General features: G+C 32.1%; 212 protein-coding genes (1 of these 212 cut by a window edge). 135 read left to right on the forward strand and 77 right to left on the reverse strand.

Translation table 11 applies throughout. The features are described 5' to 3' along the window. The coding region (locus Q0856_RS10645) for a T9SS type A sorting domain-containing protein (protein ID WP_298504837.1) at positions 1-346 on the forward strand (346 nt) is incomplete at its 5' end. Positions 347-528: 182 nt separating this feature from the next. Next, the gene (locus Q0856_RS10650) at positions 529-1413 is read left to right on the forward strand and encodes an anti-sigma factor (RefSeq protein ID WP_298504838.1); all 885 of its coding nucleotides are present in this window, start codon (positions 529-531) and stop codon (positions 1411-1413) included. Positions 1414-1496: 83 nt separating this feature from the next. On the opposite strand, the gene Q0856_RS10655 is transcribed toward Q0856_RS10650, so the two are convergent. Next, a complete protein-coding gene (locus Q0856_RS10655; RefSeq protein WP_298504840.1) occupies positions 1497-1874 on the reverse strand; it encodes a hypothetical protein in 378 nt (125 codons plus the stop codon). A gap of 271 nt (positions 1875-2145) precedes the next feature. Further along, on the reverse strand, positions 2146-2580 hold the full coding sequence (locus Q0856_RS10660) for a hypothetical protein (protein WP_298475190.1): 435 nt from the start codon (positions 2578-2580) through the stop codon (positions 2146-2148). Positions 2581-2710: 130 nt separating this feature from the next. Between Q0856_RS10660 and truA the strand changes: the two genes are divergently transcribed. Beyond that, positions 2711-3496, forward strand: coding sequence for a tRNA pseudouridine(38-40) synthase TruA (truA, locus tag Q0856_RS10665; protein ID WP_298504843.1), 786 nt, complete (start codon positions 2711-2713; stop codon positions 3494-3496). An 8-nt stretch (positions 3497-3504) separates the two neighbouring features. Beyond that, positions 3505-4302 (forward strand): alpha/beta fold hydrolase, encoded by a 798-nt coding sequence (locus Q0856_RS10670; RefSeq protein WP_298504845.1) that lies wholly within the window; start codon positions 3505-3507, stop codon positions 4300-4302. On the opposite strand, the gene cysM is transcribed toward Q0856_RS10670, so the two are convergent. Further along, complete coding sequence (gene cysM, locus Q0856_RS10675) at positions 4299-5186, reverse strand: cysteine synthase CysM (RefSeq protein ID WP_298504847.1); 888 nt, start codon at positions 5184-5186, stop codon at positions 4299-4301. The genes Q0856_RS10670 and cysM overlap by 4 nt on opposite strands. Then, positions 5179-5970, reverse strand: a complete 792-nt coding sequence (gene epsC, locus Q0856_RS10680; protein WP_298475198.1) for a serine O-acetyltransferase EpsC — start codon at positions 5968-5970, stop codon at positions 5179-5181. Before epsC ends, cysM begins: the two co-directional genes overlap by 8 nt. 109 nt (positions 5971-6079) lie before the next feature. On the opposite strand from epsC, the gene Q0856_RS10685 reads away from it, so the two are divergent. Beyond that, complete coding sequence (locus tag Q0856_RS10685; RefSeq protein ID WP_298504848.1) at positions 6080-6748, forward strand: DUF2461 domain-containing protein; 669 nt, start codon at positions 6080-6082, stop codon at positions 6746-6748. Here the strand turns inward: Q0856_RS10685 and Q0856_RS10690 are convergent. From Q0856_RS10690 to Q0856_RS10700, 3 genes are all read right to left on the reverse strand, one after another. After that, positions 6737-7147, reverse strand: coding sequence for a glyoxalase (locus tag Q0856_RS10690; protein ID WP_298475202.1), 411 nt, complete (start codon positions 7145-7147; stop codon positions 6737-6739). The genes Q0856_RS10685 and Q0856_RS10690 overlap by 12 nt on opposite strands. 124 nt (positions 7148-7271) lie before the next feature. Next, entirely contained in the window at positions 7272-10295 is a 3024-nt protein-coding gene (locus tag Q0856_RS10695) for a hypothetical protein (protein WP_298504850.1), read from the reverse strand. A 55-nt stretch (positions 10296-10350) separates the two neighbouring features. After that, positions 10351-11118 carry an outer membrane lipoprotein-sorting protein gene (locus Q0856_RS10700; protein ID WP_298475205.1) on the reverse strand — a complete coding sequence of 256 codons (768 nt, stop codon included), beginning with the start codon at positions 11116-11118 and terminating at the stop codon, positions 10351-10353. A gap of 105 nt (positions 11119-11223) precedes the next feature. Between Q0856_RS10700 and Q0856_RS10705 the strand changes: the two genes are divergently transcribed. The 8 genes from Q0856_RS10705 to Q0856_RS10740 all read left to right on the forward strand — a co-directional run bounded on the left by Q0856_RS10705 (position 11224) and on the right by Q0856_RS10740 (position 22611). Continuing rightward, on the forward strand, positions 11224-12120 hold the full coding sequence (locus Q0856_RS10705) for a DUF72 domain-containing protein (RefSeq protein WP_298504853.1): 897 nt from the start codon (positions 11224-11226) through the stop codon (positions 12118-12120). 101 nt (positions 12121-12221) lie between these two features. Beyond that, positions 12222-12620, forward strand: a complete 399-nt coding sequence (locus Q0856_RS10710; protein WP_298475209.1) for a hotdog domain-containing protein — start codon at positions 12222-12224, stop codon at positions 12618-12620. Positions 12621-12924: 304 nt separating this feature from the next. Further along, entirely contained in the window at positions 12925-14709 is a 1785-nt protein-coding gene (locus Q0856_RS10715; protein ID WP_298504856.1) for an ATP-binding protein, read from the forward strand. 8 nt (positions 14710-14717) lie between these two features. Continuing rightward, positions 14718-15083: a response regulator transcription factor gene (locus Q0856_RS10720; protein WP_298475215.1), complete on the forward strand. Its 366-nt coding sequence runs from the start codon at positions 14718-14720 to the stop codon at positions 15081-15083. A gap of 4 nt (positions 15084-15087) precedes the next feature. Then, entirely contained in the window at positions 15088-17616 is a 2529-nt protein-coding gene (locus Q0856_RS10725; protein WP_298504858.1) for a hypothetical protein, read from the forward strand. Continuing rightward, positions 17609-19039 carry a glycosyltransferase gene (locus Q0856_RS10730; protein WP_298475221.1) on the forward strand — a complete coding sequence of 477 codons (1431 nt, stop codon included), beginning with the start codon at positions 17609-17611 and terminating at the stop codon, positions 19037-19039. The genes Q0856_RS10725 and Q0856_RS10730 overlap by 8 nt, the downstream gene beginning before the upstream one ends. Beyond that, positions 19040-21385, forward strand: coding sequence for an LTA synthase family protein (locus Q0856_RS10735; RefSeq protein ID WP_298504860.1), 2346 nt, complete (start codon positions 19040-19042; stop codon positions 21383-21385). It abuts the gene before it with no gap. After that, entirely contained in the window at positions 21385-22611 is a 1227-nt protein-coding gene (locus Q0856_RS10740; RefSeq protein WP_298475226.1) for a YaiO family outer membrane beta-barrel protein, read from the forward strand. Before Q0856_RS10735 ends, Q0856_RS10740 begins: the two co-directional genes overlap by 1 nt. A 509-nt stretch (positions 22612-23120) precedes the next feature. Here Q0856_RS10740 and Q0856_RS10745 read toward each other — a convergent pair. Beyond that, on the reverse strand, positions 23121-23984 hold the full coding sequence (locus Q0856_RS10745) for an RNA polymerase sigma factor RpoD/SigA (protein ID WP_298475229.1): 864 nt from the start codon (positions 23982-23984) through the stop codon (positions 23121-23123). 272 nt (positions 23985-24256) lie between these two features. On the opposite strand from Q0856_RS10745, the gene Q0856_RS10750 reads away from it, so the two are divergent. From Q0856_RS10750 to Q0856_RS10790, 9 genes are all read left to right on the forward strand, one after another. Continuing rightward, positions 24257-24766 carry a DUF6155 family protein gene (locus Q0856_RS10750; RefSeq protein WP_298475232.1) on the forward strand — a complete coding sequence of 170 codons (510 nt, stop codon included), beginning with the start codon at positions 24257-24259 and terminating at the stop codon, positions 24764-24766. A 153-nt stretch (positions 24767-24919) separates the two neighbouring features. Further along, on the forward strand, positions 24920-26431 hold the full coding sequence (locus Q0856_RS10755; protein WP_298475235.1) for a DEAD/DEAH box helicase: 1512 nt from the start codon (positions 24920-24922) through the stop codon (positions 26429-26431). A gap of 6 nt (positions 26432-26437) precedes the next feature. Further along, positions 26438-27670 (forward strand): glycosyltransferase family 4 protein, encoded by a 1233-nt coding sequence (locus tag Q0856_RS10760; RefSeq protein ID WP_298504863.1) that lies wholly within the window; start codon positions 26438-26440, stop codon positions 27668-27670. Positions 27671-27733: 63 nt separating this feature from the next. Further along, entirely contained in the window at positions 27734-28099 is a 366-nt protein-coding gene (locus tag Q0856_RS10765; RefSeq protein WP_298475240.1) for a VOC family protein, read from the forward strand. Positions 28100-28159: 60 nt separating this feature from the next. Further along, positions 28160-28999: a 1,4-dihydroxy-2-naphthoyl-CoA synthase gene (locus Q0856_RS10770; protein ID WP_298504866.1), complete on the forward strand. Its 840-nt coding sequence runs from the start codon at positions 28160-28162 to the stop codon at positions 28997-28999. A 24-nt stretch (positions 29000-29023) separates the two neighbouring features. Next, positions 29024-29704, forward strand: coding sequence for a mutarotase (locus Q0856_RS10775; protein ID WP_298504867.1), 681 nt, complete (start codon positions 29024-29026; stop codon positions 29702-29704). 12 nt (positions 29705-29716) lie between these two features. Then, a complete protein-coding gene (locus Q0856_RS10780) occupies positions 29717-30352 on the forward strand; it encodes a transglutaminase domain-containing protein (protein ID WP_298504869.1) in 636 nt (211 codons plus the stop codon). An 87-nt stretch (positions 30353-30439) separates the two neighbouring features. Then, positions 30440-30877, forward strand: a complete 438-nt coding sequence (locus Q0856_RS10785) for a hypothetical protein (protein ID WP_298475252.1) — start codon at positions 30440-30442, stop codon at positions 30875-30877. 261 nt (positions 30878-31138) lie between these two features. Further along, complete coding sequence (locus Q0856_RS10790; RefSeq protein ID WP_298504871.1) at positions 31139-32113, forward strand: DUF2931 family protein; 975 nt, start codon at positions 31139-31141, stop codon at positions 32111-32113. 228 nt (positions 32114-32341) lie between these two features. Here Q0856_RS10790 and Q0856_RS10795 read toward each other — a convergent pair whose 3' ends face one another. Beyond that, entirely contained in the window at positions 32342-33676 is a 1335-nt protein-coding gene (locus Q0856_RS10795) for a serine hydrolase (RefSeq protein WP_298504873.1), read from the reverse strand. A 60-nt stretch (positions 33677-33736) separates the two neighbouring features. On the opposite strand from Q0856_RS10795, the gene Q0856_RS10800 reads away from it, so the two are divergent. The 3 genes from Q0856_RS10800 to Q0856_RS10810 are packed head-to-tail and all read left to right on the forward strand — an operon-like array spanning position 33737 to position 36298. Beyond that, positions 33737-34165, forward strand: coding sequence for a hypothetical protein (locus Q0856_RS10800; RefSeq protein WP_298504875.1), 429 nt, complete (start codon positions 33737-33739; stop codon positions 34163-34165). 2 nt (positions 34166-34167) lie between these two features. Continuing rightward, a complete protein-coding gene (locus tag Q0856_RS10805) occupies positions 34168-34830 on the forward strand; it encodes a peptidoglycan recognition family protein (protein WP_298504877.1) in 663 nt (220 codons plus the stop codon). 1 nt (position 34831) lies between these two features. Then, entirely contained in the window at positions 34832-36298 is a 1467-nt protein-coding gene (locus Q0856_RS10810; protein ID WP_298504880.1) for a M14 family zinc carboxypeptidase, read from the forward strand. 1 nt (position 36299) lies between these two features. Here the strand turns inward: Q0856_RS10810 and Q0856_RS10815 are convergent, their stop codons facing one another. The 3 genes from Q0856_RS10815 to Q0856_RS10825 all read right to left on the reverse strand — a co-directional run bounded on the left by Q0856_RS10815 (position 36300) and on the right by Q0856_RS10825 (position 38744). Next, the gene (locus Q0856_RS10815; RefSeq protein ID WP_298504881.1) at positions 36300-36467 is read right to left on the reverse strand and encodes a hypothetical protein; all 168 of its coding nucleotides are present in this window, start codon (positions 36465-36467) and stop codon (positions 36300-36302) included. Positions 36468-36631: 164 nt separating this feature from the next. After that, positions 36632-37459, reverse strand: coding sequence for a flagellar motor protein MotB (locus Q0856_RS10820; RefSeq protein ID WP_298504884.1), 828 nt, complete (start codon positions 37457-37459; stop codon positions 36632-36634). 193 nt (positions 37460-37652) lie between these two features. Beyond that, the gene (locus Q0856_RS10825; RefSeq protein ID WP_298504887.1) at positions 37653-38744 is read right to left on the reverse strand and encodes a VWA domain-containing protein; all 1092 of its coding nucleotides are present in this window, start codon (positions 38742-38744) and stop codon (positions 37653-37655) included. A gap of 130 nt (positions 38745-38874) precedes the next feature. On the opposite strand from Q0856_RS10825, the gene Q0856_RS10830 reads away from it, so the two are divergent. From Q0856_RS10830 to Q0856_RS10850, 5 genes are all read left to right on the forward strand, one after another. Next, positions 38875-39897, forward strand: a complete 1023-nt coding sequence (locus Q0856_RS10830) for an XdhC family protein (protein WP_366139609.1) — start codon at positions 38875-38877, stop codon at positions 39895-39897. 4 nt (positions 39898-39901) lie between these two features. After that, complete coding sequence (locus Q0856_RS10835; RefSeq protein ID WP_298475281.1) at positions 39902-40492, forward strand: nucleotidyltransferase family protein; 591 nt, start codon at positions 39902-39904, stop codon at positions 40490-40492. A gap of 239 nt (positions 40493-40731) precedes the next feature. Then, the gene (locus Q0856_RS10840) at positions 40732-40875 is read left to right on the forward strand and encodes a hypothetical protein (RefSeq protein WP_298504890.1); all 144 of its coding nucleotides are present in this window, start codon (positions 40732-40734) and stop codon (positions 40873-40875) included. Then, positions 40856-41377 carry a hypothetical protein gene (locus Q0856_RS10845; protein ID WP_298504893.1) on the forward strand — a complete coding sequence of 174 codons (522 nt, stop codon included), beginning with the start codon at positions 40856-40858 and terminating at the stop codon, positions 41375-41377. Before Q0856_RS10840 ends, Q0856_RS10845 begins: the two co-directional genes overlap by 20 nt. Positions 41378-41385: 8 nt before the next feature. Next, complete coding sequence (locus Q0856_RS10850; protein ID WP_298475290.1) at positions 41386-41709, forward strand: hypothetical protein; 324 nt, start codon at positions 41386-41388, stop codon at positions 41707-41709. A gap of 38 nt (positions 41710-41747) precedes the next feature. On the opposite strand, the gene Q0856_RS10855 is transcribed toward Q0856_RS10850, so the two are convergent. Then, the gene (locus Q0856_RS10855) at positions 41748-41897 is read right to left on the reverse strand and encodes a hypothetical protein (protein ID WP_298475293.1); all 150 of its coding nucleotides are present in this window, start codon (positions 41895-41897) and stop codon (positions 41748-41750) included. A gap of 172 nt (positions 41898-42069) precedes the next feature. Here Q0856_RS10855 and Q0856_RS10860 point away from each other — a divergent pair, with 172 nt between their 5' ends. Then, positions 42070-42555, forward strand: coding sequence for a sigma-70 family RNA polymerase sigma factor (locus Q0856_RS10860; protein WP_298475298.1), 486 nt, complete (start codon positions 42070-42072; stop codon positions 42553-42555). A 9-nt stretch (positions 42556-42564) separates the two neighbouring features. Further along, positions 42565-43170 (forward strand): hypothetical protein, encoded by a 606-nt coding sequence (locus Q0856_RS10865; RefSeq protein WP_298504895.1) that lies wholly within the window; start codon positions 42565-42567, stop codon positions 43168-43170. Positions 43171-43174: 4 nt separating this feature from the next. Here the strand turns inward: Q0856_RS10865 and Q0856_RS10870 are convergent, their stop codons facing one another. Next, positions 43175-43807 (reverse strand): GntR family transcriptional regulator, encoded by a 633-nt coding sequence (locus Q0856_RS10870; RefSeq protein WP_298475307.1) that lies wholly within the window; start codon positions 43805-43807, stop codon positions 43175-43177. 119 nt (positions 43808-43926) lie between these two features. On the opposite strand from Q0856_RS10870, the gene Q0856_RS10875 reads away from it, so the two are divergent. Next, positions 43927-44733: a hypothetical protein gene (locus tag Q0856_RS10875; protein ID WP_298504898.1), complete on the forward strand. Its 807-nt coding sequence runs from the start codon at positions 43927-43929 to the stop codon at positions 44731-44733. Positions 44734-44805: 72 nt separating this feature from the next. Here the strand turns inward: Q0856_RS10875 and Q0856_RS10880 are convergent, their stop codons facing one another. Then, positions 44806-46290 carry a c-type cytochrome gene (locus Q0856_RS10880; protein WP_298504901.1) on the reverse strand — a complete coding sequence of 495 codons (1485 nt, stop codon included), beginning with the start codon at positions 46288-46290 and terminating at the stop codon, positions 44806-44808. A gap of 382 nt (positions 46291-46672) precedes the next feature. Between Q0856_RS10880 and Q0856_RS10885 the strand changes: the two genes are divergently transcribed. The 6 genes from Q0856_RS10885 (at position 46673) to Q0856_RS10910 (ending at position 53716) form a co-directional block, all read left to right on the forward strand. After that, a complete protein-coding gene (locus Q0856_RS10885; protein WP_298475317.1) occupies positions 46673-47131 on the forward strand; it encodes a cold shock domain-containing protein in 459 nt (152 codons plus the stop codon). 308 nt (positions 47132-47439) lie between these two features. Then, a complete protein-coding gene (locus tag Q0856_RS10890; RefSeq protein ID WP_298475319.1) occupies positions 47440-48993 on the forward strand; it encodes a DEAD/DEAH box helicase family protein in 1554 nt (517 codons plus the stop codon). A gap of 104 nt (positions 48994-49097) precedes the next feature. Further along, the gene (locus Q0856_RS10895) at positions 49098-49544 is read left to right on the forward strand and encodes a KTSC domain-containing protein (protein ID WP_298475322.1); all 447 of its coding nucleotides are present in this window, start codon (positions 49098-49100) and stop codon (positions 49542-49544) included. 92 nt (positions 49545-49636) lie between these two features. Beyond that, positions 49637-50992 carry a DEAD/DEAH box helicase gene (locus tag Q0856_RS10900; protein WP_298504905.1) on the forward strand — a complete coding sequence of 452 codons (1356 nt, stop codon included), beginning with the start codon at positions 49637-49639 and terminating at the stop codon, positions 50990-50992. Positions 50993-51015: 23 nt separating this feature from the next. After that, positions 51016-52569: an SDR family oxidoreductase gene (locus tag Q0856_RS10905; RefSeq protein ID WP_298504906.1), complete on the forward strand. Its 1554-nt coding sequence runs from the start codon at positions 51016-51018 to the stop codon at positions 52567-52569. Positions 52570-52579: 10 nt separating this feature from the next. After that, the gene (locus Q0856_RS10910) at positions 52580-53716 is read left to right on the forward strand and encodes an MBL fold metallo-hydrolase (protein ID WP_298504907.1); all 1137 of its coding nucleotides are present in this window, start codon (positions 52580-52582) and stop codon (positions 53714-53716) included. Here the strand turns inward: Q0856_RS10910 and Q0856_RS10915 are convergent. Continuing rightward, complete coding sequence (locus Q0856_RS10915) at positions 53685-54305, reverse strand: pseudouridine synthase (RefSeq protein ID WP_298504908.1); 621 nt, start codon at positions 54303-54305, stop codon at positions 53685-53687. The genes Q0856_RS10910 and Q0856_RS10915 overlap by 32 nt on opposite strands. A 225-nt stretch (positions 54306-54530) precedes the next feature. Between Q0856_RS10915 and Q0856_RS10920 the strand changes: the two genes are divergently transcribed. From Q0856_RS10920 to Q0856_RS10970, 11 genes are all read left to right on the forward strand, one after another. Continuing rightward, on the forward strand, positions 54531-54671 hold the full coding sequence (locus tag Q0856_RS10920; RefSeq protein WP_298475337.1) for a hypothetical protein: 141 nt from the start codon (positions 54531-54533) through the stop codon (positions 54669-54671). Between the two features lie 30 nt (positions 54672-54701). Beyond that, positions 54702-54842: a hypothetical protein gene (locus tag Q0856_RS10925; RefSeq protein WP_298504910.1), complete on the forward strand. Its 141-nt coding sequence runs from the start codon at positions 54702-54704 to the stop codon at positions 54840-54842. Between the two features lie 30 nt (positions 54843-54872). Continuing rightward, entirely contained in the window at positions 54873-55013 is a 141-nt protein-coding gene (locus Q0856_RS10930; protein WP_298504911.1) for a hypothetical protein, read from the forward strand. Positions 55014-55043: 30 nt separating this feature from the next. Continuing rightward, a complete protein-coding gene (locus tag Q0856_RS10935) occupies positions 55044-55184 on the forward strand; it encodes a hypothetical protein (RefSeq protein ID WP_298504913.1) in 141 nt (46 codons plus the stop codon). Between the two features lie 314 nt (positions 55185-55498). Further along, positions 55499-55639 (forward strand): hypothetical protein, encoded by a 141-nt coding sequence (locus Q0856_RS10940; protein WP_298504915.1) that lies wholly within the window; start codon positions 55499-55501, stop codon positions 55637-55639. Next, positions 55599-56510: a hypothetical protein gene (locus Q0856_RS10945; RefSeq protein ID WP_298504916.1), complete on the forward strand. Its 912-nt coding sequence runs from the start codon at positions 55599-55601 to the stop codon at positions 56508-56510. Before Q0856_RS10940 ends, Q0856_RS10945 begins: the two co-directional genes overlap by 41 nt. A 22-nt stretch (positions 56511-56532) precedes the next feature. Further along, positions 56533-56874 carry a hypothetical protein gene (locus Q0856_RS10950; RefSeq protein ID WP_298504917.1) on the forward strand — a complete coding sequence of 114 codons (342 nt, stop codon included), beginning with the start codon at positions 56533-56535 and terminating at the stop codon, positions 56872-56874. Between the two features lie 500 nt (positions 56875-57374). Next, positions 57375-58124: an SDR family oxidoreductase gene (locus Q0856_RS10955; RefSeq protein ID WP_298475353.1), complete on the forward strand. Its 750-nt coding sequence runs from the start codon at positions 57375-57377 to the stop codon at positions 58122-58124. A 29-nt stretch (positions 58125-58153) separates the two neighbouring features. Then, complete coding sequence (locus tag Q0856_RS10960) at positions 58154-58453, forward strand: carboxymuconolactone decarboxylase family protein (protein WP_298475356.1); 300 nt, start codon at positions 58154-58156, stop codon at positions 58451-58453. Between the two features lie 7 nt (positions 58454-58460). Then, a complete protein-coding gene (locus tag Q0856_RS10965; protein WP_298504918.1) occupies positions 58461-59528 on the forward strand; it encodes an FAD-dependent oxidoreductase in 1068 nt (355 codons plus the stop codon). Further along, positions 59521-60399, forward strand: a complete 879-nt coding sequence (locus Q0856_RS10970; protein WP_298475362.1) for an AraC family transcriptional regulator — start codon at positions 59521-59523, stop codon at positions 60397-60399. Before Q0856_RS10965 ends, Q0856_RS10970 begins: the two co-directional genes overlap by 8 nt. Here the strand turns inward: Q0856_RS10970 and Q0856_RS10975 are convergent. Beyond that, positions 60396-61304, reverse strand: coding sequence for an EamA family transporter (locus Q0856_RS10975; protein WP_298504920.1), 909 nt, complete (start codon positions 61302-61304; stop codon positions 60396-60398). The genes Q0856_RS10970 and Q0856_RS10975 overlap by 4 nt on opposite strands. Before the next feature lie 191 nt (positions 61305-61495). On the opposite strand from Q0856_RS10975, the gene Q0856_RS10980 reads away from it, so the two are divergent. Together Q0856_RS10980 and Q0856_RS10985 are read left to right on the forward strand one after the other, a co-directional pair. Continuing rightward, a complete protein-coding gene (locus Q0856_RS10980; RefSeq protein WP_298504922.1) occupies positions 61496-62119 on the forward strand; it encodes a TetR/AcrR family transcriptional regulator in 624 nt (207 codons plus the stop codon). Between the two features lie 19 nt (positions 62120-62138). Next, complete coding sequence (locus tag Q0856_RS10985; protein ID WP_298504924.1) at positions 62139-62624, forward strand: Mpo1-like protein; 486 nt, start codon at positions 62139-62141, stop codon at positions 62622-62624. Between the two features lie 3 nt (positions 62625-62627). Here the strand turns inward: Q0856_RS10985 and Q0856_RS10990 are convergent, their stop codons facing one another. Then, positions 62628-63092: an Lrp/AsnC family transcriptional regulator gene (locus Q0856_RS10990; RefSeq protein WP_298477195.1), complete on the reverse strand. Its 465-nt coding sequence runs from the start codon at positions 63090-63092 to the stop codon at positions 62628-62630. A 152-nt stretch (positions 63093-63244) separates the two neighbouring features. On the opposite strand from Q0856_RS10990, the gene Q0856_RS10995 reads away from it, so the two are divergent. From Q0856_RS10995 to Q0856_RS11080, 18 genes are all read left to right on the forward strand, one after another. Then, the gene (locus Q0856_RS10995) at positions 63245-64366 is read left to right on the forward strand and encodes a histidine decarboxylase (RefSeq protein WP_298504926.1); all 1122 of its coding nucleotides are present in this window, start codon (positions 63245-63247) and stop codon (positions 64364-64366) included. Between the two features lie 108 nt (positions 64367-64474). Next, the gene (locus Q0856_RS11000; protein WP_298504927.1) at positions 64475-65185 is read left to right on the forward strand and encodes a DUF1080 domain-containing protein; all 711 of its coding nucleotides are present in this window, start codon (positions 64475-64477) and stop codon (positions 65183-65185) included. Next, entirely contained in the window at positions 65182-66228 is a 1047-nt protein-coding gene (locus Q0856_RS11005) for an adenylate/guanylate cyclase domain-containing protein (protein ID WP_298504928.1), read from the forward strand. The genes Q0856_RS11000 and Q0856_RS11005 overlap by 4 nt, the downstream gene beginning before the upstream one ends. 143 nt (positions 66229-66371) lie before the next feature. Further along, positions 66372-67022, forward strand: a complete 651-nt coding sequence (locus tag Q0856_RS11010) for a hypothetical protein (protein WP_298504930.1) — start codon at positions 66372-66374, stop codon at positions 67020-67022. 278 nt (positions 67023-67300) lie between these two features. Continuing rightward, complete coding sequence (locus Q0856_RS11015; protein ID WP_298504932.1) at positions 67301-68089, forward strand: PhzF family phenazine biosynthesis protein; 789 nt, start codon at positions 67301-67303, stop codon at positions 68087-68089. Positions 68090-68385: 296 nt separating this feature from the next. Continuing rightward, positions 68386-69792 carry an AraC family transcriptional regulator gene (locus Q0856_RS11020; protein ID WP_298504934.1) on the forward strand — a complete coding sequence of 469 codons (1407 nt, stop codon included), beginning with the start codon at positions 68386-68388 and terminating at the stop codon, positions 69790-69792. Between the two features lie 22 nt (positions 69793-69814). Beyond that, positions 69815-70258 carry a DinB family protein gene (locus Q0856_RS11025; protein WP_298475394.1) on the forward strand — a complete coding sequence of 148 codons (444 nt, stop codon included), beginning with the start codon at positions 69815-69817 and terminating at the stop codon, positions 70256-70258. Positions 70259-70345: 87 nt separating this feature from the next. Further along, on the forward strand, positions 70346-71158 hold the full coding sequence (locus Q0856_RS11030; protein WP_298504937.1) for a helix-turn-helix domain-containing protein: 813 nt from the start codon (positions 70346-70348) through the stop codon (positions 71156-71158). 137 nt (positions 71159-71295) lie between these two features. Then, the gene (locus Q0856_RS11035; protein ID WP_298505235.1) at positions 71296-71676 is read left to right on the forward strand and encodes a VOC family protein; all 381 of its coding nucleotides are present in this window, start codon (positions 71296-71298) and stop codon (positions 71674-71676) included. 312 nt (positions 71677-71988) lie between these two features. Then, positions 71989-72555: a hypothetical protein gene (locus Q0856_RS11040; RefSeq protein ID WP_298504940.1), complete on the forward strand. Its 567-nt coding sequence runs from the start codon at positions 71989-71991 to the stop codon at positions 72553-72555. Positions 72556-72622: 67 nt separating this feature from the next. After that, on the forward strand, positions 72623-73288 hold the full coding sequence (locus Q0856_RS11045) for an ankyrin repeat domain-containing protein (RefSeq protein ID WP_298504943.1): 666 nt from the start codon (positions 72623-72625) through the stop codon (positions 73286-73288). 111 nt (positions 73289-73399) lie between these two features. After that, on the forward strand, positions 73400-73888 hold the full coding sequence (locus Q0856_RS11050) for a heme-binding protein (protein WP_298475404.1): 489 nt from the start codon (positions 73400-73402) through the stop codon (positions 73886-73888). Positions 73889-73908: 20 nt separating this feature from the next. Continuing rightward, a complete protein-coding gene (locus Q0856_RS11055) occupies positions 73909-75432 on the forward strand; it encodes a Dabb family protein (RefSeq protein ID WP_298504945.1) in 1524 nt (507 codons plus the stop codon). A 154-nt stretch (positions 75433-75586) separates the two neighbouring features. Then, the gene (locus Q0856_RS11060) at positions 75587-76750 is read left to right on the forward strand and encodes a carbohydrate porin (protein ID WP_298504947.1); all 1164 of its coding nucleotides are present in this window, start codon (positions 75587-75589) and stop codon (positions 76748-76750) included. Between the two features lie 72 nt (positions 76751-76822). Continuing rightward, complete coding sequence (locus Q0856_RS11065) at positions 76823-77542, forward strand: 3-ketoacyl-ACP reductase (RefSeq protein ID WP_298504950.1); 720 nt, start codon at positions 76823-76825, stop codon at positions 77540-77542. A 364-nt stretch (positions 77543-77906) separates the two neighbouring features. Next, on the forward strand, positions 77907-78296 hold the full coding sequence (locus Q0856_RS11070) for a VOC family protein (protein WP_298504952.1): 390 nt from the start codon (positions 77907-77909) through the stop codon (positions 78294-78296). A 209-nt stretch (positions 78297-78505) separates the two neighbouring features. After that, entirely contained in the window at positions 78506-81601 is a 3096-nt protein-coding gene (locus Q0856_RS11075; protein WP_298504955.1) for a glycoside hydrolase family 2 TIM barrel-domain containing protein, read from the forward strand. Positions 81602-81782: 181 nt separating this feature from the next. Then, complete coding sequence (locus Q0856_RS11080) at positions 81783-83939, forward strand: AIPR family protein (RefSeq protein ID WP_298504958.1); 2157 nt, start codon at positions 81783-81785, stop codon at positions 83937-83939. A gap of 1404 nt (positions 83940-85343) precedes the next feature. On the opposite strand, the gene Q0856_RS11085 is transcribed toward Q0856_RS11080, so the two are convergent. From Q0856_RS11085 to Q0856_RS11105, 5 genes are all read right to left on the reverse strand, one after another. Then, positions 85344-86660: a sulfatase-like hydrolase/transferase gene (locus Q0856_RS11085; protein ID WP_298504961.1), complete on the reverse strand. Its 1317-nt coding sequence runs from the start codon at positions 86658-86660 to the stop codon at positions 85344-85346. 16 nt (positions 86661-86676) lie between these two features. Continuing rightward, a complete protein-coding gene (locus Q0856_RS11090) occupies positions 86677-87318 on the reverse strand; it encodes an SCO family protein (RefSeq protein ID WP_298504963.1) in 642 nt (213 codons plus the stop codon). Between the two features lie 5 nt (positions 87319-87323). Then, complete coding sequence (locus Q0856_RS11095; protein WP_298504965.1) at positions 87324-87893, reverse strand: hypothetical protein; 570 nt, start codon at positions 87891-87893, stop codon at positions 87324-87326. Continuing rightward, entirely contained in the window at positions 87894-88646 is a 753-nt protein-coding gene (locus Q0856_RS11100) for a YHYH protein (protein WP_298504968.1), read from the reverse strand. 205 nt (positions 88647-88851) lie between these two features. Continuing rightward, positions 88852-89541 carry an NUDIX domain-containing protein gene (locus Q0856_RS11105; protein ID WP_298504970.1) on the reverse strand — a complete coding sequence of 230 codons (690 nt, stop codon included), beginning with the start codon at positions 89539-89541 and terminating at the stop codon, positions 88852-88854. A 197-nt stretch (positions 89542-89738) separates the two neighbouring features. Here Q0856_RS11105 and Q0856_RS11110 point away from each other — a divergent pair, with 197 nt between their 5' ends. The 4 genes from Q0856_RS11110 (at position 89739) to Q0856_RS11125 (ending at position 94883) form a co-directional block, all read left to right on the forward strand. After that, positions 89739-91217 (forward strand): nicotinate phosphoribosyltransferase, encoded by a 1479-nt coding sequence (locus Q0856_RS11110; RefSeq protein ID WP_298504972.1) that lies wholly within the window; start codon positions 89739-89741, stop codon positions 91215-91217. Positions 91218-91228: 11 nt separating this feature from the next. Beyond that, on the forward strand, positions 91229-91987 hold the full coding sequence (locus Q0856_RS11115; RefSeq protein ID WP_298504975.1) for a phosphoribosyltransferase family protein: 759 nt from the start codon (positions 91229-91231) through the stop codon (positions 91985-91987). 72 nt (positions 91988-92059) lie between these two features. Next, positions 92060-92356 (forward strand): hypothetical protein, encoded by a 297-nt coding sequence (locus Q0856_RS11120; RefSeq protein WP_298475433.1) that lies wholly within the window; start codon positions 92060-92062, stop codon positions 92354-92356. A 37-nt stretch (positions 92357-92393) separates the two neighbouring features. After that, on the forward strand, positions 92394-94883 hold the full coding sequence (locus Q0856_RS11125; protein ID WP_298504979.1) for an Hsp70 family protein: 2490 nt from the start codon (positions 92394-92396) through the stop codon (positions 94881-94883). Here the strand turns inward: Q0856_RS11125 and Q0856_RS11130 are convergent. After that, complete coding sequence (locus tag Q0856_RS11130) at positions 94880-96379, reverse strand: hypothetical protein (RefSeq protein WP_298504982.1); 1500 nt, start codon at positions 96377-96379, stop codon at positions 94880-94882. The two genes, Q0856_RS11125 and Q0856_RS11130, sit on opposite strands and share 4 nt — an antisense overlap. Positions 96380-96789: 410 nt before the next feature. Next, the gene (locus tag Q0856_RS11135) at positions 96790-99006 is read right to left on the reverse strand and encodes an amino acid permease (RefSeq protein WP_298504985.1); all 2217 of its coding nucleotides are present in this window, start codon (positions 99004-99006) and stop codon (positions 96790-96792) included. A 196-nt stretch (positions 99007-99202) separates the two neighbouring features. Here Q0856_RS11135 and Q0856_RS11140 point away from each other — a divergent pair, with 196 nt between their 5' ends. The 3 genes from Q0856_RS11140 to Q0856_RS11150 all read left to right on the forward strand — a co-directional run bounded on the left by Q0856_RS11140 (position 99203) and on the right by Q0856_RS11150 (position 103080). Further along, the gene (locus Q0856_RS11140) at positions 99203-100528 is read left to right on the forward strand and encodes a DEAD/DEAH box helicase (RefSeq protein ID WP_298504988.1); all 1326 of its coding nucleotides are present in this window, start codon (positions 99203-99205) and stop codon (positions 100526-100528) included. 4 nt (positions 100529-100532) lie between these two features. Continuing rightward, positions 100533-101846, forward strand: a complete 1314-nt coding sequence (locus Q0856_RS11145) for a DEAD/DEAH box helicase (protein WP_298504991.1) — start codon at positions 100533-100535, stop codon at positions 101844-101846. A gap of 202 nt (positions 101847-102048) precedes the next feature. Continuing rightward, positions 102049-103080 carry a LamG-like jellyroll fold domain-containing protein gene (locus Q0856_RS11150; protein WP_298504993.1) on the forward strand — a complete coding sequence of 344 codons (1032 nt, stop codon included), beginning with the start codon at positions 102049-102051 and terminating at the stop codon, positions 103078-103080. A 209-nt stretch (positions 103081-103289) separates the two neighbouring features. On the opposite strand, the gene Q0856_RS11155 is transcribed toward Q0856_RS11150, so the two are convergent. The 4 genes from Q0856_RS11155 to Q0856_RS11170 all read right to left on the reverse strand — a co-directional run bounded on the left by Q0856_RS11155 (position 103290) and on the right by Q0856_RS11170 (position 107077). Beyond that, positions 103290-103631, reverse strand: coding sequence for a P-II family nitrogen regulator (locus Q0856_RS11155; protein WP_298475447.1), 342 nt, complete (start codon positions 103629-103631; stop codon positions 103290-103292). A 26-nt stretch (positions 103632-103657) separates the two neighbouring features. Beyond that, complete coding sequence (locus Q0856_RS11160) at positions 103658-104911, reverse strand: ammonium transporter (RefSeq protein WP_298504995.1); 1254 nt, start codon at positions 104909-104911, stop codon at positions 103658-103660. 271 nt (positions 104912-105182) lie between these two features. Continuing rightward, on the reverse strand, positions 105183-106043 hold the full coding sequence (locus tag Q0856_RS11165; protein WP_298475453.1) for an NAD(P)H-binding protein: 861 nt from the start codon (positions 106041-106043) through the stop codon (positions 105183-105185). A 110-nt stretch (positions 106044-106153) separates the two neighbouring features. Next, on the reverse strand, positions 106154-107077 hold the full coding sequence (locus Q0856_RS11170; RefSeq protein WP_298475456.1) for an AraC family transcriptional regulator: 924 nt from the start codon (positions 107075-107077) through the stop codon (positions 106154-106156). Between Q0856_RS11170 and Q0856_RS11175 the strand changes: the two genes are divergently transcribed. From Q0856_RS11175 to Q0856_RS11190, 4 genes are all read left to right on the forward strand, one after another. Continuing rightward, entirely contained in the window at positions 107076-107228 is a 153-nt protein-coding gene (locus tag Q0856_RS11175; protein ID WP_298475459.1) for a hypothetical protein, read from the forward strand. The genes Q0856_RS11170 and Q0856_RS11175 overlap by 2 nt on opposite strands. A 451-nt stretch (positions 107229-107679) precedes the next feature. Beyond that, positions 107680-108393: a hypothetical protein gene (locus Q0856_RS11180; protein WP_298504997.1), complete on the forward strand. Its 714-nt coding sequence runs from the start codon at positions 107680-107682 to the stop codon at positions 108391-108393. A gap of 18 nt (positions 108394-108411) precedes the next feature. Beyond that, on the forward strand, positions 108412-109158 hold the full coding sequence (locus Q0856_RS11185) for a hypothetical protein (protein WP_298505000.1): 747 nt from the start codon (positions 108412-108414) through the stop codon (positions 109156-109158). A gap of 106 nt (positions 109159-109264) precedes the next feature. Continuing rightward, positions 109265-110158, forward strand: coding sequence for a phospholipase A (locus Q0856_RS11190; protein ID WP_298505003.1), 894 nt, complete (start codon positions 109265-109267; stop codon positions 110156-110158). Positions 110159-110230: 72 nt separating this feature from the next. On the opposite strand, the gene Q0856_RS11195 is transcribed toward Q0856_RS11190, so the two are convergent. From Q0856_RS11195 to Q0856_RS11220, 6 genes are all read right to left on the reverse strand, one after another. Beyond that, positions 110231-110512: a hypothetical protein gene (locus Q0856_RS11195; protein WP_298475473.1), complete on the reverse strand. Its 282-nt coding sequence runs from the start codon at positions 110510-110512 to the stop codon at positions 110231-110233. 16 nt (positions 110513-110528) lie between these two features. Beyond that, complete coding sequence (locus Q0856_RS11200; RefSeq protein WP_298505006.1) at positions 110529-110924, reverse strand: group III truncated hemoglobin; 396 nt, start codon at positions 110922-110924, stop codon at positions 110529-110531. Positions 110925-110930: 6 nt separating this feature from the next. After that, on the reverse strand, positions 110931-111272 hold the full coding sequence (locus Q0856_RS11205) for a cupin domain-containing protein (protein WP_298505009.1): 342 nt from the start codon (positions 111270-111272) through the stop codon (positions 110931-110933). Positions 111273-111508: 236 nt separating this feature from the next. Beyond that, entirely contained in the window at positions 111509-111943 is a 435-nt protein-coding gene (locus Q0856_RS11210; RefSeq protein ID WP_298505011.1) for an Rrf2 family transcriptional regulator, read from the reverse strand. Between the two features lie 218 nt (positions 111944-112161). Beyond that, positions 112162-112872, reverse strand: a complete 711-nt coding sequence (locus tag Q0856_RS11215) for a M949_RS01915 family surface polysaccharide biosynthesis protein (RefSeq protein ID WP_298505014.1) — start codon at positions 112870-112872, stop codon at positions 112162-112164. A 303-nt stretch (positions 112873-113175) separates the two neighbouring features. Next, entirely contained in the window at positions 113176-113829 is a 654-nt protein-coding gene (locus tag Q0856_RS11220; protein WP_298475488.1) for an outer membrane beta-barrel protein, read from the reverse strand. 54 nt (positions 113830-113883) lie between these two features. Between Q0856_RS11220 and Q0856_RS11225 the strand changes: the two genes are divergently transcribed. From Q0856_RS11225 to Q0856_RS11260, 8 genes are all read left to right on the forward strand, one after another. Beyond that, positions 113884-114666 carry a hypothetical protein gene (locus tag Q0856_RS11225; RefSeq protein WP_298505018.1) on the forward strand — a complete coding sequence of 261 codons (783 nt, stop codon included), beginning with the start codon at positions 113884-113886 and terminating at the stop codon, positions 114664-114666. A 242-nt stretch (positions 114667-114908) separates the two neighbouring features. Then, on the forward strand, positions 114909-116012 hold the full coding sequence (locus Q0856_RS11230; protein WP_298505020.1) for a type 1 glutamine amidotransferase domain-containing protein: 1104 nt from the start codon (positions 114909-114911) through the stop codon (positions 116010-116012). Positions 116013-116172: 160 nt separating this feature from the next. Further along, positions 116173-117093, forward strand: coding sequence for a helix-turn-helix domain-containing protein (locus tag Q0856_RS11235; RefSeq protein ID WP_298505023.1), 921 nt, complete (start codon positions 116173-116175; stop codon positions 117091-117093). A 138-nt stretch (positions 117094-117231) separates the two neighbouring features. Next, entirely contained in the window at positions 117232-117738 is a 507-nt protein-coding gene (locus Q0856_RS11240) for a sigma-70 family RNA polymerase sigma factor (RefSeq protein WP_298505026.1), read from the forward strand. 53 nt (positions 117739-117791) lie between these two features. Next, the gene (locus Q0856_RS11245) at positions 117792-118766 is read left to right on the forward strand and encodes a FecR domain-containing protein (RefSeq protein WP_298505029.1); all 975 of its coding nucleotides are present in this window, start codon (positions 117792-117794) and stop codon (positions 118764-118766) included. 88 nt (positions 118767-118854) lie between these two features. Next, positions 118855-121575: a TonB-dependent receptor gene (locus Q0856_RS11250; protein WP_298505031.1), complete on the forward strand. Its 2721-nt coding sequence runs from the start codon at positions 118855-118857 to the stop codon at positions 121573-121575. A 6-nt stretch (positions 121576-121581) separates the two neighbouring features. After that, positions 121582-122418 carry a hypothetical protein gene (locus tag Q0856_RS11255; RefSeq protein WP_298505033.1) on the forward strand — a complete coding sequence of 279 codons (837 nt, stop codon included), beginning with the start codon at positions 121582-121584 and terminating at the stop codon, positions 122416-122418. A gap of 156 nt (positions 122419-122574) precedes the next feature. After that, on the forward strand, positions 122575-123273 hold the full coding sequence (locus Q0856_RS11260) for a DUF4386 domain-containing protein (RefSeq protein WP_298505035.1): 699 nt from the start codon (positions 122575-122577) through the stop codon (positions 123271-123273). 293 nt (positions 123274-123566) lie between these two features. On the opposite strand, the gene Q0856_RS11265 is transcribed toward Q0856_RS11260, so the two are convergent. From Q0856_RS11265 to Q0856_RS11290, 6 genes are all read right to left on the reverse strand, one after another. After that, a complete protein-coding gene (locus Q0856_RS11265; protein WP_298505037.1) occupies positions 123567-124907 on the reverse strand; it encodes a DUF3526 domain-containing protein in 1341 nt (446 codons plus the stop codon). After that, positions 124908-126347 (reverse strand): DUF3526 domain-containing protein, encoded by a 1440-nt coding sequence (locus Q0856_RS11270; RefSeq protein ID WP_298505039.1) that lies wholly within the window; start codon positions 126345-126347, stop codon positions 124908-124910. It abuts the gene before it with no gap. Between the two features lie 2 nt (positions 126348-126349). Beyond that, the gene (locus tag Q0856_RS11275; protein ID WP_298505041.1) at positions 126350-128848 is read right to left on the reverse strand and encodes a TonB-dependent receptor; all 2499 of its coding nucleotides are present in this window, start codon (positions 128846-128848) and stop codon (positions 126350-126352) included. 4 nt (positions 128849-128852) lie between these two features. Then, a complete protein-coding gene (locus Q0856_RS11280) occupies positions 128853-129542 on the reverse strand; it encodes an ABC transporter ATP-binding protein (protein WP_298505043.1) in 690 nt (229 codons plus the stop codon). A gap of 241 nt (positions 129543-129783) precedes the next feature. Continuing rightward, positions 129784-130062: a hypothetical protein gene (locus tag Q0856_RS11285; protein WP_298505046.1), complete on the reverse strand. Its 279-nt coding sequence runs from the start codon at positions 130060-130062 to the stop codon at positions 129784-129786. A gap of 224 nt (positions 130063-130286) precedes the next feature. Then, the gene (locus Q0856_RS11290) at positions 130287-131177 is read right to left on the reverse strand and encodes a LysR family transcriptional regulator (protein ID WP_298505048.1); all 891 of its coding nucleotides are present in this window, start codon (positions 131175-131177) and stop codon (positions 130287-130289) included. A gap of 133 nt (positions 131178-131310) precedes the next feature. Here Q0856_RS11290 and Q0856_RS11295 point away from each other — a divergent pair, with 133 nt between their 5' ends. Beyond that, on the forward strand, positions 131311-132003 hold the full coding sequence (locus Q0856_RS11295) for an aspartate/glutamate racemase family protein (RefSeq protein WP_298505049.1): 693 nt from the start codon (positions 131311-131313) through the stop codon (positions 132001-132003). A gap of 60 nt (positions 132004-132063) precedes the next feature. On the opposite strand, the gene Q0856_RS11300 is transcribed toward Q0856_RS11295, so the two are convergent. Both Q0856_RS11300 and Q0856_RS11305 read right to left on the reverse strand, forming a co-directional pair. After that, positions 132064-132759, reverse strand: a complete 696-nt coding sequence (locus Q0856_RS11300) for a LytTR family DNA-binding domain-containing protein (RefSeq protein WP_298505050.1) — start codon at positions 132757-132759, stop codon at positions 132064-132066. A gap of 311 nt (positions 132760-133070) precedes the next feature. After that, positions 133071-134579, reverse strand: a complete 1509-nt coding sequence (locus tag Q0856_RS11305) for an AMP-binding protein (RefSeq protein ID WP_298505052.1) — start codon at positions 134577-134579, stop codon at positions 133071-133073. Positions 134580-134754: 175 nt separating this feature from the next. Between Q0856_RS11305 and Q0856_RS11310 the strand changes: the two genes are divergently transcribed. The 3 genes from Q0856_RS11310 to Q0856_RS11320 all read left to right on the forward strand — a co-directional run bounded on the left by Q0856_RS11310 (position 134755) and on the right by Q0856_RS11320 (position 138257). Further along, positions 134755-136014, forward strand: a complete 1260-nt coding sequence (locus tag Q0856_RS11310; protein ID WP_298505053.1) for an MFS transporter — start codon at positions 134755-134757, stop codon at positions 136012-136014. A gap of 246 nt (positions 136015-136260) precedes the next feature. Then, positions 136261-137061 carry a thioesterase family protein gene (locus Q0856_RS11315; protein ID WP_298505055.1) on the forward strand — a complete coding sequence of 267 codons (801 nt, stop codon included), beginning with the start codon at positions 136261-136263 and terminating at the stop codon, positions 137059-137061. A 254-nt stretch (positions 137062-137315) separates the two neighbouring features. Further along, positions 137316-138257 (forward strand): nitronate monooxygenase, encoded by a 942-nt coding sequence (locus Q0856_RS11320; RefSeq protein WP_298505057.1) that lies wholly within the window; start codon positions 137316-137318, stop codon positions 138255-138257. A gap of 76 nt (positions 138258-138333) precedes the next feature. Here Q0856_RS11320 and Q0856_RS11325 read toward each other — a convergent pair whose 3' ends face one another. Beyond that, a complete protein-coding gene (locus Q0856_RS11325) occupies positions 138334-139329 on the reverse strand; it encodes a histidine kinase (RefSeq protein WP_298505059.1) in 996 nt (331 codons plus the stop codon). Between the two features lie 203 nt (positions 139330-139532). On the opposite strand from Q0856_RS11325, the gene Q0856_RS11330 reads away from it, so the two are divergent. Both Q0856_RS11330 and Q0856_RS11335 read left to right on the forward strand, forming a co-directional pair. After that, positions 139533-140726 carry a serine hydrolase gene (locus tag Q0856_RS11330; protein WP_298505061.1) on the forward strand — a complete coding sequence of 398 codons (1194 nt, stop codon included), beginning with the start codon at positions 139533-139535 and terminating at the stop codon, positions 140724-140726. A gap of 29 nt (positions 140727-140755) precedes the next feature. Then, on the forward strand, positions 140756-141610 hold the full coding sequence (locus Q0856_RS11335) for an alpha/beta hydrolase-fold protein (RefSeq protein ID WP_298505063.1): 855 nt from the start codon (positions 140756-140758) through the stop codon (positions 141608-141610). Between the two features lie 116 nt (positions 141611-141726). Here the strand turns inward: Q0856_RS11335 and Q0856_RS11340 are convergent, their stop codons facing one another. Together Q0856_RS11340 and Q0856_RS11345 are read right to left on the reverse strand one after the other, a co-directional pair. Further along, positions 141727-142779 (reverse strand): alpha/beta fold hydrolase, encoded by a 1053-nt coding sequence (locus Q0856_RS11340; RefSeq protein ID WP_298505065.1) that lies wholly within the window; start codon positions 142777-142779, stop codon positions 141727-141729. After that, positions 142779-143399 (reverse strand): hypothetical protein, encoded by a 621-nt coding sequence (locus Q0856_RS11345; RefSeq protein WP_298475561.1) that lies wholly within the window; start codon positions 143397-143399, stop codon positions 142779-142781. The genes Q0856_RS11340 and Q0856_RS11345 overlap by 1 nt, the downstream gene beginning before the upstream one ends. Positions 143400-143629: 230 nt before the next feature. Between Q0856_RS11345 and Q0856_RS11350 the strand changes: the two genes are divergently transcribed. The 8 genes from Q0856_RS11350 to Q0856_RS11385 all read left to right on the forward strand — a co-directional run bounded on the left by Q0856_RS11350 (position 143630) and on the right by Q0856_RS11385 (position 153243). Further along, positions 143630-144538, forward strand: coding sequence for a hypothetical protein (locus Q0856_RS11350; RefSeq protein ID WP_298475564.1), 909 nt, complete (start codon positions 143630-143632; stop codon positions 144536-144538). Positions 144539-145165: 627 nt separating this feature from the next. Next, positions 145166-146482, forward strand: a complete 1317-nt coding sequence (locus Q0856_RS11355; protein WP_298505066.1) for a TolC family protein — start codon at positions 145166-145168, stop codon at positions 146480-146482. A gap of 31 nt (positions 146483-146513) precedes the next feature. Further along, on the forward strand, positions 146514-147530 hold the full coding sequence (locus Q0856_RS11360; protein ID WP_298505068.1) for an efflux RND transporter periplasmic adaptor subunit: 1017 nt from the start codon (positions 146514-146516) through the stop codon (positions 147528-147530). Positions 147531-147543: 13 nt separating this feature from the next. After that, positions 147544-150609 (forward strand): efflux RND transporter permease subunit, encoded by a 3066-nt coding sequence (locus tag Q0856_RS11365; protein WP_298505070.1) that lies wholly within the window; start codon positions 147544-147546, stop codon positions 150607-150609. 21 nt (positions 150610-150630) lie between these two features. After that, on the forward strand, positions 150631-151032 hold the full coding sequence (locus Q0856_RS11370; protein WP_298475574.1) for a VOC family protein: 402 nt from the start codon (positions 150631-150633) through the stop codon (positions 151030-151032). A gap of 126 nt (positions 151033-151158) precedes the next feature. Beyond that, entirely contained in the window at positions 151159-151503 is a 345-nt protein-coding gene (locus tag Q0856_RS11375) for a hypothetical protein (RefSeq protein ID WP_298475576.1), read from the forward strand. 86 nt (positions 151504-151589) lie between these two features. Continuing rightward, a complete protein-coding gene (locus tag Q0856_RS11380) occupies positions 151590-152723 on the forward strand; it encodes a helix-turn-helix domain-containing protein (protein ID WP_298475578.1) in 1134 nt (377 codons plus the stop codon). 121 nt (positions 152724-152844) lie between these two features. Beyond that, positions 152845-153243 (forward strand): hypothetical protein, encoded by a 399-nt coding sequence (locus Q0856_RS11385; protein ID WP_298505072.1) that lies wholly within the window; start codon positions 152845-152847, stop codon positions 153241-153243. A 267-nt stretch (positions 153244-153510) separates the two neighbouring features. Here Q0856_RS11385 and Q0856_RS11390 read toward each other — a convergent pair whose 3' ends face one another. Then, the gene (locus Q0856_RS11390) at positions 153511-154734 is read right to left on the reverse strand and encodes a hypothetical protein (RefSeq protein ID WP_298505074.1); all 1224 of its coding nucleotides are present in this window, start codon (positions 154732-154734) and stop codon (positions 153511-153513) included. 135 nt (positions 154735-154869) lie between these two features. On the opposite strand from Q0856_RS11390, the gene Q0856_RS11395 reads away from it, so the two are divergent. The 3 genes from Q0856_RS11395 to Q0856_RS11405 all read left to right on the forward strand — a co-directional run bounded on the left by Q0856_RS11395 (position 154870) and on the right by Q0856_RS11405 (position 157486). Next, a complete protein-coding gene (locus Q0856_RS11395; protein ID WP_298505076.1) occupies positions 154870-154998 on the forward strand; it encodes a hypothetical protein in 129 nt (42 codons plus the stop codon). Positions 154999-155154: 156 nt separating this feature from the next. Continuing rightward, complete coding sequence (locus Q0856_RS11400; protein ID WP_298505078.1) at positions 155155-155760, forward strand: carboxymuconolactone decarboxylase family protein; 606 nt, start codon at positions 155155-155157, stop codon at positions 155758-155760. 718 nt (positions 155761-156478) lie between these two features. Then, entirely contained in the window at positions 156479-157486 is a 1008-nt protein-coding gene (locus Q0856_RS11405) for a hypothetical protein (RefSeq protein WP_298505079.1), read from the forward strand. 13 nt (positions 157487-157499) lie between these two features. Here the strand turns inward: Q0856_RS11405 and Q0856_RS11410 are convergent, their stop codons facing one another. Beyond that, complete coding sequence (locus Q0856_RS11410) at positions 157500-157757, reverse strand: hypothetical protein (RefSeq protein WP_298505081.1); 258 nt, start codon at positions 157755-157757, stop codon at positions 157500-157502. 137 nt (positions 157758-157894) lie between these two features. Here Q0856_RS11410 and Q0856_RS11415 point away from each other — a divergent pair, with 137 nt between their 5' ends. Next, positions 157895-158113, forward strand: a complete 219-nt coding sequence (locus tag Q0856_RS11415; RefSeq protein WP_298505083.1) for a helix-turn-helix transcriptional regulator — start codon at positions 157895-157897, stop codon at positions 158111-158113. A 102-nt stretch (positions 158114-158215) separates the two neighbouring features. Here the strand turns inward: Q0856_RS11415 and Q0856_RS11420 are convergent, their stop codons facing one another. Next, entirely contained in the window at positions 158216-161479 is a 3264-nt protein-coding gene (locus Q0856_RS11420; protein WP_298505086.1) for a P-loop NTPase fold protein, read from the reverse strand. A 379-nt stretch (positions 161480-161858) separates the two neighbouring features. Here Q0856_RS11420 and Q0856_RS11425 point away from each other — a divergent pair, with 379 nt between their 5' ends. Then, positions 161859-162794: a transglutaminase domain-containing protein gene (locus tag Q0856_RS11425; protein ID WP_298505089.1), complete on the forward strand. Its 936-nt coding sequence runs from the start codon at positions 161859-161861 to the stop codon at positions 162792-162794. A 631-nt stretch (positions 162795-163425) separates the two neighbouring features. On the opposite strand, the gene Q0856_RS11430 is transcribed toward Q0856_RS11425, so the two are convergent. Further along, positions 163426-163554, reverse strand: a complete 129-nt coding sequence (locus tag Q0856_RS11430; RefSeq protein WP_298505091.1) for a hypothetical protein — start codon at positions 163552-163554, stop codon at positions 163426-163428. Positions 163555-163672: 118 nt separating this feature from the next. Then, positions 163673-164515 carry a DMT family transporter gene (locus Q0856_RS11435; RefSeq protein ID WP_298505094.1) on the reverse strand — a complete coding sequence of 281 codons (843 nt, stop codon included), beginning with the start codon at positions 164513-164515 and terminating at the stop codon, positions 163673-163675. Positions 164516-164633: 118 nt separating this feature from the next. Between Q0856_RS11435 and Q0856_RS11440 the strand changes: the two genes are divergently transcribed. Next, on the forward strand, positions 164634-165089 hold the full coding sequence (locus tag Q0856_RS11440) for an FKBP-type peptidyl-prolyl cis-trans isomerase (protein ID WP_298505096.1): 456 nt from the start codon (positions 164634-164636) through the stop codon (positions 165087-165089). Positions 165090-165093: 4 nt separating this feature from the next. On the opposite strand, the gene Q0856_RS11445 is transcribed toward Q0856_RS11440, so the two are convergent. Next, positions 165094-165429, reverse strand: coding sequence for a hypothetical protein (locus tag Q0856_RS11445; RefSeq protein WP_298475622.1), 336 nt, complete (start codon positions 165427-165429; stop codon positions 165094-165096). A 195-nt stretch (positions 165430-165624) separates the two neighbouring features. Here Q0856_RS11445 and Q0856_RS11450 point away from each other — a divergent pair, with 195 nt between their 5' ends. Beyond that, positions 165625-165930 carry an HPF/RaiA family ribosome-associated protein gene (locus tag Q0856_RS11450; protein WP_298475625.1) on the forward strand — a complete coding sequence of 102 codons (306 nt, stop codon included), beginning with the start codon at positions 165625-165627 and terminating at the stop codon, positions 165928-165930. A gap of 39 nt (positions 165931-165969) precedes the next feature. Here the strand turns inward: Q0856_RS11450 and Q0856_RS11455 are convergent, their stop codons facing one another. Together Q0856_RS11455 and Q0856_RS11460 are read right to left on the reverse strand one after the other, a co-directional pair. Continuing rightward, entirely contained in the window at positions 165970-166389 is a 420-nt protein-coding gene (locus Q0856_RS11455; RefSeq protein WP_298505099.1) for a hypothetical protein, read from the reverse strand. Positions 166390-166721: 332 nt separating this feature from the next. Beyond that, entirely contained in the window at positions 166722-168698 is a 1977-nt protein-coding gene (locus Q0856_RS11460; protein ID WP_298505101.1) for a dehydrogenase E1 component subunit alpha/beta, read from the reverse strand. A 128-nt stretch (positions 168699-168826) separates the two neighbouring features. Between Q0856_RS11460 and Q0856_RS11465 the strand changes: the two genes are divergently transcribed. The 5 genes from Q0856_RS11465 (at position 168827) to Q0856_RS11485 (ending at position 172875) form a co-directional block, all read left to right on the forward strand. Then, positions 168827-169777, forward strand: a complete 951-nt coding sequence (locus Q0856_RS11465) for a 2-oxoglutarate and iron-dependent oxygenase domain-containing protein (RefSeq protein ID WP_298505103.1) — start codon at positions 168827-168829, stop codon at positions 169775-169777. Position 169778: 1 nt separating this feature from the next. Continuing rightward, positions 169779-170105 carry a translation initiation factor gene (locus Q0856_RS11470; RefSeq protein WP_298505106.1) on the forward strand — a complete coding sequence of 109 codons (327 nt, stop codon included), beginning with the start codon at positions 169779-169781 and terminating at the stop codon, positions 170103-170105. A gap of 117 nt (positions 170106-170222) precedes the next feature. After that, complete coding sequence (locus Q0856_RS11475; protein WP_298475642.1) at positions 170223-171155, forward strand: DUF1835 domain-containing protein; 933 nt, start codon at positions 170223-170225, stop codon at positions 171153-171155. Between the two features lie 5 nt (positions 171156-171160). Next, positions 171161-172033 carry a nucleoside phosphorylase gene (locus Q0856_RS11480; RefSeq protein ID WP_298505110.1) on the forward strand — a complete coding sequence of 291 codons (873 nt, stop codon included), beginning with the start codon at positions 171161-171163 and terminating at the stop codon, positions 172031-172033. After that, positions 172030-172875 (forward strand): substrate-binding domain-containing protein, encoded by an 846-nt coding sequence (locus tag Q0856_RS11485; protein WP_298505113.1) that lies wholly within the window; start codon positions 172030-172032, stop codon positions 172873-172875. The genes Q0856_RS11480 and Q0856_RS11485 overlap by 4 nt, the downstream gene beginning before the upstream one ends. 10 nt (positions 172876-172885) lie before the next feature. Here the strand turns inward: Q0856_RS11485 and Q0856_RS11490 are convergent, their stop codons facing one another. The 3 genes from Q0856_RS11490 to Q0856_RS11500 form a co-directional block, all read right to left on the reverse strand. Continuing rightward, complete coding sequence (locus Q0856_RS11490) at positions 172886-173332, reverse strand: response regulator (protein ID WP_298505115.1); 447 nt, start codon at positions 173330-173332, stop codon at positions 172886-172888. Between the two features lie 71 nt (positions 173333-173403). Continuing rightward, positions 173404-174072 carry a uracil-DNA glycosylase gene (locus tag Q0856_RS11495; protein ID WP_298505119.1) on the reverse strand — a complete coding sequence of 223 codons (669 nt, stop codon included), beginning with the start codon at positions 174070-174072 and terminating at the stop codon, positions 173404-173406. 69 nt (positions 174073-174141) lie between these two features. After that, the gene (locus tag Q0856_RS11500) at positions 174142-175212 is read right to left on the reverse strand and encodes a DUF6340 family protein (protein ID WP_298505122.1); all 1071 of its coding nucleotides are present in this window, start codon (positions 175210-175212) and stop codon (positions 174142-174144) included. Positions 175213-175477: 265 nt separating this feature from the next. On the opposite strand from Q0856_RS11500, the gene Q0856_RS11505 reads away from it, so the two are divergent. The 4 genes from Q0856_RS11505 to Q0856_RS11520 all read left to right on the forward strand — a co-directional run bounded on the left by Q0856_RS11505 (position 175478) and on the right by Q0856_RS11520 (position 181599). Beyond that, positions 175478-177649 (forward strand): DNA mismatch repair protein MutS, encoded by a 2172-nt coding sequence (locus Q0856_RS11505; protein WP_298505124.1) that lies wholly within the window; start codon positions 175478-175480, stop codon positions 177647-177649. Next, on the forward strand, positions 177646-178059 hold the full coding sequence (locus tag Q0856_RS11510) for a thiol-disulfide oxidoreductase DCC family protein (RefSeq protein ID WP_298505127.1): 414 nt from the start codon (positions 177646-177648) through the stop codon (positions 178057-178059). Before Q0856_RS11505 ends, Q0856_RS11510 begins: the two co-directional genes overlap by 4 nt. A gap of 107 nt (positions 178060-178166) precedes the next feature. Continuing rightward, positions 178167-180260, forward strand: coding sequence for a mucoidy inhibitor MuiA family protein (locus Q0856_RS11515; RefSeq protein WP_298505129.1), 2094 nt, complete (start codon positions 178167-178169; stop codon positions 180258-180260). Positions 180261-180351: 91 nt separating this feature from the next. Next, entirely contained in the window at positions 180352-181599 is a 1248-nt protein-coding gene (locus Q0856_RS11520; protein WP_298505132.1) for a mechanosensitive ion channel domain-containing protein, read from the forward strand. Here the strand turns inward: Q0856_RS11520 and Q0856_RS11525 are convergent. From Q0856_RS11525 to aroC, 4 genes are all read right to left on the reverse strand, one after another. Further along, positions 181596-182117 (reverse strand): GNAT family N-acetyltransferase, encoded by a 522-nt coding sequence (locus Q0856_RS11525; RefSeq protein ID WP_298505134.1) that lies wholly within the window; start codon positions 182115-182117, stop codon positions 181596-181598. The two genes, Q0856_RS11520 and Q0856_RS11525, sit on opposite strands and share 4 nt — an antisense overlap. Positions 182118-182135: 18 nt before the next feature. Further along, complete coding sequence (locus tag Q0856_RS11530) at positions 182136-183095, reverse strand: helix-turn-helix domain-containing GNAT family N-acetyltransferase (RefSeq protein WP_298505137.1); 960 nt, start codon at positions 183093-183095, stop codon at positions 182136-182138. A 98-nt stretch (positions 183096-183193) separates the two neighbouring features. Then, entirely contained in the window at positions 183194-184519 is a 1326-nt protein-coding gene (locus Q0856_RS11535; protein ID WP_298505139.1) for a dicarboxylate/amino acid:cation symporter, read from the reverse strand. A 77-nt stretch (positions 184520-184596) separates the two neighbouring features. After that, positions 184597-185661, reverse strand: coding sequence for a chorismate synthase (gene aroC, locus Q0856_RS11540; protein WP_298505142.1), 1065 nt, complete (start codon positions 185659-185661; stop codon positions 184597-184599). A gap of 187 nt (positions 185662-185848) precedes the next feature. Here aroC and Q0856_RS11545 point away from each other — a divergent pair, with 187 nt between their 5' ends. Then, entirely contained in the window at positions 185849-186724 is an 876-nt protein-coding gene (locus tag Q0856_RS11545; protein ID WP_298475683.1) for a UDP-2,3-diacylglucosamine diphosphatase, read from the forward strand. Here Q0856_RS11545 and Q0856_RS11550 read toward each other — a convergent pair. Next, positions 186716-189625 carry an FAD-binding and (Fe-S)-binding domain-containing protein gene (locus Q0856_RS11550; RefSeq protein ID WP_298505145.1) on the reverse strand — a complete coding sequence of 970 codons (2910 nt, stop codon included), beginning with the start codon at positions 189623-189625 and terminating at the stop codon, positions 186716-186718. The two genes, Q0856_RS11545 and Q0856_RS11550, sit on opposite strands and share 9 nt — an antisense overlap. Positions 189626-189713: 88 nt before the next feature. Here Q0856_RS11550 and Q0856_RS11555 point away from each other — a divergent pair, with 88 nt between their 5' ends. Together Q0856_RS11555 and Q0856_RS11560 are read left to right on the forward strand one after the other, a co-directional pair. Next, a complete protein-coding gene (locus tag Q0856_RS11555) occupies positions 189714-190208 on the forward strand; it encodes a hypothetical protein (protein WP_298505148.1) in 495 nt (164 codons plus the stop codon). Between the two features lie 106 nt (positions 190209-190314). Beyond that, entirely contained in the window at positions 190315-191445 is a 1131-nt protein-coding gene (locus tag Q0856_RS11560; protein ID WP_298505151.1) for a TlpA disulfide reductase family protein, read from the forward strand. A 212-nt stretch (positions 191446-191657) separates the two neighbouring features. Here the strand turns inward: Q0856_RS11560 and Q0856_RS11565 are convergent, their stop codons facing one another. From Q0856_RS11565 to Q0856_RS11610, 10 genes are all read right to left on the reverse strand, one after another. Further along, positions 191658-194936, reverse strand: coding sequence for a VCBS repeat-containing protein (locus Q0856_RS11565; RefSeq protein ID WP_298505153.1), 3279 nt, complete (start codon positions 194934-194936; stop codon positions 191658-191660). An 85-nt stretch (positions 194937-195021) separates the two neighbouring features. Continuing rightward, positions 195022-196647: a RagB/SusD family nutrient uptake outer membrane protein gene (locus tag Q0856_RS11570; protein ID WP_298505156.1), complete on the reverse strand. Its 1626-nt coding sequence runs from the start codon at positions 196645-196647 to the stop codon at positions 195022-195024. 10 nt (positions 196648-196657) lie between these two features. Continuing rightward, positions 196658-199906 (reverse strand): TonB-dependent receptor, encoded by a 3249-nt coding sequence (locus Q0856_RS11575; RefSeq protein WP_298505159.1) that lies wholly within the window; start codon positions 199904-199906, stop codon positions 196658-196660. 137 nt (positions 199907-200043) lie between these two features. Continuing rightward, complete coding sequence (locus Q0856_RS11580; RefSeq protein ID WP_298505162.1) at positions 200044-202818, reverse strand: DUF5060 domain-containing protein; 2775 nt, start codon at positions 202816-202818, stop codon at positions 200044-200046. 32 nt (positions 202819-202850) lie between these two features. Beyond that, positions 202851-203996 (reverse strand): glycoside hydrolase family 5 protein, encoded by a 1146-nt coding sequence (locus Q0856_RS11585; RefSeq protein WP_298505165.1) that lies wholly within the window; start codon positions 203994-203996, stop codon positions 202851-202853. Then, positions 203987-204415: a heme-binding protein gene (locus Q0856_RS11590; RefSeq protein WP_298475707.1), complete on the reverse strand. Its 429-nt coding sequence runs from the start codon at positions 204413-204415 to the stop codon at positions 203987-203989. The genes Q0856_RS11585 and Q0856_RS11590 overlap by 10 nt, the downstream gene beginning before the upstream one ends. Before the next feature lie 4 nt (positions 204416-204419). After that, complete coding sequence (locus Q0856_RS11595; protein ID WP_298475709.1) at positions 204420-205379, reverse strand: TIM barrel protein; 960 nt, start codon at positions 205377-205379, stop codon at positions 204420-204422. Between the two features lie 23 nt (positions 205380-205402). Then, entirely contained in the window at positions 205403-205963 is a 561-nt protein-coding gene (locus Q0856_RS11600; protein WP_298505166.1) for a D-lyxose/D-mannose family sugar isomerase, read from the reverse strand. A gap of 15 nt (positions 205964-205978) precedes the next feature. Beyond that, on the reverse strand, positions 205979-207247 hold the full coding sequence (locus Q0856_RS11605; RefSeq protein ID WP_298475715.1) for an MFS transporter: 1269 nt from the start codon (positions 207245-207247) through the stop codon (positions 205979-205981). Beyond that, complete coding sequence (locus Q0856_RS11610) at positions 207240-207875, reverse strand: GntR family transcriptional regulator (RefSeq protein WP_298475718.1); 636 nt, start codon at positions 207873-207875, stop codon at positions 207240-207242. Before Q0856_RS11610 ends, Q0856_RS11605 begins: the two co-directional genes overlap by 8 nt. A 192-nt stretch (positions 207876-208067) precedes the next feature. Here Q0856_RS11610 and Q0856_RS11615 point away from each other — a divergent pair, with 192 nt between their 5' ends. Together Q0856_RS11615 and Q0856_RS11620 are read left to right on the forward strand one after the other, a co-directional pair. Continuing rightward, positions 208068-209447, forward strand: a complete 1380-nt coding sequence (locus tag Q0856_RS11615) for an MFS transporter (RefSeq protein WP_298505170.1) — start codon at positions 208068-208070, stop codon at positions 209445-209447. Between the two features lie 3 nt (positions 209448-209450). Then, positions 209451-211829, forward strand: a complete 2379-nt coding sequence (locus Q0856_RS11620; RefSeq protein WP_298505173.1) for an amylo-alpha-1,6-glucosidase — start codon at positions 209451-209453, stop codon at positions 211827-211829. A gap of 73 nt (positions 211830-211902) precedes the next feature. Here the strand turns inward: Q0856_RS11620 and Q0856_RS11625 are convergent, their stop codons facing one another. Next, positions 211903-213540 carry a hypothetical protein gene (locus Q0856_RS11625; protein WP_298505176.1) on the reverse strand — a complete coding sequence of 546 codons (1638 nt, stop codon included), beginning with the start codon at positions 213538-213540 and terminating at the stop codon, positions 211903-211905. Positions 213541-213704: 164 nt separating this feature from the next. Next, the gene (locus Q0856_RS11630; protein WP_298505178.1) at positions 213705-214352 is read right to left on the reverse strand and encodes a rhomboid family intramembrane serine protease; all 648 of its coding nucleotides are present in this window, start codon (positions 214350-214352) and stop codon (positions 213705-213707) included. 59 nt (positions 214353-214411) lie between these two features. Here Q0856_RS11630 and Q0856_RS11635 point away from each other — a divergent pair, with 59 nt between their 5' ends. Further along, positions 214412-215299 carry a lysophospholipid acyltransferase family protein gene (locus Q0856_RS11635; RefSeq protein WP_298505180.1) on the forward strand — a complete coding sequence of 296 codons (888 nt, stop codon included), beginning with the start codon at positions 214412-214414 and terminating at the stop codon, positions 215297-215299. A 131-nt stretch (positions 215300-215430) separates the two neighbouring features. On the opposite strand, the gene glmM is transcribed toward Q0856_RS11635, so the two are convergent. Next, positions 215431-216819, reverse strand: a complete 1389-nt coding sequence (gene glmM, locus Q0856_RS11640) for a phosphoglucosamine mutase (RefSeq protein WP_298505183.1) — start codon at positions 216817-216819, stop codon at positions 215431-215433. Between the two features lie 95 nt (positions 216820-216914). Here glmM and Q0856_RS11645 point away from each other — a divergent pair, with 95 nt between their 5' ends. The 5 genes from Q0856_RS11645 (at position 216915) to Q0856_RS11665 (ending at position 221997) form a co-directional block, all read left to right on the forward strand. Then, positions 216915-217499, forward strand: a complete 585-nt coding sequence (locus Q0856_RS11645; RefSeq protein WP_298475739.1) for an acyl carrier protein phosphodiesterase — start codon at positions 216915-216917, stop codon at positions 217497-217499. 47 nt (positions 217500-217546) lie between these two features. Continuing rightward, positions 217547-219232 carry a gamma-glutamyltransferase gene (gene ggt, locus Q0856_RS11650; protein WP_298475742.1) on the forward strand — a complete coding sequence of 562 codons (1686 nt, stop codon included), beginning with the start codon at positions 217547-217549 and terminating at the stop codon, positions 219230-219232. A 217-nt stretch (positions 219233-219449) separates the two neighbouring features. Continuing rightward, on the forward strand, positions 219450-220160 hold the full coding sequence (locus Q0856_RS11655) for a hypothetical protein (RefSeq protein ID WP_298505186.1): 711 nt from the start codon (positions 219450-219452) through the stop codon (positions 220158-220160). Between the two features lie 265 nt (positions 220161-220425). Then, positions 220426-221520 carry a histidinol-phosphate transaminase gene (locus tag Q0856_RS11660; protein ID WP_298505188.1) on the forward strand — a complete coding sequence of 365 codons (1095 nt, stop codon included), beginning with the start codon at positions 220426-220428 and terminating at the stop codon, positions 221518-221520. A 195-nt stretch (positions 221521-221715) separates the two neighbouring features. Continuing rightward, the gene (locus Q0856_RS11665) at positions 221716-221997 is read left to right on the forward strand and encodes a pyrimidine/purine nucleoside phosphorylase (RefSeq protein ID WP_298475753.1); all 282 of its coding nucleotides are present in this window, start codon (positions 221716-221718) and stop codon (positions 221995-221997) included. 3 nt (positions 221998-222000) lie between these two features. Here Q0856_RS11665 and Q0856_RS11670 read toward each other — a convergent pair whose 3' ends face one another. Next, positions 222001-222762 (reverse strand): LexA family transcriptional regulator, encoded by a 762-nt coding sequence (locus Q0856_RS11670; protein ID WP_298475756.1) that lies wholly within the window; start codon positions 222760-222762, stop codon positions 222001-222003. Between the two features lie 104 nt (positions 222763-222866). On the opposite strand from Q0856_RS11670, the gene Q0856_RS11675 reads away from it, so the two are divergent. Beyond that, positions 222867-223058, forward strand: a complete 192-nt coding sequence (locus Q0856_RS11675) for a hypothetical protein (RefSeq protein WP_298505191.1) — start codon at positions 222867-222869, stop codon at positions 223056-223058. Between the two features lie 2 nt (positions 223059-223060). Continuing rightward, positions 223061-223822 carry a TIGR03915 family putative DNA repair protein gene (locus tag Q0856_RS11680; protein WP_298505194.1) on the forward strand — a complete coding sequence of 254 codons (762 nt, stop codon included), beginning with the start codon at positions 223061-223063 and terminating at the stop codon, positions 223820-223822. 8 nt (positions 223823-223830) lie between these two features. Here the strand turns inward: Q0856_RS11680 and Q0856_RS11685 are convergent, their stop codons facing one another. Next, the gene (locus tag Q0856_RS11685) at positions 223831-224358 is read right to left on the reverse strand and encodes a hypothetical protein (RefSeq protein ID WP_298505197.1); all 528 of its coding nucleotides are present in this window, start codon (positions 224356-224358) and stop codon (positions 223831-223833) included. Positions 224359-224480: 122 nt separating this feature from the next. Between Q0856_RS11685 and uvrA the strand changes: the two genes are divergently transcribed. The 3 genes in view from uvrA to Q0856_RS11700 are tightly spaced (at most 31 nt apart) and all read left to right on the forward strand, a layout consistent with a single transcriptional unit that may run on beyond the window. Then, a complete protein-coding gene (gene uvrA / locus Q0856_RS11690; RefSeq protein ID WP_298505199.1) occupies positions 224481-227315 on the forward strand; it encodes an excinuclease ABC subunit UvrA in 2835 nt (944 codons plus the stop codon). Between the two features lie 31 nt (positions 227316-227346). Next, the gene (locus Q0856_RS11695) at positions 227347-228033 is read left to right on the forward strand and encodes a TIGR00730 family Rossman fold protein (RefSeq protein WP_298475771.1); all 687 of its coding nucleotides are present in this window, start codon (positions 227347-227349) and stop codon (positions 228031-228033) included. Positions 228034-228042: 9 nt separating this feature from the next. Beyond that, positions 228043-230686, forward strand: the 5' portion of a protein-coding gene (locus Q0856_RS11700) for a metalloprotease (protein ID WP_366139610.1). 203 nt of this gene lie beyond the right edge of the window; only the first 2644 of its 2847 coding nucleotides appear in the window; it begins with the start codon at positions 228043-228045; the stop codon falls past the right edge of the window.

Raw genomic sequence — 230686 nt, forward strand, 5'->3', positions numbered from 1 at the left:
AGGAGCAGAAGTAGACAAAAACGCTAATGATTTATATGGTTGTTTCGATTTATCTAATTCAATAACCGTAGTACGTAATTTGCCTAGTGTTACTAACAAAATTAAAGCTAAACTTTATCCAATACCAGCAAAGAATACTATTCATGTAGCTTTAGAAACTTTTGAAAAAGGAAGAATCAATATGGTATTGTATGATTTTGCAGGGAATGCAATCTTGAATAAAACTAAGCAAATAGAAAACCAGAAGACTTCTTTAGATGTTAACACAATACAAGCAGGTGTATATATTCTTAGAATAAGAAATGAAAATGGTAAATCCGTTTCCAAAAAAGTAACTATTTTTTAATTTTTTTTAGAACCATTAATGTTGCACCCTCTGCATATCATTTTTGTAGAGGGTGTTTTTTAGAAAAATCTTATGGTAGTTAAATCTAGATTTTTGAGTAAAAAATCAAAAGTTTATACTTCTGTGATACTTCTGTTATATCCTCACTGTTAATTTGTAGTATAATTAAAAAAACAATTATTATGAAAAAATTCAAATTAACAAACTTATTGTTAATAGCCCTTTTAGCAATCGTGTCATCTTGTAGTAATGACGACGATGGAGAACAAACACCAACTACGAAAGCTTTAACATTAAACATCTCTGGGTTGGACAATTTAGGGTCTGATTATTTATATGAAGGTTGGATAATTGTAGGTGGAGCTCCTGTATCTACGGGAACTTTTTCTGTAAATGATAATCAGGAGTTATCACAATCTAGTTTTACTTTAGACGCAGACGTACTTGCTAGTGCAACAAAATTTGTATTATCTATTGAGCCAAATCCAGACCCATCTCCAGCACCTGCAGATACAAAGATATTTGTTGGGGATTTTAATGGAAATAGCGCTAGTTTAACTACAGGTACAGTAGCTTCTTCTTTTGATGCGATTAGTGGTAAATTCATTATTGCGGCTCCTACTGGAACCGGAGTAGAAGAAGAAAAGAATAGTGGAGTATGGTTTTTAGATAATAGTTCTGGTAGCCCAGTAGCTGGTTTGGAATTACCTGCTTTAGAAGCTGGTTGGAAATATGAAGGTTGGGTAGTTATAGACGGTGTTCCTTTATCTACAGGTACTTTTACTTCTTTAACGGGTACAGATGAAGGTAGTCCATTTAGTGGTGCAAATCCAGGCCCTCCGTTTCCAGGAGAAGATTTTTTAGAGAATGCGCCTAGTGGGCTTATTTTCCCTACAGATGTTAGAGGTAAAGTTGCTGTAATTAGTATAGAACCTTACCCAGATAATAGTGCAGCTCCATTTACTTTAAAACCATTATTTGGTATGATTCCTGCGGATGCTATGGGAGTACAAGAAGTTACAGATTATGTAACAGAAAGTTTTCCTACTGGTTCCGTTTCTAGATAAAAACTTAGTTTTTACAGTTTGTTTATAATAAGAAAAAGCCATGGAAATGTTCCATGGCTTTTTTACTTAATAATAAACTGTGTTTATTCCCAGTGATCAATTTGTTCATTAAGAATATCAATATTATAGGCTCCCACATGCTTTTTCCTGTAATAGAATGATAATAATGTTAGCCCAAATAAAAAGGCATAAAGCGTAATTATAGAAATTCCTACTGGAAAAAATGTCGCTGGTAGTTGGTGACTTTCAAATTCTTTATAAGTAGAAAGTATATATATTGTATCTGCAAATTTAAAGATGTAAATTAAGGAAACCACATATAAACCATATTCTAAATTCCGCATTTGCGGGTCGCTTATTTCTCCTTCTTTTATTTTAAACCATAATACATATAAAAAAATAAAGTGTACTAAGGATAGAATAGGAAATATATAATTGTCAATTTTAAAAAAATAAAACATATTAGTATATAAGCCGTAAAAACTAAATACTATTAGCAATGCTAATACCGTAATAGTGACGTAAAGACTCCTTTTCCATGGGAGAATTTTGGAGATTAAGTGCATATAAAGTAGGTTGCGAGTCTTTTGGGGAAACTCATTATTTTAGAATTAAACGGCACCATATTTTGTTTATTTTAAAAAAATCGATGAACAGCATTCAATGTTGAGTAAAGCCAAAAATCTGTGGTGAAAAATTAAGGTTCATACTGTTTAGCTATGTTTTTCTTTATTAAGAAATCCAATTTCTATCTTGTGATTTTCTAGCAAAGAAAACCAAAGCTATGGCTATTATAATCACCATAATTGGCATTATCATAGCGCCTGGACCGTAAACCTCAAAAGAGTTAGATATAAAAAAGGAATGCGCCATTTGAGCTAAAACACCTAGTAAAGAGACTAGGAGCATAGGTTTTGCCCATTTTTTTCTTAATAAAAGAGCAATACACCCTAATGCTCCTCCCCAAACGGCAATAGCAAAAGCAGCAGTAACCCATGATGGCTGCGATTCATACAAAAGTCTTTCTGCTTGGGATAATTTTTCTAAATCTTCAATGGACATATAGGTATGTTGCAAATAAGCACCAACACCAGCTAAATTCCATAGTAAGGCAATGGCACTAACAATCCAGAACCAAATCGGTGGTTTTACGTTGTTTGTAGTCATAATATTAATTTTTTGTTGGTTAAAAGTTCTTATTAAATTACAAAAAAAAGAGCAATTATATTTTCATAATTGAATATGAAATAGGCAGTACTTAAAAAAACCTTTATTTTTAAAGTTGAAATAGGATTTAATGCAAAAGAAAAAATATTATTATTTAATAAAACTGCAATATTTAGGTTTTCGTTTTAGTGGATGGCAAAAACAACCAGGACAGAAAACTATTGAGGGTATGCTTACCAAAACTTTAAAATACATTCTTCCGGATATTTCTTTTAAAATTTTAGGGGCAGGAAGAACAGATGCAAAAGTATCAGCTTTAGATGCTGCTTTTGAACTGTTTATTAATGAAGAGTCTATTAATGATTTAAGAGAATTTAAGAGCCTGTTTAATAAAAATTTACCGTCAGATATTCGTATTATTAGTGTAGAGGAAACTACAAAAGATTTTAATATAATTCAAAATAGTAAAGTAAAAGAGTACATTTATTTATTTTCTTTTGGAGAGAAAAACCATCCTTTTTGTGCTCCCTTTTTAACTAATATTCAGGAAGACTTAGATTTGGATTTAATGAAGCAGGCAGCTACTTATTTTGTAGGTACTCATGATTTTTCAAGTTTTACTGCCAGATTACAAGAAAACACAATAGTAGAAAGAGAAGTTATATCTTCTTATATAAAGGAAAATGAAATAATTACAGCGAATTTTCTTCCTAAAAAGACTTATGCGTTTCATGTAAAGGGGAAGGGATTTATTCGGTATCAAATTAGAATGATGATGGGAGCACTAATACAAATTGGCAAAGGAGATTTTGCTATAGAAAAACTTAAACTTAGTTTAACTAAAGAAGACAATACTTTACTAAAACATGTGGCTCCCGGTTCGGGCTTACTACTAAATAGCTTAGAATTTAATTAATATTTTGCATGAAAAGATTAAAAAAAATAGTACTTATTATTAGTGTTTTATATATTGTTATTGCGGCATTGGCGTATTATAATCAAGAAAAACTAGTGTTTATGCCTTCAAGAATGCCAATGAACCATACCTATGATTTTTGCCAATCTTTTGAAGAATTTTGGATAAATGCAGAAGATGGAGGTAAAATTAATGGAGTACATATTAAAAATGAATCAGAGAAAGGAGTGGTTTTATATTTTCATGGAAATTCAGGGAATATATCTCATTTAGGACATGTAGCCAATAGAATTACGGAAAAAGGATACGATGCCATTTTAATTGATTACAGAAAATTTGGAAAGAGTAGTGGGGCTCTTACCGAAAATGCTATTTACGAAGATGCCACATTAGCTTATAATTACACACTGTCTAAATATTCAGAAGATAAAATTGTTCTTTATGGTAGATCTTTTGGAACCGGTGTAGCTTCTTATTTAGCAGGAAAGAAAAAACCGTGTAAACTAATTTTAGAATCACCTTTTTATAGCGCAGTTGCCTTAGGGCAACACAGGTTTCCTTTTTTACCAATAGATTGGTTGTCTAATTTTAGATTTCCTTCTAATGAATTTGTTCAGAAAGTAAAATGCCCAGTGTTTATTTTTCATGGAACAGAAGACAGAGTTATTCCTTTTGCTTCTGGGAAACAATTGTTTGATGAAATACCAGGGAATAACAAAAAATTTTATACTATAAAAAATGCAGGTCATAATTACCTGCAAGATTTTAATAGTTTTAAAATAGGTTTGGAAGAAGCTCTTAATTAATTGTTAAACAAATCAGAAGATAAATATCTGTCACCGCGATCACAAATAATAGATACAATAACACCATTATCCAATTTAGAGGCTAATTGTATTGCTGCATGTGCTGCTCCGCCACTACTCATGCCAGAGAATATACCTTCTTCCTTAGCTAGTCTTATAGTCGTTTGGGTTGCTTGCTCACTATTTACTTCCATAACAGTGTCTACTTTTGAGGCGTCGAATATTTCTGGTAAATATTCTTTTGGCCATTTTCTTATTCCAGGAATTTTAGCTCCATGCATAGGCTGTACACCAACTATTTGTATCTCTGGATTAACTTCTTTTAAATAAGTAGAAGTACCCATAATGGTACCTGTAGTACCCATCGCAGATACAAAATGGGTTATCTCTCCATTAGTATCTTTCCAAATTTCTGGTCCTGTAGTTTTATAATGTGCTTTCCAATTATTTTCATTCGCAAATTGATTTAGCATCACATAACCTCCTTTGGATACCTTATTCATAGCATAATCTCTTGCACCTTCTATACCAACATCGCTACTAGTAAGTATTACCTTAGCACCATAAGCTCTCATGGTTTGTACTCTTTCTTTTGTAGAGTTTTCTGGCATTACTAATTCTATATCTAAACCATAGAAACCAGCTATCATCGCAAGAGCAATACCTGTGTTTCCACTGGTAGCTTCAATTATCTTATCTTCTTTTTTAATGGTACCTGTCTCTAAACCACTTGTTATCATATTTAATGCGGCACGGTCTTTAACACTTCCTCCGGGGTTATGGCCTTCCATTTTAAAATATAACTTTACATTCGGGTTTTGATTTAATACTCTTGCTTCTACTAATGGAGTATTGCCAATTAAATCTAATATAGTTTTAGACATTCGGAAGGGTTTTTATTTTTATTTCTGGTGTATGATAAACTGTGGAATTTGCGGGTACAGACTCCGTAATCCAGGCGTTTCCGCCAATAATACTATTTTCTCCAATAACAGTATTACCTCCTAAAATAGTTGCGCTTGCATAAATAGTAACATTGTTTTCTATAGTTGGGTGTCGTTTTACTTTTTGAAGATTTTTTGCAACGTACAACCCTCCTAAAGTAACACCTTGGTATATTTTTACATGGTTCTTTATTATTGCGGTTTCTCCTATTACAATTCCTGTTCCATGGTCAATATGAAAAGCGTCTCCAATAATTGCACCTGGATTAATATCTACACCAGTTTGTCTATGAGCGTATTCCGTCATTAATCTAGGGACTAGAGGAAAACCATCTTTATATAATTCATGTGCTAACCTATATATTGCAATAGCATAAAAACCTGGGTAGGCCATATATACTTCTTCAATAGAAAGAGATGCAGGATCACATTCTACAGTAGCTTCAGCATCAATATTCAATTTTTCTAAAACCAAGGGTAATTTTTCAACATAATTTTCCCAGACCTTTTTGCAAGGTTTGTTCACTTCCCAACAGGCTAAACTTACCAAAGCATCAAAATCCTCTTCTAGTTTACTTAGGTTATCTTTTACCGGCGTATCTATATCAAAAAGTGTATAGAATAGTCTGTCCGTAAATTCTTCCACTTTTTCTTTTAAGCGAAACCTTAAGTTAGGTTGCTTTTTATGTTGAATAATTTTATTGATAACTGAATCCAGTTTCATGTTGTACGAATTTATGAATACCAAAATTAACCAATAATTAAAAAGGATTATATTTCAAATGGTTAACTTTAGCATAAAATAACAACACCTAAGTCGAATGTTACATTCCATGATTACAAAACCAGTATTTGATTATCTAAAAAAATTAGAACAAAACAACAATAGAGAATGGTTTACTGAGAATAAACTAGAATTTAAAGAACACCAAGCTTCTGTAAAGAAACTTGCGGAAAATGTGATGCAGAATCTTAATGAGCATGATGAAATAGAAAAAATGAAAGTGTTTCGTATTTATAGAGATGTGCGCTTTTCTAAAGATAAAACACCATATAAAGCTCATTTTTCTATTTCTTTTTCTAGATTAGGTGCTAAACTAAGGGGAGGGTATTATTTACAAATTAAACCTGGGGATAGTTTTTTGGCAACGGGCTTTTGGGACCCCGCACCGCCCGATTTGTTAAGAATAAGAAAGGAATTTGAGTTAGATTCTTCTGAGATAAGAGAAGTAATAGAGAATGATGATTTTAAAAATGTTTGGGGAGAAGTTGTAGGAGATTCTGTAAAGACTTCCCCGAAAGGCTTTGATAAAGCAGATCCAAATATTGATTTAATAAAAAGAAAGCAGTTTATTTTTATTAAGAAATTTACAGATAAGCAAGTATTATCTAAAAACTTTATATCAGATATAGATATCGCGTACCAATCTATTAGACCCTTTTTTGATTTAATGAGTAGTATACTTACTACTAATTTAAATGGAGAATCTTTAATAGATTAATGCCTCCACTTCAAAAAGTTGAATTTGATCTTGTAATCTCTTTATAACTAAATTCATCATACGTTTATTAAGAGCAGAAGAATTTTGAATATAAATTTGATATTCTTCTTCGGTAAAAAGACCAATAATTATTCCTTTTAAGGAGTTTCGGAATTTTATATCTCTTTGTACGGCATTTTCAATAAATTCCATTCGCTTTTCTAGAGAAAGTTCATAAAATTTATTCTTATGTTTAGTAATGTAATTTCGAAAAGCCGCTATAAGTATTAAATTTTGAAATTTTAATACAGGTCTTAGTGTTTGGTTTTGAAACCTTTCACTAGGACTCATAGATTCATTAACAACTTTTGGTGAAACTTCTGGGCGGAATTTTAAAAGATACTGTGACCTATCATTCATAACGGAAGTATTTTTATTAAAGATAGAAATTAAGTACGCCCTGTTTTAACTTCTAAAAAATACTTTTTAACGGGTTATAAACAAAATGGACCTTCATCATATGAAGGTCCATTTTACCTATAGGTTATTTACTTTGTAAAAAATCTTCAAAACTCAATACGTCTAAAGTTTCAAATTTTTTATACTTCTTTTTTAATTTGTTAAAGTTCTCTTTAGCATTGTTAAACCTATTAGATATTACCTCCAAGTTATCTAACTCTGATTTTGTTGGTTTATCATAGTTATTGGCAAGTTTGCTAAATAAACTCGTCATTTTTTCTCTTAATTGAGGTTCTGATGACCCTACATAATTATCTCCTGTGGTTATAACTAAAGTTTCTTTTAATGCATTTAGTTTGCTTTTCATTTTCTTGTTTTCGGTAGCTTTAGCTAACATTGCATCTAATTCATAAACTACATAAGCCAGTTCTTCAGTCATATTATAAAGTTGCGTTGTAGTTTCATTTTTTAATTTTCTGTCATCTTCTGTTAAAGTAGATTTAGAATCGTATACCAACTCAAAAGTCTGCTCAAAAGTGTCTTTTCCTTTTTTTATTACTGCTTTATATGTCCCTGCAGGCACATTGGGAGAGGCAAAGCCTCCAAAAGTAAAGGTTTTTCCTTTGGCCACTTTGGGTTGCTTTCTAGAATATCCCCAATTAACAATATTTATTCCTTTAGATTTCCCTGGACCCAACTCAACAATTTTTTTGCCTTGCATATCTTGAATTTCCAAGCTCATTTTACCAAATGTATGCCTGCTTTTTAAATAATACTTTATTTGGGCATTTGTAGTTTTATTTCTTCCAGTAAATTGTGTTTCTTTTCCAAAGTTCCCAGAGAAATTACTATCCTCATTTATTACAGTGGGTTGGTTTTTAAAGAAGTGTAATTTTTTGCTCATAACTTCGTCATTCAACTCTCTCAATGGGGAAATATCATCTAAAATAATAACCCCTCTACCGTGAGTACCCATAACCAAATCATTAGTAGTTTTTTGTAAATCGATATAATGAACAGCAACAGAAGGCATATTGTTTGTAAATTTTTTCCAATTTTTACCTCCATCCATGGTTATATATAGCCCAAATTCTGTGCCTAAAAACAGAAGGTCTGGATTTTCATAATCTTCTTGAATATTTCGTGCAAAACCGGTAACATCTTCCGTTATAATACTGGTCCAAGTTTTTCCATAATCGGTGGTTTTATATGCGTATGGATTCATGTCATTCATAGTATGGCCATCGAAAACAGCATAAGCAGTTCCTTTATTAAAGACACTAGCTTCTATATGATAGCACCATGTGTTTTTTGGAAGACCAATAATATTAGCAATAGTATTGGACCATGATTTACCTCCATCTTTAGTTACTTGTACATTTCCATCATCCGTTCCTACCCAAATTACATTTTGATCTAAAGGAGATTCTGCAATAGTAAAAATAGTAGTATGGTTTTCTGCTCCTGAATTATCTTTGGAAAGTCCTCCGGAATTCTCTTGTGTTTGTTTTGTTGGGTCATTGGTAGTTAAATCTGGAGAAATAATTTCCCAAGTATCTCCCATATCTTCAGATTTATGAACAAATTGGCTTCCCATATAAAATCTATCTGGTTGGTGAGAGCTTGTAGTCATTGGCGCATTCCAATTAAAACGTAATTTTGTTTCATCATCAGTTGCTAATGGTTGTATGGTTTTAGATAAATTTCGATCTACGTCAAATCTCCATACATTTTTGGCTCCTTGCATTTCGGAATAAATAATATTCTTAGTGGGGTGTTTTAATACTCTAAAACCATCTCCGTAGCCTACAGAATTCCAATCTTTTGCTTCAACTCCGCCAGGAGATGAAGAGGGACCATACCAAGAACCATTATCCTGTAATCCTCCATAAACATTATATGGAGTAGCATCGTCCACACTAATATGATAAAATTGGGACAAGGGTAAATTTTCAACAATTTCCAAATTAGTACCACCATCCCAGGAACGATAAACACCGCCATCTGTACCTACGTACATAATATCGGAGTCTTTTATACTGAAAGCAATATCGTGAATATCGCTATGCATTCTTCCTAAAGACTTAAATGTTTTTCCTCCATCTCTAGAAATAGAACCACTTAACCCTCCTTTGACTATTACATTTTCGTCTTTAGGGTCTACAACTATTCTAGAAAAATAAAAAGGTCTAACTGTAATACCAAAATCATTATTCAATTGTTCCCAACTAGCACCAGAATTATTACTTCGGTATAAACCTTTATGCTCATCTTTTTCAGCTTCAATAACGGTGTAAAGTACTTTTGGGTTAGATGGGGCAATAGCAATTCCTAAACGTCCTAATTTACCTACCGGGAATCCTTTGTGAATTTTCTTCCAACTGGCACCACCATTCATAGATTTGTATAATGCGCTATTACTACCTCCAGATTCAAAACCCCATCCTGATCTTCTAAACTCCCACATGGATGCATAAAGAACATTTGAATTTGTTGGATCCATAACTAAATCTGCACATCCGGTTTTGCTATTTACATATAATAACCTTTTCCATGTTGCTCCACCGTCTGTAGACTTATACACTCCACGCTCTTCACTATCGCCCCATAGAGCACCTAAAGCCGCAACATATATTTCTTTTGAGTTCTGGGGATTTACGATTATGTTTGCTATGCGTTCTGATTTTTCTAATCCTATTTTTTTCCAATTAGATCCACCATCAACAGATTTATACAAACCATCACCAATAGAAACACTATTTCTAGGCCAAGTTTCACCGGTACCAACATATATTGTATTGTCGGGGTCATTGGGATCTAGTGTAATTGCTCCAATAGATTGGCAATATTCATCAAAAATTGGATTAAATGAAGTTCCTGCATCATTAGATTTCCAAACACCACCCCCAGCTGCACCGGCATAAATAATTCTACTATTAGTAGGGTGTATCTCTAAATCATTTATACGTCCGCTCATTAAAGCAGGGCCTATATGTCTTGCGGTAAGGTCTCCGAAAATTTCTTTTCCGCTATTTTTTTTATTTTGAGCATTTCCATTGAAAGAAAATGCTGTTGCAATTATTACTGCTGAAATAATTAGTCCTTTCATTTTAGTCAGTCATATAAAAAAGACCCTATAAATAGGGTCTTAGGGTTAATAATAATTATTTTTTTTCAGTTTCTATTTCATCAGGAAACACAAAAGAACTATCATCTATTTCTGGGTTCAAAACAATAGAGTCAATAGTAATAGGGCTACCTGCTTGCCCTTTTACACCTTGAGTCAAAGAAAAAGGGAAGTATATTCCGTCTACTTCTTGGTAATCACTTAAAATTACTTCAGAAGTCATCCCTTTACCAGGTCCAGATTTTACTTCAGAGTGTATTGCAATAGGAACAAAATTTTCAGCATCAAAATAGTAAAAAGAAACATCTTCTTCTTCCTTACCGTCTACCATGACAGGCTCTTTAACTAATTTAACCTTAAAAGTTTCAGCACCATCAATAGTTTCTTTTCCTAGTAATTCAACAGTATATCCTTTTTCTTTATAATTCATAAAAGAATCTGGAAAGTCGTTTGAATTTAATTTAAAATTATTAGTAGTTTCTGTGTCACTTTTTTCTGCTTTCATTGTCATAAAATTATGACCCCATAAAATTTCCCCATCAAAAACACCTTGTTTAATTTCTTTTCCCTGAAAATTAATCAGTGTCATTTGTCTGCCATCTTTTAACTGTATAATTTCTAATGGAATTTCCATTCCTTGCTGGTTCATTTTGGCTGTCATCTTAACACCAGAAACACTTTTGAGCTTTTCAATACCACCAATGTTTTCAAAATAAGAGTTAATGATTTCATCAGCTGTTTGGGCTTGAATAGGTGTTATAAAGGCTAAAGTTAATACGGCAATACATAATTTTAGTGTTTTCATAAGTGTTTCTTTATTATTAATTTAAGGATTAGTATCAAATTTACATATATTGTTACATAATCATGAAGTATTTTTCCTTCAAAAAACAAATCAAATATATTTTAAATGAAATTTGGAAAAGTAGAACACCCTGAGAATATCGATTTTTCAATACCTGATGACCATGTAGATACTGAAATTCTATTATCTAAGTATAAAACAGAAGAACCATTGAACATCTATGTTGGCTGCGCTAAATGGAATAAACAAGATTTAAAAAATTTTTATCCAAAGGGAACAAAAGATGAGTTGGGCTATTATTCTTCTCAATTTAATAGTATAGAATTAAATGCTACTTTTTATAGAATTTTCTCGGTAGAACAATACAAAAAGTGGTACGATAAGACCCCTATTAATTTTAAGTTTTTTCCAAAAGTAGTGCAAAACGTTAGTCACTTAAGACGTTTGAATGATGAAGTTTATCCAATTTTAGATCACTATTTAGATGTTACTTCTAACTTAAAGGAAAAGTTAGGAACTATTTTTCTTCAAATGCACAGTAATTTTGGACCAAAAAATTGGGATAGAGTAGTACGTTTTGTTGAATATTGGCCTAAAGAATTTTCTTTGTCAATGGAGTTTAGACATACAGATTGGTTTAAGGATAAAAATGTAGCTAATGAATTATACCATTTGTTAGAAGAGAATAATATAAGCAACACATTGGTAGATACTGCCGGTAGGAGAGATATTATGCATATGAGACTAACAAATAATGAAGCATTTGTTAGGTATGTAGGGGCTAATCATAAAAGTGATTATTCTAGATTAGATGATTGGGTGGATAAACTTGTTGTTTGGAAAGAAAAAGGTCTTAAAAACATACATTTTTTTGTGCATCAAAATATGGAATTGGAGTCTCCGTTATTATCCTCCTACTTTATTACCAATTTAAATAAAAGACTAGGTTGTAATTTAATAATTCCTAAAACGAATATTAATTCTAATCCAAAGCTATTTTAGGTCCTTAATCTTATTTAATTTTATTTAATAATAGTAAGCGAATACTTTGAATTTGGGTTTCAAAGCTTAGGTAAAAGTAGTTTGTTGTTAAATATAAAATTATGAGATTTCATACCAGAAAATGGGTTAAACCTGAAGATTTAAATGCTAATGAATCTTTATTTGGGGGCAAGCTTTTAGCATGGATAGATGAAGAAGCGGCTCTGTACAGTATTATTCAGTTAGAAAACAAAAGAGTTGTTACAAAATACATGTCCGAGATAAATTTTATGAGTAGTGCCGTTAAAGGGGATGTCATAGAAATTGGAATTGAAGTTGTTAAATTCGGAAAATCCTCTCTTACCTTAAATTGTGAAGTCCGTAATAAAATGACGCACGAAACTATTGTTACCGTAGACAATATCATTATGGTTAATCTAAATGAAAATGGGAAACCAACAAATCACGGAAAAACAAAAATTGAGTATGTAAAAGATCGTCTAGCCGATTCAGATAAATGATTATGATACCTATTTTGTTGTTTAATTAAGGAGTCATTATAAGTAAATATATTGGCTAGTTTTATTTTGTTTTATCGATAAAAGGCACATAAATAGGTCAAAATACTATTAACACTTATAATACAAACCTACAGATTAAGCTGTTTTACAACACTTTTAATACTATAGAGAACATTTAATTGCCTACAAGGCTTTAATGGTGGAGTTTTAGTGCTTATATACAAAGTAAAATTAGGTTCTGTAGAATTTATGTTTAGAATAAATTCAGAATTACAGTTCATTATTTTAATAAAAACACATACCATTGAAAGCAAAAAGTCTACTAACCCAAATTTCTCGTTTAGAATCTTCATTAAGCGAATTTTCATTCGATGAATTAAGTTCAGAAGAAGCTTCTAAACTCAAAAAATCTTTTTCCTCGTTTAAGAAAAATTTAGAAGACAAAATTTTTAGTCCTCTTATCCCTGCATATTCAGAAGATGATATTTTACCCGAAAAATTGGAAATTAAACCTTTAGAGGTTAAAGAAAATAATACAAGTTCTGATGCAACTAAGCTAATAGCAAACGTTAGTCATGAAATTAGAACTCCTTTGAATGGAATTATTGGCTTTGCAGATTTATTAAAAGAAAGTAAACTAAAAGGCAAACAGTTAGAACAGGTAAATGCCATACAGTCGGCCTCATATTCGTTAATGGAGATAATTAATGAGTTATTAGAATACTCCAAATTATCAGCAGGCTTAGAAGAGTTTGAGAGTATTGATTTTAATTTTCATAGTCTTGTTAAAGATGTTACTTATTTATGCCAAACGCTTATTGTAAATAAAGAGATAAAACTTAATTCTAGTTTAGATGAAGCAATTCCAGAAACTTTAATTGGAGACCCCTCTAAATTGTCTCAAATTTTATTAAACATAATGGGTAATGCCATAAAGTTTGTAGAAAAAGGAGAGATAAATTTAGAAATAGAGTTAAAAGAATTAGTAAATAAAAAGGAATATATTATTGAGTTTATTATTGCCGATACGGGTATTGGAATGTCTCAAAAGCAGTTAAGCCATATTTTTGATTCATTTAAGCAAGCGGAACATGATACTTTTACTAAGTATGGCGGTACTGGTCTTGGGTTGAGCATAGTAAAACAAATCATTGAAAAATTAGGTGGTCAAATTCAAGTGAAAAGTAAAGAAGGAGTTGGAACCACATTTAATTTTTCTCTTCCGTATAAAGAAGGGGATGATTCTAAGGTAATTAATAAAAATAAGAATACTATTAACCTTGTAAAAGGTAAGCAACTTGCAAATGGTACTAGGGTTTTAGTTTTTGAAGATAATCTTTTAAATCAAAAATTAATTGAACAACGTTTAGGATCCTGGAATTGTAAAACCTATATAACAGAAGATGCTAAGGAAGGCCTAGATATATTAAAAAACAAAAAGATAGATATTGTTTTAATGGATCTTAGAATGCCAGAAATGAATGGTTTCGAGGTCACGGAAATAATAAGAAGTAGTAAAAAGAAATATATAAATCAAGTACCAATAATTGCATTGTCTGCGGACTTTAGTGCTAAGGATGAGCAGCTATGCAAAGAACATGGAATTAATGACTTTATATTAAAACCATATAGCCCAGATGATTTATTAATAAAACTAGTAAAAAATAAAAATATGAAAGCGGTATTAACAAAAGAACCTAAAGCCTTTATAGAAGTACAAAAAGATCTAAGTACTAAAAAAGAAGTAGACTTAAGCTCCATATGGGAAGAGTGTATGGGGCAGATAGAATTGTTAGATGAGTTAATACGTCTTTATAAGCAAAATGCATTAGAATTTATTGGTGTTGTAAAAGTACACTTAATTAATAATTCTTTTGAAGAAGTAGCTCTTGCCGCACATAAAATAAAGGCAGGTTTAGCTATGCTTAAAACGGATAGTTTGTATGAGATTATTGTGCAAATGCAGAATAGCTGTAAGAATAATGTAGATAAAAAACATGTGGAGTTTTTATATGGCCGTTTTTTAATAGAGTATCCCAAAGTAGAAAAAGATATAGATGTCGCTTTAGAAAAGTTTAGAAATCAATAAAACACGGCATGACAAAAAAAATATTGCTTGCCGATGACGATGAGTTACTTGTTTCTTTACTTCAATTTAGACTTAAAAAAGAAGGATACGAAGTGACCTTCGTTAAAAACGGAAAAGAAGTAAAAGAATATTTAAGTAAAAGCATTCCAGACATTATCGTAAGCGATATTATGATGCCATATTTCTCCGGAATAGAATTAGTAGATTTTGTAAGAAATGAACTTAAACTAAAAATTCCAATTATAATAATATCCTCCGCAGGTAACGAGGAAAATGTCTTAAGTGCTTTTGAATTAGGAGCAAGTGATTTTGTTGCAAAACCTTTTAGTCCAACTGAATTATTAATAAGAATTACCAAAGAATTGAATAAATAAACTATTGTTAAGTACAATTACGCAATATAGCCCCCAAGCGTTAATTACTGCGCCTAAAATACACACAGATTTATTATGGGATTTAACCATACTATTTGTGAGCTTGGCAGTATTGTATTTTGTAGGCATATTTTATTTTAGAAATAAATTTTCTAAACAGAATAAAATAATAGCTCAAAAAAAAACAGATTTATCTCCTATAATTAGTGAGTTTTTATTTTTTGAGGACAGTAGTTCTAAAGATGAAAAAAAGAGCTATATAAAATTAAAAATTGAAATAAGACAGTTTCTTAAGGATACCTTTAATAGAAGAATTCTGTCGGAAGTTTTATTAGATTTAGGGAAAGATGTTAGTGGGCGTACGCAACAATCTCTCTTTGAGCTGTATAGGGAATTAGAACTACATAAAGATGCCTATAAAAAGTTAGAGAGTTGGCGATGGGAATTAATTTCTAAAGGTATTTTTGAACTTACGCAAATGCATGTAGAAGAATCTTACGGATTCATTATTAAGTTTATTAATGATAAAAGAGGTACTATTAGAAAACAAGCAGAAATAGCTACTGTTACACTTAAGAATGAAGGTATTATACATTTTCTGGATACAACAAGATATAAAATATCGGAGTGGCAACAACTTAAATTATTAGAGGTGCTTCGAAACCAAAAAGATTTTCAACCACCAAAATTTAAGCAATGGCTTACCTCTGGAAACAAACATGTAGTGCTTTTTTCATTGCGGCTAATTAAACATTATAACCAAAATGACGCCGAGTTATCTATTATAGAGTTAGTAAAACATAAAAACACCCAAATAAAACAAGAGGCTATACAATGCATTAAAGAATTTGCTTTTCTTAAAGCAATAGATACTTTAAAATTGGTTTTTTGGAATTGTTCGGCAGATACTAAAATTGCCATTTTAGGAGCTATGGCAGTAATAGGTTCGGAGGAGGATTTACCTTTTTTAAGTCAAATAGAATTTAAAGAACGCAATTTTTCGGTAAAAAGTAAAGCCTTAAGTACTATAAATACAATTGCTCCAGAAACAATATTACCTACAGAAGATATAGAAACAGATATACATCATAATATACCTGAGGATATAGAAACTGTAATTGCTGCAAGTAAAGCTATTGCTACTACACCAAATGATATCGAAAGTATGGAAAGAGAAAAGGACGTAGAAGAAACTTTAAATAATGCTATTGAGCCTAGTACTATGGATGATAACAATGTTAAAGAAGTAATCCAAGAAATTAGAACAGAGGAATTACAATCTTTCGCCGAAAATATTGACGCTCCAATAGATGAAAATATTAACTTAGATTTTCTTCCTATTATTTCTTCTGAAGAAAGCCATGAACCACTACAAAATGATAAAACTAATGAAGAAATTAAAGATATAATTGTAAACTTTCAGAGAGTGGTTGGAAAGAAAATTAATGATTTAGATGTTGTTTATGACGCAGTACCTTTTTTATCTAAATCTCAAGACTTTATAGAATTTAATTTAGATTTTCTTCCATTAGTTACGGAAAAGAAAAAGGTATCGGATTTAAAGGTTTTTTATGAAGAAGTACCAGATATAATTTATGACAACAATTTTTCAAAAGAAAAAGAGGAGGAAATTAATTTAGATTTTATTCCTGTAGTTTTTGATGAAATTAACACTACAGATAAACCAGTATCTGTAGAAAAAATTGATTCTCAAAATATCAAAAATATAGTCACTATTTATGAAGAAATTAAGGTTGAGGAAGAAAAACAAAAAGTAAAAGAAATAGATTTAAAAGAGTATGATGTAGATTTTACGACCCTTTTTAACAAAAAAGAAGAGACAAAGTCTGCACCTGACCATATAGAATACAATATACCAAAAGCCAGTTTTTATAGTGAAAAAGAACTAGAAATGTTCGTTGTGTTGGAAGATATTGATGCTTTTGGTGATGCTAGAGAAATTCCATTATTAAAAGAATATTTGAGTGTAGAAAAAGAAGGACCTGTTAAAGAAAGAATTTTAGAAGTAATGGCCAAAATTCATCAAGAAAACAACCAAAACAAAGAAATTGGTATGGCAGTAAAAGAAGAAGAATATATTAGCGAAGTAAATTTAATAGAAGAGTTATTTATTAATTCTGATACGGAGTCTAAACTTATATTATTAGATGAAATTGTAGCTGTAGGTGAGAAGAAAGAGCTTAAACTTTTAAACAATTTATTAAGCGACCCAGATAAGACAGTAAGGCAAAAAGCATTAAAATGTATTGCGCAGCTTCAGAACCAAATAAACTTAAAAGAAAATTTGGTTATAGATTTAATTTCCGAGGAAGTAAGTCCAGAACCGATTCCTTTAGAATATGCTTTCTTAAACGATTACGAGGCGGAATTAATAAAAAATAATGCTGGCCCTTCTAAAACTTTAAAAGACTCAACAACCCTATCGAGTAGTGAGGGAAATAAAAAAGACGCTACTTTTTTAGAACAATTTTATATGTTCTCTTCTAAATTATTTGACAGACTAAATGGATAATGGTTTTTTCCATATCATTTTAGAGTATATAAACATAGTTTTTTTCTTGTTTACAGTTATTCTGTTCACTTTTTTTTGTGCAATGGCTTACTTATCTACAAGAAACACAATACATTACAAAAACAAGAATAGCTTTGGAGATATGTCAAAACTAATGGCTTCGCCGTTAGCTCCAAGTATAACCATAATTGCTCCAGCGTATAACGAAGGAATGACCATTGTAGAAAACATTAGGTCTTTAATGTCTTTAAAATATGTTAACTATGAAGTAATGGTAGTTAATGATGGTAGTAAAGATGATACTTTGCAAAAAATGATTGATGCCTATGATCTGGTAAAAATTGATCAAGAAATAGATCCAAATTGGAAATCTAAACCCATACGCGGAATATATAAATCACCACAAAGAGCTTTTTCTAAACTCACAGTGATTGATAAAGAAAATGGCGGTAAATCTGATGCTTTAAATACAGGAATGGCCTTATCCACCAATAAATATGTTGGTTGTATTGATGTGGATTGCCTTTTATTGCCAGACGCTTTGTTACATGTTGTAAAATCTTTTTATCAGCGTTCCGAAAAAAAAGTAATTGCAGTAGGTGGTGTTATTAGAGTAGCAAATTCTTGTGTCATTCAAGGAGGGCAATTAGAAGAAATTAAACTGCCAACTAATTGGCTAGCAAGGTTCCAGTTGTTAGAATATACGCGCTCTTTTATCCTTGGTAGAATGGCATGGGGCAGGATAGATAGTTTATTAATTATTTCTGGTGCTTTTGGCTTTTTCGATAGAGAATTGGCACTAGCCGTAGATGGTTACGATACTAATACTGTAGGAGAAGATATGGAAATTGTTTTTAAAATGCGTAGGTATATGCATGACCGTAAAATACCATATACCATAGAATATATTCCAGATCCATTGTGTTGGACAGAAGTTCCTGAGGATTTAAAAATATTAGTAAATCAACGAGATCGATGGGCTAGAGGAAACTTAGAAACTCTTTTTAAGCATAAAGACATGTTCTTTAATCCTAAATATGGGAGATTAGGAATGCTCAGTTATCCTTATTGGTTTTTCTATGAATGGTTAGCACCAATGTTAGAGTTTTTTGGAATGCTAACTATTTTTCTATTTTTTTATATCGGGATTCTTAATTGGAATTTCTTTATTGCTATTACGGCTACCATTTATGTGTTTTCTATTATGTTTTCTTTTTATGCCATTCTTTGGGATGTCTATGCATATAATGAATATAAAAAAACAAAAGATATATTAATATTAATGTTTTGTGCCATTATAGAACCAATTACTTTTCACCCAATAGTAGTATGGGCAGCTATAAGAGGAAATTATAAAAAACTCTTTAAAATTAAATCAGGTTGGGGGTCCCAGGTAAGAAAAGGTTTTGCTAAAACAGCATAAATGCAAATAAAACAAGACATACCAAAAAATAGTACTCCAAAAAAATTGAAGGATTTTATTCCATTAGTCCTTACCTTTTTTGGAGCATTAGTGCTATTGTCATTGTATCAAAATTTAAGCTTGTATTTAAGCGGAGTTTTAGATACAGTAATTAACAAAAGCTTTTTTCTGTTGCTTTTAAATCATACTGGCTATGTGGCTATTACAGCTCTTTTTCTTTCTTTTATCTTTAATTTTTTAGAAAATAAAAAACCAGGAAAAGGCTATATAACTGTAAAGTTTATTTTAATTCTTTTAGTAATTATAGAGGCTTTATTAATTCAATATTATGTCCTGAATTATGAAATATTAGGCACTGAAATTCTTAGCCTTTCCAAATCGGATACTGTGTTATTCTCGGTTACACCAATAATTGGTCTCTTATTACTATGCCTAGGAATTAGTTTTTACATACATAAAGTAACAGCGAAAACGTACGGTATTATAAGTAGAATGTATCCTTTCACTATTATACTCTTTAGTTTGTTCCTTGCTACTCTATATGCGACTAAAAAACCAATTAATGAGAATAAAACCACTCATTTGTTTGTAAGTTTAAAAGATTACATTTTAGAAGATGATACCTACGAAGGTTCTTTAGAGTATCCAATGTTAAAAAATGATTTACCTAAGGATGTATTAAGTCCATTATTCAATACCGCATCAAAAAAACCAAATTTCTTATTTATAATAATAGATGGTTTAGGAGCTGATTTCGTTGGTGAAAAAGCAAAATACAAAGGTTTTACTCCCTACCTACAGAGTTTAACTAAGCAAAGTATCTATTGGGAAAACCATTTAAGTAATAGTGGAGAGAGCTTTGCTGTGCTTCCTAATATAGTAGGTTCATTGCCTTTTGGTAAAGAAGGTTTTACAAATTTAGAAAGGTATACTAACAGAAACACTTTATACAGTTTGTTAAGGAATAATGGATATATAACTTCTTATAATTATGGGGGCAATAGTGCCTTTAATTATATGGATAAATTTTTAGATGAAGAACGTGTAGATCGCATTATAGATAAACAAGATTTTGGGAAAAATTATATATTACAAGAAGAAGATGCAGCCGGTTTTTCTTTGGGTTATCCAGATACTGAATTGTATAAAAAGTTTAATGCAAATTTCTTTTCTACTACAAAGCCAAGGTTTGACGTTTTATTAACTCTTAGCAGTAAAAACCCATTTTTAATACCAAATCAAGAAGAGTATATTGAAAAAGTAGAGAATAAATTGGTTAAAATAGATTTGGATAAAAGGGCAAAAAAAATAATATCAAAGAATAAAGAAATATTTGCTAGTATGCTGTATTCAGATACGGCTTTACAAGTTTTTATGGAATCGTATAAAAACAAACCAGAGTACCAAAACACTATTTTTATTATAACAGGTAGTCACAATTCCACAGTTTTGCCCCATTCTAATAATTTACAACGATTCAAAGTTCCGTTGTTTGTATATAGTCCTTTACAAAAAAAAGCCAAAACAATATCTACTTTAACCTCTCATGCAGATATTGCTCCTAGTATTCTTTCGTTTTTAACGGTTAATTATAAAATTACTTTACCAGAACAAAATGCTTGGCTTGGAAGCGAGTTAATATCTAAAAGCATTTTTACTTCTTCTAAACAAATTCCACTCATTAAAAAAAGAAATGCTATTGTAGATTATATAAAAGGTTCTCATTTTATTAGCAAAAACAAAGTGTATCGACTTAGCGAAAAACTGGAATTAATGGAAGAAGATAATGATGACATATTCTATGAAATAAAACATAGTTTTAGCGTGTTTAAATCCATAAACAACTACGTTACTAAGAATAATAAAATTATTCCGGATTCTTTGTCTTTATATTCCAAAACAGCCAAAGAATTATCTAAACAAGATAGGATATGGGTAGAAAGTGTTTTTAACGGAAAAGATTATGACAATGCCTATTTAACAGCAAGAGACCTGGCCTTTAATAAAGATTGGGACCGCTCTTTATTATTATGCAATTATATTTTATCTAAAATACCTAGACATTCGGATACAGAAATTTTAGTTGGTAGATTACACGCATGGAAAAAGGATTACACCACTTCTATGCATTTATTAGAAGAGGTTGTTAGAAAATACCCTACCTATGATGATGCTTATTCTGCACTACTGGATACCTACTTTTGGTCTAATGAAAATGAAAGAGTAGTAGAACTTAAAGAAAAAATAAGAGAAAATAATATAAGCTCTAAAGAGGTTAACGAAAAACTTCTGCGAGCAAAAGTTCAATTATTGAATAATAAAGAAATTGTAGAAACCCAATTTTAATGCAAGGAATAAAAAAATATATCCTCTTTTTAATGTGCTTTTATAGCATTTGTATTTGGGCACAAGAGAAAGATTATTCGGGTGATCCAGATACGTCATTCTTTGCCGCTAGAGATTTAGCTTTTGCTGGAAATCGAATAGAAGCAAGAGATACATTACATCATATATTAAGTGTATATCCGGATTATACAGATGTTCGTGTTCTTTTGGCAAAAACATATACCTGGGATAAAGATTATGATAACGCTAGAAAACACTTTAATAAGATACTATCTAAGAATAAAGGAATTAAAGAAGTGTGGATTGCTGCTATTAATAACGAATTGTATTCTAAAAACTATGCAACGGCTTTGGGGCTATCTAACAAGGCCTTGGGTTATATAAAGGAAGACATAGATTTGCAAAAACAAAAGCAACATGCCATAGATGGAATTATGGGGGTTTCTAATATAGAAGCAGAAATATCGAAGGTAGATTCTTTACAAACCCCTCTTAGAAATCAAATTAGTATTGCAAATAGCTTTGAGATTTTCGATGTTGCCTATGACCCCATGTTTTATTCTAGTATAGAATATAAAAGAGAAACACTTTCAGGGCCTATTATCCCTAGAATAAATTATAGTAACAGATTTAATACGCATGGTTTACAGTATGAATTAGATTTTTATCCTAAGTTATCTAAAACGTTTTATGGGTATTTAAACTATGGTTTTTCTAATGCGACTATATACTCCAAACACAGAGCAGGAGTAGAGGTCTACGCTAACTATCCTAAAAATATGGAACTATCATTGGGTATGCGCTATATGGATTTTAAGTCTATTAAGGCAACAATAATGACAGCTAGTGTTGGGTTATATAGTGGTAATTATTATTTCTCAGCGCGACCGTACGTAACATCTATAAGTAGTAAAAACTTGGGCTTTTCAGGAACGGTACTAGCTAGAAAATATCTTAGAGATAAGCAAAATTACCTTGGAGTTACGGCTGTAGTTGGGTATTCTTCTGAATTAAAGCAACTCCGTAATGCCCAAGATACGCTTTTAGCAGAAACTGTATTTTATGTAGAGTCGCAACAACTTTTGTTTGAGTATCAATTCACAGGAAAAAAGAACCCCAATATGTATAAGGCAAATCTAGGAGTAGCACGCCAAGAGCTTGTGTTTAACCCAGGAAAATTCTTCTGGTCCGTATCTGCAGGTATAACATACCAGGTTAAGTTTTAAAGATCGATGAACTACGTATAACAGTGTTACACCATATAAACACAAGGATTAACCACTTTTTTGTTTTAAAAAAACAAAAAATAAGTGCTTCACAACAAATTTTACTTCATACACCACAATTTATTGTTCTAAAGCCACGTTATAATTATGTTTACTTAGTAATTGAAACCCAAGTCTAAATACTAATTTAACCATTTTATAATATGCTTTATGATACCTACGGAGAGGAATACTTGGTATTCCTTCAAGATTTAAACGAAATATTAAGTATTAATGAATTGGTAGAATTAGATTTTATGTAGTCTAATAAATTAAAAAACTAGTTCACCCCTAAATCCCCAAATAATTATGGCAAACAAGAATCAGGACAACACAGCTTACTTAAACTTCATTCAAAATTTAAATGAAATTCTAGTAGATTATAATATTAATAAGCTTACGTACTCTTAGAAATAAAAGAGCCCAATTTTATAAAAAGAGACCGTTATTTTAAATAACGGTCTTTTTTTTTATCCTAAATAGGCTTTTAATAATTTACTCCTAGAAGCATGGCGGAGTTTTCTAATGGCCTTTTCTCTAATTTGCCTCACTCGTTCTCTTGTTAGATCGAACGTTTGCCCAATTTCTGCAAGAGTCATGGACTGTTGGTCTCCAATACCATAATACAGTTTAACAACATCGGCTTCTCTTGGAGAAAGTGTTTCTAATGCTCTATTTATTTCCGTATTTAAAGATTGCTGCATTAATGAAGTATCTGGCCTAGGAGATTCTCCAGCCCTAATAACATCGTATAAATTAGAGTCTTCCCCTTCACGTAGAGGAGCATCCATAGACACGTGTCTTCCTGTATTTTTTAAAGATTCTTTAACCTCGTTAACAGTCATTTCAAGCTCTTTTGCTATCTCATCTGGAGAAGGAGGTCTTTCATTAGACTGTTCTAAGTACGAAAATGCTTTTTTAATCTTATTGATAGAACCAATTTTATTTAAAGGTAGTCGTACTACTCTAGATTGTTCTGCTAAGGCTTGTAAAATAGATTGCCTAATCCACCATACCGCATAAGAGATAAACTTAAAACCTCTGGTTTCATCGAAACGTTTCGCTGCTTTTACTAATCCTACATTACCCTCATTGATTAAATCAGGAAGTTTTAATCCTTGATTTTGATATTGTTTTGCCACGGAAACAACAAATCTAAGATTTGCATTGGTTAGTTTTTCTAATGCAGCTTGGTCACCTGTACGAATCAATTGGGCAAGTTCTACTTCTTCTTGAGCACTTATTAAATCAATCTTACTAATATCTTGCAAGTACTTATCTAAGGATTTCGATTCACGATTAGTAACCTGCTTGATAATTTTTAGTTGCCTCATATATTCGTATTTTGTTTTAGTGATTGAACAAGTACTCATAATACATTTTTATTATCTCTTTTCCAAGTAGATAGAGACATACTTATACAGATTTTATTACAATTTTTGAAATCCCTGTAAGAATCCTTAATAAATTAAGATGCTTATTCTATTTTTGGATTATCAAAAGAAAACTTACCTCTGGGTAAGATCATTAGGTATTAACAAGGAAATATCCTTAAATTTTTGATGCGAACATCAGAATAATATATACCCATTAGTGGGAATAAAAAATGAGTAAAAGAGCTTTAACATCCTATTTATCTTCTCTAAAGAAAAAAGAATTAGAAGAGCAATTAGTAGATTTATACATTCGTTTCCCGGTGGTAAAGGAATATTATGATTTTGTTTTTAATCCTAAAGAAGACAAACTTATACAAGAAGCCAAAACTAAAATAGCAAATGAATACTTCCCTATAAAAAGAAGAAAACCAAAAGCAAGAAGGTCTGTAGCACAAAAATATATTAAGCATTTTATAAAGCTTGGAGTAGACCCTTCTTTAATTATAGATGTAATGTTATTTAATTTAGAAATAGCACAATCATTTTCCATAGAAAGGAAGGTGCCAGATTCTTTTTATAAGAGTATGTTAAACTCTTTTAAAGAAGCCCTACAATATATTTCTCTACACGGTTTTCTTACAGATTATAAAGAAAGGATAGTTAAAATTTACACTCATACTCAAGATAATAATTGGATTTTCGCAGAAGATTTTTCCAAAGCCTTAGATTTAATTGATTAAAATTTTTGTAAAGGTCTGATTTAGAGATGTTTTTCGATATATTTAAAAAAAACCTTCATTTTATAGGTAATATTTCGTTTAAGTATAAAAAACTTATAGTTTTGTAAGATTGGCATTTTAGTAATTTAACCTTTTAAAACTAGTTGCATTCCTTTGAAGTATCAAAAGCATACGAAAGAAAAAAATCTTTACGATTATCAAGAGGCAGATTTAAATAGCATTTTTGAGCATTTAAAAAATGCAAAGGATAATTCTAATCTTTTGTATCAGCTACCTACTGGAGGTGGTAAAACCGTAATTTTTTCTGAAATTACTAAAAGATACATTGAAGAAATAAAAAAAAAGGTAGTCGTTTTAACGCATAGGATAGAGTTAAGTTCTCAAACCTCAAATATGCTTACTGGTTTTGGTGTAAAAAACAAAGTCATTAATAGCGAGGTTAAAGAAGTTAAAAACCAAGACGGTGTAATGTGTTATGTCGCAATGGTAGAAACATTGAATAATCGATTACAAGAAGAAAAGGTTGAAATAAATAACATAGGCCTTGTAATAATAGATGAAGCGCATTACAATTCTTTTAGAAAACTCTTTAAATACTTTAATCACGCAATTATTCTTGGAGTAACAGCTACGCCTTTAAGTTCTAATATTAAGCTACCAATGAAGGATAACTACAGCAAATTAATTGTTGGAGAGTCTATTTCTTCTTTGATAGAGAAAAAATTCTTAGCTAAAGCTGATGTTTACAATTATGATGTAAGCTTACAGAATTTAAAACTTGGAATTAATGGAGATTATACAGTAAAATCTTCCGATGAGCTTTATAGTAATCAAAACATGTTAACGAAGCTGTTAACAGGGTATACAGAGGTAGCTAAGGGTACAAAAACGCTTATTTTTAATAATGGGATAAATACCTCTAGATATGTGTATGAGACCTTTAAGAAAGCAGGGTATAACATTAGGCATTTAGACAATAAAAACAGTGCAACCGAAAGAAAAGATATTTTAGAATGGTTTTCTAAAACACCAGATGCAATTTTAACTTCTGTTAGTATCTTAACTACAGGTTTTGATGAACCTACAGTGGAAACTATTATGCTTAATAGAGCAACGAGGTCGTTAACTTTGTATTTTCAAATGATTGGGCGTGGATCCCGTGTTTTGCCAAATAAAAAAGAGTTTAAAGTAATAGATTTTGGAAATAATGTTGCACGTTTTGGAATGTGGAGTGCACCAATAGATTGGCAAGAAATATTTCATTTTCCTGATTTCTTTTTAGAAAACATAAAGAATGATGAAGATATAGAACGAGAGTTCGTGTATGAAATGCCTAAAGACCTTAAGAAAAAATTTTCCAAATCTTCTGTTATTTCGTTTGATATAAAAGAAGAATATAAAAAAGGATTTGCTCAGGGGTTAAAATCGAAAATAGTTTTAGAAAGAAGTATAGAACAGCACGCCACTATTTGTGTAGAAAATGCTGAAGATGTTTTCGACGCTAGGATACTTGCTAAACTGTTAAGAGAAGAAATTAGTTTTAGAGTAAAGCAATATTCGTATTGCATAATGAACAACACTAAGAATTATAAAGAGTGGTTAGAGGAAGATTATGAACGTAAATTACGCTCTAAGATTTCTAAAAAATTTGCTGAAAAAATGTAAGCCTAAATGACGCAATTGAAGGTTTTAATTATAGGGTTTGTATGGCCAGAACCAACTTCTACGGCTGCTGGGCAAAGGATGTTAGAACTGATACAATTCTTTTTAAAACAAAACTATATAGTTTCTTTTGCCTGTACAGCAAAGAAAACAAAATATTCTTTTCCGTTAGACACGTTGGGAGTATTCGAAAAAGAAATAGTCTTAAACAACTCTAACTTTGATAGTTATCTCAACGAGATTAAGCCCAACATTGTAATGTTCGACCGTTTTTTAACTGAAGAGCAATTTGGTTGGCGTGTTGCAGAAAATGTCCCAAATGCTTTACGTATTCTCGATACAGAAGATTTACATTCTTTGCGCCAAACAAGAGAGCTAGCTTTTAAAAAAGACCTCCCTTTTTTAATTGCAGATTGGAAAAAAAATGCAACTACCAAAAGAGAAATAGCCAGTATATATCGTTCTGATATTTCTTTACTTATTTCGCCCTACGAAATGCGATTGCTAAAGGAGAACATTAAAATAGAGGATAGTTTAATACACTACCTTCCTTTTTTATTAGAAAAAACGCGGTATGAACCCATACCCTATACCCAAAGAAAAGGGTTTATTTGTATAGGTAATGGTAACCATGCACCGAATAAAGATGCCATTATTTGGTTAAAAAAAGAAATTTGGCCTCTTATTCGTAAACAGCTACCAGAAGCTACTTTATCCATTTATGGAGGGCACTTGCCAGAACAAATAATGCAAATGCATAATCCTAAAGAGGGATTTTTAGTAAAAGGCTGGGCTCCGAATGCTATAGAAGCGGTTAGTAAAGCCAAAATTTGTTTAGCCCCATTACGTTTTGGTGCAGGAATAAAAGGGAAACTAGTAACAGCTATACAAGCTGAAACGCCAAGTATTACTACCCAGATAGGAGCGGAGGGAATACAATTGCCTAGTTTTAAGTGGAATGGTATAATAAAAGAGGACGCTGTTGCTCTGGCAAATGCAGCAGTAGAGTTATACCGTTCAGAAAAAGAATGGTATATAGCACAGAAAAACGGAAAAAAACTACTGCAACAGATATTTAATAAAGAAAAGTTCGAGAACCATTTTTTAAAAGCAATAACTAATACCCTAGAAAACTTAAAAGAGCACAGGGAAAGAAACTTTATTGGTGCAATGCTACAGCATAATAGTATGGCGAGCACTAAATATATGTCTAAATGGATTGAAGCTAAAAATAGGATGTAATGTATTTTTTTAGGAAAGAATCTTATCTTTAATATTTTCAAACGTAATTTAAAACTATATACCATGAATAATCCAGTACAATGGTTTGAGATTTCTGTAAAAGATATTGAAAGAGCCAAGAATTTTTATGAGGAAGTTTTTAAACTAGAATTTCAATATATAGAGGCTCCTGGGGCTAAAATGTATATGTTTGGAGCACCAGACAAAATTGGTTCTTCGGGTTGTTTAGTCCAGTCCAGCGATAATATTCCTAGTACCGAAGGAACAATATTATATTTTAAATCTGATGATATTTCTGAGGAGTTAACAAGTATTAAAAAAGTTGGTTGTACCATTGTTGTTCCTAAAACAGATATTGGCGAATTTGGTTTTTATGCACAATTTTTAGATACAGAAGGAAATAGAATTGGTTTACATTCTGATAAATAATAACCTAAAATTAATACATGTTGTAAACATCTGCAACAAACACATATACAGATATATATAATGAATCAACCAGATTGGAAAGTTGTTAAGGAATTTGAAGATATTACCTATAAAAAAAGTAATGGCGTAGCTCGTATTGCATTTAATAGACCTAATGTTCGTAATGCATTTAGGCCTAAAACAACGAGTGAGTTGTTAGAAGCATTTCATGATGCTCAAGAAGATACTAGCATAGGCGTAGTTCTTTTGTCCGCCGAAGGTCCGTCAACAAAAGATGGAGTATACAGCTTTTGTAGTGGTGGCGACCAAAAAGCTCGTGGACATCAGGGTTATGTAGGGCAAGATGGGTACCATAGATTAAATATTTTAGATGTTCAACGTTTAATACGATTTATGCCAAAGGCAGTCATATGCGTAGTACCTGGTTGGGCTGTTGGCGGCGGTCATAGTTTACATGTAGTTTGTGATATGACATTAGCAAGTAAAGAACATGCTATTTTTAAACAAACCGATGCTGATGTTACAAGTTTTGATGGAGGTTATGGTTCGGCTTATTTAGCTAAAATGGTAGGGCAAAAGAAAGCAAGAGAGATTTTCTTTTTAGGAAGAAACTACTCTGCACAAGAAGCTTATGAAATGGGAATGGTAAATGCTGTAGTGCCACATGATGAACTGGAAGATACTGCCTACCAATGGGCTCAAGAAGTATTAGCAAAGTCGCCTACATCTATTAAAATGCTGAAATTCGCTATGAATCTTACCGATGATGGTATGGTAGGGCAACAAGTATTTGCCGGGGAAGCTACACGTTTAGCGTATATGACAGAAGAAGCCAAGGAAGGTAGAGATGCCTTTTTAGAAAAACGTAAGCCCAATTTTGAAAAGAAATGGTTGCCGTAATTTAGGTTACAAAACCAAGTTTTAATGAATCTCAAGGAACATTATATTCAATTATATAAAGATGCTATCCGTAAAATTTCCTCGGACCATTATGAAATTGATGAATTAATAGATTCTAAGCTAGACCAACGATTTGGAGTAACTCTTCTTTTTAGACCTTCGAATGAAGTGAAAGGAAAAATTCAAAAATTTCTTTCTGAATTGAAACAAGTAGAACCAAACCAGTATTACTATCCCAATTCAGATATTCATATTACAGTTATGTCTATAATATCTTGTTATGAAGGTTTTGATAGTAAAAAAATAGAATTATCTAAGTATGTAGAATTAATAAAGAAATGTTTGCCAAAAAAATCAGATATTAAGATTCAATTTAAAGGAGTAACAGCTTCCAATTCTTGTATAATACTGCAAGGATTTATGAATAACAATATAATTAATGATATTAGAAATAGCTTAAGAAAAGAATTTAAAAATTCGAAGTTAGAACAAAGTTTAGACAAAAGATATTCCATAGAAACAGCCCATTCTACCATTGTTAGGTTCAAGGAAGAATTTAAACAAAAAGAAAAGTTTTTAAATATAATTGACAAATATGTCGATTTTGATTTTGGTACTTTTGAAGTAGAAAAGATGGAATTAGTTTACAACGATTGGTATCAAAGAAAAGAATTTGTTAAAGAACTCCATATCTTCAAAATATAATAGGTAATACAAATGGACTATTTATCGGCTACTTATTTTTTTGATTACGAGAGTGATACCATCCAGAACTTAATTAAGGAATACAACAATACATCTCTTTCTAAAAAAGAAATCGCAAAGCTTGTGTACTTAAAAGTGCGAGATTCTTGGAGGTATAACCCTTACAGTATTACCTTTTCTAAAGAAAATTATAGGGCAAGTGAACTTTCTAAAAAAACAAAAGGGCATTGTGTAGACAAATCCATTATATTAATAGCGTGTCTACGAGGTCTAGGAATCCCTGCTCGTATTCATTTAGCCAAAGTGAAAAACCATATTGGTGTAGCAAGATTAATCGAGAAATTTGGGTCCAATGAACTTACCAATCACGGAATGGTTAATGCGCATATAGAAGGAAAATGGGTTAAATTATCACCGGCCTTTAACGCTTCCATTTGCAAAATGTTTAATGTTTCGCCATTAGATTTTGACGGAGAAAATGATTCTATACTACAAGAATTTAATAAAGATGGAAACTTGTTTATGGAATATGTGGAAGATTACGGTTATTTTGATGATGTGCCTATAGAATTTATGCGTAACAGTGCAAAAGAGCATTATCCCCATATTTTTGATACGGGATCTGGGCAAACGGAATTTATATTATGAAACTCTAGTTTTTGAAACACTTTATATATCTTATAAACAACAACTTATAGAATTGTTTGTATATTATAGTCTTAAAAACAAATTATCATGGAACACAAGAAAACGATAACTCCATTGTGGTTTTGGGTAGTATCTATATTTTTTCTTCTTTGGAATATAATGGGGGTATTTTCCTTTTTTGCGCATACTTTTATTTCTGATTCTGCTTTAGCGCAACTTTCCTCAGCAGAAATGAAATTGTATAACGAATATCCATTATGGATAACTTTTATTTTTGCCATTGCTGTATGCGCAGGAATAGTTGGCTCCATGGGTTTAGTTTTAAAAAAGAAATGGTCTAAAACGGCATTTATTATTTCTTTGTTAGCCATTATTCCGCAAATGATTCATAATGTATTCTTCACAACCTCTATAGAAGTTTATGGTTACGTAGAAGCAGTTACTATGCCAGTTTTAGTAGTAGCTTTTGGATTATTTCTTTTATGGTTCTCTAAATTGGGTATAAAAAAGAATTGGCTGCAGTAGCGCTATGATGTATACTGGTTTTGGTGCTATTCATGCACCTATAAAAGAAGTGGTTTCGTTTTTAATTAAAACTTCATAAAAAGAACTACTTTATATTAAATTTTGGCTGTATTTTATATAATACGCAAAAACGTAGAAAAGTAATACAATCCAAAATATATTAATAAAAGGGAAGAATAAAATAATCTTAGAAATAAAAAGGTTTAGTGCCAAAAAAATGAATTATTATTGATAGATTAGATTTCTTACTAGCAGAAGAATATGAAATCATTTTTAATATTGACAAGTGTTGTAGTTATTATTTTAATAGGTGTTTTTTTGTTTTTTAACACTTATTTTTTTTCTGATGATAAAACTTATAATTGGAATATAGAAATAACAAAACCATCGGACTACCAAATTAATTTAAAAAACATTACGTATTTCAAAAACAAGAAGATACTTAATAGATATAGCTCTATGAACGCAGCAGGAACAGAGTGGTCTGGTGCTAATACGGGAAGAGTACTGCACAATAAAAAAAAAGACTACTTACCAGATACTGTTAATATAACTTGGGAGGAAGAAAAAACAGGAATACTATATACTACGAACTTTATTTTTCCAATGCAAAAGGTATTAGACCTTTGGAAAAAAAATAATACTTTATTAAAAAAGAAATGGGGGGAGAATTATGCTGAGGGGCAATTATCTATGAAAATAGGTCTTGGACCTAATGGGTTAGTTGTTTTATGGATAAATTTAGATGATATTTATACAGCAGAATTTTCTTTAGAAGTAGACACTTTTTATGCAACATCTAATACAGATGAAAATAAAATGAATACTAGTTTTGGTATATTTCAAGACCGGTTTGGTGCTCCTCATTTTTGTACTAAAAAAGAAGGAAGAAATGAAGTTGCTATTCTTGTTACTTATTATAATGGCGAGTCTAATACCATAATGTTAAAAAAAGAAAATAATACCTTGCTAAAAGCTGTTAACTCAAAACGCGGCTGGGGGTTAGCAAAATCTATAATGGTAGATTGGTTTACTAAAGAAGGAATTGGATATAAATCCTTCTATAAAGTAGACTTAAAAGAATTTATTAGTTTAAACAAGGTAAATGAATTACAATCTCCGGAAATTATTTATTTATTAGATACAACTACCTTACCAAATGAATATTTAATTAAATTAAAGAATAAAGTTGTGTTAGAATTAAAAGAGGAAAAAAGAGAAAACATATCCAAATAAAAACATATTTAAACTAAAAAGAGCCTTACCAATGAAGGCAAGACTCTTTTCTGAGAACACTATATGAAAATGAAAAAATTTACTCGTTGTTTGCTAATTACATGGTAAATATATTTCCCTTTTAGGTATTCTAAAAAGTTATGTTGCCACGCAAGAGAAAGTTGTGGTGTAGTCCTTAAAAGATGTTATGAAGCACTTACAAAAAAAGTAAGTTTAGACTGTAAGAGATTAATTTATACTCTTTATTATATTGCTTACAAAAGAATTGGTGTCAAAATCAGGATGTCCTGCTAAACCAGTTCTCACAATAACCAAATCTTTAGATGGTATTATAAATACGCGCTGCCCTTGAAAACCATTAGCGGAGTACATATCTCTTGGAGCATCAGGAAATTTTCCACCGGCATTTAGCCAAAAATGCGCCCCATATACACCATTAGATTCGGCAGTAGGTTTTGTAATATAGTCTATCCACTGAGGAGAAAATAGCTGTTCTCCATTCCAATTGCCTTTGTTTAAATATAAGGTCCCGAACTTGGCCCAATCTCTTGTGGTTGCCCAAGCATAAGAAGAACCTACATAATTCCCTACCATATCGGCTTCTAAAAGCATGGAGTGCATTCCTATCTTATCAATAAGAGCTATATACGGGTAATCTAAATATTCTTGTTTAGTACCAAACTGGTCTCGAAGAATACCAGAAAGAAGATTGCTTATTCCTGAAGAATAATTCCAAATTTCACCAGGTTTTGCAATTGCTTTTTTTTCTTCCTGGCCTTTGGTCATATCTGTATCTAAGAAAAGCATTTTAGTAACATCCGATATTTTAGAGTAATCTTCTTCCCATTCTAATCCGCTCTGCATACGTAGTAGATTATTTATGGTAATGTTTTTGCGTTCATCTTTTTGCCAAGAGGCAACCGGGGCACGGTTATTAACATTTATTTTACCATTATATTCTAATGTACCATATAAGGTTGCTAAGATACTTTTAGTCATAGACCACCCTAAAATAAGCGTGTTTTTATTAAATCCTTCAATATATTGCTCCGCTATTATTCTATTTTTATAAAGAACCAAAACAGACCTTGTTTTACTTTCCATAGAATTATCAAAAACCGCGGTAATATGTTTGTTCAATTGAGGGTAATCTATATTATTAAAAATAGTATCTATTGGGGTATTATTTCCAAAAGGGTATGGCAATGTATCTATAACCTTATTCCTATTTGGCTTTAAGGTCATTTTAGAAGCATCAAAAGAATCATTTATCAATACAGAGCCTAAGCCTTCTCTGTATATGGATTTACGTTCCATAAGTCCAAAAACAGTAGCAGATGCTGTTTTTTTATTTTTATCTAAAGAAACTTCAGCTAATTTTATAAGTGGCATATTATTATCATTCTTAACAATAGAAGAAACAGAACGATTGGCTATAAATGCATTAGATGCTAAACTCTTAGATGCGTATCCCGAAATTATATTCAGTTTTGGATAATTAAGATAAATAGCAATGCCAATTATTATAAGAAGTAGTAAGAGTATTCTTTTTATTATTTTCAAAAGGAAAGATTTTAGTTATTGTTGTAAATTTAAAAAAGAAAATCTTTAGCTTTTGATAACATGTCTTTTATTTTAAAAATAGGGTATTTAAGTATCTACTTTGCATTTCTTCTTGGTTGTAAGGAAGAAGTTAAAGAAAAATACGCTTGGAAATCTATGGAGGTTACTATAACGGCATACAATTCTTTACTTTCACAAACTTCGAAACAACCAAATATTACAGCTTGGGGAGATACCTTAAAACCTGGTATGCAATGCGTAGCTGTTTCAAGAGATTTAATTAAACTAGGAATAAAACATAATACCCAAATTAAAATTCAAGGTATAAAAGGTGTTTTTAAGGTAAATGATAAAATGAATAAAAAATGGAAAAAAAGAATGGATATTTATATGGGGTTAGATATTGCAAAGGCAAAAGAATGGGGGAAGAAGAAAAGGAAAATATTTTATCGCGTTTTAATAGATTCTGTTAACAATAAAGTAAATTAAGAATGAATAAATTTCTTATTATTTTAAATGTGATGCTTTGTTTTTCTTGTACAGTAGATTACGAAATTATAGATAAACCTATTGTTTTTGATGCGCAGAGAAAAGAACTAACCTTAGAATACTTAAAAAAACGCTATGGTTTAATACAAAATACTCCCACAATTACTCCTAAAATGATTGTATTGCATTGGACCGTTATTCCAAGCTTTGTAGAATCTTTCGAAGCATTTTATCCTTCGCAGTTGCCAAATTGGCGGCCAGACATTAAAAATATTAGCGGATTAAATGTATCTTCTCAGTTTATGATAGACCGCGACGGTACTATTTATAGGTTATTGCCAGAAACTACAATGGCTAGGCATGTAATTGGTTTAAATCATTGTGCAATTGGTATTGAAAATGTTGGAGGAGGAGAAAATTTACCTTTGACCAAAGAACAAGTAAAAGCCAATATTTGGCTGGTAAATTATTTAAAAAATAAATACCAAACGATAGAGTATCTTATAGGGCATTATGAATATACCTATTTTGAAGGAACGCCACTGTGGTTAGAAAAAGATGCTGCATATAGAACCACTAAAACCGACCCTGGAGAACCTTTCATGAAAGAGGTCCGTAAAGCTGTTCAGCATCTTAATTTTAAACCTGTACCGACATTTTTATAATATGAAAAAATCTATCTTATTATTACTAATTTGCTTTTTCTTTACAGCAATTAATGCGCAACAAAAAGAAATAACCTCTTCATTATATGAGAGTTATAAGGCGTACAAAGAACCTTCTTTAAACAAAAGAAGAATAAAGCATGAAGATTTACAGCCTTTATTAAGACATTATAAAACTATTTCAGGTTTTGTGGTTACTAAAGTTGGAGAATCTATTGCCGGTCGAGATTTATCTTTAGTGAGTGTTGGATCAGGAGAAACAAGAGTTTTTCTTTGGTCCCAAATGCATGGAGATGAACCCACAGCTACACAAGCAATTTTCGATATTTTAAAATTTTTTGAAAGCCCAGATTTTAAAGAAGAAAAAGAAGCTATTTTAAAAAATTTGACAATACATTTTTTACCGATGTTAAATCCGGATGGTGCTGCTCTTTTTCAGCGTAGAAATCTTTTGGGGATTGATATTAATAGAGATGCATTACGCTTACAATCTCCTGAAGGGAAAACTTTAAAACGAGTTCGAGACAGTCTTAAAGCAAATTTTGGATTTAATCTTCATGATCAAAGTACCTATTACAATGCAGAACGAACAGATAAACCTGCAACTATATCGTATTTGGCTCCGGCTTATAATTATGAGAAAGATATTAATGAGGTAAGGGCAAATGCCATGAAAGTAATTGTTTTTATGAATAAAATAATTCAGAAATATGCTTCAGGACAAGTAGGGAGATATAATGATGATTTTGAACCTAGAGCTTTTGGAGATAATATTCAAAAATGGGGAACAAGTACTATACTAATTGAATCTGGTGGATACAATAAAGATGTCGAAAAACAAGAAATTAGAAAACTCAATTATGTATCTATTCTTTCCGCAATTTATAGCATAGCAACAAAGAATTATAAAAATATAGAAGTATCTGAATATGAAAAGATTCCTGAAAATGATAGAAAGTTATTTGATCTAAAGGTTGAAGGTGCTAAGTATATACTGAATAACAAATCGTACAAAATAGACATTGGCATAAACCGATTAGAAGTAGATATGGAAAACTACTCCGATTTTTGGTATAGTAGTAGAATTATGGACCAAGGAGATTTATCTACTTTTTACGGCTACAACACTTTCAATGCTGAAGGCTATACAATTAAGGCTGGTAATGTGTACCCAAGAACAATGCAAAATATAACCCAAGTAGAAACTTTAGATTTTATCGATTTATTGAGAAAAGGATATACTTATGTGCGGCTAAATAATATTCCAAAAAAATGGTTAAGCTCGCCGTATCCCATACATATTATCGGTGGTAAATTTAGGGTTACTGAATTGCTTTTACAGCCAGGTATTAATCCAACTTTTATTTTAGAGAAAAACGGACAAAATAAATATGCCGTAATTAATGGCTTTCTTATTGATATAGAAAAGGGAGAAGGAACATTTAAGAATGCAATGATTTTTAGATGAACTAGTATCCAAAATGGATAGTTCCATTAGGACCATAAAGGAAAAGCATTAAAAACATTCCTAGTATCATAGCAACGATAGAAGTAAAGAGTAAAAGTACTAAACTTCTCAGTATAATGGGGAAAAGACTTAAAGCCGTTTTTTGAATAATATCATTGAGCACATCCATGAGTAATTGTTTTTGAGTTTATAATACATAGTTTATAGGATGTCGTTAGATAGGGGGTTTATATATAGAACAACTATAAAAGAAAAAACCCTACCTAGTAAGTTAATAAAATAGAAAAAGGGAAGCATTTTGCTTCCCTTTCTTATTGTCTACGTATTTAAATACTATAGTTCTTCTGCGTCTAATAATGCAAAGAATTTATCTAAATTAGGAAGAATAACTATTCTTGTTCTTCTGTTTTTAGCTCTATTTTCTCTAGTATCATTTTCTACTAATGGTAAGTATGAGCTTCTACCGGAAGCAATTAATTTTGCAGGATCTACATTGTATTTATTTTGTAGTATGCGAACTACTGATGTAGCTCTTTTTACACTTAAGTCCCAATTGTCCTTAAACATAGCTGTATTAATACTTCTAGCATCGGTATGGCCTTCTACCATAACTTCCATGCTAGATTCAGAATTAATAACCTCTGCTAATTTAGCCAGAACAGTATTCGCTTTACTACTTACTTTATAACTACCACTGTTAAAAAGCAGTTTGTCCGAAATATTAATCATAACTACTGTTTTATCAATATTTACATCAACATCCCCTTCTGTATCTGAAATAGATTTTTTTAATTTATAAGAAAGAGCAAGATTCATAGAATCTTGTAATGTTTTTGCCTGCGCCAATTGGGCAGCATCTACATTTGATAAAGTAGCTCTCATTTTCTTTTTAGTGTTATTACTCATAACAGCTAAACCGTCTACGCTAGTCATTTGACTATCGTTAATCTCTTTTAAAGAACTAATTTTGTTGTTATACTCTGTAACCCTAGCTTCAATTTTAGCCATTTTAGACTCTAAACCTTCTTTCTCTACTTGTGTTTTTGTTAATGCACTTTTGGTATTAGATAAATCATTTTCTAATGCAGTATATTTCTTTTTAGAAACACATGAAGCCAATAAGGCGATAGATAAGGTACTTGTAATAAATATTTTTTTCATCTTATTATAAAAATAGGTTCCATATGTATACGAAAGAAAGATGGTTAAAGATGTTTATGGTTTACAATATTTTATCAAAAAACATATAATCAGCTAAAAACCAGTATTAAAAAAATTCATTTTAAAGAAAAAAACGATAAAAAAAAGAAAGGCACCTTAATAAGGTGCCTTTCAAAAATATAAGAAGAGGGTTTTAATTACATCCTCCAGTAAAGCCTTTGGCATTAAATTTAGTTTGTACGCCACCCTGTTTGTTTCCATCTTTTACCTGAATTGCAAGGTTATTTTCCCCACTACCATCTCGTTTAGGGCTACAATACTCAAACAAATAAAAACTATTTGCTTGCTGAGAAACACGAAAAGAGATATCATTAAATTTAGTTTCTAGTTCCTCTTTATTTCCTGCAAATACGCTAGATGTTTTTCCTATTTCTGTAAGTACATCTGTATCTATTTCTCCACCTAAACCAATAGAAAAGAAAGATATGTTGGCATTCGCTTCTTTTACTTTTTTCAAAGCGGCGTTTTTTGGATATCTAGAGGCTTGGTCTGTACCATCTGTAAAAATAACAACAGAAGAAGCTCCGATAGTTTCCTTCTGTGTGCTTTCTTTCAATACATTTTCGGCTATATCTGTTGCTTTTATTACCGCTCCATATAAATCGGTAGAAGGATCCTTACTAATATCATCTGTAATTTCAGATACAGCGGTAATTAGATCTTGTTTATCGGCTGTAAGGCTATGTAATAAATGCAAATCATCTTCCCCATCGAACCAATAAATAGCCATTTTAAAGGATTCCTGGGTAGTTTCTGGCATTACATTAGTTATGAAACCTGTAGTAGCTGTTTTTAGTTCTACCAAGCTACTACTCAATACACTATTACTCAAATCTAAAACTAAAATGGTATTACTATTAAATATCTGAGAATTTGGCGATATTCTTGCAAATGATTCAGAAGCCGAAATGGTATTAAAACAAGTATCATTTCTACCTTGTTCATAAATAGTAAAATCGTCGGCGGTTAATCCCGGTACAGGATTACCTTCCGTATCAGATACCTTAAAGAAAATAGATACTTTTCCTGGGAGAGCAGTAAATTGGTCTTGTATAGATAGTACTAAGTCGCTTTCTCCTAAATTTAAACAAGGGTCAACCGTTTTTCCTTTTCCTAAGGCGTTGTTTAAATTTAAATTTGCGTTTACATCATCATCCGCATTTCCGCAAGAAATAACCATGCAAAAAAAGCAAATAGTGTATATTGTTTTACATATAGTTTTCATTATTCAATAGTTTTGGGTTCAACAAGCAGAACGGCTATTTTACTTTTTAAGTATAGCAGTTTCTGAAATAAATGTTAAAGATTGTTAAAGAGTAAAAAGAAAGTTTAAAATAATTTTTTAAAGGTTTACATTGTCTTTAGTTATGATGCATGAATTTAAAAAAATAATAGAAAGTAGTAAAGAGGCCAAGAAATTGGGATTACAAACAGTTTTAGCTTCTGTAGTTGATTTAGAGGGGTCTTCTTACAGGAGACCAGGGGTTCGAATGCTCATTTGGGAGAACGGAAAATTTACAGGAGCAGTAAGTGGTGGTTGTGTAGAAAAAGAAATTAATAGGCAAGCTCAAATTGTATTTGCAACTGGTGTTCCCAGAATAATGACTTACGATGGGAGGTTTAGATTGGGCTGTGAAGGTATTCTTTATGTGCTAATAGAGCCTTTTAGTCCTTCTCCATTTTTTTTTGATACACTAGAAACCGTTTTATTAAGCAGAGAACCTTTTTCATTACATTCTTATTATAAAAAAGAAGATTCTCAAAACATAAATTATGGTAGTGCATGTTTATTTAACTCGAATGTTCTATCTCTACAAGGAAAAGAATTAAATAGCCATAAACTCCACGTTTTTAAACAAACAATGACCCCATGTAACCAATTGATAATTATTGGTTCGGAACATGATGCTGTGCAATTGTGTTCTTTTGCTACAGCTTTAGGTTGGGAGGTTACTATTGTTACTTCCCCTATGGAAGAAAAAGATATTTCTCATTTTCCGGGAGCTAAAAAGCTAATAGCGGTAGAACCAGAGTTGTTTCCTATAAGAGATATAGATAAACATACTGCAGTAATATTAATGACACACAGCTACGCAAAAGATTTAAAATATTTGCTCGCTCTTAGTACTAGTTACCCTAGTTATTTAGGAACTCTTGGTCCCTCTAAAAGAAGAGAGAAATTACTTCATGAGTTTATGGAGCATAATCCTGAGGCAGATTTAGACTTTTTAGAAAATATTCATGGCCCCGCGGGTTTAGATATAGGTGCCGAAACTCCTCAAGAAATTGCTATTTCTATTATGGCAGAAATATTAGCGGTAGTTAGAAAAAAACAACCAATAAAACTTCGAGATAAAGAGAAAGGAATTCATCAATAACAAAATGAGGAATAATATAGCCATATTAATTCTTGCTGCAGGTTCTTCAAGTAGAATGAATGCAGTTAAACAATTATTACCCTGGAAAGGCTCTACTTTTTTGGGACATACTATACAGGTAGCAAAAGCTTCATCAGCAAATGAGATTTTTGTTGTACTTGGAGCACATACCGATCTAATAAAGTTAGAATGTAAAAAATACGCTGTAGAATATGTGCTTAATAAAAATTGGGAAGAAGGAATGGGTACTAGCATTGCCTGCGGTATTACACATTTATCCCGAAAAAAAGAAAACTACGATGGTGTCTTAGTATTAGTATGCGATCAACCATTTATTAATACGGAATATATAAATACAGTATTACAAGCTTCTAACGAAAATGTTAATAATATATATGCCACTAAGTATACACATGGAGTAGGGGTACCGGCATTATTTAAATCTAGTCATTTTAAAGAATTACGTATTTTATCTAAAGATTTTGGAGCTAGACAAATTTTAAGACGAGAAAAAAATAATATAAAAAAAATTACCCCAAATTTTAATACTACAGATATAGATACGAAAAAGTCTTACGATTCTCTATACTTTTAATTTTTTATAAAAAAACACTATATAATATAGCAAGTAAAAACCTAATTATCAGCCGGTTATATTTTATTTATTGTAACGGTGTTTTATTTGTCAGTTTTTATATTTTGTAATTAAATGTAATACGTATATCTTTGGTAAGAATTATAATACAATATAATTCGTCTAAAGCTGACATTCTGATACAATTTTTTTTGTAGTATAGCAGTTATTAGGAGGTATTAATCCCTAAAAATTAAATTATGTTTACGAAAAAACTTTACTTTTTAGCGGCCTGTTTTTGTTTGGTTGCTCTAAATTATTCTTGTACACAGGAATCTACATCCGAAACAGACGACAATTATAGTGTGTATAAAGATGAAATAAGTGACGAAAGAGATACTTAAAGAACTTTTAAAAGCGATCGCAATTATTATATTGTCATCGCTACCTTATATTCATGATGTTATTACTGTGCGTGGAGGAACTTTTCCTACTTGGGTACCGGATATGGGTATTCAAGAACTTTTAACCAATTCCGAGGGGTATATTCTTGGTTTTTCTTCTTATCGAGTGTTTATCTATACTTTATTCATTCATGTTTTTGCCCATTTAGGTTATTTAGGATGGTTTTTTGAAGCAAAGGATAGGCTTTATAGACCCTTTTTATTGGTACCAGTATCTCTAAGTTTATATCAAATATTTGTAATAATGTTTGATATAAGGGGAACTCAATTAAACACTCCTAATACTAAAATAATTTTAACGATAGTAATTAGTTCTTTACTAGCGATTAATTTCTTTTTTAATAATAACAAAATATTATCTGAACATTTTTTAAAGCATAAAGATTCCCTCAAAAATCGAAAAGCATTACAAACACAAACTGAAGAGGAACAAATTCTTTAATTAAAACTATGTATACCAACGGAACACAATTTAATTTTGTAAAAGGCACTGTAGGCGTAATTAATACTACATTAGGAGATACTCTAAAAAGGCTTAATGAAATACTTTACGGAGTAGTAGAAGCCAAACCATATACATTTGATTGGGAATATATTCTAAAAGAATACGATGCTACATGTGCCGGAGGAGACATTGATGAATTTTGCTCTAGTTTTGTACATGGCTATGCCATGATGAATAACTTTTTAAGCGATCACGCTATTAAAGAAGCTATGTATGTAGAATTACGAGCGAATTTAATAGCAAAAAGAGTAAGCGGCGAAATAGCTTAAGCCGCAGTATTTATTTTACGAATACAAATTATTCATAATTATAAACTTATTTCTTCTTTTTTTACGGAAGTTTCTTCTATAACATAATCTTGAAAAATTCCGCAAGAATTCCCCCTTTTTATTAAAGATTTTTCTGTATTCCTGTTTTTTCTAGCCAAAGCTTCTATTTCTGGAGATAAATATTTCATGACATCTAATTTTGTTACAATACTAACGATTACATTCCCCTTTTGTTATGTTATTTATCATATTTTAACGTTAAAAAATTGCAAATAAATCTTTCAATGCAATTTTTTTACTTAGTTAACTGTGATTTTTTTCTTCTGTTACATACTAATAGAATGAGTTAGTGAAAAAAATATGGATAAGGAAAACCATTTTGTAAAGATTATACAGGAAAATCAAGGGCTGATTTTTAAGATTTCTTCAATATATACCCAATGTAAAAGTGATCAAGAGGATTTATATCAAGATATAGTTTACCAACTATGGAAATCTTTTGGAACCTTTAGAAAAGAATCTAAACTTTCTACCTGGATGTATCGTGTTGCTCTAAATACAGCATTGACTAAAGAAAAAAGAAGAAAGCGGTCTGGCTTAAAAATTCCAATTGAGAAAGTAATCTTAAAACAGAGCGAGGCTTATAACACAGAATTTGAAGAACGACTAAAAATCTTATACCATCATATTCATCATTTAAATTCCTTAGATAAAGGTTTAATTCTTTTACTCTTAGAAGGAAATAAGTACGATGAAATAGCAGAAATTTCAGGATTAACACCTTCTAATGTGGGTACTCGAATTTCTAGAATTAAAAACAAGCTAAAATCTAATATTTCAAAATAATTTAAGGATATGGAATTAGAAGAGATACAATATACTTGGGGACAAATGAGTCTAGAATTAGAGAAACAAAAAAGATTGAGTAAAAAAATTATTCTAGAAATGATGCATCAAAAATACAAAAACAAGTTTAGTAGATTGCTAAAGTTTGAACTAATGGGAGCTCTTATTTGTTTTGTATTTAGCGGATTGATACTCTATAATTTTTCTAGATTAGATACATGGTATTTATGGGTATGCGGTATTTTCACCTTGCTAATTCTGCTTGTAATGCCCATAATTACCTTAATGGCGATACAACAAATAAAAAGTTTAGATATTTTAAATATCAGTAACAAAGATGCCCTGATAAAATATACCAAAACGAAAAGTTATTTGTTGGCTATACAGCAATTTGGAGCTTATGCAAGTTTCCCTGTTTTTTTAACGAGTATGCCAGTAATGTCCAAAATATTAAAGAATAAAGACTTTTTTAGTGTTTCTAAAGATATTTGGTTTTACGTAATGATCGTTTTGTTTGGCGTTGGTTTATACTTTTTTATAAAGTGGGGGATTGGTTGTTATAAAAGAATAACTAATTCTGCCGAAGAAATACTCAAAGAATTAGACGAATATTAAGCTTCTATTCTACTCCTAATTGTTTTAAAATGTAATTAAGAATAATCATCCAGTTCATTTTTAATAGCAAGGATGCTGTTGGTACATTATCATCTTCTATTGCAGCTATTATGGCTTCATGTTGGTTATCGGATCTATTGTAAAAAGAATCATCTTTCATAAACGCGCTTTCATAAAAGAAAATTCTTGCTTTTAGATCTGTTAATACTTGTTGCACTATATCGTTTGTGTAATATTTGGTTAGCAAGCGATGAAAGTCAAAATCGGCATTTATTCTTGTTATAGCATCGGGAGCAGTATCAAAAACAATCTGTTGTTCTTTTAATCTGAATATTGCTTCTTCAGAAAATTCACTATTTTCAATTGCTAAAACTTCTAAATTTGCAACTAAATCATATAAATCACTAGCTTCTTTCGCATTTAACTCTGCTATGATAAATCCGCGATTGGGTACTGCCTTAATAATATTAGCTTGTTGTAATTGAGTTAAAGCTTCTCTGATGGGCGTAACACTTACTTTAAGTTCTCTGGCAAGTGCTGCTAAATTTATAGTTTTACCAATAGTTAGTCTGCCTTTTTTCATCTCACTAAGAAGATGTTCTCTTACCTGATCCCTAAGTACTGAAGTATGTATCATTATATTAAATAACGTATCGTATACGATTTTATGATATGTTTATTCGACGAAATGGTAAAATTTAGGCACTAAAGAATAATTTTAAGCGTTTTACACACGTAAACTTATAAAATAACAAAATGAAAAAATTATTCAGAACTACCAAAGCATTTGTCGCTATGTGTTCAATTTTAGCTATCTCCTATAGCTGTAGTGAAGATGCAGAGAAACTTTTAGATGATCAAGGATTAACTAAAACAGATGTAAGTTCTGTATTAAAAGCAGATGACATTTCTGGATTAACAGATTCTATGTTAACAGATATCTTTGCGGCTAATACACAGAGTGGTAAATTTGGCAATACAAATAAAACCGATAATTGTTTTGAAACTACATTTACAAATACTGGCTATTCGGCTACTTTTGTAAATTGTGCTGTTGATGGCGCTGAAAATGTGAATGGTACTATTAATGTAACTTTTGCATTAGAAAATGGAACTTTGGAATATACCGCAACGTATGCCGATTTTACAATCGGAGATATTTCTATTGAAGGAACAAAAGGAATTGTTTTAAACAGTAGTGCTAATGATACGGAAATGTCATTATCTGTAACAAGTAATATTACTATTGTTTTAGAAGATGATTCTGTTGTTAAAGAAACTGGGACCAAAACATTAGTTGTTACTCAAGGTGTTTCAGATACTACAAGTACAGTTACTGTTGAAGGAGAATGGGCATTACAAGTAGATAATGATATATACGCAATATCGGTTATAGATACATTAGAAGGAAATTTAGCATGTGACTATATAACTGCTGGTGTAATGGGTATTACTAAAAATGGATTATCTGTAAAGGTAAACTTTGGAGAAGGTACATGCGATGATTCTGCTATATTAATTTATCCTAACGGAGTAGAAGAAGAATTTACATTGGAGGATTAAATTCCTTTAAAACATAAAAAAAGGTCTCAAAAACTTAAGTTTTTGAGACCTTTTTTATACCTGTATTTTTGTCTATAGTGTTTTTAAATACTCTATAACAGCCTTTCTTTCTTGGTCCGTAAACGCATCTCCAAATCTATGACCTTGGTTGCCATACCCTAAATGATTTGTGTTATAAGTGTTTTTATCTTTTTGTTCTGTTTCTACAGTATAATTCCAACCTACTTTTTCAGAATTATAATCCGTATTATCAAAAGTTCTACTCCAATATTCGGGTCTGTTTTTACTATTTAATAAATCTGCTAGAGTAGGTACAGAGGCGTTATGTAAATAAGGAGCTGTAGCCCAAATTCCATCTAAAGGAGGTGCAACATAGCCACCTTCTGGTTTTAAATTCAAAGGGTTGGTGTTAGAACCAAACCATCCTGTATTAAACCAATTAAAAAAATAGGTGCTATTTTCTGTAGTTTCAGTATAATGATTTGATAATTCTGGATCTGTTTCTATACTCTCCAAAGCAACTAAGACATTAGGGTACGTACCATTTTCCCCATAAGTACCATGGCATGTTGCGCAGGTGTTATTAAACAATTCTTTTCCTTCATTAGCCAATGCCATATTTATCGAATACGGGTATTCCGGAGCTTCCAAACTTTCTATATAAGCCAAAACATCTGTCATTTTATCATCTATCTCTTCTGCTTTAGTTACATCAACAAGGGTTAACATACTAGCACCAATGAAAGATTTACAAAAATCTAATCGGCCCATTGCATTATAAAATAGTGCATTTTTCTTTTTTAATAACCACCATGCGGGAACATCTGTTGGGATAACTTCATCTGGTAAATTAGAATAAGGCACTTCACTCCATTCTAAAGTATTCTTATCTCGGTGAGAGACTAAAACTTCTGCAATTTTATTTGCTGTATTTACACCTCTACTTTTTGTAATTGTTTTAGGGCCAATAGCGGTAATACTCTTTCTAAACTGATCATAAGCATCCCATTCAGGACTATTTTCTCCATAATATAATGGAATTGCAATATTTAGTGTTTGTACTTCAATCGCCCTGTTTATAGTAAAATCAGAATCATGACTCCCCAGTCCAATTATGTATTCATTATTAATTTTAGAGGAATGACAACTTAAACAATTAGGAGCTACAACACGAACGCCATTGTCGGTGGTTATGGCTGTATAATCATAGGCTAATACAGCATTCTCTCCAGTCCTATTTAAGTCGTTTTCTGTATTTTCGCCTCTAGCTAAAATATAAGCAGTATAAGGAACTCCAGAACTCATGTAATTACCAGAAATTAGATACTCTTTTCCTATACTAGCATCGCCATTTCTTTGCGTTGAAGCGGGTATCGGAGAAGTTTTAATACTGGTAGGTTCTACTTTTGGTTCTTCCTTTGGATCGGGAATTGCTATTATTTCTTCCTTAACATTATCGCTAGAACAAGACCAAATACATAAAAACATAAAGAAACTACTTATTACAGCAAGAAATGTATTATAAAATATTTTCTCTTTTCTTTTCCTAAAGTTCATTATTAATTATTTTTCAATTGTTAAAAGTAGTCTATAATCTTATAGAATCAGATTCTAGCTGCCAAGAGGAACGTTTTTATCGATAAAAAAGCAAATTCAAGTATTCCTTGTTTTTTAGGGTTAATTCCTCAGAAGTCAGAAATAATGTGCCTTACCGCCAAAAATAATAACATTTATAAAGTAAATTTTGATTTTTTTTTAGATTCTATTCTTAAAAAAATGATATAAATACTATCTTTACCGTCGGTTTAACGTAATTATTGCATTCCGGTAAATTACATTTATTAGGGTTAATATTTTTTAAAGTCAAATTTTTTAGCACTCTTCAAGTAATTCAAACATTACCTTAAACCTTTACTAAAACCCTAATTTTAAAAGATCAATGGCAAAATCACAACAAACTTTCAATAAGAGCGAAAAAGAAAAAAAGCGTTTAAAGAAACGTGAAGAAAAGAGAAAGAAAATGTTGGCTCGTAAGGAAGAAGCAAAGGAAAATGGTAAAAAAGGGATTCCTATGGCCTATGTAGATTTTAATGGAAATCTTGTAGACACTCCGCCAGATCCATCAATGAAAGTGGAAATTGAAGCGGAAGATATTGTTTTAGGTATTCCAAAGAAAATAGCAGGTGAAGAAGAGGAGTTTGATCCAGTACGTAATGGTAAAGTTTCGTTCTTTGATACATCTAAAGGATTTGGTTTTATAATAGATACGGAAAATCAAGAAAAATATTTTTGTCATGTAAGTGGTCTTATCGATGAAATAGCTGAAAATGATAAAGTTTCTTTTGAGTTAGAAAAAGGTATGAAAGGAATGAATGCCGTTCGCGTAAAGAAAATATAAAGCGCAATGAAGTACACTGCTTTGGGGTAAGTCTTGGAGCATTTATATTTCATTATGGAAAAAATTATAAACTATAAAAGCTCCTGTATGGTATTATACTGGAGCTTTTTTTATTTCATTAACTAAGACTATAGGTACAATTCTTTGTTAAGGAAAGCTAGGAGTAGCATTGTTTCATTTCCGTTGTGTAGGGTACCAATTATCTTCGTTTTTAGACACTTAAACAAATTATAACACACTTTTTTAGTATAAATGCTGTATAAGCCTATAAAAGGCCGTAGTTTTGCAATCGCGAAAAAAAGTTAGGTATGGCAGATTTGGCAAACGGATTACAAGAGAAAAAAACAGATAAAGAACTATATAGTTATCAAAAAGGGGCAATACAAGAAGTATTTGAAAAATTTGATTCTGCCCCTGATGATTATCATTTATTGTATCAACTTCCGACTGGTGGTGGTAAAACTGTAATATTCTCTGAGCTTGTTAGGCAATATTTAAAAAATCATAAAAAGAAAGTATTGGTAATGACGCACCGTGTGGAGCTTTGTAACCAAACTTCCAAAATGCTTACCAGTTTTGGTGTAGATAATAAAGTAGTTAATAGTACTGCAAATTTAGATGATCAAGATAACTACGTGTGTTTTGTTGCAATGGTAGAGACTCTAAATAACAGGCTTAATGATGATATGTTGGATATCTCTGATGTTGGACTTGTTATTATTGATGAAGCCCACTACAACTCTTTTAATAAACTTTTTAAGTTTTTTAGTAACTCTTTTATTCTGGGAGTAACAGCAACCCCATTGAGTTCTAACAAGAACTTACCAATGAAAGGTAATTACAATGAACTTATTGCAGGGGAAAGTATAGGTTCTTTAATTGAAAATGAATTTTTGGCAAGAGCAGAAGTTTTTCAATATGATATGGGATTAACTTCTTTAGAAGTTGGTTCTAATGGAGATTATACTGTTAAATCTTCAGAAGATTTATATTCTAGTCCTGCTATGCTAGAAAAACTGTTAGAAGCGTATAAGAAGCACTCTAATGGAAAGAAAACTTTAATTTTTAATAATGGTATTAACACATCTATACATGTGTACCATACTTTCGATGCCGCTGGTTTACCAGTAAGACATTTGGATAATACTGCGACTAAAAAACAACGTAAAGAAATTTTACAATGGTTTAAAGAAACACCAGATGCCATCTTAACTTCTGTGAGTATATTAACTACTGGTTTTGATGAACCTACGATAGACACTATAATTCTTAATAGAGCTACCAAGTCCTTAACCTTGTACTACCAAATGATTGGTCGTGGTTCTCGTATTTTAAATAATAAATCTTCATTTAAAGTAATCGACCTAGGAAATAACTACTACAGATTTGGTCCTTGGGGTGCAGATTTAGATTGGCAAGCCATCTTCAACAATCCAAATTTTTATATGGATAGATTGCAAGATGATGAAGAAATTGAAGCACACTTTAGGCATGAAATGTCCGAAGAGGTTAGAGCAGAGTTTGCTAAATCTGAAGAAGTTTATTTTGATATTAAAGCAACTTATATTAAAGCAACCTCTACTGGAGAATCTTCTAAGGTTGTTTTAGAGCGTTCTATTGAACAGCACGCCTATATTTGTATTGAAAATAGTGAAGATGTTTATGATGCCATTGCATTAGCAAAAATGCTAGATCAAGATATTGATAACAGAATACAAACCTATGCCAAATGCATTAGTAGAAGTACCTTTAACTTTTTACATTGGTTAAAGGACGACTACAAAAAGAAACTAAATGCCTATTTAAGAGCTAATTTTGATACTGTTTTTGAGCAAATACATGGGTATCCTCCAGAGGACTAGATTCTTACCTAATTTGTGGTATATATTTAATTTCTTCATTAGAGAAACGACTGATATTGAATAAAATAACGTAGTTTCGCCGCTCATTAAAAAACAAGCCTTTTATGAAGCGCATTAGTCAATACAAAAAATTATTTTCAGTAGAAAAAGAGTACACTCTTAAAGAACTGAAATCTACCTATAGAAATTTAGTTAAAGAATGGCATCCAGATAAGTTTCAAGAAGGAAATCCTAAGAAAGAAGAAGCAGAGCTTAAAAGCAGAGAAATTATTGATGGATATCACTTTTTAGTTAGTATGGCGGCAGAAACTAAAGCGGCTAACTTAGAAGAATATACTAAGACAATTACTACTTCTGGTATTGAAGATTACCAACATAAAGGAATGACTTTAGAAATTACTTTCTTAGACGGTACTACGTATGAGTATTTTGGAGTGAATAAAAAGTTATTCCTCAAAATGAATCAATCGGATAAGCTATTGCGTTTTGCAAAAAGAAATATTTTTAATTTACCGTATCGTAAATCTAAAAAAGACTTGGTAGTAGCATAATTATATTCTAAGGATAAACTAGTAAAATCTACTAAGTGTAGAGTGTTTATCTTTGCAGTATTATTAGGTATCCATAGTAAAAAAAAGGAAGTATGTCCACTTTTGATGATTTAAAAATAGTTACTCCATTACGCAATGCTATTTCGGATATGGGTTTTACCCAGCCTACACCGATACAATCTAAAGCTTTTCCAGTTGTTTTATCTGGTAAAGACATGATTGGTATAGCGCAAACGGGTACAGGTAAGACATTTGCTTATATGCTTCCTATATTGCAAACGCTACCGTATTCAGAAGATGTTCACCCCAAGGTATTAGTCGTTGTACCTACCCGAGAATTGGTATTGCAGGTAGTAGATGAAATAGAAAAATTTACGAAATACAAGAACGTACGAACCATTGCTGTTTATGGAGGAACTAATATAAATACTCAAAAAATGGCTGTTATGCAAGGATCAGATATAATTGTTGCTACTCCCGGTCGCTTATATGATTTAGTTCTTAGTAGGGCATTGCAGCTTAAAATGGTTAAAAAGTTGGTGATTGATGAAGTGGATGTTATGCTAGATTTAGGCTTCCGATTTCAGTTAACTAATATCATGGATTTACTTCCTAAGCGAAGACAAAACATCATGTTTTCTGCAACCATGACCGATGAAATTGAAGCATTAATAACTAACTTCTTTAAAGATACACAAAAAGTTTCTGTAGCCTTGAGCGGTACTCCTTTGGCAAATATTTCTCAAACGTGCTATGAAATTCCAAACTTTTATACAAAAGCCAACCTTTTAGTAGATCTTCTTCAGGATTCTGAAGTTTATAAAAAGGTACTAGTTTTTGTATCCAATAAAAAAAGTGCAGATCGGTTATTCGAGGTTTTAGAAGATATTTATAGCGAGGAAATTTGTTTAATACATTCCAATAAAACGCAGAATTATAGAATTCGTTCTATTCGCCAGTTCGATGAAGGTAAGAACCGAATCTTGGTTACTACAGATGTTATGGCGCGTGGATTGGATTTAGATGAAATTTCTCATGTAATTAATTTTGATACGCCTTCTTTTCCAGAAAACTATATACATCGAATTGGTAGAACAGGTAGAGCTGAGAAAAAAGGAAATTCGATATTATTTTATACTCCTGCAGAAAAAAACAATAAAGAAGAGATTGAAGCCTTAATGGACTATACTATTCCGGTTATTTCTTTTCCTGAGCACATAGAAATTTCAGAAAAGAAAACGCCAGAAGAAAGGCCTAAAGTATCGGAACCTAATAATCCTATTAAAATTAGACAAGAAGATGCGCCAGGGGAAAGTTTTCATGAAAAGTCAGAAAAAAATAAAAAAACCAACCAAGGTGGGTCTTATAAACGTATTATCGAAAAAAAATACAAAAAAAGAAAAACCAAAGGAGACAAAAACTATAATAAACGAAATAAAAGAAAATAGGTTTAAATGGCCTATATATTTTTATGAGTAATACAGAAGAAATAGAAAACACAAATAAAGTTAGTGCTGCTGAGATTGATAAATGCATCTCAATTCTAGAACACTTAGTTACTAACACAGATGAAATTTTTGAGATTCCTAAAGAAAAAAGAACCGCTTTATTAATGGCTTCTGGAAAACTTTCTAGGCCTAATCGGGACGAATTTTCGCGAAGAAAGAAAGACGCAAAAAAAGCTCAAAAAAGAAAACAGGCGGCAAAGGATCGAAATGCAAGGAAAGTAACTGGTATTCGTAGTGCCAGAGAAGCTGTAGTTTTTGTGGCTCCTAAATTGTTACCACAAGCCGAGTTAAAAGATAAGGAATTACAAGAATTAGAATCTCCTAGAAATTGTTATGTATGTAAAACACTTTTTACACAATTGCATCACTTTTACGATACCATGTGTACCGAATGTGGGGATTTTAATTATGCAAAACGTTTTCAAACAACCGATTTAACAGGACAAATAGCTGTTATTACAGGTTCTAGGTTAAAAATAGGCTATCATATTACATTAATGCTTTTAAGAGCAGGAGCAACCGTTGTGGCCACAACGCGTTTCCCTGTAGACTCTGCGCTCCGCTTCTCAAAAGAAGAAGACTTTACACAATGGGGGCATAGATTAAAGATTCATGGCTTGGATTTAAGGCATATTCCAAGTGTAGAAATCTTTTGCAATTTTATAGAGCAGAAATACGAACGCCTAGATATTTTAATAAATAATGCAGCGCAAACAGTCCGGAGGCCTGCAGGATTTTATAAGCATTTAATGCCTAACGAGGAGTTGTCTATAGAAGAATTACCAAAGTACGCCGCAGATTTATTGCAGGATCATACCAATTGTTTAACAGAATTAAAGCAATTAAGAACAACTGCTTCTCCTAACCAAAATATGCCAGTAACTTGGCATGGTCCCGAACCTGGAATTGGTATAAGGGCATCTGCCAAATTATCGCAAATACCATATAGTTTTGATAATTCTTTACAGGCAAAAGAAGTATTTCCTGAAGGAGAATTAGATGCAGATTTACAACAAGTAGATTTACGAAAAACCAATAGCTGGAGACTAAAACTAGGAGAAATAGAAACTACAGAAATGATAGAAGTACAGTTAGTGAATTCTGTTGCTCCTTTTGTTCTTTGTAATCGCTTGTCAGAATTAATGAAAAAAGATAATACGGGTAAAAAACATATTATCAATGTGTCGGCCATGGAGGGTAAATTTCACCGTTTCTTCAAAGAAGATAGGCATCCGCACACTAATATGGCAAAAGCGGCATTGAATATGCTAACACATACCGCAGCTGGTAGTTTAGCTAAAGATGGGATATATATTAATGCCGTAGATACAGGTTGGATAACGGACGAAGATCCGGTGGAACTAGCTAAAAAGAAAGAAGAATTACATGATTTTCAACCACCTTTAGATATTGTTGATGGAGCGGCCCGAGTAATGGATCCCTTAATTGATGGAATAAACACCGGAAAGCATTGGTCTGGAAAGTTTTTAAAAGATTACCGCCCTATAGATTGGTAACATAAAACGTATGATAAAAAGAAGTTTAAAATTTATAAAACGTATGCTTGCCTTTTTTGGAATATTATTTGTAGTCATTGGTATAGGAATACTACTTTTTATTAATTTAAGTCCACAATTTGGTGGGACACCTTCTCCTACGCAAAAAAAAGAATTTACAGTATCCGAAAATTATAAAGATGGCAAATTTGTAAACCTTGGTGGAGTTAAAATGAATATGAGCTTCAATAGCTTTGCAAAAATGCTGAAATTATATCTTAAACCGCAGCCACATAGTATACCTAACACGAATATTCTAACCCAAAAAATAGATTCGTTGCATATAGCAAATTATAAAGAAGAGACTAGGCTTGTCTGGTTTGGTCATTCTACTTTTCTTCTGCAAATGAATGCAAAGAATATACTAATAGATCCCATGTTTGGTAATGTGCCTGCGCCACACCCTATACTTGGAAATAACAGATTTAGTAAAGAATTACCTATAGAAGTAGAAAAATTACCAAAAATAGATGCCGTGCTATTATCGCATGATCATTATGATCATTTAGACTATGGGTCTATTCAAAAATTAAAAGATAAAGTTTCTATATTTTATACTCCATTAGGAGTTGGAGCACATTTATTAGAATGGGGAGTGCCAAAAGAAAATATTATAGAATTAGATTGGTGGCAAGAAAATATATTCGATGATTTAAAATTTATTTGTACACCAGCCCAACACTTTTCTGGTAGAAGTATTAATGATGGTGGAAATACACTATGGAGTTCCTGGGTAATACAGTCAGAGACTGAAAATATCTTTTTTAGTGGTGATAGTGGCTATGGTTCGCATTTTAAAGAAATTGGGGAAAAGTATGGTCCTTTTAATCTGGGGTTACTAGAATGTGGACAATATAACGAGCTGTGGAGCGAAATACATATGATGCCAGAAGAAACGGCGCAAGCGGGTATAGATATTAAAGCAGAGAAAATAATGCCTATTCACTGGGGTGCTTTTAAACTAGCCATGCACCCTTGGACAGATCCTGTTGAGCGAATTTTAAGCAAAGCCCATGAGCTAAAAATAAATACGATAGTTCCTAAAATTGGAGAATCTATATTTTTAGATAAAAACCCTAAGGATTCTCTTTGGTGGAAGAATGAATAGTAAGCAAAGCAGATTTTTTTACTAGAGCTACTTCACCGGGTTTCATTTGTTCTAAATGTACATCTCCAATTCTAACACGTATTAGTCTAAGGGTAGGAAAACCAACAGCCGCTGTCATTTTTCGTACTTGCCTAAATTTACCTTCTGTTATAGTAATGCTAATCCAAGAATTAGGACGGTGCCTACCCAAACGAATAGCAGTATTTGGGGTTTCGAAATCTGGCTCGTGTAGAACTCTTTTTACAAAGCAAGGCTTAGTAGTATATTTTTTACCAGAAAAGCCTATTTCTATACCTTCTTTTAATTTTTCAATAGCCTCTTCGCTAATTTCTCCATCTAATTGCGCAAAGTATTCTTTTTCTATACCAGAACGATTAATAGCATCACTCCATTTTCCATTACCGGTTAGTAATAGTAAACCTTCCGATTTTTCATCTAATCGGCCTACTGGCATTATCCCTTTAGGAAACTTATACAGCTCTCCTAAAAATCGTTTTTTACGAGACTCTTTAGCATCGTTAGAACGGAATTGACTGAGCATTCCATACGGTTTATATATTTTATAAGTAATGTCTTTATGCTCTGCCATAGGAAGAAAACAAATTTCGGAAATCTAATTTACATTATGCATGTTTTAATGGATCAACGCGTATTTTTTCTTAATGCATCTAAGATGAGGGAAAAACCATCGATTTTTCAGAAAACCAAAACAAAACGGCATATACAATTTGTAGGTTTATTCTACTGTATTATATTCGTTTGTATTACATATCTTGTAATTACTATAAATAGTAAACAATTAAAAAATAATTTTATGAGTACAAAAAAGCTATTATTTGCAGCTGCTGTTATGTTAGTAGTTGCCTTAAATTTTTTAAACGAAAAAGAAAGTGCGTCTGAACATGATGAATATTACGCACTAAGAAAAGACGAAGTTACTAATCAGTGTACTTAATTTTTTAAACAAACCCTTAACTAATTTTTTATGAGTACAAAAAAACTATTATTTGTAGCTGCTTTTATGATGGTAGTTGCCTTAAATTTTTCATGTGAAAAAGAAAGTGCTTCGGGACAAGATGATTATCAGTCACTAAGAAAAGACGAAGTCACTAACGAGAATATTTAATTTTTTAAACAAACCCTTAACTAGTTTATTATGAGTACAAAAAAACTATTATTTGCGGCTGCTTTTATGTTAGTAGTTGCCTTAAATTTTTTAAACGAAAAAGAAAGTGCACCTGAACATGATGATTATCAGTCACTAAGAAAAGACGAAGTCACTAACGAGAATATGTAATTTTTTAAACAAACCCTTAACTAATTAATTATGAGTACGAAAAAACTATTATTTGCGGCTGCTTTTATGTTAGTAGTTGCCTTAAATTTTTCATGTGAAAAAGAAAGTGCATCCGGACAAGATGATTATCAGTCACTAAGAAAAGACGAAGTCGTTACTCAGAATACTTAATTTCTTTATTGCGGTGGCAATAATATCCTTATTGTCATCGCTCCTTTACGATTTATCTTTCCACGGGCTGTAGAGTTGTTACTTATTTTAATAGTAACAGGTACATTTTGTTTTGTAACAAAATGCATATAAAAACCAAAACCTCACTAAAAAAAAGGTTTACTTTCTTTGTAATCCAATTCTAACCTTATAAATTGCATATTATTACAATTGCGATAAAAAAAACGTGCATTTCATCGAAATGAGGGTTTTTAACGCAATTTAAAAATAGAGATTTAAGTTCTAATAAAATATAAAACCCTAAATATTTTATTATGAATGTAAAGAGATTATTGTTTGCAGCTGCTTTTATGATGGTAGTTACCTTAAATTTTTCATGTGAAAAAGAAAGTGCATCCGAACAAGATGATTATTATGGACTTAGAAAAGACGAAGTCACTACTGAGGATACTTAATTTTAGTATTGCGGTGGCAATAATATCCTTATTGTCATCGCTCCCTTATTTGCATGAGGTTCTTACCTATGAAAACGGAAACATGCAAAAGTGGGTTCCTAACCTTGGAATCCGAGAATATCTAATTAATTCCTCTGGAAAGTACTTCAATTATTCCAGTTATCGTAAATTCTTATTTAACATTTCTTTTAATTTATTTGCTTTTTCTGGATTTTTAGGATGGTTTGTTTTAAATACTTACAAGGTATATCGTAAAGCAATACTACTTCCTTTAGTTTCTATTACGTATCAAATAGTTATTATTCTTTCGTCTGCTAGAACCAGTTGGTTTAACCAGCCAGAAGTTAAGTTTTTAGGTACTTTAATAGTTACCTTAGTCCTTGTATATTTTTACTTCCCTCGAAAGAATAAAATTATATTCAGAAAAACAGCATTCTTATGGTGCCTTCTTTTTTTAGTTTCTCTATTACCATATTTGCATGATATAGTTACAAATAGGCAAGAAGAGTTACGTTCTTTTATACCCTTCTTGGGAATAGAAAAATCTCTTACTCATAATGGTCAAGTTTTAGGATGGAGTAATTATAGAGTATTTTTATTTGTTTTTTGCACCCACTTATTTGCCCAAATAGGTTGGGCGTGCTGGTTTTTTGATGCAAGAAACAGGCTTTTTCGCCCTTTTTTATTAGTACCCATAGTATTTAACCTGTACGAGATAACCATCATTTCTATTAATATAAATGCCCCCTCTTTTAATAAACCAGATTGGAAATTATACACCACCATTATAATTGCCACCCTCATTGCTGTAAACTTATATTTTAATAGCGACAAAGCTCTAGAATGGATGGAGAGAAACAACCACAATTAAAAACCCACGACTGACTAAGAAAATGAAAAAAAAGAAGAAGGATTATGACAACGGAACAAAATATAATTTTGTATCTAACATTGGAGATAAACTAGGGGAAACATTAGTAACACTGAATAGCGTTGTATTTGGTATTATTGAGTTAAAACCCTACAATTTAGAATGGAACAAAATACTTAAGGAGTTTAATACCTATAAAAATATATATGGAGAGGTAAACATAGATACCTTTGCTTACGATTATGTATTAGGATATTCCTTAATAAACAAATTTAGCACCAACAAAGCTATTAAAGAGGCCATGTATTTGCATTTAAGAGCAGAATTAAATGCAAAAATTGCAAATGGCGTATTAGAGAATTAGCCCAAAAGTTCCCCCTTGTATTGTTTCTTTTAGAAACTATTTTAAGCTTATTATATAGGCTTAGTAAATTATATGCCATTGATTTATTTGCGTTATTTTCTATAATAATTTATGCTCAATAATGGCAATTAGTAGTGCAAGCAAAATTGCTAATACAATGAGCTACTGTAATTCCGCTACTAGTTACTGTTATAATTTAATGTATAAACAAACGGCAAGTTCTTGCTGTTTCTACTACAAATATTACAAAGCAAGTACTATCTATTTCTTACAATAGAGCAGGTGTAGATTCTACATAGATACCATTAGACTTGCGAGCATCCTAAAGTAAAACAGTACAAAGTCTCTGCTGATGCTCTAACTTCATTTATTAAAAAAGAAGTTTAAAAAGAGTCTATAGCAAAGTTGTTTCCCAAAATTACCCTATTTACTCCCTATACTACCGTATAAGTACTTGTTCTCCGTTCTAATTTTGCAATATAAAATTAAAACAAAATATAATGAGAAAAAGTGCATTGATTATAGGAGGAAGTAGTGGAATAGGAAAAGCTACTGCAAAAAAATTAATATCACAAGGAGTTTATGTACACGTAGTAGGTACAAACGAAACGAAACTTAGTGATTTTGCAACCGAAGAAAATGGTTTGTTAGAAACGCATAAAGTAGACATAACCAATACTAGTGACGTAAAAGAGCTTATTTCTACAATAGAAAAGTTAGATAATTTAGATTATTTGGTAAATGCATCTGGTGTTTTTGGGCCGAAAGCCTTTTTAGATCACACAGAAGAAGATTATAATACGTATTTGGATCTAAACCGTGGCTTCTTTTTTATTACCCAAGCTGCTGCCAAAAAGATGATAGAGACAAAAGGTGGTGCTATTGTAAATGTAGGCTCTATGTGGGCTAAACAAGCGGTTAAGGCAACTCCTTCTAGTGCATATTCTATGCAAAAAGCTGGTTTACATAGTCTAACGCAACATTTAGCAATGGAACTTGCAGATTCTAACATTAGAGTAAATGCTGTTTCCCCTGCAGTAGTACAAACTCCGGTTTACGAAAGTGTTTTTGGAGGAAAAGAAGAAGCACATGAGGCTTTACAAGGTTTTCATGCTTTTCATCCAATTGGTAGAATCGGTACTTCACAGGATGTTGCTAATGCCATAAATTATCTTTTATCGGACGATGCTTCATGGATAACAGGTGCTATTTGGGATACCGATGGAGGTGTAATGGCAGGAAGAAATTAATTCTTTATAACAAAAAAATACACTGGATTATGTACGACATGAAACATTTAAATAAATTGGGCGATTTAGGAAAAAATGCAGAAATTGCAATGAAAGCATTTCAGGAGTTAGATAAAGTAGCTCTAGAAGATGGTGCTATTCCTAAAAAGTATAAAGAATTAATTGCTATTGCTGTGGCATTAACCACACAATGTCCTTATTGCCTAGAAATTCATAAGAAAAAGGCTATAGATGCTGGTGCAACAAAGGAAGAACTTGCAGAAGTTACTTTTGTTGCGGCTGCTTTAAGAGCGGGAGCAGCAGTTGTTCATGGCACACATATTATGTAATACATACATGACTAAAGCAAAATATATAATTATAGGAAGCGGAGTCTCTGGCTTAATAACGGCAAACAAGCTGTTGCAAGCAGGGGAGTCCGACTTTCTTATTCTAGAAAGTAGAGATAGAACAGGTGGCAGAGTGTATACCGACAATGGTATTGACTTGGGCGCAACATGGTTTCAAAAGCACCATGTTTATCTTACCCAATTGCTAAAAGAACTAAACATACCTAGTTATAACCAGTATAGTAAAGGAAAAAGTGTTTTAGTTTACAATTCTATGGCTCCTGCGCATTACTTTGAAACAGATCACTCGGCACCATCTGCACAAAGAATAATGGGCGGTTCATACTCTCTAATAAACGCTTTAGCAGAAAAAGTAAAAGATAAGATACTTTTAAATACAAAAGTATTGGAGTTAACCGATAAAGAGGATAATATAGAAATTGCAACTACCAATGGTATTTTTGTAGCAACTAAGGTAGTTACTACTATACCTCCTAAACTTGCAACCGCAATAAAGTATGTGCCAGAATTACCAGAAAATATACAAAAGGTAATGCAAAAGACCCATACGTGGATGAGTAATGCTATTAAGGTAGGTATTACTTTTAAAACTCCTTTTTGGAGAAACAAAAACCTTTCTGGTACAGTAATTGGTCAAATTGGCCCTGTAATAGAATTGTACGACCATTCTAACGCCCAAAATACAGAATATAGTTTAATGGGTTTTGTTAATGAAGGTTTACGAGGAATTTCACCAGAAAAAAGAAAATCACGTATTCTTACCTATTTAGAAACCTATTTGGGTGAAGAAATAAAGAACTATACCACGTATTTAGAAAAAGACTGGTCCAAAGACAGAAGCACATCATGCGAGCACTTAAACTCCGTATATATGAGCCCAGAATATGGCAATGCTTTATTTAATATGAATTATTTTAATAATAAATTGTTATTTTCAGGTACAGAAACAGCAACACATTATGGTGGATATTTAGAAGGAGCCGTTTATAGTGGTTTACACACTGCTAAAAAATTAATATCCCTTGTTGATCAACAAAAAATTAAACTTGAGTAAAATTCAGCAATATCACCTATACAAAGAACAGCCCGAAAAATTACAATTTGGGATTTATGATTTAGAGTCTTATTTAAAAAACAGTGGCACACATGCTTTAAAGGCTCATTCTCACAGCTATTATCAAATTATATGGATACAAAATGCTGGGGGCACTCATTTTATAGATTTTAATGCATATGAAGTAAAGAAAAACTCTTTGTTCTTTATCAACAAAAACCAAATTCATTACTTTGATTCTTCTGCCGCGCACAAGGGAATATTACTGCATTTTAATGATAATCTATTTAAATCTACAGATTTAGACATTTTTTTAAAATATCAAGTTTTTAATAATTACGAAAGGCCATCATACTGCTTAAAAGAAGAGTCCCTAGTTTTGGTAAACTCCTACGTAGATTTAATTAATATAGAGTTAAAAAATGAAAACTCCTTTGGCTACCAAGAAGTAATACGCTCTTTAGTAAAATCTTTATTAGTAATCCTAGAGCGTGTTCATAATAAAGAAAATACTACAGATACAGGATTAAATCACCCATATACGCAGCAATACCTTCAATTCAAGGAGCTTATAGAGCAATATTATTCTCAAAATTATAAACTTGCGGAATATGCAGCTATTTTAAATACATCTACCAAAACATTAACTACTATTACTAAAACGATGGCAAACAAATCGCCAGCTAACCTAATTGCGGAACGTATTATTTTAGAAGCAAAACGTTTATTGGTATTTACCCCTCTAAAGGTTAATGAGGTGGGTTTTAAACTTGGTTTTGATGATGTCTCTTATTTTGTGAAATATTTTAAAAGACACCTAAAAGTTTCTCCTAAGGACTATAGAAACCTAGTACAGAAAAACAATTTTTAGTTAGAATTGGAATATAAAATTAAAGCTACACCGATTAATATTCCTATTAAAGGAACCAATTTTTTACGCTTATTCTTCTCTTTAAAAATAAAACCACCAATTAAAACAGCAATAAGAATCTGACTTCTTTTTATTGCAGATAGTAGCATAATTAAGGCATCTGGATCTTGCAATGCCTTAAAGTAAAAATAATCTGCCGTTTGCAATAAAATTCCGACTGCTGGTATGCTCCAACGCCAAGTAAAAGACTTTCTTTTTTCTGCTTTAGGAAACCACGTAATCAACAAAATGACTAGTAAAATTAGTACGGTATACCAGCAAAACCAAAACTGCAAGGTTTGGGGTGCAAGAGATTGGTACTGAATTAAGAACTTGTCGTATAAGCCACTAGAAGCTCCTAAAAAGGTAGCTCCGATAATAGCAAATATCCATTTGTTACTTTTAAAATGTATGCCTTCTTTTTTTCCTACTCTGGAATATAGCAAGACAGAAAAAATGATTATAAAGAAACCTATCCATTGCCATAGATTTGGCTTTTCTTGGTAGATTAAAATTGCCCCTATAAATGTAAAGAAAGGGCCTGCAGATCGTATTGGTGTTACTATGGTTATTGGCAAATGTTTTAATGCTTGGTAGGCAAGAATCCAAGACGAAGCCATTATCATGGATTTAATAAAAATAAAACCATGTATTTTCCACGATAGAGTTTTAATATAAAAGCCAATTTCTTTGGTGTATTCTGGAAAATAATAGGATGTAATATATAACGGTAATAGTAATAAAAAGCCGGCTGTTGTAGTTCCTAAAAGTACAGGAAACACTTCATTTCCTCGTACTGCATGCTTTTTACATAAATTATGTAACCCTAAAAATAATGCCGATAAAAGGCCTAAATACATCCACATCCGCGCGAAGATACTTCTTTCCTCAATAATGGAGATTTATATTGTTAGAAGCTTGCTTTGAAATAAAAAAATGTTTTTAGTTAATGTCTCTTGGTTCTTCTTTAAGCTGTTTACTATGTAATTCTTTAGTTCTATTTTTGGATATTTAGTAAACGTTTACTAATATTATGTAAATTTAAGTAATTATATTCTTGAAACAAAAAATTAAAATACAAGCCCTAGTACTTTTTAATGCTGCGGGAATATCCAATGTTTCTATGAAACAAATAGCAGATTCGCTGCAAATTAGTGCTGGTAATTTGCAATATCACTATAAAAATAAAGGGGTTTTATTGAGGTGCATTTACGAAGATATGTACCAAGAAGCTTTGCATTATATAATACCTAAGGATAGCTACATAACCTTACATCATTTTGAAGATATAATTTTAAAGTTTGATGCTTTACAAAATAAGTACTCATTCTTTTTTAATGAAATTATTCATATCGGAAGAAATTATCCTGATATATTAAAAAGGCATGCTCATGCAACTTTAGAGCGCTTAAAAGAAGGAAAAGTATTGCTTGATTATTATGTGGAAACAGAGCGCTTAAAACCAGAAACTGAACTTGTAGACTATGATAAACTGGTACATACGTTTTGGATGCTAAGCACATTTTGGCAATCGCAACGACAAATTATAATGAGTACCGCTTATGTAGTAAATCAGTGCCATGTAGTAGAAATATTGTGGAATATATTACTACCACACCTAACCGAAAAAGGAATAGCAGAATACAAACAAATAAGAAAATATATACCAATCTCTAAGTAATTAATTAAAATTTGTAATCATGAGAAAAATACATGCTCTTTTAACCGAATACGGGGAAAGCCACCAAACCACATTTAACAAAAGAGTACACTATATATGTGTGCCAGCTATCTTTTTTAGCTTAATAGGTCTTTTAGCTTGTATTCCTATGGATGCTATTATGGCAGGTATAATTCCTGATTCTGTATTAGACTATGCTCATTTTGGTACCGTAGTAATTTTATTAAGCCTAATTTACTACCTTAGATTATCTATCCCTCTCTTTATAGGAATGCTTTTTTTTTCGGTACTAGTGCTTATCGTAATTAAACAAATAGTTATGTTAAATATAGCTCCACTATGGGTTATTATGCTCTGTATTTTTGCCATTGCATGGGTGGCACAATTTATCGGGCATAATCATGAAGGAAAAAAGCCCTCGTTTTTAAAAGATGTACAGTTTTTAATGATAGGTCCGGCTTGGACAATGAGTCACCTTTTTAATGCCGTAGGAATAAAATTTTAAATACTATCTTAGTTTTATTCTTGTTTCGTTTTTAACTTGTGTAATCACAAAAGAACTCTGCATATTAGAAACTATTTTTAATTGAGACATTTTCTTTAAGATAAATTCCTGGTATTCTTTCATATCACTTAAAACAATTTTTAGTAGATAATCATACGCCCCAGCTATATAAGAAACTTCTAATACTTCATCTAATTGGTGAACATAATCCTCGAACTCTTTAAAATATATTTCTTGGTGTTTTACAAGGGTTACTTGGCAATACACCACTAAATCTATTTGTAATATTTTGGGGTCTATTAAAGCAACATATTTATTTATTATGCCACTGGCCTCAATACGTTTTATACGTTCATGAGTAGGGGTAACAGATAAATTTACTTTTTCGGCTAATTGTTTTATAGATTGTTTTCCGTCTTTTTGAAGCTCATTAATAAGCCTAATATCTATCATATCTAAGGTTGGCATAGTAGAATTTTCTGTTTTAGTTAATGGTACTAATGGAATAAAGAAATATTTTCTATTAAAAACTACAATTAAAGAATAATATTTCAAACTATATCGATTTATGTAAGAATTAATTCTATTATTTACCTTTGTGACGATATAAAAAGGATGTTATGAAAGATAGAATTAATACAATATACAAGCGTATAAAGGAGCATTCCGATAGCTTTTTAGGGTATCCGCTGGCCAAAGACTTCTCTTACCAGGAATTTGCTCCTTTTTTAGATTTATGTATAAATAATATTGGAGATCCAGAGTCTCCTTCTACTTTAGCAATAGATACTAAAGACATAGAAAAAGAGTGTATTGACTTTTTTGCAGATATTCTTTCTACCAATAGAAAAGAAACTTGGGGCTATATTACCAATGGCGGTACTGAAGGTAATTTATATGGTTTGTATTTAGCAAGAGAGAGTTTTCCGGAGGCTGTTGTTTATTATAGTGAATCTACACACTATAGTGTAAAGAAGAATTTACATTTATTAAATATTAAAAACATAGTAGTAAGGAGCCAGGTTAATGGAGAGATAGATTATGATGATTTAGAGCAAATTATATCTTTGCGTAGAGATAAGCCAGCGATTTTCTTTTTAAATATTGGCACTACCATGACAGAGGCGGTAGACAAGTTAGATGAGATTAAAAGAATTATACACAAGTATGCTATAAAAGATTATTATATTCATTGCGATGCTGCTTTTTTAGGACTTATTGCTCCATTTATAGAACCAAAACCAAAATTCGATTTTGCAGAAGGTGTAGATAGTATTGCTATTTCTGGTCATAAATTTATAGGAGGTCCTATGCCATCTGGTGTAGTATTGGTTAAAAGAAATCATAGAAACCGTATAGCCCATTCTGTTTCCTATATAGGAGCTATGGATACTACTATTACTGGTTCTAGAAATGGGTTAACACCACTATTTATATGGTCTTTTATTCGGAAATATGGAAAGCAAGGGCTAATAGAAAGAGCTAGAAATTCGCAAAAAGTGGCAGCATATGCAGAAAAAAAGCTAAAAGAAATTGGCATAAATGCATGGCGTAATAACGAAGCCCTGACTGTAGTTTTAGATAAACCTTCCGATGTTTTATGCGATAAATACCAGTTAGCTTCCGAGGGGAACATAGCTCATATAATTTGTGTACCCGGAATAGAAAAAGTACAAATAGACCTTTTCGTAGAAGATGTAAAACAAGAAAAAAACAACTATTTAGAAGCAGAAATAGTATAGCACCTACCATTATAAAACAGCTTCTATTTTAGCTTTAAAAGCTTATTTAGGTTTTATTATTTATTATAAAGGAATGCTTTATCTTTAGGTAATTATAATACGGTTACCTTGAAAAAAGAAATTGCATTCCTATCATTTGTTTTCCTTCTATTTTCTTGTAAAAAAGAAGCATCTATCTCTTTGTTTAATGGCAAAAATTTAGATGGTTGGCATATAGATGTTCCTGTAAAAGATAGCTTACCAGATACCCCAAATCCTTTTATAGTTAAAAAAGGAGAACTTCTAAGTTTAGGAACTCCCCGGGGACATTTAATAACAAACAAATCTTATTCTAATTATAGGTTAGAGGTAGTGTATAAATTTACAGGAGAACCTGGCAATTGTGGTATTTTGGTACATGCTACCAAACCTAGAGTATTATATAAAATGTTTCCAAAATCTATTGAAGTTCAAATGGAACATGGTAATGCTGGGGATTTTTGGTGCATTCATCAAGATATTGAGGTAAATAATATGGAAGAATATCGTGGACCCGAAGAAAAGTGGGGGATAAGGGAGGGAGATAATAGACGTATTGAAGCTATTAAAAAGAACCTAGAAAAACCATTGGGAAAATGGAACTCTATGACCATAGAGTGTATAAATAACCAAATAAAAGTATGGGTCAATGGGCATTTAGCAAACTATGGCTATAATGCTACAACAAATATGGGAGCAATAGCAATACAAGCAGAAGGAGCAGCTGTAGCCTTCAGAAAAATAGTTCTTACCCCAATATCTTCTAGCACCAAATACGATGATTCAAAACAATACGAATGAGGTTTAGCACCAAAAGACGATTAAGAATAATAAGAGATTATATACTTGGCTGGACAGTTGCTTTTATTTTCTTGTCCATAGTACGTGGAGTAGGTACTGTAGAGGTAAGTTCTGTACAATTTAAGTTTTGGGATTCCATTCTTATTTCTCTGTTTTTTGGACCTTTATTTGGAACCATCTCTGGCTATGCGCAAATCTTAACCGAAGAAAGGTTTTATAAAAGGTTTCCTATTGGTAAGTTGGTGTTGTTCCGATTGATTTATGTTGTAACCTTGTTAGTAGTTATAATTTTGGCATCCTATTTTATTGTCACTCAATTTATGGGAGAGGCAAAGGGCATAATTGCATTTGCTGTAGAACCAGGAAGCTCGGCCATTTATTTTTACATTATATGCGTAGACCTATTATTACTTATGCTACGCCAAATAAACCATATGTTGGGTGAAAACAATTTATGGAAACTTATGAAAGGAGATTTCTATATGCCAAGGGAAGAGGAACGTATTTTTATGTTTTTAGACCTACAAGCATCTACGATGCATGCCGAAAATTTAGGACATATAAAGTATAGTAAAATGATACAAGATTGCTTTATAGACTTAGGAGTTATAGTAGAGAATGAAGCAGAAATTTACCAATACGTTGGCGATGAAGTAATTCTTACCTGGAAGTTAAAAGACGGACTAAGAAATAATAACTGTATAAATGCTTTTTACAATTTTAAAAACCAATTACAGAAAAAGAAGGACTACTACCTAAAAAATTACAATTGCGTTCCCTTCTTTAAAGCTGGTCTTAATTCTGGTATTGTTACTGTTACAGAGGTAGGCAAGTACAAAAAAGAAATAGCTTATCATGGCGATGTTATAAATACAGCGGCAAGAATACAAGGCAAATGCAACGAACTACAAGAGGAATTTTTAATAGCATTAAAACTAAAGAGTAAAATAGGTGGGGAGCTATATACTTTTAAAGACATAGGAGATATTGCCCTAAAAGGAAAAGAAAAAAGAGTTACCATAGCTGCGGTTACTCAAAACTAAAACAAAAACTCAAAAGAGGGTTTTACCCTCATTGTAAGTTTATGAAGTACCATTTTTCAACAATAAGTTTATGTAAACATTTGTTATTTTTGAAGAGTAATTAATAACATAAGTATCTTAGTTGTGTACAATTAAAGTAAGCCGTGAGAAAAAAAATAATCTTAGTTCTTTTAATTGTTCTATTTGGTTGTAAGAATGAAAAAAAAGAAATAATAAATACTTTCAATGATTTTAATACAGCCAATATTGAATTAAATGGAGAAAAAATTTATGAGTTGACCGATTCGGAAACTCATAAATATTACAGTAGATTTTTGTCCAAAACATTAAAATTAGATTCTATTGAAATAACCGAATTAAACTTAACTGAGAAAATAAATCTATTATCGGCAAGGGCAATAATCAAAGATTCTATATTAAAAAAAATAAGCCCAAAAGATTTAATGATTAAAATTTATATAGAATTAAGTACGATGGACTCTACGCAAATAAATGCAATAAAAGAGTTAGGAATTGCAAACATTCAAATTGACAATAAAAAAGCTATATGTGATTTTATAATTAATGGAGACACCCTGTCTCCTAACGTTAATTTAAGGTTTTCAAAAGAAAATGGGCAATGGAAATATAATCCATTATCAATGGCTGATTATACAGAAAAAAGGCTTGAAACGATTTGTAAATATCAAGGATTTAGCCATATGGAATTTATAGAATGGATTTTTTCAGCCTCAAATATGGAAAATAAAAAAGTAAAGGAACTAAATGAAATTTGGAATCCAATAATTAAATAACCGTACACAACGCAGTGAATAAAACATGGCTAATAAAAGCGCAACCAGAAAGGTTTGTGTATTTTTAGAAACTCCATCAAAGTATAAAAATTTGACTCTGTGTTAACCCGAAAACTTAGTGTCTTTTTGCATGCTAGGTTTCATACACAAGTCCGTTACCAAAAAAAAATATGAAAAAGCTACTTACACTTTTCATTCTCCTCTTGATAAATAAATTATTTGCTTGCGGTCCTATTTGCTATATATTTAGAGTTTACGATAATTTAAAAGCAGCATAAATGAAACTTAAACTATATCAAATAGATGCGTTTACGGATAAAATATTTGGTGGAAATCCAGCTTGTGTTGTTCCTTTAACAGATTGGTTACCTGATGATATATTGTTAAAAATTGCAAAAGAAAATGCAGTTGCTGAAACCGCTTTTTTTGTAAATAAAGGTGATAAAATTCATTTACGTTGGTTTACGCCAGAAATTGAAATGGACTTGTGCGGCCATGCAACTCTTGCTACAGCCCATTGTTTAAATTCAATTTTAAACTATCCTAATGACAAGATAATATTTGAAACATTAAGCGGCGATTTGACTGTTTTAATAGAAAATGATTTATATTATTTAGATTTTCCATCAAGAATGCCTATTGCTTCAGAGCTACCAGAAATAATTAAAAAATCTCTGAATATACAACCGAAAGAAGTTTATAAATCAAGAGATTATTTATTGGTCTATAATACAGAACAGGAAATTAAAAATATTAAAGTTGACAGTCAAACATTTGACAAAATAAATCTTAATCCTGGCGGAGTAATCGTTACTGCGAAAGGAGAAAATTGTGATTTTGTGTCTAGATTTTTTACACCACAAGCGTCGATATTAGAAGACCCTGTTACTGGTTCAGCACATTGTTCATTAATTCCTTTTTGGTCATCAAGACTTGAAAAAAACGAGTTAAATGCGATACAAATTTCTGATAGAATTGGAAAATTACAATGTAAAAACAGAAAAGATAGAGTAATTATTAGTGGAAAAGCAAAAACATATTCTATTGGAAACTTATGGACGGAATAAATACAACTATCAATTAAGGAATTTGATAAGTATCAAAATCAACAAATCCCATACGGACAAACAGTTTTGTTAATTGAGTCTAGTTATCGACCCGTAGAACTTGAACATTTGAAAAAAACACGTGAAATAATTACTTTAATACTTGAGAAGTTGAAAGAGAATAAAAAAATAAAGCCGTACACAGCACGGAGTATAAAAAATAGCTAGTTAGTTTTAAATCAAAAGGGTATTACCTTTTTACATGCTTCGTTTTTTACACATGCCCGTTGTTCGGCATTCGAGTAAACCCAAATGAAATGAAAGAAACAAGACGAGAATATGTCAAACGAATAAATTTGGTCTTGGATTTCATTGAAAAAAACCTAGACGCTGACCTATCACTTGAATATTTATCAAAAAAAATCCATTATTCACCTTACCATTTTCATAGAGTATTTTCGACGATAGTTGGCGAAAGATTAAATGAATTTGTCAATAGAAAAAGAATTGAGCGTATAGCTTCAATTATACTGGTGGAACCAAAAATTCCTTTAAAGGATGTGGCTTATAAATACGGTTTCAATAGTGCCAATTCCTTTTCAAGAGCATTTAAAACCTACTACGGAGTTAGCCCAACTATATTTAAGATAGAAGGAAAAAAATTACTTAGCAAGATTGGTATAGAACCTTTTTCATCTGAAAAATATATTTATTCCATTGAAAACATTAAACAGTGGATTAAAATGAATGCGCAAATAACAATAAAAAAAATTCCCAAATTAAAACTAGCTAGAATATCGCAAACGGGAGAATTTGATAAAGCTAGTAATATGTTTCAAAGATTAGTGGAATGGGGACATCAAAATAAAGTATTAGATACTTCGAATTTCAAAGCAATAACAATTTATCATGATAACCCTAATGTTACTAAAACCTCAAAAGTGAGGTTCAGTACTTGCGTCACAATTTCCGAAAACATCAGTACAGATGGGGAAATTAGACAACAAAACCTAAGTGAAGGAATTTACGCTGTAGCACTTTTAGAAATTAAAGCAGAAGAAATTTCAAAAGCGTGGAAGAGTTTGTGCATTTGGATAGTTGAAAATGGTTATGAATTTAGTGACGGAGATTATTTCGAAATGTATCATAATGACCACAAAACTCATCCTGATCATAAATTCATAATGGATATTTGCATTCCACTAGAAGAAACAGCGAACATTAAACTTGGAGAAATCAACCATGTAAATCTGTCGAAAAGTAACGTTCAAAACCAAGAATGTGAAAATAATTTAGATTATCATCAATTGATAAACTATATGAAAGAACTAAGATTTTTTTTTCAAAAAGAGTATGACACAATTTTTAAACTAGGAAAGGTTTATCAAGGAGACCCGAGTTTTTCCTACTTTTCTCTAACAACAACGGAATTAAAAAAACTAAAGCTTAAATTCGTTATTATCTTAAATCATAAAGAGTTGAGTTTTTCGATTTGCTTATCGGGTCAAAACAAAGACATTCGAAAAAAGTATTGGAAAATTTTTAAGGATAGCAATTGGAATAAATACCATTTAGCAGAATCAATTGAGAATAATTTATCGATTATAGACCAAACAATTGTTGAAGAGCCTAATTTTAACAATAGAATAGCTTTAACCGAAAAGATTGAAAAGGAATCAATGAAGTTCATCAAAGAATTAAAAGAGATACTTTTCTTAGACTAAAACGTTGCACAATACAAAATATATGAAGCAAACTATTACTAAACTAGAACAATTATTAAAAAGGGGATTGGAATATTTTTCTCAAATTCCTGAATCAGAAATGAGTAAAAAAGTATCTATTGAAAAGTGGTCCAAAAAAGAAATTTTAGGACATTTAATAGATTCCGGAATTAATAATCTTCAAAGATTTACGGAAATACAATTTGAAGAGAAACCCTATGTTTTAAGGAATTATAAACAGAATGAATTAGTGAAAGTAAATGACTATCAAAATGCGAATACCAAGGAAATTATTAATTTTTGGATGTCTATAAACAACCGAATAAAAAGTGTAATAGAGCTGCAAACTGAAAAAACTCTGAATTATAAAATAGAATTAGAGAAAGGACGTATTTCTGATTTAAAATTTTTAATGGAAGATTATGTGGATCATATGGAACATCATCTCAATCAAATAATGAAATAATAACTGTTGCCAGCGTGGTGTATAAAACGGAGCTATTAAGAACTACGTTTAAACGCTCCGCGGTGCATATTGGAAAAAAAAAAGACCTTGAATGAATTAAAAATCATACGAGAATATTTTAAACCGATTCAGCCTACAGTTTCGGTTAACAATAGGGATATAAATTATCTAGAAATCCAACCAAATAAAGAAATTGAAAATTTTGTTTATTGTTTTTGGCAACTCAAAACAAGCAAAACTTTAAAGAAAGATTATAATTATAGAGTTGTTTCGGATGGTTGCATAGATATATTTTTTGATCATAAACAACCAAGCGAAAATTTTGTAATGGGATTTTGTCGAAAGTACGTTCAATTCCCTATAGGTAAGGAATTTGATTATATAGGTATTCGGTTTTTGCCTTCGGCATTTCCTTGTCTATTTGGAGTTAATGCCAAAAAATTAAGTAATCAATGCCAAGAACTGAAGAAAATTTTACCTAATTTTTCCGAGTGGATTAATTCCGAAATTAAACCTGTTGATTCATTTGAAAGCATTACAAAAATCTTGAATGAAAAGATTATCGGATTTTTAAAAAATGAGAATATGCATTACGACAATCGTTTTTTAAATTCGTTAAACTTGATTTTTCTAAAGAATGGATGTTTAAGTACCGAAAAAGACCTAAATACAGGTTTAGGTCCAAGACAGCTACGTAGAATTTTTAACTTTTATATCGGTACAACGGCAAAATCGTTCAGTAATGTTGTGCGTTTTCAGCATATTTTAAGTGCAAAACCATCAAAACAAAGTCTTAAAGAAAATAAACTGTACTACGATGTCGGATTTTTTGATCAGGCTCATTTTATTAAAAACTTCAAAACGTTTTATGGAGTAACACCTTCGGAAGCCTTTCGTTAAGTTCGTCCGATTTTTACAATTTCTCTGTTTCTTGTTATCCCAAATTTGTAGAAACAAAAGGATTAACAATGAAAGTATTATTATTAACCGCATTTATGCTAACAGTAAATTGGACGAATGCACAAACTATTAACAAAGTGAAGCTTAACGCAGGTATAATTACGGACAAGTTACAGGAAACCAAGAAATTTTACACAGAAACATTGGACTTTGGAGTACGTTTTGAAAATGAATTTTATTTATTGCTTCATACACCCAATCATGAAGCAGAAATTAGTTTTTTAAAACCCAATCACCCAAGCCAAAAACCCATTTTTCAATCCGCGTTTAACGGAAAAGGTGTTTACTTAACAATTGAAGTTAATGACGTAGATAAAGTATATAAAGAATTAAAAGATATAAAGGTTCCGATAGAGATTGAAATCCGAGACGAACCTTGGGGTGATAGGCATTTTGCGATCAAAGACCCGAACGGAATTGGAATTGATATTGTTACTTATACAAAGCCCGAAGAATAAGCATTACGAGCGAGAAAGAACTGAAATCAAAAACAAATTAACTAACCTAAATTCTCTCTTTTGTTTTTCTGATTATTACATAAAAATTTAATCAAAATCAAATCTACCGTGTATAAGATTAATTACTAAATTAGTTACTTACAACATGTAATTAATCTTAAACAAGGCCATAATCAAAAAATTGAAAAAAATGATACATTAAAACAATGTATATGCATGTGGTACATTGTTAATCCATAAAGGCAGTGTCTTTTTATACACTTCGTTTTATAGACAAGATAGTTGTAGGCCATTAAAGAAAACCAAATATTAATGAACATTAAGAACTTGAAAGTATCATTTGAATTGGTCCTTCGACAATGTGTTTTTATAATTCTCAATATTTACGCTATCAGAAAATTGTTTGGTGGACAATTTTATAGGAATGGAGAATTACCAGCTGATGTTGCAAAGATAACTTTGGGAGAAGTCGATAGTTTTACAATTGCTTGGGTTTTTATGGGGTATTCCTTCTGGTATGTTCTATTTATCGGAATTACTCAATTAATTGGTGCTTGGTTTCTCTTATGGAGTAAAACAAAACTCATTGGTGTAATGATACTAATACCAATAATGTTGAATATTATTATGTTCGACCTTATTTTTCTTGGTGTTTATTCTGCATTAGCAATTTCAATCATAACTTTTTTGATGTTGATAATGATAATATTATTCAACAAAGAAAAAATAATAAATATATATCAGGAACTAATTACTTTTCTGCCAAAATCAGAAGTATTGCTAAAAGAGAAAATTTTAACGGTTGGAATTACAATAATGACTTTATTATTAACTTTTTCTTTTTGTTATTTAATAGAACGCTTAACTTGGGTTACCTAAAAATAACTAACTGGCTACAACAAAACCTTTACTTAATTAAGACAATTCATTTGCAATTATATAAGATATGGAAGTTATAGACCAAATATCAAACTTTATTCAAAAGGGAGATAATGAAAAATTAAAAGAAATTCTAGATAGTAATCCAGATTTAGCAAACGAAAAAACCAAGCAAGGAATTTCGTTTCTAACATTTGCAGCATATTGTAACAATAATCTAGCGCTTGAATTAGTAAAAAACCTTAAAGCAACATTAGATATTTACGAGAAAATCATTTTAGGAGATTTAATGCAAGTAAAAGAGTATTTTTATAAATACCCTTCTAAAAAAAATCAATACGCAACAGATGGTTTTACACCAATAGGACTTGCTTGCTTCTTTGGACACTACGAAATAGTTTGTTTTTTTATAGAATGTGGGAGCGATATAAATATTGCATCAAACAATGCTTTTAAAGTAACCCCTTTACATTCCGCTTGTGCAATTTCAAATTATAAAATAGCTGAATTACTTGTACAAAATAAAGCCAATGTAAATGCAGCACAACAAAGAAATATAACTCCATTGCATTCTGCCTCTTATAATGGGAGATTAGACTTAGTAAAATTATTGGTTACGCATGGAGCAAAAATAAATGCTAAAATGCAGGATGGAAGAACACCTTTATCTATGGCTAATGAAAAATCATTTATAGAAGTTTCGCAGTATTTAAAACAAAGAGGAGGAATATAAAAAGGAAGTTGACAAATTTTATAAAACTTCTTTTTTTCTATGAGTTGAACTTGTTCAACTATTTTTCTCGAATAGTTTATAATTTTTGTAGAAACAATTACAAATAAAATTATGAGCTTAATTAAACCGTTTAAAAACTTTCTTCTTGCATTTATGTTAGTATTACTGTCCAACACAGTACATGCACAGATAACTAATGATATTACCCATGAAGAGGCGTTTAAAGCCCTTTTGGCAGCAAAAGAAAGTGCCGAAGCCTCCAATGTATTAGTAAATATTGCCGTTGTAGATGCTGGCGCTAATCTAAAAGCTTTTATAAGAATGGATGAATCTTTCTTAGGTAGTATAGATGTTGCTATTAAAAAAGCAAAAACAGCACGATATTTTAATATTGACACTGGAAAATTAGGAGAATTAACGCAACCAGGAGGTATTATTTATAATATTGAACATTCTAATGACGGATTGGTTACCTTCCCTGGCGGATTACCAATAAAAAACAAAGACGGAAAAATTATTGGAGCTATAGGGGTAAGCGGAGGCACAATAGAACAAGACAGAGCTATTGCCACTGTTGGTGCTAAATCAATTACAAAATAACTAATTAAAAAAATAGCATAATGAATAGTATAAACAAAGCTTTTCTATTTATAACAGTACTTATAGTACAAATAAGCATAGCTCAAGTTTCTAATGATATAATGCTTTACAGAAAGGATTTTAAAAATATTTCTGGAAAAAATACCGTATCTGTGACTAGTTATGAAAAAAATGGTGCTCACTATGTATATGCTGGCGGCATAGGAAATGTAGATGTATATAGTTTAGATAAAGAAGGTCTACTTACTCCAATAAGCAATCATGATTTACATATGAAAAAAGGTCCTGCGAGAGGCATGGTTGCAGATAATATTAATGGAACCGATTTTCTATTTATAGGAAATAAACACGGAAATGTTATTGAGACCTTTAAGATATTAGATGATGGGTCCATAGAGCGTGTTGCTTTGATAGAAGATACAGAGGAAACCCACCTAGGCACAGCCATAACACTCCAAGTTATTCACATGAAAAAAGCATCTTATTTGTTTGTGGGAGGTTTAGAAAAAACACCTGGGCTAAGCTGTTTTAAAATTGAGGATAGTGGTAAGCTAACGCATGTACAATCTATGAAAGATGATGAAACTATTCATACAGATGGTATAATAGGTATGTTTACCCATAAAATAAAAGGGAAAACCTATTTATATACAGGCGGCTTTCAGGATAATGGGGTTAGTAGCTTTAGAGTATATGAAAATGGTACTTTTAAAAATGTAAACAGTATAAGTGATAATACTACAGATAGGTATTTAACAGGAGCTTACCCAGTAACAGGAGTTACTTTAGGAGATAATAATTATGTTATCGTAGGACATAGACATCATAAATATTATAAAAGAAATGGATTTATTAAAAGAACCAATTTTGTGTATCATGGGGATGGTGTAAGTGTCTTTAAGATAAACGGAAAAGGCGCACTAGTACCGCACTCGGTTTTAAAAGATGACGAAACTACTAAGCTACAAGGACAAACAAGAATAGAAGTAGTTTCTACAGATGCTAATGAAGCCGTATTGGCAGTAGGTACTAGGGACGATGCAAGCATTCAATTGCTAAAATTAAATAAAGAAGGTATTCTAAGTCCCATAAACTATTTAGAAACCGGTTATTCTATTTATTATGGTTTAAGGTCGCATAAAATTGGAGAAGATAACTTTCTAATTGGGGGTTCTTTTAGAACTGATTTTCAAAAAATAGCGAGTTATAAAATTGCACCAAAAATTGATAGAGAAGGAAAGGTTCTTCGCCATATGGTTAACTTAAAATATAAAGAAGAAGCTACGGAACAACAAGTGAACGATGCCATAAAAACTTTTTTAAATCTTAAGAACGAAATCCCAGAAATAGCCAATATAGAATGGGGGTTAAATGATAGTAGCGAGGGACATAGTAAAGGCTTAACCCATTGTTTTACTTTAACTTTTAAGAATGAACATGCCAGAGAAATTTATCTGTTCCATAAAGCACATTTAGATTTGGTAAGTAAAATTGGCCCTATCATCGGAGACGTTTTAGTATTAGATTATTGGGCAGAAAAATAAAACTATTCTATAGATTACAATCCAACGAATAATTATAAACTAATTGGTTGGATTGTAATCTATTAAATATTCAAAACAAAACTCTTATGCTTTTGGAAGTGCTTATAGTGAGTGTAAAATTCTCTGAAAACTTACAAATTCGATGTAGTATAAAATGAAGAAATTAATTGTGTTCTTTTTCGTATTTTCTTCGTATACTTTATTAGCTCAAACTCAGGAAACGGATAGCTTGCAAGGGAAAAATTGGACACGCAACGGTATTTCTCCATTTGTTTCTTATGTATCTATAGGTGCTTCGAATGTTTCGGGAGGGTTAGACCAAACGAGTAGGTATGCCGGACAATTCTATGCAGGATTCCAGTTAGATTTTGAAAAAATATTGGAATGGAAAGGTACTCGAGCAAGAATTTCAATAATTAATCGGCATGGACATGGACTCTCAAATGAAGTTGGTTCTGTTTTTGAACCATTAAATGTAGTTGGCGGACAAAACACTTTTTTTTATGATTTAAGTGTCGAAAAAGACTTCGGAGACAAAGTCTCTTTTAAATTAGGGCGTACTACAGCGGCCGATGATTTTTCTGGTTCCGCACTATATTATTACTCGCTTAATAATACAGTAAACGGAGTTATAAGAGCTCTATTATTAGATGGTTTAATGAGTACCTTCCCCTTTCCCACATGGGGCGCAAGGATAAAATATAAACCTAATGCTAAGCATCAAATTCAACTAGGTTCCTACCAAATGAGTAAAAGTATTTTTAACGATAAGAAACACGGTCTAGATTTTTCTTATAGAAGTTCCGATAACCTATCTATATTCTTTCAGTACGATTGGTTGGGGCAAATAGCAAACCGTAACGCTAGGGTTTATGTTGGGGCGAATCAGGTATTTGGAACTTTGGCTAATCTTAATCCTGTTCACGAATCCAATTATTTTATACGTTTTTATGGGCATGTAGATGTTGAACTTATTCAAGATTTAACCTCTTTCCTTACAATAAGTTATTCGCCACATGGCGAAATAGCAAAAGTACCTTTTCAAAGTAGTTTTGGTCTTAACTGGAAGGGAGTATTCCCGTCTAGAACAGATGATAGAATGGTATTCTTTGCTACCGTTGGTAGTTTTAGTGATGCATGGGCCACAACCAAAGGAAATGAGCTGTCTCCAGAAGTAGTATTAGAGTTGGGTTATCGTTTTAAAATTAAGGACTATTTTGGGGTGCAACCTGCGTTGCAATATGATATTAACCCAGGTGGTTCTGAGACCATTGATAATGCACTTATTCCAGGAATATTAATAGAAGCTAGTTTTTAAAATGGTACTGTTATTAAATATACAGCACCAAGTACATATAATACTATAGAAACATAATTAAAAGAATATACAATGAGCAATCTAAAAAACAAAAAAGCCATTATAACGGGTGGAAGTAGAGGACTAGGAAGAGCTACAGCATTGGCATTTGCTAAAGAAGGTATTAATGTAGCAATTACCGGAAGAACAGAAAGTACATTAAAAGAAACCGTTTTAGAATTGCAAACCTACGGTATCAAAGCTACTTATGCTGTATTTGATGTTGGTAATTATGAAGAAGTTAAACTAAGCATTAAAAACATTATAGACACTCTTGGGGGTGTTGATATTTTGGTAAATAATGCCGGAATGGCAGCCATTGGTTCTTTTAATGATATGCCTGTGGAACAATGGAGTGCTATGATACAGACCAATGTTATGGGCATGTATTATGTAACTAAAGAGGTTTTGCCACATCTTATAAACCAAAATGAAGGAGATATTATTAATGTTTCTTCTACAGCAGGTTTAAACGGGAATGCGAATGTATCGGCATATTCTGCGTCTAAATTTGCTGTAATAGGAATGTCTGAATCTTTAATGAAGGAAGTTCGTAAAAACAATATTAGAGTTAATACCCTAACGCCAAGCACTATTGAGTCTGATATGACCATAGAATTAGGTTTTGCAAATAAAGACTCCCATGAGAGTGTGTTGCAACCAGAAGATTTTGCAGAGTTAATACTGGCAGGTTTAAAATTACCTCGAAGAGCTATGTTAAAAAGTGCGGCTTTATGGTCTACAAATCCTTAAGAATTCTTTGAATATTTAAAAATATAGAGAACAGACTACTATAATTTATTAAGCAAAGTTTTTTTCTATTAAAACATTAAAAAGAGGGATTTTCTTCCCTCTTTTATTTGTCCTATCTGTGCATATTTGCTTTCATTTATTATAATAGGATGTAGAGAAATAAAAGAACAAAAGAAGAAGGTCGCGGAATTGAGAAGAAAGACGTATGGCAAGGCCTTAATGATACACTAGCAAAAGGTCCAAAACCGAAAAAATTAGTTAAGAAAGGGAATACTACCGATTTAACACTATTTTTATGCGTAAGCATTATAAATAATAAAATAATATGCTTTCCGAAAAACAAGGTAGATAAAACAATTTTAAGATGAAAAAAATAAATCGAATAATGACCAATATTTGCTCAGATGATTTAGTTAAAAGTCGAGATTTTTATACAAAACTATTCGACTTCAAAGTAAATTATGATAGTGAATGGTTTATTCATCTTATATCTAAAGACGATAAATTAGAATTAGGAATTATAGATCGCACCAACGATTTAGTTCCCGAAGAGTACCAATCAAAACCGCAAGGATTTTACATCACATTTGTAGTATCCAATGCGGACAAAATTTACGAGATTGCTATATCTGAAAATTTTGAAGTTGTTCGTAAGCCAAGTAATACTTTTTACGGACAAAGAAGAGTACTGCTAAAAGACCCAAATGGTGCTTTAGTAGATATTTCTTCCCCTATTCCAGATTTTAAGTTTTAAAAAACATCTAGTTATCAAAAAGTAAACAACTAATTCCAAAGCCTACAATACAATACTTCTTTGATTAATAATGATATAGCAGTATTAGATCATAAATAGCTAAAATGTGTTTATAAGCTTCGTCAATTATAAAAAAAATACTACGGATCTAACAATTTATCTCTAGTTATGTATTAATTTTCATGAATTAAAAAATAAGCACTATTAAAATGACTAGAACATTATTAATATTTATTACACTTTTTACAATTTTTTTTTCAAGTATTAATGGGCAAAATAAGGATTGGGAGAATCCTGAAACCATAGGAATAAATAAGGAATCGGCACACACATACTTTATTTCTTACACTTCAGAAGAAAGTGCGTTGAAAGACGATACAAACTCTCTTAATTATAAGTCTTTAAATGGCGAGTGGCAATTTAATTGGTTTAAAAATCCAGAATCTAGAGACCTAAATTTTTCTCAAGTAAACAAAAAATTAGAACATATAATTCCAGTACCTTCTAATTGGCAAATGCATGGATATGGCTACCCTCATTATGCCAATATAACGTACCCAATTCCAAAAAATAAGCCTTTTGTTCCTCACGATTATAATCCCGTTGCGCAATACAAAAGAACTTTTAATATAGATTCGGCTTGGGAAAACCAAAATATATACATTCATTTTGGAGCGGTAAGAAGTGCCTTTTATTTATGGGTAAATGGTAAAAAGGTTGGTTATAGTCAAGGAAGTAAACTACCTTCAGAATTTAATATAACCCAGTATGTAAAAAAAGGTGAAAACGAAATTGCATTAGAAGTGTATCAATTTACCGATGCAAGTTATATTGAAGATATAGATTTTTGGCGTTTAGGGGGTATTGAAAGAGATGTTTTTCTACATGCTAGACCTAAACTAATGCTTCAAGATTTTTTTGCTAAAACGGTTTTAGATAGCACATTTACTAGTGGATTATTAAACCTATCTGTAGAGGTTAAAAACACAGCAAAGAAAGAAAAGTTTAAAATTACTACGAAACTTTTTGAAAAAGACCAATTGGTTTTCGAGAAGACAAATACAGGGGTAATAAAAACTAATGGTACCCGAACAGTACAATTCTCTACCGAAATTCCAAATATAAAACCATGGTCCGCAGAACATCCTAATCTATATAAACTTCTTATTAGCATTAAAGATGAGCAAAATAATATAATAGAATGTACTACACATGACGTTGGATTCCGAACTGTTTTATTGAAAGACGGACAGCTTTTGGTAAACGGGAAACCTATTTTGTTTAAAGGAGTAAACAGGCATGAGCATGACCCAAATACCGGTCATGTAATGTCCAAAGAAATGATGTTAAAAGATATTAAGTTAATGAAATCTTTTAATATTAATGCCGTAAGAACCTCGCATTACCCTAATGACCCGTATTGGTATAAATTATGTAACCAATACGGACTTTATGTTATAGACGAAGCAAATGTAGAAGCGCACGGATACGGTTGGATTGTTAACGAAGTAGCAAGAGACCCTAAGTATTACAATGCTATTGTAGATAGAATAAAACGCTTATACTATAGAGATAAAAATCATCCGTCGGTTATTATTTGGTCTATGGGCAACGAAACAGGCACAGGACTCCCTTTTGTAGACGGTTACAAATGGCTAAAAGAAAAAGACGATTCGCGTTTAGTGTCTTACGATAGAGCAGAGGTAGATCCCGATTTTGACCACATTAGACATACCGATATTATTGGTTATATGTATGCTCCAATAACCGATATTAAAGAAGAACACCTAAGAACTAACCCTAACAGACCATTTATTTGGGTAGAATATGCACATTCTATGGGGAATAGTACAGGGAACTTAAAAGAATTATGGGATTTTGTTAGAAGCGAACCTAGAGTTCAAGGAGGTTTTATTTGGGATTGGGTAGACCAAGGTCTTACAATGACAAGTACAAACGGAGAAAAATACTGGGGCTATGGCGGTGATTTTGAGCCCGAAACCGCACAACATTCTGGAGCGTTTTGTTTAAACGGTATTGTATTCCCAGACAGAAGCATACAACCAGCGTTATGGGAAGTAAAAAAACAATACCAAAGTATACATATAAAACCTATAGCTTGGGAAGCTTTAAACTTTGAAATTTTCAATGAATATTGTTTTACTAATTTATCCGATTTTCAATTAGAATGGGAAGTACTAGAAAATGGGGCCATAATTAAAACAGGAACCGTTCCTATAGAAGGAAATCCGTTGACTAAAACGACAGTTAGTTTAAAAGAAAGTTTCCCTAAAATAAAAAAAGGGAAAGAATACCATGTTAATTTTTATTTTAAAACCAAAGCAGAATATAAACTAGTACCTCAAGGGCACGAAGTTGCAAAAGAGCAATTAAAGCTTCCTTTGTCTAGATATATCGAAAGCGATTATAAAGTATCTACCCAACCAAAAGTTACAGAGTCTCAAAATGCGATTAATGTTCTTTGTGAAAAAGTTAAAATAAGCTTTAGTAAAGATCTAGGAGCAATTACAGCCTATGAGGTAGATAAAACAAATTGGCTAGTTTCTCCTTTGCTATTAAATACCTGGAGAGCTACAACGGATAACGACAAAGGTGCTTCTATACACGAAAACTCTGCAATGTGGAAAAACATAGAATCTAACCTAAAAACGCAATCCATAACATGGAAAGCCTTAGATAATAATAAGGTTATGGTTCAAGTACATAAAACAAATAAAGAAATAGCAAACTTCTTTGTAAACTATACAATAGACAGTAGTGGCAAAGTTAAAGTACAATATGTTTTTGAGCGTCTTAACAAAGGGGTAGGTCTTATTCCTAGAATGGGAATGAACTTAAAACTAGTAGAAAACATGGACGAAATAAGTTACTATGGTAAAGGGCCTCATGAGAACTATCCAGACCGTAATGAATCGGCATTTGTAGGGGTGTATAATGCAAAGGCTAAAGATTTTTACGTTCCCTATATTAGACCACAGGAAAATGGCTATAGAACAGAAGTAAGATGGTTAACCGTTAGGAATGAGAAAAATGTAGGCTTAAAATTTTCTAGTGATAGTTTTTTAAACTTCAATATAAATCATTTTGACAATGAAGATTTTGAATTAAGTAGCAAGAATCGCCATACCATAGATATAAAACCCAAAAAGCATGTTAATTTAAATATTGATTATCGTCAAATGGGTGTTGGCGGAGATACCAGTTGGGGAATGTTACCCTACCAACCTTATCTTATTTATCCTGAACCCATGAAATATACCTTCATAATATCACCTATATTTTAAAAGGAAGTGCATTTTCTATGAATAGAGATATTGCAAAATTACAAAAAGAGGGTTTTTCCCTCTTTTTTCTATTACTAATTACAATTTTTAACAAGTCATTATTTACAAACATTGTTTATTTTTGAGAATAAGGTAGATTTACGTATATATCCTTGTTGTACGCAAGCTAAAAATAACACAAATGGAAAACCAAAATCCGCAAAGAAATAACTATCTAAATATATTAAAAGATGAAATTGTTGTTTTATCGGACAGCGAAAGTTTATCAATACCGAATTCTGCAGTAAGGATTTTGTTAGAGTGGATTGGTTATAATTTGGAAGATGTAGAAATTTTGGATAATAAAGATTCTGGAATTGATGCTTACTCAATTTCTGACAGAGGAATTGATATTTATCAAGTAAAAACACATGAACTAACAATAGATGGTGAGATTAATACTTCCACTTTTGATAATTCAGGTGTTAACGATTTAATGCGAGCTAAGAATATTTTAATTTCTAAAGAAAATAAAACCAAAATATCAAAACAAGTAAAAACTTTGATTCAAAAGTGGGATTATTTGATTCAAGAAAGTCTGATTCAAGAAAACCCTAGTCCAGTTTCAATAACACTAAATCTAATTGTTTTAGGAGACTCGCTAACTGAAGAAGCTAATGAAGAGTTCACCAGATTTAAATTAAATAATCAAGAAATAATTGATTTTAAAGGAGTTAAAGTCAAATTTGATACAGTTTTATATAATATTGATGATATTATAAAAAGACAATGGCAAGAAGATAATGTAAGTTGGAAAGATATCAATGGCAAGAAAAAGACTAATATTAAACTTTCTACTTTAAGCGATAATGGTATTATTTCAGATAGTAAAAATGCCATATTATACAGTTCCGCATTTGATTTAGTAAAAGCTTATGATGCACTTGGTTATCAGATATTTGAACCTAATGTTAGAGCAGAAATCAAGAGGTCAAAAATAAATGCTTCTATTCGCGAGTCTATTAAACACTCCAGAAGTAGAAAAGAATTTAAATTTTTAAATAATGGAGTTACTATTACTTGTGAATCCTTCGAAAAGCCGAAAAAGTCAAATAGCGATGATGGATATTCAATTACCATCCATTATCCAGGAATTGTAAATGGACTTCAAACTGTTACAGCTTTACATACAGCATATAATGAACTTAACCCAAGTGATAAAGAAGATTTCAAAAACGATGCATCGGTCCTAGTTAGGATTTTAAATAAAAAAGCAGTAAACGACATAAATCAAGTTGTAAGGTCAACAAATAATCAAAATCCAATGAAACCTCGAAATTTGGTTTCAAATAGTAATGAACAAATTGGTTATTCGAAAATGTTTGCCAAGCAATTAAATTGGTTTTATGAAGCTAAGGAGGGAGCTTGGAATGCTTTTGAAAAGGACCCTAAGAGATGGCGCCCTTCTTTAGGCAAAACAACACGAGAGTTTAAAGTAATCAATAAAGTTAAGAAAGTAGATAACTTAACACTTGCTCAAACATGGCTATCTTTTATTGGGTGCTCATCTACTGCTGCAGAAGAAAAGCAACATTTATTTACTAATCACTATGATTTAGTTTTTAAGAAAAGAGTTAACAAACATGGGTTTTATTTTGATTTTAATACAAAAAACGCCAATTCAGGAGAGCATTCAAATAATTCGTCTACAGATGCAAGACTCATGTTTGTATCTTATTTGACATATAATTTCGCTAAAAATATTGTTCCAAGTAAACCTAAATTTAGAAAATTGGCTTTAGAAAGGCTAGGTGATTCGGCAAACAAAAAACTAAATGTTGATGATTACACTAAAATAAGTACTCAGGAATTAGACGGAAAACTTTTTGAAATAGATAATGAATTCTCACTTTTTAATGTTCTTTCATATATGCCATTACTTTTCACGGAATTCGTTGGGTTTATTTTATTTGAAACATTTGGTGATTCTGCATACGCATATGGAGGAAAAATTTTAGCCACAGATAGTTACAAAAAATTGAAAAATGATTTAGATTTTGAAGGTGTTTGTTTAGCTAGCAATTCGGAAACATACAATGAAAAAGACCTTTTACTTGTGCTTTGGGGTGTCTTTAAATGGAAAATTGAAGAATGGGTTATGTCTGGTTGGAAAGAAAGCTACAGAGGTGCGGATAGAAAACAAAGATTTGTTTTATCGAAAGATAATAGGCAGAAACTGTATAAAGACATTGTTAACCTAGATAAGTTTCTTACAAAAAGAACCATGACGGAAAATTGGGCCTTAGGAATAGATGAAGGTCAAGGACTATTCGATTTTGTAAAAAATATAATAGACTAAAAGCCTGCGTACAACAAAACCTATAAACAATAAGGGCTTCGGGCTTAATCGCAGAGTTTGCGTATTTTTATGAAGTCCGTAAAATCTTTTGGATTTTGCTCTGGACAGGAAAAGAAAAAACAAAACCCGCCCGAACGTACCTTTTCGGTAGGCAGGCAAAAAGATTTTGCTATGTGCATGGCGGAAAGCAAACGCTAGTTTGCTCCCGTACTGTTCATAGCTAAACCGTTAGCGAATATTGGCGAAAACGACTCAAACTCATAAAAGTTTGAGCTTTTGAAACGTATGAATTTAGACGTTAGCGTGAATTTTTAAAAATTAAAAAAATTGACTCTGTAATAAATGAATTATTTAGCTCTTCCTTTAGGTTTATTTATATTATGCCTAATTGATAAAAAAATCACAAAAAAAGAGAAAATCAATTATTCAAAAAGATTAAGAATAATATCCGGAATTTTATGTGCATTTATACTAGTTTTCATTTTATGAATGTATTTTATTTCTAGAAGGAAGAAGTTTTGATGTATTATTTACATTTATTGGAGCAATAACAAGTGGGCTTATTATAAAAAAACTTGTTCCCGAACTGATAAATGATAATGATAGAAATTCTAAAACAGCGAAAAACTAATTATGCTAATATTAAAAATTTTGAAATCAATAACCTAGTTACTGAAAAACAATGTTAGCTAACACTAACTAAAATTAATGCGGGGTTTGGGGTGTAATCAAATGGTTTGCGTAATTTTATATGGTCGTCAAATTTGTTTGATTTGAAATTTTAATAATCAAAAAAAGAAAAAGCGAAACCAAAAGCTATAGCTGCGTGCGTAGACGGAAACGAAAAGTTTCCTTGTCTCTGTACTACGCTTAGCCGAAGCCGTTGTGGAACATTTGAAAACCACAGAATGAAGATAAAATTGGAATAAGGTTTCAATAAATTATTTGGATCACTTTAGGAATCGCTTCTTTGATAATTCTTTATCTATTTATTTTTAAAAGAACAACGAACCAAAAAATATCTATCGCTGAAATTAGCGGATTGAAAGAAAAATCAATTCTTGGACGAAGTAGATTTTCAATAAAATTACTAAACGGAAAAAAACGAGAACTAACCGAATTGAAAACTCAATCTGAATTTAACGAATTGAAAAAAATGTTTGCTAAAATTGGAATAGCAAGCTAAAAAAACGTTGTACAACAATGTGTCCCATGAAAAGCCTAAGTCCAGTTCTCTAGAGTTAATTAATGTTTTTCTACGAAATACGTAAGTTTTAAATATACTTTACAATAGGATAACTTAAGAAACAATAAGAATTACACAAATGTATGTATAAAGATTTAGCACAAAGTTACAAGTGAAGTTCTCTTTTATCATTGCACTACTTATAACCAAAATGCTTCTTAAGGTTTAATCTTCTCCAATGTATTTACAAGCTCTTCTTTGACTGCCGCATTCGCTGAATTCAAGGGTAATTGATTAGCATTTAATAAGTTGGTCCCTTCTAAGGCATCGGTACTTAGGTTGTATAACCCCTCAGAACCATCCCCAAAGGCAATATACTTATGGGTAGCATTTCTTACGGAATAATCTACTAAACCCGTATTATCATTTCTGCGTTCTGCAAAAACATAATCGCGCTGCGTAGCATTAGTATCTTCTAGTAAAGCTTTAAAACTTTGACTATCCTCATAATCTGCACTACCAGCACCTGCAATATCTGCTATAGTGGCAAATAAATCGGTAGTATTAATTAAGGCGTCCTCGGTTTCATTACTACGAAAAACTCCTTTTCCAGAAATTACCATAGGCACATTAATACCTCCTTGGTAAATACTTCCTTTTACCCTTCTACTATTATATTCCTGTGCCACTTGGTTTGGAGTTCCGTTGTCGCCAATAAAAATAAAAATAGTATTGTCTTTTTCTTCTTGCGACATGGAGGCTAACAACCTCCCCAACTCCGTATCCATAGCTTCTAACATAGCCATATAATAGGGTAGAGGATTATTACTTATACTATCGTCATCTGTTGGTAGAGTTCCTTGAGAGTGTAATTCTGTATCTGGTAAATGAAACGGCGTATGCGGAGCATTATAAGCCAACCATAGAAACCAAGGTTTGGTTTGTTCATCTACCCAGTCTATTGCTAAATCGGTAAACTTAGTAGTGGTATATTCTGTAGAAGAAGCAGAAACTCCGTTTTGTACTAAATTCCAATCCCAATACGATTGTACCCCGCCAGATATACTTCCGGTATAGTAGTTTATTCCCATTTCGGTCGGGTGATTGGTATTGCTAGACAAATGCCACTTACCAATAACTGCATGTGCATAGGCAGAAGACGTTTTGGTATCTAAATAGCGTTGTAATGAAACTTCGGAAGTAGAAAGTACATCACCTACAGAAATTACATTGCTGTTAAATCCGTATTTTCCAGTAAGAATACTGGCTCTCGTTGGTGTGCAAGTAGCATAAGACCAAAGGTTATTAAAACGTATCCCGGTGTCTATCATTGCTTGCAGATTTGGCATGTTCGGTTTTATAGTACCACGATTAAATCCTGGTGTGGCATCGTGCCCCATGTCATCTGCAATGATTAGCATAATATTGGGGAGGGTATTATCTGTTCCTTCTTCGCTGTCTATATCTGTATTAATAGCATCTTTACTACAAGAAAGTATAAAAAAGAAAGACAGAATTGGTATATAATATTTCATACTTTTTGTAATTACGTTATTTTTCGTTTTTTAGTACGTTTATATGCCGGTCTAAACGTTGCATGTCTATTGCTATAGTTCCGTTGTAAACACCACGTATGTAGCCTTCCTTATCTACCAAAATGAAATTTTCGGTATGTATAAAATCATTCTCTGCTTGGGTTTTGCCAAAATCCTCATCGGCAAAATATCCGTTTCGGGCTATATTATAAATGGCATCCTTGTTGCCAGTAACTAAATTCCACATTTTAGCTTTCACCTTATTCTTTTTAGCATATGCTGCTAATACAGCTACAGAATCGTGCCAAGGCATAACCGAATGAGATAGTAGTTTTATATTCTTCTCTTTTGCATATTTTTTTTGTAAGCTGGCCATATTCTCGGTTAACTTGGGGCAGATACCTGGGCAAATAGTAAAAAAGAAATCTGCGATGTATATTTTTCCTTTGTAAGTTTCATTAGTCACTGTTTCTCCTAATTGATTGGTAAAAGAAAAAGAAGGAATTTTATGTGTTCCTTTTCCCCATTCTGGGGTAAAATCGGAGGAATTAAAATATGGTAGTTTAGTTATGGTATCTGGTTCTAAAGCAGGAGGCCTGCTTTGTTTACAAGAGCAACATAGTAAAGCAAGAATAATAAAAAAACTAATTTTTTGCATTGCTATTATTTAATTTGATTGCTATTAACATTAACCGTTTTACATCGTTTTAAGCCAATTAGGCCATAACGTTCACCGTATACCACTTCGTAATTAGCCTTTATTCTTCCGTCTGGCTTCCATAAACGTTGTTTACCATCTTCCTTACCGTTTACATAGTTAAAATCCTTATAGATTTGCCCAGATGCATACCATTCTTTATGAAATCCATTATACTGTCCTTGGGAATTAAAATGATATTCAAATTGAGGAGTTTTATTGTCCCACCACCCTTTGTGAATTCCGGTTTTAACACCATCTGTATAAAAGCGTTTTTCTGCTAATACACCATTAGAATGCCATTTTTTTTCCTCCCCATGTTTTCTTCCTTCTACATATGTTATTTGGGAAGCTAAAGTACCTTCCTTATAATGAGAAAGTATAGAGCCATAGTAAGCCTTCTCTTGAAAATATAGAATCCCATTTTCTAATTTTAAATACGGATTAGATTTTTCTAAAGATTGTTCTTTAGTAGGTTGTACACATTGCACAAAAAGAACCAAAAGGAATAGAAAGTAAAGATTTCTTTTTTTCAATTAACGACTAATATTCCCAGGAGTTCCAAAATATCCATTACCATTTAAATATGGGTCCTCATTTGTTATATGGTAATGGTAAATACCATCGGGAAAATCTTCTGTAACACCGGTGTGTCCATGATAAGCGTCTAAATCTGCATTAGTAACGGTCTCTCCGTTTTCCATAGGACCGTATATAGGAAAACCATCAGATAATAAACCTAAAAAAGCATCTTCCCCAAATTCTTGGGTAAGCCAAGTTGGTTCTACATGGTAGTGATAGGTAGTCATCGCTGGGTGGCCTAACCACTGATCAAAAGAATTAATTTCACCTGTTAAAGGATTATTTCCTGCTGCATACTGGTTAAAAAATACAACACCATTCCTTGCAATACCTATCGGACCTAAAGAGGTTGTCTCCTTGTTTACGGCTTCGGATGGCTTTAAGGAAATAGTAAAAACAATGTTCTGAGCACCAATACTCCCCGGATTTTGATTCCAATCTGGGTTAGTTCCATTATATTCTTCATATAAAGCATTGGCTGTATCCCAATAAGGACTTGTATGATCTGGCAAATCTTGGGTCGTAAAAATTACACTGTTACCATTTATTTCATAAGACAACCCAGTCCCAGAGAACTTAGTTAAAAGTGGTTGCGTATTATATGCCGTCGGATTTAAAGTTTCTAATTCGTCACTTCGGTCGCTTTCATCATTAGAACAAGAGAAGACTAGCGTTAACAAAACAAAAAAGTAGGTAATTTTTTTCATTGTAGTTGTATTTAAGATTAATTGGGAATACAAACAGTAAGACTTCCCTTTTTACAAAAGGTTTAATCTAGGTACTGTAACAACTTAATAAGTACGAATTGTATTATTTTTTAATAACGCAAATTAATAAAGAGTATTGCTAAATAAATGGATACCTTAAAAATAAAGGGGATGTACTCCAATTTTATGTATTAAGAATTGAAATTTAAAGCTCAAAGTGCATTCCTTTTTTTTCCAATTCTTTATAAATGGCCTTGTTAAATTTAAATAGGTTTCCTGGTCTACCAGCACCAGTAGTTTTAGCTTTTTCACTTAATTCCTCAAGAATACCTAAGCTCATTACTTTTTTCTTAAAGTTTCTACGATCTATGGGCCTGCTTAATAGGGTAGAGTAAAGTCTTTCTAAATCGGAAAAAGGAAATTTTTCATCTAATAACTCAAATCCAATAGGTTGGTATCTAATTTTACTTTGTAACCTTTCAATAGCTATTTTTAAAATTTTAGAGTGATCAAATGCTAGAGTAGGTACATTTTCTATTGGAAACCACTTTGCATCGAGAGCATCTGTATTTGCACGTAAATCTCTATAAGCATCCGATTTTACCAATCCAAAATAAGCTACAGAAAGAACATGTTCTCTTGGGTCTCTAGTAGGGGAACCAAAAGTATATAATTGCTCTAAATAGTTAATGCGTATACCTGTTTCTTCTCTTAATTCTCGCTCCACGGCGTCTTCTAAAGATTCACCATCTAAAACAAAACCACCAGGAATCGCCCAAGTATCTTTAAAAGGTATGTAGCGTCTTTTAATAAGAAGAACAGAAACACCATCTTCTTTATGATACCCAAAGACAATGGCATCTACTGTAACCTTTATATTTTGTGTTGTTTTCACGCAATAAAATTAAACTAAACTTGTTAAAGTACACAATAAAACTAAATCTAAATAAATGTATTAGGTTGTAAAACATTGTAAAACAGCTGTATAGATTAATTTGTGTTATTTTTACGCTAATTTATTAGGTTTTAATTTAGGAAAACTTTTATATTTGTGTATAAATTACACATATTAATTATTTTAAACTATATATTATGAATGGATTACTATTAACAGATGGCTACAAAACTGGGCATCATCAGCAATATCCTAAGGGAACAGAAGAGGTATATTCTAATTGGACCCCAAGAAGTAATAAGTATGCTCCCGAAGGTTGTAATAAAGTAGTTTCCTTTGGTCAGCAATATGTAATTCAATGGTTGCACGATTTTTTTGAAGAAAATTTTTTTTCCAAACCTAAAAATGTAGTATGTAAAGAAATTAAAGAAGAGCTCTCCATGTATTTAGGTACGGATTATGATGTATCTCATTACGAGCAATTACATGATTTGCAATACTTACCCATAAAAGTAAAATCTTTACCAGAAGGAGTAGAAGTACCGATAAGGATTCCAATGCTCACAGTTGTAAATACGCATAAAGATTTATATTGGGTTACTAATTTTTTAGAAACCATTTTATCTACCATGTTATGGCAACCAATGACTTCTGCTTCTATTGCTTTATGTTATAAGAGAATATTTAAAAAATGGGCTTTAAAAACAGATAAAGAAAATCTTGGATTTATAGATTTTCAGGGGCATGATTTTTCTATGCGAGGAATGGGTGGCTTACAAAGTGCACTATCTTCTGGAATGGGGCATGCTTCTATATTCTTAGGTTCAGATACATTACCGGTTATTAGTGGTTTACGTAAATACTATGATGCAGAAGGTTTTGTAGTAGGTTCAGTAAATGCAACAGAGCATTCCGTAATGTGTGCAGGAACAAAAGATGACGAAATAGGTACATTTAAAAATTTGATGAAAACGTATCCAACAGGAATATTATCTGTGGTAAGTGATACTTGGGATTTATGGAAAGTTTTATCTGAATATTTACCACAGCTCAAAGAAGAAGTATTAGCACGTGACGGAAAACTAGTTATTCGTCCGGATAGTGGAGATCCAGTAGATATCATTTGTGGAGAAGCTCTGGAAGTAGGAGGAAAAACTCCAAAAGATATAGGGGTTGTAGAAATGCTCTGGAATTTATTTGGAGGAACTATTAATGAACAAGGATATAAAGTATTAGACCCGCACATTGGAGCAATTTATGGAGATAGTATTACCACAACACGTGCCGAAAATATATGTCAAAGATTACACGATAAAGGTTTTGCTTCTACTAACGTGGTTTTAGGAATAGGATCTTTTACGTACCAGTATAATACAAGAGATACCTTTGGTTTTGCAATGAAAGCTACTTCTGTTGTTGTTAATGGAGAAAGAAGAGAAATTTTTAAAGATCCAATTACAGATGATGGAGTAAAAAAATCAGCAAAAGGATTGGTTAAAGTAGAAATACAAAATAATGAGTATGTATTAATAGATCAAGTTAGCCCTGAAGAAGAAAATGAAGGAGAGCTAAAAGTAATATACCAAAATGGCAATTTTGTAAATAGAGTTAATTTGCCGATCATTAGAGAAAAACTAAATAGCTGTGTTACTCAGGAACTTTTAGAAACTATTTAAATGCAGTAGATATGAATTATGAAATAAGTAAGTATAAAGACGGACAAGTAACAGCTAAAATATTAGAGAATGGTGATTTAAACGTTACTCTACGAGGTAATTCTTATGAGGATTTGTTTAGTGCAGCAACTATAAAGGAAGCTTGGGATGCTAATGTAATAGACAATAAAAATAATTCCTCCATTTTAACCTTATGCTGTTTAATAGGACAAAGGTCGGACAGAAGATTTAATCTTAATGAATCTTTTGATTTAAAGGTGATAGCCAAATTCATTAATAATATGAAGTATGATCAAGTACATGTTTTACATCCGCATAGTGATATCTCCTTAGCCTTAATCGAAAATAGTTTTAAAATTTCACATTTTTCTTATGTTGAACGAACATATAAAACTCTAGGAAAACCAGTATTAATTAGTCCAGATGCTGGGGCTTATAAAAGTACGCATGAAATAGCTGAAAAATTAAATGCCGATTTAATTCCGTCTAATAAAGTCCGTATTAATGGGGCTCCTGTAATTAGTGTCCAGGGCGATGTTAATAATAAAGAATGTTTAATTGTTGATGATTTAGCAGATGGAGGCAGAACCTTTAAGTTTTTGGCAGATGCTTTAAGGAAACAAGGAGCACGAAAAGTTTTTTTATATGTAACTCACGGACAATTTAACCACGGCTTTAAAGAACTCAAGGAAAGTATAGATCATATATACTGCACAAATAGCTATAAAGTTATTGAAGATGATTTTGTTACGCAATACAAAGTATTTTAGGTATATAATTCTATTAGCACACGTAATTATTGAAATTCCCGTTAGAAGAGTGTAACATAGTACAAGGAACTTATGAAAGAAATTTTAAACCAATTTTTTGAAATAGAACAGAAGATTACCAATCAGCAAATAACCACTTTAGGTCGCAATATAAAAAGATTGCACCATGAGTTTGAAAGGGAAGGTTTCATTTTAAAAAACCCTATTGGAGAAAAATTTAGCGAACTACGAACCGATATGGATGCAACCATAATGGGGGAACTTAATAATAAGTTAATCGTAACAAAGGTTTTAAAGCCAATCATTTATCAAAAACAGAATGAGGAACTAATTTTAATTCAAAAAGCCGTAGTTATAGTTGGTAATTAAATAATAAAATTAAAAATATAAATAAACACGTTTTTCTATGAAAACCATAAATTTCGGGATAGACTTAGGTACTACTAATAGCTTAATAGCAAAGTACAATGATGGTGAAATTGAAGTTTTTAAGAACCCATTAGGACAAAAAGCCACACTAGCTTCTGCAGTAGCTTTTCGAGGAAAACGTATTTTAGTAGGGGATAAAGCTCGTAATTTATTAGAAAAAGATCCCTTAAATGTATTTACTTGTTTTAAAAGAAAAATGGGTACTACAGATGCATATTTTGTAGAGAATTTAAAAAAAGAGATTACTCCAATAGAACTTTCTTCTTTTGTTTTACAAGAATTAAAAAACTTTATACATACCGGAGAAGAAATTAATGAAGTAGTAATTACTATTCCGTCTTCTTTCGATACAATACAAAGTAATGCAACTAAAACCGCTGGTATAGAAGCCGGTTTTAAAAAGGTATATTTATTACAAGAACCAATTGCTGCTAGTCTAGCATTTGCCAATAAGAACAACCTTCAATTAGAAGAAGAAAAAAAATGGCTGGTATATGATTATGGTGGCGGTACTTTTGATGTTGCTCTTTTGCAAATAGATGAAAGAGAAATGAATGTTTTAGATAATGAAGGGGATAACTTTTTAGGAGGGATGGATTTTGATAACCTTATTATCGAAAAACTGGTTATACCCCAACTAGAAAAAGAATTAAAAGAAGAAAATCTCTGGGAAAAATTTAAACAAAAGGAGAATACGTATCAAAAATTGTACTTTGAGTTACTTTATAGAGCAGAAGAGGCAAAAAAAGAACTTTCTCGATTTGAAACTACAGAAATAGAAATAGATATCGATGACAAAGACTTTTATACATCTATTACAATTAATCGAAAGGATTTTAATTCGCTTATAGAACCATCAGTACAACGCACCATAACCTTAGCTAAAAAAATATTAGAAAGTAACGGATGTAGGGCAAAGGATATTGAAAAAGTTATCTTAGTAGGTGGTAGTACTTTAATTCCTTATGTAAAGGAAAGAATACAATCTTCTTTAGGTATAGAAATAGATAGTAGTGTGGAGCCAACTGCAGCCGTAGGGATTGGAGCTGCGTACTATGCTGGAACTAAAATAGCTCAAATTGAAGAAACCAAACAAGAACCTAGCATAAACCCTATAATTTCTGCAACTCCGGAATACGAAATTATTTATCAAAAAAATTCACAAGATATAGAAGAACTTATTTCAGTAATTCCTCCTGAAAATATAGCTAATGGCAGTTATAGAATAACACGATTAGACGGCGGATTCGATACAGGATTAGTTACTATAACAGACGAAATTAGTTGTTTTGTAGATTTACTAGAGGGACAAAAAAACAGATTCAATTTAAAAATTTATGAACCAAACGGAACATTAGTTTACGAAAACAACAATATTACTATTATTCATGGTAAATATAATATTCAAGGACAATTACTACCACATGATATTTGTTTAGAAATCGATGATATTGATTATGGAGTAACCCGCTTAGAGGCTATATTTAATAAAAATGCAGTTTTACCATTAAAACGCACTATTTACAAGACTGCCACTAAAAATATTCTACTAGGAAGTGAAGAGAAACTACAAATAAATATAGTGGAAGGTGATGATGGTAGTTTACCAAGTTCCGGATTATCCATAGGTTTTATTGAAATTTCTGGAGGAAAATTAGAAAAAGATTTAATAAAGGGGACAGATATAGAAATCGATATTTCTGTATCTGAATCTAGAGATATAGATGTTACTATATTTCTAAGCTCTTGCGAACAAGAATTTAGAGATTCTTTTAAACCTACTCAACGTTCTATTAGTATATCTAAAATAGAAAAAGAGATATATACTGCCTTAAATAATATTGAAAAGGAAATTAAAAACAATGATGGAGAATATGAATTGTTGGCAAAGTTTCAAAAAATAAGAGAAAGTTTAATTGAGCTACAAATAGAACTCTCTTTATGTAATGAAAATGATAGTACAGATACAAAATTTAAAATAGATAATAATAAACAAATCCTTATTAAAGAGTTTGACCAACTTACAAGATTTAAAGCTCTAGATTCTAATATTAGTGAATACCAACTTAAATTAGCTATGGTTAAGAACGAGTTAAGTACTATATCTAATGAGTTTTATGAGAAAAAACTAGAAAAGATATTACTTAATGAAAAGGAGGTTCTAAACTCAGGTAATAAATACCTCATTAAATCAAAGATTAAAGAGTTGGAGCAACTAGATAATGAATTGTTTAACCAAACTAGTGAGAACTTTATTAGCCCTTTTCTATATTATAAAAGTATTACAGAATATAAAGAGTCCAAACGTGCAGAAAAATTAATAATAGAGGGAGATAAGGCCTTAGAAAAACAACAGTACGATGTTGTAAAGCATGTTGTTTACCAATTACATGCTTTATTACCAGAGCATCTAAGAAATGATAAGAAAGTTAACTTTAATGACCAAGACAAAACAGGACTTAGTTAATCTATTTCTGGTTTTACAAGTTCTTCCATAACTTCTTCTTTCAATGCTAAGTTTTTGTATATGGGAGTGCTATCTATGAAATCTAATTGGGCATTATTTCCTAAAGCTTCTACAATATAATATTTAGTTAATAATTCTCTTTGTTTTTTAGAAGTATACTTAAACATACTTTCGGGGTAACCAGTTTTAAGTTTTACAGTACGTAATCCTGGGAATTTTCCAAAAAAATCTCCTGCATAAAAACGTAAAGTATCTCCGACGGCTATATCTAGCTTTACTTTAGAATTGGATTGATAATATCCTGCTCGTTTATTATTAATACCCCTTTCTGCAAATAGTATTACAGCTTCCTCTCCTATATTATTAAATTTAATAGTTGTTCTAGTAGTGTCCGTAAATTTAGAAAAATCAAACTTATAAGGGTTTTCCCCAATAGATAATCCTATAAACTTCATATCATAGGGCATTTCATCTTGGGAAAGCAATTGTAACGATTTTATAAATTTTTCTTTGTCATTACGTAAGTGTCCTCGTTTTTTTAGTATATCTAAAAACGCTTTAGTATTTACTCCCACTTCTTTTGGAAAATTTGAAGGGTAAACAGGAGTATGTTTATAAGAACTACTAGAAAAATCATTTATCGAAATAAAAAACCTAAAAATAATAGCTATTATAACTATAACACTCCATGTAGAACCAGAACTAGATTTTTTTCCAGAACTTTCATATAAAACCTCAGTATTATTAATTTGAGCCGCTAGTTTTTTTACAAAACGTTTCATTTCAAAATCATCGAAATAAAGCTTTCGCATATGATCAAATACCAACTGTATCTTTTTAAATTCTCTATGTTTATTTTTGGTAGCATTGTAATAATCTACCATGGCATTTATATAAGCAATTTTTTCACTTCTAATGAGCCCTAAAGGGACTGTATTTAACAAATAACAAAAAGTACCGTAGGTCAGTTCTATTTTCTTATCTATTAATTTTCCCTTAGGAGTAATATTTATTATTTCTATTATAATATTTAATTGATTAATAATATAACGATAATAAGTATCTAAAAAATTAGGAGTAAACAACTCCTTGTATTGCATTGCCCTTATAATTACGTCATACTTTTTATTGGCAAAGTCTCGCTTTACCAGCTTCATCATAAAAGTATCAAAATAAGGAGATAAGAATTCAGCTATATTAGGTGTTTTTGCCAATAATTCTTTATCTACACTAAAAGTCTTAATATCGGTTGTATCACCTGTACTTATAAATTCTTTTAATAAGGGGTGTTTCTCAACAAAATAAATAGATTTTTTAGCATCTTCATCTTGTAATTGGGTTAATAATGCATGGAACTGCTGTGGATTATAACCCTCTTTACTATTTCTAAGCTGCTTCGCCTTTAATTTTTTTTCTAATCTGATAATACCCTTAGAATCTAAATTCATTAACTCCTCTAAGGAAATATTTAAGACACTTAATGGTGAAACATACATGAAAAATTACTTAGCTATTTATATTAGAATTACAACGATATATTTTTTGTTTTATGATGATTTATAAAAATACTTTCCTAAATGATAAAAAGTTTACATGTATTACTCCATTTTTGAATTACTCAAACGCCAATTATTTCTAGGTTAAACACCAATTTATGGAACTACTCAACATATAATTTTACATTGTTTAATAATACATTAAGCTCTGTAGATAAATTGTTTCAATGGCAATAAAAGTTGAAATCGAGTTTCATTTTATTTTTAAAGACAATAATATTTATAACTGTTTACTCTTAGACAGAGTTACTACATTTGCCTGAACGGTAAGTTAAGTTTTAATTAATAACTTAATGCGAAATGAAAACAGACATACGCATAACCTATAGAGTTAAGGCAAATTAACTTAGTTATTCTACTAATTCAGAAAGTTCGGTAGAACCAACATTCCCTTTTATTACATCCAAATCGAGTTCATTAAAATTATTCGCTGCTTTCACCAGCAGAGTAGAACCAATTCTTTGAAACAGGTTGCTTGTTTTTAATACAAACTCAGCTTGTTTTTCTATTCTGTAATTTGGAATACCTACTAAGGTTAAATCAGTGGAGGAAGATTCTTGTTCAATAATAGTATAGAAAGGTTTTTGTTCCACAGCATTATTGATAATCTTTATAGAAACATTTACCCTTAAATCCTCTACAAGTGCAGCTATTTTAGATTCAATTATAGATATATCTACATTGTTATTATTTACAAAAAGTACGCGAATATTAGTGTTATTCCATTTAGGAGAAGCAATTATAAAACGCGCTATATTTAACATCATTTCAGCATTTTTACTATCGGTTTCTCGCCACCACAAATCAACGGTACTATAGTTTCCAAATTTTCTTTTTTTATCAAAATCTAAGTAAAGTAAATTATAATCTAAATGCAGTAATGTTTCTGTCATTTTAAAGTACTCTGATGAGTTTTCTAAGCCTTTAGGCCACCCCATCATTATGGTATTAGGTTCTACTCCAGAAAACCCGAAAGTAGAGGCTATATTGGTAATACCGGTATAAATGTTATCCACTTTTATTTGTCTAGCAAAAATCCCTAATTCCTGATAGGTTTCATCTCTAATAGTTTGTTCTGCTTTTTTTAAGGGTTTACTATTTTCTGTATCTAATATAAGTTTAAAATTTGTTACAATTCCCGTTCTTCCAGATACTGTTTTCCCTAATTCTAATAAATAGGATTGGTGATCACTCTTTCCACTAAATAGAATAATATTTGGATTCCAATTGGCATTTTCATCTACCTTGTCATCAATCTTTTTTAAACCTTTATTCACAATATTTTCCCATACACTTCGCCAAACATCATTAGATTGTATTTTAACCTCTTTACGCTGTAAGCCAAAATATAAGAAGCCTATTATAGCAAAAGCTCCTAGCATAGCAACCATATCTAACTTAAACATCACTGCAAAACATGCTATAAACCCTAGAAGGCCTATCCATCTTTTAATCTTAAAAGTGGGCTGAAAATCTGGGTTTGCCCAACTTTCTAAAAAATATGAAATATTTATAAAACCATACGCGGTTAAATAGAACATAGAAACTACACGTGCAATAACATCTAGCTCTCCTATTAATATTCCAGCTTCCGCAATTATAAAAACCAAAAACAGTGCATGTACTGGCTCATTGTTATCTCCACGACCTTTTCCAAAAATTTTTGGGGTTACTTTATCTATCGACATAGCTTGTAATATTCTTGGTCCACCAAGTATTCCTCCTAAAGCAGAAGATAAAGTAGCTCCCCAAATTCCGGCTGCAACAGCAGGAGCAAAGAAGGCTATTTTCATTAAAAAATTATAATCATTTTTAAGAATAGTACTATTTACATTATAGGCAAAAAACATAGCAAGAGTAATGTAAACAACTAACCCTACAGCAATAGCTAATAAAGTACCTACTGGAATAGATTTTTTAGGGTCTTTTAAATCTCCACTCATGGCTATACCAGCAGTAAAGCCAGTAACCGCAGGGAAAAATATTGCAAAAACTACTTCTAAAGATGCTCCCCCATCTGGCGCCAGCATAGCTACAGATGTTGGGGCAAATTCTGGACTTCCTAAAAAAATGGATAATAAGGATATAACTATGGCGGCAAGAATAAAAAATTGTGTTTTTAAAGCAAAAGAGGTGCTTATTAAGGCAAGAGCCGTAAGGCATACCAAAGCAATTGTTCCTGTAATTCTAAAATCATTCACAGACATTCCATACCCAAAGAAAGAATTAAAACTTTCTGCGAAACCAATTAAATACAGGGCTATTGAAAAAGCCGTTCCTACATATAATGCAATCCCAATGGAACCTCCAATAGGAATCCCCATACTCCTAGAAAGCACATAATATATACCTCCGGCACCAATTTTTTTATCCGTAGCTACAGAGGAAACACTTAAACCTGTAGTTATTGCAATAATATGAGCTATTATAATTATAGCTATAGCTCCAATAAGGCCTGCATTACCAACAACCCAACCAAGACGCATATACATAATAACCCCTAAAATAGTTAAGATAGAAGGTGTAAATACTCCTGCAAACGTGCCAAATTTGTTTTTTTCTGCCATTGGTTTTCGTGTTTTTTTAAAAATAATCTCAATGAAAACTTGGCAACAAATATACATGCATTTCTTACAAATTTTGGATGGATTATTACTATCTAAAAATAATTTATAAAGGGTTGTATATTCTGTTTTATTCTAATTATAACCAATCCATAACATTCCCAAGAATAGTGTACTTATCTTTGACAAAATTATTTTTATGATTAAGCGGTTTTCAGAATTAGGAATTAATACCCAATTAGAGCATAGTTTAGATGAATTACAATTCTCTAAACCAACAGACATACAGAAAAAGACTATTCCGCTTATTCTAAATGCAAAGAAAGATATTGTTGCTTTAGCAAAAACAGGAACAGGTAAAACAGCAGCTTTTGGATTACCATTATTACAACTAATAAATATAGATAGTATTAATCTACAAGCTGTAATTTTAGCTCCGACGAGAGAATTGGGACATCAAATTTATACTAACCTTATTTCATATGTACCTAATAATTCTTCTATTTCTATTGCATCTATTTGTGGAGGAACACCTATTAAACCACAAATAGAAAGGTTACAAGAAAAAACACATATGGTTGTGGCTACACCAGGTCGCTTGGTAGATTTAATAAATAGAAAGGCTATAAACTTAAAAAATGTAGATTTTTTAGTTCTAGATGAAGCGGATGAAATGGTAACTAGTTTAAAAGAAGACTTAGATCCTATTGTTACTGAAATTCCAAAAACAAAGAGAACCTTTTTGTTTACAGCAACCATGTCCGGAGCGATTAAACAATTGGTTCAAAATTATTTAACCAAACACCCTACGCATATTGAAGTAGATATGACCACTATGGGGCATAAAGGTATAGACCATCAATACATAGTCGTAGAACCTATTGAAAAGTTAGATGTGTTATTACACTTTTTAAGTACTAAAGAAGGTGAAAGGGGAGTAATTTTCTGTAAAACCAAAGCTGCGGTCAATAAATTAGCAAAAAACTTAGCTATTAATAAGTTTTCTTCTGGTTCTCTTCATGGGAGTTTAACACAAGGAATTAGAGATAGGGTTATGAGGCAATTTAGAGAAGGACAAATAAACATTTTAGTAGCTACAGACTTAGCCTCCCGCGGAATTGATGTAAAAGAAATAACGTACGTAATAAATTATCATTTACCAGATACGTACGATACTTATGTGCATAGAAGTGGCCGTACTGCTAGGGCAGGAGCCAAAGGACTTTCACTGACCATTCTACAAAAAGAAGAAGAGATAGATATTGCTGATTTTGAAAACGAATTGGGCATTGTTTTTCATAAATCTAAAAAGGCAGATGCGCAAAGTATTGAGGAAAACAATAGTCTACTATGGGCTAAAAAGATTTTCAAAACAAAACCAAACAGAGAAGTTTCGGATTCTTTTAAAGGTAAAATAAAAACCATTTTTCATCATCTTACGAAAGAAGAGTTAATAGAAAAAGTGCTAGCAAATCACTTAGAGCAATGCAATAAAGAAACTCCTCTACGCAAAAAAAAGAAATAGATTAATGGCAAATTATATTAAAGCACAGCAAGATATTCTTAAGAAATTACAGATAAATGCTTTGCACGCAATGCAAAAAGAGGCTATTGCCAGTATAGAATCTAATAGAAATACTATTTTGTTATCTCCTACAGGTACGGGGAAAACTTTAGCTTTTCTATTACCTTTAATTAAAACTCTAAATCCGGAAAGCTCAGAGATACAATCATTAATTTTGGTGCCTACTAGAGAATTGGCTATACAGATAGAACAAGTAGCCCGTAATATGGGAACTGGTTTTAAAGTAAATGCAGTTTATGGTGGAAGACCCATGTCTAAAGATAAAATAGAAATAAAACATAAACCTGCAATTCTTATAGGAACTCCAGGTAGAATTTTAGACCATATAAATAGTAAACGTTTTGCCACAACAACAATTAAAACATTGGTTTTAGATGAGTTCGATAAATCATTGGAGATAGGTTTTAAGGAAGAAATGAGTGCTATTTTATCGGAGTTGTCTAGTTTAAATAAGCGAATATTAACGTCTGCTACACAGGGAGTTAAGATTCCTAAATTTGTGCTATTAGATAAGCCAAATATTATAAATTACTTGGATAATAAGAAAAGTTCGCGTTTGGAACTTAAAACGGTAATTTCTCCTGACAAGGATAAATTAGATAGTTTATTAAGTTTAGTGTTCCACTTAGGGAATAAGCCAGGAATAATCTTTTGTAATTTAAAAGATAGTTTAACTGTAGTGAGTTCTTTTCTTGAAACTAATAATATATCTCATGGATGCTTTTCGGGAGGTATGGAACAAAAGGATAGAGAGCGCGCCTTAATAAAATTCCGTAATGGAACTAGTCAAATATTACTTGCTACAGATTTAGCTGCTCGAGGTATAGATATACCAGAACTAAAGTTTATTATTCATTATGAACTTCCATTGCATGCAGAGGAATTTACACATAGAAATGGTAGAACAGCCAGAGTAAATGAAAAAGGAACGGCCTATATTCTACAATGGAAAAATCAAAGTTTACCAGATTTTATTACGGGTGCAGGAGAGGCTAGTATAGCTACGAAAAATAATAGGGAACCACAATTTTGGGAGACTTTATTCATTTCAGGAGGTCGAAAAGACAAAATATCTAAAGGAGATATTGCCGGTCTATTTTTTAAGCAAGGAAGCCTTACTAAAGAACAATTAGGTGTCATTGAACTAAAACAAGATTGTGCTTTTGTTGCTGTACCGAAAACCAGTGCTAATGTTTTAGTAGAAAAATTAAACAATAGTCGTTTAAAAAAGAAAAAAGTACGAATAACTATACTGTAATATGGATGCAAAAGGGTCGATTTATATACAGTAAAATACCTCAGAGTACATCTTAGGGAATTTTGTTTAGATTAAATATTCCCGTAATGTAAAAAACAGTAAGTTTACAAAAACGCATTTACATAAAATTTACACAATAGATAATGTAAGTTTTTATATTTTTTTACTACTTAAATTTCTAATATAAATGCGATTAATAAATATGAAGAATTTTTGCCTGTATATGTTACTTTTTATGGTATTGTTTTCATGCAGTAAAAGTGGTTCTTCTGATGTGGAAAAGAAAGAAGAAAAGGAAGAAGAAAAGGAAGAACTTATTTCTAATTTTGAAGCTAATACACAAAGTGTAACAACCAATGATAGTGTTACTTTTAATGATTTATCTGAAGGTTCTATTGTCTCAAGAGAATGGCTTTTTCCTGGAGGAGAACCTGAAACATCTACTTCCAAATCACCAATTATTACTTATAAAAATACTGGATCGTTTGATGTAAGCTTAAAAGTAAAATCTACAAATGATGAAATTACAGAGGTAAAGAAGAATTTTATTAATGTTACAGTGGAACCTCAAAGTGGTCCAATTCCGGAGGACTATGTACTACGTATTGATTTTAATAATAATGTAGCTGATAAAAGCCCAAACGAGAACCCTACCGAGCCTATTAATCTTATATATACAGCAGATAGATTAGGTATAGAGAATACCGCAGGAGTTTTTTCAGCTGTTTCAGAAAGCTATATTAAAATACCTCATAACAATGCTATAAGCCTAGACAAAGAAATGACCATTTCTTTTTGGTACTATTATCAAGAACAGCAAAACAATTCTTTTTTTACGCTTATAGAAAAAACTAATCCAGATGATGGTGGCCATTCTAGATATGGAATGTGGGTATATAATGGTGGAGTTATTGAAATGTGTATAGAACCAGATACTTGCCCGCAAAGCTTATGTCAAGAATGTTTAGATGCAAGTACACCGCTTCTCGTTAATACTTGGAATCATTTAACAAGTACTTTTGATGGTAGTACTCTTAAGATTTATATTAATGGAAAAGAATCGTCATCGAAAAATGTAAATGCTTCTGGAATTTCACAAACTGAGTACGAATTATTTATAGGTACGGACCCATATAACTCAATTCAGAATTATGTAACAGGCCGTATGGATAATTTAAGATTGTACAATAGAGCGCTTTCAGATGCAGAAATTCAAAGTGTTTATAGAGAGTAACTTTTATAGTAATAAAAAGCAGAACAATAAAAGTATTATTCTGCTTTAGTTTCTAAAATATGATGTTTTTTTAGGCTTACACTATTTACTCGATAATCGAGATTTAAATGCTCTGACGCTTGCGTCGAAATCAATGCTTATTTTCCTTCTAATGCCTGGTGGGCTTGCCCCGAGGTTGTTTACTATAATGGTAAAATTAAAGTATGTAGTTATATTATGGCATCATTTCCTTGTACTCCGGTACTAAGACGTATAGCATCTTCAACATTGTAAATAAATATTTTACCGTCACCTACTTGCCCTTCAGATGCATTATCTTTAATAACATTAATACATTTCTCCAAGTGAGAATCACTAACAACACACATTATCATAACTCTGCTTTGTAGAATCATAGATTGTTCAGTGCCACGATAACGTTCAGAATAACTTTTTTGAAGACCCGTTCCTTTTACAGGAATTACGGTAATGCACGGAATTCCAGCTTCTTTTAAACCGCGTTGTACTGCTTTTAATTTAGATGGCCTTATTATAGCTTCAATTTTTTTCATTTCTACAATTTATATTCTCTTATTTTTTATTCAAAAGTAGTGTATGCTTCCACTCCAAAAGTTACAGCATCTATTCCGGCTCTTTCTTCCGATTTGTTAACTCTAATACCAATAGTTTTCTTCAGTATAGTTATAATAATATATGTTACTATAAATGAAAATACTCCTATTACTAAAACTCCAATTGCTTGAGTTATTAATAAGGCCGAACCACCTCCAAAAAGTAAACCATCTTCCGCCGCGAATAGTCCTACAGCTATGGTTCCAAATAGACCATTTACACCGTGTACAGCAATAGCGCCAACAGGGTCATCGATTTTTACTTTATCAATGTATAAAACAGCCACATCTACCAATATACCTGCTATAAAACCAATAATAATGGCAGAACCAGGTTCTACAATATTGCAGCCAGCGGTAATGGCAACCAAACCTGCTAAAACTCCATTTATGGTCATGGTAATATCTATTTGGCCATATCTAAAATAGGTGTAAAACATGGTAGACATTCCACCTGCAGCCGAGGCTAAAAAAGTGTTGGTAGCAACCACACCTATTAACTCCCAATTACCCACTGCGCCAAGGGTAGATCCTGGGTTGAATCCAAACCAGCCAAACCATAGAATAAACCCTCCTACAGCTGCTAATGGTAAATTATGGCCTGGAATGGCTACAGGATCACCGTTTTTGTCATATTTTCCCATTCGAGGACCAAGTACTATGGCTGCAGCTAAAGCGGCAAAACCTCCCATGGCATGCACGGCCGCTGAGCCTGCAAAATCATTAAACCCTCTTGCGGTTAACCACCCATCTGGATTCCAAACCCAGTTTGCTGCTAAAGGGTACATAAATGCACAAAAAACAACAACAAAAATAGCATACGCCCAAACTTTCATTCTTTCCGCTACTGCGCCCGAAACTATAGATATAGCTGCTATTGCAAAGCCTAATTGAATAAACCAAAATAGTTTATTAGATACGGTTAATCCAAGTCCTAAATCATGAGACATAATTCCAAAATCAAAAGCAAACCAGCCATTACTATTTCCGTACGCTATACCAAAGCCGATGGCATAAAATGCTAATCCACCAAAAACTATATCAATGATGACTTTGGCAATGATACTCATAGTATTTTTTGCTCTTACAAAACCTGCTTCCAAGAGAGCAAATCCTCCTTCCATTAAAAAAATGATTGCTGCACATATAGATACCCAAACGGTATCAATTGCAGAAATAAGTTCTGTTTGTTCTAAGGCTGCAGTAGCAACTCCTTCCATGTAATTATTCTTTAGTTGGTTAGTTAAATAACGAATTATTCAATTTTTATATCGAAAAAAAAGTAATATATAAAAATGAATAGTCAATATTTACGAATTTGCTAAAAAATAACATTTTAGTCCGTTTTTATTTTAAAAGTAGAAATTACAAATAAAGAGAGGGGTTTTTAGTATAGATGCAGTATTTATAAGTTCCGCATTTATATGTAAAGTTTCTAAAAGACATGTATAAAAAACGCCATATTAAAAAAAGGAATTAGTAATATTTGTGTTACCTTTTTAAGGTGTTTGCCTCATTTTTAAAAAAAGCAGATAGACGGAAATTTCCATATTTTATTCCTAAGACCTGATTTTGCATATAGTTTAAACAAGGTAAATTATTTCTTGTATTAAATTTATATACTGCCCAAAGAATTATTTTTTTTAAACAAGAGGGAATATGTATTATTTGGGGATGTTTACCATGGGCATCAAAAGCAATTTTAGCTATTTCTTTTATTGTTAAAATTTCTGGACCTCCTACACATAGGTGATTGTGTTTAATTGTGATAGCTTCTATACATGCTCTTGCTAAGTCCTTTATATCAATTGGATTAAATTTCTCATTACCTTTTCCAAAAAGATATATTCTACCCTTATTAGCCATCATTAAGAAACTATTAAAGTTGCTAAAAGTACCATTGGTACTTATAACGGTATACTCTATTTTTGATTCTTTTAATTTTAATAGAAAAAAGTTTTTTTCCTCTATAATTTTTGGATTATTGTGTAGATAAGAATGAGGAGCTTCTACGTAAACAAACTTTTTTATCCCTGCTTTTTTCATTTCATAGAGCAATTGAATATTTGCTTGATAGTCAGAACAAATATCAAAAATACTTCTATTTTCTCTCACTAAACTTAATGTAGAAATAACCGTATTAATGCCTTCTAGATGTTTCGCTAAAAGATTAGGTTGGTCCGACATTTTTTCAACGACAATTCCGTTGCTCTTAGGAATCTTATGTTTTCCAACTAAATTTCTTGTTAAAACTTTGACTGGTACATTTCGTGCGGCTAGTCTCCTAACTATTACTCCCCCGAGAATGCACTCAGCACCAGTCAATAATACCTTTTGGTTAATATCCTTCATAATTTTGATTCCATAATAGAGTGAGGAAATTCTATTATGGAATCAAAATTATGTGGATAAAAAATAAAAAAGGAACCCAATAGGACACAAATAGCCCAATAAGACATTTGTTATTTACGGAATTCTGAGGGAAGCATGTTATGGCAACTTTCAAAAGCCTTAGAGAACTTACTAACGTTTTCATAACCAAGCTTAGCAGAAATGTCTTTAATTTTTAAATCTCCTTTTTTAACATACAATAGCGCAAGCTCCATTTTATGCTTTTGAAAATATTTAAAAATCGGTGTGCCGAATAATAGTTTAAAGTTCTGTTTTAGCCTAGTAGGAGAAATTTTATATTTCTTAGAAAGAAAATCTATTCCAGGGAATTTTGCATATAAGTTATTCATTAGATAATGTTCAATCTTTTGAATTATTATTCTGTTTTTATGAGTTAACTCATTGGAATTGTAATTTTCCTCTTTCTCTAAAGAATGAAAAAACAAGCTAAAATATTCGTAAGACAGTTTTTTAAGTTCAAAAATATCTGGTCTTCCTGCGTCTTTAAAGCTAGAAATTAACCTACTGATTAATGTTTTGAAATCCTTACTATTATAACTATAATTCAAAAATTGCTTTTTATTGTCTTTTAGCAAATTTTTAAAGGCTGTAGATGTTGTAGACGATTTTAATATATTTTTATTAGCCCAATCCTCGCTAAAATATAGTATGTACATATTTTCGGTAGAATTTTTAAAATGGCAGTTTATAAAATCCGATGCGGGCTTAGAAAAAGAAATTGAGTTATTTTCAATTTTAAAATTATTAATCTCATAAGTGTTATCATTAAGCTTGTTTTCTATATTATTTATAGAAATAAAATAATAATCCGCTGGTAAAAATGCATCATACACAGGTTTATAGGATACATTATTTTTATAAAACATATCGGATAAAAAAATCCATAGACCTTCTTCTAACTCCACATAATAAAATTCTCCTTTTACAAATGGGGTATCGGCATGTAGCATTTGTTTTTCCCTATCTCGTTTCATGAACGGCATTTTAGAGCAACTCTCCACTATTAAAGAAGGAGAGTTAGATAAGTATGATAGATTAAAAAAACCGTTACTATACGTAAAGAAGTATTGTTTAGATAAGTTAAACCAATTGTTTATTCTGTCTAGAACCATAACCACATCATAATGAGATTCAAAAATAGACAATGTAAACATCATTTACAATGGAAAGGGCTAGACTCAAAAAATAGTTTTAATAAAACTAAAATGTGCTAGAATCTTTTCTTTAAAGAAACCAATCAAGAAATAATTTTGAAACCAATTACTTTGCAACATAGAAAAGGAACGCAATACCTGCGGCGTGTTTGGTTAATAATATATCTGTTTTCTGGAGTTTTAGAAATTCTTAAAATCTCTGAAATAATCACGGCTATTGAGAAAGTGCTATAAAAAAACAAAAATATTTTCTGATTGTGTTAAAGAAACTGTCGCAAGTAGAGTTTTAACTCTTGCTTAAAGAAGTGAGAAATCTAGTATAATAGAATTGGCATTCTTAAAAATAAAGATATTACATATACGATAGAGTTAGGTAATAAATGAGCATTTTTCACGTTTAGAAACACTTAAAACCTAACCAAATGAAAAAAACCGTTAATTTTACAGCAAGTTTATTGTTTCTAGCATTTTCCACATTTTTTGTATCATGTGAAAAAGAAGAAAGTAATAATGATTCAAAAGAAGTTACCCAATTACTCCCTATAAAAATTGTAACTCCTGATGATTCTTCTAATTCGGGAAATTTATTAGTTTACGGCCCTGATGGGTATTATACAACCCATAATGAACTTACTTATAACAAAACTATTGAAATAGAGGAAGATTTAAGTTCTTCTGGCACGTATACTTTTGAGATAGAAGATTCTAATCATGGGAAGATAAAAATGTATGCGACCAAAGCCGAGCTTAAAAATTATACATTAGAAAACCCTTATAATCTTTATTTTGAACATTATAAAAATCAAAAAATTGCAGTCTTAAAAGTCAACTCTAATAGACAAGGAAACAATCAAAGAAATTTTATAGATCTAACAGTTACACAAGAAAAATATGGTTCTTTATATCATATTGATTGGGGAGATGGCACAGAGGAAATAGCAGAATCTCCATTGGACATTGAATCTCCTAATGATAGAATAGAGCATCGATACGACTCCCCAGGAGAGTACGAAATAACCTTAAGTACGACAAATACAAAAGAGGTAACAAAACTTAATTTACAAATAACAGGAAATGGTTCGGGAGATAAAATACAATCCTTAGAATTAGAAGAACTCTCTAATTTAACATCATAAAACTTGGGTGATAGTACTATGGAAAGCATAGATGATATCATTAAACAATATCCGGGTTTACAAGAATTAAGTGCCAGGTTTGGGTCTTTAAAATCTATTAATTTATCTAACAATTCTTTATTAAAGCTACTAATTATTAGTGGAGACTATAAAACAGAAATAAAAGGACTTTCTAGTTTACCAGGATTAGAATTCTTAGGTATAACTGGTACTCTAGAAGAATTTAACCCATCACTACATCCTGAACTAGTTAGATTAAGTATAAAGGGGCATAAAATGAATACAATTGATGTTTCTAACAATACAAAACTAACTGCTCTATTCTTACAGAGTAATAACTTAAAAGAAATATCACTTAATTCTAATGTAAATCTAGAAAGCTTATACATTCTAAATAATGATTTAGTAACAATAGATTTATCTAATAACAAAGAAATTGAATACTTAAATTTGTACGCAAATTATATAGAAGAATTAGATATTACGAAACAAGAAAAATTAAAATATTTGGATGTTTCTTCTACTTTTCTAAGAAAACTTACAGCGCCTATTAGTTTAGATTATTTAGAAGAAATACATTTAGAAAAAGCGAGGTTTTTAGATGAGGAAGAATTATTAGATGCCGTTTTTAAAGGCCAAGAAAATAATTCTAAACAAAACGGAAAAATAAAATTCAACGAATTTGCTGTTATTTTAGATAGGCAAATTGTTGAATTACAAAAACTTAAAGAAGAATATTCTTGGAACATTAATATACCCGAATAGGATAAAAGCAGAGCATACCCAAAGAAAGCTATATAATGTAACTTTAACCAGATTTTGAAAAAACTTTAATTATTTTTGCGTTTTTCCAAATCTGGTTAACGACTTTATGAAAGTATTTTGCTCCCTATTCTTATTCTTTTTTGCTATTGTTTGCTCTTTTGGACAAAGTTTAATTCAAGATCCGGGAGGTAAACTTTCTCAACGTTGGCAAATTCAAGATGATACCACCAAGCTTTTTAAAATTGTTCCTTATAAACCAGTTTATTTTTTAGTAGCCAATTACACATCCAATATAAATAAGCAACCTACTAGTAGTAATCCTCTTAATTCGGCCGCTCAATCATATGATTATTTAGATACTGAATTTAAATTTCAAATAAGCTTTAAAGCAAGAGTCGCTAAAAATTTATTCGGTAATAAATTAGGTGGAGATTTATGGGCAGGTTATACACAATCTTCTAGATGGCAACTATATAGCAGCGATATATCTAGACCATTTAGAGAAACTAATTATGAACCCGAAGTAATTTTTGTACTTCCCGTGAAATACTCTTTTTTAGGAGTAAAAGGAGTGTATACAGCAATTGGTATAAATCACCAGAGTAATGGTAAAGCTAATCCTTTATCTAGAAGCTGGAATAGAGTAGTGGCGCAAATAGGGTGGGAGAGCCCTTCTTGGAGTTTTGTTCTTAGTCCATGGTGGCGCATACAAGAAGAAAGTATAGAGGATAATAATCCGAATGTTGAGAATTACATAGGTAGGGCAGAACTATTATCTGCATATGCCAAAGGAAGACATAATATTAGTGTATTATTACGCCATTCTCTACGTGCAGGAAATAACAATAAGGGTAGTGCTAAAATAGATTATGCTGTAAGGGTTTTTGATCTTTTAGAAGTACATGCCCAATTATTCTATGGATACGGAGAAAGCCTTATAGACTATAACCATAAACAAACTACTTTTGGATTAGGAGTTTCCCTTTTGCAATGGAAATAGTATAAGTTATTAATTTGAGTATCCTATACGCTATCTTAAATACAGATTCCTAAACAATAAGACGGAATATACTTATGTTAGATTAACGATAAGAATAATTATGCTGCACAAGATGCTAGCTATAAGTAAATTAAAGCTAGTTTTAGGTTTTAGTTGTGCGAGGATAGCTGCATTATATCCCATGCAAAAAACAATTACTAAAAACAATTGTGTCATCTCGGAAATGGCGACACCTCCTTTTAGTACATACATCGCCGCAATAGAACCTAAACAACTTTGCCCTATTATACCAATGGCTGTATACCCAGTTAAACCTTTCGTATATTCTGCTAAATAATTATTATAAAATTTCATAGTATATCTTTTTAATTTATGAAGAGTCTCTAAAACTACAAATGGCGTTAAATTGACCCATAGCCATTTTTTTAACTGCTTTTTTTGCTCTATCGGCTAATGTGCCTTTGTATAAACTATCTATTGTAGAATGCCATAATCCAATCCATTGCTCAAAATGATAGGGAGCAATGGAATAATTTAAACTTTTGTCTACAATTCGGTGTGCCATGGTTGGGTTCCCCTTAAAACATATGTCTCCCAAAAGAGCCGTTACCCAAAAATCAGTAAGTTTCTCTAGATGTGCTGGCCACTGTTCCTCTTTAATATGACTATTAAAGATGGGGCCTAGTAACTGATTTTTTCTTATACTTTCATAAAAAGTATACACCAAAACACGAATATCTTCCCTATGCTCTATATCTGTTATCATGTATTTTTATGCTATAACATGGTTTACCCGTTCTATTTTGTCTAACACGGAAATAGACAAGCGAATAATGCTTTCTTGTATGCAAGATAAATCGTGAGGTACATTAGCCTCTAAAGCTATCATATCTCCTTTTTTTAATATTCGTTTATTTCCTTCAACACCGAAATGAATCTCTCCTTCAAACATTTCAATAATAATTGGGTAGGGAGCCTTGTGCTCTTTCATTAATTGCCCTTTTTTCATTACTATCCGTACTTCTTTAGTATTGGCCGTTTTTAATAGAACCGAAACAGTAGGTTTATCGTTTTCTTGGTATGTAATATTCTCTAATAATGATGCTGTATTCATAATGCAATTGTTTTATTATTCTCATCTAATTTTTAAAGCTCTATTGTTTCATTTTTTTTAGCATTATTCCCTATCCTAAACAAAGCTTGGTACTTATTTTAAAGACTTTAAGATTTAACCCAGACGCTATAAAACGTATGGCACCGACAAAGGCAAACCATGTAAACTCGGTTATAAGTTGTATTTTCAATATAAATTATAAAAGGGTCTTTTTGTCCGTTATAAAAATAAATATTTTACCTTTTTAAGAAAAAATGCTCCGTATCCATATCTTCAACCAATGTCTTTAAGGTTGTGGTTTCTAGCATACTTCTAAGCTTACTCCTAATCTCAACAAATTTAAAGTGTAAGGGGCAAGGAGAGTTTTCATTACATTCCGATAGTCCCAAACCGCAACCAGTATAAATAGTATCCCCATCTAATACTTTTACTACATCACTTAATTTAATAGATTTCATTTTATCATTTTCTATAACAAAACCACCATAAGGTCCTTTTATAGATTTTATAATGTTATTCCGTGTAAGTTGCTGTAATACCTTAGCAGTGAAGGCTTGTGGTGAATTTATGGCCTCCGATATATGGACTAAACTTACTTTAACCTCCTGCGCACTTTGTTGCGCAATATAAATTATTGCTCTAAGTCCGTATTCGCACGCTTTTGAAAACATAGTCTCTATATTTATGAGACAAATTTATGGCATAATTACATACAAGACAAATTTATCCGTTATAAAAATGAATTTTTGGAAAGACCATAAAAGAAAAAATAGATTTTTACTAGTAATTTTGGCGAATAAAGCCCAACGGTTTTCCAATGGTATGAATCACCAATAGTTTTTTAAATAAATCTATTTTATTGTTCTTAACCACTATACTAGCAACATAACTAAAACTCGTTCATTACTAATTTTTTGGCCTTCATATCCTTTTGCCAACCATCAGGAAAAATACCTGATCCATTAGCCGTAATGGCTTGCATTTGTTGCATAACTTGTTTTTGAATACCCATGGGTAATTCATAAAATGAAGCATCTACTTTTGTATTTCGCTCCGAATCCAAAGTGCCATTTTGATGGCGTATTCCACTCTTTCTGGTTCCTTGAAACACCATAATTTTTATGCGACCATCATCAGTACCATTATTCCCATAGCTACCATATATTAGTATTGGGTCTATTGTGCCATTTCCATCATAATCTTTCAAAGCAAAAAACTTCGTCCAATACGCAATTGAAAATTCTTCTGACACTTCATTAGTTCCAATAAAATCGGTTAAGGTTCTTTTAAGTTCCAATTGTTCATCTTTTAAATCAAAGAAATAAGCTTTTATAGAATCATTATACACATGTTTATTCTCTTTAATAAACGCGGTATTTTCTTTTTTTGCAGCGTTTTCTGTCATCAGAAGTAAATGTTGGCCATTTACATCTTCATAACGATAAGCTCTATAAACCCTAAATGTAATGTTATGCTTCTTTTTTACTTCTAAGGAAAAAATGGTATCGATTTCATTTTTAGAAAGTTGAACGCTATAAAGAGTAGTTTTTTGTCCGTAGGTTATAGCCATTCCAAAAAATAAAAATAGTAGTTTATACATAATTATAATTTGTTTTTAGAGTCTAGTAAGTATTCTTTGTAAATGTATAGCAAATAAATGTTTTATAACGGGCTATATATTGGGAAATATAGCCACGGTTTTCAGGTGTTTTTCGTTACCATTTTGTTCTATTTTTAATAGTATTAGATTCGATTATGGTAAGAATCTGTAGTAGCTGGGTTCCTTAAAGAAGGCTTACTATATGTTAATACAAAGAAGAATAAATCCCGGAATATTAATTCTAGGATAGATTACTAAACTAATAAATAATATACCATATAATAAATTTTAACAAAAACCTCCTTATAATAAGTAGCCAATCGAGAAGAGGAAATAGGAATCTTTACCATTAATGTCTATAACCGAAACAATTGGTGCATTTCGATACGGGTCCGTAATTCCATGAAAATAGCGAAGATTGAAAACGAAAGAATCCATATAATATGCTGATAACCCCAGTTGAGCGAATACATTAATAGAAATTACTTCGTTTCTAGTGTCAAATTCCAAGTAAAAAGGTTCTACCAAAAGCGGGTCAATTCTAAATTCATCACTTATATCATCAACAGGTTTGTATTCATACAATATCGAAACAGAAGGCCCTGCGTTAATTCCTAATTTAAAGTTATCGTTCTCAAAAAAAGAATAATTGTAGAAAGCATTTACAATAGGATTGGTCATACTAAACTTAGCTTCTTTAGGTTCTCCTAACTCATCATCTCGACCAAGAAATGTAACAAAGTTTTTGCTAACACCAATCTCTACTTGCAATTCAGATTTTTCATTAAAGTCAAGTGTATTAATTATACCCAAGTAATATCCAATTCCTGATTTAGAAGAAAGTAAATCGGTCTTAGTAGAATAGTTACTCACACCAGCAACAAAACCAGTTTTGCCATGTTGACAATAACTTAAAGTAGAAATTAAGAGAGCTAAAACAATAATTTTATTTTTCATACGTAATAGTTAACGAGCATTTTCTGTTACTATTGTTTTAAATAAAAATGTCGAATGAATAAAATATTGTTATTGCTTATTTGCGTTATTTCTCTGAGTTGCGAAATAGAAAATTACAGTTATTTTAAACCAATAATGATTACTAATGAGCCAGAAAGTGTACTTACTAACAGTGTAACACTAGGAGGTAGGGTATTGGGTGAGGGCGGAAAAAAAGTAACAGAGTATGGAATTGTTTGGGGAGAAGAGTTGCCCTTAGATATTAATTTGAATAAGGTTATAGAAGGTTCTAGAATAGGAAGTTTTTCTAAAAACTATAATTTTTTTAAAGCAAACACCACGTATTACTATGCAGCATATGGCATAAACGATGAAGGAGTTTCATATGGCGAAATTTTTGATTTTAAAACCACCGCAGAGCCAAGTTGTACACCGTTAAATGAAAATTATCTTGATTTTTGGGGCTTTCCAAGAAATGTATCTTATGTAAAATCAACAACAAATACTTACTTTGGTTATGGAAATTTGGCTTTTATTTTAGATACGGATAGGGGAGCAAGAATGGAAATAGCATTTAATGAAGTAAATGGGGAACTTCCATTAACGGGAGAATATAATACTGTCAGAGAATTCAATAATCAATCTACCAAATCAAATGGAGAGGTTCGTATTAATATTACTGACTTTAGCTATAACTCAATAGGCGGAGGAGATTCAAATTTAGATCAAAAACTATATATTGAAAATAAAGATGGCGTAATAACATTTATATTTTGTGATTTTGAATTTAGAAGTAATTCTTTTATCAATGGAAAATTTACTTACCTAATAAAATAGAATTGGCTTATTTTAAGTAATACGTCATGTATTTCTAATATAACTGCTGGAATATTCTTTCAACATTTTAAAACTGTAACAAGGAATAGCTTAATCTCCATACAAATACACCAAGGGGACAATACTTTTAAAAAATTCTGTTCTCCTAACTCTTAAATAATATTTACACTGACGAAATTATCATTTCGACAGCTTTTACCAAGCTTTTCATCTTATTTAGAGCATAATTTAAATAAAACATTATGTTTAAAAAGTATAAAGTCCTTAAATGGGGGTTATTGTTTATAACAGCTATAATCATTTTGGTGGTTTCTTTTGGTTTTTGGTTTAAAGGTTTAATACCTCCCTCAAATACAAATGTTGTAAATACGCTTGTAAAAGATTTACCATATATATCAGAAAACAATATACCACATCGAGGAAAAATATTAGCGGTTGTAACAAGTACCAACACTATGGGGAATAGTGACAAAAGCACCGGTTATGAGTTAACCGAATTATCACGTGCATATTATACATTTGTTGCCAATGGTTTTGAAGTAGATGTTGCCAGTCCCCAAGGCGGTAAACCTCCAGTAGTTATTGATGATGAAGACATGGGGCCTTTTGACTATGCTTTCTTGAACGATTCCGTTGCTCAACATAAAACCAGTAATACTATTCCTATTAATGAGGTAGTAGCCGCAGATTATCAGGCCATTTTTTTTGCGGGTGGAAAAGGAGCGATGTTCGATTTTCCTAATAATAAAGCAATACAAGCAATTATAAAAAATTATTATGAAACTAATAAGGTTATAGGAGCGGTTTGTCATGGACCTGCGGCACTAGTAAATGTAACCTTAGATAACGGTAGACCACTATTAGAAAACAGGAAAGTGAGTGGGTTTACAAATAAAGAGGAACTACTTTTAATAAAAGAAGCAAAATCTATATTTCCTTTTCTTTTACAAGATGAAATAATAAATAAAGGAGCTAACTTTAATGAGGGTCATATGTATCTGGAAAAAGTTAGTCACGATAAAAACTTAATAACTGGACAAAATCCCTGGTCAACATGGTTTTTGGCAGAGAGTATGATTAAGCAATTGGGGTATACTCCAAAATATAGGGTAATCACGGATGAAGAAAATGCTGTAACAGTTTTATCAACGTTCCATACAAATGGAAAGAAAAAGGCTAAGAAAATAATTGAGAAGTTAATAATAACGGAAAATAAACCTGTTAATATAACTTTGATAGCAAAACATAGTATCGTTGCCGCGATGAAAGGAGAATTGGGCAATTTTTTTGATTTACTTGAGTTGACTTCCTTTACAGAAAAATGCGAATCTAGACAAAAAAAATAGCTAAATTTGAGAAAAACCGTTAGTGAAATTTCTAGACATACTTTTAGTAATTATTAGTGGAGCAGGACTTCTACATGGAATCGCGTTTGCCGTTTACCTTTGTCTTTTTAAAAAGAAAAAGGTCCTTACAAACTATTTATTGGCGCTAATTTTGATATTCATGGCTTTCCGAATAGGAAAGTCTGTAATGCTAAATTTTGGTACTAATTTGAAGCCCATATTTATTTTCGCGGGATTGGCTTTTTTATTGCTTATTGGCCCACTGTTAAGGTGGTATGTTTTGGCAATGACTAAACCTAGCTATAAGCTGAGTAAAAACTTTTTTCTTGAAATAATTCCCTTTTTGGTTGTTTTTATATTAAGTCTTTTTATTAGAGAAAAATGGTTTGACACTAAAAATGAAATAATTATTGTACTATTTGGTGGTGTTCTTATTGGTATTTATATACATTTTGCCTTTTATATTTTTATGTCTTGGAGAATATTGAAAAACATAAAAAAAGAATATAAAAATTCAGAGCAAACCAAATCGCAAAAAGTAATAATTTATTGGTTAGGTATTTTATTAATTGGCTTTGCGATTATCTGGGTGTCCTATTTTTTTAATATTATTGAAAATACTGTTCCCTATATTACTGGACCAATAATGTATGCAATTGCCGTATACTTTTTAAGTTTTAAAGCGTTTCAATTAAAAGTTACAGATATCGATGGAAATGCATTTGTTAAAAATGATGATTCAGCTGTATTTAGTAAAATGGTTAAGTTAATTGTTGAAAACAAGTTGTACTTGGAGCCATACACATCGCTTTCTAGCGTAAGTAAATTGATTGGAAAAAGCACACAAAAAGTTTCGGAAATTATCAACCAATATGCAAAACAAAATTTTAATGACTTTATAAATTGCTATCGAGTTCAAGAAGCGAAAAAAATGTTATCAGATGAGGACAAAAAAAAATATACAATATCCTCTGTAGCATTTGACTCAGGGTTTAGTAGTTTGTCTTCGTTTAATAGTGCTTTTAAAAAATTTGAAGGACAAACACCTTCCTCATATAGAAAAAAAGTGTTTTTTGAATAACGTATCAATAATTATAAAAGAAATAAAACTTGTATATTTATATTTAGAGTTATTTAACTTTTCAGTCCACAATATTTTTTAGCTTTAACAACTCAAACTTTCAAGGGTAATTCTCCTTGAGATGCGAGAAGTTAATAAATGAAACCAGCTAGCACTAAGAAAAAAGTATTCTCAGCATTATTTGATAAGCACTATCGAAGACTCTTTAACTACGCTTTTAAAGTAGTCAACGATAAAGATATTGCCAGCGGCCTTGTGCAAGAAACATTTATAAAGCTTTGGGAAACTATTGAAAACATCAAAAATGATGAACGAGCAATAGAAGCTTACCTAATTACGGTGTTGAAAAACAAGATTATTGATAATCATAGAAAAAATAAGACTCAAGAAAAACACTACGATTTATATAAACAAAATACAGAGTTTTCGGTTGATATAGACAACAAATGGGAACTGGAGAAAAAAATAGATGGGATTTATAATGCACTGCATCCTAAAACTTCAGAAATATTCAAATTATCTAGAACAAAAGGGCTGACTTATCCAGAAATTGCAGCCTTAAAAAATATTTCTGTTAAAACTGTAGAAGCTCATATTTCTAAGGCTCTTCAAGCATTTAAAAAAGGATTAAAAGACTATTTGTAAAATAAAAATAGGGTGTTACTGGTTGACAAACGTCTTTTAGTAAATACCTAATTATGAAAGACAACATAGTTGAAGATGCTGAAATTTGGGCCTATGTTTCCAAAACCGCAGATAAACCCACTCTAAATAAAATTGAGACTTGGAAAAACGCATCTGATTTTAATGAGCAACGTTTCAATGCCATTGCTAAACTTTACCAGACAACAGCAGAAAATCCATATACAGAAAGTATAAATGTAGAAGATGAAAAAGCTAAATTCTTTGAGACAGTAGCTCCAGCGGTTAAGAAAAATAACAGATTACAAAAGTATTTTAAATACGCAGCAGTGGTCGTGTTGTTCATTTCAATTGCAGGTATTGCTTACCAAAGTTTCTCAAATAACACTGTAGCCATAGCCACAAATTTTGGAGAAGAAAAGAAAGTTGAGCTTACAGATGGTTCAACGGTTTGGTTAAATTCAGGAAGTAGTATTTCATATAAAAAAGATGTACCCAGAACCATCCAATTAAATGGAGAAGCCTTTTTTGAAGTAGCCAAAGACAAGGAGCATCCGTTTACTGTAGAAACACCAGGCCATGTAATTGTAAAAGCTTTGGGCACCAGCTTTAACGTAAAAGCTTATCCAGAAAACAACTATTTAGAAACTACCCTTTTAACAGGTAAGGTAGAGGTGACTTCAGAAAATTATTTTGATGAGAAAATCATCATGATACCCAATGACAATATTAAAATTCTAAAAGCAGATGGCATCCCCGTAAAATCTACCATTCAGAATAAGAAAACTGTGTTGCTATGGAGAGAAAACAAAATCAGATTTGAAAACATGGCATTTAGAGATATTGCTAATGACCTTAATAATCAGTTGAATATTAAACTAGTATTTAAGAATACAACTATTTCCGAGTCTAGATTTACAGCTGTTTTTGATAAATCAACCCCAGCAGAAGACATTTTAGAGGTGTTACAAGACACCAAAAACTTTACGTATAAACTAAATCCAGAAACAAATGAGTGGATGATTAAATAAAAAAAGTGGGAAAATTGCAGCTTTCCCACTATAACTGTCAACAAAACCAATCGCCTAAGATTAGTATTAATTAACAACATTCAAATTTATGAAAATAAAAACAGCTGTTTCATTAAAACGAAAACGCGTTTCAAAAAGAACTATTTTTTTAATGAAATTATCACTAACCATATATCTGGTAGGCTGCTTTCAACTGATGGCAGTTTCCAGTTTTTCTCAAAATAAAATTAGCCTCAAATTAGAGGATGCTTCGCTACAATCTATTCTTAATCAGATAGAAAATCAAACAGATTATAGCTTTGTATATAATAATGATGAAGTAAATGTTGAACAGAAATTCAGTATAAATGTACTTGAAAAAGATATTGCATCTACCATGAATACGTTATTTCAGAATACAGATATAAAGTATAGATTTCGAAAAAACTTGGTGGTGCTTTCCAATCAAAAAACACAAAAAGAAACCTATACCATAAGTGGAATTATTACAGATGCCGAAACAGGCGAAACCCTACTAGGAGCCAATGTTGTAGTAGTTGATAAAAGTATTGGTGCTACCACTAACGAATATGGTTTTTATTCCCTAACTCTTCCGGAAGGAACACACACACTTCAAATATCTTATTTAGGATACGCTTCTTTAGAGGAAACTATAGGTTTAAATGCGAATATTAAAAAGAATTTTGAACTACAACCATCATCTGATACACTGGACGAGGTAATAGTGACTTCAGAAAACAAAAATAAAAGCCAAGTACGCAAAGTATTAACAGGCGTCAATAATTTAAGCGCAGCAGAAATTAAAAAATTACCTGCCTTTTTTGGTGAGCCAGATATTACAAGAGCAATATTAACGCAACCTGGGGTTTCCTCGGTGGGTGAAGGTACTGCTGGATTTAATATTAGAGGAGGGAATATAGACCAAAATCTAGTGCTTTTAGATGAAGCGCCTATGTATATTTCTTCACATTTGTGGGGGCTTTTTTCGGTAGTTAATGCTGATGCTATAAAAGGGATGACGCTTTATAAAGGGGGCATACCAGCCAGATATGGAGGTAGAGCATCATCGGTTCTAGATATTCGCCAAAAAGAAGGAAATACCAAAGCGTTTAAAGGCGAAGGAGGTTTGGGGACACTATTCTCAAGAATTACTTTAGAAGGCCCTATAGTAAAAGAAAAACTAAATTTTCTGATGTCGGGGCGCCGGTCGTATTTCGACATATTTTTCCCGTTGATAGGAGGTGAATTAGAAAATACAAAATTGTCTTTTTATGATTTGAATACCAAGTTAACATGGAACATAAATGACAATAACAAACTATATGTTTCGGGTTATTTTGGAGCAGATGTCATGAAGCTTGAAGAGAGTACTGAGGAAGAAGCAGAAAACTCTGATGGTGCAAGTGGTTCCATTGATTTTAGATGGAAAAGTTCCACTGCTACCGTTCGATGGAATCATATTTTTAATCACAAATTGTTCATGAACTTGTCAGGTATTTATAGCAATTACACCTATAAATTTATTTCAAAAAATGATAACGGAGGTATTATACCTAGTGGGCAAACCTTTGAGTGGGGCTCTGGAGTACAAAACTGGATTGTTAAACCAGATTTCACCTATTATGCTAATCCAAATACAACCATGCGATTTGGAGTGAATGGAACGCTTTACCAATTTAATCCTGCCGAATTATCAAACGTGGGAGATAATTTTACTCCTGAAGATTTAGACAAAGACAAGGGACTTGAAATTGCACCTTACTACGAAATAGAAAAAACATGGGATAAGTTTACTATGAATTTAGGGCTTCGCTATTCATGGTTCGGTAATATAGGTCCAAATTCAGTTGCTACATATCATCCAGATTTTCCGTCAACAGTCAATACCATTACAGATATTAAAACGTATAAAAAAGGAGAGCTGATTAAAAGGTATTCGGGCTTTGAACCACGGGTATCTTTAAAATATGATATAAATGATAGGAAGGCCCTAAAACTAGGCTATAACAGAAACTATCAGTATATACACTTAATGTCTAACACCGCAGCAGCGTTACCATTTGATATTTGGAAGCCATCTGGAGTTCATATAAAACCATTGGAAGTGAATCAGATTTCAGGAGGCTATGCTTATGATACAGAAGATACTACTTATAATTTTTCAGTTGAAGGCTATTACAAAACCTTCACCAATTTTGTGGAGTATAAAGAAGGCGCCGATTTATTTATAAACGAAAATTTAGAAACACAGTTATTACCTGCTGACGGATATGCTTACGGTTTAGAACTTGCAGCCTATAAAAACAAAGGAAGACTTACGGGTAATTTTAATTACACCTATTCTGTTTCCAAACGAAAAACAACTAGTAAATTCAAGGAAGAGAATATAAACAACGGAGCCTATTATCCTTCTAATTACGATAGACCACATTTGCTGAATCTCACTGCGAATTACGATTTAAAAGAAAAATGGAATGTAGGTCTGTTCTTTACATATCAAACTGGTAGACCCACTACGGTGCCTACAGGGCGATTGTCTTTTGATGGAAATCCGTATTTAACTTATTCTAATAGAAATGCATACCGAATTCCTGATACACATAGACTAGATATTTCATTCACCTATACTCCGGAAGGCAACCCAGATACACGATGGCAAAGTAGTTGGAATTTTGGTTTGTATAATGTTTACGGAAGCCCCAATGCCTTTTCGGTATTTTCGACGTTTCATGGAGACCAACTGAAAACCTTTCAATTTTCAGTATTTGGAGCTCCAATCCCTTTTATAACCTACAACTTTAAATTTTAGTTTAAGATGAAATCAATTAAAAATATATCAATAATCATACTTCTCATAACTTTTGTGAGTTGTGTAAAAGAGGTGCCTAATGCTTCTAATTACGAACCTCAAGTATTTATTTCAGGGTTTCTTTTAGATGGGAGCAATTATGTGAATGTAAGAATACAAAGAACGGTTCCTGTAGATGTAACATCTTCAGAATACATACCCAATGCGCAAATAGCAATCTATACTAAAAATTCAAATGGAGAAAACACTTTACTGACTGATGATTTTAATTACTTCAACAGAACATACCGAAGTAACAATATGGTAGTTGCTACCGTTGGGAATACCTATTGGATGGAAATAGAATTAGAAGATGGAACAACCTATACATCTGATGAAGAAATTTTAAAAGAAGAAATCATCATAAAAGATGTAGAAATAACGAACGATTATAACCGCGTTATATTTTCAGATCCGGTAGATGACACCAATTTTTATTTAATCAATTATCGTTTTTATAAAAATGGAAGATTGGCTTTAGAAGTTAATAATCTCACCAATGATGTGCTCTTTAATGGAAACGACAATGCCACTTTTGATTCTACCGAATTTTTTATTGATAACCCAAATGAAGTGCGTGTCACTATTGCCAATTTAAACTTCAATACGTATCAGTTTTATTTTAATCAGTTTGAACAGTTAGAAAGTCAAATAACAAATTCAGGAAGCGAAGATGACCCTAGCCAATTATTCTGGCCGCCGCCAGCTAATTTAACAGGAAATATTATTAATACTTCAGATAACAGCAGAGCACTTGGTTTTTTTGGGATACAGAGTTCAAGTGAGTTTATTAAGAGTTTTTAAGGTGTAGGGATGAAAGCTATAGGTATTAAAACGAATAACTTTTGTTTTTATGTAACTAGCAAATAATCAAATAATTACAAAAGTAATAATGACTTGTTTGTAACAAAATTATCATTTAAACCGTCGTAATAATATCAATCAAAAAATAAGATCAACATGTATTCAAACAAAAAACTAGGAAGATTAGCAGGTTTAATTTTTTTAATTCTAGCCATCACAGGAATTTTTGCAGAATTTTTTGTGAGACAAAAATTATATGTGCCAGGAGACTTGGCAGCAACGTATACAAATATCACAGAAAACCAATGGCTGTTTCGTTTGGGTTTTGTGAGTGACTTATTAATGTCTACTTCTTTTTTCTTTTATGTATTCGTTATGTATACTGTATTTAAAAAGATCAATAAGAATTTATCTTTACTAATGTTGCTTTTAACAGTTATATCTGTGGCTATGTTTTGTCAAAATGCTTTGAATCAATTTGCTGGTTTAAAATTACTTACCACAGATTATTATGTGGGAGCTTTAAATTACGAGCAATTACAAAGTTTGTCAACGTTCTTTACAAATATTCACATGGACGGTTATTTGGTAAATCAAATATTTTATGGCTTATATATGTTTCCATTAGGGTATATGATTTTTAAATCAGGATTGGCACCAAAAGTAATTGGAGTTTTCTTAATGTTGGGGGCTATTGTAGATATTATAGATTTTATTGTGTATTTCTTATATCCAAATATTAATTCTGTGTTTTTACAAAATATTACAATTCCAGCAGATATAGGGGAAATATCCCTTTGTTTATGGCTGCTATTTATGGGATTGAAAAATTATGATGCTATTGAGAATGTATGATTCGCATCAATTCTTTTAGTTAAACATAATATTCAGGGAATATTATATGATTTATAGAAGCCTCTCCAATTAAAGAGGCTTCTATATTGTGGATAATGCAAATGCTATTTAAGCAATATCAATTTAAGTATTTATCGTTTAAAAATAAATGGTGATAGACCATAAATTTATGATGAAAAGCTATAATGGAGATATTATTGTTAGAGCAAAATAGGTTTTACTAAAAGAAAACTTTATTAGGTAAACAATATTTATAAAAAAGGGTTAGAAATAAAATCTAACCCTTTTTTGTTTTACAACTTTCTAAGATTAAACAATCCAAAAAAAGTAATTACAATTGTGATAAAAAATGTTGGAAGCATCAGATAAATCCAACTAAAATTGTACTCTGCTATATAAAATTTAGTATCGTGTTTTTCCCAGTTTACCGAATTTGCAGGTTTCCTATCAAAAATTCGTGGATAAAAATCGAGCCGTAACTGTTCATGAAATTGCGTAAGGGCTTTCAAGAAGCTTAAGTGGCTCACCATATCAGTACCAGCTAAATTATTGAAACTTAATTGAGCATGCATTGTTGGTACAAACAGGGCAACTTTTTCGCTTATAGTATTTCGAAGTATTATTTTTTCCATCATTTCAGCACTGGTTTCCTTAGCTGCTAAATCTCCCATGTGTTGCATTCCATAATACCAAATCCAACTGAACCTATCTTCTGGAACAGGATAATTATTAAATTGAGGATATGCTTCATAAAAACCTGTCATGGTAGCATTTTTTTCTAAATCCCATTTTTCATGATAACCGTCTCGCTGTTCCACCATTGCATCTAAAGCTTCAGGTACTTGGTATTTATTAATTACGTAATTGTTCACCACTGCAGGAAACAAGATGGTAAGTACTACCCAAATTGAAATTAAAGCTAGAGCGTTAAAACTTGAGTTTTTCAATAAAGAAACTGTAAATAGACATAACGCACTCCAAAACAAAAGGTATAAAAGGCTGTGAAAAAATATAGCCCAAAAATTTTGGTTCATAGGTATTTGCAAAATACCAGACGCTAAAAACATAAGAAAAACAAAAATGGCAAAAACAAAAAGAATTCTAACTATTAATTTATTAAATAAAAATTTGCCTTTTTTAGAGGTTTGTGCTGCCAAAATTCGCCAGGTACCCAGTTCCTTTTCTTCAGAGTATAGGTTAAAGGTCATTGCAATTAATACTAATGGAAATAAGTAAATAATAACAAACCCTAAATCTAGGTTTCCAGACATTAACAATGACGGATTTTCAAAATCAGTATCATATTTCTGTCCTTCTAATCCACGAATAGTTACCGCTTGTAATAAAGGATTCACATCACTTTGACCAATAGAAATTGCGCTAATATTGGCTGGTTTTTTCACCAGCGTGAACTTAAGATAATACAATAATAACCCTATATCCTTATCGTTATATTTCAATATTCGCTTAACACTTTCTTTCTGAAACTCTTGAGCAGCGACAATAGTTTTTTCTTGCTTTACCAAATATTGTTTTCCAATTAAAATACTAACAGTACCTACAGTTATTAGTAACACAAGACTTACCAAAAATATCTTCGTTCTAAAAAAAGATTTAAATAACAATTTATACATTTAAATGGCTTTTAGGTTAGTTGACAATCTTAATAGTCCTAAAACTCCTAATACTCCCCATAGAAATAGAGCTAGTATAGAAATTATTTCATTTTTAAACACTTTTGTAGTACTCAAAAAGTTGTATTCGAAAGGAGGAAATTTTTTCCAATAATCTCTGGAAATAGTGTTTGGACCTGCCTTGCCTTTATTCGGAATTAAATCCATTTGTAAACGATTCATTTCTTGAGCTAGTTTAAATCTATAGGCCTCTGCTTTACCTTTAAAATGTAAAAACGATTTAAAATCGGTACCAGATAAAGCCGTAGATAAATTTTTGATAGCTGTGTAAGGGTTTACAAAAGCGGAGTAGCGCTCTAGATTATTTTGTTTACTGTAAACATCATAAAGCTTTTCTTGATGTTCTAGATAAACTTTAGTGCTTAAAGCTTCTCCTTTGGCCATAATGAAGCCACCATAATTAAAAGGAAGATCTGCTACTTTTTCTACATTATTTGCTAAAAGAACTGAATCTTTTATTGCTTTAAAATGTGGATCATCAGGGTTATGACTATCACCTTGCTTAATCAAATCGTGCTCTACAGCAGTTTCCATTTCTATTTTAGAAGGTGTAGGGTATAGGTAATACCCTATTGCTTGTAATGATTTTGGAACAATGATTACAAAAAGTAACCATATTCCCAAAAGTTTTACCAAAGCACCTTTTGCTGTTTTACTAAAGGCTGAAACCAAAATGGTAATAGCTGATAAAATACCGAAAAATAAAATGTAAGAGACCAAAAGTATACTATATCTGAATGGACTCTCTGCTTGCATAACATCGTGAGATTCTATAACCACAAAAAACAATAAAACAATAAATACAGTGAACAGAAATAGCAAGGATAAACTCCAAAGCCCTAGCCATTTTCCAAAAACAATCTCCCTTCTCGTAATACCCTGACCAATTAGTAATTTTAATGTACCATTTTCGCGTTCACGAGCAATAGTTGCAAACCCTAAGTAAAAAATTAATAAAGGAACAATTACCTTTAATAGCATCGCTAGACTTACCTCACCAAAGCGCAACAATCCAGTAGACATACTAGCCTCACTAAAATTAACTGTATTTTGCTTATGGGCTTCCAAGAATACAGCATTACCTACAAAATTTTCCATTCCAAGGTCAAAAACACTAAGTATATGTTTTATCCTAATGGCAAAAGAACCATAATGAGCCATTCTGTGAGGATGTTTATCAGGATTATTTTCCCAACTCTCTTGTACTTCACCTTGAATTGCATCACGGGTATTGTTTTGATCGTGGTAGTTTTCCCAACCACTATAGACCGAAAAACTAAGCAAAAACACCATTAAAATTGAAGCTATGCCCATTACTTTTGACCTAATGGCATCCGTGCAAAGTTGCCGTGCCAACAAATAAATTACATTTTTTCTCATACCTAAAATTTATAGGTTGCGTTTAGCAAGAAATTTCTTGGTGCGCCTGGCCCTAATCTAGAAGGGTTAAGACCACCTAACCAATATGTTTCATCAAACAAATTATTCAATTTAAGTGTCAATTGAATACCTGTGTTATTTGGCCTATAATATACAGCAGCATCAAAAACTGTATACGAAGGTAATAGCACTCTATCTGTAGCATATGTAGGATTGTACCAAGTAAATCTTTCATCTACATATTGAGCACCAAAACCAATACCAATACCCTTCAAGGTATTATTCATAAAGTCATAGCGTCCCCAAAAATTAGCAGTATGCTTTGGAGCTCCTCCGATTGGTTCTCCAATAAACTCTTCTATGGCGTCTTCAACAATTTCAGCATTTGCAAAACCGTAAGATGCAGTAAGGTTAAAATTTGATGATACGTAACCAGAAATATCCATTTCGAACCCTGTACTTTTCTGTTCTCCTCTACTTGTTAGGTTATCTAAATCATAAGTATCACCCAATAAGATATTTTTTTGAGTGATGTTAAAAATAGAGAGATTAGCAAATATTTTTCCGTTTAAGAATTCTCCCTTTGCACCTATTTCTGTTAAGCTACTTTCTAGCGGGTCGAATCTAGCAGGTGAAGCAGCCCAAAAGAAACCTTCAGCCGTTGGTGACAATGAAACGGTATTAGTATGCGGTTGAAATCCTTCTAAATAGGTAGCATATGCGCTTATGTTATTTGTAACTTCATAGGTTAAACCTAGTCTAGGTACAAAAGCATTGGTTTTAAATTCTTCTTCATCGTTTTTATAATTAAAAATATCTGTAAAAGATTCATATCGCAAGTTCAACAAAGCTGAAAATTTGCCGACTTTAAATTGGTTTTGAATATAGAATCCGTTTGAAGTATTCAAATTTGCAGGTATAGATAATTCAGAAAGATTGTAATCACTAACATCTCTAGCACCGTTAAAAGGATTTGTCAAATTAAAAAAAGCTGCAGCTGGTTTTGGTATAGTAACACCATCAACAACTATTTGTTCAAAATTAGCCGCATTACTTGGGTCAAAATTAGACTGACCTCCGCTAACGGTTAAATATCTTCTAGCACGTAAGAATCCAGCTCCTATTTTTCGTTCCCAACGTGTAGCATCGTAACCAACTAATAGTTTATTGGTAACATTACCTTTGTTGATATCATATGTAAAATAGGCACTAAAATTATCCGTTTCCCAATATTGTTGCCGTTCATCATATCGCAATCTTGCTAGGGTAGGAATCACATTACCATCGATATCCACTATGCTACCACCAACTCTATGTTCAGCCAAATCTTCATCCCAAGTTTGTTTCATGAACTGGGCATTGAATTCAAAATTTTTGGTAAACTTTTTATTAAAATTGGCCATAAAGATGAACTCTTTGTTTTTATAATGATCACTTGATGCACCAACATTTCTAGTAATTGGAGTACTATTTAAATCAAATTCGCCATTAAACGCCCCGAATATTGGTTGACCTCTATCTAGGTTACCTTCGGCATCACTGTAAATCATTTCTACATTTAAAGATGTGGTTTCATTGGGAACATAACTTAAAGAAGGCGCAAACAAAATAGCATTATTGTTGACAACATCTCTAAATGAATCCGCTTCTTGAATAGCAGCATTAAAACGATACAACAAAGTCTTTGATTCATTTAAGGGCCCTGTAAAATCTGCTGTTGCTCTTAAGGTTCCAAAACTTCCTGTCGTTAAAGACACTTCACTACGTTTTTCCTTTAACGGTTTTTTAGTTACCATATTTACTGTACCACCTGGGTCTGCACTTGAAAAAGTTACGGAGGATGGACCTTTTATTACCTCAACACGCTCAAGATGAGTGGTAATTGGCTGTAAAAAATAATATTGGCGGGTGCGCATACCATTTAAAACCTGGCCATCATCTGCTTGTGTTATACCTCGAATATTATAGTGATTGTATAAACCAGTAGCGGTAACATTACTTACCGTCTTTACAGCTTCTGGTAATTGAAAAGCCAAACGATCTGCAATTAATTCTTTGGTTACAGAGGTTATAGCTTGTGGCAGCTCTTTATTTTTAATAGCAACTTTAGTTGCGGAAAAAGAATAATCACTATTATAATCGGTTCTTAGTCTCCCAGTGACTTCAACGGATTGTAGTTGTTCTACATTCTCTTCAAGTATAATGGTTCCAAGGTCATAATATTTTGCTTGGTCAAAAGATTTTTGAAACTTTAAAGATTTCATTCCTATGAAATCAATACTTAGTTGATAATTCCCCGTTTTCTCAAGTTCAAAATTAAAATTGCCATCCTCCTGAGTTACGGTGCCACTTTTCTCTTTAGAATTGTCATAAGAATAGGAAACTGTTGCTCCTAAAATAGGTTCTCCTTGATTATCGGTGATTTTTCCTGTAATCGAAATTTGAGCAAATGCAGCATTAACTGCTAACATTGTAAGTATAAATAGTATATAGTTTTTCATTATTTTAAATAGTTTCTAAGTAAAGTTGGTTTAATTCTCCTGCGTTAATATCACTTGCTTTTAATTGTTGCGCCAAAATGCCTTCTTTCATAATACCTATAGTGGTGCCAAGCTCTACAGCATTAAAAATGTCATGCGTGGCCATGAAAATTACTTTTCCCATACCAGCAAGTTCTTTACAAATTTTGGTGAATTCTGCGGTTGCTTTTGGGTCTAATCCAGAGGTGGGTTCATCCATAAAAATAACCTCAGCATTCTTAGCAAGCGCCACGGCAATACCAACTTTTTGTCTCATTCCTTTAGAATAAGCGGATAGTCTTTTATGGTGTGCATCTTCTTGAAGTCCAGTTTTACTAAGAAAACCCTCTAGTTCAGATGTGGAATATTTAAATCCCGCTAAGCGCGTAAAGAAATTTAGATTTTCTATACCGGTAAGATTTCCATATAACTGAACTGTCTCCGGAATGTAAGCTGTAAGTTGGTTGGTATTGTCTTTACCAACTTCTCTATCTGCTATAAAGGCTTGACCTCCATCTTTTTTAAGAAAACCTAAAAAAATGTTTATTGTAGTAGTTTTTCCCGCTCCATTCTGACCTAATAGACAAAATATTTCACCTTTAGAAACTTCAAAGGAAACGTTTTTCAATGCAACTTTTCCATTGTAAGATTTTGCAATGTTCAATGCTTTTAGCATATCTATTTAATTAAATTAATTATAATTGTTTGGTACGCGTATATTTCACCGTAATTGATACAGTGTAGGCGCTATTTTTGACATATAATCACCACTTTAAAAAGGGTGTAGCCCATATTTAAAAGTTATACAAAGTCAGTACAGTATGACTCATTTAAAGAAACGAATCATATTACCTTAAAATAATTTGTGAATAGAGTGTAAGTATCCTACTAACATAGGATTACACTAAAAAAATGGGCTATACGTTTTGGGGAGGAGGTCTTGTACAAAAGTAACTTGATAAATCCCCATTGCTATAAACAATGTTCGAAGCATTATTGGTAACTTTCTGTTCCAGAAAAAAGTATTCTGGTTGCGATAAAACAGCAATTTCTACGTCAAGAAGAGGGATAAAATTAACTGCTGTTGTAATGTGACAGACTTCACAGTGTTGAACATCAGTATGGTCCGCATGATAATGCGTAAGCGCATGTAAGCCCCCAACCTTGAATAAAAGAATCAAGGCTACGTAAAACATAGCTATATGATGTTTCAAATTTTTCATCTGAGAGGGTAAAAGTAAATAATATTATAAATTATCTGGGTGTTTGATATCAAAAAATGCTATAAAAATATTTCACAATCTTAATTGACTGACAATCAATAGCTCTACTGAAAGAGCTCAACTTTGTTTTGTCCCTATATAGAAAATTTATAATAATTTTTTAGAAATAAAAGGGTAGAGGTACGGCAGAAATTAAATTATATTTCTAAAAAATATTCTTCAAAGCTTGAAATAAAATCATTTATGTACGTTTTGTTACGTTGCTCTTTTTTTACAACTAAATAATGTTTTCGCTTCAAACCATTTTTCCCAAGACGTTTAAAGACCAACTCTTTAGATAATTTAAACGAACTTAACTGCCATTTTGGAGCACACATTATACCCATATTTGCTTCAATCATGGATAAGGTGATTTCGGTAAACGGAATTGCAGAAATTTTAATAGGATGTATTTTATATGGTCTTAAAAAATGTTCATATACCGCCACACCCTCTAAAGGAAAGGAGTTTATTAATAAGTGAGTATTCGAAAAATGACTTGCTTCTAAATAATCAAAACCATTAAGTTGATTTTCTTTATGAATAACTGCAAAAATCTCATCTTCAAATACTTTTAAGCTTTCAACTTCTTCATATACCGGAGGCGTTGTTACAATAGCAATATCTATTTCATTTGACAATACTTGCGATATGGTTTGATGTGTAGCACCAAGTGTAATATCTATAGTAATTTCAGGATAAAGGATTCCCATTTTTTGTATAAATGAAGGAATAGAATGAAAAAAAGATTGACATTCAGCACTTAATTTAATGGTTCCTTTTGAGCCTTCTTTTATGTGCTTTATAGCCTTAAAACCTTCATCAATAGAACTAAATAATGTATTGGCCAATTTATATAGCTCTGTACCTTCTTGGGTTAGTTTCCATTTATTTCTAGTTCTCTGAAATACCTTAAAACCTAATCGTTCCTCTAAATCGCGTAATTGATGACTTAAAGCAGATTGCGTTAAAAACAAACGTTCAGAAGAGTTAGCAAGATTACCTTCTTCAGCAATAGTTTTAATAAGTCTAAAATATTTTAACTCCATCAATCAAATATACAACACTATGTAAATCAATGTAGTTGAAAAAAAAACAACTATACCAGTAAAAGGATTCAATTACATTTTAATCAAAACCAACGTCCTACATATAATTTTGATGAAAGTAAATACAATAACTATGAAAACAATAGGATTAATAGGAGGTATGGGTTGGGAGTCCTCCAAGCTATATTATGAACGCATTAATAAAAAAATAAACGAATCGTTAGGCGGTTCCCATTCAGCAAAAACAATAGTGGTATCGGTTGATTTTGCAGAAATAGAAAAGCTAACGTTTAAAAATGACTGGAATGCAATTGGTCAAATAGTAGCAAACTGTGCAAAACAACTTGAAAATGCAGGAGCCGATATGGTGCTTTTGTGTACCAACTTAATTCATATTGTTAGTGATCAGATAAAAAAAAACATTTCAATTCCATTTCTACATATTGCAGATGCTACAGGAGAAGCCATTAAAGCACAGGAGCTAAACAAAATACTGCTATTGGGAACTAAATATACCATGGAGAAAGATTTTTACACTCAGATTTTGAAGGAGTCTTATGGATTAAAGGTTATCATTCCAAACGAAGCAGATAGAAGTGAGATTCATAGGATCATCTACAGTGAGTTGTTAAAAGGACAGTTTACCGAAACTTCTAAACAAAGTGTTATAAAAATTATTGAAAAAGCACAATCGCATGGGGCTGAAGGTGCAATACTGGGATGTACCGAACTACCTATGCTTATTGGAGAAAACAACGTGACAATTCCAACTTTTGACACAGGAGAAATTCATGTTAATACAGCTGTTAAATGGAGTTTGAAGTAAACAATTTTATATATCATAAAAAGTTGAGATGAAATAAACGCAAAACGGAAATCAACAATTTTATAATTTTGCCAAAGCCTCTAATTTTTTAAAAACAACAACTTTGTATGTAGTACTCACAGGAACTTTATTAGTTTCAATTAGCAAATGTGTTTTGGTTGCTTTTGTGACCCTATCTAAATTAGCAATGTATGATTTATGTGAGCGTTGAAAATTCTCAGGCAATAATGTCGTCATATTAACAAGTGTTTCTGTAATCAAATACATTCTGGAGTCTGTAAAGATTTTTAAATAATTTCCAAAGCTCTGAATGTAAAGAATGGATTTAAATGAAATATTAACGGGAATTCCATCATGTTTTATCTGAAGTTCTTCATTGCCTTTCGCTTTGTTAGATTCTGATATTTTTGAAGCTGAAACTTTGTTTATTGCTTTTAAAAAACGTTCAATTTTTATAGGTTTCAATAAATAATCTACAACGCCATAATTATAACTTTCTAATGCATATTCAGAATAGGCCGTAGTTAAAATTACTTTAGGAGGTTTTACCATAGAACGTAAAATCTCCATACCATTAAGTTCAGGCATTTCTATATCTAAAAAAATAAGGTCAACATCATTTTGCTGAATAAAATTGATAAATTCAAGTGGGTTGCCTGTACTTAGTACTATTTCAAAGTTGTCAATTTTTGAACAATAATCTTCTAACACTTTACGAGCTAGTATTTCGTCATCTATGATACCAATTTTAATCATTAACCTACTTTTTGTGTTGAATCTTATAAATCACTAGACAAATTTATAAGAATATCTTTTCCTTTCCTTATCACCCATTTCTAATCCATGGGAATTAGAATATAACAGATTTAAACGCCTTTTTACATTTTCAAGCCCCATTAATTTTCTTTTCGATTCAGTAATCATAGAAGGTTACAAAAATGAAGGATTCTATTTTTTAGAATGGCAGACCTATCTATTGAACGCTTTTCTATAAAGTAATGAAACACTCTAAGGTTTGAAGGGGATAATATAAATTGTCTGTCCAATGCCTGCAATCCAGTCTGCGTCTATTCTTCGTATTTTTTTCGCAGTTCTCGTTTAAGTATTTTGCCTTGTCCACTGATTGGAAATGACGATAAAAATTCAACGGACTTGGGCACTTTATACTTTGCTAATTTTTTGCGGCAAACATCAAGTACTGCCTCTTCAGTTAACTTTGTACCTTGACGTAGTAAAACACAAGCTTTACCCACCTCTTGCCATTGCTCATCTGGAACACCAATAACGGCTACCATGGCAACTTCTGGAATCTTTGAGATTACATTTTCTATTTCAATGGGGTACACATTCTCGCCTCCCGAAATATACATATCTTTTATTCGGTCAACTATATAAAACATACCATCGGAATCTACATAACCGGCATCACCAGTTCTAAACCATCCGTTAACAAATGAAGCCTCTGTAAGTTTAGGCTTGTTCCAATAGCCAGGTGTAAGTCCCGAACTTTTAACTTGAATTTCTCCAGTTTGACCGCTTGCGACAGGGTTGCCGTTGTCATCACCTATTTGAACATCCGTGTACATCAATGCCTTACCGGCAGCCTTTGGATTTTTTCGTGCGGCTTCTGGTGGTTGAAAGATTAGGCCGAATATTTCGGTCATACCATATGATTGTGACAACGCTACTCCTTTTTCATACCAGCGCTCAATAAGTTTCAGATTAGCAGGTGCACCTCCCACACCAATTACCTGTAAGGCAGGAAAAGTAGTGGACTCGAAGTCAGGGTGCTGACTTAGTACAGTTAAATGATAGGGAACACCAAGAGTATGCGTCACACCGATTTTTTCACTACTGAGGTATTTTATAGCAATATCGGCATCCCATCCGCGCATGATGTATAACGTTCCTCCAAAATGAAACAAAGGCGTTGTGAATCCATTAAGTCCTGCCGTATGAAAAAGTGGAGCGTAAGTAAGACAAACCGAATCACTGTTTATTATTGATGCCTGCTGTAATACATTGGTTTGGGTCATGCGATATGTACCAATAACCCCTTTAGGTTCACCAGTTGTCCCAGAGGTATACATTAATGAATTCATATCATCTAAACTAACCGCGGGCATAGTAATCGATGCCGGGCTTTCGGTGATGAGTTGCTCATACGGACTTGTTGCCAGATTCTCTTGACGTTCGAGACTTGGTAATTTGGTGTGCTGCAACAATTCTAAAAATTCCGAATCATAAATCACTACACTAGGTTCTGCTTCTTTGAAAATCTCTGCTATTTCGAAGGCACTTAAACGCCAATTCATAGGCATGAATACTGCTCCTAATTTCCAACAGGCAAACATAAGTTCTATAATGTCACTGCTATTGTTTGCTATTATAGCAATACGATTGTTTTTTTCTATAGTAAACCTGTTTTTCAGGCCACTGGCCAGTCGTTTGGCACGGTCATTCAGTTCGGAATAGGTCAAATGACGCCCGGTGTGTATGTCTACTGTTGCTAAACGCTCACCATCATTGTCAGCAAAGTGTTGTAACCAATCTGAAAAGAGCTCATTATTCACCATAGATTAGTATGTGTCATTAGTTTCACAAATATAAGAAATTAGTGAAAGCGTTCTCATTTAGGTCAGGTTTGTATTAGTAAGTTGTTGTAAAACAATAAGAAAAGGTACTTAGTAGAATATTTGCAATTAACATGGAATGTGCTATACTCTGGAAAAAATATTGTAAATTAAGAAGGTGAAAAAGGCACATAGCAAAAAAATATTCTTTGGTTGGTGGGTACTCGCAGCCCTCTGTTCAATTTATGCAACCGTAAATGGTATTGTCACCCTTTCGTTAAAGCGATTTTATCCCAGTCTTATAGAGACTTTCGGGTGGACTCAGTCAGAGGTGACACAACCTATTTCGATTTTCTATTTTATCATTGCATTTTTAACACCGTTTATTGGTGCTGCACTTGATCGCGGGAATCCAAAACGAATTATACTAGCTGGCGCAACTCTCATTCTTATCGGCTTGGTTGGTATGAGTCAGATGTCTAGTTTAAATCATTTTATGGCTATTTACATAGTCTTTTCATTCGGTGTGGCAGGTGCAGGAATGGCATCTAGCATGTATATCCTTACACGCTGGTTTCGTCGACATCGAGGTAAAGCTGTAGGTATTTTATTGTTAGGAGGTAGTCTTGGCGCGGCCTTTTTCAACAAAGTAACAGGTGATGCGATTGATATGATTGGATGGCAAAACACAACCTTGTTACTGGCAGTCCTCGCTTTTCTGTTTATGATAATTCCTTGGACCTTGGTTAGAACAGACCCCTCGGAAAAAGGTCTATTTCCTGATGGAATAGAAAGGAATTCTGGACATAAGTCAATACAAGACGGGCCGTCACTTGCACAAGCGTTTCGCTCACCTGAACTCTATCTCATTTTTTTGACAACTGCAGCACTTTGGTTTTGTATCATTGGATTTGGCCAGCATCAAGATATTTTCTTTCAAAAAGAACTGGGTTTGAGTTCGAGCAAAGTTACCAATGTAGGTTCAGCCCTTTTTCTATTTGGTGTTGTTGGAAAATTAATATTCGGTTTTTTGAGTGATAGCTTTAACAAAAAGTCAATAATGGCTTGGTCCATTCTTTTGCTAATTATTGGTAACCTAGTTCTTTATATTATAGCCATAAAAACTATCGAATTATCCCCATACTGGTATGCCTTTACTTACGGTATTGCCTATAGTGGTGTATTCACCATGATTCAAATAATGATTGCGGAGCTTTATTCTGGTCCATCTTATGGAAAAATTTTAGGGGTAGTGCTTACTATTGATACGCTTGCCTCGGTTGCTGGTATAGTGGTGCTTGGCAAAATGAGCGATTATTCAGGGTCTTATGTTACTAGTATTCAGTTGATGATAGGGCTTTGCTTAACAGCACTAATTTTATTTCTTTTAGTTCGGGTTAAGAGTCGGTCAACTTTAATAGGTAATAAGAAAGACTAGGTCGATTCCAGGGTAGTGGAAGATCAGGATTTTTTAATACTTAAGTTCGTAGCGTCTATTTTTCTATTAGAGGCAATTGGGTATGTTGATTGGATTTATATTGTATTTAGGGTCAGAGTTATGAATAGTTAAATATAATAGTTAACTTTATTAACTATTATATTGAGAGAAAATTAAACTTTTACTAACACAGCTTTGCAACGTAGGTGAAAATCCCAATATACAAATCCGATAGAGGCGAAAACTATGCCATACAAATTAGATATTGAAACGTTATTGACCAAAACGGAAGATGCATATTCTACAGCTTTAGTCAGCAAAGACTATTGGAATTTTAATAGTGCTTTCGGTGGGTGGTCTGCTGCTATTGCAATCGAGGCCGTAGTTAGTGAGCCAGACTTTCGTGGTGATATAGTACATTTAGACGCTACCATGGTACTCCCTATTAAGGAAGGAATCATTTTCATTTTTACAAAAAAAATCCGTAGCGGTAAAACTACAGATTTCTGGCAGGTTAAAATCTGCAAAGCGAATGAGGAAAACAGCATTTTGTATGAATGTCGTATTACAACATCTTTAGTTCAAACATCCGACATTAATTTTCAGCCTCCTTTTCCTAAGGTGGTTGATCCAGAAGGTGTTAAACCTCAAGATATCACAAGGGGTCCTAGATGGATGCAATTTTATGACCGACGCCCAGTATTGGGAACGGCTTTTAAAAAAAACACTACTCCTTACAGCGCGGTATGGACAAAGGATAAAGAGGGTCGTCCGTTGGATGCAAAGGCCATTGTTTCATTGTGCGATACTTTGGCGCCCCGACCATATTTTATGTCGGATAATATGTTTCCGATAGCAACTTTTAGTTACAGTGTTAGCTTATTTTCAACAGCTAAGGAATTAAACAAAAAAGAATCGGAGTTTGTACTGATAGAAGGGGATAGTCATTGTATTCGAAATGGCACATATCATCAAAATGGACGGGTTTGGTCGCGATTAGGAGTTTTATTGGCTGTTACCAACCAAACGGCCTTCTTTTGGGAGTAAAAATCATGAATTCGTAATTAAGCGAAGATGCTTTTCGATGACCTCAAAGTAAACAACCTCGGGGCAAGCCCACGAGGTATTAGAAGGAAAATTAGCATTGATTTCGACGCAAGCGTCGGAGCATTTAAATCTCGATTATCGAGTAAAAGGAACTACGCTTGTTGAAGAAACCGAACATAGTAAAAATGAATTTTAATACTATGGTATTAACTTGAAATTTATACATACTTGGTGAAAATTTAAAACAAACAATAATGAGAACTATAGAAGAAAGTCGAAAAAAGTTTGATGCCATTCGAAAAGATATGCGGCTACCTATTATTGCCGCCCCAATGTTTTTGGTATCAGGTCCAGAGCTTGTGACGGCTTGTTTATCAAATAAAATTGCCTGTGGTTTCCCTACGTTAAATGCCCGTAAACCTGAAATATTAGATGATTGGTTAGCTAATATTGCATTGGATTCAGGTTTGGCTATTCCAAATATTATTGTTCATCGGAGCAATCCGCGATCACAATCAGATTTAGACCTTATTGTTAAGCATCAACCTCCAATTGTAATTAGTGCTTTAGGCCACCCAGGTCCAGTATTAGAGGCAGTTCACACCTATGGTGGTTTGGTTTTTGCCGATGTTAACTCCATGAAACATGCTCATAAGGCTATTGAAGCGGGCATTGATGGCCTTGTTCTTGTGTGTTCTGGAGCAGGTGGGCATACAGGGCAATTAAGCCCTTTTGCTTTTATTCCTGAAGTTAGAAGAGTCTTTTCAGGACCGATTATTGCTGGCGGTTCTGTTAGTAATGGCTTTGCGATTAGAGCCATGGAACTTTTAGGAGCTGACCTTGTTTCAATGGGAACCCATTTTATTTCGGCGCGTGAAAGCCTTGCTTCCGATGAATACCGTAACATGTTGATAAATAGCTCTGTTGAGGATATCATAGCTTCTCCATTTTTTACTGGTGTACAGGCTAATTATTTACTTCCTTCTATCGAGAAAACAGGAATAACAAAAGAGGAATTGATAAAACCGAGAAGTAATGTGATGATTGATGATGAAAAATCACGCGCTAAAGCCTGGAAAGATATTTGGTCTGCAGGACAGGGGGTAGGCTCCACAAAAGCTATTCTTCCAGTTTCTAAGATTGTTAGTCAATTAGAATTGGAATATAACCTGGCACTAAACGGAAAAATAAAATGAAAGCCTGTATGTCTTTGTAACCTTTTCTATATTGGAAATGTAAAGTGCTAGTATTTAGTTATATATGATGCCTATTTTAATCATTCCCTGTGTTTTGTATAGAATCTTTTAAATCAATAGACAGATTTATACGATATACCTTTTCCTTATCATCCATTTCTAATACATGGGAATTAGGGTATAATAGATTTAAACGTCTTTTTACATTTTCAAGCCCCATTCCTTTTCTTTTCGATTCAGTTAACATGGAGGGTTTTGAGTTAATTACACAAAAGTGGAGGCTGGTGTTTTTAATAGATATAGAGATATCAATAGTACTTTGTTCATTAGTACTTTGAGCACCATGTTTAACCCCATTTTCAACAAACGGAATTAACAGCATTGGAGCAATTCTTAAGTGCAACAAATCACCTTCAATTAAAAATTCAATAGTACAACGTTTACTTAATCTTTTTTCTTCAAGTAATAAATAATTCTCTATAAACTCAAGCTCCTCTCTTAATAAAACAGTGTCTTTTTTAGAGCTCTCTAACTGGTATCGCATTAATTCTGAAAGCTGCATTACAACATCAGGAGTTTCTGGTGATTGCTGCCTGGAAAGCGCATAAATACTATTTAGGGAGTTAAATAAAAAATGGGGATTCACCTGCTCCTTCAGGTAATTAAGCTCCATATCTCTTTGTAACTTATCTTTCTCAGAATTTTCTCTTTGCATAAGTATACTTCTTCTTAAAAAAAAAGCAGCCATACCCGTTCCTGTGGTATAAATAAAAAAGAAAAATGATTTAAAAGTGCCATATCCATCTGTATATCCTTTCAAATAAGAACCAAAAAATATACTTCCAATGAGCAGTATTCCGTATAAAACATATCGTTTCTTATCTAGAAAAAAGGGAATGAGAATAAAATGATTTATCCATATAATTACCATAATAAAAATTGCAAAATTTAATTGCCATTTATAAAAATTATACTGACTATCAAATTTCTCTTTGATGGACCAGACACTCAATATTTCTAGCATAGCAACCAGTAAAAAAGCGCCTACGTTAATGAGTATGGTATTCTTCAAAGACTTTTTAAACATAACTATTTTCAAGATGGGTTTTATTACTAATAAATATAAAGATACTATCTACAAATGCAGCATTCCATAATTTCTTATAAAAGTGGTATATCAATGACGAAACGGTTTTATCATGTAACTGTTCCATACATCCTTTTTATGGTTTTGGACATAGATTATACTATACTTTTATGCAATAACTGAAAATCATGAAAAACAAAACAGGAGGACTACTTTTAATAGTACTAATACTAACCAATGCTGGTTTTGCCCAGCAAAGTAATGGCGTTGCACCTAAGGCTACAACTGCTGAAACCACACTCTCTTTCAGAGATATTCCTGAACTCAAACAGGCTTTTATAGATGCTGCACCAAAAGATAAAAAGGACAATATCGTTGTGGGTGAATTAGGACTTGATGGGGGAGATAAAGCAATGATTGTTAAACTAGCACAAGAAATTGCCGACAATAAACTTGACCCTAATGACAGTTTTCTTATTGCTTACAAAGGCAAACTGCTCTTTGAATCCTATTATAGAAAAGGTCGCATTAATCTACCTCATTTTCAGGCATCAGCAACTAAAGCTTATACTTGTTTAGCACTAGGTAGAGCCATCCAGTTGGGTTATCTGACTATGTCCGATTTAGACAAGCCTTTAATTAGCTTTCTAAAAGACTTGGACCCCACAAAATTTGTCGAAGGCGCAGAAAAAATTACACTGCACAAGGCAATGACGATGCGTTCTGGTATTCGCCTTAGTAAAGAACAACGAAAAGCATTTGAGAAAACGCCTGCCCAATTAAAAGGTCAAAAACAAGTTCAAACTTTTCTTGAACACAGTGCGCCTATTACTTCAGCGTCTCAAAGTTTTTTGTATCAAGACGACCCAAGGTTGGTGATGCAAGTTATTGAAGCTGTGGTACCAGGAACTGCTCAAGATTTTATTAAAAAAGAACTCCTTAACAAAATGGGGATAACAACTTATGGTTGGGAGACTGACGTTAACGGTCTTCCTGTTTCTGCAAGTAGGTCGAGTTTGACATCGCGAAATATGGTCAAATGGGGAATCTTAACTTCGAACAAAGGCAAATGGAAGGGCGAACAGCTGATTCCTGAAGCCTTTATTTCCAAAGCTACCAGTAGAATCCTTGTAACTGGTGATGATGATGTTTATGGTGGAGGTAAAGATGTTTCGAATCAAGGCTACGGTTATTACTGGTGGAGTGCAGATTTAAAATACAAGGATAAAAGCTATTTCAGTGTATCTGCTCAAGGTGGTGGCGGTCAATATATTATTCTAATTGAAGAGTTAGATTTAATGATTGTAGTTACGTCTCATGATAACGATAACAGCACCCTGCAAATAGTAGCAGAGAGAATTTTGCCTGCTTTTGTGGAGTAATAATTGTAAATAATAATAAAATCGTAACAATGAGAAACCTCTGTTTTGTTTTTATATTTCTTATAACAATAAGCAATGTTTTTGCTCAAAAAAGTAATAATGATAATATCAAAAAATCGTTTTTAGAATTACCTCGCATTGAGGTAGTTCCTATAACAGATACTAACACAGATAGGCATTATGAGCTTTATATAAAACTTCCTGAGGGATATTCAGAAAAGAGTAACAAAAAGTACCCTGTGCTATATTTTACGGATGCGATGTGGCATATAGAAATACTTTCAGGTACTACTGAATACCTGTTGGAAGATGCTATTCTGGTTGGAATTTCATGGCAAAAAGATATTGATGAAAACTTAAAAAGGGAAATAGGAGAGCACCTAAGCAGATACAGAGATTACTCCATTAGGAAATCAGATAACAAAGAATATCAGGCTACATATCAGTATGGACAAGCCAATAATCATTTAAGTTTTATTAGAAATGATGTATTTAAATATGTAGAAAATAAATATCAAACCAATGAAAATAACCGTACCTATTTTGGCTATTCCATGGGAGGTGAATTCGGAGCATATATATTACTAACACAACCAGATACGTTTAAAAACTACATTCTCGGCAGTCCATCGCTTCATAATGATATTCTGTTACTTTCGGAACTTAAGTTTAAACACAAAAAGCTAAATGCTAATGTTTTAGTTTCATATGGTGCTTTAGAAAAAGAGTTAGGTGCCAACGCTGAAAAATTCATTAGCATGCTTACATCTAGAAATGATAAGAGCCTGTTGTTGAAGCCTGTAATTATAGGGGGCAGCCATCAAACCGCATTTCCTATGACCGCAGTAAAAAGTATGTATTGGTTATCGGCCTTGATAAAATAATATGGAATTTTAAAGAGTTATTTATAAATAATAAGATAAGCAAACACCTATTATTTGCTCCAAGGTTAGGAGGGGAGTATAATAGGTGTTTTACGCAATCAGACTTTATCTAATATTTATTTATTCCGGTTAATAAATTCGATTACTCTTTCCACAAAAATATCTCTATCACTAACACTTGGACTATGACCAGATTTCTCTAGAACTAATAACTCTTTTTCCAAAGAACCTATATTGTCAAAAGCTTCTTCCGCAAATTTTGGAGGAACAACCATATCATGTTCCCCTGTAATTATTAAAGAAGGTATTGTTATTTCCGAAAGTCTATTGGTATAAGATACATTCTCCCAAAGACCTTGCTTTGTCAATATAGACTGAATACCATTCGTATTCCAAATGGTAGTAAGTAAGTTGTATTTATAAAAAGAATCAAGACCGTCTAAATCATGGGCGGCAATTATTTTATCATCTTGTAATTTTTCTTCAGCTTTAAAAGCTTCGATGTTCATTCTAAAAAAATCTTCTTCATTATAACTTGGTTCCACATTTTGTATTAAGGTATGTACTCCTTCCCAATACTCAATGCTATTTCCTTTTTCAATTTGTGTTGTAGCTACCTGTTTAAAATGCTCTATATATTCAAGATACATACCTTTTGGATCATGAGCACCGTCTAATTCAATCCATCCTAGAAACTCATTTTGGTTTTTTAATAAAGTAGCCGTTCCTAATGTACCTCCCCAACTTCCGCCCATAAGAAAAAAACGAGAATCACTTCCATATTTATGCTTTATAACCTTTACCAAAGCAAGAACATCCTCTACCATTATTTCAATGCTTACATCTGATTCAGAATAATTTCCTTGAGACATACCAGAACCACGCTGGTCAAAATATACCACAGCACAGGTCTGTTCTATATTTTTTTTAAAGGTATCATTACGAAAATTTAGACCCTTACCTCCTGGACCTCCATGCAATGTAATAAGGAAAACTTTTTCCGAACTATTACCATGTATATAAGCTGGCATATCTGCCTTTTTATGACGTACAAATAAAATGTCACTTAGATTGTCAATATCATCATTCTCCTTGGAACAAGAAGAAACATTAATAGCAGTTACTATTACAAGTAATGCTTTTGCTGTGTTAAGAATTATTTTATACATTATTTTTTCTTTTTGAAATTAAAACGATATCCGTATTGTAATGAAATAGATGGTAATGTTCCGGCATTGTATGGCGTTCTGAACATTAGGTTCAAATTAATATATCTTCCTGTTAGTTTTTTTCCTTTTCTTAATTTACCTAAACCGACAGATATAGAAGGAGCATAATAACTTCTACCTGGGAAAGACACTTTATCTACCTGCTCTCCTTTTACTTCGTACGTTTCTGGTAAAAAGGAGCGATAATACCCTAAAGGGTTTAATTCTATACTAATTTGCTTTCCTTTTGTATTGGTTCTTCGCCAGATAAATCCATAATTAGTAAAAACACCCGTATCTGTCTTAGTTGCAAAATTGGTAGTAAAACCAAGGTTTCCATTCCATAAGAATTGATGCGTTATTTTTTTTTGCCCTTTCCTTCGCTCCTTAATTTTGCTATTCTCTTTCCATAAATATTCGGCACCAACACTTAATCCATTATTCCAGAATAAATTTCCAAAATAACCTACTTTAAATTCTGTTTTATCCAAAATTCCATCAGAATTATCCATTTTACTCTGTGCTTGCATATTGAGCATGCCCAAATAAATTATCAAAGCGATTGAAATACTGTTTTTCATTTGTCTTCTTTTTAGATCATTTATTATCCATTAATAGTAAGAGACAAGTGTATTTTGATAAGGTTGCATTTTAGACTAAAACTTTTATAGCAAAGAATTGTTTTAAGTTGTTTGTAGAAGGTAATTCTACATGTATAAAGTACTGTATTACATGTTTTTCCTTTTTCCTTTACATGCAACCATTTAAAATTCTATTTGTCTTTAGAGATGAAATTTTAAATAATATAACAATGAAAAAAGTATTCTTAAAAAAGACAAGAAGTAATTATTATTCTATTCCCTTCATTATTCTAATTACTATTTTATCCATTTTTATAGCATCCTGTTCTAAAAATGACGATCAGCCTCCTGTAGTAATTACTAAAATATCGGAAGACATTAAAGAATTAATTTACTTCCAAGGAGATGAAAAAGCATCTACAGTTTTAATTAATGTGCAAGAAGGTCCAGACACAAAACTAGATGCATCAATAGTAGATTTAATTTTCAATAATACTAATGCCACGGACCTTTTAGTTGCCAATGTACACCAAGCACAAACTCTAGATTCTACTATTGTAAAAGGTAATGATATTACTTTGGAGCAAGCCATTACTTATTCTGCCAAAAGTATAGAAACACTTGATCAAGTACTATCGTATTTCAAAGGCCAAGGCAGAACGGTTTATGTTTTTGGAAATTCTTTTGGAGCTTTTATGACGCAAGAACTCATTGCAAAAAAAGGAATAAATAGTGCAGATAAATATCTAATTATGACTGGTAGGCTAGATATAAATGATGTGATTTGGCAAGCCCTTGCCGAAGGTAATAATGGATATTTTGAAAGTGGTGTAACTCCAATAATAGATGCAGAACTAGTTACAGATATCAAAGAAAAGAACCTTAATAAAATGACTGCAGCATTGGGTAAAAATAGGTATACGCAACTTTTAAATACCATAGAAGACCTATCTAAAGTAACTTATATCTATGGTAAAAATGACCAAGCTGTTGGTAGTCTTACGGCCGAAGAAGTTCAGTTTTTAGAATCTAAAAATGCTACTGTAATTTCTGGCAATGGAGGTCACGGAGAAACGTTTTTTGAATTTGTTGTACAAGGCTTTAAGGATGCCTTTGGAATAGAAATACTACTACAATAAGTTATTTTCCTAGGTATATAATTGAAAGAATAGGTTCAAATTAGTAATGTTGTACTACGTAGCCTACGCTTACGAATATTAATGAAATTTAGGATGTAAAACGGCGAGTGGAACAGAAAAGTTCTATTCGCTGTTTCACTCTATATTAAATTTGTGGTATAATCTTTTACCATTCGTAGTGACCATAATAGTTTCTTATAAATCGTAAACAAAATATAGAATTATAGTTACTTGAATTAAACTTTAGTAGAATTCTGCCAGCGTACCAGCTTTCTGCGTTTTAACTTCAGAAGAATACAAAATGTACTATAATGCTGTGTGTCATGAAACTTTGCTTTGGTGAAACCGTTTTATATATACAAACAGTTATTTCTTTTTTTTCATCTCAAAAGTTTCTTTAAAAATATTATGGAATACGCTTTCCACTAAAACAACGATAAGAGGTAAGTGGTATTTTAATCCATTGTTACCTAAGATGCTATTTTTTGATAATTATTCTAATAAAAACACCTCTATAGCTCACAAAAAAATGTCTCGTTTTATAGGGAAAGCCAATTATATTATAGGTTGATCCTACATTTGCCCTAAGAATAATAGGAACCTGATTTTGTATAAATATCAATGCTAATGAATTTTAAACCTAATTTTTTTAACCCTTTTTTAATATTCGTATTCTTAATTTTTGTTGATTATTTATATCCTCAGGAAATAGATTTAGTAACTTATATTGATTTAGTCAAGAACAATAACATTGATTTAAAACAAGGGGATAAAAAAGCTAAAATTGCTAGAGAAGAATTTAAAATTGCCAAATCCTTAGTTTTACCAAATGCATCAGCAGAGAGTTTTTATCAACGAGATTTTAATAAAAATTTTCTTTTTATCAATGATGAATTTGATGGGAGTACAACTGCATTTAGAACTAATTTTAATAATACAATAGATGCAAGTGTAACTGTTACTCAAACCATTTTCGATCCAACAGTTTTTTCTGCGGTCAAAGTTGCAAAATTAACAGAAGAACTTCACAAATTAGAGAATGAGAATATGTCCAATAAACTTGTTATAGAAGCGTCTAAATTATATTGGAAGGCAGTTTTCATAAAAGAAAGTATAAAAGTTCTTAATGAAAATGCAAAACTAGCCAAAGAACAGGTTGATCAAATTAAAAAGATTGCTAATAAAGGAGTGGTAAGCAAACTACAGTTATATCAAGCAGAAGGCCTGTATAAAAAAACTATTCTTGTATTAAATAATACAAAAAATCAACATTACAATATTCTTAATGAATTAAAAGTATTAGCAAATATTTCAATTACAGAAAATTTGTTCTTAACCGAGAGTCTTGAAAATTTTGAAATTAACGGTATCTCTTCAATGAAAGATATTGTTATTGGAAATCAGCCAGAAATTAAAACCCTTAAAAAAGAGATTGAGATTTCAGAAAAACAAATCAATGCAAATAAGAAATTCTGGTATCCCAAACTAAATATTGTTACTGGTTACAACTATAACGTACAAGACAATGGTTTAAAGTTTGGTAATCATGAAAATAAACTATTTTTTGGGCAGTTAAGAATTACCTTTCCCATATTTTCCGGTGGACGAAATAATGCAGAAATAGTTAAAACAAAAATTGAAAAAGAGGCAGTAGAACTTCATCTTAAAAACAAACAACAAGAGTTTTTGAAGCAGTTGCAAAATGCACAAAACAGTTATAATACAACTATAAATAACATTGCTATTCGTAGGGAAACACTACGACTAAATGAAAAGGAAATCGTAGTATTCAAGAAGCAATTAAGATTAGGTGTTGTTACTCCTATTGAATTTAAGGAGGTACTATTTCGATTAACTCAAAGCAAATTAGACTTATTGAGCGACTATCTAGATTTACATATAGCCCAATTACAAATAAAAAGAATTTTAGGAACTGCGATATAATCTTTAACAAACTTTTCAAAAAAATATAATAATGAAAATAACAACAGTACTAGCTGTAATACTTTCTCTATCCATTTTAGCCTCCTGCGACTCAGATAAAAAACTAGAATCAAAAAAAGAAATCAAAGAAATTGTTGTGAAAACAATGGCTCTTAAGAAAGAAAGATTAAAAGAGGTGAAATCATATTTTGGAACACTTAAATTTTCCATGGCAACTAATTTCGTCGCGCAACAGTCTGGTGTAATTTCTAAATTAAATGTTGTACCTGGACAAAAAGTAAGTAAAGGAGAAACTATCGTTATTTATCCTCCTATAAATCATCAATTACAAATAGATCAAGCTAGAATTCAACTAAACAAGACTGTTAAAGACTATAATCGTCAAAAAGAATTGTATGAAATTGGTGCGGTAACTAAAGTTTCTGTAGAAGATTACAAGGTTCAGCTAGATATTGAAAAAAAAACTATTCAGCAATTACAGGGTATTAACATCGTCATCGCACCATTTAGTGGTATTATAACGCAAGTGCACGTAAATCTGGGACAGGAAGTAGGTATGGACATGCCAATTTTTGCAATAGCCAAAACTGGTAATATTCAAGTAGATTTTTATGTCCTACCTAAAGAAATTTCTGAAATGAAGTTAAAAACGCCGGTTTATTTCATGAAGGATAACAAAAAAATAAACGGTAAAATTACGAAAAAATCTATTCAGTTAGATGAACAAAGACGTGCATACTTGGTAACCGCTACTTTCGATAATAATGACATTCTTTTTGTTGGTGATATCATAGATATTTTTGTGGAAACAGGAAAACCCCAGGAAAGCATCTGGATTCCCATAAGCGCTTATAGAAAACATAGAAATTCATACTATGTGTACGTTTTAGAAGAAAATAGGGCTCAAAAAAAAGATATAATTATTGGCAAGCGAAATGAAGAATTAGTACAAGTAAAGGAGGGCTTAAACGATACCGATCAATTGATTATAGTAGGTATAGATAAATTAAAAGACAATATTTTGGTAAAATCTATACCGCGAAATTAAAGCAACCAAAGAAATGAAAATTACTAAGCTTGCCATAGATAGGCCAATAACAACTACCATGCTATTTCTAGTTTTGGTAATATTTGGTTATTTAACGTATACAAAACTCGCGGTTAATTTATTTCCCGACTTAAAAATCCCCGCAGTAATTATTAATACAGTTCATCTTGGTGCAACTCCTAAAGAAGTTGAAAAAGAAATAACTGATAAAATTGAAAAAGAAGTTGCAACAATAAGTGGATTAAAGGAATTAAAATCTTATTCCATGCCAGATGCTTCACTAATCACTATTGAATTTAATTATGGTGTTAACCCCGATGAAGCATTGAATGAGGTTAAAACAAAACTAGATGTTGTTCTACCCCACTTGCCAAAAGAAGCCGAACGACCTTTAGTATTAAAATATAAACTTTCAGATGCTCCAGTAATTGACTTGGTAGTATCATCTGACAAACTCTCAGGGAGTGAATTATATGATTATGTAGATAGGGTTATAAAAACCAAATTAAATCAATTAGAAGGTGTTTCTAAAATTGATATTAATGGGGGAGAAGAAAGAGAAATAAAGGTGTTCGTTGATAAAAAGGCAATGTACGATATGGGAATGGGAATTCAGGAAATATCAGAATACCTAAAAGCCGTTAATACTAAAATATCCGCAGGAAGTTATGTAAATAAAGAACGAGTTTCTTCTGTTGAAGTTGGGCAAAACTATAAAAGCGTAGAAGATGTTGAAAATAGCTATTTATCAACACCTTTTGGTATTAAAAAAATAACCGACTTCGCAACCATAAAAGACTCTATAAAAACAGTCAAAGAAAAAGCAATTTTTTATGATGCTGTTCATAAAAAACGTTATTCGAACGTTGTAAACATAGGCATAATGAAAACCGCAGATGCGAATGCCGTTATTGTTGCCAAAGGTGCTAAGGAGTTAGTTGCTGAATTACAAAATGAACTTCCCCAAGGTATTTCCCTTAGTATACCGTTTGATACATCTGAATATGTAGAAAGTGCCGTAGACGATGCCTTAATTAATATTGTCTTAGGAATACTAATTACAGGAATTATCCTATTCTTTTTTTTAAATGATATACGTACAACACTGATTGTCAGTATATCAATTCCTGTGTCATTGATGGGGACATTTATAGCTATTAATATGTTTGGAGGATCTCTAAACATGATGACCCTAATGAGCTTTTCGGTTGCTATCGGAGCATTGGTATCCAATTCTATAGTTGTATTAGAAAACATAGTACGCTTACGTAATACCGGCTTAGATATAAAAGAAGCAGCAATACAAGGAACTCAAGAAGTTATGATGGCAGTTATTGCTTCTACGGGAACTAATTTAGTTGTATTCTTACCAATTGCATCTATGACATCTTCAACAGGGGCATTCTTTAAAGAATATGCGCTTACCATTTCAGCAGCAACTATATTTTCGCTGGTAGTGTCTTTTATGCTTACCCCAATGCTAGCAAGTGTCTTGTTAAAGAAAGAGCGAAAGCCAACTAAACTAGCTTTATTGTCTATACGCTTTTTCGAATGGTTAGAAAATGAGTACGAAAAGGCATTACTAAAGTTACTCTCTAAAAAATGGAAGCCATTAGCCTTATTTGGAGTCATGTTTACTTTGTTTATAGGGACTTCACTATTATTGCCTAGTATAGGGTTCGAATTTGAGCCCCAAGAAGATAATGGATATGTTTTTGTACAAATAGAAATGCCATCGGGAACCGCCCTACAACAATCTGAAAACATTATAAAAGGTGTAGAAGATGTAATCAATAGTTTCAGTGGTGTAGCTTCAGTTTTAACTGTTATAGGGCAAAAAAATGACAATACTGTCGGTGAAAATTTTGCTAACACAAAATTGAAATTAGTAAAAAAGGATAAGCGTACTTTTTCTAATATTGAATTTGCATCACAATTAAAAGATAAGTTAAATGATATTCCAGAAATTATTCCATCGGTTTCTACGGTTAGCGCAGAAGATGGAGCTCCTATTCAATTTATGCTCAAATCTAATAATGAGGAAGATTTAAATAAAGCCAATGCTATGGTTTTAAATGAACTTGAGAATATGGATGGATTATTAAATTTTGAATCCAGTCTACGTAAAGGAAACCCACTCATTCATTTTAAACCCAATAATAGACTATTGGCAGAATTAAACCTAACGCCTTTCGATGTCGCTTTATCTATTAGAAACGCTATAAACGGAGTAAAAACTTCTGTTTTAAAAGAAAATGGTAAGGAGTATAATATTACGATTAGTTATCCTAATAATAGGATTAATTCAGTTAGCAAGATTGAACAACTTCCAATTTTTACAGAGAAGGGCATGTATACCGTTGGACAATTGGTTCAAGTTCTTTTTAAAGAATCTCCATCTCAAATTCAACATCATAATAAAGTTTTAACTGTAAATGTTATGGCAGGTTTAGCGCCAGGAGCCTTACAAGGAGATGTACAGATTGCAATTTCTAAGTTAATAGAAAAGATGCAACTTCCGAACTCAGTAAAGTTCTCATGGGTAGGAAACATCAAAGAACTTAATGAAGCTATAACGGATATGCTGATAACTTTTGGCATAGCATTTCTTCTAATGTATATGTTACTAGCATCCTTAGTGGAAAGCTTCTGGCAACCTATAATCATATTTACTACAGTACCTATGGCCATGATTGGTGTCTTCATCTTCATGTACGGCTTCGGATCTACTATGAATATTATGTCATTAATGGCAATTATTACTTTATTAGGTTTGGTAGTAAATGATGATATTTTAATACATGATTATACAGACTATCTGATTCACGATAAAAAAATGGATTTGTATAGTGCTACGGTAACAGCTGGTAAAACCAAAATGAAAACTGTAGTTATGACTACGGTAGCAATCATCTTTGGAATGCTACCGAATGCCCTGGGTATTGGTGATGCTGGTGCAGAATTACGTACCCCAATGGCAATTGTAACCATAGGAGGAATGATTACTTCGACCGTACTAACATTGTTTTTAATTCCATCTATCTTCTATGTTATTAAAACCACAAGAAAAAGAAATTAATTTTCAATTAAACGAAATAAAATGACAAGTTTATTGCAAACCACACTCTATGTTGATAATGTTGAAAAAACGATTAAGTTTTACACAAACATTTTCGGTCTTAAAGAAATATATATATCATCGAAAAAAAATTATGGGGAGCTTTCTCTCAATGGAACAATACTAGCCTTTGCTTCAAATAAATTAGCAAACTATAATTTAAAAAATGGATTTACGCGTAGTAATATTTCAGAAAAACCTTTTGGATTTGAGCTTATGTTCCATACAGAAAATGTTAAAGAAGTTATGCAAAACGCTATCAATGCTGGGGCAAAGGAAGAAGAACCAGTGACGAGAAAACCTTGGATGAGAGAAGTAGGTTATTTAAGAGATGAAAATGGATTTTTAATCGAAGTTTGTTCTTTCGTTAAAAACAATATGTAATTATAGTCCCGATTTCATAGAGGAAGAATATTACATTATTACTGGTCTAAGAAAATCGACATTTATAAAAAATTCTAGGCATAGATAGCTCAATAATATATGTTCTTAAAACTAAAAATTGACTACATGGAGGCTCAAAAATTTATACTTTCAGAAATACAGGTGGATTTATGGATTGAGATAAGAGAATTATCTATAGAACTTTACAATAATATATATAATCCGAGATTCGAAAAATTTAAATTTAACTTTAGTGAATTAGTAGAAGTAACCGAAAACACAAAAGTGGTTAATGGAGAATCTTTTGATCTTTTAATTAATAAAATAACTTCTATTAATTACGAGATTATACATAAACTAGAAATATGCAAAATTGAAAACAGATTTTTTTGTGATAGAAACTTACATATTACATATGCCATTTTAAATAAAATATATAATTATAAATTAAGAGTTAATGGGATGGATTAGTCAGTTGTCAATACCAAGATGACTTAAAAAAGTACGGGAAAGGCCTTAGTTTTTTAAGAAATAATTCAAAACATTAATTTTGCCACATGAGCATTATCGACATAACACCTTTATTGAGCCTAATAATCGGAGTATTGTTAATCGTATTTATACTATCTAAAAGGTCGGGGCTAGGAAATGATAAAAAAATTAGAATTGTTTTAGCTTCAATAGTCTTCTTATATACCTTTACAGCATTTGATTATTACATTACAATAAATAATAATGGTAATACCACTTATTTTGGAGCTTCCTATTTATTTATTCACTTGCTAGGTTTTTTACTATACTACTTTATTGCCTTGTTTACAAATACAACAATAAACCTAAAAAGGGGAGCGCTTGTTGCTATAAGTTATACGATTTTACGCTGGTCATTTTTTTTCCCTTTTATGAAATACAACTCGCTTCAAGAATTTGTGCGCTTTGTTAAGGAATCTAGATACGATATGTGGTTAGAATGGGAGTATATATTCATGAATTTGATTAATGTAGTACTTTTTACTTTTGCATTTTTTCGTTTAAGAACATCTCCATTTGCAATGGATTTAAACCAAAACCAAAGCCTTAAGCATAAGTGGATAAAGCTAATATTAATTGCTTTTGTTTTATTACAATTGGGCATTTTAATAAGTGACGTAGTTAGTAATTTTAAAATAGATAATTATGAAAGCTATGAAGCAAATATGAAATTCGAATCATTGCTTATTTCTATTTTCTTTTTCTTATTTACCTTTTCTATTATGCAATTTCCGGTATTTGCTTTTACCGGGAATTTTGAAGATTTGCCAAAATCTGTAAAAAAGAAATATGCAAAATCCGCATTAACAGATTCTTCAGAACTTTTTAATGAAATTAATGAGCTGGTTAAGAATGAAAAACTCTATTTAGATTTTAATTTAAAGTTAAATTCATTGTCAGAAAGACTTGGGAAATCGGTGCATCATGTTTCTCAAGCCATTAACCAAAATGCACAAATGAACTTTCCCGATTTCATAAATACATTTAGAATAGAAATGGCAAAAAAAAGACTCTTAGAACCCAATCCAGATACAATCTTTGCAATTTATCTCGATGTTGGTTTTAATAGCAAAGCTGCATTTTATTCGGCATTTAAAAAAAACACTTCACTAACCCCAACTGAATTTAAAAATGCTAATAAAAAAATAACATCGGCGTAGTATGTTCAATTCCTTATAAATTAAAACACTTGTATTCTGTACTATATTATAGGGAAGTCCTATTTTAAAATGGTACGCACATATTTTTGATTTGTAAAAACATAAAACTATTGATAATAATATGATAAAAAGTGTTACAACAATTCTATTTCTATTACTAGCAGTAACTACTACTACAGCGCAAACTAAGGACGTATTACTTGGTAAATGGGAAGCGGCTTACGAGGAAAAAGGAGAAAAATTCTATGTAACCTATGAATTTAAAAAAGAAAAAGACAAATTAAAATGTAGGGCTATTTTTATAAAAAATAATAAAGGAGAAAAAGGTAAATATGAATCTTTAACCATGGAAAACATAGTATTAATGAGCGGAAAAGGTAAGGCAACTTATATTTACAATGAGGGTGGGGAAAAATACATATTTAATGCAAAACTCAATTTAAAAAATAAAAACACTTTAAGTATTAAATATACATATTGGGGTTTTTCTGAAACTGAGGTTTGGAAAAGGATAATGTAATTCATTTAACCAGCAATACAATTCTACATCACCTACTATTAGTCTATATACTTGCTCTACACGATTCATATTGGGCTTTTTTATATAGTATTTTTAATCATGCCGTTACTTCTAGAACCTCTTGCAAGAATAGGGGTGCTATTTAGACTTCATACCGGATAGTACTCCTATCTTATATATTTTTAAAAGCGCCAAATATAGAATTTAGGTGTATAAAAAAGAGAATAGATATTCTCAATTGTGACGACAAATATTTAAAAACAATTTTTAATCCTTGTCCGGGTCTAAACCAATACCACCATAAGAATCTACTGTAATACCCTCTTCTAAAGTGCATCTATAATAATAACTACTCCTAGTTAGCGGCATTTCATCTATTTCTAATATTAAATAAGTATCACCATCTGTTGTCTCATAATTTTCAATTATTTGGCATGCCAATGTTTCGTTAGTTTCTCTATTTACAAGAGTGATTGCTATAACCTTACTTGTAGCAATGTAACGATCGAACCAGGTTGTATTATTACTAACAGAACCAGCATTGCTCGTATCGTTAGGAAAGATTATATTCTTTTCAATAACCCTTATTTTTCTTGTTTTTTCAACACCCGTTTCTGATGTAATAGTATAAGTAACGTCCTTACTGAAATCTTGTGGTGTTGAAAGATCTGGAGTAATTGTAGCATAATCGCTTATTAATATACTATCCGGCTTTAAGTTCGTTAAATCTTGATTCTTTAGCGTATGGAAAATATAATCATTATCATCTAAACCAACTCTAAATTCGTCATAGGCACTACTAGCAAGTTGCGAAAAAGACCCATAGGTAGTTAAGGGTAAATAAATTCTTTCAATAAGATTATCTTCGTTTTTTATTATTAAATCATAAGATTTATTTAAACTTGGAATATATAGTTTTTGATTTTTGTTACTTATGTCAATTATATCATTCAATGTAGGAATTGTCTCTTCATTATTTGTCATTTTAATATCTAGGTATGGAAAATAATCAAATCTTTTAAAACCATTCACTGATTTACTCGAGTAATAGATGTATATTTTTTCTTCAAGCTCATCTATTTCTCCATGAAACTTGTCTACACCGGTATTACCATCATCAGATTTCAGAATCATAGTTATTGATTCTAATCCGTTTAAGGTTATTAGTTCAGTCGTATAGTTATTAATAGAAGCGTCTTCTGCTTTCACTACAAAATTAACAGGATTGGTAAAATCGATAGGGATATTTAATTTTGGAAAAACTTCGGACTTTTCAGATGACTTAATTTGTGGTAAAAATCTATTTAATTCTCTAGAAGCTGGTACATATATCTTTATAATATTTCCATCAATCTCCGTGTCAATGCCATCAATAAAAAAATCAATTATTTCTTTAGAATCTGATTTAATCGCTACTGGTTCTGAATCGTCATTAGAACAACTACAAATGAAAAAGATAAAAAATAACAAAAAGTGAATTGGCTTAATCATATTTTTACAATATTATTCAAAAAAAAACGAAATAATAAACAAAAAATTGTTTTAAATATTACGTCTTTATTATAAATATTTAAGGACCACTACGGTTACATTGCTACTTTTTTTTTTAAATCTTTACAAAAGGTAATGGAACACTTATTATGTAACCCTACCTTCCATAGCGAAGTCGTAGAGGGGGAGGGGAGTGGAATGGCAAGTTTTGCTAATTATTGTTCCGGAGTTATTCCTATTAATATTTCTAATATTCTTTTGTAAATTAGATTAAAGTTTTGCATTGAAATTATTTTGTTTTTACTACAATTTGCTTATTATTAGCAGTTTGCACAACTTTTTGTATTTCAATCAAAATGCACTGCGGGTGATAATAGGCCCTTTTTAGATTCAATTAGTTAATAATCCAAGAAATAAATTATGGCTAGAATTTCTCCACTTAGTTTAGATGAATTACCGAAAAACGTGCGTATGGACTTAAAATATGCTGAAGAACTAATGGGCTTTACCCCAAATGATGTTTTAACTATGGCACGTTGGCCTGCGTATTTATCGGCAGTAAAAGCTCTTGTGGATGTTGTCTATGCACCGGGCGAACTAGATATGTCTTTGAAACGTATGGTTGCCACAATTGTCAGCGGCGCCGCTGGCTGTAGATATTGCCAAGCCCATACAGCCCATGGTGCCGTGAAAATGGTTGGTGTAAATGCTGAAAAAATTAAGCATGTATGGGAGTATGCCCATAATCCATTATTTTCAGATGCAGAACGTGCTGCTCTTGATTTAGCTTTTGCTGCAGGAGTACAACCAAATGCGGCAACTGATGTGCATTTCAAAAAACTTGAACAGCATTACAACACTCGCCAAATAATGGAAATAATGGGTATGATTACTGTATTTGGGTTACTCAATCGATGGAATGATACCGTTGCCACCGAACTTGAAAAAATACCTTTAAACTTTGCTACGAAAAACTTACGTAAAGAGGACTGGGAACCAGGACGCCATGTAAATAAAGAGGAATAATATTTAGTATTCCTTTTGTTTTACCCGAAGCTTCGGGAGCTGTACAGCAATTTTATACTTCGACAAGCTCATTACAGGGTTCACCTCTAATTATGGTACAAAGGATATCGCTTAAAAAAGTTTCATGACCCTGTTCTACGATTTAATCAAATCTATAAGCGTTAGGGATATTTTACGCGAGTTTATGAAATAAACTGCGAGTTAAAGCGGCTGGTAGAAGTATAGCTACTTGGTTTCAAATTTGTTACAATCCACCCGTAAATTGGCTTTTACATAATTGCTAACGATATAGTCCTAAAGGCCGATATCTGCAACTATATAAAATAGACCGAAAATGGTCTATCCGCCAACTTACTATGTTTGTACTATAATGTTCCGCGTTATGTAACTTTGCTTGGGTATAAAGCAAAGTATTTGGTACTACACTTTCTTTAAATTTTTCTTCTAAAAAGTTTCTTCTTAAAAGGTAATGGAACACTTATTAACTGACCGACGGTAGGAGGGAAGGCAATGTGTGTGAAATGGTATTTTACTACAAATTTTAATTTATTTCAGAAAAAAGTAACTTATTTCTTGTTAATTTTTTATATATTTAAATACTCCAAAATATTGACTTACTACATTTCTCTTCCCCCACAAAATACCTTTTAATAGGTATTCTATAAAATAAAACCCGAGCATAACTTTATCTATACTAAAACCAATAAATTGTAATCACATGCATACAAAAACTAAAACCATCATTTGTCTCTTTTGTCTTTTATTTTCAGTCGTTAAATTCTATTCACAAGAAGAGAACGAACCATTTTCTTATAAGTTCAAAGGACATATACCAATGTTTAAACTGAACTTGTCCAAAAATGATTTTGAAACTATTAAAGTTGGAAATGACCAAAAACGCAAGGTTTATTTTGGTTATGATCTTCTCTTTAATAAAATAGGTGTGTTTTACGAAAATACCGATACAGGTCAGAAGGTAAAATATTACAAAGTCTCCCCTTTGCGATATAAGTATAGCATTGAGGTTCCATCTTCTGATTATACAAATTACGGGGTAAGTTCTTCGGATGTGGCAACAGGATTTAAAGTTTTTAGAGTAAAGAATAAAGATTTAAAAGATAACTTATCAGATAAGAGAAATACTACCATTCTTAAGAAATCTGATAATGATGTTTCATATGGCGATCATGATAATGTATATCTAATACCCTCAACGGAATTTGATGAATATGAAACAGAAGGGGACATTTATAAAAAATATAGATTAGGTCATTTAGACTTTGACTATGGTGCACAATTATCAGTACCATTTAAATTGAGACCTAAGATTAATGATGATAATATGAGAATCACCCCAGAATTTCAGTTGGGGGGGTTTATGAGTCTGAAGACTCGAATTGATCGCAAACGGGGAAGATTCCTTCATTTACCACTTATTACTGCTGGGGTCAGTGGTTTAGGAGTTAATTCAGATAACAAAATAGACGAAAGTACCACGACAGGTGAAGGACTGGTGATGGGAACAACTTTTACAGTTGGGTCAGCCATTGAACTTGGTGATTTTCAAATAGGACTGATGATGGGTTGGGATAAAGCGGGCGGAGAAGTTGGTAAAGATTGGCAATATAACGGGCGTCCTTGGTATTCTTTTGGGATTGGTTTTTCCTTTTTACAACGTTCCAAAAGCAAAGAAGAGCAGAAGAAAAAAGAAAAAAATGATTCTTAAGCGATAAAGTGTATTATTTTAAGGTTTCTAAACAACGATTAAGGTAAATCTCCATAACCGCCTCCTTAAGTCCCATTAAAACATGAGAAATATTTTGTCGCTCAAACTCGGTAAATGTATCTACGGGCAGATAGTGAAACATATAAATTGCACGGTCAATCCAATTCGATAAAGATAGTAGGTTGCCTTCATGATATTCATTCAAATAACCTAGAAAGGGTAATAGGTCTATTGCCTCTAATTCTGTTTTGGTCTGACTTTTGCCTTTCATTGGTCTGTATTATAGATAGAATATTCCGATTATCGGAACAAATATATTGAATATCGGATAATATTTATAATAAAAGTTTAGATTTTCGGAAAAAAGTATCCGAATATTTAACTTTATTATCTTAAAATCAGATAAAAATGACTGAATTAGGATTGTTTCTTGCAAAGAAATCAGTGAATCGTTCTGATGTTGCTAGAAAAACTGGAATCAGTAAAACGAGGTTAAGCGAGTTGTCTAACAATAAAAGGACAAAACTTCGGGCTGATGAATTATACCTTATCTCATTGGCTATTGATGCAGACCCATGCGAAGTTTTTACTGAAATTTGCAAAGGCCTAGAATTAAAAAATGAGTAAAAAGGATTACTAACCCATTTTCTTTATTCTTCTTGGTACCATCTAAAACAAAATAAGAAGCTTGTAATGCGAGTGCTTGACTGATAAGCCCTTTTGCTTTTTTTATAACCTATTTTTAATTTGTTTTGTTTTGTTTCTATGACTTTTAGTTGGATTTTTTAGGTTGTCGAGAAAACTCATAGTATTTGTTTTCTGAGTACTATATAATTCGTTTCTATTAAGTTTAAGCAAATTTTTAAGATAGGCCGAATTTTCTGATTGGCCTTTATAATTATCAATGTAATCTTGAAACAGAGAATTAAAAACACGTTTGTGAACATATTTTTTGCAAGAGAACAGCCAATCATAAGACTTTATTTCTGTACAATAGCTTTGAAGCATTTCCATTTGAACATCAACAGTGTAGTTACTAAAAACGAACCTTACAAATTTTTCAAACGACTTATAGTTGTTTTGATTTGCTAAATGATTTTCAAAAGAATTAAAAATATAAGTCGTTGCGTTATCGAATCTATGAATGCTGTATACGTACCTTTCTAAATCTCCTATATCAAGTTTATTTATTGAATCGTATAATAGTTTCTCATTTTTAGAGTTGACCTTATCAAACCAAGAATTCATTTTAGATATTAATGATGCATAAGAAGTATTTCTGTAGGTAAGAAACATAGAGAGAATAGTATTTGATACAGTTTCTTGCTGAGCAGCTTTTAAGCCTTTCTCCGAAGTACTTTTGAGAAACATCATCATCAGAGTACTAACATAAGTGAACCTCTTATTAGTGCTTAACTTCTGAATTATGGCACTAAAAAAACTCCAACTATTTGGACCAAAATGTGCAACCTCTTTTTGATAAATAGAATCGTTAATAGCTAAACTAAGTTCATTATGTTCTGTTTTTGAGAAAAAGAAAGTGAAGTACTTAGTAATATTCTCATGGGTAGAAAAATCTCCGTCTAAGAACATATACTCCAATACCATTTTAAAAAAGTTAATATACTTCTCTATCTCAATCTTGGACAATGATTGACTGTACTCTTGCTTAAACTTTTGTAATATATTTTCAAGTAATGTTGATTCAATTTTTATTGTATCAATATCGGATTTAGGAATAAGAAAAGTTACTTTATTTACTATGGTATCCAATTCGAATATACCTTTCGACTTAATGCTTTTTAAACTATACTCGGAACTCAATTGTTTAATGTAATAATTGGTGAATTCAGTTATTATTAATGAATCCTTAAGATACTCTTTTTCAATGTATAGGTTGGTTAAAGAAATAAGAGCTTTTTTGGCTTTTATATCTTCAATTTTATCTTCATTTAGTTTTTCCAGCATTTTGTCAATAAATTTCGGGCTAAACAAAGAAGCGATAACCTCAAAATCATCAGAAGAATTAGGGTAAGTGGGTAATAGTTTAGGCTCTTCAATAACTTTTCCTTCAAGATTACTCTGAAGACCAGAAATAAGATTTACATCTGTTTTGAAGATTTCTATAAACTCTCTTATTTTAGAATGTATTCCTTCAATTGTTGTATCTGATTTTATTGAAGTGTTTAAATATTCAAATAATCTATTGTAAGGTACTTTAAATCCAACCTCTTCATAAAACCATTTTGATGTAACACAAAAACCCTTGTAATCTACAATATTGGGAATCAATCCAGAGAATTGGTTATTTGTAAAAACTCTTTTTATGAAAGAATAGTTCCTTAGATTTTCATTTATTTCTTTTCTTACAATATCATAATCTAGTAATCCAATAAGTAACTCTAATACTGGCGGAGCAATTGAATGATAATCTTCAAACTTGTTACTATTGTAGTCGTAAGAGATTTCTATTTGCTCCAATAAAATCTGGGCTTTTCCTTTCTCAATCCCCTTTTCATTATCTACCAACAATAATTCAAAGATTTCATTAAGTTCACCATTTTCAATTAACACTCTTAATTCATCAGGAACATCCTTATCTCTGTCAACATTAAGAATGAAGGGTTCTATATTATTAAAGTGAACATCTCTATTTCTTTTAAAGAATCGCTTTTGGTCTCTAGTTAATTTAAGTTCATTTTTACCCAATTTCATGAGAAAAAATATACCTTTTTGCTTAATTTCATTTCTTAGAGAATTATTAATTTTATTTAAGAAGTTGATATCATCTAATAGCATTCGGTATAAATGATTCCATTCCTGCTTAATTATTAACAGCTTGATTAGAAATTCATCGGCTTGATTATTAAATTCAAGTTTGATATAACTTTCATTAATCTGCCTTATAATCAAATCTCTTTCTGTTTGAAGGTTATTCAGAAATTGTATAATCTTTCTTGGATTCGTTGTGAATTCTTGGCATATTAATCTTATACCGATTTTGGATAAACCAAGCTCGTACTTTCTGTTTAGCCTATTAGTAAAATCAACAAGTTCTTTTGGAGTAAATTTTTTCAATCTTATAATTTGATGAAAAATCTTTCTCAAATATTCATCTGCATCCTCAGTTTCTCCGTTTAAAAAAGAGGTAATTCCATTTTCATCAACAGGAATGATAAAAACTACATTTTCAGTTTCGAGAAAGTTCTTCATTGTAGCCAATGTTTCTTTTAAATTCTCATTATCACACCTGTCAAGGTTATCAATTACTATGACTATCTTTTTATAATCTAATTTTGAGAGCACGAATTTTTTAAACTTAATCATCCAATTATCATCAAACCCGAAAATCTTTCCTATTATAAGTTTAAAAGTTTCTTCAAACCTTTCAGGCTCAATTAGTTTAGACTGTTTTACAGTAAAAGGGATTACTCTGAAAAAATCTTTTGACAAATAAAATAGGAATGAAGCTAGCAATGAGACTAAAACAAGAATGGACTTAGTATCGTTATCTTCTATCTGTGGCAAAACAAACATTCCAACTACAAGCAAAAGAACAATAGCTGATACGCTTAATAGAAAAATTTGTTTTCCATTTATTGGTGTTTTACTTTTTTTAGGGTCTTGAGTTGTAGTCTCTTTATAAACAATGTTATTAATTGCATCTTCATTAAGTATTTTAAAATCAGAATTCAAACTTTTTATAAAACTTCTTCTAAAATCATCATTAGAATACTTCCAAGCATCATACTTGAAATATGCAATTTTTTCCTCTTTGTTGCCTTTATTATAATCAATAATAAAACTTTCAAGAGTGCTTATAATTGTGGATTTACCACTTCCCCAGCCACCAAATAGACCAATATTCTGTTTTCCAAATGAACCCCTGACTACTTCAAATAAAGTTTCAGCGTACGGTTTGGTCCCTAATAAATCTTCATTTTCTTCGTGAGATAAATCGAATTCTTTGTCTTCTATAAATTTGATTGCCATAGGTTTACTTTCAAAAAATGTAAGATAAGTATTAAGATGTATAATTATTATTTTTGTTAAATTACTTTTTAACATGTTATAAACGAGATTTTAAGGTTCTCGGCCTAAGAGAACTTTGGCTAAAACAATAGGGGAGAGGAGCGTTAAGAATTTTAGGAGGCTGGTACTGCGTTTTGTTAATCGATAAAATGCTTCAAAAAGTTCAAAGCGGTCTTAAGAGTTAGAATGGATCCTGAAATTTAGCGACCGACCCGTGATTGTTTCCAAAGTTATCTGTAAGCCTTGATTTTTTTGTTTATTTTTTAATCAAGTAAAAAAGAAAGGACACTTTACAAAGACTTGGTATTATATTTGAGTAAGAATAGAAAACCAAAACTACATGTTAATTTTAAAAAGAATAGTCTTATTGCTTCTGTTTTTCTTAGCAAGTGTAATTTACTCGCAAGAGTATAAAAAAGTAGATACTATTGTTTCAAAGTATCCCAATCGTTTTAATTCACCAACAAAACTTGCAAAACGAATTTCCAATGATTTTAAAACAGAATTACAACAAGCCAGAGCTGTATATTTTTGGATAGCTAATAACGTTTCCTATGACCCAAATGAATCAGGTAAATTTGGTTATGAATATGGAGATTGGAAAGAATATTTAAAAAAAGAAAAGAAACATAATAGTAAACTTTCATCCAGAGTTATTTCTAAAGGAATAGCAGTATGCGAAGGTTATGCAACGCTTTTTACAGAAGTCTGTAATCATTTAAATATTAAATCTAAAGTTATTTCGGGAGCCTCTAGAACAGAAACAAAAGATATTGGTAAACGTTTTTATTCTAGTCATGCATGGAATATTGTAGTTATAGATAAAAAACCATATTTATTAGATGTTACTTGGGGAGCTGGTTCATATAGTACGAAGTTTAAAAAAAATGTCAATGATTTCTATTTTTTAACACCCCCAGAATTATTTATTAATAAACATTATCCAGATAATTACAAAGATGCATTACTAAGCGAGAAAATTAGTAAAGAGAGTTTCTCTAATGCACCTTTATTATACAAACAAATTTTTCCACTTATTTATCCAAATAATGGCATTCTAAAAAAAGAACAAAAAATAATAAAGCTTGCTTTTAAATGTGAACCTGGTTCCTATGCTGTAGATTATAATTTAGATAAGAAACAACATTCATTAATGAATTTTAAATGTATTAATAATAAAATTGAATTTGAGGTTGATATAAGTAATTCAATGCGTGCCCGTGAACTAACAATCTTTTTAGATTACCAAACTGTTGCAAAATTTAGTTTAAAATAATACAACTTATGTAATTACATTATGTAAAATAGCACTTAAAGTAATTGTTGAAACAGAACTAAGTGGTAGCAAGTGCTAAGAATTTTACTCGCAGAGAAAATTTTAGCTCTTGCGGCAAACTGACTAAATGTTTGTGAAAAATTTATTGACGAATAGTTTCTTATAAATCGTGTATTTCAAAATATTCTAAAAGTTTTGCTTTTTTTTTGGCGCTGGCCAAGCGTTGGCCTCCGAAGTTTCGGAGGTGTTTTAAAAGGAACGCCATTTAGCGTTTATTTAAAAAAAGCAATCGAGTCCCGAAGCTTCGGGAGCAGCGGCTATTTTACATAACGACTAATTATAGATACAAATGTTTTATAAACTCTGCGAAGCAAACCGCTTATTAGTTTAATGACCCAAGTTCTACAGTTTATTGTGTGTACAGAACTTTCTGGGATATTTTACATAATATAGAATTATAGCTACTTGGTGTAAACTTTGTTACAATCTACCCGTAAATTGGCTTTTACATAATTGCTAACGATATAGTCCTAAAGGCCGATATCTGCAACTATGTAAAATAGACCGAAAATGGTCTATCCGCCAATTTACTATGTTTGTTCTATAATTTATATTATGTAAAATAGAATATTTATTCTTTTGTTTTCTGCTCTTCCGTATTCCTCCATTGCATATAAATACTGTTTCCTATAACTAGCGTAATTACAAAAGCTATTGCCAGGTTTATATACATAAGAATATCTAAAATAGTATAATTCATTGCGTTCTCGTATTAGTCCGTACTAAAGGTAATTTTAACTACCGGACAACCAATTAAGTTCTGTATAGTTGGTATTAATAAATATATAATTGGTACAAATAGTATTGTTAAAGAAAAATCAAGGATACGTTCTTTTATACCAAATGTTCAGTAAAACGCCGCTTATAATCATAACCATACCTAAAATACTCAAAATAGCATATTTTTCACCAAGAAATCCTATTCCTGCCGCAATGGAGAAAACAACTTCTATATATTTTACGGGTGCTATAATATTGGTTTCCCCTATTTGAAAAGCTTTTGTCATAAAAAGTTGTCCAAAATACCCCAAAACACCAAGACTTAAGAGTAATAAAATGTCTATTCCATGAGGTGTTTTCCAATTAAAAATGGATAAAATTCCCCCAACTACAGCAGCTATGCACATAAAATAATTTACAATTACTACAGGATGTTCCTTATCTCCTATTTTTCTTATCACTATATACACCAATCCACTAGTCGCTGCTGCTGCAATCGCAAAAACTAGCCCAATTATAGAAACGTTCTTATCGAAGCCTTTTAACGCAATAACCCCCATAAAGGATAATAAAAAAAATAGCCATTGCACAGGTTTTACTTTTTCGTTTAAAATAAATAATGCAAAAATTGCAGCGAAAATTGGCGATATATAGCGCAAACCAACTGCCGAACCTACTGGCATATAGTGTATGGCCATAAAAAATAACGACATAGAAGTTACTCCTATTACCCCCCTAAAAACAAGTAATCTTTTATGCGTTCCTAATATAGGTATCTTTCTGTGTATTAGTATGCTAAAGGTAAAAAATAAGGTTCCTAGGGATCTAAAAAATACCAACTCAAACGTGCTATATTCCGTTAAGTATTTTAAAAGAACATTCATACAAGCAAAAGCTACGGTACTTACAACCATATAATAAATAGCTTTCTTTACATCCATTGCCTTACATTTAATACAATCTGGTAAAGATATCACAATCGCAATCGTTAAAGCACAAAACGAATAAAATCTGTTTTCTTTTTTTAAGTATATTTAGCCCTTAAAAAAATAAATTACTATGAAGCGTATCCTATTTTCTTTAGCAATTGTTCTTTTCTTTTCTTGCGGCGACGATGATTCTAAAATTGTAGATTACACAACCCAGAACGAAGAAGAGATTGTTGCTTATATAGCTGCTAACAATTTAAATGCTACCAGAAGCTCTACTGGCTTATATTACGTAATAAATGAACAAGGTACAGGAGATATACCAACTACAAGTTCTAATGTTACCGTAGCCTATAAAGGGTATTTTACGAATGGCTCTGTTTTTGATCAAAGCGATTCTGACGGAATTTCTTTTGGCTTAGACCGAGTAATAAAAGGATGGACAGAAGGTATTACCTATTTTAATGAAGGTGGTAGTGGTATACTATTGGTTCCCTCCCACTTAGGATATGGCAATACTGATAACCGCAGTATTCCTGGTGGCTCGGTATTAATTTTCGACGTTAATTTAATATCTATAAATTAAAAAATTATTTAGCTAAACTTATATAGTCAGATACATCTTGCTCAATTACATGTACGGCTTCTAAATTTTCCTTTACAAGTTGTATTTGAGACTCTATAAAATGTACTGGCTTTTTAAGTGTGTTCATTAGTTTTAAATGGGAGACACTGATTAACTCTAATTTTAACTTTAATTCTTCTAACTGTTGGTATAAGCTATACGTTCTAGGTTCGTAAGAATAAGAGTTTAATTTATTCTTTAGTTGTAATATATTTTTATAACTACGATCAATGCGTACTACTGCATTCTCTATTTGTAAAGTGTTTTTATCTATTTCTTGAGTTTTCTGTTCTAGTAACATATGTGTCTTTTGAAAGGTTAACGAAAGCGCTTTTATTTTATTTTACAAATGTAAGAAAAAACTTTCATCAATGTATTTTCTTAACTAACAGATAACTAGATATTAACCATTTTTTTGCATATACTATGCCATATTACGTAAAATAAGAAGACTATTGTATCGTTATTATTTGTAACTTAAAGAAAAAGTTAAAGGATGAATGTAAATTTTGAATATGACGATGTAAAAGCGAGCAATCGTCTAGAAATAATGGCAGCTGAAAAACTACAAAAACTAGTAGATAAATTTGATTTTATTGTTAGCGCAGATGTTTTTTTTAAAAAGGAAAATACCGCGGACCCTAACACCGGTTTAATTTGTAATATTCGTTTAAGTACACCGGGTTCTACCCTATTTGCTTTAGCGAGTCATGCAAATTTTGAGACCTCTATCGCCGACTCCGTATCCGACTTAAATCGTCAATTAGAAAAAAGAAAGGCTAAATTAAAAATGCGCTATTAGTAGCGCATTTTTTTATTATTACCTAAATTAACATTTAGATTATTTATCCTCATCTAAATTATCTTCGTCTTCAAATTTAGTATCAACAATAGTTGCTTTGGAAAGACGATCAGAAAAAGGACTTTTTCTTAAATCTCTCATTAATCTTTTACGTTTGCGTTCTGAGATATCTAACGTATCTAAAATCTCTTTTTTGCGATAAGTATCAACAATACGTTGCTTTTTTTTCTCTATACGTTCTTCTGCGGGAATAACATACTCTGGCTCAAAAGAAGACATTACCGTATATTTAGTAATTTTTATTTTCTTAATACTCTCCTCCTGCGCTTTCTTTGTTTTACTTTCTACCTCTTTAACTTCTAAAATATCCGTTTCTCCTTCTATCTCTTGGCCTGATACAAAATTTACCCCAACAAAAAATAGAGAAACAACTAAAGCCCCAACTTTAAGTGTTTTCATAACTAATATAATATAGTGTCTTCCTTAAAAATAATAAATTTCCTTTATCAAGTATAATTAAATATAAATAATCGTTTTAAATCGATATTTTCTCGTAGTCTATCGACTAGCTAGATGTTAATCCACGTAACAAAAAAATATTTATCTACATCTTCAAATTTAGTAGATTCTTATCCATGTAAATTAAAAATAAAACAATTTTATAACCACTCATAAACAAGTACATATATAAAGAGTTTTCCATAGAATTATTAACAATACATCTTATATAATAGTAGACCTAGAGGTAAAATCTACTTATCACTAATAGAGTAGCGCTAAGAGAGTAAAAATTAATACGCCACTAGCTCCAACAAAGCCTTTAAAAACCTTTGTTTTGGTAAATAATTATCTTCTAAGGCAGATGCAAAAGGTATAGGAGTATCTAAACTTGCTACTCTTTTTATAGGACCATCTAAATAAGAAAAACAATGCTCCCCTACCAGTGCCGAAATATCACTTGCTATGCCACCGAATAAACTATCTTCTTGTAGTATAATAAGCTTCCCCGTTTTTTTAACAGATTTATAAACCGTTTCTATATCTAAAGGCTGTAACGTACGTAAATCAATTACATCGGCCTTAATAGATGGGTGCTCTCGTAAAGTATCTAATGCCCAATGCACTCCTAAACCATATGAAACTATAGAAACATCGTTCCCGTTTTGTAATACGCTAGCCTTTCCCAAGGGCATAGTATAATAAGATGTAGGTACATTTTGATCAACGTTACGATAAAGTGCTTTATGCTCAAAAAATAAAACTGGATTTGGATCATTAATTGCCGAAGCTAATAGTCCCTTTGCATCAATAGGAAAAGCTGGGTAAACTACTTTTAGTCCTGGCGTTTTTGTAAACCACGCTTCATTGGTTTGGGAATGAAAAGGTCCTGCAGAAACACTTCCTCCACAGGGCATTCGTATAACTACATCTGCATTTTCTTCCCAACGGTAAAAAGACTTGGCTAAATAGTTAACAATAGGATTAAATCCGCTACTGACAAAATCTGCAAATTGCATTTCCACTACGGCTTTGTACCCATTTATAGATAACCCCATTGCCGTAGATACAATTGCCGATTCGCATATAGGGGTATTACGAACACGTTCTTTTCCAAAAGTATCTACAAATCCTTCGGTTACTTTAAAAACACCACCATACTCGGCAATATCTTGCCCCATTAACACCAAATTAGAGTGTTTTTCCATAGATTGTTTCAAAGCCTCAGAAATAGCATCAATTAAACGAACATTTTTTACAATAGCACTTGGAGCAACCTCTACAAAGTTATATTTCTTGAAAACACTATTTTGTTCTACAGCAATATCTGCGCAAATTGGTTCCTCGTCTAAAGCTCTTTTTAAATTAGCATCAATCTCATGTAAAATGTCTTTTTTTATTTCTACCTCTTCTTGTTCTGTTACTACTTTTTCATCTCTAAGGTATGCAGCATAGTTTTCTAAAGGGTCTTTGGCTGCCCAAAAATCTAATTTCTCTTGTGGTACATACTTAGTTCCACTAGCCTCTTCATGCCCTCTAATTCTAAAGGTTTTAAATTCTAAAAGTATAGGTCTAGGGTTTTCTCGCATACTCTTGGTAAGATTTTTTACCGTGGTATAAACTTCTAAAATATTATTACCGTCTATAATATGTGCCTCCATTCCATAACCAATACCTTTATCGGCAATATGTTCGCAATTATACTGTTCATTAATTGGTGTTGATAAACCATAGCCATTATTTTCTACACAAAACAAAACGGGTAAACTCCAAACAGAGGCTACATTTAATGCTTCATGAAAATCTCCTTCACTAGTACCTCCTTCCCCAGTAAAAACTGCAGTTACTTTGAAATCTTTTTTTAAAAGATGCGCCAAAGCAATTCCATCTGCTACTCCCAATTGCGGTCCCAAATGAGATATCATTCCAACAATTTTATGCTCCTGAGTGCCAAAATGAAAACTACGGTCCCTACCATTAGTAAAACCGCTTTTTTTACCTTGCCATTGCGAAAAAAGTCTAAACAAAGGAATTTCTCTAGTGGTAAATACCCCTAAATTTCTATGCATTGGAAGAATATACTCGTCAGACAACATAGCAGAAGTAACTCCGACAGAAATTGCCTCCTGACCAATACCACTAAACCATTTAGATATTTTGCCCTGTCGTAACAAAATCAGCATTTTTTCTTCTATCATCCTAGGAATAAGCATAGCCTTATAAAGTTGTTTTAGAACCTCATTACTTAACTGATATTTAGCGTATTCCATGTTAGATTTTAATGATTTGCCGTGTAAATAATATATAAATGTAACAAAAAGAAAGCGCTGTTACTAGTAAGGTATCCTTTTATATGCTCAATAATTTGTAATTTTGATAGAACTACTAAAATAAAGCTATGAGTACTATACCTAGTGTAGACCTTCAGGAATTTGTATCTGGAGATGCTGCGAAAAAACAAAAATTCACTAAAGAGATTGGAAAAGCTTTTGAGGATATTGGTTTTGTTGCATTAAGTGGTCATTTTCTTTCTGAGGATTTAGTAAAAAATTTATATAAGGAGATTAAAAACTTTTTTAATCAAGACCAAGCTATAAAGGACTCCTATGAAATTGAAGGTATAGGCGGACAGAGGGGATATACTTCGTTTGGAAAAGAACACGCTAAAGGACGTAAAGAAGGAGATTTAAAGGAATTTTGGCATTTTGGTCAATATGTAGAGAACGACGCCAAATTAGAAGCCGAATACCCCAATAATGTTATTGTGAAAGAGCTTCCTCAGTTTAATGTTATTGGAGAAGAAACCTATAAAATGCTGGAAAAAACAGCTAAATATGTACTTAGAGCTTTAGCCCTACATCTTGATTTAGAAGAAAATTATTTTGATGCGTATATAAAAAATGGAAATTCTATTTTAAGACCCATTCACTATCCTCCTATTACATCGGAACCGAAAAATGCAGTTAGGGCTGCGGCGCATGGAGATATTAATCTTATTACTCTTCTCATGGGAGCACACGGCAAAGGCTTACAAGTACAAAACCATGAAGGAGAATGGGTAGATGCGATTGCTAGACCTGATCAGTTAATGATTAATGTTGGTGATATGCTTTCTAGATTAACGAATAACAAGTTAAAATCTACTATACATCAAGTTGTAAATCCGCCTAAAGAGCTATGGGGCACCTCTAGATACTCCATTCCATTCTTTATGCATCCTATAAGTGAAATGTCTTTAAATTGTTTACCTAATTGTATTAGTGACAAAAATCCAAAACAATTTGAAGATATAACTGCCGGTGCTTTTTTACATGAAAGACTTATTGAATTAGGACTAATTAAAGGATAATATGGACTTACAAGACCAATTAAAAAACCTTTTTCCGGAACATACACCTTCGGAGGAACCCATAAAAGAAGAAAAAAATGCAATTTGGATGCAAGACGATCCTATTATTTGCAAGTATGAAAAAAGAAAAGGAAAGCCTATAACTATATTAGAAGGGTATACTGGTGCTGATGCTGATTTTAAAGAATTAGCCAAAGAACTAAAGAAAAAACTTAGCGTTGGTGGTAGTTTCAAAGAAGATAAAATTATTATCCAAGGAGATTATAGAGATAAAATAATGACACTTTTACAAGAAAAAGGGTTCAAAGTAAAACGTGTAGGTGGATAAGACCAACTATAAGAGATGACGTAAGTTTGTTTTGGTTGCGTATTTTCTGTTAAAAATTTTTTATTGTTTTATATTAAGTGTTACTTTTATGTACTTACAACCTAAACCACACTGAAAATGAGTTCCCTATTGCATATTACCAATGGAGATAGTTTTACAAAACGATTAAAATCTCTAAAGCTAGAAGGCGAAATAATCACGTGGCGTGAAATGCTATGCGAAGGCAAAACGCTTAATCAAGTAGGAAGTGAATCCTTTTGGAAAGAACGTTATGAATTTCTTCATACCAATTATAAAGTTTCTAAATCTTCGTTCATAGAAAAAACATTAAAAGAATATCGTTCTTTATGTAATCATAAAAAGCAAGATCATATTGTTTTGTGGTTTGAATATGATTTATTCTGCCAGATAAACATGTTAGCCGTTATTAGTTGGTTACAGACTCATAGAAAGTATGCACAAATCACTTTAGTTTGTAGTGGCAATGAAGATGATACAGATAAACTTTATTCTCTTAACGAGTTAAACAACGAACAACTTTTAAATTTATACACCAATAGAACTGTTTTAACACAAGATGATATAGCCTATGCCGACTATGTTTGGCAATTATATTGTAGTGACAACCCTATTCGATTAGAAAACTTAACAGATTTTAAAAATTACCAGTTTACTTATTTAGAAAGTGCTATTAAAACCCATTTACAGAGATTTCCGAGCATATCTAATGGCCTAAATCTTATGGAAAATAACATTTTACATTTAGCCAAAGAACACAAACCAGCGAATAAGAAAGAATTTATGGGCACTGTGCTTACAAATCAAGGAAATTTTGGATTTGCAGACCTACAGTACGAAAGGGCAATAACAAGGCTAAAGCCATTATTTAGTTCCTTTAACCCTGTTAGATTAACAAAAAAAGGAAAAGAAATATTAGAAAAACAAACCAGCTACTATTCTTGTATACAAAATAACGAAGTGTATCTTGGTGGCGCATTAAAATATAATTTCTTATACAATACGGCTTCCGATAGGATATTAAAACTATAATATATATGAGCCTAGAGCATTCCGAGCTTATTTTAAATGCCGATGGCAGCATTTACCATTTAAATATATTACCCGAAGATCTTGCAGACACCGTAATTTTAGTTGGGGATCAAAATAGAGTCTCGAAAGTGTCCAAGTATTTTGACACTATTGAAGTAAAAAAAGAAAAAAGAGAATTCATAACCCATACTGGAACACTAAATGGAAAACGTATTAGTGTAATTTCTACTGGAATTGGTACCGATAATATTGATATTGTTTTAAATGAAATAGATGCATTAGCTAATATAGATTTTAAAGAACGAAAGATAAAAGAGACCCTCAAACAACTTCAAATTATTCGAATAGGAACTTCCGGTTCTATACAGGCTGATATTCCGGTGGATTCTTTTCTCTTATCGGAATATGCAATTGGATTCGATGGTGTTTTGCATTACTATACTAATGACAACATTCAACACCCAGAACTTACAAAGGCATTTGTAGAACAAACGAATTGGTCTAGTAATAAACCAGTACCGTATATCATAAAATATGATGAAAACTTAGGAAAAGTCTTAGATTCAAATCATATACGATTAGGTTTTACTGGAACAAACTCCGGCTTTTATGGGCCTCAAGGGCGCGTTTTACGTTTAGCATTAGATGATGAACATTTTAATACCAAACTAGCTGCCTTTGCCTATAAGACTTTAAAAGTAACCAATTTAGAAATGGAAACTTCTGCAATATATGCACTTTCTAAACTCTTGGGACATAGTGCGGTTTCTTTAAATTGCATTATAGCCAATAGAAGTACCGGAGAATTTTCTAAAAATCCCGCTTTGGCTATAGACAACCTTATTAAATACACCCTAGATAAACTCACAAAAGATTGAAAACAGTAAAAATAATTGGGGTACCAGAGCATTTTAATTTGCCCTGGCATCTTGCTATAGAAGAAGGCGCATTCGCAGAAAGAGGTATCGATTTACAATGGGCAGACATTCCTGAAGGTACTGGTAGAATGTCTCAAATGCTTCAAGACGAAGAAACCGACCTTGCCATTATACTTACAGAAGGAATTATTAAGAGCATTACCGAGGGTAATCCCACTAAAATTGTTCAAGAATATATTGGTTCTCCATTATTATGGGGAATTCACGTAGATTACAACAGTCCATACCAAACTATTAACGACCTTAAAAACACAAAGGGCGCAATTAGTAGGTTAGGTAGTGGTAGTCATCTTATGGCTTATGTAAATGCCCAAGAACAAAAATGGGATACGGCTAATCTACAGTTTGAAATTATTAATAATTTAAATGGAGCCATAGATGGTTTAGCTAATGGCAATGCCGATTATTTTATGTGGGAGCATTTTACCACAAAACCTTTAGTAGATGACAATACTTTTAGACGTTTAGGAGATTGCCCTACCCCATGGCCATGCTTCGTAATTGCAGGAACACAAAAATTCTTAACGGAAAACAACACATTATTAAAACATGTTTTAGAGGTTATTAATACCTATTCCAAAGAGTTTAAATCTATTCCTAGCATAGACCGAACATTAGCTAATCGGTACGAACAAAAACTAGAAGACATACAAGAATGGCTGGCTATTACGCAATGGAGCCAAAAACAGTTAAATATAAATACACTAAAAAAGGTCCAAGATAGTTTGTCTACTTTGAACCTAATTAGTCAATCTTTAAAAGGGAGTGATATTTTATACTAGTCAGTATAAACTAAACTATTACTTCCTTAAAATGTTTGTTTATTAATTTTTTGAACTTAATATCAGACAATGGTTTTTGTATAAACTCGTTGATATATGGGTTTTCTTTTGCTTTTCTTTTATCCTCTATACTATCACTAATAGTCACCAAAACAATGAAAATTTGTTCTTTTAGGGACTTGGGTACTAATTCTTCGTATTTTTCCATAAACTGCCATCCGTTCATTAATGGCATATTAATATCTAACATAATCATACAAGGAGTAGATAACACATCATCTCCCTCAAAATCTCCGTTATTCATTATAAAATCAAGACCCTCTTGCCCATTAAGTGTAGCGTGCACATCTATATCTAAATCAAGCTTGTTTATAAATATAGTATTCAGGAAGTTACTAGATTCATCGTCGTCTATTAATAATATGGACTTTAAGTGTGTAAAATTGCTCGAGGTCATGGTTTTTTTGTTTAAGTTAATACAATGTAAGAATTTACACTATTAAATCTATGTATAAATAACGAAAAATCCTACTTCCAGTCGATTTTTTTTTCATTTTTGTTGTGTAACATTCGATTACAGATGCTAAAATGCCTATTTCCGAACCAATATCCTCTATTTGCACTCAAAGGAGATGGATGTCCGGATTCCAAAATAACATGTTTCTTTTTATCTACTAGTTTGGCTTTCTTCTTTGCATACCCACCCCAAAGTAAAAAAACAACATCTTTCTTGGACTCTGAAATAATACGAATAACAGCGTCCGTAAAGGTTTCCCATCCTTTTTTTTGATGACTCCCTGGTTGCGCCTCCCTTACAGTTAAGGTTGCATTTAGTAATAAAACACCTTGTTTAGCCCATCTTTCTAAGTTACCGCTTACGGGATAGGTGCAATTTAAATCTGTAGTAATTTCTTTAAATATATTTATTAAGGATGGTGGATGACGAATGCCATCCTTAACTGAGAAACAAAGTCCGTTTGCCTGTCCCTCCCCATGATATGGATCCTGCCCGATAATAACCACTTTAACATTTTCTATGCTGCAATAATTAAAAGCTGACCAAATATTTTGCATTTCCGGGTAGCACGTATTATCTGCGTACTCACTAACTACAAAACTTTCTAATTCTTTAAAGTATTTTTTATTGAACTCATGAGAAAGTACTTGTCTCCATGAATTTTCTAAGGAATCTATCATTTCAGAAATATCTATTTACTCGATAACCGAGATTTTAATACTTTTAAAAATATGTAATTTAAAAAAGAATTAAAATACTTCTTGAAAATAAGTTCTTGCTAATTGTTCTTTTACAATTTCATTCTCTTCTATTCGCTCTTGTAAAGCTTTTACATAGTACTGGTAAACTTTGGAAGATTGTATTTCTTGAGCTTTATTCGCTAAATATAGAGCTCCTCCTAGATTTCCTTTTATTTCTTCATAAAAAGCTAAATTGTAAATTGCCCTGCTTTTTACTTTTAAATCGGTATTAAATTGCAAAGATTCCCATACTTTAACCGCGGATTCCCAATCGGCAACTTCAACATAACTATGTGCGAGTTGTAATTCCGAACCTCCTTTAATAAAATACTTACGTACTACTCCGTTTTCACTTGGCAATAAGCGCATGCCATAAGCCTCACCTTTATTTTTGCTTTGCTTGCTTACTTCTTTTACCCTATCCTCAATGGCAATTAAAGCTTGTACAGGGGTAATACCTTCTGCTTTAGATTCCAAAACCTCCGTAAATACCATTTCATCTATTACTTGCTTATTTTTGGGATTATAAATACGCCATCCATTTTCTATTAAGGTTTCTAATGTAATTTCATTACCTCGTACTTTTTCTTTTACTCGAAGCATGTTGGCTTGTAAAATCTTCTTTTTTCGTAGAGAAACTTGCGTTTCTGTATCATAATGCGATAAAGAAAAAATAGCATCTACATTATGTTCTTTACACAACGTCTCTACCTTGGACCATGATATTTCTTCTGACGATTCTTTCCTACTTTTATGCGTGGCAGGAATTCCTTCGATTATCTTTATGGTATCGAATCGTTTATCTTTTAGCAGTTCATCAAACAACCCTGCAATAGCGGCTTTTTTTCCTTCTTTATCTAATTGCAAGTCCTTTTCAGAAAGAATTTGTTCTATCCTATTTTCATATTCCTTTTGCTGTTGTACTAGACTTTCGTTAATTATACCAATCCTTTTAATATTAGATTCTAATTCTACAGAAGCAGGCTCCAAAGTCACTAAAATATATTCTTTAGTAGTACTACAGGAGCTAAAAAAGACCAGAAATAATAGCAATACTGGTTTTATATGTAATGATTTCATTCTACTGTTTAATTTGTGTTTATACCGATTCTCCACTTTTCCTCATTTATAACCGTAGGTATAAAACAGTTTATATAGTAACTTTATTGCATTTCTCCGCCTGAATTTTTAACTATAATTTATTTATAATCAAACAAATAACACAAACAACTAAAATCACTATTTCTCATATTATGATTTACAGTATTGCGTAACACCCAACCAAAAGGCTAATAATTTTTCAATTCAGCCCCAATGCCTACCTTTGTAATCTACCAAGATTTACATGGAAAGTATACATAGCAAGACATTACAAGATTTAGAGTTCCCAACGGTGCTAAAGCAAATTGCAGCAAGAAGTCTTACCGAATTAGGAAAAGAGCATGCATTACTTGTAGCTCCTATTTCCGATACTCTAGAATTAAAGAAGGTCCTCGGTCAAACCTCGGAATACCTGTCATCCTTAATTAGTGAAAATAAAATTCCAGCCCATAGTTTTGATAGTATTAATAATGAGTTAAAACTTTTAAAAATTGAGAATACCACTCTGGAATTAGTGGGATTTAGAAGAATTAGTAGCATTTGCACCACGGTAGTAACACATAAAAAGTTCTTTAAAAAGTTTAAAGAATATTTTCCTTTACTTTTTGAATATACTGAGAATTTTGAAGTAAACACCGAAATTCCAGCATTAATCAATGGTGTAATTGATAAGTTTGGAGAAATAAAAGACAATGCGTCTAACACCTTGTTAAGCATTCGTAGACAAAAAAATCAGGTAAAAGGAAAAATTAACCAAAGTTTTTTATCCGCATTAAACACCTACCAAAGTTCAGATTATTTAGATGATATTCGGGAATCTGTTGTAGAAAATCGAAGAGTTTTAGCTGTTAAAGCTATGTATCGTAAGAAAATTAAAGGTTCCGTAATGGGCTCTTCTAAAACAGGAAGCATTATTTATATTGAACCCGAGGCTACACTTCGCTATAGTAGAGAACTTAATAATTTAGAGTTCGACGAAAAGGAAGAGATTCAGCGAATTCTTAATGAGTTAACGGGGTACATTAGGCCATTTAGCTACTTATTAGCTGAATATCAGCGCTTTTTATGTCATATGGATATAACTTCTGCAAAAGCAAAATATGCTTCAGAAATGAATGCTCTTTTGCCTAAAATTAGCGAAGAAAAACAAATGTACCTTAGAGATGCGTACCACCCTTTGCTCTTCTTAAGTAATAAGATAAAAAAGGAAAAAACATATCCGCAAACCATAGAATTGCATTCAGAAAACCGGATTATTGTAATCTCTGGTCCTAATGCCGGAGGAAAAAGTATCACACTAAAAACCATAGGTTTATTACAGTTAATGTTACAAAGCGGTCTACTGGTACCTGTTCATGAGCGAAGTAAAATGTGTTTGTTTAATAAAATACTAACAGATATAGGAGATAACCAATCTATTGAAAATCAACTAAGTACATATAGTTATCGTCTTAAAAACATGAACCAATTCTTACGCAAATGTAATTCTAACACTTTGTTTTTAATTGATGAGTTTGGTACCGGTAGTGATCCAGAATTAGGAGGAGCACTTGCGGAAACATTTTTAGAAGTATTTTATGAACGACAAGCATATGGTGTAATTACCACGCATTACGCTAATTTAAAATTACTAGCGAACGAACTTCCACATATTTCTAATGCGAATATGCTATTTAATGGAAAAACCTTAGAACCTACTTTTCAATTAGTTCTAGGGGAAGCCGGTAGCTCCTTTACTTTTGAAGTTGCGCAAAAAAATGGAATTCCATATAGTCTTATAAACAAGGCAAAGAAGAAGATAGAACGAGGTAAAGTACGTTTTGATGCCACCATAAGCAAAATGCAAAAAGAACGCAGTAAAATGGTCCAAACGGGCTCTAGACTTCAAGAAGAAGAAAGTAAAGCCCGTGAAGAAGGTAGAAAACTAGAAGAATTAAACGCCAAAATAAAGTCTAAACTAGAGAATTACCAAGAATTATATGACCACAATCAGCGTATGATTTATCTTGGAAACAAAGTAAATACCCTTGCTGAACGTTATTTTAGGGATAAAAAGAAGCGTATTTTGGTTTCAGAAATGCTCAGGGTAGTAGAAACAGAAAATAGCAAGCGAAAAAAGAAAACTACCAAACAAATAAAAATAGAAAAAGCAAAAAAAGCGGTTACTGAAAAAGAAGTTATAGAAAAAGTACAGATTATTCGCCAAGAAAAAAAGGTGGAGAAGAAAAAAGCTATTGTAAAGGAAAAGAACAAACCAAAAACTATTTTTAAAGTAGGAGATCGGGTTCGTTTGTTAGATGGAAAATCTGTGGGAAGCATTGATAAATTAGAAAAAAACAAGGCTTTTATAAATTATGGTATTTTTACAACTAATGCGCACGTAGACCAATTAGAATTAGTGGAAAGAAAAAAATGACACCTCCTAAAACTAAAAAAATTATTTTGTTTGATGGCGTATGCAATCTTTGCAATGGTGCTATTCAATTTGCTATTAAACGAGATAAAAAAGAAGAGTTTCTTTTTGCTCCTTTGCAAAGCAAAACTGGGCAACAGTTATTAGCGGAAAGGGGAATTAATACCAAGAAAGTAGATTCTATAATCCTAATAGAGCCAAATGTAGTGTATTACACAAAATCGGATGCTGCTTTAGAAATTGCAAAAAACTTAAGCACCCCATGGAAGTTCATCCACTTATTTAAAGTATTTCCGAAAGGTTTTCGAGATTTCGTATACGATTTTATCGCAAAGAATAGGTATAACTGGTATGGTAAAAAAGAGCAATGTATGGTACCTACGCCAGAATTAAAAGCTAGGTTTTTAGACTAACTAAGTCAAATGGAGTTTTTACTCATTCAAACACTTCATACACCCATTATCTCTTTTTAAGAATCTATTCTAAACATAAGTTTACCGTATAACCAATACAAAAACTTATGAAAAAAATTATCTTCTTTTTATGTCTATTTCCATTAATTACTTTGGGAAACGATCATCAGATTCCATCTAAAATCAAAGAAGTAACTGTATATTTAAGCGGTGCAGAAATTACAAGAAATGCTTCTTTTTTATTAAAAGAAGGAACTACGCAAATGACTTTTACAGGATTGTCTACGAAAGTTGATGAGACTAGTATTCAAATTTCAGGTCTACAGGCTACTTCTATCCTATCCATGTCTTACGACATTAATTATTTAGCAAAATCAAAGAATAAACCAGAAATAGAGTTTTTAGAAAAACAAATAGAGACCGTAGAAGATAAAATAGCACTATTTAATAATACCATAAAAGGGTTAGAAGAGGAAGAAAAAGTAATACAAAAAAATAGACTAATCAGTTCCGAGACACAGTCGGTAGATTTAGCAAGAATAAAGGAAATTAGCACTTATTACAGAGAACGAATTACGGCTATTAAGAATACTATTTATTCCACTAAACTTAAAATTAACACCTTATCTCAAGAAAAAAGTGCCATAACTAAACAATTAAAAGAGCTAAACCAAGCACCAGAAAAGAAACAAGGCGAATTAACTATTGTTTTTGACGCACCTATATCCACAAATTTAAATCTAGAGTTTTCCTATATTGTTACTGATGCCGGGTGGATACCAACCTACGATATTAAATCTAAAGTCATTAATGCTCCTTTAAAATTAACATATAAAGCACATGTTTATCAAAAAACTGGAAATGATTGGGAGCAAGTAAAAATTAATTTATCCACCGGAAACCCAAATACTAACGTTGCCAAGCCCAATTTAGGAACCAAGTATCTAAATTTTACGAATGGCTACAAAACCAAGTCCAGCGTTAGTTCTATTAAAAAAAGTAAGTACCATTACAACCCATCGGTAAAGCAAGTTACAGGTACTATCCTAGATGAAGCAGGAATGCCATTACCCGGTGTAAGTGTAATAATTAAAGGAACTTCCCAAGGCACACAAACCGATTTCGATGGTAATTTTATTCTTAAAATTACCCAAGGACAGGAATTGGAGTTTTCTTATTTAGGTTTTGTAACGCAAGATATTCCTATTTTTTCATCGGTTATGAATATACAAATGGAAGAAGATGCTTCCATGCTCGAAGAAGTTGTAGTTGTTGGATACGGAACTAGTACTAAAAGGGAATTAACCGGGGCTGTACGTTCTGTAAATGTTGAGAGAGCATTAAGTGGTAGAGCTGCTGGAGTGCAAATAAGAGGAATAGGCTCTATTTCAAAAAGTTCTTATTCCCCACCAAAACCTCCTTTATATGTTATTGATGGTATGATTTCCGAAAATTTTGTAGAGGGCGACCTAGACACCAACGAAATACAATCCATAGAAGTTTTAAAAGGGGAAAACGCCACTTCCATATATGGTTCTAGAGGTACTAATGGTATTGTAGCAATAACGACAAAGAAAAGCACTACTAAAGAAGAAGTAATTCAGACTGTATTTCAGATAAAAAAATCATATACGATAACTTCTGATGCCGATATAACAGCCATAGAGATAAATACTTTTACTCTAGATGCCGAATACGAATATCTAACTATACCGGTACTAAATGAGAATGTATTTTTAACTGCTACCTTTAAAAATTGGGAAAAATACAATCTTTTACCAGGAGAAGCTAGTGTATATTTTAATGGTTCTTTTGCCGGAAAAACAACGATTGACCCTTACACTGTAAAAAAAGAAATGACCCTATCTTTAGGTATAGATGACAACATTACTGTTACCAGAAAAAGAATAAAGGCCTTTAAAAGTAAATCCTTTGCAGGTAGTAATCGTATTTTAAATAAGGAGTATCTATTGGAGGTTAAAAACAATAAAACCACCCCTATTTCCATAAAAATTATGGATCGCATTCCTGTATCTCAAAACAAAGAAATAAAGGTAGATAATGCAGAAACACATTCGGCAGACTACAATAGCAAAAAAGGAATTCTAAGCTGGAAACTGAAAATGCCACCCAATCAAACAGAAAAACTAAACTTTTCATACCAAGTTAAGCACCCCAAGTACAAACATATTTCACTATAACAATAATGCCGTTATTACCTTTAAAACACCTAATTTTGTATTAGGTGTTTTTTTGTGATGAACATAGAAGCATTATATTAATGAAATAATTATGGAGATTATATCACATTGGATTTACGATTACTTAATAGAAGCTGGCGCAACGGAAGTTTGGGCAAAATATATAAACGTATTAATTTTAGCAACGGCGCTTGTTTTAGTACTTTTTTTGATTGATTTTATTATTCGAAAAATCATAGTAAATACGTTTGGTAGATTCACAAGTAACTCTAAAACAAAGTTTGATGATTTTCTGGTTCGCAATAAAACACCACGCAATATTGCACATATTATACCTATTCTTATTGCATATGAAACTGTTCCTTACATTTTTAGAGATTTCCCTAAATTAGAAAATATATTATTTAAAGGAATTGAAGTTTTTGGTATTGTACTTTTTCTTTGGATTGTTCGTAGTCTATTAAATACTCTCAAGGATTTCTTTAAAACACTTCCCAATTTAAAAGATAAACCTATTGATAGCTATATACAGGTCTTCATGATTTTCTCCTGGGCAATTGGCATTCTATTTGCCTTTTCTATTATCACGGGAATGGAATTATGGAAATTCCTTACCGCTCTAGGAACCGCTTCTGCTGTAATAATATTAGTTTTTAGGGACACTATCCTTGGTTTTGTTGCTAGTATTCAAGTTTCTATTAATGACATGGTCCGTATTGGGGATTGGATAACCTTTGAAAAATACGGTGCGGACGGAGATGTTATAGAAATTAACCTCTCTACAGTAAAAGTGCAGAATTTCGACAAAACCATTACCACTATACCAACGTATGCACTAATTTCTGACTCTTTTAGAAACTGGAGAGGCATGACTAATGCACAAGGGAGACGAATTAAGCGCGCTTTACTCATAAAACAAGAAAGTGTACACTTTTTAGAAAAAAGTGAACTAGAGGGCTTAAAAAGTATTGGCCTGCTCCTTCCTTATTTATCGTCTAAAGAAAAAGATATTACCGATTACAACCAAGAAAATGAGATAGATAAGTCTACCTTAATTAACGGGAGAAACTTAACAAACATTGGTGTGTTTAGAAAATATGTGGACTTATATCTAAACAATCATTCAGGAATAAATAAAGAGATGATGATAATGGCCAGGCAACTAGCGCCTACCAGCCAAGGTTTACCTATAGAAATTTACGCTTTTAGTTCGGATAAACGATGGGAAAACTATGAATACATTATGGCCGACATTTTTGATCATTTAATTGCGGCAATTCCTTATTTTAATTTAGAAGGGTTTGAATTACCTAGTAGCTCTAATTTTAAAAAGGATTAAAAACGCAGTTTAAATCCATAAACTTTTAGGGCTCCTTGCATAAAATCTAAATTAAAAGCCCTTTTAAATCCCATGTTTTCATACATTTTCCATGCAATTTTCATTGCATCTGTGGTATGTATAATTAATTGCAGTGCTTTTTTGTCTTTCGCTTTAGTAATACATTCTTTTACTAACAAAGACCCAACCCCTTCTCCCCTTTTAGAAACATCTACTGCGAGTAGCCTAAACCCTGAGGCATTTTTTTCCTTTGTAGCGGTTCCTCCGGAACCATAATGCTGCATATCTCCAAAATAAACAACCGCACCTGCAATAGTTTTATCTACAGTAACAGCTACTAGCAAATCGGTGTCTTCTTTTTTAGCAAAATCCACAATATTAGCTAACATTTTATAATAATCAGGCTGTTCATTTTCGTTAGGGAAACCCTTGAGTGTAGAATAAACAGTAATCATTAATCTACCTATTTCTTTATACTCTTCTGGTTTCGCCTTTCTTACAATATAATCCTGTACCATAATATTGGTGTTGTAAAACTAATGTTTCAAAATTAGCTCCATTTGTATATTACTTCTTTCATAAGGAGTCTCATTACCAAAAACTTTAGTAAAACCTAGTTTTTGGTATAAAGAAATAGCTGGTTTTAATATGGTATTACTCTCCAGATATACGTTTTTAGCTCCTAATAATTTAGCTTCTTTAATTATGGCCTTACCAAGTAAAAAGCCAACCCCTTTTCCCTGCGCATTTGGTGATACTGCCATTTTCGCAAGTTCATAATCATAAATTTCATGATTCATTTTTAATAAAGCGCAAACACCTAATACCTCCCTATTATCAAGTGCCACTAGAATTTTTCCTCCCCTATTTAAAATATATGCTTCCGGATTGTCCAAAGCTTTTTTATCTGCATCCTCAATTTTGAAATATTTAAGAATCCATTCTTCATTTAATTTCTTAAAATCAGATTTATATATTGAAGAATAGGCAACTATATCTATATTTTGGGATTCCCTTTTCTTTTGTTGTTCTAAAACTCTATTTACTAGTGATTTTTCATTTAGTAAAAATTCAAATTCCTGAAGGGCATGCCACAAGTTATGTTTTGTATTAGAAAGCGCTTTTTTTATAGCATTATCCACATCGGAATATAGAACAGCAATGTTTTTTGATATTCGCCTTCCTTTGGTAGTAAGCAAAATATTATTTTTTCTACCATCCGATTTATCTTTTTTTTCTTTTACCAAACCAGCGGCCAACATCTCTTTTACAATCTTGATAACGGAAGGATGTGAATGATTTATAGCTTTGGCAATAGTGGTAATGGAACTTTCACTTTCTTGATTGGATAAGTAATAGTACACTGGAAACCATTTAGGCTTAAGGTCAACATGGTACATATCGTTAATAACTTTTGCATCCTTTGTAATTGTTTCACTTAAAGCTCTTAGCCTACTACCAATGACCATTTCTCCTATTTCATCGAAATTCATCATATATGTTTTAAAGTACGTAACCAGTTACTAATATAACAAAAAAATAATCTAATTAAGAATAACTAGATTATTTTACCTTTTCTAAACTACAATAAATATCATATTACATCCTCTAAATGATCATCCCATTCTTTTACATGTGGCTCTCCTAATTTACCAACAGATTTCGCTACCACCATAGAAACAGTTGCATCTCCGGTAACATTTATAACTGTTCTACACATATCTAAAGGCCTATCTACAGCAAATATTAACGCCAAACCAACCGCAAACTTATCTGGTGGGAAACCTACAGATTCCAACACTATTACCAACATAACCATTCCTGCCCCAGGAACAGCGGCAGAACCTATTGAGGCCAATAAAGCCGTTAATACAATAGTTAGCTGGTCTGCCAAAGTAAGATCAAAGCTTAAAGCTTGTGCTATAAACACAGCTGCCACCCCTTGATACAGACTTGTACCGTCCATATTAATAGTAGCCCCAACCGGAAGGACAAAACTCGAAACTTCCTTATCTACACCAATATGCTCCTCTACCCTTTCCATAGTAACTGGCAAAGTTGCAGCACTAGAAGAGGTAGAAAATGCTAATAGTTGCGCTGGGCTTATTTGTTTTAAAAACCAAAACGGACTTTTCTTTGTATAAATACCAACTACAATACAGTAAAAAACAATCATTAAAAGAAGTCCTATGACAACGACCATTGCATATTTAAGCAATGCTAATAACAAATCTGGATCACTCGATGAAACCACCACACTAGATAAAAGTGCAAAAACTGCATATGGAGCCGAAAGCATAATTAAATCGACCATTTTAAGAACCACGTCATTCAATGAATCGAAAAAATCTTTTAACGGTTTTGCTTTCTCTTCCCCTATCAACAGCATACTTATTCCTAAAAATATGGCAAAAAAGATAACTTGCAACATTAAACTATTACTCCCTAGGGCTTTAACAGCATTATCCGGAACCATATCTACTAAAAACTGTAGCGGTCCTGCCCCTTTTTGATTAGTTGCTTCTTTTATTTTAGATAATACGCCACTATCTTGAGCATATGTGCTAGTAAGTTTATTAATTGTTTCTTCAGATATTCCGTCTCCCGGATTGGTAATATTAACTAAAACCAAACCAATAGTAATTGCTACCACTGTTGTTAAAATATAAATTACAATAGTTCGTAAACCTATATTTTTGAATTTAGAAATATCTTTTAAATCCGATATACCCTTAATTAATGAAGCTAATATTAAGGGAATTGCAATGAGCTTTAAGAGTTTAATAAAAATAGTACCTAAGGGCTTAATCCAATTAGATACAAAAGACCCCCCCCAATTTAATTGGGTCATAACAAAACCAAAGACAATACCTAATAGCATACCTATTAGAATTTGCCAATGCAATTCTAGTTTTTTCATTTAATCCGTTTTAATTAGTCAGTTTTAAAGGTAGAAAGATACCTAATTAGACGGACAAACCATGAAAAATATAATATCTATCGTTGGATAGTTCTGTTTATAAGAGTGTAATCCGCTATAACCAATGCAGCCATAGCCTCCACAATAGGCACTGCTCTTGGAACCACACAAGGGTCATGACGCCCTTTACCTTGGGTTTTTACCATATTTCCCTTCTTATCTATGGTTTCATACGGTTGAATTACCGTTGCGACTGGCTTAAATGCAACCTTAAAGTAAATATCCATACCATTGCTTATACCTCCCTGAATGCCACCACTGTAGTTAGTTTGAGTTGTTCCATCCGAATTGAACTTATCATTGTGCTTGCTCCCCTTCATTGCCACTCCTTCAAAACCACTACCGTACTCAAATCCTTTTACTGCATTTATAGATAACATTGCTTTTCCAAGCTCTGCATGAAGTTTATCAAAAGCCGGCTCTCCCAATCCAATAGGCACATTTTTTATAACACAAGAAATAATACCCCCAATTGTATCCCCTTCTTTACGCACTTCTTTGATATAATTCTCCATTTTTTCTGCCATTGCAGGATCTGGACAACGAACAGGATTCGTTTCTGTAAGTGAAAAATCTAATTCCGAATAGTCTTTATCTAATTTTAAATCCCCCACTTGAGAAACATATGCATTAAATGTAATACCGCTTAAAAACTGCTTAGCAATTGCTCCCGCAACTACCCTGCTTGCTGTTTCTCTCGCCGAACTTCTTCCTCCTCCTCTATAATCTCGAAAGCCATATTTCTTATCATACACATAATCCGCATGCGATGGTCTATAAGAATCCTTTATATGGCCGTAATCGTGTGATTTTTGATTGGTATTAAATATAGCAAACCCTATTGGAGTTCCTGTTGTTTTTCCTTCGAATATACCAGAATGGAAATCTACGGAATCTGGTTCTTTTCTTTGCGTAACAATCGCAGACTGCCCAGGTTTTCTTCTATTTAATTCTTCTTGTATTGCTTCAAAATCTAAAGTTATTCCTGACGGACACCCATCTATAACTCCACCAATAGCAACACCATGAGACTCTCCGAATGTCATTAACTTAAATAGGTTTCCAAAAGTATTACCAGCCATATAGTATTGTTTACTGCAAAGGTAATTTTTATATCATAAAAACCGAAATTAAGAACCGCCTTAATACCCGTATAACGCATTCTTTACTTAATTCTCATTTTATTAACCTTTTTATTAAGTTTTTTTGATTTCGGCTTGACTTTAAATTTATAACTAATGGCTTAATTTGTAAGAAATATCATATACATTGAAAAAAAGGAAAATTAAACTAGCTGTTATATCTGATGTTCATTTGGGTACTTCAAAAAGTCATGCGCAAGAATTGATAAATTATTTAAATAGCATACAACCAAAAACCTTAATTCTAAATGGCGATATACTAGACACCTGGAACGAATCTCCTGAATACTTCCCAAATTCTCATTTAAAGGTAATTCGAAAGATTTTAAGCATGGCCTCAAAAGGAACTAAGGTTGTATACATAACAGGCAATCACGATGAAAGATTAAGAAGGTTTAGCTCTGCTTTTAAAGGCAATCTAAAAATAACCAATAAGCTTGTCTTAGAATTAGATGGTAAAAGAGCTTGGTTTTTTCATGGAGACATTTTCGATATTTCCACCAAAAACAGTAAATGGATTGCTAAAATTGGCTCTGTTGGCTACCAGCTGTTACATTTTATAAATAAATGTAATAGCTGGTTTTTTAAAAAATTAGGAAAGCCTCGATATTCCTTATCAGACAAGTTAAAAAAAGGTATCTCTAACAACATCAAAACCATAGATAATTTTGAAAAAACTGTTACAGAGCTAGCAATTGATAATGGATACTCTTATGTTGTATGCGGACACACCCATCTACCTAAAAAAGAAATCTTTTTTACCGACAAAGGAAAATGCACTTATTTAAACTCAGGAGATTGGGTGGAAAATTTAACTGCACTTGAATATTCCTTTAAACGCTGGAAAATATACAGATACAGTCATGATAAGTTAATTCCTTTTTTTGTTGACGAGGAATTAAAAAGCAAAACAATTCACGAACTTGTAAGCTCTTTATATACCGCCATACCCACGAAACTAAAAACAAAAGCAGCCCTTAAAAAAGAAAAAATATTAGATTAAAGCCTCTTTCCATATGGTAATAGGGTGCAATGCCTGCCTTTTCGTACCATCATGAATTTGATGCCTACAACTTGTGCCATTAGCAGCAATTATAGTTTCTCTAGATGAGTTTCTTACCGCAGGGAATAACTTTAACTCCCCTACTTGCATGCTAACTTCATAATGCTCCTCTTCATAGCCAAAAGACCCTGCCATTCCGCAACAACCAGAACTAATAATAGAAACCTTATAATTCTCTGGTAAATTCAACATATCGAAAGTAACTTTTTGATTAGACAATGATTTTTGATGGCAATGGTTATGTATTTTTACTTCCTTAGCTTCTTTAGTAAATAAATCGGAAGTAAGAATTCCTTTTTTTATTTCCAAAGCAATAAACTCCTCTATAATAAATGTATTTTTTGATATCGCATCTAATGCTTCCGTATCTTCAGAAAAACGCTTATACTCATCTCTAAATGTTAATATAGCGGATGGCTCTAAGCCTACAATTGGAATGTTTTTAGCCGCTATTGGTTTTAATTTTTCTATATTTTTTAAAGCTAGAGATTTTGCTTGCTTCAAGAACCCCTTGGAAATATAGGTTCTACCACTTTCTCCATAATATAGAGATACATTATACCCTAATCTAGTTAAAACCTCAATAGCATCTTTCCCTAACTCCACATCTAGGTAATTCGTAAATTCATCTATATATAAAACTACTTTTGTATTAGTTGTATATTCTTTATTATTAAATAATTGAAGATGTTTATTGAAATTAACACTTGAAACTTTAGGAAGCGTTCTTTTTTTGGCAACACCGGAAGTTTTCTTTATGAGACTACTAATAAAATTAGAATCATACATGGCATTAGTAAGTCCAGCCACTTTACTCCCTAAACGATTCATCTTAGTACTATGCGCAAAGAGTTTTGCTCGCAACGGATATCCATTTATTTCTTGGTATTGATACAAAAACTCTGCTTTTAAAGTCGCTACATCTACATTACTAGGGCATTCACTAGAACATGCTTTGCAACTAAGACACAAATCGAACACCTCTTTTAATTCTTTACTATCGAACTTATTTTCTTTATCAGAAGTAGTTAAAAATTCTCGCAAAGCATTTGCTCTACCACGCGTAGTATCCTTTTCATTTTTTGTCGCTTGGTAACTTGGACACATGGCACCTGCCATGTGGTGCGTCTTACGACAATCTCCACTACCATTACATTTTTCTGCCGCCTTTAAAATTCCTTCACTATCCGAAAAATTTAATAGCGTTTTTATTTCAGGTTCTTTGCGATCTATTTCGTAACGCAGAGATTCGTCCATTGGGTACGCATCTACGATTTTTCCTGGATTAAAAATATTATTAGGATCAAAGTAAGACTTTACTCTTTTTAATAGCTGATAATTCTTATCCCCAATCATTAAAGGAATAAATTCCGCTCTAACAATACCATCTCCATGTTCCCCACTGAAGGAACCTCTATATTTTTTAGTAAGAATAGCTACTTCAGTAGTTATTGCCCTAAATAAACCAACATCCTCTCCTTTCTTTAAATTAAGAATAGGTCTTAAGTGTAATTCCCCGGCACCAGCATGCGCATAATACACCGCTTGCTGCTTATACTTCTTCATTATTAAGGTAAACTCCCCAATAAAATCCTTTAAATCTTCTAGAGCAACCGCAGTATCTTCTATACAGGCCACTGCTTTCCTATCTCCTACAATATTCCCTAAAAGCCCAAGTCCTGCTTTTCGCAAAGCAATAGCCTTACCTATATCACCTCCTTTTAAAACCGCTTCTGCGTAACTTAAATTAGATTCTTTTACTTTTTTAAGTACAGCTTCTACTTGCTTTTCTAAATCTTCTTCAGTATACGCATTTACCTGCAACATTAGTAAAGCTGCTGGGTCTCCTTCGACAAAAAATCGATTCGCAAGTTGTTCTCTATTATTTTTGGTGCAATCCAAAATAACCTTATCCATCATTTCACAGAGCTGTAAATTACACTCCATTACCGGAGCTACATCTGTTAAACAATCTTCTAAGGAATTGTAATGCGTTATTACCATTGCGGACAATGGTGGGGGCAAATCATCTAAACTAATTGTAATTTCTGTTGTAAATGCAAGCGTTCCCTCACTCCCACTTAATAAAATACAAGGATTTATACCTTTGTCTGATGCTCCAAACAAACTATTATCCAACAGTTCATCTACTGCATAACCAGTACTCCTTCTATGTATTGTTTCTTTAGGGAATTCTGATATAATTTCTTTTTTTATATCACTATTAATCAGTTCATTATGGATGTTTTTATAAATAGATGCTTCAAATGAGTTTGAATTCATTTTTTCAACATATTCTTCCGCGGTAATCTCTTTAAATTCCACTTCAGAACCATCTGATAATATCGTTTTTAAGGAAACAACCTTATCTCGTGTTACTCCATATTGAATAGAGGTTGTACCGGAAGAATTATTACCAACCATACCACCAATCATACAGCGATTAGATGTAGATGTATTAGGACCAAAAAACAAACCGTACGGCTTTAAATACAAGTTTAATTCATCTCTAATTACACCTGGTTGTACTGTTGCTTGCTTTTTTTCTTGGTCAATAGAAATTATTTTTGTGAATTTTTTAGATACATCTACTACAATCCCTTCTCCCACACATTGCCCGGCCAAAGAAGTACCTGCGGTTCTTGGTATTAAACCTATTTTATGCGTATTAGCAAAATGTATTAATTCTTTTATATCAGCTACAGTACTAGGAAAAGCCACTGCCATTGGAATTTTTCTGTAAACAGATGCATCTGTAGCATATAAGGTTCTGCTTAAATTATCAATCCGTAAATTTCCCTCTAACTTACTCCCTAAATCCTGTAAAACTATTTTATCCAAAGCGGTACAATTTTGACGACAAATTTAAGTTTTTATTGTATGAGCTCTATTACACAGGAGCTCATTTTTTAATACAAAACAAAATACAATGAAAATGTTCAAATTATTTACGGCAATATTTTGCTTTTGCGCCTTTAGTTTAGAGGCCCAAGAAATCTCGGACCATGCCTTAGGTTTACGCCTTGGAGATAGCGATGGTTTTGGAGCAGAGATATCTTACCAAAAGTTACTTTCCAGAACCAATAGATTGGAATTAGATTTAGGCTTTAGAGATAGCCGAAACTATGACGCTGTTAAATTAGCAGGGTTATACCAATGGGTATTCCCAATTGACCAAGGTTTTCATTGGTATTATGGTGCCGGTGGTGGACTAGGGAGTGTAGACTTTGGAAACATTCCTAATGGTAGTGAAAATGATGGTATATTCATTTTTGCTGCAGGAGATATTGGAGCGGAATATAATTTTGACTTCCCTCTACTTTTATCTTTGGATTTTAGACCCGAAATTGGAATCGTTGGTTACAAAGGCTTCTCTGATAATTTTGATTTTGACATTGCCTTGGGCGTTCGATATCAATTTTAACCCGCTAACATTACAACACAACTTACAAGCCTTTAACTCTATATGTTAAGGGCTTTTTTTATATCTTATATATAAGTACATTTGCCACATCTAAAAAACACACATTATGAAAAGAATTCTTTTGCCCCTAGTTTTAATTATATCCTTAATCGCTTGTAATCAAAAACCAGAAGGCTATGTTATAAATGGAACTCTAAGAGGAGAGGTCTCTGATAGCACACAAGTTATACTTAAAAAAATTGGGGAAAACAATAAGCCTGTTTCCGTAGACACTGTTTTAACTAGTAATGGCACGTATACTTTTACCGGAAAGCCAACAACACCCGAACTTCATTATATTTTTATAGATAACCTTCCTGGGTATACTGTTGTTGTTTTAGAGGATGGGGAAATAGAAATTTCTGCACAAAAAGATAGCTTGAATTTTGCTAAAATAAAAGGAACTGTTCAGAATGATATTTTTTCGGACTATATGGAGAAATCTATAGCAATGTCGAATAGAGCCAAATCTATCCAAAAAGACCTTCAAAAGGCTAACATAGAAAAGAATGATGCCGTAATTAGTGCATTAAGTGATGAAATGAAGGAACTACAAGAGGAACACAAAAGTTTTGAATTAGACTATATAAAAGCAAATCCGAATGGATTAATTTCTGCCCTTTTAATTGATAAAGCTATTGCCTCTCGGGTTGTCCCTACAGAAGAAATAAAAGCTTTATATGAAGGTTTATCTCCTGAAATTAAAGCCAACAAAGTTGCAAAAAGTGTTTTAGAAAAAATAACAGCTTTAGAAGAAAAAGCTTCTCGGGAAGAAAATACGACTATCGGAAAAAAAGCTCCTGATTTCTCTGCTAAAAATCCTGAAGGAAAAGAAGTAAGTTTAAATAATGTGTTAGGAAAAATTACTTTAATTGATTTTTGGGCAGCTTGGTGTAAGCCTTGTAGAGCTGAAAACCCTAACGTTCTTGCTGTCTATAAAAAATATCATGACAAAGGATTAAACATTATTGGTGTTTCCTTAGATAAAGATGGTGAACAATGGAAAAAGGCTATTTTAGATGACAAATTAGAATGGAATCAAGTATCTAACTTAGCATATTTTAATGATGAAATTGCTAAACTTTATAATGTAGACGCTATCCCTGCTGCATTCTTACTAGATGAGAATGGAGTAATTATAGCTAAAAACTTAAGAGGAGATGCTTTAGAACAAAAAGTTGCAGAGCTACTAAATTAAAATGGAATATATACGAAAAGCCCATAACATAATATGTTATGGGCTTTTTTTGTGCTTCACATTCGCTTTATGTACGATAAAAACCAGTTTAAAATAGTTTGCAAATTACAGGCAATTGTATTATAGAATTTCCTGCGAAAGCTTATAAACCCAATCACCGGAATAATCAACTGATATAGCATTGCCAATTATCATATTGCGTATTGTTTTCCTTAAAATTTTATCAAATTTAGATAACTATTGTTCTTTGCCGAAACAATAAATTTTTCTTTTCCTATATTTATCAATGTCATATCTTTTACATCTCCTCCTAAAAACAATCCGCATTCCTTATTTGCCACAGGAGTAAAATTACCACTACCATCCCCTTTTAAAAAAGAACCATAACTAGAATCATTTCGGGGTGTTTCTATCTCAGAGGAATATAAATTCCCTGCCAATAATATGTCCGTATTCCCATCTTTATTAAAATCATATACGGAAATTTTGTTAACTGTCGAAAACTGAGCTTCATTAGGAAGAGTTTTAATTTTAAATTTTCCTCCTCCTAAATTCTCCACATAACTACTTGCAAAGGTTTTTGCCTTGTAATGTATTTCGGCATTCTCTAATTTTTCTTTGCCATAAACCTCTGTTACTTCTGCTACAGAAAAGGAGCCATAGTCTTTAAATTTTTGACTTAATGTTGGTATTTGCTGTGAAGAACATGATTTACCTCTGACTGGAAATAACTTGCCAAAATTGTAGTAACTTAAAACAATGTCTTTTCTATTATTATTGTCAAAATCATCAGCGTATACTTCAAAAGGTTCATCTACACTAGATTTATATTTATAATTTAAACCAAGATTACCAACAACATAATCTACATCCCCATCATTATCAAAATCACTAGGGATAATACTAGACCACCATCCTGTTGTGTTTTTAAGTCCAGATTCTTTTGTTTTATTTTTAAACTTACCGTCAATATTGCTATAAAACAGAATAGGAGTCCATTCCCCAACTAGTATTAAATCTAAAGTTCCGTCATTATCAAAATCCGTCCAACTCGCGTCAGTAACCATTCCTATAGAATTAAAATCAGGAGCTACTTGTTCAGTTACATCTTCGAAAATCCCTTTATCATTTTTTAATATATAACTTTTCGTTGGCCACGGGTACTGACCTGGCACTAATCTCCCACCAACAAATAAATCTAAATCTCCATCAGCATCATAATCTCCTGCTTTAACTCTGGAGCCAGAGGTGTTTATTGTAGGTAAAATATTTATTCCTTTTTTAAATTTGCCCTTTCCATTATTTATATAAATGCGATCTTGAAAATAGTTTTCAAGGCCATTTTTTTCATTACCACCGCTAACAACATACAAATCATTATCTCCATCTAAATCCATATCAAAAAAGAGAGCACTCATATCTTCATGAAATTTATCTACATCCCATAATTTAGTATCACTCTGGTGAAATACCCCACCTATATCTTGAATATATAAAGCACCTGATTGATTTGCAGCACCGCCTACATAAATATCATCAAGCCCATCTCCATTTACATCAGCTGTTGCAAGACCGGGGCCAAGGGTAGATGTTTTATGTGGTAATAACGGTTCTAACTTATAATCATCATAAGTGTTCTCTATATGTTTAAAATCGATTCCAATAGAATCTATTGCCACTGTTTTAAATATAAAATCTTCCTTAACTGGCTCATCTACACTTTCTTTAGCTTCAGAAAAATCTAGACTAATAGTTTGATTTATTGCAACATCTTTAATTTCTGATATATATCCATTTGGCCATACCACTTTAACCTTTGAAATTAACTTTTCTTTCCCTAGACCAAAATGAAGTTCTGGAGCTACCGAAGATTGAAACCCCCTTGTTAAGGTAAGTTCACTCATTTGTTGGTTATTATTTGTAGCAACAAAAACCTTTGCTCCAATTCCATTTAAGTTATCTTTTGCCCCATTTAAGACAACTTTTAAGTAATTGTTATTATCTATGTTATTGTTCTGGTATATGGATGCCTCTTGATCAATATTATTAATAACATAGTCTAAATCACCATCATTATCTAAATCTACATATGTTGCTCCATTGGAAAAAGTTTTTTCTTTCCAACCCCAATCTAAAGTTGTATTTGTAAAGGTATAATCCTTGTTATTTTTATAAATGTAATTGGAGATTTTCTCAGAAGGAATTTTATTAATCTCTTCTGCAGACAATTTTACGCCTCCAAAATGATTTCGAGACTTTAACTTTAAAAAATAGTCTCTATTATTAATATCTCTTCTGGTTCCATTCGATACTGCAACATCCTTCCAGCCATCATTATCTAAATCTGCAAATAAAATTGACCAACTCCAATCTGTAGTTGATATTCCAGCAAGTTTAGACACCTCGCTAAACACAGGATTACCTTTAGAGTCTACGCCCCTATTTAGTTGAAGACTATTTTGCATGTATTGATAATGTAAACCAGCATTTACCATTTTATTAAACCCTTCGGGGTTCATACTTGCCATATTTTCTTTGGATCTTCTATTATCTTCGGGCGTCATGTCTACTTGCGCAATGTCTAGAAGGGCATCATTGTTATAATCCGCAATATCTACACCCATTCCATACTGAGAAGTATGGTTTACAGCTTCTTTGGCAATTTCTGTAAAAGTACCATCTTGGTTGTTAAGGTAAAGATAATCTGCAGAATCGAAATCATTAGAAACATAAATGTCTTTCCAACCATCATTGTTTAAATCAGCTACTGTTGCACTCAAACTTAATCCAAAATTCAAAATTCCAGATTCAACAGTAACATCTGTAAACGTTCCATTTCCATTATTTTTATATAATACATCTGATTCCTTAATATTTGGGCTGTTTGCTTTAGAAGAGTATAATAAAACTGGGCTTTTAAAAGGTGTTGGTGGGTAATTCGCAAGGTACAAATCTAAATCACCATCATTGTCATAATCAAAAAATACTCCTTGCGTAGTATGTCCGCTATGATCAATTCCAAAAGCTTTGCCTTTTTCCGTAAAGGTACTATCACCGTTATTTATGTATAACAAGTTGTTACAATTACCTTTCTTTCCCGATACACTTACATAAATATCTAAAAAACCATCATTATTAATATCTACCATTGTAGAACCTGTACACCATCTATTATCATCTTCAATATTGGCGCTCTTTGTTATATCTTCAAATTTAAAACCTCCTTTATTTAGATATAAAACATTAGCTTTCATATTAGCAGTGAAAAATAGATCTACAAGTCCATCATTATTTATATCACCTGCCGAAACCCCTCCTCCCATATACATATACGGGTAATTAAAATAATTTAAGCTGTCTGTTTCAGTTATATTATTAGAAAATAATATACCAGTTTCATTTGCAGATTTTCTGCTGAATTGTTTTATTTTTTCTTTTTGACAAGAAAATAATATGACAATACATAGTATGGTTAGATATGTTTTTTTCATTTGTGTATAAATATTTAAAAAAGAGCTTCGAACAATTAATGTCCAAAGCTCTACAAACTAACTCAGAATTTCAAAAATTACTATCTTAATAACCTGGGTTCTGCACTAAGTTAGGATTGGCACTTATTTGCGAACTAGGAATAGGATATATTTGTTTTTCAACAGGCATATCTAAACCATAATTATCCTTAATAAATTTAGTAGCCTCACCGGACCTTCTAATAACTCCCCAAAGAGAAAATTCACCAGCCAATTCAAGTCTATATTCTTTTAATATACCGTCCATATCTACTGTTTTTGCAGGCGCTGTACCTCCCCAAGCTCTATTTCTAACTCTATCAAAGGCAGCTTGCGCTTTTGCTGTTTGACCATCTTTTAACGCAGCTTCAGCCAAACTTAGTAATACACCTCCATATCTCATCCAAATATGGCCTTGCCCTCCAAAAATAACAGGACTTCCCCATCCCATAATACTAGGATCTCTCCATGATTTAACACCCCAATATCCTGAGCGTGTATTTGGAGAACCTCCAGTCCATGGTTCTTCTACAGTACCAACTGTATTAATGTATATGAAATCTCCATTGTCATCAGTTAAATATATAGGTTCTCCATCTGCATCTAATTCTCCTGTTGGTATTTTTATTTCATACTGAGAAATATCAATTAATGGATCTGGATGCTCTTCTCCTGGAGCTGTTACTGTTGCTATTCTTCTCATATCACCTGGCTCATAAGCGTCATACAATTCTTTAGAAGGAATACCAGTGAACCCTCCTCCACCGGTAATATCCGTTGGCATTGCAAACAACTGCAAAATATTTACTTCATCATTTCTAGACCAAGATAAATCGGCATTAGCTGCCCATTGAAGCTCAAATATAGATTCTTTTCCATTCGGGTTATCAAGTGCGTGTATATCCAAAAAGTTTTCTTCCAAGTCTAAAACAGGGCTCCCCTCTAATGCTTCATATGCTGCTACCGCCTCTCCATATTCGCCTAACCACATATGTGCATTACCAAGAACTGTATATGCCGTAGATTTGTCTACCCTTCCTTTTTCTATAGCATACTCCCACGGTAACTTATCTATTGCTTCTGTAGCATCCGTAATAATTTGTTGAAAAATTAAATCTTGTGGGTCCCTAGCTTTAAAATGATCATCATCTGTAGTTAACATTAATGGAACATCTCCATACACTTCGGCTAAATATTGATAAGAAATACATCTAAGTACTAGGACTTCCCCTATTAAACGATTCCCTAAATCCAAACTAATATCCTCATTTTCAACGGCCTTCCTAAGTTTTTCCAAAACAATATTTGCTCTACCAATCTGGCGATAATTATTTGGCCAAATCTTGGTGGAAACATCTGCTGTAGATGGATCTGGATTAAAATTTAAATAAGAACTAGTCTCTGGATTCTCATTATTTAAAAAATCTAAGGCCGTACTATTTGCCCACCTATGAATACCTTTTACATTGTATTCTCCAGGTAACCCTGGATCCCCTTGAGAATCATTCTGAAAACCATCATATACTCCAGTTACAGCCGCTATTACAGCAACGTCTGAAACAAAAACAACTTCAGCTGTTAAATCTTTGTTATTGGTATCTATTAAAAAATCTTCGGAACAAGATATTATAGTACCTAATAGAAGAGCACTAATTACCCCAGCTCTTTTAAATCTATTCATTTGTATGTTCATAACCATCTTTTTAAAATTTTAAGTTAAACCCTAAAGTAAATGTTTTAGATACTGGGTACGCACCAGCATCTACTCCTCTAGTAGTTACACTACTATTACCATTAATATCTGAATTTTGACCAATTTCAGGATCTGAACCAGAATAATTTGTAATAGTGAATAAGTTTTGAGCACTCATATATATTCTAATATTGGAAAGTCCTAACTTATCAACCAGTTGGTTTGGTAAACTATATCCTAAGTTTAAATTTCTTAATCTAAAATAGGATCCATCTTCTACAAAATAGCTAGAAGCTCTGTTATTTTGAACATCACCGTCATCAATTATAGCTCTTGCGTATACATTCGTACTACCCTCTCCATTCCATCTATTTCTAAAATATTCTTGACTCACATTGGAAAAAGATGCAGAATTACCATAACCAGAAGGGCTTTCAAGTTCACGCTTCACAAGATTTAATATTTCACTACCATACGAACCATAAAAATTAAGTCCTAAATCAAAATTCTTATAATTAAAGGTTAAATTTAGACTACCAAAAAAATCTGGCACTGGACTACCAATGGTTGTTCTATCATCACCATTTACCACTCCGTCTGGCACCCCTTCTGGTCCTGAAATATCTTTAAACTTACGATCCCCTGGAGCTGTATTTACATTTTGCGTTGGAGCCGCATCAATTTCTGCTTGGTTTTGAAAAATTCCGTCTGCCACAAAACCATAGAAAGACCCTACTTGACCACCTTCTCTTGAACGAGTAATATCATACCAAAAACCAGATTCATCAAAACTATTTAAAAATTCATTACTAAAAACGACTTCTCTGGATAGGTTGTCTATTTCTGTTATTTCATTATCTATTAAAGTAACATTGGCATTAATATCATAGGTGAAATCGCCATCATTTTTTCTGAATCCTAATAAAAATTCAAAACCTTTATTTACTACGGTACCACCATTTTGAGGTTGTGTAGTAAAACCTGTTTGCGCTGGTACGGTTTGATTAAACAAGAAATTACTAGACTCTCTTATAAAATAATCTGCTGTAAAATATAGCTTACTATTTAATAATTCTCCCTCCAAGCCAATGTTTGTTTGGGTTTGCGTTTCCCAACCCAAATCTTTGTTTGCTAATACAAGAGTAGCTAAACCCAATTGACTATCTGTTGTGCCATCAAAACTATAATTGGTATCATTTCTGCCACCTTGACCTGTAAAGAATGATAAATATTGAAATGGGTTAATACCATCGAAATTTCCTGTCTCTCCCCAACTTGCTCTAAATTTTAAAATATTAAAAGCACTATCACTCATAAAGGCTTCTTCATCTATATTCCAACCTAATGCAAAAGAAGGAAAAACACCCCAAACATTTTGCGGACTAAATACATTACCTACACCATCTCGTCTAATAGTTCCTGTTACATAATACTTACTATCAAAACTATAGTTTAATCTCGCAAAGGTACTTGCTAATGTTCTTCTATCAGAAAAACCTTCTAGATTTTGTATATCACTAGCAGCTGCAATACTTCTTATATCATTACTTAAAAAATTAACTCCTGTTGCTTCACTATACTTTCTATATTGTCTTTGCGCTGAAACCCCTCCCAAAACATTTAAAGTATGTCTTTCATTAAAAGTTTTCTTATACTTTAATAAATATTCAGCCAACCACTCATTACTTGTAGTTTGCTTTGTATTATATATTGCATTATCTCTTAAGTCTATATTACCATTACTACGATAATAAGTAGGCTGAAAAAGTTCGCTTGCAAAATTATCTACTCTACCACCTACTTTTAATTGTGTAGATAGTCCTCCATAAATATCCCATTCTGCATCAATGTTAGCTAATATTGTATTAGTTACATTATCTGGGTCGTTTTCTGAAGCCCTTGCTACCCAGTTTCTACCATCGCGAAAAGCCTCGCCTGTTACATCTGGAAATGCTCCAAAATTACCACTACCATCCACTGGTAAATTTGTTAGGTTTGTACCCCCTCTTAAATTCGCTTCTCCTGTTGGTGCTAAATGCGGAACTGTCCCATATAAATTTAACAATGCTCCACGTCCCGTACCTAAAGGCTGAAAACTTTGAGATGTAATATATTTAATATTACTCTTTAATCTTAATTTATCAGTAATATCAAAACCGGCATTGAATCCAAAATCATATCTTTTATATTTGGATCCCATAAGTGTACCTTCTTCATCAAATATACCTGCAGTAAACGCTAATCTTGACTTTTCACCACCACCTCTTACATTTAAAGTTGAACTTTTAGTTATAGCAGAACTAAATATTTCGTCTTGCCAATCAATATTTCTTAAAGAACTTGGATTACTCCAACCATCATAAGGGATAGCAGCGCCGGCAACACTAGCATCAGTACTGCTACTAAGTTCTGTAGCTAAACTTGCAAATTGATTGACATCAAGTACATCTACTCTTTTAGGTTCAGAACGAAAACCAACAAATGTATTTAACTCTACTTGCACTTTTCCTCCAGTACCTTGTTTTGTCTGTATAATTACTACCCCATTACTTGCACGCACACCGTAAAGGGCGGTCGCAGAAGCATCTTTTAATACCGATAAAGATTGTATTGAATTTGGGTTAATAAACGAAATATCGCGTGTTGGAAAACCATCTACAATGTATAATGGGGTTGTACTACCAAAAGAACCTACACCACGAATATTTACAGAAACAGAAGAGCCTGGAGCTCCAGAATTAGAAGTAATTTGAACCCCTGCTGTTTTCCCTTGTAAAGCTTGATCAACGGTTGTAGCCGGAAAAGTGGTTAATTCTTCGGCCCCAATTACTGCTACAGCTCCTGTTAAATCTTTTTTACTTGTAGTTCCATAAGCGACTACAATAACTTCATCCAATGCCTCTCTATCTTCTTCCAATTTTACATTAAGAGTTGTGTTTTGACCTACAACTAGTTCTTTTTTTGTAAAACCTATAGAACTAAATACTAAAACAGCATCTGCGTTTGCAACTGTTATGGAGTAATTTCCATCAAAATCCGATGCAACACCATTTGCAGTTCCTTTTTCAACTACAGAAACACCTGGAATTGGCTGTCCGTTAAAGTCTGTAACGGTTCCCGAAATTACAATATTACTATCGGAAAATGCACTTGCATTGGAAACAAACAAAATCAACAGAAGAAATGCTATTAATTTTTTTGTTTTACTAAAAATGAAGAAATTGAGCCTCGGTCGCCCAAACCTTTTATTGTTTTTCATATCTTTAAAATGATTATTAGTTAGTTTTTATTCTAGTTAATTATTTTTTTGCATCGAGAAGTGTCTCAGCGCTTCTCGATTTTTTTAAAAAATATGCTTCTTTTCTTTTTTATCTCATTGGCTTTATATTAAAATTGTTATTTCTTTTTTATTAGACATACCCAATCTGTAATATCCGATTTGGAATGTTTTATTAGAGGAACTCCTATTTTTTTTATTTTTCCTCCTTTTAGAGTTTTTATACTCCCTAATTGCAACTCCCCACCCTTTAAAGGGTTATACCACTGAATGCTAAATTCTCCCTCTTCATTCGTTAAATCAATAGTATTTTCTTTTAATTCAGGCAGATATAGAACATAAACCTCTCCTTTCTTGCGTAGACAATAAGCATTAGAAGTATTTACTAAAGTATGTTCTGGCTCCATTTGCCAATAAGGCACTTCTTTTTGGAAAAAATTAATTGCGTTATTCGTTATTTCCCATAGATTATTCCTTTCTCTCCAGTCTTCAGAGTTTAAATCATTATGAGGATGTTTAGCTCCAAAATACCACTCCACTCCCGCTCCTCCAGATAACAAAGTCCCCCAAAGAACATATTGTCTTAAGGTATCATGGTTTGGGTCTTCCGCATCTGGTAGAGCACCTGTGTGCCATTTTCCAATTTCATCCATAGTAATTAACCAATTATGGTTTTTTTCTTTAGATGTACTCTTCCATGTATCTATAACACTACCTACTAGCTTTCTTTCTTCTTGTTGTAATGATAAGCCATCCAAATATTTGTAACCCAATATTGAATCTAAGATTTTACTTCGTAAAGGATCATGGGAATGAGTGTGCAAAAGAATAGGGTGCTTATAAGGGTCTGTATTTTTGATAAATTTAGCCATTGCTTTTCTTTGCTTATCGTTCTGACCAATAGGAGACCAAGAAGCAGGTCCATTTTCTTCTCCTAAATTCCATGTTAATGCTAAATGATGTCCAAAACGAGCTATTAACTCTCTAAAATATAGTTGACGCATTGTTCCTGTATCGCCATTATCTAGCATAGTTTCATTTTCTGTTTCTTGGAGCACCAAATGCAACATAATACCTTTCTTTTGCATATGTTTAAAAACAATTTCCCATTGCTCTAGCTTACTTACATCAAAACGTGTAAAGTCATCAGGGCTATGGTAAGGCCATACATCTTTACCATCACCCAGAATATTTAAGGTTAAAAAATAGGATGAATTTACCCCTTTACTTGCGAGATAGTTTAGGGCTCCAATTAACGATTTTCCTTTTCCATTCTTCCAGGTAGGGTCGCCAATATTCCAATCTTTTAAATGAGCTTTATAGGTGTGAATTTCATTATCTGTACTTGCTTCACCTTCTCTTACAGAGGATTCCATCCTATAAGTATCATCAAAATCTGCATATCCTAATAAGTTTTCAGGACTATTAGTTCCTCCTTTAAGCCAATATGCATTAGAGTCTTTAAATTTATAATACCCATTATGCGCTTTAAGTTGTCCATGCGCTCTAAAATCTATCCCGTCTTTGTCTGATTGTGATACAATAAATTTTCCTTGTGAATTCTCTATAGGTATAAGGGTTCCTTTATTAATGTCATCATCTAGAGCAATATTATTATCACGATGAAGTGTTGCATTATATGTCCACTTTCCAATTTTATCTGGAGAAAACCTAACTTTCCAAATGTTTCCACTCTTTGCGCTTGTTTCCGATGAATTTCCGTCTGCAGCATAAAAACCTCTTATAATATATTTTTTATTCTCATTTTTAAACTCAACGGTTAAACGATAATTTAAAAACGGATTATCTTTTGCTGATTCTGAAGTTTCCGGACCAACAAAGGATAATTCTACAGTATGCCATTTTTTATACACCGTAGTACTATCTATATTTTGTATACTAAGGTTAGAATTTTTAGAAGGTAATTTAAGTCTCTCTATTGTTTTAAGTTCTGGCTCCCCTCCTCGATTTGCACAGCCAGAAGCAGTGTAAACATAATCACCAACAATTACAAACCCAGAACCATGACGTCCTTTTTCTAAGAAAGGCCAATTGCGCCATGTTTTAGTTTCAATGTTATATGCTTCTACCTCTTTATGGGCGCTATTTTGAGCCATACTTTCTCCTCCACCTATAACTATTTCATTATTCCAGCTAAAAGCGGCGTTTCCTGCACGTTGAGTCGGTATTTTCAAATTTTTTGTTACTCTTTCCCATTTCTGATTTTCAAAATTATAAACATTGCCATATTCCGCAGTCAATGCCATATCTTGGTTCGTTCTTTTAGAGGTTCTTCGACCTGCAAAAACGTATAATTTATCGTTAGATATTACTGCCTGAAAATGATCTCTTGCATCTGGCGCATCTGGCAATACTTTCCACTCTCCCGTTTTAGGGTCGTATTCGTCTAGCCATGCCTTATAGCCATCATTATGGCCATTTGTAATACCACCGACTAAATAAATTTTGTTATTATAATATACAGTGCCAGCTCCTCCACGTCTTCTATGTTCTGGTATAATATGACTATACTCAAATGTATCCTTTTCGGGATAATAAATGATAACTCTATCTAAAGGAGTTTCATTAGGCCATTTTCCTGTCATTGCGCCAATTAAATATATAGCATCACCAACTACTACAGGCTGAAAATGGTGCAATTCTAAAGGAGTAGGAGATTTAGCTTCCCATGTATTTGTCTTAGTATCAAAAACATCTACAGGATTTATTCTTCTACCACCCATTAATAAAATTTTATCTTTATAAGCCACTAAACCTGCTTCATGACGAGCCGTTGGCTCACCTTTTACAGAAATAGTTTCCCATTGCCAGTTGCTCTCTTTTACTGTACTGCAGTTACTAAAAACCAGGAGTATTAGAAAACTGGAAAGCATTATATATAAATTAAAATATTTTTTTTCTTTGATCATTTGTTATTAGAAACAATAGTTATCAATTTTTTATCTGCTTTATTATTATAATCTATCAATCCAAAATTATCACTCTTATAGTTCCAATTTGCGTATCCTATTCCTGTCTCATTGAAAAGAGCAACCATGTCTGTATACCATTTTAGTTTATCTAAGTACGGAGCGTTTTGTATTATTCCAAATTCACCGCAGTACAAAGGCAGCCCTAATTCTTTTGCCTTTAGAATAGGTTTTTTCCATTTTTCTAGGAGTACTTCTTTATTGAATTTTAGATTCACCCATTTTTTTATTTCGGGTTTAATAACATCTGGCAAAACAGAGTATTCTTCTTCTGATAAAATTACCCCTGGGTAATGCACTGGTCCTTTATAATCTTTTAAAAAAGTCCATTTAGCGCTATAATGACTAAATAAAAATGGTTCATAAAAATGAAAACTTAAAAGAATATTCTTATCATTTAATGGCACTTTTAACGCATCGAAAGTATCTGTAGACTGCCAACGGTTAGAGCCAATTACAATAGTTCGTTTTGGTTCTAATTCTCTAATTACAGTAAAAGCTTTTTTAAGTAATTCATTCCACGATTCATGATTATCGGCAACAGCCTCATTCATTAATTCATAAGCGACTAGATGATCAGGGTACTTTTTTAATGTCATGGAAAGATCTCTCCATAGATTTAAAAATTTATCTTGTTCTGTTTTATCTGTCCACAATGGTTTTTTCTTTGCATTAAAATGATGAGAACGTAAAATATGCAAATCAATAATTATTCGTAAATCATTGGCTTCACACCACTTAATACAATTTTCTAATAATTGAAATGCTTTTTTATGACGGTTTCCATTTTTATCCCACATTTGCTCTTCATCAATAGGTAACCTTATATGGTCAAAACCCATATCTGCTATTTTTTCTACATCTGCTTTTATAAAAAAATGTTCTCTTTCTATTCCTCTTCTATCGCTTTGAGAAAGCCAATAAGCAACATTGGTTCCTTTTTTAACAACAAATGAATCTGCGTTTATTTGAGCAGATACGGTATTAAAAGAAACTACACCTATAATTAAGGCAAAAAGAATGTTCTTTCTAATTACTCCATAAAAACCTATCTGCTTTGTAGAATTTTTTTTCACTCCCATTTTTCGCTTTTAAGTGCTTCAAGAACAACCACTTCATCCATATCTGCGTCCATAGTACCAGCCACGGCAATTCCGCCTATGATTTCTTTCTTGTATAATATAGGGTATGCCCCTTTTAGAGGTATATATGCCTCCGAAGTTGCACTATCTAGAACCAACATTGGAGTTCTACCCTTTAAAATTACTTTCTCCAAATCTATCGTAGGCCTTTTAAAGGCTGTTGCGGTAGCGGCTTTACCTATCGCAATTTTTGCAGCACTGCTCATAGTATTATCCAAACTTTCTAACAAAATAGGATTACCATTACCATCTACTATTGCGATAGCTCCCGGAACCTTATGATGTCTTGCCGATTTTGTTGCCGCGTCCATTAGCGCCTTAGCGTCTCTATGAGTCATTTTATAGGTAGTTTTTGGCATATTTTTATAGTCTATAAATTTCTTTTCTTACTAATTTCATTAAATCCATATGCTTTTCCTCTTGCATTAATCTTCTATACTTATCCCTGTCTAAGTTTTCTACAATATTCCAGATAGCCATATTCATTTCTGCATGCTCTGTAAAAAAGCCTACCATGTCAAAAATTCTTGGTGATGCATCTGCTGTAAAGTATTTATTGTATCCAAATTCTTTAGCATAAAAGAAAAATTCAACTGTATGCAAAAAATTCCTTGAACCACCTATTAAATCCCAGTCGAACTGCCAATCGTTATCATTTGTATGTAAATAATAATCTACATTAGACTGTTCGCACATTGCTAATACCTCTGCTGGGTTTTCTTTAGCTAAAAGAGAATGACCAAAATCTATGGTAATACCAGTTCCTGTGTTTTGTACTTCTTTCAAGAATACGATGGTTTTTGCACAACTATCTAAAAAGCAATTAACCCTTGTTTCATTTATTTTATATTCTACAAACAATGGCATTTCTGGTTTGTAATCTGCTGCTTCCGCAAAGGCATCAATCATATGTTTCCATCCTTTTTGATAATCTACCTGGAATAAGTTATCGTACCCATCGGATAATGGGCAACAAGTAACTAATGGGGCACCAACTGTTATAGCATAGTCCTTAGCGTCTTTAATCAGCTGAACAGCATCGTTTCTTAAATCTACATCTGGTCTTGATAATGCGCCCGGAACCCATTTAGTTTCTTTTTTAATGTTTGCATTTACAGCAGCGAATTCTAATCCCATTTCATTAACCAGAGCTTTTGTACTAGCTGCTTCTTCAGTCTCGTATGGGTATACAATTTCGATTCCAGTAACTCCCTTTATTTTCTTAACGGTTTTTAAGCGTTCCTTAAGTGCTGTTGGCTTTTGGTATTCCGAAAATCTGTCTTGTGTTTTGCTTAAAAAAGCTGTAATTATGCTTTGTTTCATTCTTTTCTAAATTGTTTTATTCTTTAATATGCTTTAGAAGGCTCTCCTTCTATAACAGTTTCTCTTATTATATTTGGGTCTGTAAATTGATCATTTAAATCAGTAACAGTAGTGGAAAATGAGTACATTACTGCACCTTTTTCACCTGCCTGAAACCAATGTTTTGTACCTGCTGGTAGTACTAATTGGTCACCAGGCTTTAAATGGACTTCATTTCTCATAGTATAGCAATCCTCTTTTCCTTCGACGATAAAACCCTTCTCTATGGTACTCTCTCCAGGTATATAGAAATATAAATCTCCGCTTATAGCTCTAATAACCTCTTCTTTTCCTGGATCATCGCCCACTGTTGGGTGCCAGTGTTCGGGCTCCGTTTGATAAGGAAGTAACACTAATATTTTTCCAGCAATCCTATTCGTTTGAAACATTGTTAATATTTGTACGCCTTCTTTTTTTATTTGACTTAAACCAAAATCTGCGGCAGTCATTTTTTCTTTGTCTTCGGCAGTAAGTAATAAGCCTGATGCTTCAATCATTTCGATGGATTTTTGGCATACTTCCTTAAATTCTTCCAGTTGTATCATTATATAAATCTTAATTTATTTCGTTAATTGTAAAGGTTTGTTCGGTTTTATAGCTAGCCACATCGGAATTGCCATTAAATTTAACAAGGCCGCTAAAAAGAAAAATGGAGTATTAGAACCTGTGTAGGCCACCATATACGGAAAGGCTAATGCTGTAAAAAATGAACCTAAATTACCTGCCATATTCATAGTTCCACTAACTACTCCGGAATATTCTTTGCCAATATCTAAGCAGGTAGACCATGAAGGACTTAGGGTCATATCTGCTCCAAATACTGCTAAGGATATAAAAATGATGGCCCCTGTCACATTTTCCATATATATACTAGCAACTACTCCTACTGCTGCAAGAAAAAAACCAATAATAGCCGGCACTTTTCTTGATAAACTTAATTTATTGCCCCTATATATATAATCAACTAACCACCCCGAAAACCAATTACCTAAAGCTCCAAATATGAATGGTGCAGAAGAATAAAATCCTGCCTCTACTATATCTAAATTGTATTTTGCTCTTAAATGAGGAAATAACCACGTAAGACAAAAGAAGAATGTAAAATTGCTACTAAAATATTGCCCCATAATTAACCACATAGTACGGGACCCAAACATTTTTTTAAAAGAAATTGGCTTTTTGTTTATATTATTTTCTAAAGTATTGTCCTTTATTAATTGTAACTCCTTCTCTGAAAAAGAGCCATGCTCTTCTGGGGCATCTCTAAACCACCAATACCAGATAATGGCCCACAATACACCTATTCCTCCAAGAATAACAAAACTCATTCTCCAACTTGTCAAATCTATCAACCATGCAACAATTGGCAAGGCAATAGCAGCACCAATCCTTCCTCCTGAAAAATTAATTCCATGAACCAGTCCCCTCTCTTTAACAGGAATCCAATTAAAAACTGCTCGTGCCATGCTCGGGAAAGCTCCTGCTTCTCCTACTCCGAATAAAAACCTTACAGTTACAAGAGCAACAAAATTGTATACTGCACCCGTTAAAGCTGTGAAAATGGACCAAATAGCAACTACTCCAGTAAGAACTTTTCTAACACCATGTTTATCTGCTAAATAACCTGAAGGAGTTTGAAACAAAGCGTACCCAAGAGCAAATATGGATAATACCCAGCCCATCTCCTTATCCGTAAGCGATAAATCTTGTGCCACAGGATCTTTAGCTACAGAAATTAGAATTCTATCGAACAATACTATCATAGACAAAATAAATGTTCCAAATACCATGCGATATCTTACCGGAAAAAAAGATACAGTCTTACTCATTTATATTTTTTAGTATCAATTGTTTAGATATATCCAAATGAGATTTCAATAGAGTCTCTGCCAAATCAATATCTTTTTTCTCAATGGCATCAATAATTTCTACATGTTCTATTAGCGTCTCATCCGCAGGGCGCAATAAGCCAATAATATCTATACATACTAATAAATTACCTTGGTTAAATATTTTTTGAAGAAAAGAATTTCCACAATTGCGAATAATGTAATCATGAAACTCCGCATCTGCTTGTTGGTAATGATGTTCATCAATTTCTCCTTCTAAAAATGGATTAAAAAACTCCTTTAATGTTGTGATTTCTTCTGAAGAAGCTCTTTCTGCAAATAATCTAATTGCCGTTCCTTCAAGTGCCATTCTACAATCATAAATTTCAATCACTTCTTTATCATTAAATTCCTTAACAATTACCCCTTTTCTAGGTATGGATTCAACAAGACCTTCTCCTTCTAACATCTGAAGTGCAGAACGCAAGGGAGTTCTACTAATTCCAAGTTCATCTGCTAGTTTATCCTGAACAATTTTTTGCCCTGGTTTTAGCTCCTTTGACATTATCATAGACCTCACTTTTACATAAGCTTGGTCACTTAATTCATTGTTAGAAATCTTATACATGTACAAATATATTTTTTGAATACCGTATACGAAAGTAACCAAATTTATTTAAAATACAAATATTAATATGTGTTATTTTTAATATTACTGCTAAATTTATGATGATTATATTTAAATTTGAATTAAATATTAACAATTACGTAATTTGATTTATTTTGCTACATTTGCCAAATAATCAAAAATTCAAGCAAAATGAATGGTATTAAAAATAATGATGAGAGAGATTATTTTACTCCTATTAAACTAAAAGAAAAACTAGGTTACGGTCTAGGTGATTTGGGTTTTAATTTTTATTGGGCAAACATTTCTGCTTTTTTATTAATTTTTTATACCGATGTTTTTGGTATCTCCGCAGCAGCAGCAGGAACAATGATGTTAGTTACACGAATTGTAGATGCTTTTACTGACCCAATAATGGGTGCTATAGCCGATCGTACTAAAACACGTTACGGTAAATTTAGACCCTACTTATTATGGGGAGGCCTGCCTATGGCCGGAGCAGCCGTACTCACTTATACTACCCCAGATTTGGGAGATGGAGGTAAACTAATATGGGCATATGGAACCTACACCTTAATGATGTTAATTTACACTATTATAAGTGTGCCGTACTCCGCTTTATCTGGAGTAATAACAGCCAGAAGTCAGGATAGAACAGAATTAATTAGTTTTCGATTTATTGCAGCATTTACGGGCACCACTTTAGTAAATTTTTTCACCCTAGATTTAGTTGAAATTCTTGGAAATGGAGATGAAACTTTAGGATGGCAGTATACTATGGGGCTATATGGAATTTTAGCTGCAGTACTTTTTGGTATAGTATTCGCGACTACAAAAGAACGTATTACTCCTCCTGTTCAACAAAAAACTAAAGCAATAAACGATTTAAAGGATTTATTAAAAAATCGCCCTTGGATGGTACTTTTTGCTTTGGCACTTATAATTATGATTACAATTACTATGAGAGCAGGAGCTTCTATTTATTATATAAAATACTATGTAGGTAAACCAGATTTAATAAAGTATTTCTTAACTGCTTATGGGCTTGCCTTAGCAGCAGGAGCTTCTATTACTCCGATATTAACAAAATTTATTGACAAAAAATATCTCATGATTTTGCTCATGAGCACCACAGGTGTTTTATCTATTCTTTTCTTTTTTGTTCCTAAAGATTCTATTTGGTTAATGTTTTTAATTCATATTTTAATCGGCCTAACTTTAGGGCCTAAATCTCCATTAGTATTCTCTATGTACGCAGATACTGCTGATTATACGGAATGGAAAACTGGAAGAAGAGCTACGGCAATGACATTTTCAGCGGCAATATTTTCACAAAAATTGGGTGGCGCGTTAGCTTCATTTGGTATTGGAGCCGTTTTAGCCACAATGGGATATGTAGCAAATGAAGCCCAGACAGATGCTACGCAAACTGGCATATTAATAACTATTAGTATTGCCCCAGGAGCAGTTGCACTACTCGCTGCTTTTATAATGCGTTACTATACTTTAGATAACAATACCCTAGAAAAAATACAAACCGAATTAAAAGAAAAAAAAGCAATACAACAATAGTCTATGATTACATCTGTAAATAATGGAGAACGAATAGAATTAAATTCGCCTATAAAAATGCCAAATGCTTCGGCTTTTTTATGGAATAAAAAAATGATGATACACATGAATTGCCGTGGTTATGCGGTTTCTCAATTCATGCAGCCAGAACCAAGTAAATATGCTTATTCTCCTAATTTAGAAGCAAAAACTTTTATGCAGCCAGAGCAACCATATTATGCACATCATCCTGGGAGGTTTTTTTATATTAAAGATGAAGAAAACAAAACTCTTTTCTCAGCTCCACATGCTCCAGTAAGAGCAAAAGTTGATAGTTACATATTTTCAGCAGGAAAAAATGACATATCATGGGAAATTAAAAAAGACGGCTTACAGGTTAAAATGAGTTTGAGTTTAGCAAATGATGAAGCCATAGAACTATGGAGTATTACTGTAAAAAACACAACATCTAAACCAAAAAAAATTAGCCTTTACCCCTATTTTCCAACTGGATATATGTCTTGGATGAACCAATCCGGAATATTCAACAAAGATTTATGTGGTATTGTATGTTCTTCTATTACACCTTATCAAAAATACCAAGAGTATGAAAATATTAAAACACTAAAAGACAAAACCTTTTTCCTTGCAGATACTACACCTAATTTTTGGGAGGTAAACCAAGCTTCTTTTGAAGGGGAAGGTGGTCTTGAATATCCTACTGGAATTAGCGCAGAAGAGTTATCAAATGGTGATGCTTGTTATGAAACACCAACTTGCGCTATGCAATATAGATTAAATTTAAAAGCCGAAAATGAACAAAGTTTTAGGTTTTTATTTGGCCCTGCAAATAATGAAGAGGAAATAGAATTCATTCGTAAACGTTATTTTTTAGACATCGACAAAAACAATATAAACGGTTTTCAAAAGTCCTTAAAAGAATACAAATCCTATATTGCTCACGGTACGGGCTGCATAAACATTAAAACCCCTGATAAAACATTAGATGACTTTGTAAATAACTGGTTACCAAGGCAAGTATATTACCACGGCGAAACCAATAGACTAAGTACAGACCCACAAACTCGCAACTATTTACAGGATAATATGGGGATGAGCTATATTAAACCAGAAGTTACAAGACATGCTATTCTTACTGCTTTAAGTCAACAAAAGAAAAGTGGAGCTATGCCAGATGGAATATTAATTCATAAAAAGGCAAAATTAAAATACATAAATGAAGTGCCACATACAGATCATTGTGTTTGGCTACCAATATGTTTAAAAGCATATTTAGACGAGACTAATGATTATAAAATATTAAAAGAACGCGTTTCTTTTTCTGATAGTAGTGTAAAAAGCACGGTAACCGAACATATTAACCTAGCCATGCTATGGTTATATGAAAATCGTGATGAAAGAGGACTAAATTATATTAACCAAGGCGATTGGTGCGACCCTATGAATATGGTTGGTCCAAAAGGAAAAGGGGTTTCCGGATGGTTATCTTTGGCAACTGCATATGCCCTGAATACATGGTATGAAATATCTTTAAAAAATAAAAGTATCGACCCTGAAATGGACTTTTCTTTAATGGCTAAAAATGTCAAAAACGCAATAAACACTCATTTATGGGATGGTAATTGGTACGCAAGAGGAATTACAGATAATAATGTAATTTTTGGTATTAAAAAAGATAGGGAAGGTAAAATCTTTTTAAACCCGCAAAGTTGGGCATTACTTAGTGGCTGTGCTGACGAGGAACAAAGTAAAAAAATAATTAATGCAGTAGAAAATGAATTAGAAACTCCGTATGGAGTAGAAATGCTTGCTCCTTCTTATACTAGCATGCGAGAAGATATTGGCCGAGTTACACAAAAATATCCAGGGTCTGCAGAAAACGGATCTGTATATAACCATGCTGCTGTATTTTACATTTTTGGTTTATACTCCTCTGGGAAAAAAGAAAAGGCGTATGAATTACTCAAAAAAATGATTCCTGGGCCAAACGAAAAAGATTATATTCAAAGAGGGCAATTACCATTATTTATACCCAATTATTATCGCGGAGCATTTAAACAATTTCCAAGAACTTCTGGTCGATCTAGTCAACTATTCAATACTGGAACAGCTAGTTGGGTTTATCGCTGCCTTATTGAGGGGTTATTTGGTCTTGTTGGCGATATAAAAGGTTTAAGGATATCTCCAAATTTACCAAATCATTGGGATAAGGTAGAAATTACAAGACAATTCAGAGGTGCCACGTTTTATGTTAAAATAAATCGTGAAAAAGAAATTACAGAAACAATGATATCTGTAAATAACAAATTATTAGAAGAACCCATTATTAAGAATATAAAACCAATTGATTATACCGTAAAAGTTAGTATTCCAATAGCATAAACTTTAAATGTAAAAGCCCTAAACATATATATGTTTAGGGCTCTTTTGTTATTGATATATTGTTCTTCAAATACTAGAATTTATCCTTAACGTCTTTAAATTTTCCTTCTACAGTTACGTTTCCAGATTTTTTAACGTCACCAAATATATTTACTACAGAGTCTTCTCCAATAAATTCTATTGTAGCTCCATCATTAAGAACTAAATCTCCATAAATGGTTAAGTTACCCTCTACTCTAAGCTTAGCACCAGAATTAACATTAATATTTCTTTTTCTATTGTTTCTACCAACAACGAATGTCCCATTCATCTCAAATAAAGCATTGGAATTAATATTCACACCTTCTTTAACCGTCCAGGATCCACATAAAAGTAAATCTCCACCAATATTTACACTATTAAATCTTTTAGAACCTCTATAAGATAATGTTTGATTAGCGTTTACATTAAGGTTAGAACTACCACTATAAGAAGATAATTCTGAACAGCGAGTAGCTAAGCTTTCATCTGGTTTATTTAATTTTATAATTTGTAAACCTTCTTTTCCAGAAGCCGCAAAAACATAGTCTCCTTTTGTTGTTACATAATTTACAGAACCTTCTAATTGAATAATACCAACCAAATCTGTATTATCATTTTGTTCTTCTGACAAGCATAATCCTGCACCCCCATTTGCCATTAACAAAACATCCTCATTAGTTGCAACTGCATTTGTAACAACATCTCCATTATCTACTCCATTAGGATTAATTAATATTGGAATGTATTCTTTTAAAGCTCCAGTTGCAATACTATATACTCCTGCTCCTTTTGCTCCTTCGGCAACTACAATATTATCTCCAGAAAAATCTAACGTTCTTTTAGTATTTATACCAAAATCACTGCTTATTGCAATTGCATTAACAACGTTTAAATTTTCATCTAAAACATGAATTCCTTGACTAGCATCTAAAACTGCAATACTATTTGATTGTACAGCTACAGAACGCAAATCCATAAATGGAGTTTCGTTTTGAACTTCTAAAGTGTTTTTGTTATAAACTGATAATGTTCCTTCTTGACCACTTGTTACCAATATAGAATTTCCATTAACCGCCACATCAGTAGCGTTATATCCTTCTTGAAAAGCATATGTAATACCAGCAACACTGAATTTCCCGTTAGAAGCTGATATTTTCCCTAAAAAAGAGTTACTTGTAGCTCTTACTGAAGTTTCCGAATCTACACCTCCAACAAAATACACATATCCATTAGCGTATTGTAAGGAATTTATATCTGCATTCGTATAATACAATCTTGATGTTACTCTAGGGGAATGCGGATTACTTACATTAATAATATCCATAGCTCCGGCATAACCATCTTCGACGGTGTTGTAGGATACATAAGCATAATCTCCGTCTAAAGAGACATGAGATGCTGTAAGGTTCGTAGAACTACCACTAGACGGTACATCTACCTGAGCTACCAAAGTTAAAGGGTAATCTCCTGCCAAATCTGCTTTAGCCGCTAAGCCCGATTTTCCAGACAAAGTAGCTTCATCCATAATGTCTAGAACACCTGCGTTGTCATAAACAATACTGTTTTCTAGAGCTTGTTCATTTTTTTCTATTGAAATGTCATCTTGAGTTTCGCTATATACAGTAGTTTCATCTGTACAAGCAGTCATTAAACCTAAAAAGGCTAATACGTAAAGGGGGGTCTTTTTCATAAAAGTAGGTTATTTGTTGTCAGATTTGGGTTCTAACTCAACGTCAAAAATACTCTTTAGGTATAAAGACCTTCCATATTTTCGACGAAATACACTTTACCTTAGTTTTTTTACGTATTACTATAGATATCAAGATATAAGAAAACCCTAAAAAAGGGAACTAATTATATTTTTCCTCTTTTTTCCATTATAAAAAGAATAATAATAGGTATTGCCAAAAGAACAACCATTAGTGTTTCTGTAAAGATCAAATTAGGTGCAAAAATTAATGTAGTAACATAACCACCTATAGCGCCACCAAAGTGCGCAGTGTGACCAATATTCCCTACTCTATTTTTCATTCCGTAAATAGAATATAATAAATATCCAATTCCAAAAATATAAGCAGGAATTGGTATTATAAACATAAGACCAAGCATCATATTCGGTTGTAAAAGAATAGCTCCATACAAAATGCCTGTTACAGCTCCACTTGCTCCTACAGCAGAATAATAAGGTTCATCTTTATGAAAAAAAAGAGACAATAAACTTCCCGCAATAAGACTTATGAAATATAATAATATAAACTTAATTGGTCCAAAATAAGATATTATCACATTTGCAAAAAAATACAACGTAAGCATATTCATTAATAGATGTCCAATATCTACATGTAAAAAACCAGAAGTAACCAATCTTTCCTTTTGCCCAGCTTTTATAGGGCCTACACCAAACTTATAACGTTGAAAAAAATGGGAATCCTCAAAACCTTTAAATGAAACTATAATATTAGCCGCAATAACAGCTATGGTAACCAAATGAAGATTGTTCATAAAGCATAATTTAATATACCTTTCAAATATAACTATATTTGCCCATTATAATATAGAATATGCAATTCCTTGTTTTCATTTTAGCGTACCCTCTACTATGGATAATTTCCAAGCTTCCTTATAAAGTTTTTTATCTATTTTCTGATATTGTTTATGTGATAATTTATAGGATATTCGGGTATAGAAAGAAAGTAGTGCGAGCAAACTTAACTTTAGTATTTCCTAAAAAAACCGAAATAGAAATAAAAAGTATTGAGAAAAATTTCTATAAACATATGTGCGATATGTTTTTAGAAATGGTAAAAACAATGAATCTTTCCAAGGAAGAAGTAAAAAAAAGGTACCATGTTACCAATATGGATGTTTTAACCAATATCTTAAAAGACAAAAGCATTATAGTTGTATGCGCCCATTATGCCAATTGGGAATGGAACGTCAGCATGAACAACTATATTAAAGACAAAGGTTATGCTGTTTATCAAAAAATAAGCAATCGCTATTTTGACGCTTGGATAACAAAAACAAGAGCGCGCTGGAACACTACTCTAATAACACAGGCTGAAACGGTAAAAACAGTAATATCTAACACCAAAAAAAATATTAAATCTGTTTATGGTATGGTAAGCGACCAATCCCCTATGGTTCATAAAGGTCAATACTGGACAGAATTCATGGATATTAAAGTTCCTATTTTTAATGGAGCTGAAGCCTTGGCTAAAAAACTTGATCTTGCAGTAATTTTTTTAAAAGTTTCTAAAACAAAAAGAGGGTATTATAGCGCCGAATTTATTCCAATAACTAAAAACGGAAAAGAAACAGAAAAAAACGAAATAACGAATCAGTTTTTAAGATTAACAGAACAACAAATAAAAGAAAAACCAGAACACTATCTTTGGACGCATCGAAGGTGGAAGCACAGAAATAGAGTTCCAAAAGAATTTCTATAAAAACTATTCCCAACACCATTATTTACTCCGCAATACTAAATTTATGTCTAATACGTAATAGGCATATTACAAAAAAAAAGAGGCTACCCAATGTAAGATAACCTCTTTTTTATAATAAGATTAATTTAGATTTATAGACCAGCAACTTCCTTAATTTCACCGATAATTTTATCTGCTAAATTGTCTGCTTCTGCCTGGCTTTTAGCTTCTGTATATATTCTAATAATTGGTTCTGTATTAGACTTACGAAGGTGCACCCAGTTTTCAGAAAAATCTATCTTAACCCCATCTATTGTAGAAATTTCTTCTCCATCATATTTTTTAGCCATAGCAACTAAGATACCATCCACATCTAAATCTGGCGTTAGTTGTATTTTCTTTTTGCTCATAAAATAACTAGGATAACTAGCTCTCAATTCAGCAACTGTTCCTCCTTTTTCAGCCATAAGCATTAAAAACAAAGCAGTTCCAACTAGAGAATCTCTACCATAATGACTTTCTGGATAAATAATACCTCCATTACCTTCGCCACCAATAATTGCATTGTTAGCTTTCATTTTGGTAACCACATTTACTTCTCCAACGGCAGCAGCTTCATAAGTTCCCCCATGTTTCTGAGTAATATCTCTTAACGCTCTAGAAGATGATAAATTAGATACCGTATTTCCTTTTGTTTTTCCAAGAACATAATCCGCACATGCTACCAAAGTATATTCTTCTCCAAACATCTCACCATCGTTACTAATAAAAGCTAAACGATCTACATCTGGATCTACAACAATTCCGAAATCTGCTTTTTCTTTTACAACTAAATCACATATATCTCCTAAATGCTCCTTTAGCGGTTCTGGATTATGTGGAAAATGACCTGTTGGATCACAATACAATTTAACTACTTCTACTCCTAAAGCATTTAATAATTTGGGGATAGCTATACCTCCAGTAGAATTTACACCATCTACTACTACTTTAAATTTTGCCTTTTTAATAGTATCTGCATCCACCAAAGGTAAATCCAAGACTTCATCAATATGTATATCTATATACGCATCATTTTTAACTATAGTACCTAAATCATCTACTTCAGAAAAACTAAATTCTTCTTTTTCTGCAAGTTCTAAAATAACTGCTCCTTGGGCGGCATCTAAAAACTCTCCTTTTTCGTTTAAAAGCTTTAGAGCATTCCATTGCTTGGGATTATGACTAGCAGTTAAAATAATCCCTCCATCTGCTTTCTCTATTGGAACAGCAATTTCAACTGTTGGCGTAGTAGATAGATCCAAATCTATTACATCTATGCCTAATCCGGTTAATGTAGAAACTACAAGATTCTGAATCATTTCTCCAGATAATCTTGCATCTCTACCAATAACTACCTTTAATTTTTCTTTTTTAGAATATCCTTTTAACCAAGTACCGTAAGCGGCTGCAAATTTTACAGCATCAATAGGTGTTAAATTATCTCCTGGTTGTCCGCCTATAGTTCCTCGGATTCCTGATATTGATTTAATTAGTGTCATATGCTTTATAAAAGTTTTTGCAAATATACAGGACTATTCCTTATCTTAACTTTTACAATTCGTAAATTCGACCTTAAGAAAACTTCCATCGTCCTATGAACTTTTTAGCTCACATTTATTTGTCTTTTGGTGATAAAGAAATTACTATTGGAAATTTTATTGCAGACAGTATTAGAGGAAATAAATTCAACCATCTACCGGAAAGAGTACAACAAGGCATTCAATTACATCGGTCTATAGATACATTTACAGATAGCCATGCCATCCCTAAAATTAGTAGTAAACGGCTTCATAAAAACTATAGTCACTACAGCAGAGTTATTGTAGACATTTTTTACGACCATTTTTTAGCAAAAAATTGGAAGAAATACTCCAATATACCTCTCGATATTTTTGTAGATAATTTTTATGATTTATTAGAGGACAATTACGAAATACTACCTGATGGTGTTAAACGAATGATGCCTTATATGATTAGTGACAATTGGATATACAACTACTCTAAAATGGAAGGTATTGACCGTGTTTTAAATGGAATGAATAGGCGGACAAAAAATAAATCTAAAATGAATTTTGCAATTTTAGATCTAGAAGAACATTACGGCAAATTTGAAGAGGAGTTTACATTGTTTTTTGAAGAACTTATTACTTTTTCTAAACAAAAATTTATTTCTTTATAAGGACTTATTTAAAAAACTGATTATCTAAAACTTAACTCTATTTAATTTTGAAAAAAATATATCTACTATTATCAATTATACTTTTAAATATAAATTGTAAAAAAAAATCTCCCACCCCAACTGGTTTAGTTTCTAAAAACGCCATGGTTGTTTCTGCCAGAGAAGAAGCTTCCAAAATTGGATTAGACATACTTAAAAAAGGAGGCAATGCTTTTGATGCTATGGTAGCTACAGAAATGGCCTTAAATATTGCATACCCCTTTGCTGGTAGCATAGGAGGTGGTGGCTTTATGGTGTATAGAAAAAGTAATGGCGATGTTGGCAGTATTGACTATAGAGAAAAAGCCCCTTTATCCGCGCAAAGAGATATGTATCTAGACTCTTTGGGTAATGTAATTCCGGGGAAAAGCACACTAGGAGCAACAGCAGTTGGGGTGCCCGGTGGCATAGCAGGATTAATACAAGTACACAAAAAATTTGGAAAACTCCCTCTAAATGAGATTTTGAATCCCGTAATTGCGCTAGCCGAAAACGGGGTAATTGTTACAGAAAAACAAGCAAAACGTCTAGATAATTATAGAGATAAAATTATTGAAGTAAATGGCGACAGCACTTTATTTGCTCAAAAATTCGTTGCTGGTGATACTATAAAATACAAAGCCTTGGCAAAAACTATACGAATAATTGCAGAACAAGGTCATGATGGATTTTACAAAGGCGAAGTGGCCAAAAAATTAGCCACATTTATTCAAGAAAATGGTGGATACGTAACCGAAAAAGATTTAGCGAAATATCAAGCAAAATGGCGCCAACCGGTTATCTTTAAATATAAAGACTTAAAGGTAATTTCAATGAGTCCACCTAGTAGCGGTGGTGTTACTTTGAATCAGATTTTTAGTATGATCGAGCCTTACAATATTTCTGAATACGGACACAACTCTACAAAAGCCATACAATTGTTTACAGAGGCATGCAGAAGAGCCTATGCGGATAGAAATTATTTTCTAGGAGATCCTGACTTTGTTGATATCCCCTTAGATGTTCTATTAAGTAAATCTTATTTAAAAGAGCGAATGGAAAATTTTTCTCTTGACAATGCCACAAAATCATCTGATGTAGAAAGAGGAAATATACAAGTTGTTGAAAGTATGGAAACCACCCATTACTCTATAATAGACCAAGAAGGAAATGCTGTTTCGGTGACAGAAACACTAAATGGAGCATACGGTTCTAAACTTTTTTGCGATGAACTTGGTTTTTTTCTGAATAATGAAATGGACGACTTTAGCGCTAAAGCTGGTACACCCAATATGTTTGGGCTAATTGGTGCTGAGGCAAATAGTATTGTTGCTGAAAAACGTATGTTAAGTAGCATGACACCTACTTTAGTTGAAAAAGACGGAAAACTATGGATGGTAGTTGGTAGTCCTGGGGGCTCTACTATTATTACTGCAGTTGCACAAACCATTTTAAACACCTACGAGTTTAATCTCAGTATGCAAGAGGCTGTGGATGCACCGCGCTTTCATCATCAATGGTTGCCAGATGTTATTGTTTTTGAACCCAATGGGTTTTCAAAAACTTTAAAAACTGAATTAAAGAGTAAAAATTATATAATAAATGAAAAACGCACTCCAATTATTGGTAAAGTGGATGCAATCCTTGTCTTACCAGATGGCAGATTAGAAGGAGGTGCCGATAAAAGAGGAGATGATACCGCTGTTGGATTTTAATCGCAGTACTATCCCTCTTTTGAGTTTTATATCCTAGTTGCTTAGGTTAAAAAAAAAAAAAAAATGGAATATCCAAATGTAATACCACCGACCCTTGGGTTAATGTTATTTACTCGATAATCGAGATTTAAATGCTCTGACGCTTGCGTTGAAATTAATGCTAATTTTCCTTCTAATGCCTCGTGGGCTTGCCCTGAGGTTGTTTACTAAAAAAAAAATGCAGTTACTTAAAAAACTTGGGAAGTTTATTTGCTATGCTTTTTCTATTATCGTTTTAGGAAGTGGGATTGCTTACATCATCTACAACAAACCTATTCCTAAAGGGGAAAAAGGTACAAAAGCAGATGCTTTGGCCAGAAAAATGTTGCATACCATCCATCAAAAAGATTTTGCTAAAACCCGTTATCTAGAATGGTCATTTAATAGCGGCTCTCATCAATATAAATGGAATATAGCAAAAGAAATTGTAACTGTACAGTGGAAAAGCAACCTTGTTACATTACACCTATCTAACCCAGACAAGAATAAGGTTATTGTTAAGAACAAAAGCATAAATATCTCCGAGAAAAATATACTAGTAAAAAAGGCTATTGCACATTTTAATAATGATTCGTTTTGGCTTATTGCTCCATTTAAAGTATTCGACAAAGGAACAGAAAGAAGCATCGTAATATTAGAAAATGGAGAGGAAGCTCTTTTAGTCACCCATACCCTTGGAGGCTCAACACCTGGAGACTCGTATCTATGGAAATTAGAACCAAATGGCTTACCAAAATCTTTCCAAATGTGGGTAAAAATAATCCCTATTGGAGGGATAGAAGCAACTTGGGATGATTGGAAAAAAATGCAAAATGGAGTATTATTACCAACGAAACATAAAATTGGACCAATAACCCTAAGCATGGGAAATGTAAAGGCACTTCCATAATTTCCCTGGTCGCAAAAAGAATGATTGAAGACGTTGTTGTACAGAAGAAATTTAGAAGTAAAGGAAATGATTTAACTAGAGAACTACCTATTAGAAAAAGCCACAAATAGTAAACTTACGGAAATGCTGTAAAAACTATAAATCAATAATTTACAACTCCTTTCCATTTTTAGTTGTTATGCATTTACTGTAACTTGTATGTAGCTATATTACAGCTACATACGAATAATCTTCATGATTTAATGAACAATCTAAAAACAAGCTTATGAACAATCGAAGAAATTGGATCAAAGAAACAGGATTGGGAATATTAGGGATGTCTCTAGGAATAAACATCAATGCCCAAACAATTACAAAAGAACAACCAAGTAATTCGGACTCAATGACTCTATTGGGTCTAAATGAAAATCCATATGGCCCATCGCCAAAAGCTCTAATAGCAATGCAAGAAAGTATTAGTAATGCTAATAGATATGCATTTAAAACAACTACCGCTCTAATAAATGCTATTGCTAAAAAAAATGAAGTTACCCCTGAGAATGTTTTACTTGCTCCTGGCTCTACTGAATTATTAGATTTAACTTTTCAATTAACCTCCCAAAATAAAGGCAGTTATATAATAGCAAACAATACTTTTGATTATTGGACGTCCACAAAAACAGATAGTGAATTTAAAAGAATTCCTATCCCTCTTACAAAAGACAAAAAACACGATCTAAAAGCAATGTTTAATGCCATTCAAACAGATACTAAACTAATTTACATTTGCAATCCAAATAACCCGACTGGGACTATTTGTAATAGAAAAGAGCTACTCTCTTTCATTGAAAAGGTAAGCGAAAAAGTAATGATTTTAATTGATGAAGCGTATATTGATTATACAGAAGAAGAATCATTGGGCAATCTTGGTATTACAAATAAAAACGTAATTATAACTAAAACTTTTTCTAAATTACATGGATTGGCCGGAGCTCGAATTGGTTATGCAATTGGCCATACATCAACTATCAAAAAATTAAAAGAACTAAAATCTTGGCCTAACGGAAACCTTAGTTTAATTTCAATGGCAGGTGCCCTAGTATCTTTACAAGACCATGCTTTTACAGAAAAAGTAAAAAAATTGAACATAGAAGCGAAAGAATACACAATAAAAGAGTTTCAAAAACTAAAGATTACTACTATTCCTTCTTATACCAATTTCCTATATTTTTCTTTGGAAAATTACCCGAAAGACTATTTGCAACAATTAGCATTAAACCGTATAAAAGGCAGCAGAATTTATGAAGAAAATGGAAAATGGTCACGAATAACTATTGGTAACATAGAAGAAATGAAAATATTAATAAGTGCATTACAATAGGTTTCATTAAATAAGAAGTAAACCAGCTCATAAAGAACAAGAAAAATTAATTTGAAGCTTATTTTTATTTGCCTCCAAGCTGGCAATATTTAAAAGTTAATTATTAAGTAAAACACAAAATTTAACTCCTTTGTTAATCATACTTTTCTAATAGAAATTCTATATACTTTTGTCTTTCACGTAAAAATTAATAAAATGTTTAAAACCAATTCTTATTTTGATGACAAAGTACTTTCTATTGCATTTGATTCTGATGAAGGGAAAGCTACAGTGGGTGTTATGGCGCCTGGAGAATACACTTTTGGCACCAATTCTAAAGAATACATGACCGTAATCTCAGGTATAATGGAGGTACAATTACCGGGAAGTACAGAATGGAAAACTTACAAGCCCTATGAAATGTTTGAAGTAGAAGCCAATGAATCTTTTCATGTAAAAGTAAGCGTAGACACTTCTTACAAATGCATTTATAAGTAAATTTTAGCTATTTACCTTTTTCATCTGACTCTTTAACTCTTCCATAGATTCTTGTAGTTGTTTTAGCAACCCTTTTTCAGTAGTAGCATCTACACCAAAGGTTATTTTGCTATTCACTTCCCATATCTCTTGGATTTGAAAAGGCTCAATATCATAAGGAGGATAGGATTCGTTCAAAGATACTAAGGTTACATTATCTGAATTAGGCTTTCTAATTACTTTCTTAACTAAAACAGCATCTTGTAATACCACAACGTATATTTTATTAGGATTTATATCCTCTATACTTTCTGTAGCCTTAGCCAATACCCATTCTCCAGATTTTAAATTAGGTAACATGCTATCCCCTTCTACCTGGAAGCCCCTATAAGTAGCGTTTCTAAACTCCGGTAAGGGCAAATCAAAAGCAGGTAACTCTTTATACCAGCTGGTATCCTCTATATTCTGGGGATAACCCGCAGCTGCCTTAGCGTTTACAAGAACCATATTATCATTCTCCGAAGAATCTACCGTAACCACTTTGGGAATAACACTACTAGCAGATGTTTCTATATACTGCTGTGGACTTTCCCCGAATAACCATAATGGATTAATTTTATATTGCTTCAACAACTCTACAACTACTTTACCAGACAATTTTGTTCTACCCCTTTCTATATCCGCTGTAGTGTTGGATACTCCTATTTGTTTAGCAAACTCAGATTGTGTAAAACCCAATTCTCTTCTTAAATCGGTAAAACGTTTTAAAATAGCCTCATTTTCCATAATTCAAATATACGTAATTAGGATTATTTCCAAAAATATTTATGGATTATTTCCATAATTAGGAATTATTCCATATTTTTGGATTAATTACAGAAATAGGTATTATGATTTTTGAAGAACTACACTCTAAAATATACGCAATAGCAGCAATAAGCGATGAGGATACATTTATGAAAGTAATTCCAAGAAAGAATAAAAGAAACTTCGGATTTGGAAATATTCCAAAAAACGACCGTACTCGATTAAATAAAAAGACTATAAGTACAAAAGCAATTCAATTATCCTTATTCAATTAATTATGGAAGAAACCAAAACATTAATTTACGACGGGAGCTTTAATGGGTTTTTAACGGCAATTTATTATGCATTTGAAACAAATAAAAGTGGTATTATAATTCAAAAAAAAGGTGACAAACCATCTGGAATATTTTCTAACTCATCCATTATTTTTACAGACATGAGAAAAGCTCAAAATGTTTGGAAAACAATACAGAATAAAAATAACGCAGCCATTAAAAACATTTATTTTGCCTTTCTAAGTGAAAATAAAAATATAGAGAACCAGCTTTATTTATATATAAAAAATCTCTTTAACCCATATATAGCATCTCAAATTGGCTATTCCATTGTCATTCAAATTAAATTGGAAAATACTGCTCTTAGGGTTGCAAAAGAGAAAAAATATTTAGAAAAATCTATTGAATTTCAATTGTCCAAGGACCAAATTCTATTTTCAAATATTTCTCCAAATAACGATGTCTTACCTCTGATATCCAAATACTTTAGGACAAGACATAACTCAAAATTTTGGTTAATATATGATGTAAAAAGAAACTATGGTATTTATTATAATACATTCGGCATTGAAACTATCTCAATAAATACAAACCAAATATTGGAGTATAAAACAAACAATAATATTGGTAAAACTAAAAAAATACCAGAGTTAAACAATTACTTTCAATTAAATGATATAAATACACTGGTGTTAAATAAATTGCATAATGAAAGTTCATTTAATACTTTAAGTGATATAAATGTTAAAAACATTGCTATTTAATAAGCGACTTACTTGCTTTTATCTCCCACAAAGTGGTCACTTTTATTATTAAACAAAACATTAAATGTGGTTAAGCTACCATAAATTCTTGTTAAATACTGTTGCAAATCTACCTTCTCTTGGTCGTCCAAATTTTTACTAGAGTTGATTTTTTGCTCCATGACCCTAATTCTATCTCTGACCATTACAATTTTATGAAAAAAAGTAGCAATAGGAATTTCTTTATTAGCAAGATTAATATCTCCAGGTTGCAAAATTAAAGTTCCTTTTTTCCATTTATCCGCTATCGGGCTAACAGAAGAAGCATCACTCCATTTTCGTAATATAGAAACTAAAGACTGCTCAACCTCAGAAAAACTAATGCTATCCACTTCATCCTCTACAGCTTCAATAACCTCAAAATTAGCATCTATAGAAATGGTTTCTAAGCCAGCATCTATAAATGTTACCCAATACAATGATGAGGTAACGTTAGTAACCACACCTTTACCATACTCTTTATGGTGTATTCTTGACCCTATTCCTAAAATCTTCATTTTTATATGTACATTATTTTAAAAGGCGAATTTATAACTATACAAGGAATTAACAAAAATCTAAATTAAGGCACCTTCTTTATTAATTGCCAAAACAGTAACTTTGCAACTTTGCTATAAAAATGATAAACTACGAGGAAAATATTGAAGTTAAAGGTGCTAGGGCGCATAACCTAAAAAATATTGATGTTACTATACCCAGAGAAAAATTAGTTGTAATCACTGGTTTATCTGGTAGTGGCAAATCTTCCCTAGCTTTTGATACTATTTATGCCGAAGGACAACGTAGATACATAGAAACATTCTCGGCATATGCCCGTCAATTCCTAGGAGGCTTGGAACGTCCTGATGTGGACAAAATAGATGGCCTATCCCCTGTCATAGCAATTGAACAAAAAACAACTTCTAAATCTCCACGATCTACAGTAGGCACTATCACAGAAGTCTATGATTTTTTGCGACTTCTTTTTGCCAGAGCTGGTGATGCATACAGCTATGTAACTGGAGAAAAAATGGTTAGTTATAACGACAATCAAATTAAGGAATTAATACAGCTAGATTATGCGGATAAGAAAATTTCTATTTTATCTCCTATAATTAAATCTCGTAAAGGCCATTACCGAGAACTTTTTGAACAAATAGCTAAACAAGGTTTTGTTAAGGTTCGGGTAGATGGAGAAATAAAGGATATTGTAAAGGGCATGAAAGTAGATCGCTACAAAACTCATGATATTGAAATTGTAGTTGACCGTCTTAAAATTAATGAATCGACCGATTTAGATAAAAGACTTACGGAAACTATTAACACTGCTATGTATAGCGGCGAAAATGTTTTAATGGTTTTAGAAGAAGGCCAAGCAGAACCTCGTTATTTTAGCCGAGACTTAATGTGTCCTACTTCTGGAATTTCGTATCCATCCCCCGAACCAAATACATTTTCCTTTAATTCCCCTAAAGGAATGTGTAAATACTGTAGCGGTCTAGGGCATGTTTTTGAGGTTAATGAAACCAAAATATTTCCAGATAAAAAATTATCTATAAAAGAAGGTGGCATTGCCCCTCTTGGCCCATACAAAAACTCTTGGGCTTTTAAACAAATTGACACTATTGCTCAGCGTTATAATTTTAAAATTACTGACCCCATAAACAAGCTACCAGAAGATGCCTTGGAAATCCTTTTGCACGGGGGCAAAGAAAGTTTTGAGGTTGAATCTAAAACATTAGGCGTAAAACGGAACTATAAAATAGACTATGAAGGTATTTCTAACTTCATTAAAAGTCAGTTCAAAGAAGCCGAATCCACTTCTATAAAAAGATGGGCTAAAGAATATATGGACCAAATTGAATGTCCAACTTGCGATGGTTCTCGGCTACGAAAAGAATCATTAAACTTCAAAATAAACGAGAAAAACATATCCGAACTTTCTAATCTAGATATTTCCGATTTAGCAAAATTCTTTAAAGGATTAACAAAAAAATTAGAAGCAAATCAACTAATCATTGCTGATGAGATTATTAAAGAAATCAAAACTAGAGTCCAGTTTCTTTTAGATGTTGGTTTAGACTACCTTTCTTTAAACAGAAGCTCTAAAACTCTTTCAGGCGGTGAAGCGCAGAGAATACGTTTAGCTACTCAAATAGGCTCCCAATTAGTAGGAGTTTTATATATATTAGATGAACCAAGTATTGGCTTGCACCAAAGGGATAATGTTCGTCTTATAAAGTCTCTAGAATCTTTAAGAGATATTGGAAACTCTGTAATTGTTGTAGAACATGATAGAGATATGATAGAAAGAGCAGACCACGTTATTGATATTGGCCCCAAAGCCGGAAAACATGGTGGGCAAATAATTTCCGAAGGAACTCCAGATCAACTAAAAAACCACCATACTCTTACTGCCGATTATATCACAGGTAAAATAGAAATTGCGGTTCCTAAAAAACGTAGAAAGGGTAATGGAAAAAAAATACAACTCAAAGGTTGCTCAGGAAACAATCTTAAAAATATAGACGTCGAATTTCCTTTGGGTCAAATGCTAGGTGTAACAGGTGTTTCTGGTAGTGGAAAATCTACACTCATTAATGAGACTTTATACCCTATTATGAATGCCCATTATTTTAATGGCGTAAAAGTTCCAATGCCTTATAAAAAAATAACGGGTCTAGAACACATTGATAAAGTCATAGACATTAACCAATCTCCAATAGGCAGAACTCCAAGGTCCAATCCAGCAACATACACAGGCGTTTTTAGTGAAATACGGTCTTTATTCACAAAAACAACGGAAGCTTCTATTCGTGGATACAAACCTGGAAGATTTAGTTTTAATGTAAAGGGGGGGCGTTGCGAAACTTGTCAAGGTGGTGGACTTAAAGTTATTGAAATGAACTTTTTGCCGGACATCTATGTAGAATGTGAAACCTGTAATGGCAAACGTTTTAATAGAGAAACTTTAGAAGTACGCTACAAAGGTAAATCCATTGCTGATGTTCTGGAAATGACGATTGATGAAGCGGTTGATTTCTTTTCCCCTATACCTAAAATATACAGAAAACTAAAAACCATACAAGATGTTGGTTTAGGTTACATTTCCCTAGGACAGCAATCCACCACTTTATCTGGTGGAGAAGCACAACGTATAAAGCTTGCCACCGAACTATCTAAAAGAGATACAGGGAACACATTTTATATATTAGATGAACCCACTACTGGTCTTCATTTTGAAGATATTAGAGTTTTAATGGAAGTTTTAAACAAATTAGCAGACAAAGGTAATACCGTATTAGTAATTGAACACAATTTAGATGTTATTAAAATGGTGGATTATATCATAGATATTGGTTATGAGGGTGGTAGAAATGGAGGAATGGTCGTATCCAAAGGAACACCTGAACAAGTTTGCAAAGATAAAAAAAGCTATACTGCACAATTTTTAAGAAAAGAATTAGGTTTATAAACCGTTATATAAAATATATAGTTAAAAAAATATGAGAAAAGAACAACATCCTAAAGGCTGGAATGAAATAAAAACGAACGACTCTTGGGCTCTATTTAAAATAATGGGCGAATTTGTAAACGGTTTTGAAAAAATGAGCAAAATAGGTCCATGCGTTTCTATTTTTGGCTCTGCAAGAACTAAAGAAGATAATAAATACTATCAATTAGCAACCAGTATAGCTAAGAGTATCGCGGAAGCTGGTTACGGCGTAATAACAGGTGGTGGTCCAGGAATTATGGAAGCTGGTAACAGAGGAGCTCATTTGGCTGGAGGAACTTCCGTAGGTCTTAATATTGATTTACCGTTTGAACAGCACGACAACCCATACATAGACGGAGATAAAAGTTTAGATTTTGATTACTTCTTTGTTCGCAAAGTAATGTTCGTAAAATATTCGCAAGGTTTTGTTGTAATGCCAGGCGGCTTTGGTACCTTAGATGAGCTTTTTGAAGCCATAACTCTTATACAAACCAACAAAATAGAAAAATTTCCGATTATTTTAGTAGGAAGCCAGTTTTGGACTGGTTTAATAGAATGGGTAAAGAACACTATGCTAACCGAAGGAAATATTAGCCCTAACGATTTAGATTTAATAAAAATAGTAGATACAGAAGAAGAAGTAGTTGCTATTATAGATTCCTTTTATAAGGGTCGTTCTCTTAGTCCTAATTTTTAAAATATCTAATTGCGTACACCCCTAAACATTAGAAAAATATTTTGCTTTATTTACGGCATAATTGGTATGTATGTTGCCCAAGGACAGCATACAAACAATATTACTGTAAATTTAAATGAGGAAACTAAAGAATTACATATACAACAGGAGTTTGTATATCAAAACAATTCTAGCTATTCGTTAGGTTTTTTATATTTTAATGATTGGGCACATGCATATTCCAATAAAAACACTGGTTTAGCAAAACGCTTCGCCGAGGAATTTAAAAAAAGTCTTCATTTAGCAAAGGACAGCGAACGGGGTTATACAGAAATATTAACTGCAGTAGATAATGATTATAGAGGGCTACATTGGAAACGAGAAAAAAGTGCCGACATTTTAAAATTCCGGCTGAACTCCCCTCTACTTCCTAATGAATCTGTTACGTTGTTTATAACCTATAAAGTTAAATTACCTGTAAATAAATTTACTTCGTACGGCTACAGCAACAAAGGAGACTATTACTTAAAAGACTGGTATTTAACTCCTTCTGTATACAACGGCAAATGGCATTTGTATTCTAACAAAAATCTGGAGGATTTGTATACGGATGTTACGAAAACTACAGTTAATTTTAACTACCCAGATAACTTATATTTAACCACTAACTATCATGTATTAGGAAATTCTAAATTCCCTACAAGACAATTAGCACAATTAAAAGGTTCTAAACAAAAAAGTTGTGAAATTCTCCTAAACCCGAATAAAAGATTTACAACACACGTAACCCCATACATGACTATTGTATCGGATATAGAAGCTCCTAAATACAATAGCATTGTTCAAGGCATTTCTATTAATAATGTAGCTAAATTTATTAATGAAAATTTAGGAGAATACCCGCACCCCCAATTATTAGTTAGTCAAATAGATTATAACAAAAGTCCATTATACGGCATAAACCAATTGCCATCGTTTATCCGACCATATGAGGAGCAGTTTCAATTTGAAATGAAATTTTTAAAAACAGCTTTAAACAGTATTTTAAAAGAAACTATTTTTTTAGACCCAAGAAAAAATCAGTGGGTTAATGAAGCTATAGCCAACTACCTATTAATTTCCTATGTAGAACAGCACTATCCGGATCAAAAATTACTGGGAAAACTTTCCAAAATATGGGGTATACGTAGTTTTAATTTAGCAAAAATGGATTTTAATGATCAATATCCATTTTTATATAATGTAACGGCCAGAAAAAACCTAGATCAGTCACTAACAACACCCAACGATTCCTTAATAAAGTTTAATCAAAAAATAGCCAATAAATATAAAGCAGGCCAAGGATTAACTTACCTAGGCGCATATATAGGAAAAGAAAAAATAGACCAAAGTATAAAGACCTTTTACAAATATTACCAAAGTAATACGGTTAAGGTTTTAGATTTTGAGTCTATTCTTAAACGGTCTACAAATACCGATATAAACTGGTTTTTCGATGAATATGTTTCTACTGATCGGAGAATAGATTTTAAAATTAAAAATGTTGAAAAGCGGAAAGATTCGCTTATTGTTACTTTAAAAAACAAAGAAGGAACCAATGTTCCCATTTCTGTTTTTGGTCTTAAAAAGGATTCCGTTGTTTCTAGGTATTGGTTTAAAGATATTAAAGATGAAAAAACTTTTATTATTCCAAAAAAAGAAGAGGACCGATTGGTATTAAATTACGACAAAAAAATACCAGAGTTTAACCAAAGGGATAATTGGAAGTCCTTAAAAGGTTTCTTAGCAGGGAATAAGAAATTAAAATTTCAATTTTTTAAGGACGCTGAAAATCCTTATTACAACCAAGTATTTTATGTCCCTATATTAAGTTTTAATATCTATGATGGTTGGGCTCCAGGAATGCGACTATATAACAAAACCTTGTTAAAAAAACCTTTTGTATATGATTTTGCTCCGTCTTATTCGTTCAGAGAAAAAGCTTTTGTAGGCTATGGTAGAGTCTCTTACCAAAAGCTATTAAGCAAAAGTGGATTATACGTTGCGAATTATTCCTTAAGAGGTTCCAGCTTTCATTTTCAAGAAAATTCTAGATATTCAACAATAACTCCGGCTATAAGCTTTGGTTGGAAACCAGATAACTTACGGTCTAATAAAAGAGAATTTTTAAGTTTTAGGTATGTCAACGTTTTTAGAAACAAAGACGAAAGATTGGGGGACTTTGAAACTCCACCAGATTACAGTGTTTTAAACGCTCGTTATATAAACTCTAATAATGGAATAATAGATTATTCCTCCTGGTTTTTAGACGCCCAGCATTCTAGTGATTTTTCTAAATTAGTTTTTGAATGGGAATACCGAAAACTATTTCAGAATAACAGACAATTTAATTTAAGGTTTTTCGCGGGTAAATTTTTAAGAAACAAAACGACAAATTATAATAATCCAAACTTTTACAGTTTTGCATTAGATAGGCCCACGGATTATCTTTTTGATTATAATTATCTTGGTCGCTCAGAAGACTCTGGCTTGTACAGTCAACAAATAATAATTGCAGAAGGCGGTTTTAAATCTAAACTACAGAATCCCTATGCAAATGATTGGATGACAACCATGAATACTAGCATTAATTTATGGAAGTGGATTGAAGTATATGGCGATGCCGGTTTATTAA

The organism is uncultured Maribacter sp. (assembly GCF_947496775.1).
Taxonomy (GTDB): Bacteria; Bacteroidota; Bacteroidia; order Flavobacteriales; family Flavobacteriaceae; genus Maribacter_B.

What these genes read in the sequence shown, in the direction of transcription:
- Q0856_RS10650 (WP_298504838.1), top strand. Translation starts at nt 529, where the DNA reads ATGAAAAAATTCAAATTAACAAACTTATTGTTAATAGCCCTTTTAGCA.
- Q0856_RS10655 (WP_298504840.1), bottom strand. Translation starts at nt 1,874, where the DNA reads ATGTTTTATTTTTTTAAAATTGACAATTATATATTTCCTATTCTATCC.
- Q0856_RS10660 (WP_298475190.1), bottom strand. Translation starts at nt 2,580, where the DNA reads ATGACTACAAACAACGTAAAACCACCGATTTGGTTCTGGATTGTTAGT.
- truA (WP_298504843.1), top strand. Translation starts at nt 2,711, where the DNA reads ATGCAAAAGAAAAAATATTATTATTTAATAAAACTGCAATATTTAGGT.
- Q0856_RS10670 (WP_298504845.1), top strand. Translation starts at nt 3,505, where the DNA reads ATGAAAAGATTAAAAAAAATAGTACTTATTATTAGTGTTTTATATATT.
- cysM (WP_298504847.1), bottom strand. Translation starts at nt 5,186, where the DNA reads ATGTCTAAAACTATATTAGATTTAATTGGCAATACTCCATTAGTAGAA.
- epsC (WP_298475198.1), bottom strand. Translation starts at nt 5,970, where the DNA reads ATGAAACTGGATTCAGTTATCAATAAAATTATTCAACATAAAAAGCAA.
- Q0856_RS10685 (WP_298504848.1), top strand. Translation starts at nt 6,080, where the DNA reads ATGATTACAAAACCAGTATTTGATTATCTAAAAAAATTAGAACAAAAC.
- Q0856_RS10690 (WP_298475202.1), bottom strand. Translation starts at nt 7,147, where the DNA reads ATGAATGATAGGTCACAGTATCTTTTAAAATTCCGCCCAGAAGTTTCA.
- Q0856_RS10695 (WP_298504850.1), bottom strand. Translation starts at nt 10,295, where the DNA reads ATGAAAGGACTAATTATTTCAGCAGTAATAATTGCAACAGCATTTTCT.
- Q0856_RS10700 (WP_298475205.1), bottom strand. Translation starts at nt 11,118, where the DNA reads ATGAAAACACTAAAATTATGTATTGCCGTATTAACTTTAGCCTTTATA.
- Q0856_RS10705 (WP_298504853.1), top strand. Translation starts at nt 11,224, where the DNA reads ATGAAATTTGGAAAAGTAGAACACCCTGAGAATATCGATTTTTCAATA.
- Q0856_RS10710 (WP_298475209.1), top strand. Translation starts at nt 12,222, where the DNA reads ATGAGATTTCATACCAGAAAATGGGTTAAACCTGAAGATTTAAATGCT.
- Q0856_RS10720 (WP_298475215.1), top strand. Translation starts at nt 14,718, where the DNA reads ATGACAAAAAAAATATTGCTTGCCGATGACGATGAGTTACTTGTTTCT.
- Q0856_RS10730 (WP_298475221.1), top strand. Translation starts at nt 17,609, where the DNA reads ATGGATAATGGTTTTTTCCATATCATTTTAGAGTATATAAACATAGTT.
- Q0856_RS10735 (WP_298504860.1), top strand. Translation starts at nt 19,040, where the DNA reads ATGCAAATAAAACAAGACATACCAAAAAATAGTACTCCAAAAAAATTG.
- Q0856_RS10740 (WP_298475226.1), top strand. Translation starts at nt 21,385, where the DNA reads ATGCAAGGAATAAAAAAATATATCCTCTTTTTAATGTGCTTTTATAGC.
- Q0856_RS10745 (WP_298475229.1), bottom strand. Translation starts at nt 23,984, where the DNA reads ATGAGGCAACTAAAAATTATCAAGCAGGTTACTAATCGTGAATCGAAA.
- Q0856_RS10750 (WP_298475232.1), top strand. Translation starts at nt 24,257, where the DNA reads ATGAGTAAAAGAGCTTTAACATCCTATTTATCTTCTCTAAAGAAAAAA.
- Q0856_RS10760 (WP_298504863.1), top strand. Translation starts at nt 26,438, where the DNA reads ATGACGCAATTGAAGGTTTTAATTATAGGGTTTGTATGGCCAGAACCA.
- Q0856_RS10765 (WP_298475240.1), top strand. Translation starts at nt 27,734, where the DNA reads ATGAATAATCCAGTACAATGGTTTGAGATTTCTGTAAAAGATATTGAA.
- Q0856_RS10770 (WP_298504866.1), top strand. Translation starts at nt 28,160, where the DNA reads ATGAATCAACCAGATTGGAAAGTTGTTAAGGAATTTGAAGATATTACC.
- Q0856_RS10775 (WP_298504867.1), top strand. Translation starts at nt 29,024, where the DNA reads ATGAATCTCAAGGAACATTATATTCAATTATATAAAGATGCTATCCGT.
- Q0856_RS10780 (WP_298504869.1), top strand. Translation starts at nt 29,717, where the DNA reads ATGGACTATTTATCGGCTACTTATTTTTTTGATTACGAGAGTGATACC.
- Q0856_RS10785 (WP_298475252.1), top strand. Translation starts at nt 30,440, where the DNA reads ATGGAACACAAGAAAACGATAACTCCATTGTGGTTTTGGGTAGTATCT.
- Q0856_RS10790 (WP_298504871.1), top strand. Translation starts at nt 31,139, where the DNA reads ATGAAATCATTTTTAATATTGACAAGTGTTGTAGTTATTATTTTAATA.
- Q0856_RS10800 (WP_298504875.1), top strand. Translation starts at nt 33,737, where the DNA reads ATGTCTTTTATTTTAAAAATAGGGTATTTAAGTATCTACTTTGCATTT.
- Q0856_RS10805 (WP_298504877.1), top strand. Translation starts at nt 34,168, where the DNA reads ATGAATAAATTTCTTATTATTTTAAATGTGATGCTTTGTTTTTCTTGT.
- Q0856_RS10810 (WP_298504880.1), top strand. Translation starts at nt 34,832, where the DNA reads ATGAAAAAATCTATCTTATTATTACTAATTTGCTTTTTCTTTACAGCA.
- Q0856_RS10815 (WP_298504881.1), bottom strand. Translation starts at nt 36,467, where the DNA reads ATGGATGTGCTCAATGATATTATTCAAAAAACGGCTTTAAGTCTTTTC.
- Q0856_RS10820 (WP_298504884.1), bottom strand. Translation starts at nt 37,459, where the DNA reads ATGAAAAAAATATTTATTACAAGTACCTTATCTATCGCCTTATTGGCT.
- Q0856_RS10825 (WP_298504887.1), bottom strand. Translation starts at nt 38,744, where the DNA reads ATGAAAACTATATGTAAAACAATATACACTATTTGCTTTTTTTGCATG.
- Q0856_RS10835 (WP_298475281.1), top strand. Translation starts at nt 39,902, where the DNA reads ATGAGGAATAATATAGCCATATTAATTCTTGCTGCAGGTTCTTCAAGT.
- Q0856_RS10840 (WP_298504890.1), top strand. Translation starts at nt 40,732, where the DNA reads ATGTTTACGAAAAAACTTTACTTTTTAGCGGCCTGTTTTTGTTTGGTT.
- Q0856_RS10850 (WP_298475290.1), top strand. Translation starts at nt 41,386, where the DNA reads ATGTATACCAACGGAACACAATTTAATTTTGTAAAAGGCACTGTAGGC.
- Q0856_RS10855 (WP_298475293.1), bottom strand. Translation starts at nt 41,897, where the DNA reads ATGAAATATTTATCTCCAGAAATAGAAGCTTTGGCTAGAAAAAACAGG.
- Q0856_RS10860 (WP_298475298.1), top strand. Translation starts at nt 42,070, where the DNA reads ATGGATAAGGAAAACCATTTTGTAAAGATTATACAGGAAAATCAAGGG.
- Q0856_RS10865 (WP_298504895.1), top strand. Translation starts at nt 42,565, where the DNA reads ATGGAATTAGAAGAGATACAATATACTTGGGGACAAATGAGTCTAGAA.
- Q0856_RS10870 (WP_298475307.1), bottom strand. Translation starts at nt 43,807, where the DNA reads ATGATACATACTTCAGTACTTAGGGATCAGGTAAGAGAACATCTTCTT.
- Q0856_RS10875 (WP_298504898.1), top strand. Translation starts at nt 43,927, where the DNA reads ATGAAAAAATTATTCAGAACTACCAAAGCATTTGTCGCTATGTGTTCA.
- Q0856_RS10880 (WP_298504901.1), bottom strand. Translation starts at nt 46,290, where the DNA reads ATGAACTTTAGGAAAAGAAAAGAGAAAATATTTTATAATACATTTCTT.
- Q0856_RS10885 (WP_298475317.1), top strand. Translation starts at nt 46,673, where the DNA reads ATGGCAAAATCACAACAAACTTTCAATAAGAGCGAAAAAGAAAAAAAG.
- Q0856_RS10890 (WP_298475319.1), top strand. Translation starts at nt 47,440, where the DNA reads ATGGCAGATTTGGCAAACGGATTACAAGAGAAAAAAACAGATAAAGAA.
- Q0856_RS10895 (WP_298475322.1), top strand. Translation starts at nt 49,098, where the DNA reads ATGAAGCGCATTAGTCAATACAAAAAATTATTTTCAGTAGAAAAAGAG.
- Q0856_RS10900 (WP_298504905.1), top strand. Translation starts at nt 49,637, where the DNA reads ATGTCCACTTTTGATGATTTAAAAATAGTTACTCCATTACGCAATGCT.
- Q0856_RS10905 (WP_298504906.1), top strand. Translation starts at nt 51,016, where the DNA reads ATGAGTAATACAGAAGAAATAGAAAACACAAATAAAGTTAGTGCTGCT.
- Q0856_RS10910 (WP_298504907.1), top strand. Translation starts at nt 52,580, where the DNA reads ATGATAAAAAGAAGTTTAAAATTTATAAAACGTATGCTTGCCTTTTTT.
- Q0856_RS10915 (WP_298504908.1), bottom strand. Translation starts at nt 54,305, where the DNA reads ATGGCAGAGCATAAAGACATTACTTATAAAATATATAAACCGTATGGA.
- Q0856_RS10920 (WP_298475337.1), top strand. Translation starts at nt 54,531, where the DNA reads ATGAGTACAAAAAAGCTATTATTTGCAGCTGCTGTTATGTTAGTAGTT.
- Q0856_RS10925 (WP_298504910.1), top strand. Translation starts at nt 54,702, where the DNA reads ATGAGTACAAAAAAACTATTATTTGTAGCTGCTTTTATGATGGTAGTT.
- Q0856_RS10930 (WP_298504911.1), top strand. Translation starts at nt 54,873, where the DNA reads ATGAGTACAAAAAAACTATTATTTGCGGCTGCTTTTATGTTAGTAGTT.
- Q0856_RS10935 (WP_298504913.1), top strand. Translation starts at nt 55,044, where the DNA reads ATGAGTACGAAAAAACTATTATTTGCGGCTGCTTTTATGTTAGTAGTT.
- Q0856_RS10940 (WP_298504915.1), top strand. Translation starts at nt 55,499, where the DNA reads ATGAATGTAAAGAGATTATTGTTTGCAGCTGCTTTTATGATGGTAGTT.
- Q0856_RS10945 (WP_298504916.1), top strand. Translation starts at nt 55,599, where the DNA reads ATGGACTTAGAAAAGACGAAGTCACTACTGAGGATACTTAATTTTAGT.
- Q0856_RS10950 (WP_298504917.1), top strand. Translation starts at nt 56,533, where the DNA reads ATGAAAAAAAAGAAGAAGGATTATGACAACGGAACAAAATATAATTTT.
- Q0856_RS10955 (WP_298475353.1), top strand. Translation starts at nt 57,375, where the DNA reads ATGAGAAAAAGTGCATTGATTATAGGAGGAAGTAGTGGAATAGGAAAA.
- Q0856_RS10960 (WP_298475356.1), top strand. Translation starts at nt 58,154, where the DNA reads ATGTACGACATGAAACATTTAAATAAATTGGGCGATTTAGGAAAAAAT.
- Q0856_RS10965 (WP_298504918.1), top strand. Translation starts at nt 58,461, where the DNA reads ATGACTAAAGCAAAATATATAATTATAGGAAGCGGAGTCTCTGGCTTA.
- Q0856_RS10975 (WP_298504920.1), bottom strand. Translation starts at nt 61,304, where the DNA reads ATGTGGATGTATTTAGGCCTTTTATCGGCATTATTTTTAGGGTTACAT.
- Q0856_RS10985 (WP_298504924.1), top strand. Translation starts at nt 62,139, where the DNA reads ATGAGAAAAATACATGCTCTTTTAACCGAATACGGGGAAAGCCACCAA.
- Q0856_RS10990 (WP_298477195.1), bottom strand. Translation starts at nt 63,092, where the DNA reads ATGCCAACCTTAGATATGATAGATATTAGGCTTATTAATGAGCTTCAA.
- Q0856_RS10995 (WP_298504926.1), top strand. Translation starts at nt 63,245, where the DNA reads ATGAAAGATAGAATTAATACAATATACAAGCGTATAAAGGAGCATTCC.
- Q0856_RS11005 (WP_298504928.1), top strand. Translation starts at nt 65,182, where the DNA reads ATGAGGTTTAGCACCAAAAGACGATTAAGAATAATAAGAGATTATATA.
- Q0856_RS11015 (WP_298504932.1), top strand. Translation starts at nt 67,301, where the DNA reads ATGAAACTTAAACTATATCAAATAGATGCGTTTACGGATAAAATATTT.
- Q0856_RS11020 (WP_298504934.1), top strand. Translation starts at nt 68,386, where the DNA reads ATGAAAGAAACAAGACGAGAATATGTCAAACGAATAAATTTGGTCTTG.
- Q0856_RS11025 (WP_298475394.1), top strand. Translation starts at nt 69,815, where the DNA reads ATGAAGCAAACTATTACTAAACTAGAACAATTATTAAAAAGGGGATTG.
- Q0856_RS11040 (WP_298504940.1), top strand. Translation starts at nt 71,989, where the DNA reads ATGAACATTAAGAACTTGAAAGTATCATTTGAATTGGTCCTTCGACAA.
- Q0856_RS11045 (WP_298504943.1), top strand. Translation starts at nt 72,623, where the DNA reads ATGGAAGTTATAGACCAAATATCAAACTTTATTCAAAAGGGAGATAAT.
- Q0856_RS11050 (WP_298475404.1), top strand. Translation starts at nt 73,400, where the DNA reads ATGAGCTTAATTAAACCGTTTAAAAACTTTCTTCTTGCATTTATGTTA.
- Q0856_RS11055 (WP_298504945.1), top strand. Translation starts at nt 73,909, where the DNA reads ATGAATAGTATAAACAAAGCTTTTCTATTTATAACAGTACTTATAGTA.
- Q0856_RS11060 (WP_298504947.1), top strand. Translation starts at nt 75,587, where the DNA reads ATGAAGAAATTAATTGTGTTCTTTTTCGTATTTTCTTCGTATACTTTA.
- Q0856_RS11065 (WP_298504950.1), top strand. Translation starts at nt 76,823, where the DNA reads ATGAGCAATCTAAAAAACAAAAAAGCCATTATAACGGGTGGAAGTAGA.
- Q0856_RS11070 (WP_298504952.1), top strand. Translation starts at nt 77,907, where the DNA reads ATGAAAAAAATAAATCGAATAATGACCAATATTTGCTCAGATGATTTA.
- Q0856_RS11075 (WP_298504955.1), top strand. Translation starts at nt 78,506, where the DNA reads ATGACTAGAACATTATTAATATTTATTACACTTTTTACAATTTTTTTT.
- Q0856_RS11080 (WP_298504958.1), top strand. Translation starts at nt 81,783, where the DNA reads ATGGAAAACCAAAATCCGCAAAGAAATAACTATCTAAATATATTAAAA.
- Q0856_RS11085 (WP_298504961.1), bottom strand. Translation starts at nt 86,660, where the DNA reads ATGAAATATTATATACCAATTCTGTCTTTCTTTTTTATACTTTCTTGT.
- Q0856_RS11090 (WP_298504963.1), bottom strand. Translation starts at nt 87,318, where the DNA reads ATGCAAAAAATTAGTTTTTTTATTATTCTTGCTTTACTATGTTGCTCT.
- Q0856_RS11100 (WP_298504968.1), bottom strand. Translation starts at nt 88,646, where the DNA reads ATGAAAAAAATTACCTACTTTTTTGTTTTGTTAACGCTAGTCTTCTCT.
- Q0856_RS11110 (WP_298504972.1), top strand. Translation starts at nt 89,739, where the DNA reads ATGAATGGATTACTATTAACAGATGGCTACAAAACTGGGCATCATCAG.
- Q0856_RS11115 (WP_298504975.1), top strand. Translation starts at nt 91,229, where the DNA reads ATGAATTATGAAATAAGTAAGTATAAAGACGGACAAGTAACAGCTAAA.
- Q0856_RS11120 (WP_298475433.1), top strand. Translation starts at nt 92,060, where the DNA reads ATGAAAGAAATTTTAAACCAATTTTTTGAAATAGAACAGAAGATTACC.
- Q0856_RS11125 (WP_298504979.1), top strand. Translation starts at nt 92,394, where the DNA reads ATGAAAACCATAAATTTCGGGATAGACTTAGGTACTACTAATAGCTTA.
- Q0856_RS11130 (WP_298504982.1), bottom strand. Translation starts at nt 96,379, where the DNA reads ATGTATGTTTCACCATTAAGTGTCTTAAATATTTCCTTAGAGGAGTTA.
- Q0856_RS11135 (WP_298504985.1), bottom strand. Translation starts at nt 99,006, where the DNA reads ATGGCAGAAAAAAACAAATTTGGCACGTTTGCAGGAGTATTTACACCT.
- Q0856_RS11140 (WP_298504988.1), top strand. Translation starts at nt 99,203, where the DNA reads ATGATTAAGCGGTTTTCAGAATTAGGAATTAATACCCAATTAGAGCAT.
- Q0856_RS11145 (WP_298504991.1), top strand. Translation starts at nt 100,533, where the DNA reads ATGGCAAATTATATTAAAGCACAGCAAGATATTCTTAAGAAATTACAG.
- Q0856_RS11150 (WP_298504993.1), top strand. Translation starts at nt 102,049, where the DNA reads ATGAAGAATTTTTGCCTGTATATGTTACTTTTTATGGTATTGTTTTCA.
- Q0856_RS11155 (WP_298475447.1), bottom strand. Translation starts at nt 103,631, where the DNA reads ATGAAAAAAATTGAAGCTATAATAAGGCCATCTAAATTAAAAGCAGTA.
- Q0856_RS11160 (WP_298504995.1), bottom strand. Translation starts at nt 104,911, where the DNA reads ATGGAAGGAGTTGCTACTGCAGCCTTAGAACAAACAGAACTTATTTCT.
- Q0856_RS11165 (WP_298475453.1), bottom strand. Translation starts at nt 106,043, where the DNA reads ATGAAGGATATTAACCAAAAGGTATTATTGACTGGTGCTGAGTGCATT.
- Q0856_RS11175 (WP_298475459.1), top strand. Translation starts at nt 107,076, where the DNA reads ATGAACGGCATTTTAGAGCAACTCTCCACTATTAAAGAAGGAGAGTTA.
- Q0856_RS11170 (WP_298475456.1), bottom strand. Translation starts at nt 107,077, where the DNA reads ATGAAACGAGATAGGGAAAAACAAATGCTACATGCCGATACCCCATTT.
- Q0856_RS11180 (WP_298504997.1), top strand. Translation starts at nt 107,680, where the DNA reads ATGAAAAAAACCGTTAATTTTACAGCAAGTTTATTGTTTCTAGCATTT.
- Q0856_RS11185 (WP_298505000.1), top strand. Translation starts at nt 108,412, where the DNA reads ATGGAAAGCATAGATGATATCATTAAACAATATCCGGGTTTACAAGAA.
- Q0856_RS11190 (WP_298505003.1), top strand. Translation starts at nt 109,265, where the DNA reads ATGAAAGTATTTTGCTCCCTATTCTTATTCTTTTTTGCTATTGTTTGC.
- Q0856_RS11195 (WP_298475473.1), bottom strand. Translation starts at nt 110,512, where the DNA reads ATGAAATTTTATAATAATTATTTAGCAGAATATACGAAAGGTTTAACT.
- Q0856_RS11200 (WP_298505006.1), bottom strand. Translation starts at nt 110,924, where the DNA reads ATGATAACAGATATAGAGCATAGGGAAGATATTCGTGTTTTGGTGTAT.
- Q0856_RS11205 (WP_298505009.1), bottom strand. Translation starts at nt 111,272, where the DNA reads ATGAATACAGCATCATTATTAGAGAATATTACATACCAAGAAAACGAT.
- Q0856_RS11210 (WP_298505011.1), bottom strand. Translation starts at nt 111,943, where the DNA reads ATGTTTTCAAAAGCGTGCGAATACGGACTTAGAGCAATAATTTATATT.
- Q0856_RS11215 (WP_298505014.1), bottom strand. Translation starts at nt 112,872, where the DNA reads ATGTATAAACTACTATTTTTATTTTTTGGAATGGCTATAACCTACGGA.
- Q0856_RS11220 (WP_298475488.1), bottom strand. Translation starts at nt 113,829, where the DNA reads ATGAAAAATAAAATTATTGTTTTAGCTCTCTTAATTTCTACTTTAAGT.
- Q0856_RS11225 (WP_298505018.1), top strand. Translation starts at nt 113,884, where the DNA reads ATGAATAAAATATTGTTATTGCTTATTTGCGTTATTTCTCTGAGTTGC.
- Q0856_RS11230 (WP_298505020.1), top strand. Translation starts at nt 114,909, where the DNA reads ATGTTTAAAAAGTATAAAGTCCTTAAATGGGGGTTATTGTTTATAACA.
- Q0856_RS11235 (WP_298505023.1), top strand. Translation starts at nt 116,173, where the DNA reads ATGGCTTTCCGAATAGGAAAGTCTGTAATGCTAAATTTTGGTACTAAT.
- Q0856_RS11240 (WP_298505026.1), top strand. Translation starts at nt 117,232, where the DNA reads ATGAAACCAGCTAGCACTAAGAAAAAAGTATTCTCAGCATTATTTGAT.
- Q0856_RS11245 (WP_298505029.1), top strand. Translation starts at nt 117,792, where the DNA reads ATGAAAGACAACATAGTTGAAGATGCTGAAATTTGGGCCTATGTTTCC.
- Q0856_RS11250 (WP_298505031.1), top strand. Translation starts at nt 118,855, where the DNA reads ATGAAAATAAAAACAGCTGTTTCATTAAAACGAAAACGCGTTTCAAAA.
- Q0856_RS11255 (WP_298505033.1), top strand. Translation starts at nt 121,582, where the DNA reads ATGAAATCAATTAAAAATATATCAATAATCATACTTCTCATAACTTTT.
- Q0856_RS11260 (WP_298505035.1), top strand. Translation starts at nt 122,575, where the DNA reads ATGTATTCAAACAAAAAACTAGGAAGATTAGCAGGTTTAATTTTTTTA.
- Q0856_RS11265 (WP_298505037.1), bottom strand. Translation starts at nt 124,907, where the DNA reads ATGTATAAATTGTTATTTAAATCTTTTTTTAGAACGAAGATATTTTTG.
- Q0856_RS11270 (WP_298505039.1), bottom strand. Translation starts at nt 126,347, where the DNA reads ATGAGAAAAAATGTAATTTATTTGTTGGCACGGCAACTTTGCACGGAT.
- Q0856_RS11275 (WP_298505041.1), bottom strand. Translation starts at nt 128,848, where the DNA reads ATGAAAAACTATATACTATTTATACTTACAATGTTAGCAGTTAATGCT.
- Q0856_RS11280 (WP_298505043.1), bottom strand. Translation starts at nt 129,542, where the DNA reads ATGCTAAAAGCATTGAACATTGCAAAATCTTACAATGGAAAAGTTGCA.
- Q0856_RS11285 (WP_298505046.1), bottom strand. Translation starts at nt 130,062, where the DNA reads ATGTTTTACGTAGCCTTGATTCTTTTATTCAAGGTTGGGGGCTTACAT.
- Q0856_RS11290 (WP_298505048.1), bottom strand. Translation starts at nt 131,177, where the DNA reads ATGGAGTTAAAATATTTTAGACTTATTAAAACTATTGCTGAAGAAGGT.
- Q0856_RS11295 (WP_298505049.1), top strand. Translation starts at nt 131,311, where the DNA reads ATGAAAACAATAGGATTAATAGGAGGTATGGGTTGGGAGTCCTCCAAG.
- Q0856_RS11300 (WP_298505050.1), bottom strand. Translation starts at nt 132,759, where the DNA reads ATGATTAAAATTGGTATCATAGATGACGAAATACTAGCTCGTAAAGTG.
- Q0856_RS11305 (WP_298505052.1), bottom strand. Translation starts at nt 134,579, where the DNA reads ATGGTGAATAATGAGCTCTTTTCAGATTGGTTACAACACTTTGCTGAC.
- Q0856_RS11315 (WP_298505055.1), top strand. Translation starts at nt 136,261, where the DNA reads ATGCCATACAAATTAGATATTGAAACGTTATTGACCAAAACGGAAGAT.
- Q0856_RS11320 (WP_298505057.1), top strand. Translation starts at nt 137,316, where the DNA reads ATGAGAACTATAGAAGAAAGTCGAAAAAAGTTTGATGCCATTCGAAAA.
- Q0856_RS11330 (WP_298505061.1), top strand. Translation starts at nt 139,533, where the DNA reads ATGAAAAACAAAACAGGAGGACTACTTTTAATAGTACTAATACTAACC.
- Q0856_RS11335 (WP_298505063.1), top strand. Translation starts at nt 140,756, where the DNA reads ATGAGAAACCTCTGTTTTGTTTTTATATTTCTTATAACAATAAGCAAT.
- Q0856_RS11340 (WP_298505065.1), bottom strand. Translation starts at nt 142,779, where the DNA reads ATGTATAAAATAATTCTTAACACAGCAAAAGCATTACTTGTAATAGTA.
- Q0856_RS11345 (WP_298475561.1), bottom strand. Translation starts at nt 143,399, where the DNA reads ATGAAAAACAGTATTTCAATCGCTTTGATAATTTATTTGGGCATGCTC.
- Q0856_RS11350 (WP_298475564.1), top strand. Translation starts at nt 143,630, where the DNA reads ATGAAAAAAGTATTCTTAAAAAAGACAAGAAGTAATTATTATTCTATT.
- Q0856_RS11355 (WP_298505066.1), top strand. Translation starts at nt 145,166, where the DNA reads ATGAATTTTAAACCTAATTTTTTTAACCCTTTTTTAATATTCGTATTC.
- Q0856_RS11360 (WP_298505068.1), top strand. Translation starts at nt 146,514, where the DNA reads ATGAAAATAACAACAGTACTAGCTGTAATACTTTCTCTATCCATTTTA.
- Q0856_RS11365 (WP_298505070.1), top strand. Translation starts at nt 147,544, where the DNA reads ATGAAAATTACTAAGCTTGCCATAGATAGGCCAATAACAACTACCATG.
- Q0856_RS11370 (WP_298475574.1), top strand. Translation starts at nt 150,631, where the DNA reads ATGACAAGTTTATTGCAAACCACACTCTATGTTGATAATGTTGAAAAA.
- Q0856_RS11375 (WP_298475576.1), top strand. Translation starts at nt 151,159, where the DNA reads ATGGAGGCTCAAAAATTTATACTTTCAGAAATACAGGTGGATTTATGG.
- Q0856_RS11380 (WP_298475578.1), top strand. Translation starts at nt 151,590, where the DNA reads ATGAGCATTATCGACATAACACCTTTATTGAGCCTAATAATCGGAGTA.
- Q0856_RS11385 (WP_298505072.1), top strand. Translation starts at nt 152,845, where the DNA reads ATGATAAAAAGTGTTACAACAATTCTATTTCTATTACTAGCAGTAACT.
- Q0856_RS11390 (WP_298505074.1), bottom strand. Translation starts at nt 154,734, where the DNA reads ATGATTAAGCCAATTCACTTTTTGTTATTTTTTATCTTTTTCATTTGT.
- Q0856_RS11395 (WP_298505076.1), top strand. Translation starts at nt 154,870, where the DNA reads ATGGAACACTTATTATGTAACCCTACCTTCCATAGCGAAGTCGTAGAG.
- Q0856_RS11400 (WP_298505078.1), top strand. Translation starts at nt 155,155, where the DNA reads ATGGCTAGAATTTCTCCACTTAGTTTAGATGAATTACCGAAAAACGTG.
- Q0856_RS11405 (WP_298505079.1), top strand. Translation starts at nt 156,479, where the DNA reads ATGCATACAAAAACTAAAACCATCATTTGTCTCTTTTGTCTTTTATTT.
- Q0856_RS11410 (WP_298505081.1), bottom strand. Translation starts at nt 157,757, where the DNA reads ATGAAAGGCAAAAGTCAGACCAAAACAGAATTAGAGGCAATAGACCTA.
- Q0856_RS11415 (WP_298505083.1), top strand. Translation starts at nt 157,895, where the DNA reads ATGACTGAATTAGGATTGTTTCTTGCAAAGAAATCAGTGAATCGTTCT.
- Q0856_RS11420 (WP_298505086.1), bottom strand. Translation starts at nt 161,479, where the DNA reads ATGGCAATCAAATTTATAGAAGACAAAGAATTCGATTTATCTCACGAA.
- Q0856_RS11425 (WP_298505089.1), top strand. Translation starts at nt 161,859, where the DNA reads ATGTTAATTTTAAAAAGAATAGTCTTATTGCTTCTGTTTTTCTTAGCA.
- Q0856_RS11430 (WP_298505091.1), bottom strand. Translation starts at nt 163,554, where the DNA reads ATGAATTATACTATTTTAGATATTCTTATGTATATAAACCTGGCAATA.
- Q0856_RS11435 (WP_298505094.1), bottom strand. Translation starts at nt 164,515, where the DNA reads ATGGATGTAAAGAAAGCTATTTATTATATGGTTGTAAGTACCGTAGCT.
- Q0856_RS11440 (WP_298505096.1), top strand. Translation starts at nt 164,634, where the DNA reads ATGAAGCGTATCCTATTTTCTTTAGCAATTGTTCTTTTCTTTTCTTGC.
- Q0856_RS11445 (WP_298475622.1), bottom strand. Translation starts at nt 165,429, where the DNA reads ATGTTACTAGAACAGAAAACTCAAGAAATAGATAAAAACACTTTACAA.
- Q0856_RS11450 (WP_298475625.1), top strand. Translation starts at nt 165,625, where the DNA reads ATGAATGTAAATTTTGAATATGACGATGTAAAAGCGAGCAATCGTCTA.
- Q0856_RS11455 (WP_298505099.1), bottom strand. Translation starts at nt 166,389, where the DNA reads ATGAAAACACTTAAAGTTGGGGCTTTAGTTGTTTCTCTATTTTTTGTT.
- Q0856_RS11460 (WP_298505101.1), bottom strand. Translation starts at nt 168,698, where the DNA reads ATGGAATACGCTAAATATCAGTTAAGTAATGAGGTTCTAAAACAACTT.
- Q0856_RS11465 (WP_298505103.1), top strand. Translation starts at nt 168,827, where the DNA reads ATGAGTACTATACCTAGTGTAGACCTTCAGGAATTTGTATCTGGAGAT.
- Q0856_RS11470 (WP_298505106.1), top strand. Translation starts at nt 169,779, where the DNA reads ATGGACTTACAAGACCAATTAAAAAACCTTTTTCCGGAACATACACCT.
- Q0856_RS11475 (WP_298475642.1), top strand. Translation starts at nt 170,223, where the DNA reads ATGAGTTCCCTATTGCATATTACCAATGGAGATAGTTTTACAAAACGA.
- Q0856_RS11480 (WP_298505110.1), top strand. Translation starts at nt 171,161, where the DNA reads ATGAGCCTAGAGCATTCCGAGCTTATTTTAAATGCCGATGGCAGCATT.
- Q0856_RS11490 (WP_298505115.1), bottom strand. Translation starts at nt 173,332, where the DNA reads ATGACCTCGAGCAATTTTACACACTTAAAGTCCATATTATTAATAGAC.
- Q0856_RS11495 (WP_298505119.1), bottom strand. Translation starts at nt 174,072, where the DNA reads ATGATAGATTCCTTAGAAAATTCATGGAGACAAGTACTTTCTCATGAG.
- Q0856_RS11500 (WP_298505122.1), bottom strand. Translation starts at nt 175,212, where the DNA reads ATGAAATCATTACATATAAAACCAGTATTGCTATTATTTCTGGTCTTT.
- Q0856_RS11505 (WP_298505124.1), top strand. Translation starts at nt 175,478, where the DNA reads ATGGAAAGTATACATAGCAAGACATTACAAGATTTAGAGTTCCCAACG.
- Q0856_RS11510 (WP_298505127.1), top strand. Translation starts at nt 177,646, where the DNA reads ATGACACCTCCTAAAACTAAAAAAATTATTTTGTTTGATGGCGTATGC.
- Q0856_RS11515 (WP_298505129.1), top strand. Translation starts at nt 178,167, where the DNA reads ATGAAAAAAATTATCTTCTTTTTATGTCTATTTCCATTAATTACTTTG.
- Q0856_RS11520 (WP_298505132.1), top strand. Translation starts at nt 180,352, where the DNA reads ATGGAGATTATATCACATTGGATTTACGATTACTTAATAGAAGCTGGC.
- Q0856_RS11525 (WP_298505134.1), bottom strand. Translation starts at nt 182,117, where the DNA reads ATGGTACAGGATTATATTGTAAGAAAGGCGAAACCAGAAGAGTATAAA.
- Q0856_RS11530 (WP_298505137.1), bottom strand. Translation starts at nt 183,095, where the DNA reads ATGATGAATTTCGATGAAATAGGAGAAATGGTCATTGGTAGTAGGCTA.
- Q0856_RS11535 (WP_298505139.1), bottom strand. Translation starts at nt 184,519, where the DNA reads ATGAAAAAACTAGAATTGCATTGGCAAATTCTAATAGGTATGCTATTA.
- aroC (WP_298505142.1), bottom strand. Translation starts at nt 185,661, where the DNA reads ATGGCTGGTAATACTTTTGGAAACCTATTTAAGTTAATGACATTCGGA.
- Q0856_RS11555 (WP_298505148.1), top strand. Translation starts at nt 189,714, where the DNA reads ATGAAAATGTTCAAATTATTTACGGCAATATTTTGCTTTTGCGCCTTT.
- Q0856_RS11560 (WP_298505151.1), top strand. Translation starts at nt 190,315, where the DNA reads ATGAAAAGAATTCTTTTGCCCCTAGTTTTAATTATATCCTTAATCGCT.
- Q0856_RS11565 (WP_298505153.1), bottom strand. Translation starts at nt 194,936, where the DNA reads ATGAAAAAAACATATCTAACCATACTATGTATTGTCATATTATTTTCT.
- Q0856_RS11570 (WP_298505156.1), bottom strand. Translation starts at nt 196,647, where the DNA reads ATGAACATACAAATGAATAGATTTAAAAGAGCTGGGGTAATTAGTGCT.
- Q0856_RS11575 (WP_298505159.1), bottom strand. Translation starts at nt 199,906, where the DNA reads ATGAAAAACAATAAAAGGTTTGGGCGACCGAGGCTCAATTTCTTCATT.
- Q0856_RS11580 (WP_298505162.1), bottom strand. Translation starts at nt 202,818, where the DNA reads ATGCTTTCCAGTTTTCTAATACTCCTGGTTTTTAGTAACTGCAGTACA.
- Q0856_RS11585 (WP_298505165.1), bottom strand. Translation starts at nt 203,996, where the DNA reads ATGGGAGTGAAAAAAAATTCTACAAAGCAGATAGGTTTTTATGGAGTA.
- Q0856_RS11590 (WP_298475707.1), bottom strand. Translation starts at nt 204,415, where the DNA reads ATGCCAAAAACTACCTATAAAATGACTCATAGAGACGCTAAGGCGCTA.
- Q0856_RS11595 (WP_298475709.1), bottom strand. Translation starts at nt 205,379, where the DNA reads ATGAAACAAAGCATAATTACAGCTTTTTTAAGCAAAACACAAGACAGA.
- Q0856_RS11600 (WP_298505166.1), bottom strand. Translation starts at nt 205,963, where the DNA reads ATGATACAACTGGAAGAATTTAAGGAAGTATGCCAAAAATCCATCGAA.
- Q0856_RS11605 (WP_298475715.1), bottom strand. Translation starts at nt 207,247, where the DNA reads ATGAGTAAGACTGTATCTTTTTTTCCGGTAAGATATCGCATGGTATTT.
- Q0856_RS11610 (WP_298475718.1), bottom strand. Translation starts at nt 207,875, where the DNA reads ATGTATAAGATTTCTAACAATGAATTAAGTGACCAAGCTTATGTAAAA.
- Q0856_RS11615 (WP_298505170.1), top strand. Translation starts at nt 208,068, where the DNA reads ATGAATGGTATTAAAAATAATGATGAGAGAGATTATTTTACTCCTATT.
- Q0856_RS11620 (WP_298505173.1), top strand. Translation starts at nt 209,451, where the DNA reads ATGATTACATCTGTAAATAATGGAGAACGAATAGAATTAAATTCGCCT.
- Q0856_RS11625 (WP_298505176.1), bottom strand. Translation starts at nt 213,540, where the DNA reads ATGAAAAAGACCCCCCTTTACGTATTAGCCTTTTTAGGTTTAATGACT.
- Q0856_RS11630 (WP_298505178.1), bottom strand. Translation starts at nt 214,352, where the DNA reads ATGAACAATCTTCATTTGGTTACCATAGCTGTTATTGCGGCTAATATT.
- Q0856_RS11635 (WP_298505180.1), top strand. Translation starts at nt 214,412, where the DNA reads ATGCAATTCCTTGTTTTCATTTTAGCGTACCCTCTACTATGGATAATT.
- glmM (WP_298505183.1), bottom strand. Translation starts at nt 216,819, where the DNA reads ATGACACTAATTAAATCAATATCAGGAATCCGAGGAACTATAGGCGGA.
- Q0856_RS11645 (WP_298475739.1), top strand. Translation starts at nt 216,915, where the DNA reads ATGAACTTTTTAGCTCACATTTATTTGTCTTTTGGTGATAAAGAAATT.
- Q0856_RS11655 (WP_298505186.1), top strand. Translation starts at nt 219,450, where the DNA reads ATGCAGTTACTTAAAAAACTTGGGAAGTTTATTTGCTATGCTTTTTCT.
- Q0856_RS11660 (WP_298505188.1), top strand. Translation starts at nt 220,426, where the DNA reads ATGAACAATCGAAGAAATTGGATCAAAGAAACAGGATTGGGAATATTA.
- Q0856_RS11665 (WP_298475753.1), top strand. Translation starts at nt 221,716, where the DNA reads ATGTTTAAAACCAATTCTTATTTTGATGACAAAGTACTTTCTATTGCA.
- Q0856_RS11670 (WP_298475756.1), bottom strand. Translation starts at nt 222,762, where the DNA reads ATGGAAAATGAGGCTATTTTAAAACGTTTTACCGATTTAAGAAGAGAA.
- Q0856_RS11675 (WP_298505191.1), top strand. Translation starts at nt 222,867, where the DNA reads ATGATTTTTGAAGAACTACACTCTAAAATATACGCAATAGCAGCAATA.
- Q0856_RS11680 (WP_298505194.1), top strand. Translation starts at nt 223,061, where the DNA reads ATGGAAGAAACCAAAACATTAATTTACGACGGGAGCTTTAATGGGTTT.
- Q0856_RS11685 (WP_298505197.1), bottom strand. Translation starts at nt 224,358, where the DNA reads ATGAAGATTTTAGGAATAGGGTCAAGAATACACCATAAAGAGTATGGT.
- uvrA (WP_298505199.1), top strand. Translation starts at nt 224,481, where the DNA reads ATGATAAACTACGAGGAAAATATTGAAGTTAAAGGTGCTAGGGCGCAT.
- Q0856_RS11695 (WP_298475771.1), top strand. Translation starts at nt 227,347, where the DNA reads ATGAGAAAAGAACAACATCCTAAAGGCTGGAATGAAATAAAAACGAAC.